139 protein-coding genes, 2 pseudogenes and 1 riboswitch are annotated in these 161,948 nt (G+C 52.5%); of the genes and pseudogenes, 82 read left to right on the top strand and 59 right to left on the bottom strand.

The features are described from left to right. The coding region (locus tag C4S74_RS20925) for an IS3 family transposase (protein ID WP_146065516.1) at positions 1–311 on the top strand (311 nt) is incomplete at its 5' end. Positions 312–368: 57 nt separating this feature from the next. Here the strand turns inward: C4S74_RS20925 and C4S74_RS20920 are convergent. After that, positions 369–2,090, bottom strand: a complete 1,722-nt coding sequence (locus C4S74_RS20920; protein ID WP_103997280.1) for an AraC family transcriptional regulator — start codon at positions 2,088–2,090, stop codon at positions 369–371. Positions 2,091–2,243: 153 nt separating this feature from the next. After that, a complete protein-coding gene (locus tag C4S74_RS20915) occupies positions 2,244–3,242 on the bottom strand; it encodes an ABC transporter substrate-binding protein (RefSeq protein WP_103997279.1) in 999 nt (332 codons plus the stop codon). Between the two features lie 280 nt (positions 3,243–3,522). Here C4S74_RS20915 and C4S74_RS20910 point away from each other — a divergent pair, with 280 nt between their 5' ends. Beyond that, positions 3,523–4,365: an aldo/keto reductase gene (locus C4S74_RS20910; protein WP_103997278.1), complete on the top strand. Its 843-nt coding sequence runs from the start codon at positions 3,523–3,525 to the stop codon at positions 4,363–4,365. A gap of 221 nt (positions 4,366–4,586) precedes the next feature. Beyond that, positions 4,587–6,107: a cell wall metabolism sensor histidine kinase WalK gene (locus C4S74_RS20905; RefSeq protein WP_258042562.1), complete on the top strand. Its 1,521-nt coding sequence runs from the start codon at positions 4,587–4,589 to the stop codon at positions 6,105–6,107. A 137-nt stretch (positions 6,108–6,244) separates the two neighbouring features. Here the strand turns inward: C4S74_RS20905 and C4S74_RS20900 are convergent, their stop codons facing one another. After that, complete coding sequence (locus tag C4S74_RS20900) at positions 6,245–6,688, bottom strand: hypothetical protein (protein ID WP_103997277.1); 444 nt, start codon at positions 6,686–6,688, stop codon at positions 6,245–6,247. A gap of 385 nt (positions 6,689–7,073) precedes the next feature. On the opposite strand from C4S74_RS20900, the gene C4S74_RS20895 reads away from it, so the two are divergent. The 4 genes from C4S74_RS20895 to C4S74_RS20880 all read left to right on the top strand — a co-directional run bounded on the left by C4S74_RS20895 (position 7,074) and on the right by C4S74_RS20880 (position 11,283). Further along, entirely contained in the window at positions 7,074–7,616 is a 543-nt protein-coding gene (locus C4S74_RS20895; RefSeq protein ID WP_103997276.1) for an N-acetyltransferase, read from the top strand. Between the two features lie 228 nt (positions 7,617–7,844). Further along, positions 7,845–9,332 (top strand): NAD(P)/FAD-dependent oxidoreductase, encoded by a 1,488-nt coding sequence (locus C4S74_RS20890; protein WP_103997275.1) that lies wholly within the window; start codon positions 7,845–7,847, stop codon positions 9,330–9,332. 46 nt (positions 9,333–9,378) lie between these two features. Then, the gene (locus C4S74_RS20885; RefSeq protein WP_103997274.1) at positions 9,379–9,975 is read left to right on the top strand and encodes a TetR/AcrR family transcriptional regulator; all 597 of its coding nucleotides are present in this window, start codon (positions 9,379–9,381) and stop codon (positions 9,973–9,975) included. Positions 9,976–10,332: 357 nt separating this feature from the next. Then, positions 10,333–11,283, top strand: a complete 951-nt coding sequence (locus C4S74_RS20880; RefSeq protein ID WP_103997273.1) for a chitosanase — start codon at positions 10,333–10,335, stop codon at positions 11,281–11,283. A 448-nt stretch (positions 11,284–11,731) separates the two neighbouring features. Here C4S74_RS20880 and C4S74_RS20875 read toward each other — a convergent pair whose 3' ends face one another. Beyond that, positions 11,732–12,592, bottom strand: a complete 861-nt coding sequence (locus C4S74_RS20875) for a DMT family transporter (RefSeq protein ID WP_103997272.1) — start codon at positions 12,590–12,592, stop codon at positions 11,732–11,734. Between the two features lie 313 nt (positions 12,593–12,905). Here C4S74_RS20875 and C4S74_RS20870 point away from each other — a divergent pair, with 313 nt between their 5' ends. Next, complete coding sequence (locus C4S74_RS20870) at positions 12,906–13,676, top strand: DeoR/GlpR family DNA-binding transcription regulator (RefSeq protein WP_103997271.1); 771 nt, start codon at positions 12,906–12,908, stop codon at positions 13,674–13,676. Between the two features lie 286 nt (positions 13,677–13,962). Here the strand turns inward: C4S74_RS20870 and C4S74_RS20865 are convergent, their stop codons facing one another. Continuing rightward, positions 13,963–15,237, bottom strand: coding sequence for an MFS transporter (locus C4S74_RS20865; RefSeq protein WP_103997270.1), 1,275 nt, complete (start codon positions 15,235–15,237; stop codon positions 13,963–13,965). Positions 15,238–15,432: 195 nt separating this feature from the next. Here C4S74_RS20865 and C4S74_RS20860 point away from each other — a divergent pair, with 195 nt between their 5' ends. The 4 genes from C4S74_RS20860 to C4S74_RS20845 all read left to right on the top strand — a co-directional run bounded on the left by C4S74_RS20860 (position 15,433) and on the right by C4S74_RS20845 (position 21,912). Further along, positions 15,433–16,332 carry a helix-turn-helix transcriptional regulator gene (locus tag C4S74_RS20860; protein WP_103997269.1) on the top strand — a complete coding sequence of 300 codons (900 nt, stop codon included), beginning with the start codon at positions 15,433–15,435 and terminating at the stop codon, positions 16,330–16,332. Positions 16,333–16,696: 364 nt separating this feature from the next. Continuing rightward, positions 16,697–18,514: an APC family permease gene (locus C4S74_RS20855; protein WP_103997268.1), complete on the top strand. Its 1,818-nt coding sequence runs from the start codon at positions 16,697–16,699 to the stop codon at positions 18,512–18,514. Positions 18,515–18,721: 207 nt separating this feature from the next. Beyond that, positions 18,722–19,333 (top strand): biliverdin-producing heme oxygenase, encoded by a 612-nt coding sequence (locus C4S74_RS20850; protein WP_103997267.1) that lies wholly within the window; start codon positions 18,722–18,724, stop codon positions 19,331–19,333. 23 nt (positions 19,334–19,356) lie between these two features. Then, positions 19,357–21,912, top strand: coding sequence for a diguanylate cyclase domain-containing protein (locus C4S74_RS20845; protein WP_103997266.1), 2,556 nt, complete (start codon positions 19,357–19,359; stop codon positions 21,910–21,912). A gap of 79 nt (positions 21,913–21,991) precedes the next feature. Here C4S74_RS20845 and C4S74_RS20840 read toward each other — a convergent pair whose 3' ends face one another. Further along, positions 21,992–22,906: a hypothetical protein gene (locus tag C4S74_RS20840; RefSeq protein WP_103997265.1), complete on the bottom strand. Its 915-nt coding sequence runs from the start codon at positions 22,904–22,906 to the stop codon at positions 21,992–21,994. A 333-nt stretch (positions 22,907–23,239) separates the two neighbouring features. On the opposite strand from C4S74_RS20840, the gene C4S74_RS20835 reads away from it, so the two are divergent. Continuing rightward, positions 23,240–24,517, top strand: coding sequence for an Nramp family divalent metal transporter (locus C4S74_RS20835; RefSeq protein ID WP_103997264.1), 1,278 nt, complete (start codon positions 23,240–23,242; stop codon positions 24,515–24,517). A gap of 190 nt (positions 24,518–24,707) precedes the next feature. Here C4S74_RS20835 and hflX read toward each other — a convergent pair whose 3' ends face one another. Then, complete coding sequence (gene hflX, locus C4S74_RS20830; RefSeq protein WP_103997263.1) at positions 24,708–26,000, bottom strand: GTPase HflX; 1,293 nt, start codon at positions 25,998–26,000, stop codon at positions 24,708–24,710. Between the two features lie 505 nt (positions 26,001–26,505). Here hflX and C4S74_RS20825 point away from each other — a divergent pair. The 4 genes from C4S74_RS20825 (at position 26,506) to C4S74_RS20810 (ending at position 29,790) form a co-directional block, all read left to right on the top strand. After that, complete coding sequence (locus tag C4S74_RS20825; RefSeq protein WP_103997262.1) at positions 26,506–27,558, top strand: acyl-CoA dehydrogenase; 1,053 nt, start codon at positions 26,506–26,508, stop codon at positions 27,556–27,558. 173 nt (positions 27,559–27,731) lie between these two features. Next, positions 27,732–28,253 (top strand): TetR/AcrR family transcriptional regulator, encoded by a 522-nt coding sequence (locus C4S74_RS20820; protein ID WP_103997261.1) that lies wholly within the window; start codon positions 27,732–27,734, stop codon positions 28,251–28,253. 70 nt (positions 28,254–28,323) lie between these two features. Beyond that, positions 28,324–29,286 carry an SDR family NAD(P)-dependent oxidoreductase gene (locus tag C4S74_RS20815; protein WP_103997260.1) on the top strand — a complete coding sequence of 321 codons (963 nt, stop codon included), beginning with the start codon at positions 28,324–28,326 and terminating at the stop codon, positions 29,284–29,286. A gap of 174 nt (positions 29,287–29,460) precedes the next feature. Beyond that, the gene (locus tag C4S74_RS20810) at positions 29,461–29,790 is read left to right on the top strand and encodes a DUF3892 domain-containing protein (RefSeq protein WP_103997259.1); all 330 of its coding nucleotides are present in this window, start codon (positions 29,461–29,463) and stop codon (positions 29,788–29,790) included. A gap of 55 nt (positions 29,791–29,845) precedes the next feature. On the opposite strand, the gene C4S74_RS20805 is transcribed toward C4S74_RS20810, so the two are convergent. After that, on the bottom strand, positions 29,846–31,210 hold the full coding sequence (locus C4S74_RS20805; RefSeq protein ID WP_103997258.1) for an Ig-like domain-containing protein: 1,365 nt from the start codon (positions 31,208–31,210) through the stop codon (positions 29,846–29,848). Positions 31,211–31,572: 362 nt separating this feature from the next. Here C4S74_RS20805 and C4S74_RS20800 point away from each other — a divergent pair, with 362 nt between their 5' ends. The 3 genes from C4S74_RS20800 to C4S74_RS20790 all read left to right on the top strand — a co-directional run bounded on the left by C4S74_RS20800 (position 31,573) and on the right by C4S74_RS20790 (position 34,627). Then, on the top strand, positions 31,573–33,129 hold the full coding sequence (locus C4S74_RS20800; RefSeq protein WP_103997257.1) for an ABC-F family ATP-binding cassette domain-containing protein: 1,557 nt from the start codon (positions 31,573–31,575) through the stop codon (positions 33,127–33,129). A 170-nt stretch (positions 33,130–33,299) separates the two neighbouring features. Continuing rightward, positions 33,300–34,097, top strand: coding sequence for a helix-turn-helix transcriptional regulator (locus tag C4S74_RS20795; protein WP_103997286.1), 798 nt, complete (start codon positions 33,300–33,302; stop codon positions 34,095–34,097). Between the two features lie 107 nt (positions 34,098–34,204). After that, entirely contained in the window at positions 34,205–34,627 is a 423-nt protein-coding gene (locus C4S74_RS20790; RefSeq protein WP_103997256.1) for a VOC family protein, read from the top strand. A gap of 80 nt (positions 34,628–34,707) precedes the next feature. On the opposite strand, the gene C4S74_RS20785 is transcribed toward C4S74_RS20790, so the two are convergent. Together C4S74_RS20785 and C4S74_RS20780 are read right to left on the bottom strand one after the other, a co-directional pair. Continuing rightward, complete coding sequence (locus tag C4S74_RS20785) at positions 34,708–35,526, bottom strand: radical SAM protein (RefSeq protein ID WP_103997255.1); 819 nt, start codon at positions 35,524–35,526, stop codon at positions 34,708–34,710. Between the two features lie 91 nt (positions 35,527–35,617). Further along, complete coding sequence (locus tag C4S74_RS20780; RefSeq protein ID WP_103997254.1) at positions 35,618–36,196, bottom strand: bifunctional transcriptional activator/DNA repair enzyme AdaA; 579 nt, start codon at positions 36,194–36,196, stop codon at positions 35,618–35,620. A 300-nt stretch (positions 36,197–36,496) separates the two neighbouring features. Between C4S74_RS20780 and C4S74_RS20775 the strand changes: the two genes are divergently transcribed. The 3 genes from C4S74_RS20775 to pdaA all read left to right on the top strand — a co-directional run bounded on the left by C4S74_RS20775 (position 36,497) and on the right by pdaA (position 38,912). After that, positions 36,497–36,913 carry a VOC family protein gene (locus C4S74_RS20775; RefSeq protein ID WP_103997253.1) on the top strand — a complete coding sequence of 139 codons (417 nt, stop codon included), beginning with the start codon at positions 36,497–36,499 and terminating at the stop codon, positions 36,911–36,913. Between the two features lie 210 nt (positions 36,914–37,123). After that, a complete protein-coding gene (locus tag C4S74_RS20770) occupies positions 37,124–37,963 on the top strand; it encodes a neutral zinc metallopeptidase (RefSeq protein WP_103997252.1) in 840 nt (279 codons plus the stop codon). Positions 37,964–38,126: 163 nt separating this feature from the next. After that, the gene (gene pdaA, locus C4S74_RS20765) at positions 38,127–38,912 is read left to right on the top strand and encodes a delta-lactam-biosynthetic de-N-acetylase (RefSeq protein ID WP_103997251.1); all 786 of its coding nucleotides are present in this window, start codon (positions 38,127–38,129) and stop codon (positions 38,910–38,912) included. 112 nt (positions 38,913–39,024) lie between these two features. Here the strand turns inward: pdaA and C4S74_RS20760 are convergent, their stop codons facing one another. Beyond that, positions 39,025–40,107: a copper amine oxidase N-terminal domain-containing protein gene (locus C4S74_RS20760; RefSeq protein ID WP_103997250.1), complete on the bottom strand. Its 1,083-nt coding sequence runs from the start codon at positions 40,105–40,107 to the stop codon at positions 39,025–39,027. 182 nt (positions 40,108–40,289) lie between these two features. Here C4S74_RS20760 and C4S74_RS20755 point away from each other — a divergent pair, with 182 nt between their 5' ends. Then, the gene (locus tag C4S74_RS20755) at positions 40,290–41,030 is read left to right on the top strand and encodes an SDR family NAD(P)-dependent oxidoreductase (protein WP_103997249.1); all 741 of its coding nucleotides are present in this window, start codon (positions 40,290–40,292) and stop codon (positions 41,028–41,030) included. 52 nt (positions 41,031–41,082) lie between these two features. On the opposite strand, the gene C4S74_RS20750 is transcribed toward C4S74_RS20755, so the two are convergent. The 4 genes from C4S74_RS20750 to C4S74_RS20735 all read right to left on the bottom strand — a co-directional run bounded on the left by C4S74_RS20750 (position 41,083) and on the right by C4S74_RS20735 (position 45,670). Further along, positions 41,083–42,678 carry an oleate hydratase gene (locus C4S74_RS20750; protein WP_258042561.1) on the bottom strand — a complete coding sequence of 532 codons (1,596 nt, stop codon included), beginning with the start codon at positions 42,676–42,678 and terminating at the stop codon, positions 41,083–41,085. Between the two features lie 110 nt (positions 42,679–42,788). Next, positions 42,789–44,000: an MFS transporter gene (locus tag C4S74_RS20745; RefSeq protein ID WP_103997247.1), complete on the bottom strand. Its 1,212-nt coding sequence runs from the start codon at positions 43,998–44,000 to the stop codon at positions 42,789–42,791. Then, the gene (locus tag C4S74_RS20740; protein ID WP_103997246.1) at positions 43,993–45,093 is read right to left on the bottom strand and encodes a PLP-dependent cysteine synthase family protein; all 1,101 of its coding nucleotides are present in this window, start codon (positions 45,091–45,093) and stop codon (positions 43,993–43,995) included. The genes C4S74_RS20745 and C4S74_RS20740 overlap by 8 nt, the downstream gene beginning before the upstream one ends. A gap of 28 nt (positions 45,094–45,121) precedes the next feature. Further along, on the bottom strand, positions 45,122–45,670 hold the full coding sequence (locus tag C4S74_RS20735; RefSeq protein WP_103997245.1) for a PepSY-associated TM helix domain-containing protein: 549 nt from the start codon (positions 45,668–45,670) through the stop codon (positions 45,122–45,124). 254 nt (positions 45,671–45,924) lie between these two features. Here C4S74_RS20735 and C4S74_RS20730 point away from each other — a divergent pair, with 254 nt between their 5' ends. Continuing rightward, positions 45,925–46,941, top strand: coding sequence for a peptidyl-prolyl cis-trans isomerase (locus C4S74_RS20730; RefSeq protein ID WP_103997244.1), 1,017 nt, complete (start codon positions 45,925–45,927; stop codon positions 46,939–46,941). Positions 46,942–47,048: 107 nt separating this feature from the next. Continuing rightward, the gene (locus tag C4S74_RS20725; protein ID WP_103997243.1) at positions 47,049–49,208 is read left to right on the top strand and encodes a DNRLRE domain-containing protein; all 2,160 of its coding nucleotides are present in this window, start codon (positions 47,049–47,051) and stop codon (positions 49,206–49,208) included. 139 nt (positions 49,209–49,347) lie between these two features. On the opposite strand, the gene C4S74_RS20720 is transcribed toward C4S74_RS20725, so the two are convergent. Further along, complete coding sequence (locus tag C4S74_RS20720) at positions 49,348–49,884, bottom strand: GNAT family N-acetyltransferase (protein WP_103997242.1); 537 nt, start codon at positions 49,882–49,884, stop codon at positions 49,348–49,350. 189 nt (positions 49,885–50,073) lie between these two features. Then, the gene (locus C4S74_RS20715) at positions 50,074–50,787 is read right to left on the bottom strand and encodes a 2OG-Fe(II) oxygenase (protein WP_103997241.1); all 714 of its coding nucleotides are present in this window, start codon (positions 50,785–50,787) and stop codon (positions 50,074–50,076) included. 505 nt (positions 50,788–51,292) lie between these two features. Between C4S74_RS20715 and C4S74_RS20710 the strand changes: the two genes are divergently transcribed. The 12 genes from C4S74_RS20710 (at position 51,293) to C4S74_RS20655 (ending at position 67,727) form a co-directional block, all read left to right on the top strand. Beyond that, positions 51,293–52,330 (top strand): DMT family transporter, encoded by a 1,038-nt coding sequence (locus C4S74_RS20710; protein WP_103997240.1) that lies wholly within the window; start codon positions 51,293–51,295, stop codon positions 52,328–52,330. Positions 52,331–52,564: 234 nt separating this feature from the next. Next, entirely contained in the window at positions 52,565–53,317 is a 753-nt protein-coding gene (locus C4S74_RS20705) for a class I SAM-dependent methyltransferase (RefSeq protein WP_103997239.1), read from the top strand. 194 nt (positions 53,318–53,511) lie between these two features. Further along, the gene (locus tag C4S74_RS20700) at positions 53,512–55,821 is read left to right on the top strand and encodes a helix-turn-helix domain-containing protein (RefSeq protein WP_258042560.1); all 2,310 of its coding nucleotides are present in this window, start codon (positions 53,512–53,514) and stop codon (positions 55,819–55,821) included. A 204-nt stretch (positions 55,822–56,025) separates the two neighbouring features. Further along, positions 56,026–57,651: an extracellular solute-binding protein gene (locus tag C4S74_RS20695; protein WP_103997237.1), complete on the top strand. Its 1,626-nt coding sequence runs from the start codon at positions 56,026–56,028 to the stop codon at positions 57,649–57,651. Positions 57,652–57,747: 96 nt separating this feature from the next. Next, on the top strand, positions 57,748–58,704 hold the full coding sequence (locus C4S74_RS20690; protein WP_103997236.1) for a sugar ABC transporter permease: 957 nt from the start codon (positions 57,748–57,750) through the stop codon (positions 58,702–58,704). A gap of 18 nt (positions 58,705–58,722) precedes the next feature. After that, positions 58,723–59,598, top strand: a complete 876-nt coding sequence (locus C4S74_RS20685) for a carbohydrate ABC transporter permease (RefSeq protein ID WP_103997235.1) — start codon at positions 58,723–58,725, stop codon at positions 59,596–59,598. A gap of 12 nt (positions 59,599–59,610) precedes the next feature. Then, on the top strand, positions 59,611–61,869 hold the full coding sequence (locus C4S74_RS20680; protein WP_103997234.1) for a glycoside hydrolase family 95-like protein: 2,259 nt from the start codon (positions 59,611–59,613) through the stop codon (positions 61,867–61,869). A 26-nt stretch (positions 61,870–61,895) separates the two neighbouring features. Continuing rightward, a complete protein-coding gene (locus tag C4S74_RS20675) occupies positions 61,896–62,525 on the top strand; it encodes an SGNH/GDSL hydrolase family protein (RefSeq protein ID WP_103997285.1) in 630 nt (209 codons plus the stop codon). A gap of 181 nt (positions 62,526–62,706) precedes the next feature. Further along, entirely contained in the window at positions 62,707–64,584 is a 1,878-nt protein-coding gene (locus C4S74_RS20670) for a chondroitinase-B domain-containing protein (protein WP_103997233.1), read from the top strand. 251 nt (positions 64,585–64,835) lie between these two features. Continuing rightward, positions 64,836–65,435 carry a TetR/AcrR family transcriptional regulator gene (locus tag C4S74_RS20665; RefSeq protein ID WP_103997232.1) on the top strand — a complete coding sequence of 200 codons (600 nt, stop codon included), beginning with the start codon at positions 64,836–64,838 and terminating at the stop codon, positions 65,433–65,435. Positions 65,436–65,607: 172 nt separating this feature from the next. Beyond that, entirely contained in the window at positions 65,608–66,807 is a 1,200-nt protein-coding gene (locus tag C4S74_RS20660) for an MFS transporter (RefSeq protein WP_103997284.1), read from the top strand. Positions 66,808–66,860: 53 nt separating this feature from the next. Next, positions 66,861–67,727 carry a proline iminopeptidase-family hydrolase gene (locus C4S74_RS20655; protein WP_103997231.1) on the top strand — a complete coding sequence of 289 codons (867 nt, stop codon included), beginning with the start codon at positions 66,861–66,863 and terminating at the stop codon, positions 67,725–67,727. A gap of 93 nt (positions 67,728–67,820) precedes the next feature. On the opposite strand, the gene C4S74_RS20650 is transcribed toward C4S74_RS20655, so the two are convergent. Then, entirely contained in the window at positions 67,821–68,585 is a 765-nt protein-coding gene (locus tag C4S74_RS20650; RefSeq protein ID WP_103997230.1) for an SDR family oxidoreductase, read from the bottom strand. A gap of 137 nt (positions 68,586–68,722) precedes the next feature. Here C4S74_RS20650 and C4S74_RS20645 point away from each other — a divergent pair, with 137 nt between their 5' ends. Continuing rightward, positions 68,723–69,163: an Lrp/AsnC family transcriptional regulator gene (locus tag C4S74_RS20645; RefSeq protein ID WP_103997229.1), complete on the top strand. Its 441-nt coding sequence runs from the start codon at positions 68,723–68,725 to the stop codon at positions 69,161–69,163. Positions 69,164–69,314: 151 nt separating this feature from the next. Here the strand turns inward: C4S74_RS20645 and C4S74_RS20640 are convergent, their stop codons facing one another. From C4S74_RS20640 to C4S74_RS20620, 5 genes are all read right to left on the bottom strand, one after another. Then, positions 69,315–70,769, bottom strand: a complete 1,455-nt coding sequence (locus C4S74_RS20640) for an esterase-like activity of phytase family protein (protein WP_103997228.1) — start codon at positions 70,767–70,769, stop codon at positions 69,315–69,317. A gap of 248 nt (positions 70,770–71,017) precedes the next feature. Next, positions 71,018–72,199, bottom strand: a complete 1,182-nt coding sequence (locus C4S74_RS20635; RefSeq protein ID WP_103997227.1) for an MFS transporter — start codon at positions 72,197–72,199, stop codon at positions 71,018–71,020. 165 nt (positions 72,200–72,364) lie between these two features. Beyond that, a complete protein-coding gene (locus C4S74_RS20630) occupies positions 72,365–72,631 on the bottom strand; it encodes a helix-turn-helix transcriptional regulator (protein WP_103997226.1) in 267 nt (88 codons plus the stop codon). A gap of 203 nt (positions 72,632–72,834) precedes the next feature. Beyond that, positions 72,835–74,394 (bottom strand): glycosyl hydrolase family 18 protein, encoded by a 1,560-nt coding sequence (locus C4S74_RS20625; protein WP_103997225.1) that lies wholly within the window; start codon positions 74,392–74,394, stop codon positions 72,835–72,837. A gap of 395 nt (positions 74,395–74,789) precedes the next feature. Beyond that, positions 74,790–75,302 (bottom strand): DUF3231 family protein, encoded by a 513-nt coding sequence (locus tag C4S74_RS20620; RefSeq protein WP_103997224.1) that lies wholly within the window; start codon positions 75,300–75,302, stop codon positions 74,790–74,792. A gap of 336 nt (positions 75,303–75,638) precedes the next feature. Between C4S74_RS20620 and C4S74_RS20615 the strand changes: the two genes are divergently transcribed. Further along, positions 75,639–76,469, top strand: a complete 831-nt coding sequence (locus C4S74_RS20615) for a CPBP family intramembrane glutamic endopeptidase (protein WP_103997223.1) — start codon at positions 75,639–75,641, stop codon at positions 76,467–76,469. A gap of 220 nt (positions 76,470–76,689) precedes the next feature. On the opposite strand, the gene C4S74_RS20610 is transcribed toward C4S74_RS20615, so the two are convergent. Then, positions 76,690–77,265 (bottom strand): NAD(P)H oxidoreductase, encoded by a 576-nt coding sequence (locus C4S74_RS20610; RefSeq protein WP_103997222.1) that lies wholly within the window; start codon positions 77,263–77,265, stop codon positions 76,690–76,692. A 467-nt stretch (positions 77,266–77,732) separates the two neighbouring features. Here C4S74_RS20610 and C4S74_RS20600 point away from each other — a divergent pair, with 467 nt between their 5' ends. Further along, a complete protein-coding gene (locus C4S74_RS20600; protein WP_103997220.1) occupies positions 77,733–78,071 on the top strand; it encodes a helix-turn-helix domain-containing protein in 339 nt (112 codons plus the stop codon). Between the two features lie 105 nt (positions 78,072–78,176). On the opposite strand, the gene C4S74_RS20595 is transcribed toward C4S74_RS20600, so the two are convergent. Continuing rightward, on the bottom strand, positions 78,177–82,556 hold the full coding sequence (locus tag C4S74_RS20595) for a family 10 glycosylhydrolase (protein ID WP_103997219.1): 4,380 nt from the start codon (positions 82,554–82,556) through the stop codon (positions 78,177–78,179). Positions 82,557–82,780: 224 nt separating this feature from the next. Here C4S74_RS20595 and C4S74_RS20590 point away from each other — a divergent pair, with 224 nt between their 5' ends. Further along, positions 82,781–83,194, top strand: a complete 414-nt coding sequence (locus C4S74_RS20590; RefSeq protein ID WP_103997218.1) for a VOC family protein — start codon at positions 82,781–82,783, stop codon at positions 83,192–83,194. Between the two features lie 303 nt (positions 83,195–83,497). Here the strand turns inward: C4S74_RS20590 and C4S74_RS20585 are convergent, their stop codons facing one another. The 5 genes from C4S74_RS20585 to C4S74_RS20565 form a co-directional block, all read right to left on the bottom strand. Further along, entirely contained in the window at positions 83,498–84,031 is a 534-nt protein-coding gene (locus tag C4S74_RS20585) for a GNAT family N-acetyltransferase (RefSeq protein WP_103997217.1), read from the bottom strand. A gap of 230 nt (positions 84,032–84,261) precedes the next feature. Further along, positions 84,262–85,068: a cytochrome c oxidase assembly protein gene (locus C4S74_RS20580; protein ID WP_181024488.1), complete on the bottom strand. Its 807-nt coding sequence runs from the start codon at positions 85,066–85,068 to the stop codon at positions 84,262–84,264. Continuing rightward, positions 85,065–85,568, bottom strand: coding sequence for a DUF2243 domain-containing protein (locus C4S74_RS20575; protein WP_103997216.1), 504 nt, complete (start codon positions 85,566–85,568; stop codon positions 85,065–85,067). The genes C4S74_RS20580 and C4S74_RS20575 overlap by 4 nt, the downstream gene beginning before the upstream one ends. 179 nt (positions 85,569–85,747) lie before the next feature. After that, complete coding sequence (locus C4S74_RS20570; protein WP_258042559.1) at positions 85,748–86,623, bottom strand: S-layer homology domain-containing protein; 876 nt, start codon at positions 86,621–86,623, stop codon at positions 85,748–85,750. An 81-nt stretch (positions 86,624–86,704) separates the two neighbouring features. After that, positions 86,705–87,142, bottom strand: coding sequence for a GreA/GreB family elongation factor (locus tag C4S74_RS20565; protein WP_103997214.1), 438 nt, complete (start codon positions 87,140–87,142; stop codon positions 86,705–86,707). 223 nt (positions 87,143–87,365) lie between these two features. On the opposite strand from C4S74_RS20565, the gene C4S74_RS20560 reads away from it, so the two are divergent. From C4S74_RS20560 to C4S74_RS20530, 7 genes are all read left to right on the top strand, one after another. Next, positions 87,366–88,736, top strand: a complete 1,371-nt coding sequence (locus tag C4S74_RS20560; protein ID WP_103997213.1) for a sensor histidine kinase — start codon at positions 87,366–87,368, stop codon at positions 88,734–88,736. Continuing rightward, positions 88,702–89,340, top strand: a complete 639-nt coding sequence (locus C4S74_RS20555) for a response regulator transcription factor (protein ID WP_103997212.1) — start codon at positions 88,702–88,704, stop codon at positions 89,338–89,340. The genes C4S74_RS20560 and C4S74_RS20555 overlap by 35 nt, the downstream gene beginning before the upstream one ends. 161 nt (positions 89,341–89,501) lie before the next feature. Then, positions 89,502–89,993: a thiol-disulfide oxidoreductase DCC family protein gene (locus C4S74_RS20550; RefSeq protein ID WP_103997211.1), complete on the top strand. Its 492-nt coding sequence runs from the start codon at positions 89,502–89,504 to the stop codon at positions 89,991–89,993. Further along, entirely contained in the window at positions 89,990–90,946 is a 957-nt protein-coding gene (locus C4S74_RS20545) for a DoxX-like family protein (RefSeq protein ID WP_103997210.1), read from the top strand. The genes C4S74_RS20550 and C4S74_RS20545 overlap by 4 nt, the downstream gene beginning before the upstream one ends. Continuing rightward, positions 90,919–91,596 carry a DUF4166 domain-containing protein gene (locus C4S74_RS20540; protein WP_103997208.1) on the top strand — a complete coding sequence of 226 codons (678 nt, stop codon included), beginning with the start codon at positions 90,919–90,921 and terminating at the stop codon, positions 91,594–91,596. The genes C4S74_RS20545 and C4S74_RS20540 overlap by 28 nt, the downstream gene beginning before the upstream one ends. Before the next feature lie 293 nt (positions 91,597–91,889). Continuing rightward, complete coding sequence (locus C4S74_RS20535) at positions 91,890–92,423, top strand: DoxX family membrane protein (RefSeq protein ID WP_103997282.1); 534 nt, start codon at positions 91,890–91,892, stop codon at positions 92,421–92,423. A gap of 391 nt (positions 92,424–92,814) precedes the next feature. After that, a complete protein-coding gene (locus C4S74_RS20530; RefSeq protein WP_103997206.1) occupies positions 92,815–93,666 on the top strand; it encodes a 2-oxo acid dehydrogenase subunit E2 in 852 nt (283 codons plus the stop codon). Positions 93,667–94,029: 363 nt separating this feature from the next. On the opposite strand, the gene C4S74_RS20525 is transcribed toward C4S74_RS20530, so the two are convergent. The 10 genes from C4S74_RS20525 to C4S74_RS20480 form a co-directional block, all read right to left on the bottom strand. Further along, positions 94,030–94,638, bottom strand: coding sequence for a flavin reductase family protein (locus C4S74_RS20525; RefSeq protein WP_103997204.1), 609 nt, complete (start codon positions 94,636–94,638; stop codon positions 94,030–94,032). A 77-nt stretch (positions 94,639–94,715) separates the two neighbouring features. Continuing rightward, entirely contained in the window at positions 94,716–95,408 is a 693-nt protein-coding gene (locus tag C4S74_RS20520) for a helix-turn-helix transcriptional regulator (protein ID WP_103997202.1), read from the bottom strand. Between the two features lie 369 nt (positions 95,409–95,777). Beyond that, complete coding sequence (locus C4S74_RS20515) at positions 95,778–96,557, bottom strand: TrmB family transcriptional regulator (protein ID WP_103997200.1); 780 nt, start codon at positions 96,555–96,557, stop codon at positions 95,778–95,780. Positions 96,558–96,705: 148 nt separating this feature from the next. Beyond that, positions 96,706–97,200, bottom strand: a complete 495-nt coding sequence (locus C4S74_RS20510; protein ID WP_103997198.1) for a GNAT family N-acetyltransferase — start codon at positions 97,198–97,200, stop codon at positions 96,706–96,708. Positions 97,201–97,329: 129 nt separating this feature from the next. Then, positions 97,330–98,433, bottom strand: a complete 1,104-nt coding sequence (locus C4S74_RS20505; RefSeq protein WP_103997196.1) for a GerAB/ArcD/ProY family transporter — start codon at positions 98,431–98,433, stop codon at positions 97,330–97,332. Positions 98,434–98,465: 32 nt separating this feature from the next. Next, on the bottom strand, positions 98,466–98,657 hold the full coding sequence (locus C4S74_RS20500) for a hypothetical protein (RefSeq protein WP_103997194.1): 192 nt from the start codon (positions 98,655–98,657) through the stop codon (positions 98,466–98,468). Between the two features lie 44 nt (positions 98,658–98,701). Beyond that, positions 98,702–99,850, bottom strand: a complete 1,149-nt coding sequence (locus C4S74_RS20495; protein ID WP_103997192.1) for a Ger(x)C family spore germination protein — start codon at positions 99,848–99,850, stop codon at positions 98,702–98,704. A gap of 1 nt (position 99,851) precedes the next feature. Further along, positions 99,852–101,297, bottom strand: a complete 1,446-nt coding sequence (locus C4S74_RS20490; protein WP_103997190.1) for a spore germination protein — start codon at positions 101,295–101,297, stop codon at positions 99,852–99,854. A 221-nt stretch (positions 101,298–101,518) separates the two neighbouring features. Next, entirely contained in the window at positions 101,519–101,962 is a 444-nt protein-coding gene (locus C4S74_RS20485) for a carboxymuconolactone decarboxylase family protein (RefSeq protein WP_103997188.1), read from the bottom strand. Between the two features lie 117 nt (positions 101,963–102,079). After that, positions 102,080–102,940: an RNA polymerase sigma-70 factor gene (locus C4S74_RS20480; RefSeq protein ID WP_103997186.1), complete on the bottom strand. Its 861-nt coding sequence runs from the start codon at positions 102,938–102,940 to the stop codon at positions 102,080–102,082. A 257-nt stretch (positions 102,941–103,197) separates the two neighbouring features. Between C4S74_RS20480 and C4S74_RS20475 the strand changes: the two genes are divergently transcribed. Next, positions 103,198–105,345 (top strand): cation-translocating P-type ATPase, encoded by a 2,148-nt coding sequence (locus C4S74_RS20475; RefSeq protein WP_103997184.1) that lies wholly within the window; start codon positions 103,198–103,200, stop codon positions 105,343–105,345. Positions 105,346–105,478: 133 nt separating this feature from the next. Then, positions 105,479–105,844, top strand: coding sequence for a metalloregulator ArsR/SmtB family transcription factor (locus C4S74_RS20470; RefSeq protein ID WP_103997182.1), 366 nt, complete (start codon positions 105,479–105,481; stop codon positions 105,842–105,844). Positions 105,845–105,856: 12 nt separating this feature from the next. Here C4S74_RS20470 and C4S74_RS20465 read toward each other — a convergent pair whose 3' ends face one another. After that, on the bottom strand, positions 105,857–107,137 hold the full coding sequence (locus tag C4S74_RS20465; protein ID WP_103997180.1) for an ATP-binding protein: 1,281 nt from the start codon (positions 107,135–107,137) through the stop codon (positions 105,857–105,859). Positions 107,138–107,314: 177 nt separating this feature from the next. Between C4S74_RS20465 and C4S74_RS20460 the strand changes: the two genes are divergently transcribed. From C4S74_RS20460 to C4S74_RS20440, 5 genes are all read left to right on the top strand, one after another. Continuing rightward, positions 107,315–107,962: a hypothetical protein gene (locus C4S74_RS20460; RefSeq protein ID WP_103997178.1), complete on the top strand. Its 648-nt coding sequence runs from the start codon at positions 107,315–107,317 to the stop codon at positions 107,960–107,962. Then, a complete protein-coding gene (locus C4S74_RS20455) occupies positions 107,949–108,734 on the top strand; it encodes an arylamine N-acetyltransferase (RefSeq protein ID WP_103997175.1) in 786 nt (261 codons plus the stop codon). Before C4S74_RS20460 ends, C4S74_RS20455 begins: the two co-directional genes overlap by 14 nt. Before the next feature lie 50 nt (positions 108,735–108,784). Further along, positions 108,785–108,979, top strand: a riboswitch (cobalamin riboswitch). Positions 108,980–109,162: 183 nt separating this feature from the next. Then, positions 109,163–111,460, top strand: coding sequence for a 5-methyltetrahydropteroyltriglutamate--homocysteine S-methyltransferase (gene metE / locus C4S74_RS20450; protein WP_103997281.1), 2,298 nt, complete (start codon positions 109,163–109,165; stop codon positions 111,458–111,460). Between the two features lie 225 nt (positions 111,461–111,685). Continuing rightward, entirely contained in the window at positions 111,686–111,928 is a 243-nt protein-coding gene (locus C4S74_RS20445; RefSeq protein WP_103997173.1) for a YolD-like family protein, read from the top strand. Between the two features lie 109 nt (positions 111,929–112,037). Further along, entirely contained in the window at positions 112,038–113,585 is a 1,548-nt protein-coding gene (locus C4S74_RS20440; protein WP_103997172.1) for an FAD-dependent oxidoreductase, read from the top strand. A 91-nt stretch (positions 113,586–113,676) separates the two neighbouring features. Here the strand turns inward: C4S74_RS20440 and eis are convergent, their stop codons facing one another. The 4 genes from eis to C4S74_RS20420 form a co-directional block, all read right to left on the bottom strand. Then, positions 113,677–114,897 (bottom strand): enhanced intracellular survival protein Eis, encoded by a 1,221-nt coding sequence (gene eis, locus C4S74_RS20435; RefSeq protein WP_103997170.1) that lies wholly within the window; start codon positions 114,895–114,897, stop codon positions 113,677–113,679. 135 nt (positions 114,898–115,032) lie between these two features. After that, positions 115,033–115,290 (bottom strand): hypothetical protein, encoded by a 258-nt coding sequence (locus C4S74_RS20430; protein ID WP_103997169.1) that lies wholly within the window; start codon positions 115,288–115,290, stop codon positions 115,033–115,035. A 333-nt stretch (positions 115,291–115,623) separates the two neighbouring features. Next, complete coding sequence (locus C4S74_RS20425; RefSeq protein WP_103997167.1) at positions 115,624–117,198, bottom strand: FAD-dependent oxidoreductase; 1,575 nt, start codon at positions 117,196–117,198, stop codon at positions 115,624–115,626. A 4-nt stretch (positions 117,199–117,202) separates the two neighbouring features. Further along, positions 117,203–118,036, bottom strand: a complete 834-nt coding sequence (locus C4S74_RS20420; RefSeq protein ID WP_103997166.1) for a sugar phosphate isomerase/epimerase — start codon at positions 118,034–118,036, stop codon at positions 117,203–117,205. Positions 118,037–118,282: 246 nt separating this feature from the next. Between C4S74_RS20420 and yjcZ the strand changes: the two genes are divergently transcribed. The 7 genes from yjcZ to ilvD all read left to right on the top strand — a co-directional run bounded on the left by yjcZ (position 118,283) and on the right by ilvD (position 127,825). Continuing rightward, positions 118,283–118,402 (top strand): sporulation protein YjcZ, encoded by a 120-nt coding sequence (gene yjcZ, locus C4S74_RS26855; protein WP_219819069.1) that lies wholly within the window; start codon positions 118,283–118,285, stop codon positions 118,400–118,402. Between the two features lie 194 nt (positions 118,403–118,596). Continuing rightward, the gene (locus C4S74_RS20415; RefSeq protein ID WP_103997164.1) at positions 118,597–120,735 is read left to right on the top strand and encodes a catalase; all 2,139 of its coding nucleotides are present in this window, start codon (positions 118,597–118,599) and stop codon (positions 120,733–120,735) included. Positions 120,736–120,917: 182 nt separating this feature from the next. After that, positions 120,918–121,652, top strand: a complete 735-nt coding sequence (locus C4S74_RS20410) for an MBL fold metallo-hydrolase (protein WP_103997163.1) — start codon at positions 120,918–120,920, stop codon at positions 121,650–121,652. Then, positions 121,653–122,255 (top strand): TetR/AcrR family transcriptional regulator, encoded by a 603-nt coding sequence (locus C4S74_RS20405; RefSeq protein WP_103997161.1) that lies wholly within the window; start codon positions 121,653–121,655, stop codon positions 122,253–122,255. It abuts the gene before it with no gap. Positions 122,256–122,606: 351 nt separating this feature from the next. Further along, positions 122,607–125,039: a glycosyl hydrolase family 18 protein gene (locus tag C4S74_RS20400; protein ID WP_103997160.1), complete on the top strand. Its 2,433-nt coding sequence runs from the start codon at positions 122,607–122,609 to the stop codon at positions 125,037–125,039. A 254-nt stretch (positions 125,040–125,293) separates the two neighbouring features. Continuing rightward, on the top strand, positions 125,294–126,025 hold the full coding sequence (locus C4S74_RS20395; protein WP_103997158.1) for a phosphonate ABC transporter ATP-binding protein: 732 nt from the start codon (positions 125,294–125,296) through the stop codon (positions 126,023–126,025). Positions 126,026–126,139: 114 nt separating this feature from the next. Then, entirely contained in the window at positions 126,140–127,825 is a 1,686-nt protein-coding gene (gene ilvD / locus C4S74_RS20390; RefSeq protein ID WP_103997156.1) for a dihydroxy-acid dehydratase, read from the top strand. Between the two features lie 120 nt (positions 127,826–127,945). Here ilvD and C4S74_RS20385 read toward each other — a convergent pair whose 3' ends face one another. Further along, the gene (locus C4S74_RS20385) at positions 127,946–128,815 is read right to left on the bottom strand and encodes an AraC family transcriptional regulator (RefSeq protein WP_103997155.1); all 870 of its coding nucleotides are present in this window, start codon (positions 128,813–128,815) and stop codon (positions 127,946–127,948) included. Positions 128,816–128,946: 131 nt separating this feature from the next. Then, positions 128,947–129,555, bottom strand: a complete 609-nt coding sequence (locus C4S74_RS20380) for a TetR/AcrR family transcriptional regulator (RefSeq protein ID WP_103997153.1) — start codon at positions 129,553–129,555, stop codon at positions 128,947–128,949. Positions 129,556–129,759: 204 nt separating this feature from the next. Here C4S74_RS20380 and C4S74_RS20375 point away from each other — a divergent pair, with 204 nt between their 5' ends. Further along, on the top strand, positions 129,760–130,974 hold the full coding sequence (locus C4S74_RS20375; RefSeq protein ID WP_103997152.1) for an MFS transporter: 1,215 nt from the start codon (positions 129,760–129,762) through the stop codon (positions 130,972–130,974). Between the two features lie 71 nt (positions 130,975–131,045). On the opposite strand, the gene C4S74_RS20370 is transcribed toward C4S74_RS20375, so the two are convergent. The 4 genes from C4S74_RS20370 to C4S74_RS20355 all read right to left on the bottom strand — a co-directional run bounded on the left by C4S74_RS20370 (position 131,046) and on the right by C4S74_RS20355 (position 135,877). Then, positions 131,046–131,486 carry a hypothetical protein gene (locus C4S74_RS20370; RefSeq protein ID WP_103997151.1) on the bottom strand — a complete coding sequence of 147 codons (441 nt, stop codon included), beginning with the start codon at positions 131,484–131,486 and terminating at the stop codon, positions 131,046–131,048. 19 nt (positions 131,487–131,505) lie between these two features. Then, entirely contained in the window at positions 131,506–133,746 is a 2,241-nt protein-coding gene (locus C4S74_RS20365) for an MMPL family transporter (protein WP_103997149.1), read from the bottom strand. 74 nt (positions 133,747–133,820) lie between these two features. Beyond that, complete coding sequence (locus C4S74_RS20360; RefSeq protein ID WP_103997148.1) at positions 133,821–135,200, bottom strand: cell wall metabolism sensor histidine kinase WalK; 1,380 nt, start codon at positions 135,198–135,200, stop codon at positions 133,821–133,823. Further along, on the bottom strand, positions 135,197–135,877 hold the full coding sequence (locus tag C4S74_RS20355; RefSeq protein WP_103997146.1) for a response regulator transcription factor: 681 nt from the start codon (positions 135,875–135,877) through the stop codon (positions 135,197–135,199). The genes C4S74_RS20360 and C4S74_RS20355 overlap by 4 nt, the downstream gene beginning before the upstream one ends. 283 nt (positions 135,878–136,160) lie before the next feature. On the opposite strand from C4S74_RS20355, the gene C4S74_RS20350 reads away from it, so the two are divergent. Together C4S74_RS20350 and C4S74_RS20345 are read left to right on the top strand one after the other, a co-directional pair. Next, positions 136,161–136,886 carry a YceI family protein gene (locus C4S74_RS20350; RefSeq protein ID WP_103997145.1) on the top strand — a complete coding sequence of 242 codons (726 nt, stop codon included), beginning with the start codon at positions 136,161–136,163 and terminating at the stop codon, positions 136,884–136,886. A gap of 67 nt (positions 136,887–136,953) precedes the next feature. After that, entirely contained in the window at positions 136,954–137,769 is an 816-nt protein-coding gene (locus C4S74_RS20345) for a methyltransferase domain-containing protein (protein WP_103997143.1), read from the top strand. Between the two features lie 122 nt (positions 137,770–137,891). On the opposite strand, the gene C4S74_RS20340 is transcribed toward C4S74_RS20345, so the two are convergent. Both C4S74_RS20340 and xerS read right to left on the bottom strand, forming a co-directional pair. After that, a complete protein-coding gene (locus tag C4S74_RS20340; RefSeq protein WP_103997142.1) occupies positions 137,892–138,446 on the bottom strand; it encodes a GNAT family N-acetyltransferase in 555 nt (184 codons plus the stop codon). 235 nt (positions 138,447–138,681) lie between these two features. Beyond that, positions 138,682–139,764: a tyrosine recombinase XerS gene (gene xerS / locus C4S74_RS20335; RefSeq protein ID WP_103997140.1), complete on the bottom strand. Its 1,083-nt coding sequence runs from the start codon at positions 139,762–139,764 to the stop codon at positions 138,682–138,684. Positions 139,765–140,180: 416 nt separating this feature from the next. On the opposite strand from xerS, the gene C4S74_RS20330 reads away from it, so the two are divergent. After that, a complete protein-coding gene (locus C4S74_RS20330) occupies positions 140,181–140,852 on the top strand; it encodes a DUF421 domain-containing protein (RefSeq protein WP_181024490.1) in 672 nt (223 codons plus the stop codon). 17 nt (positions 140,853–140,869) lie between these two features. Then, positions 140,870–141,382 (top strand): DNA-deoxyinosine glycosylase, encoded by a 513-nt coding sequence (locus C4S74_RS20325; RefSeq protein ID WP_103997138.1) that lies wholly within the window; start codon positions 140,870–140,872, stop codon positions 141,380–141,382. 366 nt (positions 141,383–141,748) lie between these two features. On the opposite strand, the gene C4S74_RS20320 is transcribed toward C4S74_RS20325, so the two are convergent. From C4S74_RS20320 to C4S74_RS20305, 4 genes are all read right to left on the bottom strand, one after another. After that, entirely contained in the window at positions 141,749–142,912 is a 1,164-nt protein-coding gene (locus C4S74_RS20320) for an iron-containing alcohol dehydrogenase (protein WP_103997136.1), read from the bottom strand. A 105-nt stretch (positions 142,913–143,017) separates the two neighbouring features. Continuing rightward, positions 143,018–143,434, bottom strand: coding sequence for an organic hydroperoxide resistance protein (locus C4S74_RS20315; RefSeq protein ID WP_103997135.1), 417 nt, complete (start codon positions 143,432–143,434; stop codon positions 143,018–143,020). Positions 143,435–143,849: 415 nt separating this feature from the next. Further along, positions 143,850–145,376, bottom strand: a complete 1,527-nt coding sequence (locus C4S74_RS20310) for a PH domain-containing protein (RefSeq protein WP_103997133.1) — start codon at positions 145,374–145,376, stop codon at positions 143,850–143,852. Then, positions 145,369–145,848, bottom strand: coding sequence for a PH domain-containing protein (locus C4S74_RS20305; protein WP_103997131.1), 480 nt, complete (start codon positions 145,846–145,848; stop codon positions 145,369–145,371). The genes C4S74_RS20310 and C4S74_RS20305 overlap by 8 nt, the downstream gene beginning before the upstream one ends. Positions 145,849–146,105: 257 nt before the next feature. Between C4S74_RS20305 and C4S74_RS20300 the strand changes: the two genes are divergently transcribed. The 4 genes and pseudogenes from C4S74_RS20300 (at position 146,106) to C4S74_RS20285 (ending at position 149,286) form a co-directional block, all read left to right on the top strand. Further along, on the top strand, positions 146,106–147,437 hold the full coding sequence (locus tag C4S74_RS20300) for a Stk1 family PASTA domain-containing Ser/Thr kinase (RefSeq protein WP_103997129.1): 1,332 nt from the start codon (positions 146,106–146,108) through the stop codon (positions 147,435–147,437). Between the two features lie 189 nt (positions 147,438–147,626). Then, positions 147,627–148,184: a hypothetical protein gene (locus tag C4S74_RS20295; protein ID WP_103997127.1), complete on the top strand. Its 558-nt coding sequence runs from the start codon at positions 147,627–147,629 to the stop codon at positions 148,182–148,184. Positions 148,185–148,291: 107 nt separating this feature from the next. Then, positions 148,292–148,468, top strand: a pseudogene (locus C4S74_RS26680) (hypothetical protein); the annotation flags it as partial. A 185-nt stretch (positions 148,469–148,653) separates the two neighbouring features. Beyond that, positions 148,654–149,286 (top strand): type 1 glutamine amidotransferase family protein, encoded by a 633-nt coding sequence (locus C4S74_RS20285; RefSeq protein WP_103997124.1) that lies wholly within the window; start codon positions 148,654–148,656, stop codon positions 149,284–149,286. A gap of 87 nt (positions 149,287–149,373) precedes the next feature. Here C4S74_RS20285 and C4S74_RS20280 read toward each other — a convergent pair whose 3' ends face one another. Further along, entirely contained in the window at positions 149,374–149,559 is a 186-nt protein-coding gene (locus tag C4S74_RS20280) for a hypothetical protein (protein WP_103997122.1), read from the bottom strand. Positions 149,560–149,773: 214 nt separating this feature from the next. Here C4S74_RS20280 and cls point away from each other — a divergent pair, with 214 nt between their 5' ends. From cls to C4S74_RS20255, 5 genes are all read left to right on the top strand, one after another. Then, on the top strand, positions 149,774–151,219 hold the full coding sequence (gene cls / locus C4S74_RS20275) for a cardiolipin synthase (RefSeq protein WP_103997121.1): 1,446 nt from the start codon (positions 149,774–149,776) through the stop codon (positions 151,217–151,219). Between the two features lie 220 nt (positions 151,220–151,439). Then, positions 151,440–152,156, top strand: coding sequence for a YebC/PmpR family DNA-binding transcriptional regulator (locus C4S74_RS20270; RefSeq protein ID WP_009673580.1), 717 nt, complete (start codon positions 151,440–151,442; stop codon positions 152,154–152,156). A gap of 188 nt (positions 152,157–152,344) precedes the next feature. Further along, on the top strand, positions 152,345–152,734 hold the full coding sequence (locus tag C4S74_RS20265) for a GntR family transcriptional regulator (protein WP_374755409.1): 390 nt from the start codon (positions 152,345–152,347) through the stop codon (positions 152,732–152,734). Continuing rightward, the gene (locus C4S74_RS20260; protein ID WP_103997117.1) at positions 152,731–153,630 is read left to right on the top strand and encodes an ABC transporter ATP-binding protein; all 900 of its coding nucleotides are present in this window, start codon (positions 152,731–152,733) and stop codon (positions 153,628–153,630) included. The genes C4S74_RS20265 and C4S74_RS20260 overlap by 4 nt, the downstream gene beginning before the upstream one ends. Next, positions 153,627–154,316 carry a hypothetical protein gene (locus C4S74_RS20255; RefSeq protein ID WP_103997115.1) on the top strand — a complete coding sequence of 230 codons (690 nt, stop codon included), beginning with the start codon at positions 153,627–153,629 and terminating at the stop codon, positions 154,314–154,316. Before C4S74_RS20260 ends, C4S74_RS20255 begins: the two co-directional genes overlap by 4 nt. Positions 154,317–154,496: 180 nt before the next feature. Here the strand turns inward: C4S74_RS20255 and C4S74_RS20250 are convergent. Then, positions 154,497–155,589: pseudogene (locus tag C4S74_RS20250) on the bottom strand (mandelate racemase/muconate lactonizing enzyme family protein). A 673-nt stretch (positions 155,590–156,262) separates the two neighbouring features. Here C4S74_RS20250 and C4S74_RS20245 point away from each other — a divergent pair. From C4S74_RS20245 to C4S74_RS20225, 5 genes are all read left to right on the top strand, one after another. Then, positions 156,263–157,186, top strand: a complete 924-nt coding sequence (locus tag C4S74_RS20245; RefSeq protein ID WP_103997113.1) for a tyrosine-type recombinase/integrase — start codon at positions 156,263–156,265, stop codon at positions 157,184–157,186. Between the two features lie 265 nt (positions 157,187–157,451). After that, positions 157,452–158,297 (top strand): AraC family transcriptional regulator, encoded by an 846-nt coding sequence (locus C4S74_RS20240; RefSeq protein ID WP_103997112.1) that lies wholly within the window; start codon positions 157,452–157,454, stop codon positions 158,295–158,297. A gap of 70 nt (positions 158,298–158,367) precedes the next feature. Continuing rightward, on the top strand, positions 158,368–159,354 hold the full coding sequence (locus tag C4S74_RS20235; protein ID WP_103997111.1) for an ABC transporter substrate-binding protein: 987 nt from the start codon (positions 158,368–158,370) through the stop codon (positions 159,352–159,354). Positions 159,355–159,509: 155 nt separating this feature from the next. Then, on the top strand, positions 159,510–160,565 hold the full coding sequence (locus C4S74_RS20230; protein WP_103997109.1) for an FAD-binding oxidoreductase: 1,056 nt from the start codon (positions 159,510–159,512) through the stop codon (positions 160,563–160,565). A gap of 112 nt (positions 160,566–160,677) precedes the next feature. Continuing rightward, positions 160,678–161,529, top strand: a complete 852-nt coding sequence (locus C4S74_RS20225) for a hypothetical protein (protein ID WP_103997107.1) — start codon at positions 160,678–160,680, stop codon at positions 161,527–161,529. The last annotated feature ends 419 nt before the right edge of the window (positions 161,530–161,948 follow it).

Here is a 161,948-nt window from a genome sequence, read left to right as displayed (position 1 = left end):
AAGACGTGACCGGATTGATCGTTCACAGCGATCAAGGATTCCAGTACACGTCTCACGCGTATCACGACATGCTGCCAAAGGTTGGCGCCCGAATCAGCATGTCTAGGCGGGGCAATTGTTTAGACAATGCCTCCATGGAGAGCTTCTTCTCGCATCTCAAAACGGAAGGGCTCTATTTGTATAATATCCGAAGTCTTGATGAAGCACAAAAAAGAATTTCGGATTACATCCATTTTTACAACCATCATCGTCCACAGCGAAAGCTAAACAAGCTGACGCCGATGGAGTATCGACGCCAGCTTGCAGCCTAGGCTTTTTTCAATGTCCGTTAAATGGGGGCTTGACCACGCTGCGATCGGCAGGGTTTTTCAGCTTTCATCCGGCTTGCGGCGGTAAGGAGCGCCGCCACGGGCGGGTATGAACTGCGCTTCTTTGCCGAGCAGACGGGGAAGCTCGCCCAGAAATTTCTCCATCGTGATGGCGTCGGCGAAATTCCACTCGTCCGCTTCGACCGCGTACCAGCAGCCGCTGCGGACAGCGGGAAGCTCCGTCCAGAGAGGAGACCGCATGAGCCGGGCGGTGGCCCGGCGGGATTCCGGATCCGACGGGAGCAGCACAAATAGCCGGTCACCGGCATAATTTTTCATGTCTTCCGGCGAAAGTTCGAGATAAGAGAGGTTCTTATCGAGAAGTCCGCGCGTTTTGCCGGCCGGCCGGAAACCGTCCGGATGGAAGAGCATGGAGGAAAGGCCGATCGTGCCCATCACAAAAAAACGGCCCCTGGCAAATGTGAACACGGACGCGGTCTCTTCCGCCCGCAGGCAATTCTGCAGCCGGCTCCACATGGCGGAGGCTTTCTCCTCATAGCGGGCGAGCCAGGTTTCCGCTTCCCGGCGTCTGCCGAGAATTTCCCCCAGCAGCTTCATCCGCTCGCCAATGGGGGCGAAGGAATCGAACGTGAGCGTGGGGGCAATCGCGCGAAGGGTATCGTACTGCGACTCATCTTCGCTTGAGACGATGATGAGATCGGGCTTCAGCGCCTGGGTGAGAGCCGGGTTGATCGGAAATCCCAGGTCTTTGACCGGAGGTTGGAGACGGCCTGCCTGATTAATCCACGGATAGCCTCCGCCTATGGCTTCCACACCCAGGACGGCGAGATCCCCGAACGTTTCCCCGTGATAAATCACCCGGCGGGGGAGCGCGGGAATTTCGACTTCATGACCCGTCCAGTCTTTAAGCCGGGTCCTTTTTTGCAGAGACTGGCTGTATTGTCTCGGAGTGACGCCGGTAAGCTGCCGGAAGCGCCGGTTGAAGTAATATTCATCGGCAAAGCCTACCCGCCGAGCGATTTCCCGCAATGGGTCCCGTGTCGATCGCAGCCATTCCTTGGCTTTCTCGATTCTGAGCTCGTTCAGGAAATCCAGCGGCTTTTTGCCCGTCAGTTCCTGAAAAATCGTGCTGAACTGCCAGTGGGGAACCTGTGCCTGCTCAGCCAGAAACTTTACCGTAATCGGACGTCTGTAGTGCTCCCGGATGTAGCGGATGCTGTTCTCCACCGCATGTGCGCTGCTCGACGGTTCGGGGCTTTTCAAATTGTGCTCCAGCAGAAAACCCATCAGTTCCTGAAACTGCAGCTGCCGGTAAAAATGCTGTAATTCACCGGAGGGCTCGGACTCCGCGAGCAGTTCGGCAAAACGCTCGGCTTTCGCGAAAGGATAGACCGCCCATTCCACACGGCCCCGAATGAGCGGATTCAGGAACAAAGACGAATGTGAGCCGTCGCAAACGACGATTCGGCACGTGATGCGGTAGAACGTCAAGCACCGGTCGCTGTCCGTGCGGAGCCGGTATGAAGTCCCCGGCGGGATCATATAACATTTGTCGGGTGCACAGAAAAAAGTTTCATCTCCCGCTCTCAGCGTACCGGTACCGGCGCTAATGAGCAGAAGCGTATGGAGATCCGGTTTTTCGTCCGCATCGAATTCGGGTACCGAAACGGGGGCATACGTACCGGGTTCGATTTTTTCGGCAGCCTCGAATTGGAACAGCAGCGAACGTAAAGGAAGAGAGCCGGGATCGGAAGAAGGCATAAAATCACATCCTGTTTGATACTGATAATCATTATCAATTAAATACATTGTAACTAAAACAAAGAAGCATTTCAACAGATGTTGAAAGCTTCTTTTAAAATATGCCTCCGAGTATTGCTGCTGAGAAGAACGGTACATGTTAGTGAGATCTGTTTATTTTTTGAGCAGGTTCGGTATTTCGTTCAAAAGCCATTCTCTCGTAGCGGCGTCGCTGCCGGACTTGAGAATATCAAGCGTGTAGACGTTTCCGTTCTTCACGGCCGGAAGATCGAGCCAAATCCGGCTTTTCAGAAGTTCCTCCGTCGACTGCTGCGCTTCCTTGACTACCGGAGTCAGAATAAAGATGCGGTCACCGGCCACTTTGGGGAGAACCTCCGGCGAAATTTGCTTGAAACCGGCCTTTTCGTCCAGCACGGCCCGGATCGGCTGGGTCGGCAGAAATCCGTTCTTGTCGTAGAGAACCTGGGAGAGCCCCGTGCTTGCCATTACGAAGAGACGGTTGCCGGGATAATAGGTAAACACGGAAGCCGTTTCGCCCGGTTTGACTCCCGCGTCATGAAGAGTCTTCCACATCGCTTCCGAACGTGCATCGTAACCGGCCAGCCATTTCTCAGCCTCCGGCTTTTTGCCCAGAAGATCGCCGAGCTGAAGAAGCCGTTCTTTCAGAGGCAGGAACGTATTGAACATGAGCGTTGGAGCGATTTTGCTCAACTGCTCGTATTCTTTCTCGTCGGTACTTCCCGTGAGGATGAGATCAGGCCCCAGCTCCAGCACTTTCTCCAGATTGATGGGGGACCCGATATCCGTAATGTCTTTATGCTTGTCCGCATACACCGTGCCGTGGAGCCAGTTGGTTGCCGTTCCGATGGCCTGTACGCCCAGAGCGTCAAGGTCGCTGAATGTCTCCCCGTAAAAAATGACTTTCTTGGGGGCGGCCGGAATTTCGGCCGTATGCCCCTTGTAATCCGTAACTTTGCGGGGAGTGGAGGCGGATTTATCGGCAGCGGAGGCGGGGGAGCCCGTCGGATTTCCGGTATGTGTGCCTGCGGCATCACCGGATTTCTGTGATCCGGCGCCAGCGCACCCGCTTAATAAGGCGGCGCTTAGCAGGGTAGTGAAGAGCAAAGTTGAAACAGATCGTGCCAATTTCATGAGTCGGTCAGCCTCCATCAGTCTTATGTATCGATAATGATTCTCATTATCGGCTGTTGTTATCATAGCGTAGGCGGCTGCGGCCGGCAATGGACAAATCCACGGCACGGATTTTGATTTTGTACAAAAATTGGGCGAGTCCGGACCCGGGTACTTTCAAGTGCCTAGGGCGCATAGAAGTACCTATCGTACTTTAAAGTGCTTACTTCACGAAAGAGTAAGTAAGCCGCATAATAGGACATGCTACATCTTAGCCTAAACAACAGGAGGTCATCCGGAAATGACTGGAAGTCTGCAAGATACAATCACTCTTCACAACGGAGTTAACATGCCTTGGCTCGGTCTCGGCGTTTTTAAAGTAGAGGAAGGACCCGAATTGGTAGAAGCGGTTAAAACGGCTATCAAAAACGGGTACCGGAGTATCGATACGGCTGCCGTATACGGCAACGAGGAAGGGGTCGGCCAAGGAATCCGGGAGGGCCTTGCCGAAACGGGCCTATCACGCGAAGAAATTTTCGTCACTTCGAAGGTCTGGAATGCGGACCAGGGATATGAGGCTGCCCTAGAGGCATTTGAAGTCAGTCTGCGCAAGCTGGGCCTGGATTACCTGGATTTGTACCTGATCCACTGGCCGGTCCAAGGGAAATACAAAGACACGTGGCGCGCGCTTGAAGCGATCTACGAGTCGGGCAAAGCCCGGTCGATCGGAGTCAGCAACTTCCATGTCCATCATTTGCAGGATCTTCTGCAGGATGCGAAAATCAAACCGATGGTCAACCAGGTTGAATTCCACCCCCGCTTGACCCAGGAAGAGCTGCGCGCTTACTGCCGCGAGCAGGGAATCCAGTTTGAAGCGTGGTCTCCGCTTATGCAGGGCGGGCTGCTGGATAACGAGGTGCTGAAAACGATCGGAGACCGTTACGGCAAGTCCGTCGCGCAAGTTATTCTGAGATGGGATTTGCAGAACGGCGTCGTGACCATTCCGAAATCGACGAAAGAGCACCGCATTATCGAAAACGCAAGCGTGTTCGATTTCGAGCTGACGGCGGACGAAATGAGCCGGATCAGCGCCTTGAACGAAAACAAAAGAGTCGGTCCGGACCCGGACAACTTTGATTTCTAAAGATTGATTTACCTTTGAAAAAAGCGCTCCACTGCCGCCGGCCCGGGCTGAGTCATCCGGGCCGGTGCAGCGGCGCGCCATGATAAGCGTTGTCCTGAAGCCGTCCCCGGACGGCTTTTTTTGCATTTTCTGCTTCGGCCTGCCGGAAGCAATTTTTAGGTTCTATTAAGTTGCTTTTAAGATTCGTAAAGGATAATCAAGGAAAAATCCTGGAGGAAGCTATGTCTATACGCATGCGGCTGACTTTGTTATATTCGGGTATTCTTTCCGCGACACTGCTGCTGTTCGGAATCGTCCTGTACAGCTTTCTGCAAATCTATTTCATGAACGACCTTAAAGATTCGCTCAAAGAGCAGACGGAAGTCCTGCAGGAGAGTGTCACTTATAAGCTCAAAGTGGATCCGCTGGGTTCAAATCTGGACATACAGCTTGACCATGTCGATACCGTCCAGTCGGGCATGTTCCTGCAGCTCGTCAACTTGATCAACGGCGACAAGGCGAGGACGCCTAATTTGGGCCAGGTGGAGCTGCCTTTCTCCAAAGATGCCGCCGGTAAGAAGAAGGAGGGCTACTACATCACGGAAGATGTCCAGCAAACGCCCTTCCTTATCTACAACCAGCCGCTGCTGCTGAACGGGAAGCTCGTGGGCGTGCTGCAGTCCGCTTATAACATCGGCCTGATCGACAAATTTCTGTCTATACTCCGTCTGGTGCTGATACTGCTCTCCCTCGTGGTCGTCTGTACGGCTTCGTTTATGGGGTGGCTTTCTTCCAAGCGGGCGTTAAAGCCTGTATACGCCTTGATTGAAGCGACCCGCCAAATTCAGAAAAGCGACGATCTCGGCAACCGGATCGCCGTTAAACCTACGGGAGACGAGGTGAGCCTGCTGGGCTCGACCATCAACGGCATGCTGGAACGCATTCAGCACATGTACGGGGAACTGGACAAGTCGTATATGACCCAGCGGAGGTTTGTGGCAGACGCTTCTCACGAGCTGAGAACGCCGCTGACGACGATAAGCGGCAATGCGGAATTTTTACAAAAGGCGTGGCAGTCGTTCCGGCAGACACCGGAGCAGAGAATGGACCTGGACCGGCTCGACCTTTCCATTGAAGCTATTCACGATATTGCCGACGAGGCCAGCCGGATGGGCAGGCTCGTCCACAATCTGCTTACCTTGGCGCGTGCCGATTCGGGATTGCATCTGAGAAAAGACAGGCTGAGCATTAGCGCCGTCGTCCAGGATGTTGTCCGCAAATCCCAGGTACTGGCGAAATCCGCCGAGTTTCAAGCCGGGCCTTTGGACGAGGTTCAATCTTTGTTCGTTGTGGGCGACCGTGATTACCTGCAGCAGCTTCTCTTTATTTTTGTGGAAAATGCTTTCAAGTATACGGAAAACGGCATTGTCAGGTTCTACTCAAAGGCCGGGGAAGAATATGTGGAGCTTATCATCGAGGATACGGGTATCGGCATGGATGAGAAAGATATTCCCCATATCTTCGACAGATTTTACCGGGCCGATCCTTCTAGAGGCGAAACGCCGGGTACCGGACTCGGATTATCGATAGCGAAATGGATATTGGAAGAGCATTGCGGTACCGTCGATATTCAAAGCCGCCGGAACGAGGGCACGCGGTTTACGATCCGGCTTCCGGTCGTGCCTGCCGCTTATGAGGAAGCGGAAACGGGATCTTTAGGTACAGGTGTTTCCTCCCAGCCGGATAGGGAACAGGCACTTTAAAGAACCACAGGGAAAAGCCGCTGAATACAGCAGCTTTTGGGGGAAGGGACGGCAAAGATTTTAAGTAATTAACGGCGTTAATTAATATGGTTAATGTCATTAATTAAATCTGACTGTAGTCTGCTCCGGCCGTAGGCTTACATGAAGAGTTTCTTTGCCGGCAGTTCTTCAAGGCGCGGATTGTCCGCTGCCGGTTCGGACGATGCCCACAGCACCCACCAGATTAGAAGGGGCTGGAACAAAAGCCGAAGCCACAGCAGCGAAGGCGGCGTATACGATTGGGACGGCGCGGGAATGTGGTACAGGGCCGCGTAAATATTCGCCGGAAACACCAGCACGAGATAGACGGCGATGATCACTCCGGTCTTCCTGCGCAAGGAAGGCACAAGGAGCAGAACGGCAAGCACAAGCTCCAGGATGCCTGTCGCATAGATTATCGGAACCCGAAGGGGGACGAATTCCGGCAGCATACGGGCAAAGCCTTCGGCCTCTTTAAAATGATAGAAGCAAGCGCCGGCGAAAAAGACGGCGAACAGGAAGATTGCGATTCTTTTCGGCCATGAGGGGCGTGTTCGGTTCATAGCTCACCTTTCCTTGTCTCCCGTGGAGGGTTAACTGCGGTGAGCGTTACTTACCCGCGGCGGACCCGCAGGAATCACTCATACGACTGTTTGCGCGGCCGGTTCGCATTGAGCCGTTCCGGCCCGCGGCGTACCTGATTGTTTTCTCCTGCTGGAACTCTAAATCGGCTATACGCTTCCCGGCTCCATTCCTGCGGTATCGCTATCCGCCGGAATTTTTCCGTTCCTGAAGAACGAAGGGAATACAGAATTCAGCCGCAGGCACGAGCCGTCTCCCTATGTCCTTTTACTCCGCCACGTGCTGTTAGAAATGCCGCCGCCGGTTATGGTACAATCACGTAGCCGGGCGAGACGGCAAAATATACAAGCTGAACAGAGGTGTTCTATGCCGACTATGATACTCCTGAACGAACAAGTTAATTCTGAGATCCGGGCGAATATAGCGGGTATGGAAGAATACCCGGAAATTGAACGCCTGATGGTGGATACCGCAAAATGGCTGCGGAGCAAAGGATCGACCCAGTGGTCCGGACTGCTGTCCGGCAGTGACGATCACGATATGGCCGGCGCTCTGGAACGGGGAGAGGTTGTCGTGTTCAAGGGGACGGAAGGTACGCTCCTGGCCTGTGTAATTCTCCAGCAGGAACCCGCCGAGTGGGACCGCAATCTTTGGCGTCTGGACCCCGGAGAAACCGGGACCGCCGTTTACCTTCACCGTCTGGTCGTTGAACGCGGACAAGCGGGCCGAAGTTTGGGAAGAACGGTGATGGACTGGATCGGACGGGAAATGTCATTTCCGGGGAAAGACCGCATTCGTCTGGATTGCATCGCCGGCAATGAGACTTTGAACGCTTTTTACAAAAACTGCGGCTATACCTATATAGGCGAGTCCGGGGGATTCAGTCTGTACGAATTCATACTGCCTTAGCGCTGAGTATCCTCCGCTCCCGTTCCCGTCCTTGCAAAGGGCGGGATTTTTTTGTGGTATCGCTCTGCTGTTGAAACCTATTGACAAATGGAAAAATCTGTCTTAATCTAATATTGACTGAATTAATCAATCATAAATCAATTATCCAAGTAATAACCGCTTTAGTGGCAGAAAATTTTTTATATGGAAATTGACTGAATAAATCAATCAAAAGAAGGAGCGTATTAGATGAACACACCTGACAACGGTAATCGCGAAAAAAGAAAAGCGCTTGTAATCGGAGGGAGCATAGGCGGATTATTGGCCGCCAGGGTGCTCGCGGATTTTTATGAAGAGGTGCTCGTTATCGACAAAGACGAATTTCCACTGGAGCCCGCCGATCGTTCCGGCACGCCTCACGGTTATCATCCGCATCGTTTTACGCAGCGCGGAAAGACGATTTTCGAGCGTTATTTTCCCGGCTATGAGGAGGATCTGCTTCAGCTGGGCGCGCTTTCTTCTCTGAACAAAACCGTGACGAACACGAACGAGTACGGAACGATCAGCGGGCCCTATCCGCGCAGTGATATCAAGTTCACAAGAGCGCTTCTGGAATGGGTCATCCGGGAACGGGTGAAACGCATCCCGAATGTGTCTTTACTTCCGGGTCATGAGGCCGTTCGGCTTATGAGCACGCCGGACCGGAAGAAAGTGACGGGAGCGGTTGTCCGCGGCAGAAGCAGAAGCGGAGAAGAGAAACCGTATCCGGCGGATCTCGTTATCGATACTGGCGGCAGGCTGTCCGGTCTGACGAAATGGCTGGAATTTATGGGGCTGAAGGTGCCCCCTTCCGATTACCTGAACGTGGACCTCGGATACAGTACCCGCAGGTACAAGGTACCGGCCGGCAAGGAGCATCTCATCCAGGAATGGGATGTGATTAATATCGCCGGGCAGCCGGCTAGAGGTACATTTACGGGCGTGCTGTCTTTTATCGAAAACAACCGGGCGGAAATGCTGTTGTACCGTCCGGGAGGACAATACCCGCCTACGAGAGATGACGAATATGAAAAAGCCGCCGCCGCGCTCCCCGGCTCCGCCCTCGCCGAAATTCTCGGAGAACTGGAGCCGGCCGCTTCTCCGAGAGGATTCCGCGTGCCGCAGCTGTACCGCCGGCATTTCGAGCAGATGACGGATTGGCCCGCGGGCCTGCTTGTTCTCGGCGACGCTTTCTGCATCTACGATCCGATCTTCGGACAAGGGATGACGGTGGCGGCCATCGAAGCGGAGGCTCTGGAAGCCTGTCTGCGGAAGCAGATTCTGGAGCCGGCCCCTTCTCCGGAGTTCGAACGCAGTGTGCTGCGCCGTCTCCAGGACGTTATCGAGCCTGCCTGGTGGTTAAACTGCGCGGCCGATCTCCGCTGGGAGGGCGTCTCGTATTCGGGTGCCGTTCCCCTGATGGGTATCGAATTCGGCCGGAGATATATGAACCTGGTGCTGAAATATGCGACCGGTGAAAAGAATATGAAATTTTTCGGCCTGTACTGGGCCGTCAATACGCTTTCCCTGCCTCCGGATCACCTGTTCCAGCCGGATCTGGTTCGCGAGGTGCTTTCTTCCTCCGGTGAGGGCAGGGCGCTGCTTGACGAGCTTCTTCGAGAAGGGAGCGGCTGCCTGTCCGCGGCTCTTGGGAAGATCGTCCCGGCGTTTTCCGAAACGGCTTACGAAACGGTCTGAAAGGATGATATAATTTGGGCATCAGCACGTGAAGTGGAGGATTACTGTGGCACCATTAAACGACCAGCAGTTGAATCAGATACGGGATGAACGCAGAATACAAATCATGGGGGCCGCCCTCAAGGTTTTTGCGAGAAGGGGAATTATCGGTACGAAAATGAGCATGATCGCCGCGGAGGCGGGAATCAGCCACGGCCTGCTCTATCATTATTTTGCTTCGAAGGAAGAATTGTTTACCACGCTCGTCCAAGGCGCCATGGAAGCTTCACAGGAAGCGATGAAGGAAGTTTGCCGGATTCCGGGTACGCCGCTTGATAAAATCCGCAAATTATCCGAAGAGATGCTCGATAAGAGCGGGGCGCCTTATTTTATGCTCATTCACCAGGCGCGGACCTCGGAGGGAGTGCCGGACAAAGTCAATCAGCTCATGCGGGAATATTCCATGGCAACGTACGTGGAGACGCTGCTGCCGCTGTTCCGTGAAGGACAAGAGCGGGGCGAGCTGGAAGCGGGCGATACGGAGGAAATGATCGCTTCTTATATTTCCGTCTTGTCGGGACTTATGGTAATCTCTGCGGACGGCAGCGGCGATTACCGGATTCCCCGGGTAGATTGTCTGCTCAGGATGATCACGAAAAGGTAGCACAGCAACGCCGGCTGCCGCGCTTCTGCGTATTCATGCAAATGCCTGCAGTTCGCCTCTCCTTGCCGGCCGTCCAGTTACAGCGGAGCGCCTGATTTCATGCCATGCCTCTTAGGGAGACGGCTGCCGAAGGCGCACGTTTTATAAAAAAAAGCCTCTCGTCCGGAAAACCGGCGGGAGCTTTTTTGGTGCAGTTCCTTTTTACGGTGCCGGGGACAGGAATAAATTAACAATATCTTAATACCTGCACAAGAGGTATAGGGCACGAGAGAGCCGAATATGTTGGGAGTAAGGAGGCCTGCCTGCTTCAAAAGTTAAAGCGCTTTAACTTTATTACAATTTTAAGGAGGAATTTGTTTGCAAAAGAACCAACCGGTATCCGTAGGAAAACGGGTGAAATCACGTCTGCTTACCGCACTGAGCCTTACTTTAACGAGCACGATTTTGTTCACGTCCGCTGCTTTTCCCGTAAAAGCTTCCGCTGACGCAAATCAGGCACAGGGTGAAGCCTATGCGGAAGCTGCGGCGAGCTCCCCCGATGACAATTTCTCACCGTCTACTCTGCAGTTTCTGAAATCGAAGACGGGCCTGGACGGCGAACAGTGGGACAACATTATGAAGCTGGTGAACAAAGCCGAACAAGATTCATTGAAATGGACCGGGTACTACGGGTACTGTGAAGACATAGACGATGACCGTGGTTACACGATCGGTATTTTCGGAGCGACGACTGGCGGTACCAACGATACGGGCCCGGACGGACCTGCGCTGTTCAAGGAATATGATGCCGTAAAAGGAGCTTCAAACCCTTCCGTGGAAGGCGGCCTTGCCCGGATCGGAGCCCACGGTTCCATGAAGGGATCGATCCTGAAAATTACCGACAGCGAGAAGGTATTCTGCGGTAAAATCAAAAATCTGCAAAACGATGCGGCATGGAGAGAAGCCATGTGGCACACGTTCTATAACGTGTATATCAAATACAGTGTCGATCAGGCGCGCAAGCGCGGTTTTAATTCGGCCTTGACGATCGGTTCTTTTGTGGACACGGCTTTGAATCAGGGGGCCCAGGGAGATTCGGGAAGTCTGGAAGGCATCCTGGCCAAATCCGGAAACAGCACGAACGAGAAAACGTTTATGACGAATTTCTACGCCAAACGTACGCTGGTGGTGGATACGAACGAATACAACCAGCCTCCCAACGGCAAAAACCGGGTGAAGCAGTGGAGCTCGCTGCTGGGCATGGGAGAAACGGATTTGAAAAATGCGGATGCGGCGGTTAAAAAAGTGACGGGGTGGACGATGGAGTAAATGTAGAGCGAATAACCCGGAAAGCCGGGGATGCAGCGGGGGAAGCGATGCACGGGAACTTGCCGGTGTTCGCAGATCCCTGTCGGCTATGCGGCACTTGTGCAGCAAACGAACGGGCATCAGCCGTACAATCAGGCAACCGGGGCTGTGTATAAAAGCCGGGCCTGGAGATTAGGTTCCATTCGGAACCGGGTCTCCGGGCTTTTTTAATGCGGCTGCGAGCAGATGGCCTCAGTTATGCGGCGCCGCACCGCACGCTGCGCAGCGTGAATGTTCTGTAAGCGCTCGGCATGCGGACATGCAGGGCCGCGGGACCCCGGCATGCTGGGCAGTTACGGGGGCAGTCGAACAGCCGGAGCGCCGGCAGGTTCTCTTTCCGCACCGGGCGAAGCTCCCGGCGCACGGTGTTCGGCGTCACATGACGGTGGTCAACCACCCTCTGTCAGGTTCAGCCGAAAAATCCGATAAGCATGATTCCGGCGGTTATCACCAGGGCGCTTGCGATCCTCAGCGTACCCTGTTTTTCCTTCAGCACGAAAATGCCGAGCAGGGTGGCGAACACGGTTCCGATTTCGCGGACGGGCGACACATGTGCGACCGGCGCATAGGCGAGCGCAAGCAAAAACAGCAAATAGGAGCCGGTATTCAAGATGGCGCCGAGCGCAATTCGTTTCCCGTTGAGCTTCCATTCGGCGGTGAGCTGCCGGGACGCGAGAACCGTCGGAGTTAATCCGGCCGCGAAGCCGAGGCTGGTTACCTCGAGCAGGGTTAGAGCGGATACGTGCTGCAAATTGATTTTGTCCACGAGCACATAGGCAGTCGTACACAAGCCGACGCCCAAGGCCATCAGCACGGGAGCAAGCGAAAATCCTTCTCCGCGTATGGCGGATCGGCGCGTCGGAAGACCGCTCAGCATAACGAAGCCGAGAATCATGCAGAGAAGACCGATCCAGCCGGGACCGGACAGAGATTCCCCCAGAAATACGACGCCGAACGCCGGAATAAGCAGGGTGTTGGTGCCTCTCATGATCGGATACACTTGGGACAAATCCCCCATCTGATAAGTGCGTGACAGGAGAAGTCCGTAGACGGCCTGAAGCCCGGCAGAGGCCAGAAGCAGAAGCCAGGCGCCGGTATCAAGCGATGCGGTCGATATTTCCCGGATGAACGGAGGAAAAAGTGCAACGGCTGCGATCATGGAGATGGACCATAAAAAAACGCTTTTGTTGCGGCTGCTCTTCGCGAACAGACTCCAGACAGAATGAGTGAGGCCGGAAAGCACAACGAGTATAAAAGCAAGCAGTATCATACAATCATCTCCATAGCTGTCATCTGCCCGGAGATTTTGATTTTTAATCACAGAGCCGATGTTGTTTGTTTGATGTATTATGAATATTGATGTGGATTTAAGTGTAATTGTATGCTTGAGTATCGGAGCTGTCAATGTGAAAACAGAATTTTTTATTAAGCCTTCGTTCTTCGATCCTGCTGTGGAGTACAGACTACTCGTGATGAGGGCGGGACGCATCGGAAAGTTGACAGAAGGCATAGCTGCTTTTAAACTGAGGTAAAACAACAACATTCAACATGAATTAGGGAAAAATTGTTACCGGAGGCCGTTTATGTCCTTAACTTATGAAGACAGAAGGAGTACGATTTTAAAACAGCTGGAAATGGAAGGAAAGGTTCAGGTTCATCTGCTTTCCGCCGAATTTAACGTGTCTACGGAAACGGTGCGCAGAGATTTGGATCGCCTGGAAAAAGAAGGCAGGCTGCGCAAAGTATACGGCGGCGCCGTAAAAGTGCGATCCGACCGGATCGAGCCGCCGTTTCTTAAGCGTGCGCAAATGATGCGCGATGAGAAAGCCTCCGTCGGCAAGCTTGCGGCTTCCCTGATCCGGGACGGCGAAACCGTCATACTGGATAACGGAACAACGACGCTCGAAATTTTGCGTCATCTCGGGAATCGCCCCGACGTGACGCTGATTACGCATTCCGTGCCGGTGTTGACGGCCGCGATGGATATGTTTGCGGGCAAAATCATTTTTGCCGGAGGTGAAATCAACCGGCATTATCAGGCTGCGACGGGCGCTTTGACGGATCGGCTGCTTGATCAGTTTAAGGTAAACAAGGCGTTTATCTCGGTTGGAGGGATTTCGCTGGTTGACGGGATAACCGATTATCATTTGGATGAAGCTCTTCTTTCGCAGAAAATTATGCAGCGGGCGGAAGAATCCATTCTCGTTGCCGACCATACAAAATTCGGCGTAACGACATTTGCCCGCGTGGCCAAGCTGGAGGAATTTTCGATGGTGATCACCGATTCGGGCTGCCCGCGGGATTGGATCGACAGTGTCGAGGCGCTCGGCATCGAAATGCGGATAAGTCCATAAGAAGAAGCACGAATACAGGGCGGACGGGGAAACCGTGCCTGCCAAAGACAGGAGCCGATGAGTTCCTGTCTTTTTTGGTCTTCCGGGTCAATTTGCACGGTTATGCCGCAACCCGGTGTGACATAAACGAGCGGACATTTTCCGCGCAATAGGATCAGGCGGGTTTCCGCCCTGTGGGACGCCTCCGCCGTCGTGCGCCGCATTATCCTGGGCTGGAAATATCGGCGGCGCGGAAAAGCAGAGAAGCAGGGCTTCTGTGGACGGGGTAGGCTCGGGAACTAGTCGGTCATACGGCTTGTTCCGCCGCTTGGGCCGCTCTTTTCTTCGCCAGAGGAGGAAGCACGAGCAGGTAAAACAAGCCCAACGCCAGTTCGGCGGCTCCCACGACGTAAAAAATGGACTCGATAGAGAGCTGTGCGGGAAAAGCGTAGGCAATCCATGCCTGCATAGCTGTGAACGTCAGCATCATAATCGGCTGAATGAGCGCCTGGACCCGGCCCATCATGCGGTCTTCGGTCACCTGGGCGAGCCAGCCGAAGAAAGCGACGTTGCAGAGGGGGATGGATAACGCGTACAGCAGATAGAGAGCCATGAACGTGACCGTATCCTCCGCCAGCGCCTGCAGGAAGTGGGTAACGGCGCCCAGGAAGAAGCTGGCGATAATCATGCCGTACAGCGGGATTTTTTTGGCCAGCCGGACGGAAACGATACTGCCGAACAGCATGCCGGCGCCGAGTACGGCAGTCATCCCGATCTGCAGTGATTCGTAAGTATCCGGGGCCAGCTTGTATTTGAGGCTGAACAGGTACATGACGCTGCCGCCTCCGTTTGCCAGTCCGAGAATAAGAATGCCGGCCAGCAGTGATAGCACGATGGAGTGACGCCGGACGTAAAGGAGCCCGCTGGTGAAATCTTCGCCTACCTGTTTGAGTTTAAGCATTCGCAAGGAAGCGGGTCCGTTAGGCTGCCGCGCTTCTTGAGAAATATTGCACCGCACGATAAGCAGAGCCGAGACGGCAAAGCTTGCCGCATCAATCGCGACGGACCCGAGAATGCCGGAGTACCAATAGCTTACGGCCCCCAGACTGGTACCTAGCAAAACGAAGGCACTCATCAGCATCTGGTTCATGCCCATGGCCTCCGGCATTTGCGCGGGTTGAAGCACGCCGCGTACCAACGCCGCATTCGCGGGTTGAAACATTTTGCTGACGGCGCTCCGGATAAACAAGAGGGCGAAAACGAGAGGCATCCAGCCCCACACGATTGCCCCGAGCAGAAGCAGGCTCAGCACGGCGTTGACGGCATCGCAGCTTACCGCGATTTTTTGGCGGTCGAACCGGTCCGCCGCGACGCCGGTCAGGAAGAAGAGGAACAGGGTGGGAAGGGAATACATCATCTCCGTTACCGTCGCATAAACGGGCTGATTGCCGAATTTGTCCAGCATATAGAAAGCGAAGGCCGTGAGCCCGGTAACCGAGCCGATCTGCGACAGAAGCTGTGCCCCGAAAAGATAGGCATAATTGCGGTTTTTGAACAAACCGAGCAGGGTATGCGTTTGCATATGCGGGCTCCTTTTTTTTCCAGAATGAGTGATAGTTATAAAATAGCATATAGTGTTCAATGAAACAAGAACTAAAAATATAAGTCTGCAAAACAAAAACAACTTTATATTCGTTTAATTCCATAACCGTTAGGATAAGTCTGCCGGATATGGTAATCTATTCGTATCGAAGTTCGCGAGAGGGGTTTGAAGAATATGACCTACGAGATCGAAACCGCATTCTCACCGGTTCACGAGTGTCTGCTCAGCTTTCTTTTATATAAAAGAAGGCAGAACATTAAATATTTGTACGTCGGACCTTCCTGGCATCGGCAAGTTCGGGATATTATGGAACCTTCTTATCTCGAAAAGCTGGACGCGCTGGACGATCTTACGTTCGTCGATCTGCTCTCGGTGCTGGTAGATCAGTGCCCGGACGCGGCTTCTATGGATATCTTCCTGGAATGGGTAAGTGCGCTTTCGGCGGGAGAGCTGTACGAGCGGCTCGCATCCTATATGGCGGACGGCAAAAATCCCGTTTGGCTCCATTTGGGGGAACAAAGAGATCTGTTCACGGAGTTGCTCGCTGTCTGGCAGGAGAAGTATATGGCCCGGTGGACGGGCATGGATGCTTTAAGAAAAGGAGCTCGGGAGGTAGAAGAGGAGGTGCGCACAGGCAAAAAAGCGGAGGATATCGTGGAGACTTTCGTGACCGGAATGCGTATCGAACTCACCGCGATCCGTAAAGTTCATCTCATCCCGGCGTATCATTTCCGGCCTCTGAACACGTTTGCCGTCCTTAAAGACAAAATCAATGTTTTGTATCCTCATGATATTGAGAAGCCCGATATCTTTACGGTTTCCGCTGCCGCGAAAGCTTTGTCCGACGAAAAAAGACTGGAGATTTTGAAGCTTTTGTCCGTTGAAAGAAGATCGTTCACAGACATAACGAAAGCGGTCGGCGGGGCAAAAGGGAATGTCCACCACCACCTCATGACCCTCCGCATGGCGGGGCTTGTCAGTGTTCATCTTACCGACGATGCCACTTTCCTGGCCTTACGTCCGGGGTTGTCGGAGAGATTGAAATATCAGCTCGATTCTATTTTGCAAGTTTAAAACGTTAGCCCGCCGTATGACACGTAAACCGGTCAAAAAAGAAGCTTCAGAAGCGGGCGGCCGAAAAAAAGCCCTTTTTTCAAGTCAAAATGACCTGCAATGCGCGATTTTACGCCTATATCTTCCGCCATCGCCGCCTTAAGGTGGCTATACTTAATTTGCTAAGGCCGCAATGGCTGAACAGTTTCATACACTGCGTACCCATACCGCCGGAATGTCTCGTTCCCGCGGTTTTTTGATCCCGAATTTTTTGTTTTTAATTGGATATCCCGGCGTTAAAAATAAAATAATAACCTGAAAAGCGGGACATACGCTGTGAAGCAAAGACGTTCAGGGCAGAAGAAAATGGAGAGGAAGTATCGCCATGGTCGGTAAATTTAAAAGACTGCTAATCGGACGTCCCATGAAAAGCGCGGAGATTGAAGGAGAGAAGCTTAACAAGCTGAAGGCACTTGCCGTCCTGTCTTCCGACGCGCTTTCCTCCGTCGCGTATGGGACAGAGCAAATTCTGATCGTTCTGATGGCCGCGGGCTTTACGGCACTTTGGTATTCGGTTCCCATTTCACTCGGGGTACTCGGTCTGCTGCTTATTCTCATCTTGTCCTACCGGCAGACCATCTTTGCCTATCCTACGGGGGGCGGCGCCTATATCGTCGCGAAAAACAATCTCGGCGTTCATACCGGCCTGCTGGCCGGGGGCTCGCTGCTCGTGGATTACATCCTCACGGTGGCCGTGAGTTCTTCCGCGGGAACCGATGCCATTACGTCGGCGTTTCCGTCCCTGCACGATCACCGGGTGCTGATCGCTCTGACGATGATCCTTTTTCTGACGATCATGAACTTGAGGGGCATCACGGAATCCGCGTCGGTGCTTGCTCTGCCAGTCTATTTATTCGTCATTTCAATCTTTGTGCTGATCGTTTCCGGCGTGGTCAAATACTTCACCGGCGGCGTTCATGCCGCTGTTCCCGAAATGAGTACGACCGTATCGAATATCAGCCTGTTTCTGATCTTGAAAGCCTTCAGTTCGGGCTGTTCGGCGCTGACCGGGGTTGAAGCGGTCTCCAACGCCATCCCGAACTTCAAAAAACCGGCCGAGCGCAACGCGGCGGCGACGCTGGTCATGATGGGCACGATTCTCGGTGCCATGTTCATCGGAATCAGCCTTCTCGCGTACTGGTACGGCATTGCTCCGAGCGAGAAAGAAACCGTCGTCTCGCAAATCGCGAACGCGACCTTCGGACGCGGATTTATCTATTATTTTATTCAGGGCGTTACGGCGCTGATCTTGTTTCTGGCCGCCAATACGGCGTATTCGGCTTTTCCGCTGCTTGCTTTTATGCTGGCTAAGGATAAATTCATGCCCCGGATGTTTATGGTCCGCGGCGACCGTCTCGGGTTTTCGAACGGGATCATCAATCTGGGCGTCTTGTCGGCTCTGCTCGTTATCGTGTTCAACGGCGACACCGAGAACCTGATCCCTCTGTACGCTCTGGGGGTCTTCATCCCCTTCACGCTTTCCCAGCTCGGAATGATGGTCCGCTGGATGAAGCTTAGACCTTCCGGCTGGCTCGGCCGGTTTATCGTCAACACGATCGGCATGCTGACGACATTGACGATTTCCCTGATTTTTGTATTCACGAAGTTCAGCCAGATCTGGATGGTGTTTTTCTTTCTGCCGCTGGTCATCTTTATTTTTATCCAGACCAAACGGCATTACGAAAATACGGCCGATCAGCTCCGCATCGACCTTTCACGCGACAAACCGCTGATCAAAGGCAACACGATTGTCGTCCCGATCGCCGGAATCACTCAAGTCGTGAAGCAATCGCTCGGCTACGCCAAATCCGTTACGGATAACGTGGTGGCCGTCTATGTCGGTTTTAACGATGAAGATATCGAGCGCATGGAGAAGAAGTGGGCGGAATGGGACCCGGGCGTGCGGCTGATCGTACTTCGTTCGAGTTATCGCAGCATTATCCGGCCGCTCCTCAAGTTTGTCGATACGGTGGAGTGGAAAACGGCGGAAACCGACCATATTACCGTGCTGATTCCGCAGTTTATCACGAAACACTGGTGGCAGCACATTCTGCATAACCAGACCAGTCTGCTGCTCAGAGCTTACCTGTTTAACCGCAAAGATGTGGTCATTTCAACGGTTCCTTACCATTTGAACAAGTAAGAAATTGCTCGAAAAATCCGCGGAACGCGCGGATTTTTTTATTTCCAGGGAAAGTATCCGAACATTTCCCGATTTCCCGGCCGGACACGACGGGTATGTGTCGCGCAAGCCGGATACGGGTGATTTCCGTTAGGCGAGGGGACGCCGCGGATGCTTTTATTCCGTGCTTTTGCTATCATTATAAAAAAAGGATAAGGGGAAATCATAATGACAACTACTATCGTCAGCCGCTTAAGGGAAGAAACGGCGTCCTTTCACGACCAGATCGAACAGAACGCGTATGCGAAAGCGATTATGAATAAATCTTTGACGCTCGAAACCTATAAAGCTTATCTGAAGAAGTTTTACGGCTTTATTCTGCCGTCGGAAAAAGCGCTCGGCACGCTTCCGGAATGGGAGGAACGCGGTTTCGATATCGAATCCCGCCGGAAAGCGCCCCTTCTCGAAAGCGACTTGGAGCAGCTTGGCCTGACAAAAGGGCAAATCGAGGACCTGCCGCTGTGCGCCGGCATTCCGGATGTCTCCACTTTACCCCGTGCGCTCGGTTATTTGTACGTACTGGAAGGCTCTACGCTCGGCGGGCAGTTAATTACGAAACAGCTGCGAGCGGTTCTTTCGGTAGATCCCGAAGTGAACGGGCGTTATTTCAGCAGTTATGGAGCGGATGTCCGGACCAAGTGGACCGAATTCCGCGAGTTTCTTTTGGAGAATGTGAAGGAAGAAGAGCAGGAACAGGTTGTGGCCGCCGCCAAGGAAACCTTTATCCTTCTGGATAAATGGCTGAAGGAAGCCCCGGCCGCAAATGAGGCTGTAATTTAAATAAATAAGGGGCGGATGCCTTTATGTCGGATACAAGCAAGCCAAGAGACCCGGAGATTCTGAACCGGACTCTTTTAACGGAAGGGAACTTCACTTCCCCTAATGAAGAGATTGACCTGACGAATTGCGACAAGGAGCCTATTCATATTCCGGGTCTGATTCAGCCGCACGGTGTGCTTCTTGCCGTTACCCATACAACGGAACGGCCGCTGATCGTTCAATGCAGCCGGAATGTCGATCTTTTTCTGGGCCGGACTCCCGAGGAGCTTCTGGGACTCCCCTTGGAAGAAGTGGTCGGCAAACAACAGCTTGACGCTTTGCAGCATGAACTCGGAAACCGGACGTTCGATCCTTCCAAGCTGCATTACATGACGATCTCCATCGAAGTGAGGGGCGAGCCCGTCTCCTTTTACGGGATTATGCACGAAAGCGAAGAATCGCTAATTCTCGAACTTGAACCGGCCGCCGGCCAAGAAGAACCGGCCTTTCAGGACTACGAATGGATTCAGGCTTTCTTCTGTAAAATGAAGCGGGCGGGCAACCGGGTAGAGGCCAGCCAGCTGGCGGCCGAACAGATCAAGGAAATGCTGGGCTACGACCGGGTGATGGTATACGAATTCGACGAGGAATGGAACGGCAAGGTGATCGCCGAGGCGAAAGAGAACGGGCTGGAGCCGTTTCTCGGTCACCATTATCCCGCGTCGGACATCCCTAAGCAGGCCCGCGAGCTGTATTTGCGGAACTGGCTGAGGACGATCGTCGATGTGCATTACAAGCCGGTGGAGATCGTCCCTACGCTTCATCCCGCGACCGGCAGACCGCTTAATTTAAGCTTGTCCGTGCTCCGCAGCGTCTCTCCGCTGCATATCGAATACTTGCAGAACATGGGAGTGGGAGCGACGACAACGATCTCGCTTATTCATGAGAACAAATTGTGGGGGCTGGTTACCTGTCACCACTATTCTCCGAAATATATCACCCATCGGGTCCGTAACTTGTGCAACTTCCTGGGCTTCTTTTTCTCCAGTGAACTGTATCAGAGACAGCAGCTTGACGATTATCAGACGGAGATTGAACTGAAGACGAGGGCTAACCGGATTTCCAATATTTTTATCGGAAATACCAGCGCAAACCGTGTCATGGAGCAGCTTAAACTCGAAGAAAAATCGCTTCTGCAGGTAATGAACGCGTCCGGTGTCGCAGTCAGCTACAAGGACAAGCTGATGGTATTCGGCGCCGCTCCGGAAACAGAGCAGATCCGGGAACTGGCGTTCTGGATGTCCAGACAAGCCGAGGATTACGAGTATCATACGTCCCGGCTCAGCAAGGAACACCCGCCTGCGGCCGCTTACAAAAAGACCGCTTCCGGAGCCCTTTATCTGGCCCTGTCTTCGGACGGCAAAGATTATATCATCTGGTTCCGTCCCGAGGTCGTCCAGATCGTCAACTGGGCGGGCGATCCTGCCAAGGCCGTCTTAAAGGAGAACGACGGCTTCCGTCTGTCTCCGCGTAAATCGTTCGAGAAATGGAGACAGGTTGTAGAGTCGTCCTCTCTGCCGTGGAAAATCCAGGAGCTGAGAGCACTGCCGGATCTGAAATCGATTGTGCTGAAGCAGACGGAGAACCAGATGCGGCAGGCGGAAGAGCAGGCGCAGCAAAATTCCCGGATTCTCAAAGAAAACGAGAAAAGATATTTGCAGCTCATGGAGCTTTCACCCGTTGCTTTCTTCACAATCTCGGACAAGCGGATCGTTTACTGCAACGAACAGGGCGCAGAGCTTTTTGGAGCCTCCGACCCCGAAGAGATGACCGGCAGAGCGGTGGCGGATTTCATTCACCCCGATTTCTTGCCGGTTCTGCAGGGGAAAATGGCGGAGCTGGACGTGTCTGCGATTTCGCTGTTCACGATAAACGGAATCTGCGTGACCGTGCTTGGAGAAGAGCTGCAGCTTGAAATTACGATGGCGAGCGTCATTTACGGCGGCAAGCCTTCCCTGTTCGCCATCGCGCGGCGCAGAGAAGAAGGGGAGAAGGATCAGTTCTCGGAGGTCAGCAGCCAGCTGCAGACGTTTATCAACACGGACTCCCTAACGGAAATGCCCAACCGCCGCTTCTTCGACGACAATCTCCCGAGGGAGTGGGAACGTGCCGCGGCGGCGGGAATGCCCGTTTCGCTCATTCTGATGGACATCGACCACTTCAAAGCCTACAACGCCTTGTACGGCTATCAGGGAGGCGACACCTGCCTTCAGTGGATGTCGGATATCCTTGTCGCGATCGGCAAGCCGAATGAAGCGGTCATCGCCCGTTACAGCGGCGGGACATTCGTCCTCCGGCTGGGGTCCGAACTGGAGAAGGCCGTCGATTTGGCGGAACAGATCCGGCTCGGCGTCCTCTCCATGAAAATCCCGCAGACTCACAGCGACAGCGGTGATTATCTCACCGTAAGTCTGGGCGTGGCGTCGGCTTATCCGGAGCCGGGAAGCAGTCCGGATGATCTCGTCTACGCGGCGGAACATGCGCTGCAGAAGGCGAAAAACGAAGGCAGAAACCGCGTGTCGGTTATCCGGCCGGAGTAAAGTGCGCGATAGAAGACCCTGCAGAGCCTAATATTAGGCTCTGCAGGGTTTTTTGTCTGTGGAGGAAGCGTCAACCGCGTCATTTAAACTTTTTGGTATCCAGGTAATAAAAGTTATACAGCCGGTCCCGGCCGTCGTAGATTTTGGACCCCGATTCGAAGCTGACGTACAGATCGGTTCCGTAGAAGCTGATTCCTTCCGACATCGGAGGCATCGTCAGCTGGCTTATTTTCGCACCGCCCGAGCCGCGCTTGTGAATAAGCAGTTTGCTGTCGTTGTTCCTGCCGCACGACTGGCTGTACATGACCTTGTCCTTCGTCAACGCCATGCCCTGGACACGGTCCGGAGTTTTCCACGTGTAATTGGCTTTTGAAGGAAGATCCTCATTGGCCGGCAAACGGTATCCGTACACCATTCCCTGTGGCCCGGTGGTGGTACAGGTGGCTCCTTTCGTGTAGGTACCGATCCAGAGCACACCTTCCGAGAACGTTGCATACGAAGCCTGATGCGAAAGAGGATATTTTTTCATCACGATCTTGCTGTAATCGGGAAGACCGGTCAGTGAAGTGAGCGGAATACGAAACGCGTTTTTCCCGGAGGTCGCCCACAAATTACGGCCGCTCACCGCTAATCCGCCGACATGCCCCGTATGCTTCTTGCCGCCGCTTTCATATAAATAAAAGGTTTTTAACCGTTTTCCGGTCGTTTTGTCGGTGATCGAAATGCTGCTCGCTTCGGTATCGTTGCCGGAATAATGGGATGCGATGATCCATTTTTTGCTGGTCCACAGGGCGAGTCCTTGAGGGACCCACTTCTTGTCGCTTTTCAGACCGGGGATGACGGGGCCTTCACGTGCCGCGTTGAAAAAGCTCTTGTATCGGGTTTTGTCCGCCGCCGCATAAGCCGGGGCAGGGGACACCGCCGCCAGAGTACCAAGCAGAAGTGTTCCGCCGAGAATAGCGCTGACGGAACTCTTCATCCGTTTTGTTCTCATTGTATCCTCTCCCTTCTCCGTTTATTTACGTTTTCTTCCGGATAATCAAACATAATAACGCCTTAATCATGCTAACTAACGGAAGTTATAAAACCATCTAATGGAAATATTTGCGGATTCCGTTTTTCACTCCAAAGATAAGGTTAAAGACGTTTAGGATATGGCGCCCCGGCGTAATATTTACATACAATAGTTCAGAGAATAGGTGAAAGTCCGTTGGACAGAGAGGTTGACGGTTTACAAGCGGCGAAGAAGGGTCTATAATCGAGTTAATATTTTGCGTGGGAGAAACATTTGTGCACGCAGGTAACTTTTAGGCAAGAGGTGAGGGTTATGGCTGAACAAGACATCACGAAATATAAACGAATACCTCTTACCGCAGAATCCGTTTTGAGCGGGGACGTGAAGGGACTTAAACGATTGCTTCCTTTTCTGGGGCCTGCTTTCATCGCAGCGGTCGCTTACCTGGATCCCGGAAATTTCGCAACCAATATAACGGCAGGTTCGAAGTACGGCTATCTCCTTCTCTGGGTGGTTGCCGTCTCGAATCTGATGGCGGTTCTTATTCAGGCTTTATCGGCAAAACTCGGCATTGCGACGGGGATGAACCTGCCGGAAATCGCACGCGAGCGCTTTCCGAAGCCGGTGTCCATCTTCTTGTGGATTCAAAGCGAGCTGGTCATCATCGCGACGGACCTCGCCGAATTCATAGGCGCCGCCTTGGGCCTGTATCTGCTGTTCGGCATTCCGATGCTGCCGGCCGCGCTGATTACGGCGGTAGGCTCCTTCGCTATTCTTGAGCTGCAGCGGAGGGGATACAGATGGCTGGAGGCCGGAATAGCTGGGATGATCTTGATCGTCGTCTGCTCTTTTACGCTCCAGGTAATTAACGCGCAGCCGGATGCGGGGGCGGTAGCCGTCGGTATTTTCACCCCGAGATTCGAAGGGGTCGACAGCATTTTGCTTGCGGCGGGAATGCTCGGAGCTACGGTCATGCCGCACGCCATCTATTTGCATTCGTCTTTGACTCAGAAACGGATTGTCGGCAAGAACGAGCAGGAGAAGAAACGGATTTTCAAACTTGAATTTGTCGATATCGTTCTGGCGATGGTGATCGCGGGCGCGGTGAATATGGCGATGGTCATTATATCCGCCGCCTTGTTTTTCAAAAACGGGCTCGGTGTGGAAGAGCTTGATGACGCGTTCCACAAGTTTTACGAGCTGGCCGGTCCGGTTTCCGCCGTATCGTTCGGCTTGGCCCTCCTGATTGCGGGTCTTTCCAGCGCATCTGTCGGAACAATGGCCGGGGACGTGGTTATGCAGGGCTTTATTAACAAGCGGATTAATTTATATCTGCGCCGCGCCATTACGACCATTCCGCCATTGGTCATTATCGTGATGGGAATCGATGCGACCAAAGCGCTAATTATGAGCCAGGTTGTGCTGTCGTTCGGCATCGCATTTGCGCTGGTGCCCCTTCTGCTCTTTACTAGCAACCGTTCGATTATGGGCGGCCTCGTCAATCAGCGGTGGACGACGGTGCTGGGCTGGATTATCGCCGCAATCGTTATTTTTCTGAATTTATTTCTGATCGTTACCACATTCATGTAAACGGCATAAAACGGCATAATCGGCTGTGCAAGCCGTAATTATGGAGCCTCTCCGGACCGGGGAGGCTTTTTTCTATGGACGGGAGGGCAAAAAAAAAGATACCCGCCGCTGCCGCGCCGCGCGGACATCAAGGGGTATCTTTTTTTAGTTAACTGATCGGGCGCTTACGGGTACATGAAAAGCAAGTGTTTTAGCTGCCCGGAAAATGAACGCTTTCCGAAAGCGGAATGTAGGAGCCGCGGTAACGTTCCAGCACGGATTCCGGACATTCCAGTGTAAGACGTGTGCCGTCCGCTTCGAAGCTGACAGACCGGACGTTGGCAAACTCATTGAAATAAGCGGTCACGCGGCTCTGGTCGTAAGGGACGAGAACTTCGCACCGGACATCGCGCTCGAAAATACGCTCCCGGATCTCCCGCGTCAGTTCGGAGATTCCGGAACCCAGTTTGGCCGAGAGCACGACTTTGCCGTTATCCGTGGAAGGAAACGGGAGAGAGGCCAAGTCCGCCTTGTTGTAAACGAACACCTTGGGGACATGGTCGGCACCAAGCTCCTTGAGCGTCTCCTCCGTGACCGCGATTTGCCGCTCAACCATCGGACTGGAGCTGTCGACGACGTGCAGCAGCAAATCCGCCTCCGCGACTTCTTCCAGTGTAGAACGGAACGCTTTAACGAGGTGATGGGGAAGCTGGCTGACAAATCCGACCGTATCGGTCAGCAGAAAAGATTTACGGTCATGCAGGGTGATGCTGCGCACCGAAGTCTCCAAAGTCGCGAACAGCCGGTTCTCCGCCATGACTTCCTTGCCCGAACCGGGATTATGGGTCTCCATCATCGCGTTCATCAGGCTGGATTTGCCCGCATTCGTGTAGCCTACGAGACAGACGACGGGCATATCGTTCCTGCGGCGTTTCTTCCGCTGGGTTTGACGATGGCTGACGAGCTGTTCCAGCTCCTTCTGCAGCATGACGATCCGTTCCTCGATTCTGCGGCGGTCCAGCTCCAGCTTCGTTTCCCCGGCACCTCTGTTCTTGAGTCCCGAGCCGCCGCCCTGCCGTCCGAGCGATTCGCGCAAACCGACGAGCCGCGGCAGCATATAGTGAAGCCGGGCCACCTCGACTTGGAGCTGGGCCTCTCTCGTCCGGGCTCTCTCGGCGAAAATCGCGAGAATAAGGGCCGTCCGGTCCATAACGGTCCGGTCCAGGGCCGCTTCCAGATTGCGCAGCTGGGAAGGCGTAAGCTCATCGTTGCAGATGACGACATCGGCCTCCTGAGCATGAATCAGCTCCAGCAGCTCATCGATTTTACCTTTTCCGATATAATGGGAAGGATTGCTGCGGCTCAGCTTCTGGGTCACCCTGCCGGCTTCTTCAATTCCGGCCGCGGCGGCCAGATTTGCAAGCTCCTCCATATAATAGCCGAAATCCGTACGGTTGCCCGGATGAATCCCGATAAGAATCGCTTTTTTTTGTTGTCGTTCCATACAAATCATCCTCTCGATACAAAATAAAAACAGCACCAGAATAGTTTCCGTGCTGAAGATACAAGAGGACCGGGCACAGAAATCGCGCGGATTTCCTGCCTGCGGATATATAGGGTCTATAGATGAACCTCTTCGTTTAACCGTCCGAGGGTTACCTGTATAATGACAGACCTATCCCGTAGTCCTCTGCATGCGACACACAGAGTCTTTGACACCATCCTTAGATGTGCAAAGATCTGACCCGGATAAAATCTACCACACGTAACGCCTCCTCTGTTAAGATACGTTTACTTTAACACAGCCGCTGACGTCTTCCGAGGGACAGTTTCCTTTATAGCCATTCTTTACAAGTCTTTATAAAAGGCGGCTGCCGGCAAATCGTCGTGAACGATAGGTTATCCGTGTTAAAATACATAGAGTCCTACATACACGGGATTTTACCTGCATAGAGCCAGAATCCCCGGAAAGGTCCATTCAAACATAAAAAACAAAGGATGCGGTACTTATGATAGTTACACAAGCGGACGTGCAGCGGATCAGAGAACAATCGCGGCATATGGAGTCGGAGGGAGCTCTGACGGAAGGATTGCTTAACCTGATTTATCAAAAAGGGTGGTTCAAACTGTTCGTTCCCGATGATTTGAACGGGCGGATGACTCCGCTTCCGGACGCTCTCCGGATTTTCCGTGAATGCTCGCGGGCAGACGGAAGCTTCGGCTGGCTGGTGACCATCGGAGCCGGCGGCGGTTTTTTCGCTTCGTTAATGAAGCCGGAAGTCGGAGCGGCTTTGTTTGCCGGTGAAAAGGCCGTCGTTGCGGGCAGCGGAGCGCCAACCGGTACGGCAAAACGGGTAGAGGGCGGCTATCTGGTGAGCGGCCGCTGGAAATACTGCAGCGGTGCCGCGCATGCCACAATGTTCACCGCTAATTGTGCGGTCGAGGAAGCGGAAGGGCACGAGCGGGGAGAGAATGCGGAAATCCGCTCGTTTATTTTCATGCCCGATCAGGTCCGTATTCACCCGGACTGGAATACGTTCGGCCTTAAGGCAACCGGCAGCCACAGCGTTTCCGTTGAGGACCTGTTCGTCCCGGACAAGATGACATTCCTGTTCACGGAAGTCCGCGCATACGAAGACGAGCTTATTTACCGGTACCCGTTTGTCCCGTTTGCCCAGGCTTCGTTTGCCGCGGTCGCCTTAGGCATTGCCGCGCATTTCGCGGAAGAAGCCCACGAATATATCCGCTTGAAGGAGCGGAAGCCGCACGTCCTGAGTAAGCTGGAGGAACAGGAAGCCCTCCTGGGCAGAACAGAGTCCGCTTTCTATTCGGCTGTTACACGCTCATGGGAAGAGCTAGTCCGGCACGGACGAATGTCCGAGTCTGACGAGAAGCAGGTGTCCGAACAATGCCTGAGCACGGTACGCAGCGTGCTGACAGGCACGTTCGAGCTTTTCTCGCTGCTGGGCTTGTCGGCGGCAATGGAGGACAGTCAGGTTAACCGGACGTGGAGAGATCTGCAAACCGTGTGCCAGCACAGCCTGCTTTTGCCGGAAGAATAGGGGGACGGAGCCTGCTTTTCATTCGCTGCTGCCGCTTAAAAGAGTCGGACTGTATGCAGTCTGACTCTTTTTATGAAAAAGTACTTGCAAATCTGGACGGAGTGGCATATGATGGATTTAAATTATTGATTGGCCAATCAATAACTAAAAAAATCAGTAGAAGGAGGAGGCATATGGTTAAAAAAAATACGTCCTCCGCGAGCCGCAGGACCGATATCGTATCCGCGGCCATCGAAGTATTTGCCGAAATCGGCTATTACCGCGCGACTACGGCCCAGGTTGCCGAGCGCGCCGCTATATCCCAGCCGTACGTATACCGCTTTTTCACCAAAGAATCGCTGCTTGTCGAAGCGCTGCAAGTATCGTGGCAGCGGATAGAAACGGCTTTCCGGCAGGTGCTGGAATCGGCTTCTCCCGATACTTTGGAGAGAGGCTTTATAGAAGCGTATGAAGGCATCTTGCTCGCTCACCGGAGTGAAATTCTGCTTCAGATGCAGGCGCAGACGATTCAGGAAGAAGCGGTCCGCAAAGCGATGCAGCAGGGGATGAGCCGCGTTAAACAGCTTGTGCTGAACGCCTTTGAAGAGGCGGGCATGGAAGAGGCGGAGCAACGGACATCGGATTTTCTGGCCAGAGGCATGCTGTGCAATGTATCGATGGCGATCGGGCTGCCGGACTTGATGCTAAAAAAATAAAACAAGCAGAAGAAAATTTTTTTTGAATATTAGTAATTGGTCAATCAATAACAAAAAAGGAGCGATTCTAATGAAAAAAGCAGTTGTATTGGGTGCGACAGGCGGAGTGGGAACGACTCTTACGGAGGAACTGGTCAACAGAGGGATAGAAACGGTCGCTTTCGGGCGGTCCGACGCTAAACTGGAAAAGCTGAAGCAGGAGCTGGGAAATCCCCCGCATCTCAAGCTGGTAAAGGGAGATGCCTTCGAGTCCGCCGACATCATAAATGCTGCGGAAGGCGCCGATGTCCTGTTTCACAGCGCGAACATTCCTTACCACGAAATGGAATCGAGACTTCTGCCGCTCGGCGAAGCCGTTATGAAAGCTGCCGAGCACCTGGCCGTCAAAGTTGTCGTGGTGGACGGAATTTATCCGTACGGCAGGAGAACCGGCGCGGCGAAGGCGGAAGAGGATCATCCCAAACATCCGCATACGCGTAAGGGAAAAGTGAGGCTTGCGTATGAGCAGCTGATTTTCGCCTCGCGGTGGAAAAGAGCGAAACCGCTTATCGTCCGGCTGCCCGATTATTACGGGCCTTCCGCCCAGGCTTCCTATCTTTCCGTCACCATGGAAGCGATAGCCGCCGGGAAGCCGACTGCCTTTATCGGCAATATGACCGTTCCGCGGGAGTATGTATACTTGCCGGACGCCTCCCGAATGATTGTGGAGATTGCCGGACGCGATGGCACCGAGGGTCAGAACTGGCACATTCCGGGACCCGGACTTTTGTCGGGGAAAGAACTCGTGCAGCTCGCACAGCGGGCCAGCGGCAAGCGGAAACCCGTATTCCCGCTCGGACGAATAGGTTTGTCATTGGCGGGGCTTTTTAATCCCGTTATGAAAGAAGTCGTCGAAATGCTCTACTTGACGGAAGAACCGTTCGTGTTAAGCGGCCGCAAGTATGAGAAGGAAATCGGTCCGATCGTTTGGACGCCTCACGATAAAGCTGTTTCCGATACGATTCATGCTCTGATGAAACGAAGCCAAGCGTAACTTTCATCCGAAGGACCGCTTCTATACCAGTTAGAAACAGTAAGCATACTGGGGGATCTTGAGTTAGACTTTTGCTGTTCTCGGAACAGGATGGCATTGGCAGAGCCTCGGCCTAGGTGAGCGTCTTTCATAAAAGTACGCAAAAACAGACATGCTATAACCGAGGTGATTCAGATGAATGAAGGACCGACGAACACAGATTTTGAGGCGATTTACGAGAATTACAAGCAGCAGGGAGAACTCCAGGCCGTTCAGGAGCAGTCGCAAGACGCAGCCACGGACGGTTTGGAATCGATTGTAGCCGTCCGCAAAAACGACGACGGGGATATTATTGCCGTAAAAACGTCTTCCGGACGCGAGCTTGACTACGTTTCCGCACTGAATGAAGCCAAATCGGGCGCTCTGGCACATGTGGATGTGTTTCACCGTTACGGACGCGATATCCTCCGCAGCGAGCCCGATGGAGTAAAGTCGAACAATCTGGATCAGCTGCCTCCTTTCTAGGGGCATGCAGAAGAGCCCGACGAGGTCGGGCTCTTTTTTACGCGAGCCTAAGCAGTTAATGAGGGCTGTAAATGGAATAGCCGAAATGATAGAGCGAATTATCGTTGGCGCTCAGCTGTGTTCCGCCGGAGTATACGAGAAGGGGAATAATATCGTAATAATGGGTGGAGGCGTAGCCGTAGAACACATTTTGCCCGATGGCAGGCTGTATTCCGCTGATCGTTACGCTGACGGTTCCGTTACTGCTTGTCGTACCCGTTCCGCTATAAATTTTGTTGTTAAGTTTGGTTTGTATATAGACGGTAACCGGAGCATTGAAAGCAGGTGCTCCCGAAGCGTCTTTGGCGAGACCGGTCACCGTCAAGTAATTCTGGATTCTCCATTTGTTTCCTTCTCCGTAATTGATCCGCTGCCCGGCGTCGACATTCGGATCCGATTTAATGCTTACGATATCTACCGATGCCGGAGCTTTATACTCGCTGAAAGTAAGTGAATACGGAGCGGAAGCGTTAAACGAATTCAAGGATACTACCCGCAGATAGTAAGTGCCCGGAGAGAGGGAGGCGTCGACATCCTTGTTCTGATCCACTGTACCGACCGAGCCCAGGTTCTGGTTGAAAATTTGCAGCTGATAGGTAGTACCGGGCGCGCTGTTGGCCAGTTTGATATGGAATGATTTTGCGGCGGTTACCGTATATTTGATCCAATCGGCGTCCAGGCTGTTATCGATCGTCCGGCCGCTAACCGCAAATGAATCTGTTTTCAGCTGGGCACGCCAGATATTATCGTCAGGCTCGGCCGTATCATAGGATGCCGATTCTACGACGGTAAAGTAATAAGACGTGTTGGCATCGAATCCCGTGTAGGCCGAAACGGCCAGGAAATAAATGCCCGCAGGCGCTATCCTGCTGATTTGCTCGTTGGATTGGGGACCGTAGGAGGAAGTCTCTTGCTCTACCAGACTGCTCGTCGCAGGGTCATACCGGAACAAGTGAAGATCGTAATCAATGGAAGCGGAAGGAATCGTTTGGAGATAGGCGGTGAGCTTGCCCGGAGCGCTCGTTTGGAAGACGTACCACCGCTGTCCGTCCGCTTCCGCAATTTTGTCCGAATAAACGGCTCCCGTTACGACTTGGGCCGCATTGTTGGGGTTGTTGTTGAGCGCGGCATTCACGTTCACCGTTAACCCTTGACTGCGGGCGTCTTTTTCCAGCGACAGAGGAGCTTCAAGAGGCTTGCTTGAATCCGGCAGTGCATGGCGGCCGGACTTGAATTCGGCAGGGGAGTTTAATTCGCCTCCCTTTACGGCAACCGGCGCTGCTGCAGGGACTGCCGACGCGGACGCTTCGGCTTGTCCGGCTTGCCCGCTCAATAGGGCCGAGCCTGCGAGAGCGAGAGACAACAACCATTTCTTCAACATGTTTCTTCCTCACCTTCTCCATAAAATTACCGCGCAGGCGGTTTATATGTAAGCGCAGAACGCTTCATATCGGAAGACTTTGTCGGTCGTGTGTTCACTGCCGTCCAGCAATAACATCCGGAGAAAGGAAGAAAGAAAATGATAGAATCAAAGGTTATGTCCAACATTTACCAGAATTCTAGCATGTTCGTTTTTGGTATGTCAATAAATTCCATTTCTTATTAGGGCTTTGATTTTCATGACGGCCGGCGATGCGGCAACCTTGAAAGAAAACGGCTTTTTTTCAATCGTGCATTGAGTTGTCCACCCTGTAACGCTTATAATAAAGCAAGTAAAAAGTTTATAAGAAAAGGTGTCTATTCATGAGCATATTAAACGTAGAAAGACTGAGCCACGGGTTCGGAGACCGCGCGATTTTCAACGACGTGTCCTTCCGCCTCCTTAAAGGCGAGCACATCGGATTAATCGGCGCCAACGGAGAAGGTAAGTCTACCTTCATGAACATTATTACAGGCAAGCTCCAGCCGGATGACGGCAAAGTGGAATGGTCGAAACGGATGCGGGTCGGCTATTTGGATCAACACGCGGTACTCAGCAAAGGCATGACTATCCGCGATGTTCTCAAAGGGGCTTTTCAATATCTGTTCGATATGGAACAAGAAATGAACGGCATGTACGAGAAGATGGGCGATGTGACGCCGGAAGAGCTGGAGCAGCTTCTTGAAGACGTCGGCACGATCCAGGATACGCTGACGAATCAGGACTTTTATATGATCGACGCCAAAATCGAGGAGACCGCCCGCGGCCTCGGTCTTACCGATATCGGGCTAGACAAGGACGTCAACGATCTCAGCGGCGGTCAGCGGACCAAGGTGCTGCTGGCGAAGCTGCTGCTGGAGAAGCCGGACATTCTGCTTCTTGACGAGCCGACCAACTATTTGGACGAGCAGCATATCGAATGGCTGAAGCGCTACCTGCAGGAATACGAGAACGCTTTTATTCTTATTTCACACGATATTCCGTTCCTGAACAGCGTCATTAACCTGATTTATCATATGGAAAACCAGGAATTAAACCGGTATGTAGGAGATTATGATCATTTCAAGCAAGTTTACGAGATGAAAAAACAGCAGCTGGAATCGGCTTACAAGCGCCAGCAGCAGGAAATCGCGGACCTGAAAGACTTCGTGGCCCGTAACAAAGCGAGTGTCGCCACCAGGAATATGGCAATGTCCCGTCAGAAGAAACTCGACAAAATGGACGTTATCGAGCTTGCCAAGGAGAAGCCGAAACCGCAGTTTAACTTCAAAGAGGGCCGAACGTCAGGTAAAATGATTTTTGAAACGAAGGACCTAGTCATCGGCTATGAAGAGCCGTTGTCCAGACCGCTCAATCTCCGCATGGAACGCGGGCAGAAAATCGCCCTTGTCGGTGCCAACGGGATCGGTAAGACGACGCTCTTGCGCAGCATTCTTGGCGAGATTCCCGCGTTGTCCGGCTCCGTTCAGCTTGGGGAACACCTCAGTATCGGTTACTTCGAACAGGAAATGAAAGAGGCTAACTACAACACGTGTATCGATGAGATATGGAAAGAGTTCCCTTCCTATACCCAGTTTGAAGTGCGGGCCGCTCTGGCGAAATGCGGATTGACAACCAAGCACATCGAGAGTAAAATCACGGTGCTCAGTGGCGGAGAGAAAGCCAAGGTCCGCCTTTGCAAGCTCATCAACAACGAAACCAACCTGCTTGTTTTCGACGAGCCGACCAACCACTTGGACGTAGATGCGAAGGAAGAATTGGCGCGTGCCCTCAAAGCTTACAAGGGAAGCATCCTGCTGATTTCCCACGAACCCGAATTTTATCGTGAAGTCGTGACGGAGACATGGAACTGCGAATCCTGGACGACGAAAGTGTTTTAACCGGTTCGGTCCGGTGCCAATGTATGCAAAAGTCCTGCCCGCATTTGACGGGCAGGCTTTTTTATACTAAAAAAGGGAACAAACATTCGTTAATTAATGTTTTGTTCGTACCCGGGCGAGGAAGGATGTGGTAAAATGGGTGAGCACAGAATACAAGGATGGTGAAGCGTTTGACTGACCGGTATTCCGAAATCGACGAGGTTATTTTGTATATTCAGAAGAACATTTTCGAGCCTCTCTCGCTTAACCAATTAGCGGCTTACGCGGCTTACAGCCCGTATCACTTCACAAGAATTTTTAAAGAAAAAACCGGACTTACTCCTCAATACTACGTTTCATCGCTTCGTCTTCAGAAAGCCAAAGATCTCCTGCTCCGTACGAATTTGAGCATCCGTGACATCGGTCTTGAAATCGGACAGCAAAGCCTGGGTACTTTCACAACGCGGTTTACCGAGAAAGTCGGAATGACTCCGTCGGAATTCAGGAATTCTACCCTTCTCGCCGACAGCCACTTTCATTCTCTCCGGAAGCTCGATGACTGGTCGATGCCCGAACCCGCCGCACGGCTGCCTTTCGGAACAATCGAAGGGATCGTTCAAGCCGCGATTCCGTTCGAAGGCGTCATTCTGCTCGGCCTGTTCGCCAAACCGATTCCGGAAGGGCTGCCGCTGTACGGCACATTGCTTTCATCGCTGGGAAGCTTCTGCCTTGCTGACGTCAAACCGGGCACTTATTACCTGATGGCGACCTCCGTATCCTGGGGGACGAAGGCGGTTGACTTTCTTTTGCCGGAAGCGACGCTGCGAACCCGTTCAAGGGAACCGATCGTCGTTAAACCGGGCATCCCCGTCCCGCAGCAGCTCGTAACTTTGCACGTTCCGCGCTATGACGATCCGCCGATTCTAATCTCTCTGCCGGTACTCATGAATAACTTTCTGAGGCGGTCAAGTTCCCCAGGCAGCGAGTAACGGGAGAGGTTTCCACGCATGACCGCAATTTATAAGAAATATGAGCTGTTAATCAGTGTTACGATAGTTATAAGAACCACATATACCTTTCGAGAGGATGTTGATGAATGGCTACGCATACGACGTATATTATTTCCGAAGACGCGCGGGCACAAGCTGAATTTTACATAGGGGCGCTGGGAGGAGAGATCACGTCCGTTACGACGTACGGTCAGGTCCCGGGCGCGAGCGAAGAAGAACTGAAAGATAAAGTCATTAACCTGAGCCTGGTTGCGGCCGGCGTTACTTTTCTCATGTCGGATTCGATGTTTGAATCGCTGACACCGGGAAATATGGTAAGTCTCTGTCTTGAATTCGCTACCGAAGAAGAAGCTCACGCGGCTTTTAACAATTTGTCGAAGGGCGGCAGCGTCAAACAGCCTCTGGAGCCGGCTTTCTGGGGCGCCCTGTTCGGACAGCTGGAAGACAAATTCGGCATCTCGTGGATGATTACGTCCGACACATCGGCATGCAGGGAATCTCAGCAGTAGATCCCAATAAAAGCAAAAATCCGCAGAGCTGCGGATTTTTGCCTTCATGATTTGTCTGAACACGGCTGCCGATAGAAAGTCTACGGTTCAAAACCTTCCTGGCTTATAAAGATCCCATTCCCGGGAAACACTTCTTTCAAGCGTTCAACTATAATCCGGTAAGCATGCGGATGATACCACTTTTCCAATCCTAACTCCAAATAGATGTTCTCCATATTCAGACTCCGGGTTCTTCTCCCGCCGCTGCCGTCCCCCATAAAATAATCGTCCACGCAAACCCGGTCGACGACCGATTTTAACAGGTCCGGAAATCGTTCACTGCTTGGCAGGAGAGGAGCAATCGCAGCTTGCGAAGGAACTCCGGCCGCTTTTAACGTTTCAAGAGCTTTCAGCCGCGCCTGTATGGAAGGTGCCCCTGGGGAGAAGCGCTTGCGTATCTCATCCAAGTCGGTTTCTACGGTCATGCTTACACGAACTTTGTCTTTCAATTGAAGAAGCAAATCCAAATCGCGCGTTACTAATGGGCTTCTTGTCTGCACCAGCACAAATTCCGGGGGATCTTCGGTCATCACTTCCAGCAGCGAACGGGTGATTTGTTCTTTGTATTCAACCGGCTGATACGGATCCGTGCTCGAAGACATAAAAATAGTGACGGGACCTTTCGTTTTCGCCCGGCGCAGCTCTTTGCGGAGTAGTTCGGCCGCGTCTTTCTTAATATCCACCCAAGTTCCCCATTCGGCTCCGCGGAAAGTAGAGACAGGCATTTTTCTTACATAACAATATGAACAACCGAATGAACACCCGGTATAAGGATTTAACGAGTGAGTATACCCGGCAAGGAAGCCCGTTCCTTTATTAAGCAGAGTTTTAGGTGTTTTATAACCGTATTCCAGTTTCATAACCTCTCCGTTCCTCAGTTCAGTTTTATAGGGTCTTCATGGACAGCTCGCACCTGTTTCCGCAATGTTATTCAGCCTTCAATCTTATGAGTCAGGATTGAGTCTGCCGGTAGCCTGCGGGCGTATAACCGGTTTTCTTTTTAAAGAGTGTAATAAAATATGAGGTATTCCGGATGCCGACTTTGGAACCGATGTCGGAGACGGATAATGTTGAATTTCCGAGCAGTCTTTTGGCATTTTCAATGCGGATATGCTGAAGATATTCCGACGGAGTCATTCCTTTGACTTTTTTGAACGTACGTTGAAGATGATAAGGGCTGCCGTGGCCAATTTCCGAGAAGCTTCTGAGCGTTAGGGGTTGTTTATAATGGTTATCCGCGTAATGGGCGATTTGTTCGATCCAATCAGCATCGGGCAGCCGGCTGCCGGTCGGTTTACAACGTTTGCAGGGACGAAACCGGGCCTCCAGTGCTTGTTGGGCATTTTGGAAAACGCAGGTGTTTTCCCGTTTGGGTTCTTTGGATTTACAGGATGGCCGGCAAAAAATACCTGTCGTTTTCACTCCGTAAAAGAAGACACCATCGAATGAAGCATCGTTGCTGATGATCGCCTGCCATTTATCGGCTGCGGGACGCTCCAATTTAACCGTTATTTGAAACCGCTTTGACATAGCTGGAAGCACCTCCTCTTATCCCCATTATACCTCTAAAGTGAAACGTATGTACGTATAAAGGAATGAGACAGCAACATATCGCTAAACATTTCACGACATGCATGACCAACTATAGAGGATAACGAATAACAGTGATTATCCAAGAAGAGGATCATTCGTCGGACGGCTATCCGCAGTATATCTTCCGTAACTAAAAGCGCAATTTAAGAGAAATGCCGGCTTGGAACCCATGCTACAATAAAAGCAACCGGAAAGACCTTCCGGAAAATTCAATAGACGATGTGGAGGAATTTCTGCATGGCAGCTAAATCGGACAAAATTTTTGTGAATTTACCGGTTAAAAATTTGGACAAATCGGTTGAATTTTTTACGGCGCTCGGTTATGAATTCAATCCCCAATTTACGGACGAAAATGCAACCTGCATGGTTGTCAGCGATACTATTTATGTGATGCTTTTGGTGGAGAATTTCTTCAAAACATTCACAAACAAGGAAATAGCAGATACGGGAAGAAGTGCGGAAGTTATTGTGGCGTTGTCTGCGGACAGCAAAGAGCAGGTGGAGGAGATTGTAAGCAAGGCACTGGCTGCAGGAGGAAGTCCGATGAACGATAAGGTGGACCATGGCTTTATGTATACATGGAGCTTCCGCGATATCGACGGTCATCATTGGGAGTATATTTATATGGACGAGAGCGCGGCCGCTCAGGGATAAAGCGCCGTGTAATCGGGAAATAATGGAATGAAAGTTTCTGTTGAAAGAGCCGCGGTATGCGCGGTTCTTTTTGTTTTCCTGGAAACGACTGGATAGCAAATCTTGCGGTGTGCTTTCATTAAGTTTCTGACTGTGCAGATCGGGTATATACCTATATAAATCATTCATTCTAACCGGAATTGTTTCTATACAACAGGGGGAGGACAAGCGATGAAGTGGCAGGGAAGAAGAGGAAGTTCGAACGTGGAAGACCGGAGGGGAGTAGGCGGCAAAACGCTCGTCGGTGGAGGTATCGGAGGGATCATTATCGTGCTCCTTATGACCCTGCTTGGAGGAAATCCAGGCGATCTGCTAAGTAATTTGACGGGCACGGACTCCGGATCAAACGCGCCCTACGAAGAAACGCAGCAGGAGAAGGAGCTTTCCCAGTTTGTCTCTGTTGTGCTGGCCGATACGGAAGACGTATGGACCGCCCAGTTTAAGGAGCGGGGTCTGACTTATGAAAAACCGACGCTTGTTCTGTACACGAACCAGGTGCAATCCGCCTGCGGGACGGCCGGATCGTCAACGGGGCCGTTTTATTGTCCGGGCGACCGCAAGCTGTATATAGATCTCAGCTTCTATAACGAGCTTAAGCAGGAATTCAATGCACCCGGAGACTTCGCGATGGCTTACGTCATTGCTCATGAGGTCGGACACCATGTTCAGACACTGCTCGGGACATCCGACAAAATCATGCCGCTGCGTCAAAAGATGAGTGAAGCGGAGTTCAATAAATATCTGGTCCGTTTTGAACTTCAGGCCGATTATTTTGCGGGTGTATGGGCACATCATGCCAAGGGGATGGACGTGCTTGAAGCGGGAGACCTGGAGGAAGCGTTAACGGCGGCCAGCGCGGTCGGAGATGATACGATTCAGAAAAGAGCGCGCGGCTACGTGGTTCCCGAAAGCTTTACGCACGGCACTTCCGAACAACGAAAATTCTGGTTCAGCAAAGGCTATCAATCGGGAAAAATTGAGGATGGAGACACGTTTTCGAGCACAAAATAGGAGACATCGTCCACTTAGAAGAAATATCCGCCATTCCGGCGGGTATTTTTTTATTTGTCATTTGTCAGGTCCCACAAAGTTCCAAAGCATGGAATCGCATGAATCCTTCCGGTAAAAGACATATTACTAAATGAATCAAAGATATGAATAACGGAGGGACATCATGAAGCGGTTTACGATCGTTTTTGCTTTATTCGCCCTTTTCATCACGCTGTTTCCTTTAGATACCTTGGCAGCCGACGGGGGAAATAAGCCTTATCATTTCGGATTCAAGAAGAGTAAGAAAGGGAAGCCGGCTTCCATTAATGAAGAAGGATTCAAGACCATTTTGGAGAAGCATGGAGCCGTTTTTCTGGGAAATTCCGATAAAAAAGAACTTTATCTCACCTTCGATAACGGATATGAGAACGGTTGTACTCCCAAAATCCTGGATGTCTTAAAAGCCAAACAGGTACCCGCGGCGTTTTTCGTAACCGGCCATTTTGTCGAAGATAAACCCGAATTAGTTAAACGGATGACAGCCGAAGGCCACCTTATCGGAAATCATTCCTGGAGTCATCCGGATATGTCCCAAATCCCCGATGAGAAAATAAAAACCGAGCTGGACCGGGTCAAAAATGCCGTAGCTAATCTGACAGGTGTGCAGACGATGGCTTTCATGCGTCCGCCGCGCGGAATTTTCAGCGACCGGGTTTTAGAGGCTAGCAAACAACAGGGATACACCAACGTATTTTGGTCGGTTGCTTATAAAGATTGGGACGTGAAAGATCAGAAGGGCTGGAAATATGCCTACGATAAAGTTATCGCCCAGCTGCATCCGGGGGCTGTCATTCTGCTTCACTCGATTTCAAAGGACAATACGGATGCCTTGGACAAAATTATTGATGAAGCGCACAAGCAGGGATATGAGTTCAAGAGTCTTGAAAAATTAGATAAAAAGACGTATTGAATGATTGAAATAGGAGTCGTCATTCAGACGGCAAAAAACCAGGCAGTGTATCGCTGTCCTGGTTTTTCGTTTCTTGTGCCGGAAGCAGGCCGGCTTGAAGGAGGCAAGTTCCTTACGGGTTCGTAATAATCACCGTTTGGGACGAAGGTTCCCACTTTACATCGGCACCGAGTGCTTCGCTGATGAACCGGACCGGAACCATCGTGTGCTCGTTCACGAGCTGTGCAGGAACTTCTAGTATTTTGCTTTCGCCGTTAACGGCTGCACTTTTACTGCCGATTTTCAAATAGATCGCGGAGCCGCCTTTAACGGCCGTAACGGATTGTTCCTGCTCGTTCCATGTGATGTTTGCGCCAAGCTTTTCGAAAATAGCTCTTAACGGTACCAGCGTATTGCCTTCTACGATTACCGGCGGCTGCTCGAACCGTTGTGTTTGACCGTTGATGGTTACCTGGATCCCTTCCGGCTTTTTAGTTATCGACTTGAAGTCGAATACATCGGGAGTAAGTTCCGGTGACACTTTTATAGCGCTAACGACCGTTTCAAAACCGCTTTCGGAAGGCTTAGCCGCCCGTTCTTTCAACAGCATACCGGTTTCCGTATCATACCATTGTTCTCTGGCCGGCATTACCACAGGCGTCTCTATCTCCTTGCCTGCTTGGTCGGTAAACTTGAGAACCGTTTTCTTGCTTTTACCGGAAAGGTGGTAAGCTTGCCGGCCTAAAATGGTTTCTTCTCCTTGATAAGCGGGATCTTCCGTATCTATCAGGAATGTTTCAAGGCGCATTTTTGAAAGTTTAGAGTAGCTGTTAAATTCCATGCCATTCAGTTTGATCTTGCTTGTTTTGTTTCCTTCGGCCATATAAGAAAGGCCGTCGTCTCCGTTAATGACGATAGTATTCAGCGTTTTCCCGGCCGTGTCATAGCTGACTTCCAGCCTGAACCGGGCATTCGGAGCATCCTCCCACGATTTGTTCCAGACAACGTTACTTTTTCCGTCTTCGAGATTACTGATCTCCTTCCATTCCACGTAAACGAGGCCCGGGGCTTTTCCCCTGATTTCTTTTGCTACTTGTTCCAGCGTTAGCGCGCGGGGTGCGGACTCCTTGGATGCTGCCCCCGCATTAACGGGAAGAGCTGCGGCAAGGATCAACAGACCCAATCCGGCGGAGATCCATTTTCTGTTTTTTAGCATGATAATGTATCATTCCTTTCAATTTTTATCCTCATAGATTTAGTCGAACCGGGGGAGGTTTGGGTTCAAATTTCTTTTCATGCTGAAACACTTCGTTCGGGCGAAGTGTCTTAGTTATGTAGACAGCTTGAGGCTTGAGCTGATATGCGGATACATACGAATGAAAAAGGAGTGAGCGGAAAATGAAAGGGAAAGTTGCCATTGTGACGGGTTCGAGCCGGGGAATCGGTGCCGCAGCGGCTAAGCTGCTGGCCGAACGCGGAGCCAAGGTCATCGTCAATTATGCGAGCAATGCTTCGGCCGCGGAGAACGTCGTTGCTTTCATACGGGAAAACGGGGGAGAAGCCGCGGCTTTGCAGGCGGACGCCCGCAGTGCGGCACAGATGAACGGACTCGTGGCCGAGACGGTATCCCGCTTCGGAACGGTAGACATTCTGGTTCATAACGCCGGCATGAATTTTGTCCAGAAGTCTTTCGAAGATATGTCCTGGGAAGAGTTCATTCAGAAGACGAACGATGAGCTTCAAGCCGCTTTCGTTTCGACTAAAGCCGTACTGCCTTTTATGAAACAAAAAAAGTACGGAAAGCTCGTTTATGTGTCCAGCGGACTCAGCAACCATGCGGCACCGCTGTTCATATCGCACGGCACCTCCAAGGGAGCCTTAAACAGCTTCGTCCGGTATATTGCCGGAGAGTTCGGCGGCGCAGGCATCACCGCGAATATCGTCTCGCCCGGCATGGTGGAAACCGATGCGACGGCGTCGATACCGGAAGCGTTCAAACAGCAGCAAGCGGCACATTTGCCGCTCGGGAGGATCGGCCGGCCGGAGGATGTTGCCCGCGCGATCGCTTTCTACGCAGGGGAAGACAGCTCCTATCTGACGGGCACTTACTTGCCTGTCAGCGGAGGCGGGGAAATGTAGCGGAAATCCCAAAAAGCCCCCGCCGGTTTGGCGGGAGCTTCTCGGAGCAGGGCTATTTGACCATTGTCACCAGCGAATCGAACAGCACCTTGGCATGATGGTTCCCGTGGTACATCCCGGGAATCTTTTTGTCGATGTCAAGCAGCTTATAGACGGCCGTTTGAGCCGTTCGGACGGAATATTCCACCGTGAACACGACATCGTCCGGTATTTCGGTAAATTGCCCGATAAAAGCGAAATTACCGGAGCCGTCCGGTACGACTTGCGGCCGGTCCCCGGCTTCACGGGGCATGAACTGGCTCGTGATGAACGGCATCATGCAGGGAATGCAGATGGAATTTTCCAGCATTTCCGGCAGCTTTTCCGCCAGCTTCAGATGAGACAGCAGTTCCGTTAAAATTTCTTCTCCCGTGCATTCGGACATTTTCTTCGGTACGAAATCACCCGGCTTGTCAGGGAAGAGGCCATAGCCCCAAAATACCTGCACATCTTCCGGCTGATTGCGGAAATGCGGCTGGTGCGCGAGCACGACGGACATCAGCCAGCCGGAATCCTTAAAGGTAACGAGTGCGCCCGTACCCGCTTTGTTGCCGGAGAAGTTTTCCATGAAATCGAAAAACATCGGGTCCTTGCACGTGACCGTAAACGATGCCCACTTGGACTCGGAAATATGATCGTCGAAAGCGGACGGATTGCCTGAGCCCGGAAGCTTTGCGGCAATTTTTTCCCAAAGCCCGAACGAAGGTCCTTTTTCTCCAAGAACAGGTGCGGAGGTCATCGAACCGAGATCGGAGCTTTCCGTCATGGAGCCGTTCGTGAAGAACACGAGATCGTCCGGATTCACCGCAATCGAGCCGGTATTCCCGTCTTTAACGACCTGTATGCGGTGCGCCGTTACCCGGCTTTTTCCCGTGGGATCCGGCTTGAAATCCAGATCGGTTACGCGCGTATTTCTCTCGTAGCGGACGCCTTGGCTTTCCAGCCACTTCTGGATCGGAAGCACGATCGAATCGAATTGATTGTAAGGCGTGCGGGCGACACCGGCCAGAGTATGGATACGGGGAAACTCATGCATAAACCGGATCATATATCTTTTGAACTCCACCAGACTGTGCCAAGGCTGAAAAGCGAACATCGTCGCCCACATAAACCAGAAATTCGTTTCAAAAAATTCGGGCTCGAACCATTCGTTAATTTTTTGCTTGCCGAGACGATCTTCCGGTGTGACAAGCAGCTTGCCGAGATCAAGACGATCTTTATTGGAAAAGAGCATATGCTCCACATCGACGATATTCCGGTCCTTATCCACAAGGCGCGCTTGTGCGTGGGTCGGATATTTTTCCGTAAAGGCGTAAATGTCGTCTTTGACGGTTTTGCCGGGCGAGTCGATCGAAGGAATGGAATCCAGAAGCTCCCACGTACATTCGTAGGTCGGCTCGTTCAGCATCCGGCCTCCCCGGATTACATACCCTTGCTCCGCATTCCCGCTTCCGTCCAGAGAACCGCCGTTTACCGGGCGGTCTTCCAGGATATGAATCCGTTCGCCTGCCCAGCCGCCGTCCCGGATCAGGAAGACGGCTCCCGCCAAGGAAGCGATGCCACCTCCTATGAAATAAGCATGGTTGTTTGTCTCTTTATGCGTATTCATTCTCATCAGCTCCTCTCCCTAATTACTTGGACACGGGGCAGAGAGGAATAAACTAGACAATACAAGGGATTTGTCGTACAAACTTAGCCGAAGCCGGATAACAGCAGCATCTACAAACCTGCCGCCGTCGTCTTCTTTCCCTGTTCCTTTCGCCGCACGCGAAAGCCTAAGCCCGCCAAACCGGCTAGAAAACAAAGCGCGCCCCCCGTAATAAACATGACCGGAAACGAGAAGGAATAAGCGACAGGCCCCATGGCTAGAGCGCCCAGCGAAAATCCGAGATCGGCGGCGCCTATGAATAGACCGATCAACAGTCCGCGCGCAAAATGCGGCACGGAGAAGGACACGTAGGTCAGCAGCGACGGGTACAGCAGGGCGAACGCAATGCCGTTAAAGACGGCGGCGGCCGACAGCGCGGCGGGTGACAGGCTGGTTCCCAGAATCAGCGAGCCCAGACAGGCTAACGCGAGAGCGGGGAACAGAATCCTCCCGGGAAAGCTGCCGTCGGAAGGAATATACTTCCGGCCCGCGAACCGGGTCAAGACCAGCACGAGCGTCTGGATAAGAAAATAAAGCTCCGCGAATTTCAAACCTTGTTTCTCCAGATACAAGGGAAGAAAGGTGAAAATGGCTCCGTTGGCGACGGAGGCAAGCAGCATAACGGCGGAGGAGAGGAGCAGGGCCCGGCTTTTCCACACGCCTTTCCGGGCAAGCGGGCTTGCTGCCGGCTCATCCTCGGCTTCTGCCGCCGGAACAGCGGATTCCGGCTTCATTTGCCTGGAAAGCGAAAGCCCGAACAGGAAAATTCCCGCACTCATCATAAACAGCGAACCGAAAATCCAAGTCATCGGCAGCCAGTCTTTCAGAAGCAGGGCGATGGTCGGTCCGAAGGTGGAAGGAATCATGGTCGCCAGGGAATAAAGGGACAAGCCCTGCGCTCTCATTTTCTCGGAAAGCAGGTCCATCGTAATGATCTCCATGGCCGTGGAGAAAAAAGCGGCTACTATGCCTTGAACGGCACGGACCAGACCGAACAGCCACAAATTCGGAATGAAATAGCCCGCCAGTGAAACGGTGAACAGAAGCAGGGCGAGCACAAATATTTTCCGGGTTCCATATCTGTCGATAACGCTTCCGGCCAGAGGTCTGCAGATCATGGAAGCGAACATCGTCGTGCCCATAATCAGACCGATTTCCATTTCACCGGCACCCGCGGTGATGGCATAAAAGGGAAGAATCATCAACACCATGTAGACAATGCAGTAAAAGAGAATCGTAACCGCATATACTTGCAGAGCCCTGAAAGAATACGGGTTATCCATGCCGGAACAGCTCCCTTGAAATCAAGCGGCTGGGGGAATCCAGCTGTTCGGCCAGCTCGGGTTTGTAGTTGGCCGTTTCGGGAGGGTTTCTGCTGTAGGGCGGCAGCTGGCGGACACGGACTTTCATTTCCTGCAGGCCGATATCCGTTAAAATCCCGCGTTCTTGCAGCCAGTCGTCATTATAGATAGTCGGCAGGTAGCGTTCTCCGTTGTCGGAGGCAACGCACACGATCCTTTTGCCGCTGCCCATGAGCTGCGCCAGCTTCCAGGCCGCGACCATCCCGGCCCCTGTCGAGCCGCCGCCCAAAATGCCTTCGTGCTTGGCAAGCATCCGGCACATGAGGAACGCATCCTCATCGGGAACTTTGTAAACTTCGTCGATGCGACGCAAATCGTCCACATTGGTCGGCGTCCAGCTAAGTCCCATGCCCGGCAGCAGATAGGCGTGAGCTTTGCCGCCGAATATGGTCGAACCGACCGCATCGACCGCTATCACTTTCACATGCGGGGCGTATTCCTTGATGTAGCGCGAGAGGCCTCCGATCTGGCCGCCTGTGCTGACGGTGACGATAACGGCATCGATCCGGTGGCCGCTTTGCTCCATCAGCTCCTTCGCCGTCTGAACATAATGGGCTTCCCCGTTCCAAGGATTAAAGCACTGATCCGGACGGAACGAGCCGGGAATTTCACGGTGCAGCTTGTTGGCCAGCGCGATCCGGGTCTTGTGGTAAGATCCGCTGTCATCCTGTTCGGTGACCACGATCACTTCCGCACCGTAAGCTTTCATCATGGCCAGATTGACGGGAGTCGTTTTCGGGTCCACCAGCACGATGACGCGGTATCCTTTGGCCGCGCCGATCATGGCCAGCGAGATGCCGAAATTACCCGAAGACGATTCGATGAGTGTGCCGCCGGGTTTGAGCCAGCCCCTTCTTTCCGCTTCCTCGATAATGTAAAGCGCGGGACGGTCCTTAATGCTGCCGCCGGGATTGGTCCGCTCCATTTTCAAATAAATTTCCGAATCCGCCGACTCCACCAGCCGGTTTAACCGTATGAGAGGGGAGTTGCCGATCGTATCGAGAATCGTGGACATTATCCGTACCTCCTCTATAAGTTCAGATCTAGCCGGCGGCCTCCGCCTTCTTGCGCTTATTTTTACGTATCGACCCCGCTTTCAGAACACGGATGGAAAGAATGATGCCGGTGGCGGTAAGAAACATGATGGCAATGGCGGCAATATCGACGAACCAGGTAATGTCTTTGCCGTACAGCTCACCGAAATGAAGATCACGGACAAAATTGTTGACAGCGTTTACTTCTTTGCGGATCACGTTCCCGTACAGATCGATCACGTACAGGGTCTGATCGTCGTCCCGCAGGCGGACTTTGTAATCCCCCGCTTGACCGTGATGGCCGTCTCCCAGCGTATGATTCATGACAAGTCTAGCCTCCGAAAGATCGAAAGCGCCGGATTGGCTCGCTTTCAAAACGGCTTCCGCCACATTCAAAGTTTGCTGGTCGGAGCTTGCGGCTGGAGCTTCGTACGTCTGAACCTGCTTGTTGAAACCCATGGAGCTTGTGTGCACCAGAAGCATGCCTGTCAGCGCTTCCACAAAAATAAAAATCGAAGCGATTAAACCCACCCACAAATGATATTTTCGTGTTTTCATGAACGTTTTTTTTCCTCCTCTTGTGTAGTTCCGGAATTCCGTAAACCAATTATATCCATGAATGTGAAAAATAACATGACTCAACCGGGCTATAGAGAGAAGTTATTTTGCCGGATTATGGGAATCCATGGGGGAAAAAGTCAAAATCGTTCACATTTTCGCTTCAAAAAGTCAACGGAGTTCCTGGCAGACCGGCACGGCCTTTTTTAAGATAGGGAAAAGGAAGGCTGAATCTTTGGAAGGAGGGAGTCATGATGAGTAATAAAAGAAAGCCCGTACAGAAACCGCGCGGGAAGAAAAACCGGGTTGCCCGGATTATCATCGTGTCGGCTTTCGTTTTGGCGGCTGGTGCCGCGGCGGCGGGATTTGCCCACTATAATTCCTCATCGGCGGAGCCGTATGCCGTCGTCGCTTCTATCGGAAATGAGCCTGTCCAATACGGCGAGTTTGCCCTGATCCGCGACATGCTGAGAAGTACGGTTAAACCGGAAGAACTGGACGCGAAGACGCTTGAGCGGGTGAAGGAGCTTAAAACCGAGCAGCTTTGGGCAAGGGAAAAAGGAGTGGGCTCCGGCGGTCTCGGCTTCGGCGACTTCGAGAAGCGCTGGGAGCAGGAGAACGCCAGGCGCAAAGCCGCATCCGGCCGCGGCGAACCGGTCTACGGCCCGCTCGCTTACGATCCGGCCGGGTTCTACCGGTACGAGCAGTCGAATTTGCAGCTTCGGCTGAAAGAGGCGCTGGCCGGACAAGATTTTGCCGCCGGTGACGCCGAGCTGCGGGCCGCGTATGAACGCATGAAGGACGAGCGGTTCATGCGTCCGTCCAAAATCCGCCTGGAGCTTTTATCGGCGGAGAACAGCGAAAAGGGTGCCGCGAAGCTGAACGAAGCGGCGGCCCGACTGAAGGCGGGAGAAGCTTTCGAAAGCCTGGCGGGGCATGCTGACAGCGGTCTTGAGGCGGAAGTGCGGTGGTTCGAACCGGAACAGCGCAAAGCGGACGCGGAGAAGTATCCGGCGCTGCTTCAAGCGGCGGAGGGGCTGCAAACGGGCGGGCTGAGCGGAGTGATCGGGGAGTCCGACCGGTTGTATGTCATCCGCTGCGCGGAACGGGGAAAGGCGGAATACGAGCCTTTCGAAGACGTGAAAGAGCGCGTACGCATTCTTTTTACGGAAGAAAGATATGCCGTTGAACTGGCCTCGCGTATATCCGGGACCGAAATAATCGTCACAAAGCAGCTCTCACAGGAAGGGAAGACACGCGCCATAAAGTAAAAAGGCTGCACAGGAAAGTCAAAATCGTGCCTATTGGGGGGAGAGGAATTTTTTGTAAAGTGAAGAGGCGAAGCTATCGCTTATTACGAAAAAGGAGGCAAGTCATCGTGCAGAAAATTTCCAGCAGGATCAGTGCCTGGACGGCAGCCGTTTTATTTTTATCGCTTTTTGTAAACGCTTTCTATGGAGTGAAGCCGGCTCATGCGGCCGGAACGGCTTACTACGTGGATTCGGCGGCCGGCAACGATGCCAACAACGGCACCTCCCAGGCGCAGGCCTGGAAGACGTTAGCCAAGGTGAACGCAACGACGTTTCAGCCGGGAGATCAGATTTTGTTCAAATCCGGCGGAATCTGGAACGGCCAGCTTTGGCCCAAAGGTTCGGGTGCGAACGGTAGCCCGATCGTGATCGACAAATACGGAAGCGGAAGCAAGCCGGTTATAAACGGCGGCGGCAGCAGCTTTAATCAGACCGTTTACAACAGTACGAAAACGTACAACACCGGAACGGTATTTTTGCGCAATCAGGAGTACTGGGAAATCAACAACCTGGAAGTCACGAACGATGACAATTTTTCCGTGGAAAACAACGACTCCGCCGCCTTCCGGGCAGGAATTTTCGTTGTCATCGACGCGAACGAAAGCGACCGGGTTTACAATCACATTTATATCAGGGGCAATGACGTTCACGATGTGGACGGCAGCAATAACGCGGGACCGAAGGAAAACGGCGGCATTATTACGGTTATTCAAGGCACCGCGTCGACCTCTACCCGCACGTATGCCAGATTCAACGATGTCCGCATCGAAAACAATACCATCCGCAAAGTGGACCGCGTCGGAATCCGGGCTGCGGCCCACAGCAACTATGTGAACGACGACAGCTTCAGTACGACGAGCACACGCACGTACGGCAACTGGAATACGAACGTCTATATCGGCCATAACAATCTGGAAGATGTCGGCGGAGACAGCATCATTCTGCGGGACACGGACGGGGCTCTCGTTGAATATAACGTGGCAAACCGTTTCGGTACGCGTGTCGCCTCCACCAATGCGATTGCAGCCATCTGGCTGGCCGTCGCCAAAAACACCGTCCTGCAGTATAACGAAGCGTTCGGCGGACCGGCGTCCAATCAGGACGGCTGCGCGTGGGACTTCGATTTGTACCTGGAAAATACGACCTACCAGTACAATTACAGCCACGATAATCCGATGGGACATGTGCTGATGATGGGAACGAACAAGAACGATGTGATGCGCTATCATATCAGCCAGAACGAAGGCAACATTATCCGTCATTTTAATGCGAACGAGGCGACTCCGGCTTCGATCTACAACAATGTCTTTTACTACAACGGAGCCGCGCACAAGGTAATCGGCGGCAACGATGCCACGAAAACCGGCTACCAGTTTATGAACAATATTTTCTACAATACGAATCCGTCCGTAGCGACCAATTGGGGAACATCGGCCAACTGGGGCCAGACCTCTTTCAGCAACAATATTTTCTATGAAGCCAGCGGAACCCATTCGGCAAATGAACCTTCCGATCCCGGCAAACGGACGGCCGATCCGGCGTTTGTAAATCCCGGAGGCGCAGGCACCGGTCTGTCCACGGCGGCGGCCTACCGCCTGAAGGCCGGTTCCCCGGCGCTGAACGCCGGCAAGCTTATCGCCGACAACGGCGGCAAAGATTATTTCGGCGGAGCCGTTTCCGCAACGGCCGTGCCGAATATCGGCGCATACAACGGCGCCGGCGTTACGGTAACGCCTCCGGCAGGGGTTAAAGCGCCGACAGCCGACGCCTACGTGCTTGACGGTTCGGGCGCCGGGACCAATTACGGTACAGCCCCGACGCTGTACGTCAAAGACGGCACGGCCGCAGGCTACACCCGGAAAGCTTACCTCAAATTCGACGTCAGCGGTGTGTCTGCCGTGAATTCCGCGAAGCTCCGCCTGTTCGGCGGCAACACGCAGGACGGTTCGAACGTCCAGGTCAAGGTGTCGGGAGCGGCCGCCGACGGCTGGACGGAGACGGGGCTTACCTGGAACAACGCGCCGGCCGCCACCACAGGTGCTTTGTCCACCATTCAGGTAGGAAGCAACTTGACGTACTATGAGCTGGACGTCACGTCTTTCGTCAAGGACCAGCTCTCGGACGGCATCGTCACGCTGATAGTGGAAGGCGTGTCCGACCAGGACCGTACGATCCAGTTTAACAGCCGGGAAAATCCGGCTAACAAGCCCGAACTTGTCGTGAACTAGCCGTGAGCCGGCTCAGGCAAATCGTACCGATGCTATAGTAGACTGTCGGTTGGCTCCAAGATACGCGAGCAAGACGAAGCGCCAAAAGGCTGCCGCAAATGTGCGGCAGCCTTTGCTGCGTTGCCGGAGCGGCTGCGAGTCAGTCTTCCCGGCTTCTCGTATACAGATTTAAAAGCGGTGCAGAAGGGCCGGAATCGGCGCCTTCTTCGCACCTGAGCGTGCCGGCGAAAGTAAAACGCAATTTCCTTAAAACTTTGATGGAATTGACGTTTTCGGGCTCGACTTTAGCATCGATCCGGCTCATTCCGAGTTCATCGAACGCATAAGCAAGCATGCATCCGATCGCCTCGGGTGCATACTGTTTTCCCCAGAAAGCAGGGTCCAGATCGTAGCCGATTTCCGCTCTCCGTTGTCCGTAATCGAGTTCGTTGAACCCGCAGGAACCTATAATCGTACCCGATTTCCGGTCGATGATCGCATAGCGGACCGCCTTGTTTTCCCGGGCCAATCCGTTCAGAAAATCAATCATATCCGCTGCCTGTTTAATTTCCGTGAACGGATCGATATTCATAAATTTCGTTACATCGGGAGAAGACCAGATCTCGAACAGTCGGGGAGCATCCGCTTCCGTTATAGTCCGCAGCAGGAGTCTTTCCGATTTCAGCTTGTCTTTCATCAATAGCTTTACCTCCATTTTTTTATCTTCGGCGGGTTAAAGTATTGATATCTGCGCATCGTTCAGTCCTTCCTCTATGTAGATTTATCCAGTATAACTCAAAAGGGCGCTTTCCGCATGAGTTGAACTTATAGTCTCCAGTGCCTCTGAGCTCCCCAACTCCAGAATTCCTGACATGAGCAGCGGCAGTTACTTGGCATCGTGAAAAACAAGTCCCAGACTGTAGCGCGTGCCCGTCGTTACGGTGCTTACGCCATGCCGGAGCGTAGTCTTGTAGTACCCGCGGGAACCGGACACAGGACGATGGGTGGTGGGGAAAATCAACCCTTCGCCGCGTTCGAGCGTAAGGACATGCCCTCTGCTTTGGGCGCGGGGCCGCTGTTCCACCAGCAGAAATTCTCCGCCCGTGTAGTCCTCTTCTTTCTGATTCAAGGCAAAAACGATCTGAAAGGGAAAAAATACGCTTCCGTATACATCCTGATGCAGGCAGTTATAGCCTCCCGCTTCATACTTCAGTATGAGCGGGGTAGGGCGTGTCTGCTCCTCCCGGCGGCATTGTTCCAAAAAACCGGATAACGAACCGGGATAAACAGCTTCTTTGTTCAGCAGCCTCAGCCAGGAGTTGGCCGTATCCGCAAGCGCAGGATAAAATCCTTCGCGCAGCTCTTGAATGACGTCCGGAAGGGGAGCCCGGTAATATTTGTATTCGCCCAGTCCGAAACGGTAACGCGCCATATGAATCGTGCTGCGGTAAAGCGGCTCTTCTCCGTAACCGCCGATAAGCTCTTCGCACTGCGAGGAATCGAGCATAGGAGGGAGCTTCGCATATCCGTGCTCGTCTAAAGACTGGCGGATGAAGCCCCAATCCAGCCCGGCGATACGCTCCGCTATATTATCGGGCATGACGAGCTCCCTCCTCCGGCGCATAAGCCGGTCCTCACATTGCTTAAAAATATGGAGTGTGTGACAGAGCTTGTACGGTCCGGTTCCGGCGATGCCGGGAGAAGTTGACCTATTGCCCCGGCCTGCGAAAAGGTCCGGTACAGGGCAAAATCAGCGGAATGATTTTTCATGGCAGAACGGTCCTTTCTTTCGGTTAATAACGGTAACAGCGCTTAGACTGTCCGCTTAGGCTGTCTGAAAACAGTATACCTCCGGCAGAACATTTGCGTACCGGTTCGGGAATGAAACCGCAAGATAACGAAATACTGGCCCGTTTAATGAAACTTTTGCACAAAAAGACCGGCCGCTAATCTGTGAAAATCAAGCTCCGGCGAGACCTGAGAACCTCGGTTAGCAAAGCAAATCGGGGACCGGGTATACAACGGGCGCTGCGAAAGGCTATTATGTCTATAAAGATGATAGACATTACACCTTGGTGGATTGTACAGAGCGGAGGAAAATTACGATGTGGTTTATGTATGCTTCACTTGCCGCGGTCTCTTTCGGGCTGCGCGGAATTTTGTACCAATGGACTTCCCAGCGCCGCACCGACCGGAACGTGCTGCTTTTCGGCGTTTATTTGTCCGGGGCGCTGATCTCGTTTGTCGTTAACCTGTTTGTTAACCAGACATGGAGTCAAGGCGTGTGGTTCGGAGTCCCTATGGGACTGTTTTCCTTTATTGCGAACGCGTCTATGTATAAAGGCTATTCGGTCGGACGAGCTTCCTTGATCGCGCTGTTTACGGGTCTGCCCCCGGTGGTCGTGGTGACTCTCGCTTATTTTATGTGGGGGGAGGCGCTCGGCCTCGTGCAGATGGCCGGCTTCTGCATTGTCATTCTCGGCCTGCTCGTCATCCGGTATTCGCATGATCTGAAGCTCGGTCAGCTGCAAGGCATCCAGTGGGGCCTGCTTACGATGCTGTTTTTCGGCTTTACGGATTTATCGTCCAAGCAGGCGACCTTGTCGGCAGCGAACACCCTGCCCGTATTAACGGTCATGTACGGCACGGGCACTATCCTGTTCGCATGCATGTACCTGCTGTCCCGGCTGAAGACTCCGGCGGAGAAGGGGCTGAAAATCACGGCCGCCGGGACGGCGCACGAAACCCCGCGCGAACGGGAGACCGGGGAAGGCCCCTATGGGCAGCAAGCCCGGATTTCCCGGCACTCCGGCGAATCGGGAAGTTCCCCCAACAGCGGAGAAAGCCGCCAGCCGCTGCAAAACTCGGGCGGCCCGGTCAGAGCGGCATCTCCGGTCTGGTCGATGAAACGGACCGTGCTCTGGGGAATGACTGTAGGCATTACGAACCTGGCCGGTATGCTGTTCATCATCCCCGCATTCCGGGGAGGAGTGACGGGGATCGTATCCGCCATATCCGCGATGAACGTCGTGCTGGTTCTGCTGTACGCGCAGTTCTATCTCAAAGAGAACATTTCCCGTAGGGAAGCTTGCGGCATGCTTCTGGCTTTGGCCGGAATTCTGGTCGTCAGACTGGCGTCATGAAGTCGAGCTGCGCCAATTCAGGTTGATTTCGGCAGGGCGTCTTTTTATATCGTTTTGACTTTTGAAATGAGGTGAACGGGTTGACATTCCGTATTGTTCGAAGTATCTGTGTTTCGGGCCGGGTAAAACGCGTACCGGCTGCCAAGGGGGAAGTCTGCCCTTTGGGATACCAACACGGTTAACTGGAACGGAAAATCGTATACCGACAACTCATTTAAAAAGGCGGAGAAGAAGATGAACCGTATGGAAGACAAACAATTTTACGAAAAAGCCGGTGCTATCAACGGCTGGGACTTTAGCCATATCCAAGTTACGGTAGAGGGAAAAAGATGGGATTTTTTCGAAGAGGTGGCACGCAGCTGCCGGAAATCAGACCTTCTTCTCGATATCGGTACGGGAGGCGGGGAGCGGCTGCTGACCATGACAGATTCCGCGCTGCTCTTAGTGGGGATCGATCATTCGCCGGCCATGATCCGCACTGCTGACACGAATCGGCAAAAAGCGGCGAAGTCAAATGTGCGCTTTCTGCACATGGAAGCGGAGGCAATTGCTTTCCCCGCCGGATTTTTTAACCTCGTTTCCTGCCGCCAATCCTTTTATTCGGCACAAGAAACCGCACGCGTCCTGGTGCAGGGCGGCTTATTTCTGACGCAGCAGGTGAGTCCGCACGACAAGCTGAACCTGAAGCAGGCTTTTGGCAGAGGCCAGGGCCTGGAGACGGACGCAGCGGATTTGCGGGAACGTGTACTTTCCGAGCTTGAAGAGGCCGGTTTCGGCGATCTCCGCTACAACGAATATGATGCGGCTGAATACTATGCCTCGTATGAGGATCTGGACTATTTGCTGCAAATGACGCCCATTATTCCAGGCTTCGGCGAGCAGGAAAACGACCGCGCCATTCTGCGCAAGTTTTGCGAAAAGAACCGTACGGCCAAAGGAATCCGAACGAACTCGAAGCGGTTTATGATTGCTGCCGCCAAAAAATAATACGACCGCATCGCAGGAATGTGATTGCTGTCATGAAGCCAGCTTGTTCCGCTGAGAACACTGGCTTTTTTTACGCACCTTTACAAAAAAATCTTAAAAGAAGCACGGGTTTCACTCCTCTTACCGGCCGGGCTTTTCGGTATAATAGAGCAAATAAAGCGTTTACATGACGAGGTGGTGGAGAAGTGTACAGCATGAAGAAAATTCGTTTTAACCGGCGCAGCGTTATCGTAACCTGGCTCATTTCTTACCTGACCGTGCTGCTTGTTCCCGTTCTGATCAACGGCATTATTTATATGGTGACGTGGAATGTGGTCGAGACGGAAGTAAACCGGTCCAACGAGGCCGTAATCCGCCAAATGGAGCAGGCGATCGACAATCATTTGAAGGGCATCGAAAGGCTCAGCGTCGAAATGGCGCTCAACAAGCGGCTTGCGGGTTTTATTCATGCGGGCAGCCCTCTGACGGACAACGATCACTACGAACTGATCGGTATTGCTGGCGATCTCGGCGTATACAAGGTGGCCAACGATTTTATCGATCAGATTTATGTTTATTACAAAAACAGCGATACGGTCATCTCCTCCCGCGAACGGACGGACAGTCGTGCTCTGTACGAGATTTTACGGGAAAACGAAAGTACGGGCTACGGCGAATGGAAATCTTTTTTCGATAAAAGATTTATCCAGGAGTACGCGCCTGTGACGCTTATGGAAAACGGCGGCACTGCCAGCGCAGTCCTCTACGCGAAGTCGATTATTCTGGACAACCCGGATCTACCGGGCGGAGTCATTCTTTTTGTGATTAAAGATTCCAAGCTTCTGGCGAATCTCTCGTCCGTCAATCACGCTTCCGTCGCCGTGCTGGATCAGAAGAACCGTCTGCTGGCCTCCTCCGGTCCCGGATCAAAAACCGAATTTCCGGCTTACGGGGAGCTTTCGGGCAAAAGCGGGCTGATCTATAAAGAATCGTCCGGCGGGAAAATGGCCGTGTCTTATACGACCTCCGGGCAAACCGGCTGGAAGTACGTGTCGATGATGCCGGCGGACATTTATAACGAGAAAATGAAGCATATGTCGATTCTTATCTTTGTGAATTTGTTTTTGAGCCTCCTGGTTGGGGGGATTTTGACGTTCCTGTTTCTGAAAAAGAACTACAGCCCCATTCACGTTCTGATCCGCAATCTATCTGTGCAGTCCGGCGTGGCGTTCGATGAAGGCTCCAATGAATACGGCTTTGTCCAAAACGCGCTGAACAACGCTTTCGCCGAAAAGGAGATTGTCAGCAGGAGGCTGATGCAGCATCGCGATGCGATCCGGTCCCATTTTCTGCAAGGCCTGCTCAAAGGCAGGCTCGATCCCAACGTCCCGGTTCACGAATCGCTGGCGGCTCACGATATCGGATTCCAGTACGAGAACTATGCCGTCCTGCTTTTCCGGATCGATCAATTCGGGAAATGGGACGAGTCCGGCGGGAACGACGCCAAGAAGATCCGGCAGATTCATTTTCTCCTGATGAATGTGGCGGAAGAAGCGGCGGCGGCCGGAAACTGTCGCGCGGTCACGACCGGCATAGACGATGTGCAGGCCTGCATTCTGAATATCGGACCGGAGGCCGGCACAGAAGAAATCCGGCGGCTTGCCGGACAGGTGAGAACGTTTCTGGAGGACCATTTTCAGGTCCGGCTAACGATCGCGATCAGCGGCGTCCATCCCGGGCTTGCAGGCATTCCGCTCGCTTATCAGGAAGCGCTGGGGGCCATGGAGTACCGGATTGTCATGGGAAGCGGAGAAATGATCGCGTACGGTGATCTGCCCGGCGGAGACGAGTCGGGCGAGGCGGCTTTCTACTCGTATCCGATGCATGTGGAGCAGCAGCTGATCAACTTCGTGAAAGCGGGGGACTTCGTCCAGGCGAACGCTCTCGTGGAGGGGGTTATCGAGCTGAATGTGGTCCGGAAGACACTGTCCGTGCCGCTAAGCCGCTGTCTTCTGTTCGATCTGGTCGGTACTCTGCTCAAAGCGCTCGATGAAATCGGACTGCCCGGCAAACGGGAGCTGATCCGTGAACTGAATCCGGCCGAACGGCTGGCAGGTTCGGAGACGCTCAAGGAAATGACCGCCGGCATGCGGGAGGTGCTCGAGCGCGTATGCGGATTTATCCAGGAAAGCCGTAAACCGGAGCACGATCAGCTCAGCCGGCAGGTAATGGAATATGTACGGCACAATTACAGCTCGGAAAATCTGAACATCACGATGATCGGAGAAGCGTTCGGTCTTACGCCTTCTTATTTATCCAAACAGTTTAAAGCGCAGACGGGCGAAGCGCTGCTGGACGTGATCCAGAAGATCCGTCTCGCGGAAGCCAAGAAATTGCTGTCGCAGTCAAGCGATCCGATCATCGAAATCGCCCGGAAAGTCGGCTATTCCGATATCAATACCTTCAACCGGATTTTCAAAAAATTCGAAGGCGTCACACCGGGCAAGTACAAAGAGATTTTGTAGGCTTCACCGGAGCCGTTTCCGGTTATTTATATGTTTTTTGCAGACGGACTGCGGTTTTTGCAGCCCGCCGTGCAGGACGTTTTTCAGCAAATTGATGAAGCATTCCGGCTTTTGAAGATATCTTTTAGAGATAACGGCAGGTCATACTGACACTGAGATGTGCGACGCAGCCGTGCATCCGTGATTTTGTAGAGGAGGGTTTACATGGTCAGACATTCGGGGATCAGAAATACCCGCTCGGGCGTCATCGTCGTTCTTGCGGCGTCGGTTATGCTGGCGGCTTGTTCGGCCGGTGGAAGAGGAGGAAAGGAAGGCAAGGAGCCCGGAATGGACTCGGAACCCGGCAAATATCCGATTCGTGCGGAAGAAACGCTAACCTCGTGGGAGCCCATGGACACGAACCTTTCCGCGTTCGTATCCAATCTGGCGGACTCACCGTTCGGCAAACAGCTTGAGAAAGAAACGGGCATCAAGGTCAAGTACACACATCCGGCCGACGGACAGTCCAAAGATCAGTTCAATCTTCTGATCGCATCCAACAATTTGCCCGATGTGATCGAGTACAACTGGAGCGGCGGAAGCGGATCTTACCCGGGCGGACCGGAGAAAGCTATCGCCGATAAGGTGATTGTTCCGCTCAATTCGTACATCGACAAGTATGCCCCGAATTTGAAAAAGCTGCTGGAACAAGACAAAGAGCTGGACAAAATGATCAAAACGGACAGCGGGAATTATTACGTGTTTCCGATGATCCGTCCGGAGAACGGTCTTGTATTCCGGGGACCCATGATCCGCAAGGACTGGCTGGACGAATTGAAATTGGACGTTCCGGCCACGATTGATGAGTGGTACACCGTTTTGAAAGCGTTTAAAGAGCGCAAAGGGGCCGCTTCGCCGTTTTCCGCCTTGTATCAGAACGAGTTTAACATCCAGGACGCTTTCATCGGCGCTTATAAAACGGCAAACCGCTATTATATCGACGACCAGGGGAAGGTCAGATACGGGCCGGTCGATCCCCAGTTTAAAGACGCGCTGACTCTTCTGCGCAAGTGGTATGCGGAGGGGCTGATCGATAAAGATTTCGCCCTCAATACGGATTCCAAATCCCTGGACACGAAAATGCTGAACGACAGCACCGGGGCGACGGTTCACCTCCTCAGCGGAGGAATGGGAAGATGGATGGAAACGGGGAAGAAGAAAAACCCGAATTTCCAGCTCGTCGCCGCTCCGTATCCGACACTGACCAAAGGAGAGCGGCCGTTCATCGGCCAGCGGGATTTCAAGTATAACCCGGCGGCCAGCAAAGCGGTTACGGACGCCGCCGCTAATCCGGAGCTGGCCGTGAGGTGGCTGGATTACGCTTACGGCGAGAAAGGCAGCCTGCTTTTCAACTTTGGTACCGAAGGGGAGAGCTACAGCGTAGAGAACGGAACTCCTAAGTTCACCGATAAAATAGCGAAGGACGGGAAATATACCCTCCAGCAGATGATTTCCCAGTACACGAAACCGAACGGGCCCTATCTCGGAGACAGCCGGAAAAACTTCAATACGTTCAAGCAGCAGGACGAGGCCCTGAAAATATGGTCGGAAACCGATGCAGCGAAGCATGTTATGCCGCAGTTTCTTACGCCTACCGTAGAGGAAAGCAAAGAGATCGCCAAGCTGAACACGGCCATCACCAGCTACAAGGAAGAAATGTTTATCAAGTTCGTGATGGGCAAAGAACCTCTCGACAAATACGACGAATACGTAAAGCGGATCAAGGAGATGGGAGTCGATAAAGTGACGAAGATTTACCAGGATGCCTTCGATCGCTACAACAAGCGCTAATCTCATATGCTTTGCGGCAGCTTCCGGTCACATCTAGCGCGTGCTTTGCTGCATGTGTCTGGACGGAGCTGCCGATACGAACGGAGGGATTGTATCATGGCTGCCATAAATCAGGAGGTTTTAACGTACACGGCCGCTCGGAAAAAAGCCCGGCCCGGCCTCCTGCTCGATATCCGCAGAAATAAGCTTCTGTATGTAATGCTGCTGCCCGTTCTGCTGTACTACGTGGTCTTCCATTATGCTCCCATGTACGGCGCCATTATCGCATTTAAGGATTTTTCGCCGAGGCTGGGCATATGGGGAAGCGAATGGGTCGGATTTGCCCATTTCGAGAACTTTTTCACCGGAGCCTATTTTTGGAGAACGATCAAAAACACGGTTCTGATCAGCTTGAACGAACTTGTTTTCGGTTTTCCGGCGCCGATCATTCTGGCTCTGCTGCTGAACGAGGTGCGGAACTCGATCTTTAAGCGGACGGTTCAGACCGTCACTTATATGCCGTACTTTATTTCCCTTGTCGTTATCTGCGGCATTATCAAAGATTTCACGGCCAGCAGCGGAGTGATTAACGATATCATCGCTTTCTTCGGCGGCGAACGGCTGACGCTCCTGCTGGAACCGGAATGGTTCCGAACCATTTATGTGTCCTCGGGCATCTGGCAGCATATCGGCTGGGGAACGATCATCTATCTGGCCGCATTGACCGGCATAGACCAGGAACAATACGAGGCGGCCAAAATGGACGGGGCCGGGCGCTGGAAGCAGATGCTGAACGTGACGCTGCCCGGACTGATGCCGACTATCATCATTCTGCTGATTCTGGAACTGGGCCGTATGATGAACGTCGGTTTTGAAAAAATTATTCTCCTCTACAATCCGAGCACGTTCGATACCGCGGACGTCGTGTCTTCTTACGTGTATCGCGTCGGCCTGCAGGAGTTTAATTACAGCTTCAGCTCCGCGGTCGGTCTATTCAATTCCGCGGTGAACTTCACGCTGCTTCTCGGTTCCAACTGGATCAGCCGGAAGCTGAACAGCACGAGTCTCTGGTAGGAAAGGAAGGAATGCCTTGTGAACAGACGGACTTTCTCCGAACGGGCGTTTGACGGCTTCAATATGCTTTTTCTGACACTGCTGATGATCGTAACGATCTATCCGCTCGTGTATGTCGTATTCGCCTCGCTCAGCGATGCGGGAAGTCTTCTCGCGCACAAAGGGTTTCTGTGGAAACCGGTCGGCTTTTCGCTGGACGCCTACGCCAATGTTTTCCGAAATCCCATGATTTTGAAAGGGTACGGCAACACGTTTTTCGTGGTCATCGCGGGTCTTGCGATCAATATTTTACTGACCTCGCTCGGCGCTTACGCACTGTCCCGCAAAAGTCTCGCTTACCGTAAAAGGATCATGCTGTTTATCGTGTTCACGATGTTTTTCAGCGGCGGTCTTATCCCGTTTTATTTGACGGTCAAAGGGGTGGGGCTTGCCAATACGTTGTGGGCGCTCATTATCCCGACGGCGGTCAACACGTTTAACCTGATTCTGATGAAAACGGCTTTCGAGGGCATCCCGGATGCGCTGGAGGAATCGGCCAAAATCGACGGGGCGAACGATTTCGTCATTCTTTTCCGGATCGTCCTGCCGCTATCGCTTCCGGTTCTTGCCGTTATGCTGCTCTATTACGGTGTCGGTCACTGGAATGCGTGGTTTAACGCCCTTATCTTTCTGCAGGAAAGATCCATGTTTCCTCTGCAGCTCATTTTGCGCGAAATTCTTCTGCAAGGAGAAGCGAATTCCAATCTGGGCGCATCGGAAGGCGATGTGGCTATGCTTACCGTCACGCTGAAGTACGCGACCATTATCGTCGCAACGGTGCCTATTCTGCTCGTTTATCCGTTTTTACAGAAATATTTCGTAAAAGGAGCTCTGATCGGAGCGATAAAAGGATAGGAGTGACGCTTCATGAAGCAATCCGTAACGTACCGTCCGCTTTTGGATCTCGATTGGCGGGCTTTTATGGCAGAGCACGATATGGAATGGGTAGTAAAACCGACGAGCTGGGATGAAGGCGCTTTCATCGGCAACGGAACGATCGGAGCGATGGTCTACGGGGCGGAAAATGTAAAAAAGCGGCGGACGCTCCGGTTTGTGATGGGCCGGACCGATGTCACGGCGACCCGCACGGACCGCGAAGATTTTAAACCCCGTGTGCCGATAGGCGAAATGAATCTGGAGCTGACGGGCCTGATCTATAATCCAACGCGGATGCGGCTGGATTTGTGGAACGCCGAGCTTCGGGGCCTGCTGACTACGACATGCGGCGAAGTGCGCTTCCGGGCGCTTGTGCATGCCGAAGAAGCGGTTATGGCGATTGAATTGGAAACATCGGAGGAAGAAAAGGAGGCGCGCCTAGTATGGGTGCCTCACTCCGCAGTGGACGAAGTGCTCAAGTTTGCCGACGGGATCAACGTGAATCAGTACATTCCGGATACCGGACACGAGACGTTCCGGGAGGACGGAATTACCTGCACGGTCCAGCGCTTCGCGGAAGGAAAAAATGGCGGCGAAGGATGCGTCACCGCCTGGACCGTAACGGAACTTCCGGAAGGACGGAGAATCGCCTTCGTCTCTGTCCAGAACGGCTGCTCCGGGCAGGCGGAAAAAGCTGCGGCGCAAGCCGTCCGGAAAGCGGCGTCCGCCGATTTCGGCGAATGGGTGGCCGCCCACCGGAAATGGTGGCACGGCTATTACCGCCAAAGCTTTGTCTCCATCCCCGATCGGCGTCTGGAAAGCTTTTACTGGATTCAGATGTATAAGCTGGCTTCGGCAGCCAGGGGAGACAGTGCCCTGCTGGACAATCAGGGTCCGTGGCTCGCACCGACTCCCTGGGCCGGGAACTGGTTCAACATGAACGTACAGATGAGTTATTCCCCGGTGTACGCGTCCAACCGCCTCGCGATTGGAGAGTCGATGGTCAAAGCGGTAGCGGATAACAGAGAGAACCTGAGAGACAATGTTCCTCAGCCGTACCGTCACGACTCAGCCGGGCTGGGAAGAAGCGGCAGCTTTGACCTGCGCAGTGAAGTGGGCGAGGAGACCGGAAATTTGGCCTGGCTCTGCCACTGTCTCTGGCGGCAGTACCGCTATTCGATGGACGACCGGATGCTAGAGGACATCCTGTATCCCGTGCTGCGGGGAAGCGTCAATTACTACCTGCACCTGCTGGAGACGGGGGAAGACGGGAAGCTGCACCTGCCTCCGACGATCTCGCCGGAGTATGGCTCGTTCAAACGGCTGGCCGTCAGCGACTGCCATTACGACCTGGCTCTGCTCCACTGGGGGTGCGAGACGCTGCTTGCCATAAGCGCAAGGCTCGGAAGCGGCGATCCCCTGGCCGGCAGATGGCGCGAAGTGCTGGACAACCTGACGCCGCTGCCGGTGGACGAAAGCGGCTATATGGTCGGCCGCGGAGTCCCCCTTGCCTTCGGGCACAGGCACTTCAGCCACCTGCTGGCGGTTTTTCCGCTGCACCTGGCCAGCCCGGACCGGGAAGAAGAACGGGAGCTTATCGACCGTTCCCTCCGGCACTGGCTGGACAGCGAAGGCGACCTGCGCGGCTTCAGCTTTACCGGGGCGGCTTCGATCGCCGCCACGCTCGGCTGGGGGGACACGGCCCTGCGCCTGCTGCATACCCTTCTCGGCAACATCAAGCCGAATACGATGTACAAAGAAGCCGGGCCTGTCATCGAAACGCCCCTGGCTGGGGCCGAATCGCTGCACGATATGCTGCTGCAGAGCTGGGGCGGCACGATCCGGATCTTCCCCGCGATTCCGGAAGAGTGGAAGGAGGCCGCCTTCCACGACCTGCGCGCCGAAGGCGCCTTCCTCGTCAGCGCCGTCCGCCGCGGAGGTGCCACGGCTTTCGTACGGGTCAAGAGCCTGGCGGGAGAACCGTGCGAAATCCGGACGGGCTGGACCGGTACGGTGCACTGGCGGCTGGCCGGAGAGAATACGCGCCATACCGTGGAGCTGGCGGACAGCCGGGAATCGCTTGTGCTTCCGCTGAAACGGGGGGATGAAGCGATTTTGTATCCGGCCGGCGAGGAACCCCGGCTGAAGATCAGATCCGTGGAGGGCAAGACCGGGCCTGTCCGGTATTTCGGGGGCTCCAAGCCATGGCGCCTGCACGGATTTCCGTTCCGAAGCCTGCTGGAGGAGTAGAGAGTGTGAAGGAGCTGACAGAGATAATGATCGGACGTGGAGAACTTCTGCTTTTTCAAGGAGACAGCATTACGGATACCGGCCGAAACCGGGAAAATTATTCGGATCTGGGCAAAGGCTACGTCGGGATGATAGCGGGCCTGTACGGCGCCGCTTATCCCGAAAAACAGGCTGCTTTTCTTAACAGGGGTATCAGCGGAAACCGCGTGAAAGATTTGCAGAACCGCTGGCAGCAGGACTGCATCGATTTGAAGCCGGATTGGGTCACGATTTATATCGGGATCAACGATTGCTGGAGAAGATATGACCGCAATGACCCCACATCACCGGAGACGTTTGCCGCGGGATACCGCCAGCTCCTGACGCGAACGAAGGAAGAAACGGGAGCCCGGATCGTGATGATGGAGCCGTTTGTCCTGCCCGTGCCGGAAGACCGCAAGGCTTGGCGGGAAGATCTCGATCCGAAGATCGGGGCCGTACGGGAGCTGGCCCGTGAATTCGGCGCCCGGCTTGTTCCGCTCGACGGCTTGTTCGCCCGCGCTTCCGCGGAAGCTCCCGCCGCCTATTGGGCTCCGGATGGGGTACACCCCTCGGCTGCAGGCCACGGCCTGATCGCCAGGGCCTGGCTGGAAACGATGAAGGTGAGGCTTTTTTAAAGAATAGAGCCGTTTATTCCGGATTTTGAGGAGCTTTTCCGGGATTTAAAGATGGCTTTGGCGGGATATTTGCGGTATACCGGAAGTAGAGTGCGCACTCTGCAATCTGTTTACCGGAAGGAGAAAGAAACCGAGAGTCAAGCCATGCGCCGAAAATACGTTCAAAAAAGGATGTGTTGTGATGAACGCAAGTAAACGTACTTTTTCGCTCGTTCTGAGTCTTTGTCTGCTTCTCATGCTGGTTCCCGCTCAAGGTTATGCGGCGGACTCCAAGTTTACGATCTCCGCTTCATCCGTAACGGCAAGCAACGATGACGGCAACAAGCCGGGCAATACGGTGGACGGAAACCTGGGGACCCGCTGGTCTTCGAACGGCGACGGCCAGTGGATCTTATTCGATCTCGGTTCGCTCCGTAAAGTCTCCTATATCAAGATCGCTTTTCTGAGCGGCGACACGCGGACATCCACTTTCGATATCCAGACTTCGGCGGACAACGTCACGTTCACGAATGCAAAGACAAATGTGACGAGCAGCCTGAACACGCAGCTTCAGACTTTTGATTTTACCGATGTGTCTTCGGCGCGGTATGTAAGAATCGTCGGACACGGCAATTCCGCGAATCTGTGGAACAGCTACACGGAGGTCGAAATTTACGGAGAAAACGCCGGCCAAGGAGGAATTCCCGTATCGACTTCGGCAGAACTGGCGGCGGCTCTGAAAAACGCAAGCGCGGGGCAGACGATCGTGCTGGCGGACGGGAGCTATACGGTCAGCGGCAGCAATACGTCGATTCTGATCGAAAACAAAAACGGCACGGAAGCTAACCCCATTACGATCAAGTCCGCAAACCGGGGAAAAGCCGTTATTACGGGTTCCGCTACGTTCGAAGTCAAGAATTCGTCGTACGTCACGATTGAAGGCTTGAAATTTACGAATTCGGCAGACAAGGGCGTCCTGCTGAACGGGTCCCATCATATCCGGCTGACGCGCAACACGTTTGCCTTGCCTGCACGGGGCAAAGACACTATCTGGCTTCAGGTCAGCGGTACGAACAGCCATCATAACCAGATCGACCGCAACGATTTCGGCAACAAAACAGACACCAATCCTCTGATTGCTTATGAAGGTGACGGACAGGGGAACATTTCCCAGCATGATGTAATCGAATACAATTATTTTCACGATGTAGGTCCATGGGTCGACAACGGCAAAGAAACGATCCGGCTGGGCTTATCCAAAATCTCGCTTTCCGACGGGTTTAACAAAATCCAGTATAATTTGTTTGAAAATACGGACGGGGAACCGGAAATCGTTTCCGTGAAAAGCAGCAACAATACCGTTCGCTATAATACGTTTAAAACGTCCAAGGGCGGACTTACTTCGAGACACGGACACAGCAACAGTTTTTACGGCAACTTCTTTCTCGGCGACGGGGTAGAAACGAAGCAGGCAGGCATCCGTTTTTACGGGAACGATCATAAGATCTACAACAATTATATGGAAAATCTGACGGAAAGCGCGATCATTCTGGACAATGGAAACTACGACGGGGGAACGGGCGGTTATCCTTCGAATCCGAGCGAAGACGATCTGAAGGCACAGTGGAGAATTTACCGGGCCCAGGTTGTGAACAACACGATCGTGAACAGCACGACCGGTATCGTAGTCGGCTCGGGCAAAGCTTTCACCCCGGTAGACAGCCGGGTAGCCAACAATATCGTGAAAAACAGCTCCGGTATCCTTTATAACGAGGCTGCTGCGACGAATACGGTATTCGAAGGCAACATCGGCTACGGAGGGACGGTTACGAATAACAACAGAACGTCCGCCGAGATCTGGAACAAGAATCCGCTGCTGACGGCTGTGCAGGGGCTGCAGAAATTATCGGCTTCCAGCCCGGCGATCAATTATGCCAAAGGGTCTTATTCTTTTGTCCAGGAGGACATGGACGGGGAAATCCGCTCGGTGAACGACGCCGGGGCCGATGAGCGTTCGAGCGCGACAAGCTTCACGAATCATCCTTTGACCCCGGCGGAAGTGGGCCCGGATGCTCCCTGACTCTGATTTTTAGAAGGTAAAAGAAAACGCCGCCGTCCGCAGACTGGTGTGCTAGATAGGGAATAAAACTGGAGCCGGCACGGTTTGTGCCGGTTTATTTCTTTGGAAGGAACCGGCAGTGAGGAAAAAAATTTGCCTAAACCGGCCGATTTTGATAAGATACAGAACGAACGTTCAGTATTATTTTTTTCGTGAAAAGACCGGCAGTACGGCTGCCGTTAAACCATCCACGAAGGAGTGAAGCGGTGCGGATGAATAAAAAGCAGCTGCAAAGCGAACAGACAAAAAAACGGGTTGCGGAGGCCGCCAGGACTTTGTTCGTCCAGAAGGGTTACAAAGCCACTTCTATCGAAGATATCGTGGAGGCCACCGGGAGCAGCAAAGGGAACATTTATTATCATTTCAAAAGTAAAGAAGGCTTGTTTCTTTATTTGATCGACGAGTGGGAGCGCGAATGGGAAGAAAAATGGCGGGAAAAAGAACCGCTTTACAAAACGACGACCGAGAAGCTGCTGGGAATGGCGGAGCAGATGGTCCTCGAAGATCTGAATCATCCTCTGACCAAAGCGGCCGATGAGTTTTTCAATAACGAAGAGAAAACGAACGATGTGGAAGAACGGATCGCCGAGCTTGTGAACGGGCATCTAAAGTTCAATCAGACCTTGATACAGCAGGGTATGGACAATGGCGAATTCAGCAGTGCCGATGTGAAGCCGCTTGCCCTGATTCTGGAGAGTCTGATTATGGGTCTGAGCCAGATGTCGCGGAAATCGACTACGAAGGAAGCATTGGAGCTGTACCGGCTCGCTTTCGGCGTCTTCCTGCACGGAATCGCCAAACCAGGCCGATAAAAGGCATGGCCGCTTATCGCTGACTGCTGACCGCTGAGGAATCTTGCGGCTGAGCCTGTTGACGTCTTCTGTCACGACCCAATACAGAACGAACGTTCAGTATACGAATGGCGCATGAAGCGATCCCGGATAGATAATTATACAGATAAAACTCGTGGAGGAGGGGATGGAAGTGGATTTGCTGCTAAGAAACAGAGGGGCCGTACTGCTTCTCATGCTTAATATTTTTCTCGTATTTACCGGTATCGGACTCGTTATACCGATTATGCCGACTTATATGGATGAACTTCATTTAAACGGAAGCATTATGGGCTTTCTCGTTGCCGCGTTTTCGCTGACCCAGCTCATATTCTCGCCGCAGGCAGGTAGGCTTTCCGATTCGCTGGGCCGGAAGAAAATGATCGTGGCCGGCATGGTCATCTTCACCGTGTCCGAGCTGCTCTTCGGCGTAGTGAGCTCGCCCGTCCTGCTTTTCGCTTCCAGAATGCTCGGAGGGATAGGCGCGGCGCTTATTATGCCTTCGATTATGGCTTACATAGCGGACGTCACTACTACCGCGGAACGGGCCAAAGGCATGGGATTTATCAACGCCGCGATCACGACGGGCTTCATCATCGGTCCGGGCATCGGCGGCTTTATCGCGGAATTCGGCATCCGCGCGCCTTTCTACGCCGCTGCGGCCGTCGGCGCCGTCGCCGCGGTTGTCACACTGTTTATTCTGCCTGAATCGAAACCTGTGGAGCCTTCCGTCAAAGCTGAAGCGGTTTCCGTGAAGAAGCAGAGCTTTATGGCTCAGATGATGAGTTCTTTCAAGGAACCGTATTTTATCAGCCTTGTGATCGTATTCGTGATGTCTTTCGGACTGGCGAATTACGAGACGGTTTTCGGACTTTTCGTGGATCATAAATTCGGATTTACACCGAAGGATATCGCTTTTATCATTACGTTCGGCTCTATCTCGGGGGCAGTGGTGCAGGTCACGATATTCGGCTGGATTCTTAATCGTTTCGGAGAAAGAACCGTCATTTCGGTCTGCCTGGCCATGGCCGGCCTGTTCGTTTTGCTGACTTTATTCGTTCATCAATATTGGATGATTGTCGTCGTGACGTTTATCGTATTTTTGTCGATCGATATTTTGCGTCCGGCGATCGGTACTCAGATGTCCAAAATGGCAAACGAGCATCAAGGCTATGTGGCGGGACTAAACTCTGCGTATACGAGTCTCGGGAATATCACGGGCCCGATTGTGGCCGGAGTTCTTTTCGACCGGAATTTGAATTATCCGTACGTTTCGGCTGCACTTATCCTGTTCCTATGCTTTGCTCTGTCCTTGCGGGCGGGAAGAAGAGGCGAGGTATCCGGCATTTCATAAAGGTGCGGAAAGCTTTATAATGGAAGGACGATAGGAAGCGGGAGGCATGGGGGATGCGGCAAAAGGAAGGCTATATCGAAGTACCCGGGGGCAAAGTGTGGTACTGCTCGCTGGGAGAAGGAGGCGGAACGCCTCTGCTTGTGCTTCACGGCGGGCCAGGCAATACGCACGATCCGCTAAAAGCGGCGCTGCACGTGCTGGCGGCCGAGCGGCCGGTTATTTTCTACGATCAGCTCGGAGGGGGCAACTCGGACAGGCCGGAAGATCCCTCTTTGTGGCGGACGGAAAGGTTCATGGATGAACTGGTTTGTGTCAGAGAGGCACTCGGGCTGGACGAGGTTCATCTGCTCGGGCATTCCTGGGGCACAATGCTTGCGGCTTCTTACTTGATCGAGCGCAAGCCCGCCGGAGTGCGCAGCGTCATTTTCTCCAGTCCCTGCCTGAGCGCGGCGCGCTGGAAAGAAGATGCGGACCGCTTTCTGGCTCAATTGCCGGAGGAGGTTCAGGCGGTTATCGCGCGCAGCGAGGAGCAGGGCACAACCGATTCGGACGACTACCGGGAAGCGATGGATGAATACTACCGGCGCCACGTATGCCGCATAGATCCGAAGCCGGCGGTCATGCTGGAAAGCCGGAAAAAGGCCAATAAGGACATTTACATGTCCATGTGGGGACCTTCCGAATTTTGTCCGACCGGCAGTCTGAAAACCTACGACGTTACACCGCGGCTTCATGAGATTAACGTGTGGTCGCTGTTCCTGTGCGGCCGGTATGACGAAGCGGCGCCGGAGTCTACGTTTTATTATCATTCGTTGGTTCCGCATTCGGATTTTCATGTGCTGGAGAACAGCTCTCATGTGGGGTACATGGAAGAACCGGATGAATATATCCGGATCGTCCGCGGCTTTCTAACTTCATAAGCGGAATGAAAAAAGACAGACTTTCTTTTAGAAGAGAGTCTGTCTTTTTAGTTGGCAAAACGGGTGTCCGAGCTGCAGCCGCTGCTCCGGTATTTAGAGACGGGCGCCGCCGGATACGTCGAGAATCTGGGCGGTGACCCACCGGCTGTCCTCCGACGCCAGAAAGGACGCCGCATCCGCGATATCTCCGACTTGTCCGAGTCGGCCGAAAGCGGACATGCCTGCCGCATACTCCCGGACCGCCGGATCGCTCAGAATGTCCGCGTTAATATCGGTTTCCGTGTAGCCGGGGAGGATCGTGTTCACGGTAATGCCTCTTTCGCCCAACTGTTTCGCCAGCGGCAGCGTCATCGTATTCAAGGCGCCTTTCGTCAACCCATAGGCAATGGAAGCGGGGAACGCGATGCGTGTTTCCACAGAGGAAATATTCACGATGCGTCCTCCGCTGCGCAGCCGGGGCAGCGCTTTTTGAATAATAAAAAACGGGGCTTTGATATTGACGGCGATCAGCTCGTCAAACTCTTCTTCGGTCGTCGTTTCGATCGAACCTTGTGTGCCGATTCCGGCATTGTTGACGAGAATATCGAGGGAACTGCTTCCCGTATGTTTGACGGAGAGGGTGTCCAATTGCTCAAACAGCTGTTCCACGCCCTGCATGGAGCCCAGATCAGCCCGCACGCTGCAAGCTCTCCCTCCGGATTCCATGATTTCGGCAACAGTCTGCTCCGCCGCCTCCTTGTCCCGGACGTAATGAACGGCTACCCAAGCTCCGTCACGGGCCAATCTCTTGGCGATTGCCTTTCCGATTCCGCGACTCGCTCCGGTGACGAGCGCCGTTTTGTCGTGCAAATCATGCATGCGTATCATCCTTTCCGATTCTATAGGTTTAATTATATGGAAATTCGGAAGAGGAAACAGGTATAATCAAAGGGATTCGAGCCGAAATACTTTCCGTTTTATAAGTAAAATCGTCAAAAAGCTTTAGGAGGATTATAATGCGAGAGACGGCTAAGCCCGACGATACCGACCGTAAAATCATGAACTTGCTGCATACAAACGCGCGCATACCGGTTGCCGAAATCGGCCGCATCATTTCCATGACCCAGCCGGCAGTGAGAGAGCGCATCCAAAAGCTCGAAGAGCAGGGGATTATTACCGCCTATAAAGCGAAGTTCGATCCCGGTAAATTAGACCGGGGCATTCAAGCTTTTATGTTGTTTAAAACCGTTAAATGCCGGGAGTTTGTAAGTTATTGCGAATCTTCCCCGGAGGTGGCCGAGCTGTACCGGATTAGCGGAGAGTTCAATTATATGCTAAAAACGAGAAGCGAATCGATGGAATCGCTTGCCGCGTTCCAGGACGCGATGATGAGTTTCGGAGTATCCAATACGCTGATGATCATGCATGTTCATGAAGAGGATAAAAGTCCGTTTTGACCGGTGGTAATTTATGAAAAGCAAAACGGCAGAACAGCGGCCAAGACCGTTTCGCATTTTAATATAGAAAATTTTCCGAGTACCCGAGCCGTGTCCAAAAAAATAAAACCCGGCGGACCGAGGTCCTAACCGGGTTAGCTATTTTACGCGTTTACTTGATGGAGTAAGGGAGCTTGAATGTCCAGAGCTCGGTGCCGTTTTCCGGGGAGCTGCTGTCGACGCCGAAGTCGTTGTCGTTGACGATAACAAGCGTATTGCCGTTTACGAGAGAAACGCCTTCCACTTTCTCGTACGGATATTTGAAAGCGACCAGATCGAGCAATGTTCTTTTGGAAGGAGGAAGGATGCCCTGAGCTTTCAGCTCGGCCGGTGTCATTTGCTCCAGTGTTTTACCTGCCGTTTTGGTGTCGTCGTATTTGCCGAGAATGTTGGTTGCATTGGTCAGATCGATGGAATAAACGCGTTTGAGCTGCGCTTTGTCTCCCGCATTTTTGTCGCGCTCGTCGATAAGCAGCGTATTTTCGTCCACCACCACGAGGTCCGAAATGACGATGTCGGCCTGCTTCAATCCTTTGAAGCCTTTGGCGTCTTCCGCAAGGTAAGCGAATTCGGCTACCGGCTCCAGCGTTTCCAGATTAAACTTGACGATACGCAGCTGACGGGAATTGTCGGATTCCTTATTCGGGCTGCGCAGCGGGCTCTGCATCGCCATAAACATATAGCGACCGTCCGGTGTGATGCCTACGGCTTCGGCGCCGCGGTTTTGGCGGAGCTTGTTGTAAACGGCCGGCAGCGTTTCACGGGCAGGCACCAGAGGCGTGGATACTTGAGCGGACCAGCCTTTAGGCACGATGCGTTCGATCAGGGTGCCGTCGCGTTTTACATGCGCGAGGGAGGGACCGTATTCGTCCGATATCCAGAACGTGTCGTCTTTAGGGTTGTAGGCCAGGCCCTCTACGTCAAGGCCGTACGGATCGTATGCGAGTTCTTTCTCGGCTTTGGCGTCGAAAGGCACTTCGTCCCGTCCTTTGATGTTCGGCAGACCGCTGACGTTAGCTTTTCCGGTTGCCGGATTGATTCCGTTCAACTTAAGAGGGAATTGGTCGAGAATGTTGATTTGACCGTCTTTTATTTCGATTTTGTAAATGGTCGGCGTGTAATCAACGAGCGGGAACGTACGGACGGTCGTTCCTTTCACATCGACTTCTCCGTTCGGGCCGCGGTCCGCCGTTGTGTAGAAAACGTTGTCCGGATCGCCCGGAATGTGGGTCAGCGAGGAGCCGATGCCCATTTTGACGCCTTTGGCCAGATCGGGGGCATTCAATTTGTATTTGCCTGTCAGTGCAGGCTTGTCCGTCAGAGAAACACGGCTGCGGAACTCGTCCCAGTCGACGTATTTGCCGGTCGCTTCACTGAGGGCGCGGAAAGGCAGATACAGACTGCCGTCAATGTTCACGGCCGGAACAGACGGAGCAACGGCTTCCCCGTTGTTGGTGTAGGTGACCGAATCCGCCGTAGAACCTTTCAGATCCGCGGCAAAAGCGGACCCCGTTCCGGATACGAGCGTGAGTACTGCCGATGCGGCGATAAGCCAATTCTTTTTCATTGTTGCAGCTCCCCTTCTAAGTCGGATAGTATGTATGAACTACTAAACCTGACTATAGCAGGGCTTTGTTAACGTTAAGTAAGTGTATGATGGAGAATTTGTAAAGGAACGGCGGATGAGCTTTCTTACCGGCTGCTATTCTTTAGCTGAACAGGGAGCTGGACTCAGCAAGGCAGCACCGTGCAAGAACGAGTCGTTCGTAAAAAAGCTGCCTCCGCCGGGATAACTTGGCGCCTGCATTCAGACAGTCAGGCGTGCTGCATGTTCTCTGATTTGCGTTTTTGCGCATTCGAAAGCTTGAAAGAGACGAGATTGATGAGAATTGCGGCAGCGACTCCGGCAGCTCCGATCCATGTAACGGCGTTCAATGAGACGCTTCCGACAATAATACCCCCGATCCCGGCACCGGCCGCCATGGAAAGCTGCATCACGGAATTGTTCAGACTGAGCATAATTCCGGATGATTCGGGTGCCATTGTGACGAGATTATACTGCTGGGTCGGGCCGGAAGACCAGGCTGCGAACGACCACAAAATCAGCAAGGCGAATACGACGACAGGGGAGTGGGCGGCCAGCGTCAGCAAAACCAGCGTGATGACGTGCAGAGTCATGCCGGACATGAGCGTGCGGAACACCCCCCATTTGTCGGCGCTGTAGCCGCCGATCTTGGAACCGACGAGGCTGGCGATGCCGAATGCAAGCAGTGCGGCGCTCAGCATCTTCTCATTCATTCCGGTAATCGTCAGCAGATACGGGGAAATGTAAGTGTAAGCGATGGAATATCCTCCGAGCCAAAAGAAAGTTACCGACAGAGCCAGGAGTATCCGCGGCTGTTTGAGCAAATTCAGCTGTTCGCGAAGAGGAACGGGTGCGTCTCCTTCCGTTTTCGGGATGGTGACGGACAGAATGAACATCGCCAGCAGTCCGAGCGCGCCGATCCCGGCGAAAACCGTTTTCCAGTCATAAGCCGCCGCAACCAGCCTTCCGAGCGGAACACCCACGATGAGAGAAGCGGTAAAGCCCATAATGACGGTCGCTATCGCGCTTGCCTGTTTACCGGAGGGGGCGATTTTGGCGGCTAAGGTCAAGGCGGTCACGACGACTACACCCGCACCGAGCGCCATCAGAACGCGGGCTCCTACAAAAGCGGCAAAGCCCGGCAGTATATAGGCGAGCACGTTCGCGACGACAAAAAGCCCCAGGGAGAAGATCAGTAATTTGCGCCGTTCCCAGCGGGCCGTCAAAGCGATTAGCAGGGGAGTCCCGAGCCCGTAAACGAGCGAAAAGACGGTAATCAGCTGACCGGCCGCAACCAGGGAGATGTCGAGGCTGGCGGCGATTTTATCCAGAATTCCGGCAATGATGTATTCGGACGTTCCCACCAGAAAGCTGATCAGAGCAAGCATATAAATTTTCCACGGTTTAAACATGTGTCATCCTCATTTCTTGTAATATTATATTTCTAAAAATATAGAAATAGAAAATAGATAGATATAAAAATCAGGGGTGATCAAGCTGTTAAGGCACGTAAGTCTTTCATTTAAAAAGCCTTTATTTAGATGTTTCTAGTTATATCGAAATATTGAACAAAAAAACTACTCGGCCAAATAAGGCGCATATTTTTTGACCGTATCTTCATTCAGACTGTAGTAAATGTAGGTTCCTTTTTTCTGGGAATGAAGCAGTCCGCAGTCCGCCAATTGTTTTAAATGATGGGACAAGGTGGAAAGAGCGATCGATTCCAAGCGGATCTCGAGCTCCGCTGGACAAAGGTTGCTTTCCTTGGACAGAATTTGAACGATTTTATAGCGCGTATGCTCACCCAGCGCCCTATGTACTTTAACGGCTTGATTCGTTTCCATGCTAGCTGCACCCTTTTTTCATCCGGCCTGATATGCTGCCTGCTGATTTTCTTATTTCTACTATTTTCGAAATAACTATACCATGTCTCCGCTCAAAAGTAAACGGCTGATTCAGGCAGAAGTAACTAAACCTCCAAAATAAAAACTGCCCCGGTCCAAGGAGGACAACGGGACAGCTTTTTCGTTCCGAACGGAACCAACGTTTATTTCAGAGCGGTATAGATGGCATCCAAAAGCTCTCCGCCCAGGTTTTGACCATACTCCCAGAACATGATGCCGCCCAGGTTGTTGCTTTTGAGATAGTTGACTTTATGAGTCAGAGATTCCGCATCGTCGTAGCTCAGCATGCTGCTGCCGTTAGTGAGGTATGGAGCTTTGGCAACATCGTCCCATTGGCGGGTCCAGCCGTTTTTGTTGATGTAGCTGGCTTTGAGCTCGTCATACGTGTAATCGCCGGCACCGTGGGAATAGAAGGCTCCGCCGATTACGATTTTCTCGGACGGAACGCCGCGTCCTTTATAAAGCTTCACGGCATTATCCACACTGTAGCTAGAATTGAGAGAAGACGTGTACAGGTTCGTGTGGTGCGTGTTGGCACCTACCTGCATGTCATAGGTCATGATGTTAATGAAGTTGAAGTAAGGGTGTACGCTGCCCAGGTCGATTCCTTGTACGCCGTACTCGGAAGCGCCCATAGCCGCAGTGATTTCATACTTTTTGGAGCCTGTCCGGCCGTCGGCCGCGCTTCCGGCATCGAGAACTTCACGAAGCTTTTTCAGGAAAAGAGTATAGTTTTGTTTATCCGCCGCTGTCGGATACTCCCAGTCCAGATCGATTCCGTCGAGCTTGTTGGCACGGATATACTGCAGGGCGCTGTTAGCGAAAGCGGTACGGTTCGCATCGTTGGAAGCCGCGCTTACAAAACCGTCGGAACGGCCCCATCCGCCTACTGAAATCAGAACTTTCAGGTTCGGATTTTTCTGTTTCAGCGTGACCAGTTGGGCGATTTGCGAAGTATCTCCGCCGCTGACGCCGTTATTGGCGACATCCGCGAACGCATAGAAGATGTGCGTCAATTTGTTGGCGGGAACCGTGCTCACGGCCGGGAAATGCCAGGAAGCAACGTAGGCGCCGTTGATTTTAGTAAGAGGTGTCGTACCTCCGCCGTCCGTGGATGTAGTCACCGCGAGAACATTGCTGGCTGCCGACAAGTTGCCTGCCGCATCCTTCGCTTTAACGCTGAAAGAGTAAGCGGTGTTGGCTGTCAGGCCGGTTACCGTAGCGGTTGTACCGGTTACCGATGCTGCCAGTGCGGAACCGTTGTATACGTTGTAGCCGGTTACGCCGACATTATCCGTGGAAGCATTCCACGAAAGCGTAACGCTTGTGGATGTTTTGGCGGTCGAAGTCAGGCTTGCAGGAGCCGTCGGAGCCGTTGTATCCGCCGGGCCGCCACCGCCTGTGCAGTCGCTGACGTATTTCCAGCTTCCCCACGTGTTCGTCTGGGAAGGCGTTTCACCCTGCGTCCACCATTTCGCTTCGAATACTTTACCGTTATAAGAAACTTTTTGTCCACCCGTGTAGACTTTAGCCGATTCCCAGGCCGCTTCCGTACAAGCGGCAGCCGCAACACTTGAAGCTGCGGAAGCCTGCTGCGTACTCAAACCGAGGAAAGGCAGCAGAGATACAAGCAGGGATAAGATGAGAAGAACGCGTAACACGATCTGCTTGGGAGATTGAGAGCGGATAGATTGCCAATTCATTACTTAATGCCTCCTTATAATAGAAAGATGTGATACCGCTTACATGAAAGTTTTTCGCTGCTCCACCTCATTTCGTAATGACTTCCGTACGATCGGCCATTCAAAAGACTAGCCTGATCACAGAAAACCGCAAGTAAGGAACGGTACCTTCGTCAGGCGGCAGCGGAAGTCATTTATTGTTGTAAAACGTGCTGCTGCAAGTCTGTGAATCTGCTTGCTCTCCTATTATCGTTTAAACTTTTTACCAGAAAAAGGGGGATTTTTTTATTATCAGGGAGAAATTTTCTCTTTTTTGACATTTTTCATCCTGAAGGGGAAGAAGAGTCGAAGAATAAAATAGTTGGGAGAAATAAAAAAATCCTGCCGGGAGGCAGGATACACTGACATAGACAGGCTTATTCGGTTTCAGGACGTTTCAGCTGCAGCGGGGGAGGGACGAGCCAGCCCTTTTCCTTGTTGAGCTCCAAAATACGGGTGCCCAGGGCGGCCTTGGTCAGATGATATTTGGCGAACAATGCGCCGATATCTTCCCGAATAGCCTGACCCATAGCCTGGCTGCAGGCAACCAGGCCGATCGCCGTATCCGCAGCCAGCTTCGCGGCAATTTCCGGATCCGAGAAACGGGCACCTGGCGGGATATCTTCCAGTTTAACGGAGGGCCGTTCCGGCAGCACGGGAGCCGTAGGGATACCGTTATCGGTTAGCAATGTGTCACACTCTTTGATTTCAAGCTTTGCCTGATCGATAAGATCGTCCAGTATTTTTTTGAGGTCCTTATCGCCGGCATGATTCAAATACGCCTGGTAGCAGGAGACGGAGCCTTTAGCTGCCATGGAAAACTGCCACACGCTGTTAATTTCTCCGAAGTGCATCGGTTCATCTTTCGGATTGCCGCTTAAAATACCCACACGTTTCGCTCCCTTATTTCGCCTATTTTTTCTGATCTAATATGCCCGTTTACGGCGGGATTATGTAAGGTATGGTTTAGCCGGGGAAAAGCTAAGCCCATTCAGGGCCCCAAGAATCGGGGAACATCCGGCCATTTTTGCGAAAATATCCGATAAATGGGCGCTTTCCAAGCACATAATTCTTTTCAACCTACTATATATACAAGGTGTCGATAGAAAAGGTAGAGAGACGCCCAGGAGTTTAAGAGAGGAGAATGTGTTATTAACCCTTCAGTTGATACGGAGCGAAGCCATGCGTCCACGCGTTTTATCCGGGATAGCGAAGGAAGGATTCACTTGGGTTGGCGTATCCTGCTCGGCTGGCTGTCGTTCGTTGCCGCATTGGGACTGGCTGTCATCGTTACTCTGGCCGCACAAAGGTACGGTTTTCCCGTCCTTGCCCAGCAGATTATTCTCGCGGTCGTGACGTCGAGTGTCGCCGTGCCGCTAATTTATTTGCTGAGACGGTATGCCGACAACAGGCCATGGAGCGGTTTGGGGCTGAGTCCTTTGCCGTCGGGACTTCCGTACCTGCTGCTTGGAGCGGGCTTTTTAAGTGCCATGATGGGCGTTGCTTTGCTCGCGGGAACGCTGGCAGGCTGGATCCGCGTGGTGGATGTACATTTGCCTGTCGAGACTCTGCTTGTCATTCTGATTAACATTCCGATCGCTTTTTTTTACGAGGCGTTTCCGGAGGAAGTGACGTTTCGGGGCTATCTGTACACCAACCTGCGCACACGATTCGGCAGTTGGCTGGCTCTGCTTTTGCAGGTCGTTCTTTTTGTGTCAGCCCCTGTCGCTTTAACTGCCGCTATGGTTGCCGCCGGAGTGGGGACATGGGATCTGATCACCTTCGACTATATCGTGAATCTGATTGCCTTCGGTACCGCGCTTCAATTGTGCCGGATTTTCTCCGGAAATTTGTGGATGTGTATCGGATTTCATCTGGCTTGGCTGGAAATAGTCCGTTTTGTGATAGTTCCTTCCGATTTCGCCCTTATTGAAGTGGAATATTTGTCGCCTTACGGAAGTTATCTGGTATCGCTCGGTTCCGTAATCGTCGGCATAGCTGTCCTTCTCGGCTGGACGTACCGGAACAGAAACAGGCAAAAGGAGCTTCGCGATTAGGCACGCCTCCTTCGGCATAAATAGTACGTAACCTGTGCCGCAAGGGAGGATTTACATGGACGCCCATGGAATCAATCCGAAAGCACCCGCCGTTCAAAACGTGGTCGATCAGTCTTGTTATGTCAAGGCTGTGCAGACTGCAAATAAATGATTATAGGAAAAAGGCACCTATCCCCATGGGGTTATGTGCCTTTTTTTGCAGGGCAAAGAGAGGCGTCTGCTACTCGCGGCTGTAGTGCAGCCCGTGCTTGTAGGCCTGCTCAAGCAAATCTTGAATATGACCGGGATCGGCGTTCAACGTATCATACAAGAATTCAGTTTTGGAAGTTGAAATACCGGCATATTCCGCCAAGCCGACATTGAGCTGATGGTGTACCATCTCGTCGTACTTTCTTTTGGCCAACTGCTCCGAAGTAGCTGCGGCCAGGCTGAGCCACAATACTTTCCGGTGATGCAGCTTGCGGGGACCATAGGCGAAACCGTGGTTCCACACGCGATCGATATATCCTTTCAGCATAGCCGGCATCCCGTACCACCAAAGCGGGAAAATGTAAGCCAACCCTTCGTGGCGGTTCATGCGCTCCATTTCGGTATGCACTTCAGCGGAATATTGCTTGCCGCTGTCCGTCCAGTCGGGTTCATCCGGTTCATTCAGGACGGGGTCAAACCCGCTGCGGTAAAGATCCAGCACTTCCGTTTCGTGTCCTGCCTCCTTCAAGCCTTGAACGAAGCGGTCGGCAACCGCCATGGTCAGGGAATCGGTTCTCGGGTGGGTAACAACCGTCAGCACTTTCATTTTTTAACCTCCTTGATAATAAAAATACGCATGCCGAATCTCTTCGAACGATCCCGGACATGCTCTTCATTTAGAAATAACACCGCTAAGAAGCCTTTCTTGCGTCTCATGAATGCTTCGTGAAAAAGGCGGCCCTCCGGACGTTGTTCCGATAGATTTGTCCATCGCACTTTAAGAATCTTCATAGGCACCGGAGTTCCCTCTTTTTACCGGGTACAAGGGTATTATGCCTCCCGAAACCGGGGATGGGAAGTACGCACTTTTTTGTTCTATTGCTACCAAATAGTGTTATAGGCACCAATCGGTGCCTTGAAAATTCCTTTTGCGGCATACTTTTCACGGGCCATTTTACACTTGAATGCAGGCTCGCATTTTAGACAAATACTGGTTAATGACAGCGGTGTAGGTTAAAATGGGCGTAGGAAGCGTACGAAAGACATTCGGACGATAAGGATGTGCAGCAGCTCATGACCGTAAAGCCAAAAAATAAACGCAGATATAATATTCCGGTAGAAGCGACTCTCGATGTTATCGGGGGTAAGTGGAAAACCGTTATTTTGTGCTACCTGACCGAAGGCCCCAAAAGAACGAGCGAGCTGAAAAAAGATATACCGGCCATCACCCAGAAAATGTTGACGCAGCAGCTTAAAGAGCTTGTGGAAGACGAAATTATTACCAGAACCGTTTATAATCAGGTGCCTCCTAAAGTGGTCTATGAGCTGAGTCCCCTGGGCTGGTCGTTAAAATCGATTCTGGATCAAATGTGCGATTGGGGAGACCGGTACATCAAAGATTACATCAAGTAAAGCAAACCGAAATCTATGCAATTATCCCGTTTCATAAAACAAGCTGGCCCGGAATTTTCCGGTGCCAGCTTGTGTTTTTTTGCGGGAGGGCGGGCGAGCTGCCCGTTATTTCAAAAGATTGTAAACCGCCTGTGCGCTTTCCGCACGGTTAAGGATAGCTTGAGGCGCGAATAAGTTGCCTTCGCGCCCGTTCAGGAGCCCGGAGGCGACTGCTTTCGCGACGTCGCCCTTAGCCCATTCGCGGATGCTTTCGGCATCCGTGAAGGATAGGGGAGGCGCCGCGGCCGTCAGCTTTCCGTGTTCCATCTCGTAGGCACGGACCAGCATTGCCGCCATTTGCTCGCGGGTGACCGTTCCGCCGGGCTCAAATTGCGAATCCGTCATACCGGTCACGATTCCCGCATGAAATGCCGCTGCGACTTCTCCGGCGAACCAGTCTCCGGCTTTTACGTCCGTGAAGGGAGTTCCCGATTTTTGGGGAAGCCCCAGAGCGCGTACGAGCAGGGCGGCGAACTCGGCCCGGGTCACTTGGCGCTGGGGACTGAAAAGGTTCTCGGTAACACCGTTTATGATCAGCTTACGGCTCAGTTCGCTGATTGCCGGATACGCCCAATGGCCGGCGTCTACATCCAGGAATGATTTGGTTACTTCCAACAAGCCGTAAGTGCTGAAATGGCTGATGTTCGCCACAATCGTTCCGCTGCCTGATAATTTCTGTTCGGCGACATATTGAAGCGTTCCGTCTTCGACCAGGTGATAAAGCGACGTACGGTTCAAGTCGCTTCCTCCCGCCCCATGAAACGCGATTTCAAGCGGAGCAGAGAAGCGGTCCAACACGGCTTTGGATTCGCCTCCGGATTGGACTTCCATCCGGAAGTCGTACATTCCCCGGCTTCGGACCTCAACGCCCATTTTGTGCTTGGCCGTTTGCAGCAGAGCTTGCAGCCGGCTTCCATCGACAGGCTCGGCTTTGAAAACCAGCTTCGCGCCGGTATCGGCCGTCAGCGCCTGCCACTGTTGTATGACCGGGTTCGGGACCGACACACTTACATCGGCAAACTGAAGAATAAGCGGGCGGCTGCCGCCGATAATCGTACCCGTTTTGGCCGGCAGATGTATCTCGCGGATGCCCGCCGGGACGGAAACGGTTACTTTACCGTCTGTTTCCTTAAGCTCGGACGGGTCTATGATTTGAATCCCGCCCGGCGGTGAAGGCGTAGGAACCGTCGGACTCGTTGGTCCCGTACCGCCTCCCGAGCCAGAGCCTCCCGAACCCGAGCCGTCTGAGCCCGAAGAAGACTGCGCGGTTGCCGTAACGGTGGTTCCTTGGCTTTCCAAGCTGCTTCCGCGTTCGAGAGCCGTCACGACGTACGTGTAGGTCTTGCCCGCTTGCACGGTGGTGTCCGGCACGGTTTGGAGTCCCGCAGGTCCTGCTTTTACCTGCTTCCAGATGTGAGCGGGATTCGAAATGTCTGCTGCCCCGGTGCCCTCAGATCTGTAAATCACATAGGTGCCGGCCGTGCCGCCCGCCTCGTTTCGGATACTCAGCTTGATTCCACTGCTTTCAGCTGCTGCCGTTACGGCCGGGGCGGCCGGGATCGACTTGGAAAGCCAGCTCATTTCCGGCATAAGGGCCGGATAGAGATACAAGTCGGTTTTTAAGCGGTCTTGAAAACCAAGTTTGTTTTCCAGAACCTGCGCGGCGGAGAAGAACATACTTCCTTTAACGTCGGTGAAATTCCGATTGAACAAAATTTGGTTAGGCAGCTGGTCCGGATCCAGCCAGTTCGGGTCGTCTGCTCCGATCTTATGAACGCCGTGACCCGCGTAGAGCAGAACGTGTTTGCCCTCTACCTGCCGCTTCCACCAGTCGATAAGCTTATCGTAGGCAGCTGGACTGTAATTGATGTTCCAGTACAGCTGAGGCGTAATGTAGTCGATCCATTGTTCGTCCACCCATTTTTTGCTGTCGGCATAGATCGCCGAGTAGCTTTCCAGTCCGTTCGTTTCGGAACCTCCCGGATCGTTCGCTTTATTTTTCCAGATGCCGAATGGACTAATGCCGAACTGCACGTAAGATTTGGATTTTTTAATTTCGCCCGAGAGCTGCCGGATCAGCGAGTCTACATTGCTGCGGCGCCAATCCGCTATGTTCATACCCGATCCGTAGGCCGCATATTCCGCAGCGTCGGGGTAATCCACGCCGGTTACGGGATAAGGATAGAAATAATCGTCAAAATGTACCGCGTCGATATCATAGTTGTTTACCACTTCCATGATGCTGTCGATGATATACCGTTTCACTTCCGGTTTGCCGGGATTGTAGCCGAGCTTGCCTCCGTAAGAGACGACCCAATCGGGATGCAGAACCGCGGGATTATTATCCGCCAGCTTGCTTTTATCCGTATCGTTGCTGATGCGGTATGGGTTGAACCAGGCGTGAAGCTCCATATTCCGTTTATGGGCTTCCTGGATGGCGAAGGCAAGCGGATCATAACCCGGATCCTTGCCCTGCGTCCCCGTCAGCCAGGCGGACCATGGATTCAAGGCGGAACGGTAGAGAGCGTCCGATGTCGGACGGACCTGATAAATCACGGTATTGATTCCCGTGGCTTGAAGTTCGTCAAGCAAACGGATCAGCTGTTGTTTCTGCTGCCCCGCATCGTATGTTCCTTTTGCGGGCCAATCGATATTTTCGACGGTCGCGATCCAGGCGGCTCTCATTTCGCGTTTCGGATCGCCGGTTTCTTTGTTAACGACGAGCGAATACGTGTCGGTTTTGCCGTTTAACGAGGCGCTTATCGTCGTCACACCGATGCTCTTGGCCGTAATTGCTCCTGTGGCGTCGATCTCGGCTGCTGCGGGATTACTGCTCGTAAAGACCACGCCGCTTGTCGCTGCCGCCGGCGGCTGAGGTACGTCGAGCAGCGTGTAAGTGGCAAGCACTTTGGCCTGCCGCACGGCTCCGATTTTCATCGACTTGACGTCGGTTAGCTGAATCTTGGTAAGAACCGGAACGGGTTCGATAACCGTAACGGGAACAGTCGTCTGCCGGCCCGCGAAACTAACCGTAATCGAAGCGGTACCTGGCGATTTTGCTATGATTTTTCCGTCCGCCGTTACTTCGGCTGCGGAAGGGTTGGAGCTTACGAACCGGGCTTCTTTCGTGACTTCGAGCGGATCTGCCAGATTGGCGTAAGCTGCGAAAACTTTGGAAGCACCCGTTCGGCCTGCTTCAAGCCGTTCCGGCGCAAAGGCCTGAATGCCCAGCACCTGGGGTTCGTCAGAGGTGACGTCCACTTCAAACGCGGCGGGCTGACTGTCGGAGTAAATAGCGACAATTACCGTTTTTCCGGCATTCAAAGCACTTACCCGGCCGCCGGCGTCTACGGTGGCTACATCGGGATTACTGCTATAAAAACTGACTCCGTTATCCACTTGTTGAGGCGAGGTGCTGTTGGCTTTGGTCACATAAACCTCCGCGTTCTTGCTCTGACCGGTTTTCATCGGAGTCAATCCGGTCAGGTCCAGCCCTGTAATTTCGGTGTTTGAGTAGATTGCGCTCAACCTGTCGTAATAAAGGATCCCGGCATTTTTATTCGTATCCTTCGTTTCAACCAGATAAAGATCCATAAACTTGAAGGGACCTGGCTGTGAAGAAGGAATGTCTGCCGTTACGTAGCGCCATCCTTTCCAGTTGAAGCCGGTGCTGCTCGTAAAATCGACCGTAAAAGAAACACCTGCCTGATTTCTGAGCCTTGCGCGCAGCCAATGACTGCTCTCGTCTCCGTAAACCCAGACGCCGATCTTCTTCGGCGTGCCCTCGATCGGTCTGTCGAGAGCTCCCGTGTCGGGATTCCGGAGACTGACGAATGCGGCCGACGTACCGGCGGTTCCTCTCATGTCGTAAGCAAATTTAAGAGAGCGGCTTCCGTAAAGCACCGGCTCCGGTCTTTCCGCCAGCCCGATGGAGCTTTTCGTACCCGCCGCTCCCGCGGTTCCAGCGCTTAACAGTGCTTTGCCGTTGTTAATGGTCTCAAAATCTTCAAGCAAGGCTGTCGCTTTGTTTCCGACCATTACGAGCGCTTGGGTTTTTAACCCTCCGTAAGAAGCGGTAACATAACCGGCTTTGAAGCCGCTGCCGACCGGCGCAGCCGTCAGCAAGCCATTCGTATCCACAGTGCCGATCGTGCTGTCGGCAGACCAAGTGACATCGCCCGCCTGAAGTGGAGACGCGTTCCCGTTGGCATCGTAAGCGGATACGGCAAACTGCTGCAGGGAAGAGGGAGCAACTGTCACCGGATTAGGCGTCAAGGAGATGGAACTGTAAGAGCCGTATGTGATGCCGGTTACTGAGCTGGAGGCGAGGGAAGAAGCCGAGGCGGAGTAAGCGCTTGCAGAAATTGAAGGGAATAAGCCGATCAAGAGCGTGATGACCGTAAAAAATGACAGAGCGGGACGGGTGCGCCTATATGTGCGATCCAATCAAGTATCACTCCTTATCTGTTTTTAAAAGGGCCGGCTTTGGGAAATGCTCCATGTATAGGGGCATTATTTAATTATAATGGGACCTCCTTTCTGTTTTTGGCAATCAGCTCTATTATAGAAAAACACATTTGGAGAATCAATCCATTTTATTTTTTGCTTTCCATAAATTCAATGCGTTGTTCTTAACTTTTGCAAGATAACTACGTAAAGGAGCGGTTCGAATGAGTAAGGGTGAGATGTCACCGGTAACACCTTTTCTGACCTTTGCAGGGCAGGCGGAGGAAGCTATGAATCTGTATACGTCGGTGTTCGAAAACTCGGAAATCATCCGGATAACGCGATACGGTCCGAACGAACCCGGCGAGGAAGGAAGCGTTATGCACGCGTCGTTTTCTTTAAACGGACAAGTCTTTATGTGCATCGACAGCAATATAAAACACGATTGGACGTTTACCCCCGCTATTTCGCTGTATACGGCTTTTGAGAACGAGGAAGAAATTCAGCGTGTTTACGAAGAATTGTCCCGGGGAGGGCAGATTTTGATGCCACTGGGATCTTATCCGTTCAGTAAAATGTTCGGCTGGATTAGCGATCGTTACGGAGTCACCTGGCAGCTGCAGTTGAATGAGAGTTAAGTAAAGAAGGGAAGCGGCGCTGCCGTTCATTCATAGCGGCGCCGAATATGTAAAATAGTGGGGTCTCAACCCGATAACAATCGAAGAAATGCAGGAACGCTTGAGAAATGGGGTACGGTACGGAGAAAAGCAGGGAGTATTAGGCTCCAAAAGGTGCGGGAAACACACAGTTTGGCGGAGGACCAGGCAGACTCAAAACCTCGCAAAGCCAGGCAATCTGAGAACTTAGGCAAAACTGAGAAAACCAGCGCGGGCATGAATTGCGGCCGATGTAACTCAAAAAGAAGAAAACGAAACTGTCAGCTACTCTGTTTGTCCGGAAAGTTGAAGTCTCCATTCATTCGACTTCATCCAGGAACCTGCTGGAAACTCGATTTCCGTTTCTCCCGCGAGCGAGAAGCCGAGCTTCCTGCAAATGGCGTTCGAAGCGGAATTGGACACGTCGGGAAACGCATAAACGACTGCACCGGGCACATCGTTTCGGAGAATGGCGAGCATGGCCGAAGTTGCGGTGAAAGCGATGCCGCGCCCTTGATATTCGGGCAGTACGCCCCAGCCCACCTCATAAACGTTCTGATCTTTCCAGCTTTGCATCCAGTAGCCTACGTTGCCCACAGTGTCTTCATCTGAAAAAATGGTAAACATGCGGACCTTGCCCGGTACGGGTTTCAAATACCTCTGGTGTCTGGAAGCTACCGCAGCTTCCGTTTCTGGTCCTCCGAGATGGGCCCACATTTCGTCGGTATTCATCCGCTGAAGCAGGGGGAAATCGGTATCTGACCAAGGACGGATTGAAGTTTTAAAGTTATCCTTCTTGCCGGAATGAAGTGTGCCCATCGCTGTAAATCCCTCCATTAATTACCTAATATTCTTATATTAGAACAAACGTTCCTGTTTATCAAGCTTTTTTTGTTATAAAAATCTTCCTTCCTTTACGGTGAACTGCCGCAGCACAGTAATCCGCTTTCCGTAAAATCCGGCAGCAGAAATTGTTAAGAATCGACCATGTACCAGTAGTTGTCGGTGATCAGCACCTTGTCCGGAACGACAAAAAAGCCCGAACTGTTTTAAGAGTTCCGGCTCTTCTGAGGCAGGCCGGCGATGGCGGCGCTGCGGGGGCGGGCCGCTTTGTACCACTGCAGGAAAAATAACGTAATGAGCACAATATCTACGGCATCGCCGCCGTAATACATGATCAGCGATCCGGTTTCCGCTTGCTCCGGTGCAACACCTTCCGGGGGGTGGGCGTATAAATATTTCGCCAAAATTCCGTGTGCGGCCAGAGCAAGGACAAGCACGACGGCCCGGTATACGAAACTTTTGCGGTGCGGCGCCGGGTCCACGGAAATAAGAGAAGCCGTAAATAAGTAGCCCGCCAGGAAAACATGGGCATGAATGAGCACGTGCAATAAGAAGCTGTGATGCATCCGGGAATATAACGGCGTCAAGTAAAGAACATACAGTCCTCCGATGTTGAGAAAAGAAGCGGTGAGCGGGTCGCTCAGCAGGCCGAATACCCGGTGCCTCATTACAACGGCAACACGCCGCGATGCCTGGACGGGCATTGATCGCAAGAGCAGCGTGACCGGTGCCGCGAGTGCAAGCAAGAGCGGAGCAAGCATTCCGAGCAGCAGGTGCCCGGTCATATGCGCGGCAAAATCCGTGCGCGCATTGTCGGAAAGGGGACCCGCAAGAGCGGCGGCGACACTCGTAATACCGAGAAACGCATACAAATATCTGCGGAGCGGCCATGCTTTGTAGCTCCGGCCGCTTTTAAGCGCGCCATAAACGTAAAGCAGAAGTATAAGCAGGAAGGGCACAAAAGAAAGCCAGCCCGGCCATGCTGCGCTGTCGTGATGCACATGACCGCTCACCGTGCACCGCTTCCTTCCGCCGCTTCCACTTCTCTGCGGGCACGGACTGCAAGCAAGCTTCCGGCGACGATCATGACAACGGCCAGCAGGTTCCAGATGATATCGTACACCGCTACATCGTCTACATAGCGGATCTGATGAAGACGCATAAGTTTATGCTGGATCGTTCCGTCATAAAGTTGAAAAATACCGCTGCCGAGAAGCGAGCCGCCGAGCCACCGTTTTTTTATCCAGACGTTCCGTCTGCGGAGGTCGGCAAACATAAACAGGGCGCCGATCGTCGCAAACCAGCTGAACGCGTGAAACAGACCGTCGGAGATCAGTCCGATGTCCGAGGTGGACTTGTCATAGAAATGGTGCCAGTGAAGAAGCTGATGAAAAACCGTCTCATCGATAAAAGCAACCATTCCGACTCCGAAAAGAAATCCGGATCCTAAATTGCGTCCGAGGTAGGCGATACGCCCTTCGGAGCTTTTTCCGGTTATGTGTCGTGCAGCCATTGGGGATACCTCCAAAGCGAGATAGACGCTAAGCTTTCCTTCCATTTTTACCCCAATAAAACTGTTTTAATCAGAAGGCATTCGTCTTCGGTTCGGGAGGAAAGTGCTTATGCGGCGGCCGGCGACAATTCGCGGATAAAAAAGCGCCGCTTCCTCTAAACGGAAGCGGCGCTTGTCAATCAGTCGGCCTGGATATCGACTTTATATTTGTTTGAAAGATAGGTTTCGGCTTTCGATGACCAGATGACTTGAGGATACATTTTACCCGGTTCGGGAGAAGTCAGCTTGTAATGGACTTTCGCGTGCCCGTTGTCGTTCATCTCGATTTTCGTAATCGACAGACCGTATCCGGGACTCGGCTGTTCCTTGCGGGTAAGTACGATTTTGTTGATGTCCTCGTTTACCTTTTCGACCGTAAAGCTTACTTCCTTATTCTCTTGCTCGTCCGTCCGTTCCTTGTAGCGGTCGGTAAATTCAATCGCCTTGGCGATCATACCGGCCGCTTCCATCCGGGTAATAGGATTCTGCGGATGGAACTCGTTTTTGCCGTCGAGGAAGGCTACCTTCATAAGCAGCAGATTCTGTATGCTGCCTTGGTACGACGGGGTCATCTCGTCTTCGTCCGCGACTTGAATATACATCTTGATCAGCGGGTAGTCGCCGGTCGCGCGGATTCCTTTAAACAAAAGATGCGCAAACTGTTCCCGGGTCAGCTCGGCAGACGAATCTGCCGCCAGTTCGACGGGCAGACCGTTTTTTGCGGCGATTTCAAGCGATTCGGCGTACCAGGGCGCATCCGGACCAGGTATAGCTCCGCCGGCCGCCTTCAACTGCAGAGCCTTGACGATCAGATGTACGCCCTGCACGGACGTCAGCTTGCCCTGAGGCGCAAATTTGTCCTCCGACACGCCCTGGATCACTCCCTTGCTCTGTAAAGACTCGATAACGGCTGCATCCGAGCCTTGAACGTCGGAAAACGCCGAAGCGGAAGAAGCTGCCAGTAGAGAGCATCCCAGAGTCAGTGCTGCAATCATGTTCTTTTTATTTTTCATCATGTAGTTCACCTCAACCTTACTAACGGAAAAAATTTCTAGAAGGTTGCTTGTTCATCGGCCTGTGATACAAATCGTATACCGTTAAACGTCACCGGCGTTCATGAACCGGATATCTTCGATTTTCACGCAGCATTCGCCCGAAGGAGTTTCGATCGTAAACGTCTGTTCCCGCGATCCCAGCAGAAGATGGCTTCCGATAGGAGATAAGAATGAAATCCGGTTGCTGGCCGGGTCCGTTTTGGACGGAAAAACGATCGAGTACGTATCGGACTCGTTATCATCCAGGTACCGGATCTGCACTTTACTGCCGATCAGCACTTTGGAATGCAGAAGCTCTTCGCTGAATTCACTAATCAGATTCGTGAGCGCTTCGGAATATTCGTGAAGGCGCTCCTCCGTGTAAATTCGCGATTTCGTCGGGGAGGGAAAATAAAGCTCCAGGAACTGATGCAGTTCCTCGTCGAAATAGACGAGCTGATTAATGAGCTGGTGCCGGGAACCCGTCAGACTAAGGTTCATAGTAGATTCCTCCTTCCATCCCCAAATCCGCGCCGGCAATGCCGGTAAGCCTTTTTTTCCAGTTGGTCGTCATAGGGGTGTGCCTCCTTATGTAAAAATAAGACTCCCGGTAGGAGCCCTTCCTTCTATACTATCAGAATTTTCCGTAAAAGCTATCCGTGACCGGATTTCCTTGGAGGAATATGGTAGGATAAAACTTAACTGCTTATCTAAAGGTGATACGATGATTTTTTATTTTCTGGCCCTCTCGACGGCATCGCTGCTTGTTCTGATTCCGCACCTTCATAAAGAGACAAACCGGTGGGCGGCGTTTTTTCTTTTCAGCGCTTCCATAGGCGGCTTAACCGGCTTGCTCCGGCAGAAAGGCTTTACGGAACTCGCTCACGCATCGGAATTTATTAACCATACGCTGACGCCTTACGGGGTCCTCGTTTTCAGTCTGGTCTATGCGGGCGTTTTGGAGAACAAACCGGGGGCCCGGCGGCTTGCCAAAGGATTGCTGCTGCTGCCCGTTCCGGCCATGCTGGCGTACACGGCTTCGAAGGATGCGTTTGCGATCCATTACGGTCCTCTGCTTTTGTGGACGGCTCCTTATTATTTGAGCGCCTGCTGGCTGCTTGTTCGTTCTCTACGAAAAGAAGAAAATCCCCTTCACAGAAGAAACCGGCTCATCACGACGCTGATCATCGTTCCCACGCTGCTTGGCGTACTGCTGTTTATTAACGTGGCGCGCGTATTTTCTCCTGCATTCGATTTCTTCCGGTATGTTTCCGTCTTTATTTTATATTCGTTTGCGGTGGCGCTGCTTTGCGTTTTTGTTTACGGTGTACTGGGCATCCGGCTCCGTTTTGAAAGAGATTCGCTTGACACGACCATGCAGGCGGTCACATCGGGAACGGCACTGCTCAATCATTCGATCAAAAACGAGCTCGGCAAAATTTCGCTCAGCACGGTAAATCTGCAGGGAAGTCTGGGCGAAAAGGACGCGGAAGCGAAGGAGCATCTGCGGATTATCGCAGCCGCTTCAGACCATATGCTCGATATGGTAGGCCGTATTCATAACCGGACGAAGGAGATCGTACTTAAAGAACGGCCGGTGCCTTTCGATAAGCTGGCTATGGACGCTGTCCGTCTGCACGAACGGTTATTGGCACGGCAGGAGATAACAATCAAGACTATTTTCGAATGCCGTCCGTCGGTCCGGCTCGATCCCGTTCACCTGACGGAGGTAATCGGCAATTTGCTCGGCAATGCGGCCGAAGCTATGCCCGGCGGGGGAACGCTTACCGTGACGCTGGCGCCGGTCCGGCAGGGCGCTGTGCTGAGCGTCTCCGACACGGGCTGCGGGATTCCTCCGGGCGCGCTCTCGCGCGTGTTTGAGCCGTTTTATACGACGAAGAAAAAAGCGGACAATTACGGACTCGGCTTGTCTTACGTGTACAATGTGATGCAGAAATCCGGAGGCTCGGTGGAAATCTCAAGCAAACCGGGTGCCGGGACGAGCGTGCGTCTTTATTTTCCGCGCAACAAAATTCTTCAATTAAACGGAGAGAATTCAGATGGAACTTATCAAAATACTGCTCGTGGAAGATGATCCGGATTGGATCAAAGCGATGACTTCCTATTTAAATAAGGAAGACGATCTTCTGGTCGTCGGCGCGGCCGTTCATCCCGACGAGGCCGTCAATATGGCGGCGAAGCTTGATTTCGATGTGGTGCTGATGGATATTCAGCTGACCGACCGCGGACTTGACGGCATCTATACCGCCGTGGAAATGCTGGAACTGCGTCCGGTCAAGATCATCATGCTGACTTCGATGTCCGACGAGCATGTCATGACGGAAGCTTTTACCGCGGGAGCCGTCAATTATATTGAAAAGACGAGATTCCGCGAAGTTCCCCAAGCCGTTCGCAGTGCCTATCGCCATCCTGCAGCCATGGATGCTTTACTGAAAGAATTTTCCCGGCTCAAAAGGGAAGAACAGCTGAAAGAGCTGACGGCAGCCGAACGGGAGGTCTTCGAATTGATCGAGGAGGGCTATACGCAGTCCCAAATCGAGAAAAAACTTGTGAAGGCGGAAAGCACCCTGAAAAACCAGGTAAATAAGATGCTTAAAAAGCTGGGCGTCAAAAGCAGTAAAGAAGCGGTCGAAAAAGTGCGGAGGCGGGGCATTTCGCGGGATAAACAAGCGGAATGACCCCCTGTTCCGGCGGTATGAACGACAGGAGGTTCTACGATTCGTAGAACCTCTTTTTGCCGCGTCCTAAATAAGTTAGAACTGAGCAAAAGCACCGTTGTGCCCTATACTGGCGTTAAGACAGCGGAGACAGGAGAGAAATGCCGTGAGGGGCGGGAGCAATGGGGAGACAAAAAAAGGCGTCTGGGAACGATTCCGTCATTCTCTTGATCGACGGATCCTGCAGCTTGTGTCACGGAATCAGCCGGTTTGTGATCCGCCGGGACCGCTTGTGCCGTTTTGCGTTTGCCGCTATCCGGTCGGAGGCAGGCAGACGCCTCTTACAAGAGCAAAGGCTGGCGGCGGGGGACCCGGACACGTTCGTACTGATCCGGAACGGCCGGGCGTATACGAAATCCGCGGCGGCTCTGCGCGTTTTCCGCTACATGCCGGGTATGTGGCCGGTACTGGGTGTTTTCGCCGTCGTGCCCGTTTCTATAAGAGACAGAGTATACGACTGGATTGCCCGGAGACGGCACCTCTGGTTCGGACGGAGGCCGGACTGCCTTCTCCCTGACTCTGACATAGGGAAGAGATTTATGGAGCAAGGGTTCGAGACCGATGGCATGGATAGCGGAAGACCGCCGGGACACGGAAAGGAGAGAGACGAATGAAAGCAAGACCGATCTATGTGGAGCTCGACATTCAGACGGACATGGAGGCGCTTTGGAAAGCGACGCAGACTCCGAGACTGCATCAGCAGTGGGATCTGCGCTTTACGGAAATTACCTATCTGCCCCGAAGCGGGGAAAGAGAACCTCAGCGGTTTCATTACCGGACGAGAATCGGTTTCGGAATGGACATCGCGGGAACGGGCGAGACGAAAGCCAAAGTGAACCTGCTGACCGGGGAGCGCATTTCGAGCCTCAAGTTCGGTTCCGCACAGCGGATCTCGCTGATCCGCAGCGGAAGCGGGTATTGGAAATATACGCCCAAGGGCGGCGGAGTAACGTTCGCGACCTCCTACACGTACGAGACGCGCTTCGGAGCGGCGGGGCGCTGGTTCGACAGGATCTTGTTCCGTCCGCTATTCGGCTATGCGACGGCTTGGAGTTTTGACATGCTCCGGATCTGGCTGGAAAAAGGAATCCCGCCTTCGGTCAGCATCCAGCGCGCTCTTATGCACTATTTTAGTGCGGGGCTCCTCGCGCTGCTGTGGCTGTACCAGGGGCTGGTGCCGAAGCTGCTCTTCCCGGAGGGAGGCGAGCTGGCCGTGCTGCAGGCGGCCGGATGGTTCCCCGGCGGCGAGAGGTTTGTGCTCGCCCTGCTTGGAGCGGGCGAGATCGGCCTTGGCCTGCTGGCTGCCGCGGTTCACAGGCAGGGCGGCATTTACCTTGCGCAGGCGGCTCTGCTGATCGCGCTGCCCGCGGCCGCACTCGCCCGGAGTCCCGAGCTGCTGCAGGCGCCGTTTAATCCGCTGACTCTCAGCGGAGCGATGGCGGGCCTGTGCCTGCTTGCATTCTGGTCCAGGCGGGATTTGCCGCAAGCCGGGCGATGCTTGCGCAAGCCGCGCAGCAACGGGAAGGAGGGGGCGCCGCGATGGCATCCATATACGAGCGGGCGCTAGGAGAAGACATCGCCAGGCTGCATCCCCGCATCCGGGAGCGGTTCGGGTTCGGCAGCGGAGACGGCGTCGCTTCCGTCGGCGAAGGGGTGATGCACCGCGTCTGGACCAGCAAGTGGACGGCTCTTCCGCTGCTGATCGGCACCTCGCGGCACATCATGTTTCCGGAGAGCGGTACGGAAATTCCGTTCACGATCGAAAATTTCGCTTACCGGGACAGCTACGGCCGGGAAACGGTAACGTGGATCCGGAAGTTCGCATTCGGCTCCAGAGTGCGGCATTTCGATGCCACGATGATTTACAGCAGCCGGCGCGGGCGTATCGTCGATTATCTCGGAAACAAGCAGCATCTTGCCGTAGATCTTGATCTTGCGCCAACACCCGGTGGTGGAATCCGCATCCGGTCCGGGAATCAGCGGTTTTATGAAGGGTCTCTCCAGTTTCCTTTCCCCGCCGCAATAACCGGTATCGCCGATGTTTGCGAATGGTACGATGACCGCGAGGACGCGTATAAAATTACCGTCAACGTGAGAAATCCAGTGCTCGGCCCGGTATTCGGCTATGAGGGCACCTTCCGTGCGCAGCTTGTCCCGTGCGGAACGGCCGACATTCCGGATCGCGTAAAACCGCTGCGGGAAGAGCTCCGGGAATGAGGACAGATTCATTAAATTTTGTCCCCGGTAATACGGGGCTTTTTTTTGTTTCACCTTGAATTGGCGCCATTTGCGCTTCACATTCGATGTGAGAGTGAGAAAAGTCCATTAATTAATGGCAAAAAACAAATTGATAGCGTTTTAAAAATCAAGTACAATTAAGGCGACATTTACCATTACATGGAAAGGAGGGTATCTATATCCAGTATTGGATTAATTGGAAGGAGATTTTCACCAAAACACAGCTCTGACATGCTGATGCGGAGCCATACCAAAAGGAGATGATCGGAATGATGAATTGGTTAAGAACGAATGTTTACGCTTCGGGTTTACTGCTTTTGCTTCGTCTTTATGTGGGCTGGAAATGGGCAAGCGCCGGATGGGGCAAGATTACGGGAGGTTTTGACGCAACCGGTTTCATGAAGGGGGCTATCGCCAAGCCGGTGACGGATAAGGCGACTAACGCACTCGTTTATCCGACGTACCATGCTTTTCTGGAAAATGTGGCCCTGCCGGGTGTCAAAGCGTTTAACTTACTGGTTCCGTGGGGAGAGCTTCTGGTCGGACTCGGTTTGATTCTCGGGGGATTGACGGCTGTAGCGGCCTCATTCGGTTTGTTGATGAACTTCATGTACATGTTTGCGGGAACGGTGAGCACGAATCCGTGGATGATCCTGCTCGGATTTTTCGTGGCGGCCGCAGGAGCGAACGCCGGTAGATTCGGACTTGATTATTACCTGCTTCCGTATTTAGCTTCTAAGGCGGGCCGGAAAAGAAAAGCGGTCGGTTTCGACAAGGACAACAAACCTGCTTTTGAACACGGATGAAGATTTGCGGATTTGCAATGGTTTACAAACGAGTCTATTAGCCTTGCCATGCGGCAGGGCTTTTTTTTCTTTTTTAAAAATCAGTCAGCCCACCTTAGAAAGTACTGCCTGAAACAAGAATAGGACTTATTTAATACTTATTCCTATATTGTATCATATATTCTCCGAATTTCCAGTTGCATCCAATTGAATCGTTAGCCAGCTAGATGATTTCTTTCAAAGAGCGAGATTTGACGAGTTTGTCAGAAGTAATGAACGGTTTTTCGAGGCTTGCAATTCAATTGACAGCTTGTAAACATGTGCGGTAAAATTCTGAACAACCAAAGGGATTTATATACAAAAATGTAAGATTACCAATGAATTTCGTAAAAGAAAGGCGGCTGGCCCGGTTATGAGTTGGGAAAAGGAGCGGGAGCATATGGAGCATGGCCTGATAAATCAAACGGAAACGAGCGAAAAGCCTGTTCACGCAAGAAGTGCCGGCATCCCTCGGCCGGACAATCCTTCTGTCCCGTTTGGTCAAACGGATGCGGAGACAGTCGGCGAGGCGGAAGAAATTATTACAGTGACGCCTGTTCGTCGTACGATAGCCATGCGCACCCTGCAGAGCGTCCGCGAGATTCCCCACGCCTTAACGTCGATTGAAACGGACGTAACGGATCTGGTGAAGCTGCGGACGTTGCTTAAAGATGATTTTATGCGCCGGGAAGGCGTTAATTTGACCTATCTGGCTTTTTTTATCCAAGCGGTCGTTTCGGCCATTAAGGATTATCCGCTCATGAACTCGGTGTGGGCCGTGGACAAAATGATCAGGAAGCGCAATGTCCACATTTCCCTGCTCATAGGAACGGAGGATTCGGTTCTTGCTCCCGTTATCAAATATGCCGACCAGAAAAGCGTAGCGGGGATCGCCCTCGAAATCGCAGCCCTGACACAAAAAGCCCGGACGGGCCGCCTCACACTGGACGACATGCAGGACGGAACGTTCACGATCAACAATACGGGGGCTTTCGGTTCCATCCTTTCCTCCCCGACAATCCATTACCCCCAGGCCGCTATTTTGACGATCGAATCGATTGTCAAAAGACCCCGGGTCGTCGACGACATGATTGCCGTCCGTTCCATGGCGAATCTCTGCCTCTCCAGTGACAATAGGATTCTCGAAGGCAGGGTGACCGGCCAATTCCTGCACAGAGTCAAGCAAAATCTGGAGGCGTTCCTCCCGGATACGCAAATCTATTAAATGTCGGGCTTGCAATCCCAAGCAGTACGGAAACGATACAATGGCAGGAGGTTCGCACTCCTTCGTCCTATGAGGCAGGCTTCGCTTATTTTAACGGGGAAAAAGCGGTTAGGGTTCCTGTCCCGAAGGGAGGAACCGCCTTTGTGATCTATCGCGGAGCATAAAAAAGACGGATACGGGGTCCGTTTTACTGATGTGCAGAAGGCCCCCTGAGATCCGCGCAGCCTGACAAAATCCGTATCCGCGCACCGGTATCCGGCATATACACCCTTGTTGCTGCAGACGATCAGGCATATATGCGGAAGGAACGTTCGGGGTGGAATGGATGCTAGAGTAGGGCATGCCCAGCAATGCGCATGCCGATCAGGTTTCGGACCTGAACGATTTGCCTTTCTCCGCATCCAAGCCGAAGTAATGACGGAAGCTGTAAATAAGCGGATTCCAGGCGGCGGGATTCACATAGCGTTCTCCCAGTACGATCCGCTCTTCGGCGTGAACGGCCCGGGACTCCGTCTCCACGATGCAGAATCCATCGCTCGGATGTAGGGCCGCAAGAGCGGCCTCGATTTGGAGCGGGCATTCCCGGATTCTCAGGGGCTTTACGTGTTCGGACGGAACCGAAGTAAAGCCGGCAGCCGTAAATTTATCTTTTTCGTACCGGTATAACTCGCGTTTAGTTTCCGGAACGGGAGATTTACCGGTCAGGGACGCCAGCTTCTCGACCTGTTCCCACAGCGAGCTGTCCGGAAGATTGATTACGCATTCGCCCGTACGCGACAAGTTTTCCAGCCCTTTTCCGCCGTTTCCGATGCCCAGTATAATCCGGCTGCCGAGCGCCCAAGCGGACGACAGGGGAGAGATATTCGTACTTCCGTCCTCGTTAAGAGTGGTGAGCAGAACGACGGGCGTGCCGAAATAAAGAATCGAAGGCCGGATTGTCCGGAATGTTTCCTGTGCTTCTTGTTTGATCATCACTATCACCTCGCAAGAAGTATACACGCCAGATTGTTCGGCCTCCGTCGAATCATCGATGCAAACTCAGCGCGATATCAGCGCAGGCTCAGGTTCACCCCTAAGTGCCTCAGTCCGTCACGCCCGGATTCCGTGATCCGGACGGCCCGCCCGCCGGGAATACGCTCGATCCATTCCCGTCGGAACAGCTGCTCCGTCAAGGCGGCGCCAAGGCTGCCGGCGATGTGATACCTGCGTTCACTCCAGTCCAGGCAGCACTTGGCGAAATGTCTGCGGCTTCTGCGGAGCTCCGCGCAGTCTATGCCGAAGGCACGGAGAAAGATTTCGCCTTTCTCCGTCACCGTGAAATCACGGCCGGACTGGCCGATGATGCCTGACTCAAGCAGGCGGTCCGCCAGTGCCACTCCCGCTTCCCCCGCAAGGTGGTCATAGCAGGTGCGGGCGAAGCGCAGATGATTAAGCCGGTCGTGCTCCCGCAGCGACTTGACCGGCTTAGGCAGCGCCAGCGCGTTCAGCGCTTCAAGCGCTTCGGCCACCTCGGGGCCCGCAAGCTTGTAGTACCGGTGCCGTCCCGAGAGCTCGACCGTGAGCAGACCGCCTTCCACCAGCTTGGCCAGGTGAGAGCTGGCCGTTTGGGGAGTAATGCGGGCGGCTCCGGCCAGCTCGCTTGCCGGCATGCATTTGCCGCTAAGAAGCTCGAGCAGCATCCGCATCCTTGACGGTTCTCCGATTAAACCTGCCAGGGTAATCGTATCGGGTGAAGCATTCATGTTCGCATCCCTCCAAAGCGGTTGAATTTCCATACTTCCACAATAGCACAACCACTATTCGACGGGGGCCGAATTTTAACATGCTGCGCAAGCGAGCAGACAGATTAGTGGTTAAGGATGACCGGAGAAACGGTAAAAAAAGAGCCCAAAGCAGGCTCTTTAAATAATTAATCTCATTAAGTAACCACAATAGTTAATGAGATTAATTAAATATTTAATTAATGTCATAAAATAAATGGATCAGGTTCTCAATATTTTTTCACTGCATCTTGGTGGAGATAAGCGCCGCCGTCGACCGGGTCCAGAATCCAGAAGCTTTTATCCGCAGGCAAAGTTTTGACGCCGTTGAAAAAGGTGGGGGAGTTCCCCCTATAAAATTTCCCGGTAAGGCTCAAGTATCTTTTTGTAATCCTCCCCGTAGGCGGAACGCAGCTCCCCGTCGAAGTCCTGCTCGATCGTTTCCAGCACCACATCGTGATAAAGGGAGGTGACCAGCAGCTCCGTAACCGAAGGATGATCCGTTTCCAGCGCAGACAGTTTGAGGCCGGACGTGAAGCTGCCGATAATGGCAGCGGTGGAATCGCTTAGGATCGAAAACTTCCGGCTGGCCGTATTGTTCCATTCCTCGCTTCGTTGATGAACGAGTACGTGCCGCAGGGGGCTGTGCGTTTCGCCGATTGTAATGACCGTAACGGAAATGCCTCGCCGCTCCGCATCGAGCAGGCTTTCTTCGACCCACTGGATATCCTCCGCCCATATATCGACCACAAGGGTTTTACGGGCATTCGCTATGATCCGGCGAATCGCCTTTTTAAGCGGCTCTTCACCGTACCAGGAATAGAAAGAAGATGTCTTCCGGGGCGGCGGCTTAAGCTCCTGAAGAAGCTTGGCGGAAGTTTTCTCGAAATCGGATTGAAGGGTGCGGATGAGCTCCTCAATCGGAACGGCGTCATAAAGCGCCGGATCTCCTTCGATGACCCGGCATATGCCTTGTTCCGTCAAAGCGCGGAGCACAGCATATACATTGGTCCGGGAAACGGACACCCGCTTGGCGACTTCATAGCCGGACAAGTGCGGTTCCTCATGCAAAGCGAGGTAACACCTGGCTTCAAGATCCGACAGCCCGATTTTGCGCAGCTCTTCGATCATAGGGAGCCTCCTCTCTTATATTATATAGTGTTATTTCATGATACTACTATGATGAGGGTAAAACGTCAAGCCGAACCGCCGGCAGCAGTAAAATGAGTCTTCCTTGCTGGGAAAACAGATGCAGCCGCCCGGCCGCATCTGCCTCTGCTTACAACGGCAGGGTAAGAATATGCTGAGGACCCAGCGGACCGATCTTCGTTTTCCCGTGATCCTCGAACCCGCATTTCAAATACAAATCGCGTGCCGGAATATTCTTCTTATTCACCCCGAGTCCAATGATACGCGCCAGAGGAAATTCCTTACGGACGAAATCGGGGAGCAGGAGCAGTCCCTGCTTGGCGTAACCTTTTCCCTGTTCCGAGTGATTGACCGAGAATGCCCTTAAGGCAATCGTCTGCGGATCGTCCGAATACAGGGCGGTCTCTTCGCCGTCATATAACACAAAAAAACCGACAGGTCCGGTGTCGGCCATAATGACGACCGGATAGCGGTGAGGGTCCCCTGCGGCAGACGTAAGCACTTCCCGGGGCAAAGCGCTGAACTGCAGCTGCTCGTCCGGCAAATAGTAAGAACGGAGTCCTTCGTCATACTCGGTTTTGTAAAATTCCAAACGAACGGTTGGGCTTACGGCAGATGCTGACATGATATCTCTCCAGTTTTCAGTGTAAATGAGCGCCTGAAGCTGCTTCGAGGACGGCTCTTCTTACACAATAGCACAGCCCAAAACGGATTTGTACGGAGAACTTTATTACAAACGGAGTTAGGCTGCTCTTTATTCGCCGGCCTGGACGTATTTTTTTCCGAGCTTGCTTCTTGCAAAAGCGATAATCGCATAGTAAACGGGCAGTGCGTCTACCAGCACCCAAAAGCCGACGATGGCCATGGAGTTAGTATCGGATAGAAAACGGGTCGTATCGCGGGAATATTGGAGTGACGCTACTACAGCGGTTCCGCCCAGGAGAGGAAGGATCGCTTTTCTCGATTGAAATTTAAACAGCTGCGCCGCGCATTTGGTTCCTATATACAGGAGAAACGCATCATGAATGAACATGGATGTCGTCCACAAGCCGATCAGCAGGGGATCCGCATTGCCGAGAAATCCACTTAACGTTGAACTTCGGATCAATTCGAGCAGGGGATACTGGATACGGCTCCCGTAATACGCGCCGAAATTAAACAAAGTCAGCATCCACTGCAAGGAGACGGCAACCGTCACTAGCAGACAGGCCAAGAGCAGGTTGCGAAGCGTTTTGGGGCCGAACTTCAGATGGGGCACCATAAACAAAAAAACGAACCATTCGCCAAACCAGGAAACGGCGGTAAAGGTATCCCGAAACGCCAAGCCCATTTTGTGATGGGTCCATAAGGCGGGGAACATTTGAAAATTGGCGTTCGCCGTGAACAAGCCCAAAATGGTAACGATCCCGATTATCGTAATGAGGAAAAGTCCGTCCGCCATATAGACAATCGAGACAAATCCCCAGCGCGCCGTAATCACGATAACCAGCCCGATCATAAGCTGCAGGAACCATTGAGGCGTTTCTCTCATATAAATCGATCCGTAGAACAGCGTAAAGCTCTCGAGATCAATAGAAACGTAATAAACGCACCAGTACAGAACAACGAACAAAAAGAAGCGGTGCGGCCATTTTCCGATAATTTGTTCGCCGGACTGAACCCAAGGCACGCCAGGGCTTAAACGACCGATATAGACCGTGCAGCAGAGGAATAAAGCGCTGATGAGTCCTCCCAGAAGCAGGGAGATCCAGCCCTGATAGCCGGAGGTTGAAATCAGAGGGGTAATTAGAAAAGCGATCGGCTGAGAAATCATGTAAATCGTTGCAAACCGGAATGTCTGCCAAGACGTCGAGCGCAAACGATCACCTCCTTCAATCGGAAATAAGAACTTTATTCCAGCCAACCAAGCAGCAGATGCGCGAGCTGATTGGGCTGGGGCCACCATGTAAAGACGGAGGCCAGAACGTTCCAGCAACCCAGAACTGAGAAAAGAACCCAGAATTTGGCGGTGTCGCCGGGAGGTTTGGGATTGGTTCTAAACCATTCGAGCAAGCCGATAGCGAAAAAAGCCAGAGCGATCATAGCGGATTTTCCTTCCCGTAGAATGACGGACCCGATTGGGAACGTTAAGATTGAATTCCGACCTGTTTCACATTAATCTCGCATTTAAATTCGATAACGAGGTCGTTCTTATAGTAATCGGTCCAGTTTTCCCGCTTCTTCTCCCAAAATTCCGGATATTTCCATTCAAGCAGCATGCCTAGCTGCAGCACATCCGACCTTGCTTGCTGTGTTTTGCTGAATGCGTTTTTTAACTGTTTTAGGATTTTCTCCCGCAGCTTCTGTTCAAGGATAGTGTTTATTTCGTTATCGTCGCGGTTCATGGGATCCCTTTTCTGGATCAGATCTCCGTCGCCTTTAAGGGTCAGCGTGAACCGGGGACCGTCCGGTCCCATCCGGACCGATTTTTTGCTCGTCAAATGATTAAAGAGGATGTCCGCCTTACTTTGACCGTCGTCCCAGGATAGGGTGTATACTTGCCTGCCCAACCCGCCCAAGGCCCAGGCTATGGCCCTGCCTTCCGCGCTCGGAAGTACTCCCGTTAGCTTGTCGTTGTTATATAAGGCTAGTCCTTGAATGCCCGCCCATTTCTCGGCTTGTTCGTTCTCGCTAGCCATTTTCATCATGCCCACCGACAAGTAATTGGTTGCGACCCCCTGACCGGAAGCTTCTGCTATCAAGCACTGCTTGGCGCTCGTATCCAACATCGCTTTTTGCAGGGACATTTTGAGCATCACTTCCGCCGGCATCTGTTCGTAAACGGGCGCAAGTTCCGCTATCTCTCTTGCCCTGCCCGGGGCCGTATTCACAATAGCGCTGATATGAAAAGTAGGTTCTCTTTGCATCCAGCTCAGCATATCTTTGATCCCCTTCTCCGCATATTGTCTACCTACAGTGACGACCCGGGTGTGCCCGAAGTTAATCTTCCTGGTCAGATCTCGTTGAATAAGCATAAGAGCCTGAGGAATGGAGGTGCCTTGTTTGCTGATCATGGCGTAAGGTTTACCGTTGGCGGCGCCGCTTCCGGCCTGTTGACCTGACATAAGGCGGTTCGGCAGCGGGCTGCTGATTGTAACTTCTACCTTATCCGGAGTATCCCCCTGATCGATGTATAAGGCGAAAATAAACGTCTGTTCGTCGATTTCGACCTTCGACCAGCAGCCTGTCATCAGCAGCAGCGGAAGCAGAGCCAGGAGAAGTCTGATCCTCCGCATGTTATTTCTGCCTCCTGAAATTCCGGTCGGTGAACGCTTTGGAACGCTTGGTCATAGAAGGCGAAGGCACACGCATAAAGATATCCTTCCAGTCCCGGAGAACCAGGGGCGCCAGCGGGCTTAGGTAAGGGGCGCCGAACGATCTCAGGCTGGTGAGATGCCCGTATACGATGAACGTGGCGGTAAAAACGCCGATGAGCCCCGTCGTGCCCCCCAGGAGCAGGAGAGGGAAGCGCAGCAGACGAAAGGCCAGACCCAGCTCGAAATGGGGGATGATATAAGAGGCGATCCCCGTGATGGAGACGACAATGACCATGGGAGCCGACACGATCCCGGCTTGTACGGCCGCCTGTCCGATAACGATGGCGCCGATAATCGAGATCGTCTGGCCGACGGGCTTCGGAATGCGCGTTCCCGCCTCGCGCAGCCCTTCAAAGGTCAGCTCCATAATAAGAGCCTCCGTCAGTGCGGAGAACGGGATATTTTCGCGGGCCGCAGAGATCGTAAGCAACAGATCGGAAGGGATAATTTCGGGCTGGAAAGTAGTGATTGCCACGTACAACGAAGGCAGAAGCATCGAAATCAAGGCAAAAAAAATCCGCACCAGCCGAATCCAGCTTGCCGACAAATAGCTCTGATAGTAGTCCTCGGAAGACTGGAGCAAAGACAAGAGGGTGACGGGAACGAGAAGCGCGGACGGTGTCCCGTCCTGCATAAGGGCAACCCGGCCTTCCAGCAGGGAAGCGGCGACGGAGTCCGGCCGTTCCGTATATTGGAATTGGGGAAAAGGTGTCTTGTTCCCTTTCTTCATCTGCTCCGACAAGTAGCTGATTCCGAGCACGCCGTCAATGGAAATTTCATTGATTCCTTTATCCAGATCTTTTAAAATTTCGGGTTTGCACAGTCCCTCGATATAAATCATGTACACAGTCGTCTGCGTATAGGTGCCTACGGTATATTTGACGGTTTTCAAATCAGGATGCTTGATTTTATGCCGGAGCAGGGACAAGTTGCTGACGATATCTTCGATAAACGCTTCTTGAGGACCGATAACGACGAGCTCGTTCTGGGATTCGGAAACGGCTCTTTTCTGATATTTAACGACATCAAATATATAGGCGCAGCCAAGTCCTTCGATGCAGAGCGCCGCTTTGCCGTGCACAAGTTCCCGGACCGCATCCTGCGACGCGAAAACAGGCTTTGCGGGAAGCGGAAACAGCGTCCCTTCGTCCAAAAGCTGAAGAAACTCTTCGTATTCATGGTCTCCCTGGGCTTCGGCGACGAGGACGGAAGCGACCTTCTCCTGGAGCGTCTTCACATCGACAATCGACTGAATATAGATCAGGACGCAGGAGCGTTCGTACAGAAGAAAAGGCTGATAAACGGTATCCTCGCTTCCGGCAAGAAGCTTTTGTATATTTTCGTACATCAGTCCCTTCGTTTCCATGGAATTTCCTCCTTGTTAGCATCCGGTTTTCTTTTTCTTTAGAATGCGGAAATTTCTGCAAGTTATGCAGGAAAGTCGGACAAGCTTAAAGGGGAGGACGTATAAAAGCGGGGACGATTGCCGCCGGGGAGACTGCTGCCACGGCAAAAAACTCCCCTGCCGATTATGACAAGAGAGTCTGTTTGCTTGCAGCCTTCCAACGAAGGCAGTATACGGAGAAATCAGTCGGCGGCCAGCATTTTCCTGGCCGTTACGGCAAGCCGGTTCCAGGCGTTTATGACGACGATGGCCATAATAATCTCGGCGGTCTGTACCTCATCGAAATAGAGGCGCACTTCGTCGTACACGTCGTCCGGGACATGGGTTTCGGCGACGAGTGTAACGGCTTCCGTCAAAGCGAGCACCGCACGTTCTTCCGGCGTAAAAAACGGCGTTTCACGCCAGGCGTTCAGGGCGTAGATGCGCTGCTCGGTTTCCCCGTGTTTGCGCGCGTCTTTCGTGTGCATGTCGATGCAGAAGGCACAGCCGTTGAGCTGGGATGCACGTATTTTGATCAGCTCTTTCAGCGATTTGTTCAGGCTGGCGGATCCCAGGTACTGTTCCAGCCCTAACATGGCGGTATATCCTTTCGGAATCAGCTGGTCCATTTGAAGACGTGTTTTCATAGTATCTTCCTCCTCTTATTTACAGTTCAGTCATAGAACAGATTAGGAAGCTTTTTTGTGACAGAAAAAAAGAAAGAAGCGGAAAAAAGTTTTCCGCTTCCTTGCTTGGGGTTAACTCTATAGACGGATTCCGTGCAGCTTCTCGGGATTGCCGACTATATACAGCCGGTCTACACGGTCTTGTTCCCAGTCCCATCGAATGCTGACCGCAAGGACCGGAAGCTCGCCGCGGAGAAGAACGATGCCCGGCTCTCCGTTGATCCGGGCGGGAATGAGGGAGCCGCTGAAATAACCGCGCGGCCAGATGCCTTCGAACAGCGCCCGGATTCGCTGCGGGCCGTAAATGGGACGCAGCGCACAGCGTACTTTGCCGCCGCCGTCCGTAACGAGCACGGCTTCCGTAGTCATCTGCGCGATAAAAGCCGCAAAATCGCCCGTTTTGGCCGCCTCAATAAACAATTTCACGAATTGTTCCTCCCGTTTGCTTGACTGCGCGGGGGCGGCCTCCTTCCGGACAAGCTTCGTTTTGACGCGGCTGTAAATTTTGCGGCAGTTCTCCTCGGACTTCTGGAGAGCGTCTCCGATCTCCTTGTAGCTGTACTGGAGCGCTTCACGCAGGATAAATACCGCCCGCTCGACCGGGTTCAGCATCTCCATCATAACAAGCAGCGCATAGGAGACGGTTTCTTCCTGCACCACCTGCTCGGCAAGGTCCGGAAGGACGGCCGACGGCTCCGGCAGCCATTCGCCCGTATAAACTTCCCTTCGGCTGCGTGCGGATTGAAGAAAATTAATGCACCGGTTGGTAACCGCCTTGCATAAGTAAGCTTTGATATTCCCGATGCGGCTAAGATCCTGCTGCTGGATCTCCAGATAAACATCCTGAATGATATCTTCGGCATCGCTCAAAGTGCCGAGCATCCGGTAAGCGATGGAATAAAGAAGAGGGTGGTACTGTTTGTACAACGTTTCCGTCATGGAATCCGAACCTCCCGATTTCCTTTGGTGCCTGTTCTTTTTATCATAGCATCCTTTCGGATTTCAGTCTCTAATCGGTCTTGTCGGCCGGAGAAAGGGAAGCGGAAAGGAAGGGCGGAATGGAGGGAGCCGGATATTTTTGCGCTCCATGAACTTCCAGCATCTTGACTTTGCGTTTCCAGAAATTTATTATATGAACATATACTCATATTTTGCATACCTTATAAAAAACGTTTGTTTGGAAAGAAGGAATGGAGATGGAGGAGCACCGCATAAAAGGTCTTACCTGCGCCAACTGTACACGCGAGCTGGAAGAACAGATTCAGAAGCTGGAACACGGGGCGGAAGCCAGACTCAGCTATAACAGCGGCAAGCTGACCGTGGACAGCCGTATATCCATGCCTGCGGTCGAGAAGATTTTGAGCAGCGACGGGGCTTATTTCGTCAAACCCCAGCCTGCGGGCGGGCATTCGCACGAGGGGCACGGTCACAGCCATAACGGCCACTCGCATGGTCACGACCACGGCCACGACCATGATCACGGAGGACAATCCAACCGGGCGATCACCCGTAATCTTGTCATTTCCGCTGTGCTTTTCGCTATCGCGTTTTTCACGGACGGACGGGTGCCCGCTTATGTATCCATTCCGCTGTATCTGATCATCATGGCGCTGAGCGGTTACATGACGTTTGTTAAAGGCGCCAAAAACCTGTTCCGCCTGAAATTCAACATCGATACGCTGATGACTATCGCGCTTGTTGGAGCTATCGTGATCGGGGAGTGGAAGGAAGCGACGCTTGTCGCCATCCTGTTCGGTCTGAACGAGCTGCTCGAAGGAATGGGAATGGAAAAAGCCCGCCGTTCCATGGAAACGCTGCTCCAGGTAGCTCCGAAAGAAGCGGTGCTCTTGACGGACGGCCAAGAAACGGTCGTCCCGATCGCGTCGCTTAAGATCGGAGATCTCGTTCAGGTCCGCTCCGGACAGAAAATTCCTTCCGACGGCATCGTGGAAGAAGGCAGAAGCTCGGTCAACGAAGCCGCGATAACCGGTGAATCTCTGCCGGTGGAGAAAGCGCCCGGCGAGAAGGTGTTCGGAGGCAGCATCAACAACGAAGGGCTGCTTAAAATCCGCATCGAGAAGGCGTATCAGGATTCGTCCCTGGCGAAAATCCTTCATCTCGTCGAAGAAGCGCAAGAGACGAAAACGCCGACGGAGCTGTTTATCAACCGCTTCGCCAAGTATTACACGCCGCTTATTATGATCATCTCGCTGCTCGTCATCGTCATTCCGCCGCTGTTCCTTGGCGGCAGCTGGTCGACGTGGCTGTATCAGGGGCTGGCCGTTCTGATCGTCGGCTGCCCGTGCGCCCTGATTTTGTCCTCGCCGATCGCCATCGTATCGGGCATTACCCGCAACGCCCGCCACGGTATTCTGATCAAGGGCGGCGTATTCCTGGAGCAGCTGGGCAAAATCGATACGCTCGCGTTCGATAAAACCGGCACGCTGACTAAAGGGGAGCCGCATGTGGAGAAAACTGTCGTGCTGGATGAGCAGAGGTTTTATCCGGTCGCCGGTGCTATCGAGAAGTCTTCTTCCCATCCGCTGGCCAAAGCGATCATGAAGGAAATCGAAGCGAAGGGCATACGGGCCGAAGAGGCCGACTCTATCGAAACGGTATCCGGCAGGGGAGTCGTGGCGAGCTTCCAAGGTGAGCGCTACTGGCTCGGCAACGAGAAAAGCATCGAGCACCTGCGGATTCCGGCGGATATTCAGCAGCAAATCGACTCTCTGAAAGAAGAAGGACTTACTTTAGTTATAGTCGCCGATCAGGAAAAAGTGCTTGGCATGTTCGGAATCTCCGACGAGATCCGGGAAGAAAGCCGCGAAGTGATCGCCGCCCTGCACAAAGCGGGCATTCATAAAACGGTCATGCTGACCGGAGATCACCGGAAGACTGCGGAGAAAGTCGCCAAAGCCGTCGGTGTAAGCGAGTATTACGGCAATCTGCTTCCCGAACAGAAGGTCGACAAGATCAAGGAGTTTGCCGCGCAGGGAACGGTTGCCATGATCGGGGACGGCATCAACGACGCCCCGGCTCTCGCTTCCGCGCAGCTCGGTATCGCCATGGGTAAAGGTACGGACAGCGCGGTGGAAACCGCCGACATCGTGCTGATGCAGGATCACCTCGGCAAGCTGCCCGAAGCCATCTCGGTGGCGCGGCAGGTGAACCGGGTGATCAAGATGAACATCAGCCTGGCACTCGGTTTGAAAGCCATCGCCCTGCTGCTGACGATCCCCGGACTGCTGACCTTGTGGATCGCTATATTGTCGGACATGGGAGCCACCATTTTCGTCACGCTGATCAGCTTGACGGTTCTTATCGAGAAGAAGCCCTCTTCATGATCTTAAAACAATAAAAAAAGTGCTCCGCACCGGGTGCGGGGCACTTTCTTATTGCGCGGCGGAGAAGGGACTCCCTTAACCGTAATGTTTTTGATATAATAAGCCGTATGGAAACGAAGGCGGTGAATGGATCATGCAAAAACCAATCGAAGACCTCTGTGACGAATCCTGCGCGGGGACGGAACCGGACGGGACCGCTCTGGAGCATGCGAAAATGAACGAATCCATGGCCGTTAACATGGCCGAAATGTTCAAGGCACTCGGAGATCCCACGCGCGTCAAAATTATCTATGCGTTATCCCAGCAGGAATTGTGTGTCCACGATCTGAGCGTCGTGCTGGAAATGGGGCAGTCGGCCGTTTCCCATCAGCTCCGGTATTTACGGAATGTCCGGATTGTCAAGCGGCGCAAAAGCGGCAAAACCGTTTTTTACTCCCTCGACGACGATCATGTGAAAGAAATTTTCCGCCAAACCCTGCAGCATCTCGTGCACGTATAAGAAACAGAGTATCTATTCTCCGGAAATAGATACTCTTTTTTTTGCAGACAAAGGGAAGATGATCATAACCTCGGACCCTTTGCCGACTTCGCTGGCAAACCGCATTTTTCCGCGCATGGCATCAATCAGGCGGGTAGTGACCATGAGGCCGAGCCCGGTCCCCCTGCTTTTCGTCGTATAGAAGGGAGCTCCCAGCCGCTGGATTTCTTCCTTGGTCATGCCGCTCCCGTTGTCGGTGATGGTAATAACGGCTTTTTGCTTGCGGATATGACCGTGAATCCGGATAAGACCGTCCGTCTGGGTCGACTCGATTCCGTTTTTGATCAGATTGACGAACGCCTGCTTCAGTTTGGAAGGATCTCCTTCGATAAAAATATCGTCCTCGCAGGAAAGCCGGATGACGGCTCCCGACATGCTGGCGTAAGGTTCGAGCATCGTCACAGCCTGGTGAAGCGAATCGCCGATATTGATGATGCCCGTTTCGGTCAATTCGGGTTTAGCGAACAGCAGAAATTCAGAGATAATTTTCTCGGCCTGATCGAGTTCACCGATGGCGATGTTTAAATAGCGGCCAAGCTTCTCGTCGGCTTCCTTCTGTGAAATCTGGATATAACCGCGCGTCACTTGAAGCGGATTGCGGATCTCGTGAGCGACGCTCGCGGCCAGATCGCTTAGATGCTGGAGCTTCTCGGCTTTCTGGATTTCGATACTCATCTGGTCATGCCGGAGCATATGCTGAAACCACAGGATGAGCAGAACCGGCAGCAGAAGCTGTACGACTGTAAGAAGACTTACTTGCGGCAGCAGGTCCTTCCAGACAAAACCGTGATGCGAAACGATGTAAGACAGCCAGAGGAGCAGAGCGGCGGTGCCGATGCCCGCGTACAAGAGCGACAGGGCGATTTTTTTCCGCGAAGGATATTGGTAGAAGACCCGTGCTCTCAGCAGGACGGGAACAAATCCGGCCGCATAAAGGATAGCGTCCGAAACACCGAAAGACGGGAACATCATACCATGAAAAATCAGCATCATCCCGAGCGCCGTAAACCCGCCGTAATACCCTCCGTACATAAATGCGAGCAGAAGAGGAACGCCTCTTAAATCCCAATAAAAATCGGGAACGAGATACATGACCGGATAGCTTATACTGAAAATCCCGGAAAATCCCATCAGGATTCCCATCAGAAACCGGTTCCGGATTTTTTCTCTTTTGTAATATCGGGTTAGCATAAAAATCTGGTAGATATGGGGCGGAAATGTCATGATGAATAAATGGACTAGGATATCTTTCACGGGCCGCACTCTCTTTCTGAAAGAAAAAAGAACTCAGATTCCTATTATGGAGTTCTCTGGCAGATAATGCAATAAATAATGATGTCGTTCGGGCGGAAAATCATCAAATACTGGTGAACATGGAGGATTATTTCACCAAGTTGTTGAATCTTTCAGAACAAGCCGGAGGTGTTGTGAATGAAAATACTCGTCAGCCAGCCTAAGCTGGAGCGGAATCTGGAACAACTGCAAGCGGAACTGAAGAGATATCCCGACGTGACAGCGGTTGTTTTCCCCGAAGGATATTTGCATTCGAATTTGCCACAGGCATGTGAGCTAGCAGCCCATACACGTACGTGTCTGATAAGCGGATCTAAAAATCCGAAAGATCGTGCCGTGATCATTAACCGGGAGGGTGAAGTGGTGATGGACCGGGCGAAATATAGCGGTTATATATCCACGCTGGTAGAAGGGCTGGTTATCACTCCGATTTTGTGTGACGAACTGATTCTCCATGAGGTGGGGGAAGCGAACGGTCCCCAGACCGATTTGTTTGTTCAGCCGATCGGCGTCGGCATGTTTAGTGATGAACAGTTCGAAGAATGGGTTGCAAAAGCGAAAGAAATCGCCTCCCGGCATCAGGCCATGGTTATCGGGACGAGTCATGCGGACGGGTCCTTTCGGGGCAGTGAAGTTTCGCTGCCTATCTCGTATTGGATGGACCGGGACGGCAATCCGCTGTTTATTTCCAAATGCGATGTGCGCAGCCGTATCGTGGATCTGCGCACCAAAGAAATCACGATCTGCAAGGATGACGTAAAGGAGGATTCTTGTGAGAACAGATAGAGAAGCTTTAAAACCCGAAGTGCAGGCGTACCTTAACCGGATCGGTTACGAAGGGCCGCTGGATGGCAGTCTGGAAGCGCTTGCCGGGCTGCAGGAGCAGCATCTGCATACCGTTCCGTATGAAAATCTGGATATTCTGAACGGTGTTCCGCTGTCTCTGGACATAAAACGCCTGCACCACAAAATCGTCGAGCGGCGGCGGGGCGGCTACTGCTTCGAGCTGAACGCCCTGTTCGGCTGGCTGCTGCGTCAGCTCGGTTACCCCGTGACCGATTATGTCGCCCGGTTCTGGAGAGACGAGACGCAGCTGCCGCCAAAGCGCCGGCATCACGTGCTAAAAGTGGAAGCGGAAGGAGTCAGCTACTTATGCGACGCAGGTGTCGGGGGCATTGTGCCGAGAAGGCCCGTCCGTCTCGCCGAGAAGCTGGAGCAGCGGCAGGGCGAAGAGCTGTACGTCATGGAGCGGGACCCCGTATTCGGCTGGGTGCTCTGCGAGAAGCATCACGGCAGCTGGAGGCGTATTTACTCGTTCACCGAGGAGCCCCAGCTGCCCAAAGATTTTGTCATGGCCAGCTTCTGGTGCGAGCACAGCCCGGACTCCATTTTTACAAAAAATGCGATGGCTGCCATCCGGACGCGGGAAGGACGAAATTCTTTGTCCGGCAAGGAGTTCAAGCTTTTCACGCCCGAAGGCGTACATACGTTCATTCCTGAAAACGATGCCGCCTACAAGGAAGCTCTGCTTACCTATTTCGGCATTCCGTCAGAATAAAGCTTGCATAAATATGCCGCGTTGTGTATAGTCAATTCTAAGTTAACCAATTGAATATGTTGGGAATAGGTGCCCAGCCCCTCGGGGGAACTGGAGCTTAAAAGGGAAGTCCGGTGAAAAACCGGCGCGGTCCCGCCACTGTAACAGAGGAGTCAAGGCGAACATGCCACTGGTTTTAGACCGGGAAGGCAGCCGAAGATGATGATTCTGGAGCCAGGAGACCTGCCTGTTCTGACAGCACTGCTTTACCTACGGGAGATAGGGAGGTGTTAAAGTACGGGCCGCTGTATATACAAACAGAGGGCGTCTTTATCCTTGTCTGCTTCGGGGATAATGACGTCCTTTTTTTATTTTATCAGGAAAAAAAGCAACGAAGCAGAGAACTCATGCAAACATCCAATTCAAGCGACTATCAGGAGGTCAAGATCATGAACGCATTGACAAGCAGCAGTTTGGGATACCCGAGGATCGGAGCGGGACGTGAATGGAAGAAGGCGCTGGAGTCTTACTGGGCCGGTAAAATCGGCGAAGAAGAGCTGACGGGCAAGCTGGCGGAAATCCGTTTGGGAAATTTGCGCAAGCAGCGGGAGAAGGGCATTGAGCTTATCGCGGTCAACGATTTTACGGGATACGACCATGTGCTGGATACGGCCGTCATGTTCGGCATTGTGCCCGACCGGTTCACTTACGAGAGCGGTGAAGTGCCTTTGCGCACCTACTACGCGATGGCGAGAGGCGAAGAGGGAGCGGCCGCGTGCGAAATGACGAAGTGGTTTAACACCAACTACCATTATATCGTGCCGGAACTTCAAGGGGCCGAGCCGGAGCTGGTCGAGAACAAGCCTCTTAAAGCTTATCGCGAAGCGAAGGAAAAGCTCGGAATCCAGGGAAAGCCCGTGCTGCTCGGACTGTTTACGTTTCTGAAATTGTCCAAAGGCTATGCGGATACGGAAACCGATGCCTGGATCGACCGGCTGCTTCCGCTGTACGGCCAAGTGCTGGGAGAGCTGGAGCGCGAAGGCGCCGAATGGGTGCAGATCGACGAACCGGTGCTGTCGACTAACATAAGCGCCGGTGATATGGAACGAATCGAACGGATCTACAAAGCTTCGGCCGAGGCGGCTCCGGGACTGAACATTATGCTCCAGACCTATTTCGAAACCGTCGAACATTACGGCAGGGCCGTACGGCTTCCCGTAAGCGGGATCGGGCTTGATTTCGTGCACGGAGGTGAAAAGACGCTGAAGCTTCTGAAGAGCGAAGGATTTCCCGACGGCAAAATTTTGGGAGCGGGTATCGTGGACGGCCGGAATATTTGGCGCTCCGATTTGAAGGAGAAGCTGGATACGCTTCAAGATATTTTGGCCGTCGTCCCCCGGGAGCAGGTGATTGTCCAGACGTCGTGCAGCCTTCTGCATGTGCCGGTGTCCACCGTCCTCGAAGATAAGCTGGAACCGGCGCTGAGAGACGCTCTTGCCTTCGCCGACGAGAAGCTGGAGGAGATCGTCCTGCTGGCGAAAGCGGCGGTGTCCCAAACGGCGGAAACCACGGAAGCGCTCCGGCGGAATGAACAAGCGCTTGCCGCCCTGCGGTCTTCCGAAGCCCGCGGCAACAAAGCCGTACAGGCGGCCGCTCTGCAGCTTCAGAAAGTACCGGCGGCACGAAGTGTGGGCTTCGGCGAGCGCCGGGCTTTGCAGCGTGAGAAGTGGAAGCTGCCTTTTCTTCCGACGACAACAATCGGAAGCTTCCCGCAGACAGCGGAAGTAAGACAGGCGCGGTCCAAATGGAGAAAAGCGGAATGGACGGACGAGCAGTACAAAGCGTTTATCCGGAGCGAGATCGGGAAATGGATGAAGCTGCAGGAGGAGCTGGACCTGGACGTCCTCGTGCACGGGGAATTCGAACGGACGGACATGGTGGAATTTTTCGGCGAAAAGCTGGACGGCTTCGCCTTCACTCGCAGCGGCTGGGTGCAGTCCTACGGATCGCGCTGCGTAAAACCGCCGGTCATATACGGCGATGTGGCCTTTACCCGGCCGATGACCGTCGAAGAAACGGTCTATGCCCAGTCGCTCACGACGCGTCCCGTGAAAGGGATGCTGACCGGACCGGTCACGATTCTCAACTGGTCGTTCGTCCGGGACGACCTGTCCAGAGAAATCGTCGCCTATCAGATTGCCCTCGCTCTGGAGAAGGAAGTGAAAGCTCTCGAAGATGCGGGAATCGAAATGATTCAAATCGACGAACCCGCTGTCCGCGAAGGCCTGCCTCTCAAGAAAGAGAAGCACGAGGCTTATCTCGACTGGGCGGTCAACGCCTTCCGCAGCACGACCGCGAACGTCCTGGCCACGACGCAAATTCATACGCATATGTGCTATTGCGAATTCCACGACATGATCGGATCTATCCGCGATATGGATGCCGATGTCATCTCTATCGAAACTTCCCGCAGCCACGGGGAACTGATTCAGAGCTTCGAGCAGAACACGTACGAGAAAGGAATCGGTCTGGGTGTCTATGACATTCACAGTCCCAGAGTTCCTTCCGTCGAAGAAATGACGAGCATGATCGAGCGGGCGCTGCGCGTACTCGACCCGCAGCTGTTCTGGATCAATCCCGACTGCGGACTCAAAACGAGAGGCGCCGAGGAAACCGTGGCCGCCTTGCGCAACATGGTGGCGGCCGCCAAACAGAGCCGGGAAACGATGGCGGTTTCTCAAGGCTGACCGGTCTAAACCAAGGTTCGGCTGTCCCAGGTCCGACCATCGTAACCCCCAAAGCCATTCCGAAATTCGAGCCTCTGTCCGGCAATATACTGGGCAGAGGTTTTTTTCAAGCGGGAAGAGAAGAAATGCAAGAAAGTGAGTTTCCAAACCGTTGGAAGAAACCCGTAAACATGGTAAGATAGGAGGATAAACGGCAAAAGGTAAGACCGTCATTCAGGAGGTATCATGGCTAAGGCAAAAGTAAAACGTCCGACCCGGGATGAGTTTGAGCTGGAAGAACTGGGAAACCGTCTGGTGGAAGCCAAGAACGAGGATTCCTTGATTCTTCTTACGGTATGGGGCTGGGAAGAGCAGGTCTACGGCAGAATTACGGTCATGGATCCACGGACAAGACTCGTACACGTTCAGGACGGCGAACAGCTGACGAAAGTTCCTTTTATGGACATTATGCAGGTGGATAACGCCTGATTTACGCTTAAAAGCACCCTTCCGGGTGCTTTTTTACTTGGTACGGAACGAATAGAATGAGGCCGCTCTGGAGAAGTTAGGAGAATAATGGTAAAAGGAGCTAATCCACGTGAACGAAACCAACTCAAGATCATCCGCCGCTTTCCCCCAGTTTCCGGAATCGTACTGGCTGGCTTCCGCGAAGATTCCCTCTTATTCCAGGCTGAACGAAAATATCCGGGTGGACGCCGCTATTGTCGGCGCAGGGATAACGGGCCTGACGACGGCCTACCTGCTGGCCATGAAAGGCTTGAAGGTCGCGGTTCTGAACGCGGGCCGCATTTTACACGGGACGACCGGATATACGACCGCCAAGATTACGGCCCAGCACGATTTGATCTACGATCAGTATATGACCGATTTCGGCGAAGAAAACGCACGATTGTATTATGAGGCGAACCGGGACGCTCTGCAGTTCGTCCGTCATCTCGTCAAGGCGGAGAACATCCAGTGTCAGTTTGAAGAACAGGACGCCATCGTGTACACGGAGAACGAATCCTCTCTGCACAAAGTGTTCAAGGAATACGAGGCATACGAGAAACTGGGAATCCCGGGAGCTTATGCGGAAAAAACAGCCCTGCCTTTCGAGACGAAAGGCGCGGTCGTGATGAAAGATCAGGCCCAGTATAATCCCGTCCCTTTTTTGACGCACCTGGCGGAACAAATCGTACGGAAAGGGGGACGGATTTACGAGGATACGACCGTAACCGGCTACGAGCCGGGAAGTCCGTCCGTTCTCCAAACAAGCGGAGGGTTTACCGTCAGCAGCACGCATGTCGTGGCCGCTTCCCATTTTCCTTTTAACAACCTGCATGGGCTGTATTTTGCGCGTCTACATGCGGAGCGTTCTTACGTACTCGCCGTCAAAACGGACAAGCGCTATCCCGGCGGCATGTACCTGAGTGCCGACAAGCCTAAGCGTTCCCTGAGATCCGTGCTGATTAACGGAGAGCCGATGGTGATCGTGGGCGGAGAGGGCCACAAGACGGGACAAGGCATCTGCACGTTCCAATATTATGAGGCGCTTGAGAAATTCGCCAGGGAAACCTTCGGGGTAAAAGAAATCGCGTACCGCTGGTCGGCTCAGGACCTGTACACGCTCGACACGATCCCCTATATCGGCCAGGAGCTGGATGACGTTCCGAATCTGTACGTCGCCACGGGCTACAAGAAGTGGGGGATGAGCACGGGCATTGCCGCCGCCCAGTTGAACGCGAAGCTCATTCTCGGGGAAGAGAGTCCCTATAAGGACTTGTTCTCGCCCTCCCGGTTTCATGCAAAACCGTCGGTTAAAACCTTTATCGCGCAAAACGCGAACGTCGCCAAAGAACTCATTACCGGCAAGCTGGAATTCCCTTCGAAAGAACCCGGCGAGCTCGGGGAGGATGAAGGGGCCGTGGTGCGGGTCCGGGGAAAAAGAGCGGGCGCTTACCGCGACCGCGAAGGCAGCCTGCACGTGGTCGACACGACCTGTACGCATATGGGCTGCGAGGTCGACTGGAACGAATCCGAACGGACATGGGATTGTCCCTGCCACGGCTCCCGCTTCGCGTATACCGGCGAAGTGATCGAGGGTCCGGCTTTGAAGCCGCTGTCTAAAGTAGAGCTCGACGATTAGACCTCGGAATACACAAAAACCGCTCCGGTAAGGAGCGGCTTTTTTTGCGTGTTTTTTTAAAGAGGCGTGAAGCGGTCTTCTGGCTAATGACTTAGAAGTAATCCGAGAAATACGGCTGGTCATTCGTAATCAGCTTCTCCAGCAGTTGAACCGATTCTTTATCCGCATGAAACCGGCGTATCCGCTGCAGGTAAGAAGGCCGCTTGTAGCTCATCAGCATCGTGGTCAGAGTCTGGATATCGAAGGATGCGGAAGGTGCTCCGCCCCCGTCGGCCAGCCGGCCTTGTCCTTCTTTGTCCACGGTCAAAGTGAACGTTCCCTGATTCCATTCCAGCATCGGATCATGCAGATTGAAGGTCAGTTTGCATTCTTCGCCCTGTGCCTGGAACGGATACTGTTCGATAAACTGGCTTACATCCACGATCCGGGCCATGAAATAAGGCGCGATCGTTTCCTTGATATCCCCGTCCTCCAGAAGGAACGACATCGGCTCGTCCTTATAGGTGTGGCCTTTTACATAGGTGACCATAGAGAAATGCGCGCTTATAAAATTCCACAGGCCCGTCCGGGCTTCTTCGTCAAGAAAAACCATTTCCTTCATATGAAAAATTTCACCCGCAATCCAGTACAGCAAAAATCCGGACGGCTCGTGATCGGCATCGTAATAAATGGCCACGGTCATGTCATCGAGATCCCAGCGTAAATATTCTTCCCAGGCCAAATTGTTGCGCAGCATGGCGGCGTGATTTTGCAGGGCGAAGCGCTGGTAGACGCTTTTGATATCAGGGTGTTCAATCGTTACCCGTTCCACGTTGCCAGGGACCGTTTTCAGCTTCGGCAGCTGCGTGTCTTTGACCTCAAACGAAATTTTATCGGAAATAATTTCCCAGCCCTTGCGCCGGTAATAAGGAATGGAATACGGATACAAATAGGAGATGGACTGCCTGCGTCCGCGCATGTTAGTGAGAGCCTGCCGCATCAGCTGGTTCATCAGCCCCATATTGGCATATTCGGGATAAGTGCCGACGCCGGTCAAGCCGCCCATATCGTACAGCCGGCCAAAAATATTGACTTGAAACGGATACACGGCAAGCTGGGAAATCAGTTTGTCTTCGTCAAACCAGCCCAAAACATCGGCCTGCTTCAGCACCGGCAGTTTCGCCTGGGCGATTTCCCGGTCTTCCCAGCCGAACGTTTGCAAATCATGGTTTGTAACCTGGAACACATAACGGAGCAGCTGGTTGAACTGTTCTCCGTGCTGAGGCTCCACGCTTTTCATTTTGAGTCTTTCCTGCAGTTTCCGGCGGCTCATCGTCGCACCTCCGTATCGGGCGTTCATTATATAGGATCCCATCGGATGGACTCCCAATTTCCAGCTTACCCTTTTCGACCGGGGTGTAATCAGCGTTCAAAGAGAGCTATGAGGGAACAAACAGGCTGCTAACGATTAAAGTTGGAAATAAGAAACGAGAACGGAAGCGGCAAAACCGAGCACGGCGCAAATAAAAAAGACAGAACGGAAAGCGTGAAAAAAAGGCTTTTTGTCGCGTTTTGGAGCGAAATACTCCTCGGCGTCCGGAGGCTGTATGTGTCCGTCTTGCGTGCCAGTCAGATTAAACCTCGTAAAAATACCGCTGGTGCATCCCCAAACCAACAGGGAAATCATCGAGCCGATGAACAAATCATCCGAAAGAGAGCCGGTCATTCGTTAACCTCCTGAATTAAAACGTATTTCCTGATTATAACAAAAACTTAGCGGGCTCAGGGGCTTTTTTTCTCTTAAGAAAAAGCCTCCAGAAAGAACTGGAGGCTTTGGTCCGGCCTTAGGACTGGCCGGTTTAATTATCGTTGAAATCAATTGAATAAAAGCGGTATTGGCGAACTGACAAATATCCGAGGATAAGCATGGATAAGTAATCGCGCAAAACGATGCATGCCCGCCTGGCTCACGTGACAGTGGTCACCACCTGGCACCAGCCGCCGGAAGCCTCACGCAGCGCAGAAGGCTGCGAACCGGAGGGGCCGCCTCCGGCTCTGCCTAGACCGGCCTGAGGGCAGGCCATTCCAGCTCGATGCCGGCTTTGACCAGATGCGCCTGGAATTTGGCCAGTTCGGCCGGATCGGCGCGCAGTTCGCTTGGCGTCATGCCGTTGTCGATGCAGTAAGCGGCGCAATGGCCGGCCGCTTCGCCGATATTCCACTCGACGGGATGAAGCCGGTAGCAGCCGTTCGTGATATGCGTGACCCCGATGTTCTTGGCGGCGGCCAGAAGGTTGCGCACGCGTACCGGGATGAGGCTGCCGAGCGGAATTTGAAACGGCAGGGAGGAGACGTCGATATACGGACGGTTCTCCGTGCTCGGATGAAGATCGATGCGGTAGCAGCCGATTCCTACGCTGTCGGGGAACGCTTCGGCACGGCCGTCGGGTCTGCTGGCCGTGGCGACGTGCTGCTCCAGTACGGTAAACTGTGCCTTGATCCGCCGGGATTCGCGGATGTATGGATACATCGCCAGGCCGTCCTCCGTGCCGACGACATCTTTGCGCAGACGCAGGCCGGGGTAGCCTGTGCCGCCGTCCGGGCGGGGCGCTTCCGTCTGCAGCCAGTACAGGAGAGAGAGCGACAATTGCTTGGCCTCGTACAGGTGCTTCTGCTTCTCTTCCTCGGAGACGTCGATGATGGAACCGAGCCAGTAATCGTTTTGCGGCCAGTTGACGAGCGATATGCTGCTGCGGTAGGTTCCTTCGCGGAAATGCTCCTTGTCCGCGATCTGCCGGTACCGGAACAGGGAGAAATGCTCCGTCCCCGGAAAGATCTCATACCGGACCGGCTCGTTCGTGGCCGGTTTCACACCCGTCAGGCTGAGCAGACGGTCCGGCCAGAAATCGGCTTTATACGCTTTCCAGAATTCGTACATGTCGGGTTTCTCTATGACGTGATGCTCCCCTTCCAGATAATCCACCGCGAAGCAGTACGTAAAGCCCTGCATATCTCCGGGAAGCGGATCTCCGGCCGGCGCGTTCGGCTCTCCGGTTTCCGCGTAAGATTCCGCGCCGGTCACATACTCGGCGTCCGCAAGGGGCAGCAGATCACCGCATTCCGTTGCGTCCAGGAAGTAGGGAGCCTTGAGGACGGTCAGCATACCGCTGTCCAGGCTCTTCACCTCCACGGATGCGATTGCGTCTCCATACGTTTCCGCGCGGACAGGAATATGTCGGAGCAGGATCGTCACTTGTCCGCTGTGAACGTAAGGAGCGAGCATCTGCTGGAGAACGGCCAGCGCCGTTCTGGGCTCATGGCATAACCGGCTGACGGAGCCGCTGCCCGGGTTAAGCTCCGTAATCGCTTTGGATTCGGGTGTCATCGGGAAATTATCCCGGTAATAGCTGCGGACGCCATCACGGAATTTGCGGTAGGTACGGGTGCAGCCGAATTTTTCGATCCACGGGTGTTCGTCGGGCGGTACCGCCTGACTGGTGAGCTGCCCGCCGATCCATACGGTTTCTTCCGTCAGGATGACGCTTTTGCCCGACTCGGCCGCTGCGAGCGCTGCGGCGAACCCGCCCGTTCCTCCTCCGATAATGACGACATCTGCCTGCTGTATGGGGGTCATGGGATTATTCTCCTTTGGTCTGGACAAGTTGGTTGAAATTTTCATAGCTTTTACGGATTCCTTCGGCTTCGTCTCCGGTTCCTTCGTATTCAAGGACACAGGCACCGCTATATCCCGCTTCCTTCAGCCTCGTGACGATCGAGTCCAGCCGGACGTCTCCTTCTCCGGCGAAGACGCCTTCATACGTTTTGCCGCTGAGCGCTTTATATCGTCCTTCCGGCGTCTCGGCAAAATCTTTAATATGCACATGCCCGATGTAAGGAAGCAGAACATCCAGCGCATGGAGGGGCTGCTCGTCCACGAGCAGGAAGTTTCCCGTATCGAAGGTCGATTTCAGGGCCGGTGAATCGACGCGTTTTAAAATCTCCAGCACCTGATCGCCTTTACCGGCCAGCTTGCCGTGATTTTCCAGGCATAGGGTGATGCCGGCTTTTTCGGCCGAAGCGGCCGCTTCCCGGAGACCGGATACAATCCAGTCGAGAGCGGAATCGAACGTAAAAGCGTCCGACAAATTCCCCGAGAAAACGCGGACAACCGGCGCGCCGAGCATTCCAGCCGTTTCGATCCCGTCCGTCACCACCCGGAGAGCTTCGGCTCTTTCGCCGGGAGTCCCTTTTACGAAATCGTTGCCGACGGCATAGCTGGACAAGGTGATTCCGTTTTCTTTCATAAAGCTAAGCACTGCCGGAAGTTCGGCTTCTTTATCTTTCCAGAAAACATCGAGAAGTTCCACCTGCCGGATGCCTTCCCTCCGACAAAAAGCGAGAAAATCCAGGACGTTCCCCTGATTCTCGCGGGTCGTGCGATGCATGCTCCACATGCTTAAAGACAGCTTCATCAAGTTGGTTCCTCCAGGTTGACAGGCCCGCTGCGGGGCGAATTTATTTCATTGTAAAAGGAGAGCCTCCCTCTTAGTAGGTCAATGTCATGACCATTTCTGGTAGTTTGATGCCGACCTTGAAGAGAGGCTTCCCGTTTGACGCCGATTCCGCAAAAATTTTCCGGGAGCGGGAGAGGAGTCCAATAACGATAAACGCACGGCGCATACGATGTATTATCCCAACTAAAGAAAGGGTGTTAACGCATGGGTTATGTCGGAGGAGCAGGCGTTGGAGCGGGCTACGGAATCAAATACACCAGCACGGCTGTAATTTTGGTTCTCTTCATTCTGCTGGTTATCGTTTCCCGCACGTTCTTGTACTAGACGTCACTCGGCAATCGGAATCCCTGCCCCAGAGGCGGGGATTTTTGTGTCGGTCGGATGGCAGCCGGCTGTTGAAAATTGTCGCATGGCAAAAAATGTAACGATCTTCATTTTTTCATATCCGTTTGGCTTTACCCCAAACAGGTTACTAAGTAGAAGAGTTCATTTCCTAAACGATCAAAGGAGGTTGTCCGATGAAAAAAGACGATCAGCGCGAACCTGTAAACGAACAAAGCAAGGATAACCAGCTTGAACAGTACCGGGTGGACGATTCCGGGCAGAAGTTGACGACCAATCAAGGCCTTCGGGTCAGTGAAGATGAGCACTCCTTGAAAGCAGGGGTACGCGGTCCGACTTTGATGGAAGATTTTCATTTCCGGGAAAAAATGACTCATTTCGACCACGAGCGTATTCCGGAGCGTATCGTACACGCAAGAGGATTTGGAGCGCACGGCTATTTTCAGGTATACGAACCTATGACGGAATATACAAAAGCGAAATTCCTTCAGGATCCTTCCGTGAAAACGCCGGTTTTTGTTCGTTTCTCGACCGTTGCCGGGTCGCGCGGCTCTGCCGATACCGTCCGTGACGTCCGCGGCTTCGCTACGAAGTTTTATACGGAGGAAGGCAATTACGATCTCGTCGGCAACAACATGCCCGTCTTCTTTATCCAGGACGCGATGAAATTTCCGGACTTTGTCCATGCGGTCAAACCGGAGCCTCATAATGAAATCCCGCAGGCCCAGTCCGCGCACGATACGTTCTGGGACTTCGTGACTTCCAATACCGAGACGGCTCATATGGTAATGTGGGCGATGTCGGACCGTTCGCTTCCGCGCAGTTTCCGGATGATGGAAGGTTTCGGTGTACATACGTTCCGATTCGTAAACGAACAGGGCAAAGGCCACTTCGTCAAATTCCACTGGAAGCCTCTATTGGGCGTACATTCCCTTGTGTGGGACGAAGTGCAGAAGCTGGCGGGCAAAGATCCGGACTTCAACCGCAGGGATTTGTGGAATGCCATCGAGACGGGCAATTACCCGGAATTCGAGTTCGGCGTTCAGATCATTAAAGAAGAAGACGAATTTATGTTCGACTTCGATATTCTCGACCCGACCAAGATCTGGCCGGAAGAGCAGGTTCCGGTGAAAATTATCGGTAAAATGACGCTCAACCGCAATACCGACAATTTCTTCGCCGAAACCGAGCAAATCGCTTTCCATCCGGGACATGTCGTTCCGGGGATTGATTTTACGAACGATCCTCTGCTTCAAGGCAGACTGTTTTCTTATACGGACACTCAGCTTTCCCGCCTGGGAGGGCCGAACTTCCACGAAATCCCGATCAACCGTCCGGTCGCTCCCGTGCACAACAACCAGCGCGACGGCATGCACCGGATGACGATCAACCGCGGTCCGGTCAGCTATCACAAAAATTCTCTGGCCAGCAACTCTCCGGAGCCCGCGTCCGAAAAAGAGGGCGGCTATGCCCACTATGCGGAGAAGGTGGAAGGCCGCAAAATTCAGGCGCGAAGCGACAGCTTCAAGGATCATTTCAGCCAGGCGACCTTGTTCTGGAACAGCATGTCTGACGTGGAAAAACAGCATATCGTGAACGCTTTCCGCTTCGAGCTCGGCAAAGTGAAAACGAAAGAAATCCGCCAGCGGGCCGTCGATATGTTCAGTCAGGTAAGTGTGGATCTGGCGACACGGATCGCGGCGGGAATCGGCGCCAAAGCGCCGGAAGGCGCGGCCGATAACGGCGTGGCGCTGTCATCGCCGGCACTCAGCCAGATGAACACGGTGAAAACACCGCTGACCCGCAAGGTGGCCGTGCTGGCCGGCAACGGCTTCCGCGGCAAAGAAGTGAGCGGCATGCTCCAAGCGCTGAAAGCGGCTGGTCTCGTACCGGAGGTGGTCAGCGTGCAATTGGGCACGATCGTGTGCGACGGCGGAAATCCGCTGGAAGTGGATCATTCCCTGCTCACGGCCGATTCCGTCCTGTTTGACGCCGTTTATATCGCAGGAGGGCGTCAAAGCGCCGACGAGCTTCTGGCGGATTCCAAATCTGCGGACTTCGTTAAAGAAGCCTTCCAGCACTATAAGACCATCGGTGCTGTCGGTGAAGGCGCGGAGCTTCTCGCCGCAGCGGGAATTGCCGGTTCTTCGGAAGCAGGAAACGCCCAGGCTGCGGCTCCGGCTGCGCCGGAAATTCAGCCGGGTGTTCTGACGGCGGAGTGTGCGGACGAAGCTGCCGGCTTCAGCCGTGATTTCGCGGCGGCCGTCGCCCAGCACCGCCACTGGAACCGCAGTCTGCATTCGCAGGCCAAGTAAGAAGGCGGAGGAACCTGTGCTTCTATCGGCAGGCTTGAATGCAAGACCCCTGACCATTCAGGGGTCTTTTTGCTTTTTTTCCGGTGGGCAGAGGAGGAGGTGGAAATTAAGGGTTGTCAAAACTAATCGCATTAGTTATTATAAAACTAACGATATTAGTTTTGAAAACGGAGGAATAATCGATGAAAATTACGCAAGCAGGAAACCTGTATCAATTAGCTTTTTTACCCCGGCTTTTCCCGGTAAACTGTTATCTGGTGGAAGAAAAGGACGGACTGACGCTCGTAGACGCGGCGATGCCTTTTAGTGCCAAAGGCATTATGAAAGCCGCCGGGGAGATCGGCAAGCCGATCAAGCGGATCGTCCTGACGCATGCCCATGACGATCATGTCGGCGCTCTCGACGAGCTTAAGAAGACCCTGCCACATGCGGAGGTATTTATCTCCGCTCGTGACGCGCGGCTGCTCAAGGGAGACGTTACTCTTGATGCGGATGAGCCTCAACTGCCCGTGCGCGGGGCCGTTCCGAAGAAGGTGACAACAGTCCCCGACGTGCTTTTAAAGGAAGGTGACCGGATCGGCTCCCTGCTTGCCTTATCGACACCGGGACATACGCCGGGCTCGATGAGCTTTCTCGATGTGCGGAGCAATGCCGTCATTGCGGGTGACGCTCTTCAGCTCAGAGCGGGGATAGCGGTTTCCGGTCAAGTTAAGCTGCTGTTCCCGTTTCCGGCCTTGGCTACCTGGAACAAATACGAAGCGCTGGAAAGCGTCAAGAAGCTCCGGCATTATACCCCGTCTCTGCTTGCGGTCGGCCATGGAACGATGCTGCAAGACCCTGCCGTCAAGCTGGATCTGGCCATTTCCGCCGCCGAACGTAATCTCGCAACCGCGTTGAACGGAAGGAGTTCCCTGTAAATGTCACCCAGAATCGGTCTCGATGAACAAACGCTTCTCAGAGCGGCTGCCGAGCTGGCCGACGAACACGGCTTTGAGGCCGTGACCCTGGCCTTGCTCGCAAAAAAGCTCAACGTGCGCTCTCCGTCTCTGTACAATCATATCGAAGGACTGGGTGCTCTGAGGGCCAAACTTGCTCTCTACAGCCTGACGATTCTTCACGGCGATTTGGCCGCTGCCGTCGAAGGATCGGAAGGGGATGAGGCTGTTTTTGCATTCGGGGCGGCTTACGCGGCCTATGCACGCCAACATCCCGGTCTTTACGAAGCGACTCTCCGCGCACCCGGCCGGCAGGAGATGGAGCTGGAGCGCATTTCGGCGGAAATAGTCAGCCTTATCGTCGGAGTGCTCGGCTATTACGGGCTGGAAGGAGATGCGGCCATCCACGCGACAAGAGGACTCCGCAGCATTTTGCACGGCTTCTCGTCCATCGAGCGTTCCGGAGGCTTCGGGATGGCGCTTTCGGTGGAGGAGAGCCAGAAGCTGCTTATCTCGGCTTTTCTGGCGGGTATTCATGTGATGAAACAAGGGGAAACCGGGCCGTTAGATTCTGCTTCGGAATAGAAGGCTCTTCCAGCCGCAACGGATTTCGATCCGTATTTCTCACCGCGCGAAGCTCCCGGAGCTCGTTGCTCGGCGTCACGCATAGTTCATGTACAAAAAGAAGCCTTTAGGGCTTCTTTTTATTTTCCAGTAAAATGGATATAATTCTCCCTCCATCATGCGAATGTCCCCCTTGTGGAAAACGCTTCCATATTTAAAAATAAGAGCATGGCTTCAGCGCCGACACCGGTATAAGCTCCTTTCATTTCGGGAGATTTTATACAATTTACAAGGAAGGAGACGATAGAATCTTTACGCCTGCCAGGGAAGGCAAGGACCGCACAAAATCCAAATAGTGAAAGGAGTTATTTTATGCACGCAACGCAAGCGTACGGTAAGAAATTACTCCCATTGCTGCTGCTGGTCACCTTATTGCTCAGTTTACTTCCCATCTATCCCTCGACATCATCGGGAGCGGCCGCCCAATGGGCGCCGAACACGGCTTACAAAGCGAAAGATCTTGTTTCCTACAACGGTGTGACGTATGAATGCCTGCAGCCCCATACTTCCTTGAACGGTTGGGAACCCCCGAACGTAGCTTCACTGTGGAAAAAATCGTCGGACCCTACACCGAGCCCAAGTCCGAGTCCAAGCCCAAGCCCGAGTCCAAGCCCAAGCCCGAGTCCCGGACCGAGTACAAGTCCAAGCCCGACTCCAAGTACGAGCCCAACTCCAAGTCCTAGCCCGGGTACCGGTGCACCCTCCTGGCAGGCCGGCACCGCCTACAAAGTAGGCGATCTTGTGACTTATAACGGCAAAACGTATAAAGCTCTCGCCGCGCACACCGCGCTCGTTGGCTGGGAGCCTGCAACGACGCCGACGCTCTGGAAGCTGGATTCTTCGGATCCGACCAAGCCGGAGCCGACGACGCCTTTCTGCGCCCCGGACTGGAGCGCTTCGAAAATTTACGCCAAAGGCAAAATTGTCGGCTATAAAGGCAAAGCTTACAGAGCCCTTAACGATGTTCATGGCATCGCGCCTGACGACACGACCTATAACATGTGGGAGGTAGCCGGCAAGATCAGCAACGATCTTTGTCCGGTATCCATCCCGAACAACATAGATTACGGCACGGCTAATCCGGGAACCGGCAACACGAACGCCGGTAAACTTAACCCGACGGGAGCCGTCAGCGCGGGCCACCCCGTATCCGGTACGGGAACGGGCGGCACCAAGGGCGGCATCGATCCCGCCACGGACCCCGGCGGCAACCATCCCGGCTTTGACGCCGACAACGGCGGCCGGGTCGCCAAGCTTCCTTCCGGCACACTGCCGACGCAGCACAACACGTATGAAATGAGCGCCGGGCAGGAAGTGGTCGAGTACCTCGGCGACTGGGCCATCTACGGCCGCCGTTTCGATTTCACCAAGCTTCCGGTGAAGAACGTGAACCGTCTCGTCTACGGCTTCGCGGGCATCTGCTTCCCGGCTGCCCAGAACACGCAGGACCCCGGCTTCCCGACAACTGCGCCGGCTTCGGTCAACCGGACGTGCAAGCAGAGCAGCCTGCCTGACGGAGCGATGGCCATCGCGGATTTTGAAGCCGCTTTCCTGCGTACGCTTCCGGGTCAGACGGGAGGCAAAATCACGGGAACCGAGAGCATGTACGATCTCGATCCGAACGATGTCGCAGGCGTTTTCGGCGCGCTTTATCAGCTCCGCAAAGCGAACCCGCACCTGAAGCTGGATCTTTCCGTAGGCGGCTGGACGCTGAGCGAAGGCTTCCCGTGGATGGCTTCCGACACGACGCGCCGTAAGGCGTTCGTCGATTCCGTCGTCCGCTTCCTGGAACAGTTCGGCTTTGACGGCGTCGACATCGACTGGGAATATCCCGCTTCCGACGGTGCCGTCATAGGGATGGCACGCAAAGACGATCCCGAGAACTATATCAAACTTCTGAAAGAACTGCGGGCCGGCCTTGACTGGCTCACCAAGAAAACCGGCAAGGAATACCGCCTGTCGAGCGCGATTCCGGCCACGGAAGACAAACTGGCCAAGATCGACTGGGCCGAAGCGAGCAAATATCTTAACCGTCTCTACGCCATGACCTATGACCTGAGCGGAGCCTGGGAGCGGGAGCTCGGCCATCACACGCCGCTTTATCCGAACCCGAACACCAAGGACCCGGCCACAGGCAAGCACGTCGATCTGTCCCTGGATACGACTGTCAAGCTGCTTAAAGGATACGGCGTTCCGGCCAACAAAATCATGATCGGCATCGCCAACTACCATCGTGCCAAGGCAATGAAAAACGGAGACATTACGGAATACACGAACGGTTTAATCGGTAAATCGACTTTCGGCGACCTCGCCTGGAAAGGCAAAAACCTGATCCTCGGCATAGCCGGCGTTGGCTCATGGGAAGCCGGAGTCGTCGAAGGTTACGATCTCTATCAGAATTACCTGGATAAAGATCTGAAGCCTAAGAACGGTTATAAGCTTTACACCGACAAAGCGGCCAATGCCGATTATCTCGTAAATCCGATCGGCTCGTTTATCACCGTCGAAACGCCGCGCACCGTCGCGCTCAAAACGCAGTATGCCAAGGACAACGGGCTTGCCGGTATTTTCGGCTGGCAGATCGAGCAGGACAACGGCTACAACTTGAACGCGCTGAACCATATTCTCGGCAATAAGCTTGTCAGCGATGTCGCGGACGGCAAGCCGAAGGATCAGATTGCGGTTTGCGGTCAGAACGTGACCGCCGCCGAGTGCGATCAGCTTAACGCAAGCCTGAAGAAATAAAAGACGAAGCGTCGACATCCGTGTCATTCCGGCGATCGGGCCGGTTAACCCTTAAAGCCACAAGGTCATAAACGGTTTCTGCGGACCCTTCCGCGGTTGTCTTCTTTCGGACACCGCCGGGAGGGTTTCGTGCGTTCTCCTGACCAACGATTTCTCATCGACCGTGTTTTTGCTATAATAGATGAAACTAGCAAAGGCTGACGCACGCAGTTGTAAGCGTGTGCACCTAACGGAGACGAGGGAGCATACGGCTGATGTTGACGATACGCAATTTGACCAAGAAGCTGACCACGGGTCAGGAGATCCTTTCCAAAATATCGCTGCAAATCGACGAAGGCGAGCTGATCGGGCTCGTCGGCGCAAGCGGGAGCGGAAAAACGACGCTCCTGAAGTGCATCGCGTTGAAAGAAAAATGGGATGACGGCCAGTTCATCTATAACGACCGGGACGTCACCTCGCTCGGGATCACCGAGAAGTTCAAGCTGAAGCGGGACTGGGCGTTTATTGAAGAGAGCCCGGCACTGGACCGGAAGCAGACGGCGGTCAAGAACGTGCTGAAAGGACGTTTTTACGAGAAATCCGTCATGCGCGTGTTGACCGGCACGAATGCCCGGGACGAGCATGTGCTTGCCATGGACTATCTGGAGAAAGTCGGTCTGCTTGACAAAGCCGAGAAAAAGGTCGAGGATTTGAGCGGGGGAGAGCGTCAGAGAGTCTCGATCGCGCGGGCGCTCGTGCAGGGCGCAAAAATTGTCATTGCGGACGAGCCTGTATCCGGTCTCGATCCCGAAGCCGCTAACAGCGTGCTGAAAGATTTGCGCGAGCTTTGCAAAAAGGAAAAGGTGACGGTCGTCTGCTCCCTGCACAATGTGGAGTTCGCCGAACGGTATGCCAGCCGCATTTGGGGCCTTGCCGGAGGGAAGATCGTCCTGGACATTGCTGGCCGCAAGCTCACTTCCCTAGAACGTGCGAAAATTTTCGATTGATATTTTTCGACATTCCTTTGCAAAAAAGATAGGCAAAAAAGGATTATCCGTGATACAATTCCTTTTAATGCAGTAAAACGGCAACGCACTTGATAGAAGCGGGAGGAATCATAGATGGCTAAACAAGGCATGAGAAGCGATATGATCAAGAAGGGGTTCGACCGGGCACCGCACCGCAGCTTGCTGCGCGCAGCCGGAGTCAAAGAAGAGGATTTCGGCAAACCGTTTATCGCGGTATGCAACTCTTACATCGATATCGTACCTGGACACGTTCACCTGCAAGAATTCGGTAAAATCGTTAAGGAAGCGATCCGCGAAGCGGGCGGCGTTCCGTTTGAATTCAACACGATCGGCGTGGATGACGGCATCGCCATGGGCCACATCGGCATGCGTTATTCCCTTCCGAGCCGCGAGATTATCGCCGATTCCCTGGAGACGGTCGTTTCCGCGCACTGGTTCGACGGCATGGTTTGTATCCCGAACTGCGACAAAATCACTCCGGGCATGATGATGGGCGCCCTGCGCGTCAACATTCCGACCGTATTCGTAAGCGGCGGCCCGATGAAAGCGGGTAAGGACAGCAACGGCCGTTCGATTTCCCTGACTTCCGTATTCGAAGGCGTAGGCGCCTACCAGGTCGGCAAGATCGACGATAAAGCACTTCTTGAGCTTGAGCAATACGGCTGTCCGACTTGCGGTTCCTGTTCCGGCATGTTCACGGCTAACTCCATGAACTGCCTGTGTGAAGCGCTGGGACTGGCTATGCCGGGCAACGGCACCATCCTCGCCGTATCTCCGGAGCGCAGAGAGTTCGTAAGACAGTCCGCGACGCAGCTTATGGAGCTGATCAAGCTCGATCTGAAGCCGCGCGACATCGTTACGATCGATGCCATCGACAACGCGTTCGCTTTGGATATGGCTATGGGCGGATCGACGAATACCGTTCTTCATACGCTGGCTCTCGCTCATGAAGCGGGATTCGAATATCCGATCGAGCGCATCAACGAAGTGGCGAACCGCGTGCCGCATTTGTCCAAAGTCGCTCCCGCATCGGACTGGCATATCGAAGATATCCACGAAGCCGGCGGCGTGAGCGCGGTTATCAACGAGCTTCTCAAAAAGCCGGGCGCCATTAAAGGCGACTGTATGACCGTTACCGGCAAGACGCTGGCCGAGAACGTGGCGGGCGCGGAAATTTTGAACACCGATGTTATCCACAAGCTGGATAACCCGCATTCCGAGCGCGGCGGCCTTGCGGTCCTGTTCGGCAACCTGGCGCCGAACGGCAGCATCATCAAGGTCGGCGCGGTAGATCCTTCCGTAGGCGGACGCCATGTCGGCCCGGCCATCTGCTTTGACTCCCAGGACGATGCGCTTTACGGCATCGCCAACGGCAAAGTCAAAGAAGGCCACGTGGTGGTCATCCGCTACGAAGGTCCTAAAGGCGGCCCCGGCATGCCGGAAATGCTCGCTCCAACTTCGCAAATCGTCGGCATGGGACTCGGCGCCAAAGTCGGGCTGATCACGGACGGCCGTTTCTCCGGCGCCTCCCGCGGAATCAGCATCGGCCACATTTCGCCGGAAGCGGCGGAAGGCGGACCGATCGCCTTCGTTCAGGACGGGGACATTATCGAACTGGATCTGATCGAGCGTAAAATCGAGCTGAAAATCAGCGACGAAGAAATGGAAGAGCGCCGCAAAGGCTGGAAAGAGTTCGAGCCGAAAGTGAAAACCGGCTACCTGGCCCGCTACTCCAAGCTTGTAACGAGCGCCAGCACCGGCGGCGTGATGAAGATCTAATCCGCACTTCTCTGATTCATACGTTATATTCCAGAACCGGACATGAAAGAGCCCCGTTGATTAACGGGGCTCTTTTTTAATTGAGCTATCACTTTGCTAACTCGGTAAAGTTATGGAAACTTACTTCTTCACAACCGGAATCCAAATTTCGCTTCTATAAGTCGGGGAACTGGTATCTTTGCTTTCGTTCCATAAAATTTCCGGGCCTTGGGTCGACTCATAGGATGAAGACGGAAACCACTCGGAATAAATTCGCCCCCATACATTTTGCAGGGCATCCGGGAAGGGGCCGACCGCTTCGAATACCGCCCAAGTGGAAGCTTTAACTTCCAGCTGAGCCAGGTGATCCGGGCAGTCCTTCGTTGTTGCGGCGCCGATATAATGATCGAGCTCCCCGTGTTCGAGACGCCCTTCGGAGAAGTTTACGGACGCGCTGATGATGCCGGACGGTTCTACGTCGGACAACGACTTCAGCAGTGTGATCGTCTCGGGGGTCAGACTCTGCCACATCGAATCCATGGCGGGATTCACTCCCCGGTAGATGAGAGGGACTCTCTTATAGAGGCCGACGATCCGGAAGGCTTCTTTTTCTACAATGCGATAGTTCATTTCATTTCCTCCTTGTGTCGTTAATTGAAAAAACATGCGCGGGTAAGCTTTTAAAGATTGGCCACGGGTCCGCGCTTCGGATGGAGCCACCCCGTGGAGACTGAGGAATGCCCTTGCGAAAGAATCGGCGGAGCTGTAGCCGTATTTCACGGCGACATCCAGCAGCCTAAGGTCCGTGTGGGCCAGCTCAAAGGCTGACAGCGTAAGACGTCTGCGGCGGATATACTCCGAGAGGGTAACTCCGGCCAGGGAAGAAAACATCCTTTTGAAGTGATATTCCGAGCAAACGGCAAGCCGGGCAACTTCTTTGAAATCAATATCCCCCGTCAGATTTTGTTCGATATAAGCGAGGGCGTCATTCATTTTCTCCAGCCCGTTCATGGGGGTAACCTCCTTTCAGCTTTACGATAGCAGAAACGAAAATTCGGGATCCGACATTTCGTGCCCCGTTTTGCAGGGTACGCAAAAGCCGGCCGACCTGGATAGGTGCGACCGGCTGCAAATGCTGGCGACTATAAAGCTTTCGGCAAAAACAGCCGGAGCAAATTCCGGTGCAGGGGAGTGCCCGTGAAATAGATTCCTCTCGTTTCGGCAAGAAGGACGGCCTGAATCATATTCATGAAATAAAAGGCCAGCTCACGCGGATCGCCTTGAATGAATTCGCCTTTCTCCTGGCCTTCCCGGAAAATGAGGATGAGCAGCTTCAGATTATCGCGAATGCTCGTGCGGACGGACATTTTCAGCTCATCGGACACGGAGTCGGAAGTGAGAATCTGATCGGCGACGACCTGATAGAATACGGCGTCATCCCATCTTTCGCTGTGTACCTGATCCAGCAGCCAGGTCAGCTTTTCGTAGGAATCGGCATCCGGCAGCTTGTGCGCCTGTTCGAAAAGGGCTGTCAGGATACACAGGTTTTTCTCCACGATTGAAATGTAAATTTCTTCTTTGGATCGGAAATAGTTATAAATTAGGCCGTGGCTCATCTTGGCTTTATGGGCGATATCCGAAATCTTCGTGGAACTGAGCCCGTTTTTGGCAAAGAGCTCGACAGCCGCGGATAAGATCTGGTCACATCGTTCTTTACGGATTTCCTGGTCTCTCTCTGGATTTCTCGGCAATCTTTTCACCTCGGTTAAGCATTCGATACCCACCTTATCATAGGAATGAGAACTGTTCAAAGTCAAGTCCGTCCGGGAAAGATAAACTTATAAAAAAACTTTACAACTTTACAAATTGACTAAAAGTTAATCTGTGCGCTATACTTCTGTAATACAAAAAGAAGCAGTTACCCTTATATAAGGATAGCTGAAGGGAGAATCCAAATGAGCACAATGAAAAACCGCCGCTCGCCGTTGGTCATCTTGATGATCAATATGTTTATCGCGATGCTCGGTATCGGACTTATTATTCCGGTCCTGCCTGAATTTTTGAAAGAGTTTGGTCTGGGAGGCAAGACGGCGGGCTATCTCGTCGCGGCTTTCGGCCTCACTCAGTTTATTTTCTCTCCGATCGGTGGGGAGTGGTCGGACAAATACGGCCGCAAAAAAATGATCGTGTCCGGTCTGGCGCTGTTCACGATCTCCAATCTGCTGTTCGCCATGGCTTCCGAAGTCTGGATGCTGTACGCTTCCCGTCTGATCGGCGGTATCGGCGCGGCCGCTATGATCCCATCCATGATGGCTTACATTGCGGACATTACGACTGACGATAAACGCGGAAAAGGAATGGGCATGCTCGGTGCGGCCATGTCGCTCGGTTTCGTTATCGGACCCGGCATCGGCGGGTTTCTGGCGGAACTCGGTTTGCGCGCTCCGTTCTACGTGTCATCCGCAGTCGGTGCTCTGGCCATGATCGGTTCCCTGCTTATTTTGCCGGAATCGCTCAGCAAAGAAGAGCTGGCTTCGAACCGTTCGTCTCAGGTTAAGAAGGAAAGTATTTTTATCCAGCTTGGACAGTCGTTTAAAGCCCCTTATTTTATCCTTCTGCTCCTGGTGTTTGCCCTGACTTTCGGACTGGCGAACTTCGAAGCGGTATTCCCGCTGTTCGTGGATAATAAATACGGATATACAGCGAAAGATATTTCGGTTCTGATTACCGTCGGAGCACTGATCGGCGCTGTCATTCAGGCGATGCTGATCGACAAGCTTATCCGCCGTTTCGGGGAGAAGAAGCTTATTAATCTGACCTTTATCCTGTCCGCGCTGTGTCTGATTCTGATGCTTCTGTCGGGCAACTTCTGGTACATTCTGCTGGTTACGATGCTGTTCTTCACCCTGACTTCCATCATGCGTCCCGCAATCAACACACTCTTGTCCAAAATGGCGGGAGACGAGCAGGGCTTCGTCGCGGGAATGAACAATGCATACATGAGTCTCGGCAATATTTTCGGTCCTGCCATTGCGGGCATTCTGTTCGACGTACAAATTAACCTTCCGTATATGTTCGGTGCGGTTATCCTCGTCATTTCGTTCATCATTTCGACTTCTTGGAGCGGCAAAAATAAACGCAAGCTGGTTCCGGCCGGCGGCTCCAATTAAAAGGTAAACAAAAAAACGCCGTAAAGGCGTTTTTTTTGTTTTTATAACCAGTTTGTGGTGAAGCAGAGGGTTTACAGCTTCAAGCTGACGACCAGAACGACCGAAACAATCAGAACCATGAAGACGCTCACTGTGCCGAGGTAGCCGGTTAACTTGACGGTACTCCCGCCGGCAGAGCTTAGCCGTTTGTTCATTTTTCTCCCGAGCACCGCCGTAAAGATGACTCCAAGGAGAATGATCGTACCTCCGCCTTTTTCCATCACTTGAAGCCAGAGAGGCTTGCCGGGGCCAAGGCCCATTTGGAGAATGAGATAAACACCACTGAGAAGAACGAGAATTGAACTCGGATGAGCGATTCGTCCGAATATCGTGATGGTTTTACCGGCCAGGGCGTTCGCGTCAGCAGAACCGAGCTGCTTTTTCAGCAAAAGCATAGTGACCAGAATGCCGAGCAGGGCTCCCAGCCATCCGAATAAACCCGTTAAATGAAGAAATACCATGAATCCGAACATCGTACAACTCCTCCTCAGATTAGTTTTGCCGGCGGGGCGAAACGAGATCCGCCCCGGCTTGCCGGTCTATACGGCTTTTCTTGCGGTCCCCGACGAAGATCAGCAGGGCGGGGAGCAGCATGCCGCGCACCAGGAACGTATCGAGGAGAATTCCGAGCGACATCGTCAAGCCGAACAGGAAGAGCTCCTGCAGCGGCTGGGTGATGAGCACCGTGAATGTGGCGGCGAGAATGAGTCCGGCCGACGAGATTACCCCTCCCGTTAAAGCGACCCCGCGGCTTACGGCTTCTTTCCACGTATGGCTCAGCGCTTCTTCTTTAATGCGCGATACGAGCATAATGTTGTAATCGACGCCAAGCGCGATCAGGAAAACGAAGGTGTACACCGGCAGTCGGTAGCTGATGGAGTCGTAACCGAGCATGAAATGAAAGATCATCCAGCCGAGGCCCAGTGTAGCGGTATAAGACAGCAGCATCGTTGCGATCATAGTGAGCGCATGCTTGAACGACTTGGTCTGGATGAGCAGCATAACGGTAATAAACAGCGTAATGAGAGTAAACAGCAGGATCGTATCCCGCTTGTTCATGTTTCTCACGTCAAGCTGCTCCGCTGTTTGTCCCGCGTAATGCAGAGTGAACTCGGACGGGTTCAGTCCGCTCTGCTCCAGAAGCGCCGGACTCTTGTCGCGAAGCCGGCCGATCAGATCGAGCGAGACGGGCTCGTACGGATTGCTGTCCGGCGTCAGCTGCAGCTTCACGGCGGTTCCATCCGCCGATATTGTGTTTTTCGGCAGCTGTGTGCCGCTTTCCGTCGCGGCGGGCTTAATCTCCGGAGATACGGCGTTCACACCGGGTTCATTTTTTAAGCGGCCGGCGAGGGCGCCGATTTTGTCGTAAAAAGTGGCGTCCAGCGTCAGCTTTTTCTCCGAGGTAAGGAGAATCGTCACCGGAGCGAGCTGTCCCGGCGGGAATTTACTTTCAAGAATCTCGAAACCTTGGCGGGATGAAGTATTGTCCGGAAAAGATTTCAAGAGATTGAACGAGTATTTCATTGAAGTGACGCTAAGCGAAGACGCGAGCAGGGCGAGGAGCAGGATGCCTGCGGTTAAACCGGGCCTGCCCGTAACGAATCCGCCCATGGAAGCCCAGAAGCCCTTCGCTTTTCCGGCGGACGATTCCAAAGGCTTCGGAACGAAAGGCCAGAACGCTTTTCGGCCCAGCAGGGCGAAGACGGCGGGAATCAGGGTAAGTCCGCCGAGCAGAATAACGGCCATAGCTGTCGAAAATACGGGCGCGAAGTGGTGGTACGGCTTGAAAGCGGCCGTAAACAACGTGAGCATGGCAACAAGCACCGTACCGCCGCTAAAGAGGATCGGTTCGGCAACCCGGCTTAAGGCTTGCTGCATGGCTTCGTATTTTCCCGCAGCCGTTTTGAGTTCCTCCCTGTAACGGGCCAGTACGAATAAGCAGTAGTCGGTCAGTACGGCGAAAAGCAGGATCATCATGATGGAGAGCGCCTGCTTGTCGACGAGGAACCAGCCGTATTTCCCCGCAAGGCCGAGTATCCGGTCCACGACCATGTAGACCATCCCGGAAATGACGAGAGGAATGACGGCTAGAAGCGGTGACCGGTAAATGATCATCAGGATCACCAGAATCAGGCCGACGGTAGCGAACATGAGGACAAAGTCGGCGTTCTTGAAGAGGGAAGTGGTATCCGCCGCTATGCCGGCCGGACCCGTGATTTTGAAATCCAGGGAACCGATTCCCGTCTGCTCGACATGCGAGCGAATCTGCTGCAATCCTTCATAGAGCTGTCCGGATTCCAGGTTTTTATGGAAAGCCGCGTTGAGCAGGACGGTCGAGCCGTCATCGGAGAACATTTTGTCCTGGACAGCTTTGGGCAGTGTGTGAAAAGGAAGTGCTCCGGCAAGCTGCTGCGGCTTTCCGGCGGAAGCCAGCCATTCGCTGATTTCCGCGATCTTCGACCGTTCCTCGGCTGTAATGGCGTTTTTGCCGTGAAAAACGAGAAGGGCCGTCAAACCGTCCTCGGACGGAAACCGCTCATCCATTATTTTCTGAGCCGCTTCCGAAGGCGTCTCGCCGAGAGCGCTGCCTTCTCCGCTGCTTACGGCAGCTTGTTTCGCCCCGGGAGCGATCAGGCTGAGTATCACGATTGCGATTATCCACACGGCGACGACGATTTTAGCCCCTTTGGGGGAACTCACGGCGCGCGCGAGTTTGTTCCACGGGTTGTTCATGATGTTCATAACCTCCTGTCCTTATTCTCACATGAATTGTAGGACAGGATTATGAACGGACGATGAACGGAAGGTTACAGCCGCGGAAGCCGGATAAGGAACAACGTTCCTTCGCCCGGATGGCTAAGTACTTCGATGCTGCCCCGGTGCAGGGACACGATTTTGTGGGCGATGGAGAGTCCGAGGCCGCTGCCGGAGCGGGAGCGGTTGCGTGATTTGTCGCCTTTGTAGAAACGGTCAAAAATATGGGGGAGGTCTCCGGAAGGAATACCCGGTCCGGTATCGCCGATGGATACGAGGATATCGTGTTCTTCCTGCCGGATTTGGACGGAAATCGCATCTCCCGGATGGGTGAATTTGATGCTGTTGGCAATCAGGTTGAACCAAACCTGGTACAAGAGCTGCGCGTCCGCGCAAATGACCAGCTCGGGGAGATCCAATTGGAGCCGGAGTTCTTTTTCCGTCCACTGCCATTCCGTTGTAATAAAAATGTGCCGGATCTGTTCGTCCAGCCGGAAGGAAGCGGGTTTAAGGACACTGGTCTCTTTGTCCAGGGCGGCGAGCGTCAGAAGCTCTTTGCTGAGAGCCGAAAGTCTGCGGCTTTCTTCTTCTATAATGCGGAGGTATCTTCGTTCTTCCTCGGGTGAAGCGCCATTATCCAGCATGCTCTGGGCAAAGCCTTGAATCGTCGTAAGAGGAGACTGTATTTCATGCGAGACATTGGCGACGAATTCCTGCCGCATCTGATCGAGTTTCTCGAGCGACTTCGCCATCAGCGTAAAATGCCGGGCCAGGTTGCCGATTTCGTCCCTCCGCGTAACGTCCATTTGGATGTTATAATCTCCGCCAACGATCTTGTTCGTCGCTTCCGTCAATTTCTGCACGGGCTTGACGATAAAACGGGTGGAAATAATAATCAGCACCAGACTGAGCAGGAACGTAAAGCCGAGCAGGAGCGCCATCAGAATCCGGACTTCCCCGATCTGTTGCTCCATGTCGGGACGGATGAACAAAGCCATCGTTTTGCCGCCGCTTCGTACGGGAAGGCCGATGCTGTTGCGGATGCTGTTCTCGAAAAAGCCGGTAACGAGGAGCAGATGGCGCTCTTCCATCACGCCGTGATACGTGTCGCCGCTTAGCACGCGGACAATCGTGTCCCGCTCGATCTCCTTATGTTTAAAAGGCGACCCGTAGAAAGTACCCTGCAGTTCATCGTCAACGGCATAAACTTGAAAGCCCATATTGGCGATGCGCGTCAAATATTCGTGAAGCTGGAGTCCGGGAGTCTCTTCGTACAAACCCCGGATTTCCTGAGAGATTTTTAAAATCTTCTGTTCGTTATAGTCCCGGAGCTTGGCGGAATAGTAACCGTTGGAAAGGAGAAGGGCGGCCGCGCTGCTGATCATCGCAATGAGCAGGAAGGTGACGACGATACGTACGTATAAGGTTTTCATGGAGAGCAGACCTCTAGTTTGTAGCCGAGACCGCGTACCGTGGTCAGTATGAAATCGCACGATTTTTCATTAAAACGTTCCCGCAGCCGCTTAATATGCACATCAATTGTCCGGCTGCCACCTTCGTATCCGGCTCCCCAGACCAGTTCCAGGAGCTGTTCTCTCGTAAAAATACGTCCCGGATGACTGGCCAATTGGGCCAGCAGTTCAAATTCTTTCAGCGGGATGACGAACGTCTCTCCGTCTATGTGGATTTCATAGCTTTTGCGGTCGATAACGGTGCGGTTCAGCGTAATAACGTCCGAGGACACGAACTGGTACCGCCGCAGCAAAGCTTTTACCCGGAAAAGTAGTTCTTTAGGCTCGAACGGTTTCACAAGATAATCATCGGTACCCGACAGATAGCCTTTTTCCTTGTCTTCCAGTTCACCTTTGGCGGTGAGCAGAATAACCGGGATGTCGTAATAGCTGCGGATTTCCTCGCAAAGCTCAAGACCGTTTTTGCCCGGCATCATAACGTCGACCACCGCGAGATGAATTTGTTCGCGTTCCATCAAGGCAGCGGCTTCTTCGCCGTCGGCGGCCTCGGAGACGAGGTAATTTTCCTTTTTGAAAATAAATTGCAGAAGTTCGCGGATGTGCGCGTCGTCATCGGCAATCAAGAGATGAGTCTTCAAGCTGACACCTTCTTCAAGGGGAGTATTGGTTCCATTATTGTACTCGATTCCTGGCGAATGTAAAAATTGTCTTAAAATTTGAATAATTCCGTATACCCAGAAAAATTGGGAAAGGAATATGAATATTTATGACGAATTAATTATCTAGGACAAATTTCCTATAACGGTGGCTTTTAGGAAGTGAACTGAAAGCGCTTATAAAAAGCAGTCTATTGTTTACATAATAAATATTATGTAGCCATAAAGTCATCCGGTTAATCCAAAAAGGGGGCATTGCTTACGAATGAATCGGAGTCGCTATTGGTGGTTCGGTACGCTTGGGGCTGTTCTGATTTTGGGGAGTTTGACGGGATACATCGCAATAGCCAGGGAACCGTTATGGACTCAAGAGAAAGAAATACAAAAAGGAGACAAGCTGGGCCCGCTCCAACTCGGCAAAACATGGAAAGTAACTGCGGGGTCTTCGGCGAGCGTAACGGTCCTCTCTCCGCACGAATCACTGGATATCACGTTTCCGAAGCTTTCGGGACTGTTAAAAATCACCCGGGAAGATAGGGAACACATAACGGGCACGGTTGCGGCGGACATGACATCGCTTTATTCGGAAGATCCCGCGTGGAACGCGAAGCTGCGGGACTGGTACTTCTTTAACGTAAAGGCGTACCCGGAAGCCTCGTTTAGGATCATGAAAGTGGGCGGTTTTGAAAATCCGTTTCTCGAGGGAATCCCTCATCCGCTCACGATCGAAGGCGAATTGACCGTACGGAATATGACCCAGCCGGTCCAGTTTAAAGGGAATATCGAGCATAACGGCAGCTTGATGGAACTGAAAGTCAGGTGCACCGGCCTAGAAACCAAAAACTTCGGGATTCCCGAGCTTCTCGAACCGATTTATACGGGGAAAAATATGGCGACGCTTGAAGTGACGCTTATTCTGGAACCTGAGGATACGGATACCTACAAACACCGGCAAGCCGATTCGCACAATTTCCGGGAGATTGGCGCTTGACCCACGCCAAACATCCTCTTAATCCATACGGTAATAGTATCTGGTAAAGGGATAGGGAGCGATGGGTATGAAAATCGATTTGGGATGCGGCCTGCGCAAACATCCCGGCTATATCGGCATCGACAAAGAGCCGCTCCCCGGTGTTGATCTCCAGTGCGATTTGAATGAAGGTATCCCGCTTGGTAGCGATACGGTTGATTTCGTCATGGCCAGCCGCTCGCTGGAATATGTGCCTGATCTGATGAACGTAATGAAAGAGATTTACCGGGTTTGCCGGCACAAAGCGGTCGTCTGTCTGCTTGCTCCATATGCCCATACGTCTTACCATGCGGTAAACCCCAATTTCCGTTCCTGGTTCGACGAGCAGCTTCCCCGTTTTTTTACGAACGAATTGTATGTCTACGATCCTTTGCGAGAAAACACCTATATGACGGACGTGCCCGCCGGATGGGATAAAGCCTCCAGGGCTGAAATCGACTTAAGACTTCTGCGCTGCGAGTTTTTTTACCTGCCGCAGTATTTGTCTCCCATCTATGATGATGAAGACCGGCGCATGCTGCGTCAATCCACGCTCAATGTGGTAGACGAAATCTTGTATTATTTCGTGGCCGTTAAGGAGCCGATTTCCGAGCGGGAGCTGGAAGAACTGGCGCAGGGTACTTACGAAGAGCCGCTTCTCCTGACGGAGCGGAGAAGGGAAGAGGCCGCCAGAGCGGAAAGCCGGCAGCCGCTTGAAAGCACGTTCCGGCATGAGCCAGGCTCTGTTCTTCCCCAGCGGGATCCGCTTCCGGTTCCCCGCAAGCGGAGGAAAGAGACCAAGAAGCCGCTAAAAAAGAAAACGGCTTCCCTCAAACCGGCGAAAACCCTTCGTAAAAAGAAATAGCCGGCCATAGCGGACCCTGTATACCGGTAGAGCCGCAGGCATTTAAAAAGACAGTTCGGGAGAGCTTACGCAAGCTCCGTATGAACTGTCTTTTGTCAGGCTGGGGTCATTTTTACCGGAAGTTAAGGCCGCGGCCGCTCGTCTTCTTCGAGGATGGCGAACATGATATGGTCCTGCCAGACTCCGTTGATTTTCACGTTTTTGCGCGCGAGGCCTTCACGCTGAAAACCCGCCTTTTCCAGCACCCGGATGGAGCCGATGTTGTGCGGCATAACGCCCGCCTCCACGCGGTGAAACCCGGCTTCGGCAAAAGCGAATTCCAAGGCAAGGCAAGCCGCATGGGACATAATTCCTTTGCCCTGGTAGGCGTGGTCCAGACAATATCCCATCATGCATTTGTGCGCCGGTTCGCGAGCGGCATGGAACAAGGACATTTCGCCGATGAGCACATCGTTTTCTTTAAAAAATATTCCGAAATTGTAGCTTTTGTCCGCTGCCCGGTCCTCGGTCCACATCCCTATGCGTGCGGTCTGTTCTTCAAGCGTGTAGAACGACTCGGGTCGTGTAATCGTAAAGGGCTCGAAATAGGCCCGGTTCCTCTGCATAAGATCGAGGAGAGCGGGGGCATCTTCAGGAGTCAAATAGCGAAAATAAATACGGTCGGTAGTCATAGTCATGGTAGTCACGGCATCCTTTACGGCAAAGTTAAGTGAAATAAAGTTAGATCTAACTAAAAAAGCATTTATTTATGACGTTAAATGATTGTAGTTAATGACCTTAAATACACGGCTTATCGGGAACATATCCTTCCGGCAACAAACCAATAACCACGGTTGGCGGGAAGCGGGAAAGGAATTAAGAAAAGAACGAATGTAGTTAATGCCATTAAACATTAATGACGTTAAACGCATTCTAACCTTCTTTTCGCTTGTCGATCGCTTCTTCCATCGTTTTATCGGTCAGATGCGCATAAATCTGCGTTGTATCGGACGACGCGTGTCCAAGCTGTTCCTGCGTTTTGTATAAATCGTTTTGCAGATAATAGTCGGTTGCGAACGAATGCCTCAGCTTATGTACACTGAGAAACGGCTTGCCGAAGCGCTTCGCGTATTTGATCACCATCTCCTGAATGGCCCGCTTGGACATCAGCTGCCCTTCCTTTTTGCCGTTCGGTATCGTCAGAAAAAGCGCCTTTTCCTTCTTGGGGGGATGGTAGCGCGTTTCTCTGAGCTGCAGATAGCAGGTTAAATCGTCCACAGCCTCCTGCCGGAAAAATACCCGTGTTTTGAAAGAACCGTCGTTGTTACCTTTGCGGTACACGTACACGGTTCTTTTTTTCATATCAAGATCGTCCAGCGTTAAATTGACGACTTCCGAGACACGCAGGCCCGAATGAAGAATAAGACTTACGATACAAGCATCCCGGATCTTGTTCAGCTCGTACGCATATAAAGCCTGCTTATTGGTCGCAATGTCCTGTTCGTATCCGCTGCGGATATAGTCGATAAATTCGAAAATCTCATCTTCCTGAAGGAGCTTTCCTTCCAATTTTCCCGCCAAATCTTTGGCCTTGTTCGTCCGCTTGATTTCAATCTTGGCCATAACATTCCGTTTAAGCAGCGGATAATAATTTTCATCCTCGGCGATCTGGCTTAAATAGTGAAACAAAGAACGCAGAGACGAAATTTTGCGGTTGATCGTAATCTTCGTATTGGCTTGATCTTTCTTCGTCGCCAGGTAGGCCCGGTAATGATCGACGCTTTCCATATGCAGCTTTTCCAGGTCCTCCAGGGGGATATCCGCAAGCCTTTCGGCACTGCTCAGCCCCTCGGCCAGAAGCCAGGAGAAAAACGTTTCGTAATCCCGTACATATTCAAGCAGGGTGGAAGGGGAGAGGTCCGGAAGTTTATGATGGATAAACTTATCTACATACCAGGGCATAGAAGGAATTCTTTTATCGAGTTCTTCACGATCTTTTTGCTTTTGAATATTCATCGGGTGCACCTCAATACGTTTCTTAATCGAGCGAGCCGGGAAAACCGGACTTGAGCAGCTATGCTGAATAGGAACAAAATATACATTGCATGCGGAAAACGGGAACCAAATAGAAGCCGGAAGTGCAGCAAAAACGAAGACTCTCCTAAACCGGTTGGTATACGATACAGATTCGTTCCGAAGATAGAAGGAAATTTGTTTACATAATATTTGTTATGTAACTTATCGCTTCATCCTGTTCAATTCTTAATTCCCTGTTTGTCCTTCTACTATTATAAACTATGCACGGCTGGCGCGGAAATCCTGTTTGCGAAGTGTCTTTTCCGGTTATTGAGTACTAACTGAACGGCATGACAGCTGTTGTCAGGTTACCGCCATTACCTTGACCAGAAAGCGGGTGTTCCAGCGTGGATTATATGTATATCGGAATTAAACTGATAACCGGATTCATCGGCCTATGGGGAATGACCCGGCTGCTCGGCAAGAAGGAGATTTCCCAGCTCACCCCGTTTGATTTCGTGTCGGCTCTTATGCTGAGTGAACTTGTGGGAAACACCGTGTATGATAAAGAGGTTAAATATCTTGAGCTTTTGTTCGCGCTTGCCTTCTGGACCGTGCTTTCTCTGACGTTCGAAAAAATTACGCAAAAGTATAAAAAACTGCGCCGCGCGTTCGAAGGCAGTCCGGCTGTCGTGATTGATAAAGGGAAGCTGAACGTAAAGGCGATGAGATCGAACAGCCTCGATCTGGAGCAGCTTCTTATGCTGCTGAGGGAACAGGGGATTTTTTCCCTTCATGAAGTCGCCTACGGCATTTTTGAAAACAACGGTTCGCTCAGCGTGTTGAAAAAATCACCTTACGACACGGTTGTCCGCGGAGACTTGAACCTGCCGGAAGAGCCCGTGGAGCTTCCGGTTCCTTTGATCGAAGAAGGAGAAATCAAGCTTGAAGAGCTGAAGCGTATCGGCCGCGATGAAGAATGGCTGAAGAAGCAGATCGAGGATTCGGGTTTTAAGCAGATGAAAGAAATTTTCTATGCGGAATGGCATCGCGAACACGGCTTTTACGCAACGGGATGGGGAAAATAAGAACAGGAGAGGGACTTATGTTATGTAAAGGATTCGCGCCCGTCATCGCTCCGGACAGCGTCGTGCTGATCTTGGGCTCCATGCCGGGAGAGCTTTCGCTGGAGAGACAGGAATATTATGGAAATCCGCGCAACGATTTCTGGAGGCTGCTCGCTTCGCTGCATGGTGAAGACGGGGTGCCGAATACATATGAAGAACGGCTGAAGTTCGCAATCGACCGCAAAATCGCTTTATGGGATGTGCTGTCCTCCTGTGAACGAGAAGGGAGTCTGGATGCGAACATCCGGGAGCCGGACGTAAACGATTTTGACGCGCTCTTCGCGGAGTATCCTAGCCTGAGTACCGTCATGTTTAACGGCGCGGCTTCGGAGAAATTGTTCCGCAAGCATGCCGCTCACTTGACCGATCATAGCCGGCTGCGTTTTATCCGGCTGCCGTCATCGAGTCCGGCCAACGCGATGGGCTGGGAGCGCAAGCTCGCCGCCTGGCGCGAAGCCTGGCGGGAGGTGCCCGGCCGCGGAGACGCCTAAACACGGCGCTGCGCTGCGGCCCGCCGGGCTCGAAGGCGGCTGACCTGGCTTGCTGCCGGCGATGATCGCCGCATGCAGGCGCTGCTCCGGCTTCGGCACGCCCTCGCCTGCCGCGGCACTGCCAGCACGCCGTACGGCTGCCAGCTTGCAGCGCCAAAAATCAGGCGGCGCCGCAGGCAGGGAAAGCGGCTTCGCGCCGGGAACACCCGCAGGGCAGGCCAAGCCCGGCATCGCAAAGAAGCCCCGCTTCACTGACAACTGTCAATGAAGCGGGGCTTCTTCTATGCGGGCAGGGGCTTGACCCTGCGTGCGGCCAGCCGCTTGGCGAACGGCCCCGTCGGGATGGTCCCTACCGCTTGCCGGCGGTTACAGCGACGCCCGGTAAATGGCCGTCACGTCTTCTCGGTCCAGGCGCTTGAAGTAGCCGAACGGGCCGTAGACCATCGCGCGGTCGACCATGACGTCCAGCTTGCTGTCGTCGATGTCGTAATCCGCCAGACGGTTTGGCGCGCCGATGGAATTCCAGAAGCGGCGCAGCGCTTCAATGCCTTCGAGCGCCACATCGCGGTCGGATTTGCCGTCTGCCGAAATGCCGAATACACGGACCGCGAACTGCTTGAACCGTCCGACATTCTCGTCCAGAACGTGAGTCATCCAGTTCGGGAACAGAATGGCAAGACCGCCGCCGTGAGGGATATCGTAGACGGCTGAAACCGCATGCTCGATGTTATGGGTCGCCCAGTCGCCCTGTACTCCCATAGCGAGCAGGCCGTTCAAAGCCATTGTGCCGCTATAGAGAATGGTTTCCCGGTATTCGTAATTCTCAAGATCGTCAACAAGCTTTGGAGCCGTTTCGATCACGGACTTCAAAATGGTTTCGCAAAAACCGTCCTGGACCGGCGTGTTTGGCGTATGATGGAAATACTGCTCGAATACGTGCGACATAATGTCCACCATACCGTACACCGTCTGATCCTTCGGTACGGTTGTCGTGAAGACCGGATCGAGAATAGAAAATTTCGGGAAAACGAGCGGGGACCCCCAGCCGTATTTCTCCTGGGTTTCCCAATTGGTGATAACGGAACCCGAGTTCATTTCCGAGCCGGTCGCCGCAAGCGTGAGGACGGTTCCGAACGGCAGGGCATCCGCAGGGGAAGCTTTGCGCGTCATGAAATCCCATACGTCTCCGTCGTATTTGGCGCCTGCCGCGATCGCTTTCGTGCAGTCGATGACGCTGCCGCCGCCTACGGCGAGGATCACGTCGATGTTTTCCTGCTTACACAGATCCGCGCCGCGTTTTACCGTGCTTACGCGCGGGTTCGGCTCTACGCCGGCCAGTTCGAAAATTTCGGCGCCGGCACCCTTAAGCAGGGAAACGACCTGATCGTATAGCCCGCTGCGCTTGATGCTGCCGCCGCCGTATACGAGGAGTACTCTTTTGCCGTATGCGGTAAGCTCCTTAGGCAGCTGTTCCAGCTGTCCTTTACCGAAAATGAGCTTGGTCGGATTATGGAAAGTAAAGTTTTTCATAGTGGGATCTCCTTCTACCGGGAAGATGGACGGATATGCCGTCTTTTCTATTGTAGCCTATGAGCAGAGCCGCAATCCACTTTATCCAGGTAGGGATTGGAAGATTTAAACCGCTTGGAGCTCTACTTCTATATTACTGCGTGTCGCACGGGAATACGGGCAAACCTGGTGCGCTTCTTCAAGCAGCTCTTCCACTTGGGACTTATCCGCTCCGGGTACGGAAAGCTGGAGTTTAGCCGCCAATTGCAGGCTTCCATCCTCGTTTTTACCGATCGAAACATCTGCCGTCAGCTTCGCGTTTTCCGTGGAGATGCCTTTTTTCTTGGCGACCAGCTCAACCGCGCTCAAAAAACAAGCCGCATAACCGGAAGCGAACAATTGTTCGGGGTTCGTTCCTTCGCCACCGTCGCCGCCCATTTCCTTAGGCATGCTGAGCTGTAATTCGAGTTTGCCGTCCGGGGTAGCCACCCGTCCTTTGCGTCCACCTTGAGCCGTTGCGGAAGTCGTATACATGGTTTTCATGATCGTTAATCTCCTTTCGAATATGAGGAATGTCAGCCAAATCAAGGATTTGTCCGCTCCTTCTCCTTAAAGCAACTGAAGCGGGATGAAACGAAAAGAGGCGAAAGGGAAATGCTGGATAACGGAAAAAACCTTCTAAAAATGAAAAAGAGGAACGTCGGGATTACGAAATGCGATTTTTACGAGGGAAGAACACATGTTCCATTTTGGTTAAACACGGGTGAAAAAATGCGGGGCAATGCGAATCATGAAAGCCGGCAGCAGCGGTTTTGGAACTGATAACGAAAAAAGGGATTTACTCTTTTAGAGTAAACCCCTTGAGACCTCTTCATCCGTTTGATGTTCCTGCGAATGTAATCGGCGCTTGCCATTTCAATTTTACCGGGCTGTCCGGCTCCGGCATCAAAGCTGAGCCTCAGTCCTTGACATGCGCATGATCCGTGCTTCTGCTGAACCAGGACCATACCCGCTGCGCATCCCGTTCTTCGATGAAGGAGACTTCGCAGGCGGCAGCGGCCGTGTCTCCCATAACCGATACGGACAGGCTGAGAAGATGCTTGCGGCGCTGAGAGGAGGTGCCTTTCAGGCGCAGGCTCAAAATTTGAGGCCGCCGCACGAGCCAGGTTGACCTCGCGACCATCCGGCTGCGGACGGTAAGCTGATTTTCGTGGAGAGTCATCCCCGAGCTTCGGAAGCGGGAATAGGACCAGACGAAATCGAGCAGAAGCAGCAGCAGTCCCCAGAGGGCGGCCGTCCCCCAGACATAGACGGCCGCCGCCGCAAGTACAGCCACTATGACACCGTCGGTGCGGCTGTAATACAGCAGCGCTCTTGCCGGAGGCCGGCTCTCGATTTCCGGCAGGCTGAAACGAGGGAGCAGAATCGGCAGCAGCTCCGGAATCCGCTTGGCGGACATCAGCGGCATAAGCATGATTTTTTCTTCTTTGGAAGAAGAGACGACCCGCAGCTCGATTTGTGCCCGCCCGAGAAGCTGGCGCACCAGCCCTTCTTTAATCAGCACCGCCTGCACGCGCGCCTCCTGGAAGGTGTGTTTCTTTTTTTCCAGCAGCCCGTAAGAAACGGTGAGTGTCCCGGCATGTGCCCGGACGCTGAATCCCGCATATTTGAGCAGATACAAGAGTCCGGCCAGCAGCCATGCCGCCGCCAGACCTCCCAGGCCCAGCAGGACGTAGACCAGCCAGCCGCCGTTCAGTTCATTGCGGGCGTTCCATAACCGCTCGTATACATTGCCGGGGAGCAAGTCGTCGGCAAGAGACATGACACCGGCCACGAAGGCCGCGATTAGCCCGATGTTCAGCGTGGAGAAAGCGGCTAGTATCAACGTGCCGGCCGATGCCCGGTAAGCATACACGCCCTCTGCCTCCGCCGATGCGGGGAGCGGCTGCGTGTTTTCTTTGCCGGCAGATCCCGCAGATGGTGCGGCTGCTTTCTCCGTGCCTCCGGTTCCTTCCCCGTTTTCTGCGGCAAGGGGGGCATAACCGGAGGAGGAGAGGAAAGCGTTAATCTCCCCGATAATCGCTGCCGCTTCTTGGGCCGATACGGCCGGCAGCACGCCGTCGGACTCGCCTTTACCGCCCGGCATTTCGAGTTTGAGCTGCACAACGCCGAGCAGGCGCTGGACTAAAGGCTGCTCCGTGTTCATGGAATGAATTTTAGGATAATACAACATTTTTTCCTCGCGAAAAATAAGGCCTTTCTGAATAACGAGACGGTCTTTCTCCAGCCGGTAGCTAAATGTGCTCCAGCCGACCGCACCAAACCCGGCAAACATTGCGCAGACGCCGAGCAGGATCAGAAAAGGAATCCATCTCCATTCTCCTTCCCGTGCGGATATCAGCACCAACACCGGAATCAGGGTTTGAAGCCCCTTTAAGACGGGGAAAAGAATATATGACTTATGTAATTTGCGCGGCTCATTCATCTGCGTCCACCGCCCTTGCGAGCACGCCTAGCCGATGTTTTAACGCTTCCGCATCGTCTTCGCTGAGGCCCCTGATCCGGTGGGTCGTTGCGGCTGTCACGATTTTCAGTTCGGCGATCCCGTATTGCCTCTGAAGCGGTCCACGCTCAAGCTCGACATGCTGGACACGTACCATCGGCACCAGAACATTCGTAATCCAGATCCAACCGCTGCGGATTTCCAGTTCTTCTTCGGTTACTTCGAACGCATAGAGCCGGTATCTCGCCTGCGGAATTACGAAAGTGAACAATACAAGCGATACGGCGAAAGCGGCTGCCGCAATCCAGCCGGGCAGCATGGACCAGTCACGGCTCTGCGCTGCCGCCAGATAAGCTAGCGAAGCCAGCAGCAAAATGCCGTTAGTCAGCAGCGCCGTGATTTGAGATACGGTCACATATCGCCGGTCCAGACGGCGGGTCAGCGGTCTGTTCATTTCTCATCACCCTTTCCTTTACGATTCTCTCTGTCTAGTTTCCAGCCTTTTCCGGAAAGGCCTTTCCCCATTATAAAACATTTTTTCAAAACTGGAAGAAGCGGGAAGGATTTTTGCTATTTTCTCCGTTTTCCTTCATAATGACACGAGAGACGCTTGTTTTCGCGCACAAAACATGAATAAGCTCCGAATGGTATACTATAGAAAGAGAACGATTGGATATCGTAGAGGATCGCACGGACGGGAGGACTGTTAAAATGGAACAGCGCATTGGAGAGCGGTACGTATTGACCGAACCGATTCATCCTTTGGCGGATGGCGTCATGTATGCAGGGAAAGACCTGTCTTTGCACCGGGATGTATTTCTGCTCATGGTAGAAAAATCAGGGGACGCTTCATCATCCGATTACTTGCGTGTGCTCGGTCAGGCCGCACAGTTTTCGGACGAACGTTTTTTTCATATTTTAAATGCGGGACTTGCCGAAAATCACGTATACACGGTATTGACCGCACAGAAAGGAACACCGCTTCCCGCACAGCTGGGACGCCACCGCATGCGGGGCACAGAAATTGTCTCCGCTGTTTTCGATTTGGGCAAAGGCATGCAGGAAGCGATGGAAGAGGGAATCTCCGGCTTCTCGGTTACGGCCGAGAATATGTGGCTGACGGAGGATAACCGCCTGAAGGTGATGAATTACTGGTCTCCCGGCAAACTGGTTTCGCGCGGCTCGCTCGGTTTGTGTACGCTGCTCTATCAGATCAGCACACACTCGAAACAAGGTCCGGCGACGTTCGACCAGTACCAGGAGAATGTAGTGCCGAACTTGACCGGCCTGACGAACGGACAGAAAGAAGCGCTGCTTGCTTTGTCGCGGCGTGTTTTCCGTGAAGAAGTTTCGCTGTCTTCTTTTATATTCAGCCTGCGGGAAATCATCGCCCTGGAGAAACCGGCGGAGGCCCCGCCCAAAGCGTTCATACCGCCGGCCCCTCCGGTTGAGCCGGTTCGGGAACCTGTGCGAGAGCCTGTACGGGAGTCCGCTCCGCCGCGCATCCAGTACCAGCAGGAGGAAGAGCCTGCGCCGGAACGGGTGCGGCGCACGGAGAAGCCTCCAAGGGCAAAGGAGCCGGAAGCGGAAGAAGCCGATACCCGGGAGAAGATGCCGCTCAGACGGACCATCTGGACCTTGGGGACCGCGGCCGTAGTCCTGCTCGGCATCGCCGTGTTCATGTATATGCTGCTGCCGGGAGGACCCAGCAAAGGTCCCGGCAGCGGCAGCGGCGGCACGGCAGGCAATACGGCGACTGCCACGCCGGCGCCTACGCCTACGCCGGCGGTTAACACGGCGACTCCGGAGCCTACACCGACGCCCACGCCGCCAACGGATGCGGTGCCGGGCCAGATTCCGAACCTGATCGGAATGACCCAGGAGGCCGCGGAGCAGGCGGTGAAAGCGGCCGGAATGCGGTATTCGTTCTTCATCGAACCGAATCCTGCCGAAAGTGGCACCGTATTCCGGCAGGATCCCCCGCCTAATCAGCCGGCCAATAAAGGCGACCGCGTTACGTTCTATATCAGCAAAGGACAATAACCGGCCGCCGCTAGCCTTGAATCAGCCAAAGAGCCTACACCTTCGGGTGAACGGCTCTTTTTTTACGGATATCGCGGATTCTCTGCAAATTTATCCCTCCACAAGACATTTGATAACCTAGCTGAAAGACTGGAAATCGTTTACCATAATTCAGGGAGACCGAATTGTTAAAAAGGAGGACGGGGGCGAGTGGAGAAAGAGTGGTCGATATGGGGCAACGAGCGTTATTTGTTTGATCTGCTTATGCATTCGGAAGGCTCATCCATTAAGATGCTGGAAATCATCCTCCAGGAAGAGCTGAGAGAGGAAGTCGTCGAACAGGTACTAATCCCGGCTAAAAGCTTACATAAAAGACCTCGCGCCGTCTTCGGACAGACAAGCCCGCTGCTGCGCAGAGTCAGTTCATATCGATACAGGGAAGAGACCATTGTTCACAAGGCGATTTACGCTCATCTTGAAGGGCTGCCGGAAGGCACGCTTGACGGGATGAATCATGAGGAGCTTCATTTGGAGAAGCTGATCGACAGTCTGGAAGCGAAGCGGGAAATTTTGTACGCAGGCTACGAGAACGACCGGAGCGCCGAGATTTATTTCCACCCGGTTAAGCTCAAAGCGGATCTTTTTCCCGTAAAAGAGTATCAGCTTACGTGCAGCGGCTCCGTTTGTTTTCTGGTTCACGAGCTGTTTGATGCGGAGCTGATTTTGCGGCATTCGCGCAGGAAATTAAGAAAAGAGATTTTTATGTGACACCTTCAAGAATACACCTTGCTCTTCGCATGTCCATCATAAATTACAGACGGCAACAAAGCATTGAAGGATTAGCGGCTTCCGGGATATTCCGGGAGCTTTTTTTTGTGAAGGTTGTACTCGGAGCGGGGCACAGCATTTCGTCCAATATTCCGCAGGCTGCGAAATATGTGAAGGATATCGATATCGATCTGCTGATCGATGCAATCGAGAATGAGCTCGACGGGCAAATCGTTGACGTCCGTTCCGGTGAGAAGGATACCATCACCGTAGTGATTGAGTAACAGGTCATGATGATTGTACCTGATCAATAGCCGCGCTTGCTGCGGCTTTTTCTTATGGAATAAAGTTGTTGTCAAAGTTAAAAAAAGATCCGTTCTTGGGGAAAAAGAGATTGCTTCACTGACCTTATCTGTCAGGGAAGTGATTTTATAATAGGCTATATCAATTGTGATTGGAGTGTTGACGGATGCAAACCCGAAATGTTTATCTTTATGTGTTTGATACAATGTCAGACTGGGAATACGGATATTTGATTGCCGAACTAAACACGGGAAGATATTTCAAAAAAGATGTAGCGCCTCTAAACGTAGTTACGGTAGGTGTCACCAAAGAAAGGAAGACTACGATGGGAGGACTGAGCATAGTACCGGATCTTTCTATTGATGAGTGTGCGGTTCAGGCTAAAGATGTTTTAGTTCTGCCTGGAGGGAACACTTGGGGAGAAGGTATTCATCAACCTATCTTGAAAAAAACCGGCGAAGCTTTAAAGCTTGGCACGACTGTCGCAGCAATTTGCGGCGCAACCGAGGGGTTGGCAAACGCCGGTTATCTGGATTCCAGAACGCATACAAGCAATGATTTGGACTATCTTAAAATGGTTTGTCCTCATTACAAAGGAGAAAAATTTTATGAGACGGGACCTGTAGCATCGGATGAGAATCTGGTTACCGCATCAGGAGTAGCTCCTCTGGAATTTACGATGGAAGTACTGAAAAAGTTAGACGTATTTGCACCGGATACCCTGCATTCCTGGTATAACTTAAACAAGACCCACAAACCTGAATACTTCTTCCAATTGATGAATTCAGTAAACAGGTAAGCCAAAAGAGAATCTGGCGCATTCATGGGGCGCGGCAGCAAAAAGAACAGGCGTAACATGCGCCCGTTCTTTTTTTAGTTAATGAGATTAACTATGGTAGCTGCCTGAAGGCGCATTGAGCACCCATTCCAGCATAAGCGTCGTATCTTCGAGTTTTTCCAGCTGCGCTTTCAGGAAATCGTTGTCCGGATCGCTGTTCAGGCGCTCCTGCACCGATTGCTTCTGTTTATTTAATTCCGTTAACTTTCTTTGGACTTGATCTTCTGTTCGCATGACGGATCGCACCTTTCCTTAAAAATTGTGCCTTTCGACATGTTATTTTAGCATGTTTGCAGGTGCGAACGTCAAGAATTCCCCGTATACGACAATTTATTCGAAAAGAAACCGGGATAAACTTTTCGATTTCATCCAAAATGATGTATGATCATGAAAGGGACCGGCAACCAAACTATTTCCGGATCCCTTAGTTAAATGGAGGTACGCATCTTTGGACATCCTGATGAAGCTTTATTCTTTTGTTCCTCTATTGAACTTTCTGTTTGCTCTGGCTGTCGTGTTTATGGAGAAGAGGAACGCCAGCGTTACATGGGCCTGGGTAATGGTTCTGATATTTTTGCCGGGGATAGGATTCATTCTTTACTTGATCTTCGGACAGAACATGAGCCGGCGCAAAATTTACAAGCTGAAGGAGTTTAATCAGAAAGATATCGACAATCTGATCGAATCCCAGCGCAGAGGTTTCCGTGAAAGCCAGGTGAGATACAAGGATCCGGTCATGGCCGATTATCAGGATCTCATTTATATGAACTTGACCAGCAGCTCCGCGGTTTATACCCAGGACAACGAGGTCGAGATTTTTACGGACGGCAATGACAAATTCGCCTCTCTGCTGGCATCGATTAAAGACGCGCAGAGCCACGTTCACCTGATGTATTACATCGTCAAAGACGACCGGCTCGGGCGCAGAATAATCGAGGCGCTTGCGGAGAAAGCGAAGGAAGGCGTCGAGGTCCGCTTTCTTTTCGACGATATCGGCAGCTCGTGGCTTCCCCGTCAGTTTTACAAGCCGCTGCTGGATGCGGGCGGAGAAGTGGCGATTTTCTTTCCGTCCCGTATTCCGTACCTGAATTTCCGTGTCAATTACCGGAATCACCGGAAGCTTGCGATCATAGACGGCCAGACCGGATATATCGGAGGATTTAATATCGGCGACGAATATCTCGGCATCAACAAGCGGTTCGGCGATTGGCGCGATACCCATCTGAAGGTCACGGGCAGCGCCGTTCTGCAAATGCAGGCTCAGTTCTTTATGGACTGGAATCTGGCGTCCTCTCACTATCTGAAGGCGATATCGCGCTACTATCCTTTGATCAAGCATCAGGGATCGGTCGGCATCCAGATCGTGTCAAGCGGCCCCGATAATGAGCTGGAACAAATCCGCAACGGGTATCTCAAAATGATTTATGCGGCCAAAGAGAGCATTTTTATCCAAACCCCGTATTTCGTGCCGGACGAGAGCCTTTTGACCGCTTTGAAAATGGCCGCGCTGTCGGGCGTGGATATCCGGATCATGATCCCGTCGATTCCCGATCACAAAATGGTTTACTGGGCCACCAAATCGTACCTGGGAGAACTGCTTGAGCTGGGCGTGAAAGGGTACCTGTATGAGAAAGGTTTTCTCCATGCGAAAACGATCGTTATCGACGGCAAAGTCGCTTCGGTCGGGACGGCCAATCTCGATATGCGCAGCTTTAAGCTGAATTTTGAAGTGAATGCTTTTCTGTTTGATACCCGGACGGCTACGCGGCAGCGGCTTATTTTCGAAGAGGACATGCTATACTGCTCGCAGTTTGCGCCCGATATGTACAAAGCCCGGTCTCTCCTGGACCGTATGAAGGAGTCGGTAGCCCGTCTGGTTTCTCCGATTCTATAGGATAAGCGACAAAACCCGCGATTACGGCGGGTTTTTTTGTTGTGGAGGGGAGGAGAAGCGGGCGGCAGGCGATTCTGCACGTATTCGAACTTGTTCAAGAGGTCACATTAGATATATAATATACACGTTATAATAGAGGCAGCACTTACTAGGGCAGAAGACGAGCTTCTACCGCTGCCATCCTCGGTAAATACCTTTCTGAAAGTGAGTGGGATCATTAATGGGCCGTAAATGGAACAATATAAAAGAGAAAAAGGCTTCAAAAGACGCAAGCACAAGCCGGATTTACGCGAAATTCGGCCGTGAGATTTACGTGGCGGCCAAGCAGGGCGAGCCTGATCCGGAATCCAACCGTGCTCTGAAAGTCGTTCTGGAGCGGGCAAAAACATACATGGTGCCGAAAGCGATTATCGACCGTGCGATCGAGAAGGCGAAAGGCGGAGGAGAAGAAAGCTACGACACCCTTCGTTACGAAGGTTTCGGGCCTAACGGCTCCATGGTCATTGTCGATGCGCTGACTAACAACGTGAACCGGACAGCGTCGGAAGTACGCTCCGCTTTCAACAAAAACGGAGGCAGCATGGGCGTCAGCGGCTCGGTTACTTACATGTTCGATCCGACGGCTGTGTTCGGCGTGCAGGGCAAGTCTTCCGAAGAAGTGCTGGAGCTTCTGATGGAAGCGGACCTGGATGTCCGCGACATCATCGAGGAGGAAGATACGGTCATCGTCTATGCCGAATCCGATCAGTTCCATGCGGTGCAAGAGGCTTTCAAGAACGCGGGAATCACCGAGTTTACCGTAGCGGAATTAACGATGCTCGCGCAAAACGACCTGGAGCTGCCGGAAGACGCACAGGCCCAATTCGAAAAATTGATCGATGTTCTGGAAGATTTGGAAGATGTACAGCAGGTCTACCATAACGTAGACCTTGGCTAATATACTTTATAGGCCGCCTTCGGGCGGCTTTTTTGCATCCCGGTAAAAGATTAAGAAAATCATATTTCGTTATAGTTTACATAATAATTATTATGTCTATATCGTGAAAAAGAAAAGGCGCCTATTGACGAGACGCCTTTTCTCTTGTATGGTTAATTACATGAGTAACTAACCAGTTAAGTTTGAACATGAGAGTGGTGATAAAAGTGTCGTTCAGAATTGATGACAGCCGTCCTATATTTATGCAAATCGCGGAAAAAATCGAAGATGACATCATTGAGCAGCGGTTGCCAGAGGAAACCCAGGTTCCTTCGACTAATCAATTCGCATCGTTCTATCAGATTAATCCGGCAACGGCGGCCAAAGGCGTCAACTTGCTGGTGGACCAAGGCATTTTATACAAGAAGCGGGGGATCGGGATGTTTGTTGCGGCAGGAGCACGACAAGGACTGATGGAGAAGCGGAAAACTCAATTTTACGAGCAATTCGTCGTCTCGATGGTCCAGGAAGCGGAGAAACTCGGCATCACAACCGAGCAGCTCGTTGAAATGATCCGGAAAGGGGACAGAAGCGAATGAAAGAAGCTGTTGTGCAGGTCAACCGGCTTACGAAAACGTTCCAGGAGGTTACGGCGGTCGACGGGATCAGTTTTTCTCTGGAGCCGGATAAAATTTACGGTCTGCTCGGCCGAAACGGAGCGGGCAAAACGACGGTGATGCAAATGGTTACCGCACAAATGTTTCCCACGAGCGGGGAAGTGCGGGTTTTTGGGGAGCACCCGTATGAAAATTACGAAGTGATGAAACGGATCTGCTTTATTAAAGAAAGCCAGAAATATCCCGATAACTTCCGGGTAGCGGATGTGCTGAAAGTAGCGGCAGCCGTGTTTCCGAATTGGGACGGAGATTTCGCGGAATCGCTGATCCGGGACTTCAGACTGCCGCTGAAGCGGAATATCAGAAAGCTTTCCAGAGGCATGCTTTCCTCGGTCGGGGTCGTTGTCGGCCTTGCCAGCCGTTCGCCGCTCACTATTTTCGATGAGCCCTATTTGGGGTTGGATGCCGTGGCACGGAGCCTATTCTACGACCGGTTGATCGAAGATTATACGCGGTATCCGCGCACGATTGTTTTATCCACCCATCTGATCGACGAAGTAAGCCGGCTGCTGGAGCATGTGCTTGTTATCGACAGCGGCAAACTGATCCTGGATGCGGAAACGGAAGAACTGCGCGGAATGGCTTATACCGTGGTCGGTCCGGCTGCGAGCGTGGAATCTTTCGTAAAAGGAAAAGAAGTGATTCACCGGGAACCGTTCGCGTCAATGCTCTCCGTCACGGTTACGGGAGATTCGGAATCACGGGCTAAGCTGCTGGCCAAAGATATGGGGCTTGAAATCGCTCCCGTATCCCTGCAGCAGCTCATCATCTACCTGACGAAAACCAATCTCGAAGAGAAAGCGGTGAACGGGTTATGAATTTGCAGCGGTTGTCCGGAATCATGAGTATTCATTACCGGAATAAAGTGCTATGGCTCTACGTTCCCGGCGGGGTTCTATTGGGGAATTTTATCGTTAATTATGTGGTGAGCAGGCTGACGGGAAGTGTGGAGATTTATACCGGCGGGTTGGCTTCCGTCTTTGTCTGCCTGTTTATCGGGGGGATTCTCACGGCCGCTCAGACATTTCCATTCGCTCTCGGCTTCAGTGTACGGCGTACCGATTATTACAAAGGGACACTGCTTATGTTTGCAGGGGTATCCGTGCTGACCGCTCTGCTGATTTTGCTGTTCTCCCTGCTGGAAGTATGGACTGGTGATTGGGGAAGCAGCCTGCATTTCTTCCACTTGCCTTATTTGAGCGACGGATCGGTTTTTGAGCAGTTCGTTATTTTCTTAAGCCTGCTTCTTTATAACCTGTCGGCCGGTTTTGGGATCGGAAGCTTCCAACGCAGATTCGGGGGGAAGGGGACATTCATCCTGATGGCGGCTCTTTTCCTGATGATCACTGTAACGGCTTTCCTTTGTACCGCCAACGGCTGGTGGAGTGCCATTTTTGCATGGATAGCGGGGCATACGGCAGTACAATTAGCCCTTTGGCTGTTTCCGTTCACGCTTATATTTGCCGCTGCTTCGTATTTTCTGCTTAGAAGAGCGAGTACGTAATCCAAGATGGTTTGCAGGACGTCCGTTATCGGGCGTCTTTTTTGTTTGGCGGGCATGGAAGGGCGCATTTTATTTACATAATATATATTATATTATGTTATGTTATGTTTGAGGGTTGTGGTGACATATGAAAAAGGCAACATCTTAAAACAGCACAAGCTATTCTACGTTTGTCTTGGACTAGCCGTAACTGCTTCCGTCCCATTGATAAAATGCAAGCATGTCCAGGTCTATTTCAATTCCGATTCCGACGCCGTATGGAATGGCTATTTCACCGTTTGAAGGTTGAACCGAAATCAAACGGTTAAACGGGTTCGATCATGTCCGTTTCCATTTTGCTCCATGGCTCCAAACAGGCTTGAGCGAATAAAGCGTATAAGCGTGTTAATGCGCCGTCATAAGCATGAGGTGTTGCACGAATGCCAAAATTTCTGGCGAGGCTTAATGTTTCCCTGAACTCGTCAATCCCTGTAATATGCAAGGGATCGGGAGTGATAAAATCCATAGCATGCCGGGAAAGCAGGGGAATAAAATCCGATGCCATTTTGATGTTTTCGCCTCCGGCCAAGGGAACAAAGAGCCGGTTTCTTAATGCTGTATATTCGGCTATGTATTTAATTTGGAGCGGTTCTTCCATCCACATGAGATTGGGCCATTTTTCGAGCAAAGTCTTCCACTGAAGAGCTGCCGCCACATCATAACTTTGATTGGCGTCCAAAGCCAAACCGATCTTTTCTTGCAGCAAGTTTTGTACGGACAAGACATGGCTTTGATCCTCAGTAATTGATTTACCGCCTATTTTTATCTTGATGCTGTTAAATCCGGCGGTAACCGCTCTCTGGATCGCTTCAAGTGAACGTTTTTGCCAATCGTGTCCGGCTGAATAGGATTGAAACGAGGCATAGACGGGTACTTTGTCCCGATATTTTCCGCCCCACAGGTCGCATACGGAAAGCCCGCCCGATTTCGCCAAAATTTCGGTTAAAGCCATACTGACAGCCGTGGCTGTACGCGAATGCCACTTTTTTAAAGTCGAGACCAGTTTGCTTCTTTCTACGACCGGTTTGCCTGTCAAATAAGGAATGATGCGTTCCTGAAAACCTTTATGCAAGGTGGGCAGCCAATCCACACACTCGCCCCAGCCCTCGATGCCGGTATCTGTAGTAATCCGGAACAAATAAGTGGTTCGGTAAGATTTGACGCCGTTGGCATCTCCATATGCCGTGGGAAGACGATAGAAGAGCGGGAAGGTTTCGATTGTATGAATGAGCAAGCAAACTATCCTCCTGAACTTGTTGTACCGTTAGTGTGTCATGTATTCACCGATTTATGCCGGAAACTGGAATAAAAGCGTCAATTATTTAATGAAGGTTAATCAAATAACTGGAGTGAGTACGAGCGCGTAATGGAACAATGAAGATACCCTTTTCCCGGTTATATTTTCTGCGGCTGTATATGGGATGGGAGGTTAGATTAAGGTGGTATAAGGAAACCGATCTTATTGTTTACATAATAAATATTATGGTATAAATATTGTGGATCTATGAACACGGGGAGAAACGCTGCAGGGATGAAGGCGCATAATTGCGGCAGGATGGGGCTGGCAGCATTCGCAGCTATGCGTATATTAGTTAAGCCGGTGACGGCATGTATCCCGCTTTAATAAGGTAATCTTGCATGATAATAACGGATATTTATGTGGACCCAACTAAGGAAAAAATGTGTTATAATAAGTGCGCCAAATACATATTTGGCGCACTTTCCTTTTAAATCGATTTTTATTTTCATTTACGGCCAAGAGCAGGAGTGTTTTTGTCATCAAAAGTGGTATACGGATCGTTTTTTCTGTTAGGATACGGCGAAAAATCGATTTGCGATTATCGATCTAACATTTATAAATAACCCGGGTGTCCCGGTGAGTACTTGCTGATGGAGGGAAACGCGCCTTGAAGTATAGCGATGAAATTAAAGAGAGATATGCGGAGCAGATCCGTGCATGTTCATTATGGATGAAACATTCGGGATATACCGAAGCAACGCAAAAAGAATATATCAGGGAAGTACTGAGCTTTCTCCAATCTTTAGAAGGGAGTCCAATTGAAGAAGCCGGCAAAATAGACGTTATCAACTTTCTTGTTTCCAAGCAGCAAACGGCCGGTGAGTCCACAAGAAACCGGTCGCTTTCAGCAATAAGATCCTTTTACAGCGCTTTAATCGACTTTGAGCTGGCAGCGAAGAATCCGGCCTTGGAAGTAAAAAAATCCAAAACCGAAAAAAACAAGAAACCCGTATATCTTGAAGAAGATGAGCTGGTTCAAAGCCTGGAGTATATTAACGGAAGGTATCGGAATCGGAATATCGCCATATTCCTGCTAATGGGTTATTGCGGGTTACGAGTAGGTGAAGTGCACCGATTGAACCTCTTAAACTTCAAAAAGGCAAAAGGAACGATCGAAGTGTTCGGTAAGGGGAGAAAGTGGAATGAAATCCCGCTTCCCGATATGCTTAAGGACTATTTAAGCAAAGTCTTGGAAGAGAGGCTTACTCCTTACAGCAAAAAAGAAGACGCCTTCTTCGTATCACAAAAGGGAAGACGGCTCTCCATCAGGCAGATTCAGAAGATTGCCGGCCAAACTTTCTCAGCTTTTAAGGAGAAAAATCCGAAAGTAACGGACATGAATTTATCCTGCCACAAGCTGCGGCATTCTTTTGCAACCATGATGCTCAAAAAAGGGCATGATATTCGAATCGTGAAGGAGCTTATGGGGCATTCATCCATTGAAACCACTGCGCTCTATACGCATGTAAATGATGAGCAAAAGAAAAATGCGATGGCTTCCGTTAACATACCGATGGAGGCGATTGGATAGTACAAGAGCAGCAATATTAACATAGGACGCTTAGAAGCCGCTTAATTGCGGCTTTTTTTGTTTTGCTTCCGCAAGAATCGAAAGAAGGAATAGGATCGATCATAGCTTCACTTGGGTATATGAAAATGCTATTATAGTAATAATGATTCTCATTCTCAATATAAAAGACGAAATATGCCCGTCGGGGATGTATAAGTGTCATTTGGTCGCAGCAGTGGGTGCAGCCACATGTAGGCAGGGCTTTGATTGCAGGAGGCTAAAGAATATGGACATTAACAAGCTTGCAGAACATTTTGCGCGCACCTCGTTTCGGGTGGAGCAAGTCTGCCGTTACGTGCGGGATTCAGGGAAGAGCTGCGATGATTATACGGAGCCTTTCCCAGGATTTGTTTTCCCCTTAAGGGGCAAGGCCGTTTTTGATTTCAGCGGCAAAGTGTATACGCTGACTCCGGGTAACGTGGTTCACGGCGGGGCTCGAATGCCATTGAACCGAAGGGCTGTTGGCTGTACGAAGTGGGAGTATCTGCTTGTTATATATCAAATCTGCGCACCGGAGCCGTCTGGTTTTTGCTTGTCCAAAACGCATTTTCAGCTGAACACGGGACAGAGTCCCCGTCTCTTGGAATTGTTGGAGCTCTTGTGGCGTTCATCGAGAGAACCCGGCGGAATTTCGACCTTTCAGACAGAAACGCTCTTTCGTTGTGTTCTGGAAGAACTGTTTGTTTGTGCCCGCAATCAAAACAGCGATGGAGAACAAGCGCTATTTGAGCAAGTATCGAAATACATACATGAGCACTATATGGATGGACTCAGCGTCCGTGCTTTGGCCGAACAAAATGACATCAATGAAAACCGTTTGTTCTATGTCTTTAAAAAGCATACGGGAATGGGACCGGGCAAGTATTTGATGGCCTACCGTCTGAACCGGGCTAAGGAGAGCTTGCTTGCGAATGACGCGCCGATCGGCGAGATCGCGAAAAGTCTAGGCTATGAGGATGCGCTGTACTTCAGCCGTATTTTTAAAAAGCAGGTAGGTCTCTCTCCGGGCGAATTTCGCGGGAAGTTCAGGAATAATCCATATGAATTTCAGGATGGTCCCATTCCTATCTAATATGCGTTTTGCTACACTGACCATAGTTTGATCAGTCAAGCGAAACTTACGTTTTATAGGAGGAGACAGAATGAAAGCAGTCATACGATTATTCTTATCGTTCGCGCTTGCGGCAGGTATTTTAGCGGGATGCGCTGGAACGCCGGAGCCTGGCAATAATCAAGCGGGGGCAGGAGCACCTGAAAAAGCTGAAGAAGCCAAGAAAGAAGAGGGCCAATGGCCGAGAACGTATGTAGATGCGCTTGGTCGTGAAATCGTGCTTGAAAAAAAACCGGAGAAAGTAGCGCTCTTGTTCTTCCGCAACTTCGAGCATATGTTTTTGCTGGATGAAGCTCCTGCGGCAGCGACAGATTTGAATGTTTTGGACGAATGGGAGTCATTGGCGCCCTACAAATCGAGCGCAATAACGGATATCGGTTCGATGACGAACCCCAATATGGAGAAACTGCTGGAAGTCGGACCTGACCTGATTATTATGGTTTCTGCACGGTACGGCAGCTATGGAGATCAGCTGGAGAAAATCGCCCCCGTCATCACGGTGGATAGCAATGAGAACAACTGGCAGGGAGCCCTCCAGGAATATGGTAAAATTTTCGGCAAAGAGAAAAAAGCTGAGACCGAAATTAAACGGATTGAAGCATTGATCACGGATTCAAAAGAGCAATTGAACAAATTCAGTGACAAGACCTTTGGCGTCATTATGCTGGGAGACAAGCTGTTTTGGGGCTTTACAACACAATTCGTTTTCAATAAGGAAAGCGGTCTTGCTTTACAGCCGCCAAGCCGATATGTCGATATGTCAACCAAAGGGGAACAGATCTCCCTGGAAGGGCTGGCCGCAATGAATCCCGATTACATGTTTGTAGCTGACATTGGCGGATCTTCGAAAAAGCTGCAAGGCTATCTGAAAGATTTGGAAAGCAATTCCGCCTGGAAATCGTTGAACGCAGTCAAAAACGGGCGAATGTATCAGTTAGACAGCTCAATCGCAGCCGGCGGACCGTTGGGAATCGAATTAGGGGTCAAAACGATTATGAAAAACATGCTGGCACGATGAAAATGATAGTGCCAACCACGAGAAAGGCTTCCGACACAATCGGCAGCTTTTTTCGCTTACTGGAGGAAAATAAGATTATAACGATACATTCCGAAGAAATAATTAGATTTCTATTGTAAGGTTGAGATAACTTATCAGTGATAGGAGGAGACGCCATGACCAGTAAACAAAAAATTGTTGTGATCGGCGCAGGGATTGTTGGGGCGTCCATGACATACAACTTGGCAAAGCGGAATCAGGATGTCACTTTAATCGAGTGCAATCCAACGGCTGGGTGTGAAGTAACCGAAAAATCCTTCGCTTGGATTCATTCCTCGAGCCGGGTTTTGCAAAAATATCGGCATTTATATGATGCCGCACTAACCGAATATCATGAGTTAGAAAAAGAAATGACGGAGCTGAAGATAAACTGGCACGGAGCGCTGTCATGGGGTGTCTCTGCAAGCATGGAAGAGTCTCATATACAAAAATTAAATCGTCAGCAGATTATTGAGCTGGAGCCTAACTTGAGGGAATATCCCGAAGAGGCTGTTTATGCGCGCGAAGAAGGCGCTGTTGATCCTATTTGGACAACAAAACTTTTGGTGGATAAGGCTGAAGAAAATGGAGCGAAAATACTTTTTGGTACGAAAGTGATGAAAATCAGGATAGAGAATGGCAAGGTTGTTGGCGTTCACACATCAAACGGTTTTATCGAATCGGATGTTATCGTGGTAGCAGCCGGTGCAGCCGTACCAGAACTCTGTAAGCCGTTAGGCCTGGATGTTCCAGTCGCTCCTTCGCCTTCTATTATTGTTCGCATGAAATCGAACGAAAAGTTAATCCATACTTTAATCTCGAATTCACAATTTGAAGCAAGACAACTAACCGACGATACGCTAATAGCGGCCGAAGATTATAGGGAGGAGACTGGAGAAAATGGGCCGGAGGCAATTGGAAAACGAACGTTTGAAATCCTTCGTCATGGCTTAAAAGGCGGAGAAAATTTGGAGCTGGAAAGTATCAAAGTAGGAATGAGACCTATGCCTGCGGACGGATACCCTATAGTTGGCTTTATTGATCAGCTAAAGGGGCTATATCTAACTGTTATGCATTCAGCCATTACGTTGGCTCCAGTTATTAGTCACTTGGCTGCAAGCGAAATAATAGACGACGTACGGATCGAAGAATTAGAAAGCTGCCGATTATCCAGATTTAGGCGTCCGTTGTGATAAAGCGTATAAAAGAGATAGAGGCGCTGGATGATGGGCACTGATTCCAGAGTTTTTTTATGTGATACATATAGAAAAGGTGGAATTTGGAAGTTGGGAACGGAGGGAAAGCTTGCTTAAGTGGGATAGCGATGTATGGGGAAAGCTGAGAGGACCGTACAGTTCTGCAGAAAACGTATCTGTGTTATTGCAGCAGCTTATGCGGCAATATAGTCAGGAAATTTTTGATGAAATCTTTCAAGAGTACTTGTACCATCAAAATACGATTTATACGGTTACCTATGCAGCGATGCCGTTTTTGGCACAAATAGCATGTTCTACATCCGATGCTGAAGTGCGCAAAGAGCTGTTTATAAATTGCGGTATAATCGAGGCTAGCCGACGTGAAGGACACGGACACGAAGAGGAGTCATTTCCAGAATCTTGGGGCGAACTGGCTGAAGATGTAGGCAGCTCTGTCTGTACTGAATTGTATCGTGAGTATTTAGAGGCCATAGGTAAACTCAAGGCGCTTACAGAGGAAGTATTCACCTATACAGCCCGTCATTCCATCGATGAGACGGAGAAACGTTATATTCTTATTGCGGATGCCGCTTATCGAGGTTCGTATATGCTTGCCGATATGTTGATGACTTTTATTAACGGTGATGAGTATGTGGCCGTGTGTCCGACTTGCGAAAATGATATATTCATCTGGCCGTATGAAGATAATTCTGTAGAAAACGAAATACTTCTAGCCTATGAACAAGATCCCGTCTTTCAAATTGATCAGGAATCCCATGTGATCGTCCCGGTCACGTCATTTGCAGATGAAGAAATACGAACATTAGCGGAGCGGGCGGAAGCGATCGGGGAGCAAACATTGGTTAGGCATCTGTATTATTTAGCGGGGGAAACATTATGTCCATCCTGCAGAGAGAAAATTTCCGTATGGCCGTCTTTACTTAGCACATTTTCAAGGTAAAACACAAGTTAAGGAGCCGGCGAAAAAATGAAAAAATGTTACAGAATCACTGGTAGCTGAGATTATTCGAAATTATTCGAAATCGTCCAGCATATAACGCCAATCAGTTTTGGAGATGTTGTTTTCTTACGGTAACGACAATATGACGAACGAAACGATTACCTTTTTATGAAATGATCAGGCGCAGAAGTCAGAAGTAGTCAGTTAAGTATAAGATAGATACGTGTTCTCAATTTTCATACATACTACTTCATAAAATCCGTATTTTGTACATATGTCTTACAGTCGCGTTTTCAATGCTTATATATTGTCATCCGACACAAACCTCAGGTTTTTTTCCTTCAAATGATTGATGTACCTTCTATATGTTCTTGTCCTAAATCCCAATACGGCAAACGATATAAGTTCTTGTCACTGAC

It is taken from the genome of Paenibacillus sp. UNC499MF (genome assembly GCF_900107975.1).
Lineage (GTDB): Bacteria > Bacillota > Bacilli > Paenibacillales > NBRC-103111 > Paenibacillus_F.
The sequence above is the reverse complement of the archived record's forward strand: the minus strand, read 5'-3'. Positions and strand labels throughout refer to the sequence as shown.

Bases quoted from the DNA above. Each gene is read 5' to 3' on its own strand.
- C4S74_RS20920 (WP_103997280.1), bottom strand. From the start codon at position 2,090: ATGCCTTCTTCCGATCCCGGCTCTCTTCCTTTACGTTCGCTGCTGTTC.
- C4S74_RS20915 (WP_103997279.1), bottom strand. From the start codon at position 3,242: ATGAAATTGGCACGATCTGTTTCAACTTTGCTCTTCACTACCCTGCTA.
- C4S74_RS20910 (WP_103997278.1), top strand. From the start codon at position 3,523: ATGACTGGAAGTCTGCAAGATACAATCACTCTTCACAACGGAGTTAAC.
- C4S74_RS20905 (WP_258042562.1), top strand. From the start codon at position 4,587: ATGTCTATACGCATGCGGCTGACTTTGTTATATTCGGGTATTCTTTCC.
- C4S74_RS20900 (WP_103997277.1), bottom strand. From the start codon at position 6,688: ATGAACCGAACACGCCCCTCATGGCCGAAAAGAATCGCAATCTTCCTG.
- C4S74_RS20895 (WP_103997276.1), top strand. From the start codon at position 7,074: ATGCCGACTATGATACTCCTGAACGAACAAGTTAATTCTGAGATCCGG.
- C4S74_RS20890 (WP_103997275.1), top strand. From the start codon at position 7,845: ATGAACACACCTGACAACGGTAATCGCGAAAAAAGAAAAGCGCTTGTA.
- C4S74_RS20875 (WP_103997272.1), bottom strand. From the start codon at position 12,592: ATGATACTGCTTGCTTTTATACTCGTTGTGCTTTCCGGCCTCACTCAT.
- C4S74_RS20870 (WP_103997271.1), top strand. From the start codon at position 12,906: ATGTCCTTAACTTATGAAGACAGAAGGAGTACGATTTTAAAACAGCTG.
- C4S74_RS20865 (WP_103997270.1), bottom strand. From the start codon at position 15,237: ATGCAAACGCATACCCTGCTCGGTTTGTTCAAAAACCGCAATTATGCC.
- C4S74_RS20860 (WP_103997269.1), top strand. From the start codon at position 15,433: ATGACCTACGAGATCGAAACCGCATTCTCACCGGTTCACGAGTGTCTG.
- C4S74_RS20855 (WP_103997268.1), top strand. From the start codon at position 16,697: ATGGTCGGTAAATTTAAAAGACTGCTAATCGGACGTCCCATGAAAAGC.
- C4S74_RS20850 (WP_103997267.1), top strand. From the start codon at position 18,722: ATGACAACTACTATCGTCAGCCGCTTAAGGGAAGAAACGGCGTCCTTT.
- C4S74_RS20845 (WP_103997266.1), top strand. From the start codon at position 19,357: ATGTCGGATACAAGCAAGCCAAGAGACCCGGAGATTCTGAACCGGACT.
- C4S74_RS20840 (WP_103997265.1), bottom strand. From the start codon at position 22,906: ATGAGAACAAAACGGATGAAGAGTTCCGTCAGCGCTATTCTCGGCGGA.
- C4S74_RS20835 (WP_103997264.1), top strand. From the start codon at position 23,240: ATGGCTGAACAAGACATCACGAAATATAAACGAATACCTCTTACCGCA.
- hflX (WP_103997263.1), bottom strand. From the start codon at position 26,000: ATGGAACGACAACAAAAAAAAGCGATTCTTATCGGGATTCATCCGGGC.
- C4S74_RS20825 (WP_103997262.1), top strand. From the start codon at position 26,506: ATGATAGTTACACAAGCGGACGTGCAGCGGATCAGAGAACAATCGCGG.
- C4S74_RS20820 (WP_103997261.1), top strand. From the start codon at position 27,732: ATGGTTAAAAAAAATACGTCCTCCGCGAGCCGCAGGACCGATATCGTA.
- C4S74_RS20815 (WP_103997260.1), top strand. From the start codon at position 28,324: ATGAAAAAAGCAGTTGTATTGGGTGCGACAGGCGGAGTGGGAACGACT.
- C4S74_RS20810 (WP_103997259.1), top strand. From the start codon at position 29,461: ATGAATGAAGGACCGACGAACACAGATTTTGAGGCGATTTACGAGAAT.
- C4S74_RS20805 (WP_103997258.1), bottom strand. From the start codon at position 31,210: ATGTTGAAGAAATGGTTGTTGTCTCTCGCTCTCGCAGGCTCGGCCCTA.
- C4S74_RS20800 (WP_103997257.1), top strand. From the start codon at position 31,573: ATGAGCATATTAAACGTAGAAAGACTGAGCCACGGGTTCGGAGACCGC.
- C4S74_RS20790 (WP_103997256.1), top strand. From the start codon at position 34,205: ATGGCTACGCATACGACGTATATTATTTCCGAAGACGCGCGGGCACAA.
- C4S74_RS20785 (WP_103997255.1), bottom strand. From the start codon at position 35,526: ATGAAACTGGAATACGGTTATAAAACACCTAAAACTCTGCTTAATAAA.
- C4S74_RS20780 (WP_103997254.1), bottom strand. From the start codon at position 36,196: ATGTCAAAGCGGTTTCAAATAACGGTTAAATTGGAGCGTCCCGCAGCC.
- C4S74_RS20775 (WP_103997253.1), top strand. From the start codon at position 36,497: ATGGCAGCTAAATCGGACAAAATTTTTGTGAATTTACCGGTTAAAAAT.
- C4S74_RS20770 (WP_103997252.1), top strand. From the start codon at position 37,124: ATGAAGTGGCAGGGAAGAAGAGGAAGTTCGAACGTGGAAGACCGGAGG.
- pdaA (WP_103997251.1), top strand. From the start codon at position 38,127: ATGAAGCGGTTTACGATCGTTTTTGCTTTATTCGCCCTTTTCATCACG.
- C4S74_RS20760 (WP_103997250.1), bottom strand. From the start codon at position 40,107: ATGCTAAAAAACAGAAAATGGATCTCCGCCGGATTGGGTCTGTTGATC.
- C4S74_RS20755 (WP_103997249.1), top strand. From the start codon at position 40,290: ATGAAAGGGAAAGTTGCCATTGTGACGGGTTCGAGCCGGGGAATCGGT.
- C4S74_RS20750 (WP_258042561.1), bottom strand. From the start codon at position 42,678: ATGAATACGCATAAAGAGACAAACAACCATGCTTATTTCATAGGAGGT.
- C4S74_RS20745 (WP_103997247.1), bottom strand. From the start codon at position 44,000: ATGGATAACCCGTATTCTTTCAGGGCTCTGCAAGTATATGCGGTTACG.
- C4S74_RS20740 (WP_103997246.1), bottom strand. From the start codon at position 45,093: ATGTCCACGATTCTCGATACGATCGGCAACTCCCCTCTCATACGGTTA.
- C4S74_RS20735 (WP_103997245.1), bottom strand. From the start codon at position 45,670: ATGAAAACACGAAAATATCATTTGTGGGTGGGTTTAATCGCTTCGATT.
- C4S74_RS20730 (WP_103997244.1), top strand. From the start codon at position 45,925: ATGAGTAATAAAAGAAAGCCCGTACAGAAACCGCGCGGGAAGAAAAAC.
- C4S74_RS20720 (WP_103997242.1), bottom strand. From the start codon at position 49,884: ATGAAAGACAAGCTGAAATCGGAAAGACTCCTGCTGCGGACTATAACG.
- C4S74_RS20715 (WP_103997241.1), bottom strand. From the start codon at position 50,787: ATGCCCGATAATATAGCGGAGCGTATCGCCGGGCTGGATTGGGGCTTC.
- C4S74_RS20710 (WP_103997240.1), top strand. From the start codon at position 51,293: ATGTGGTTTATGTATGCTTCACTTGCCGCGGTCTCTTTCGGGCTGCGC.
- C4S74_RS20705 (WP_103997239.1), top strand. From the start codon at position 52,565: ATGAACCGTATGGAAGACAAACAATTTTACGAAAAAGCCGGTGCTATC.
- C4S74_RS20700 (WP_258042560.1), top strand. From the start codon at position 53,512: ATGAAGAAAATTCGTTTTAACCGGCGCAGCGTTATCGTAACCTGGCTC.
- C4S74_RS20695 (WP_103997237.1), top strand. From the start codon at position 56,026: ATGGTCAGACATTCGGGGATCAGAAATACCCGCTCGGGCGTCATCGTC.
- C4S74_RS20690 (WP_103997236.1), top strand. From the start codon at position 57,748: ATGGCTGCCATAAATCAGGAGGTTTTAACGTACACGGCCGCTCGGAAA.
- C4S74_RS20680 (WP_103997234.1), top strand. From the start codon at position 59,611: ATGAAGCAATCCGTAACGTACCGTCCGCTTTTGGATCTCGATTGGCGG.
- C4S74_RS20675 (WP_103997285.1), top strand. From the start codon at position 61,896: ATGATCGGACGTGGAGAACTTCTGCTTTTTCAAGGAGACAGCATTACG.
- C4S74_RS20670 (WP_103997233.1), top strand. From the start codon at position 62,707: ATGAACGCAAGTAAACGTACTTTTTCGCTCGTTCTGAGTCTTTGTCTG.
- C4S74_RS20665 (WP_103997232.1), top strand. From the start codon at position 64,836: ATGAATAAAAAGCAGCTGCAAAGCGAACAGACAAAAAAACGGGTTGCG.
- C4S74_RS20655 (WP_103997231.1), top strand. From the start codon at position 66,861: ATGCGGCAAAAGGAAGGCTATATCGAAGTACCCGGGGGCAAAGTGTGG.
- C4S74_RS20650 (WP_103997230.1), bottom strand. From the start codon at position 68,585: ATGCATGATTTGCACGACAAAACGGCGCTCGTCACCGGAGCGAGTCGC.
- C4S74_RS20645 (WP_103997229.1), top strand. From the start codon at position 68,723: ATGCGAGAGACGGCTAAGCCCGACGATACCGACCGTAAAATCATGAAC.
- C4S74_RS20640 (WP_103997228.1), bottom strand. From the start codon at position 70,769: ATGAAAAAGAATTGGCTTATCGCCGCATCGGCAGTACTCACGCTCGTA.
- C4S74_RS20635 (WP_103997227.1), bottom strand. From the start codon at position 72,199: ATGTTTAAACCGTGGAAAATTTATATGCTTGCTCTGATCAGCTTTCTG.
- C4S74_RS20630 (WP_103997226.1), bottom strand. From the start codon at position 72,631: ATGGAAACGAATCAAGCCGTTAAAGTACATAGGGCGCTGGGTGAGCAT.
- C4S74_RS20625 (WP_103997225.1), bottom strand. From the start codon at position 74,394: ATGAATTGGCAATCTATCCGCTCTCAATCTCCCAAGCAGATCGTGTTA.
- C4S74_RS20610 (WP_103997222.1), bottom strand. From the start codon at position 77,265: ATGAAAGTGCTGACGGTTGTTACCCACCCGAGAACCGATTCCCTGACC.
- C4S74_RS20600 (WP_103997220.1), top strand. From the start codon at position 77,733: ATGACCGTAAAGCCAAAAAATAAACGCAGATATAATATTCCGGTAGAA.
- C4S74_RS20590 (WP_103997218.1), top strand. From the start codon at position 82,781: ATGAGTAAGGGTGAGATGTCACCGGTAACACCTTTTCTGACCTTTGCA.
- C4S74_RS20585 (WP_103997217.1), bottom strand. From the start codon at position 84,031: ATGGGCACACTTCATTCCGGCAAGAAGGATAACTTTAAAACTTCAATC.
- C4S74_RS20575 (WP_103997216.1), bottom strand. From the start codon at position 85,568: ATGGCTGCACGACACATAACCGGAAAAAGCTCCGAAGGGCGTATCGCC.
- C4S74_RS20570 (WP_258042559.1), bottom strand. From the start codon at position 86,623: ATGATGAAAAATAAAAAGAACATGATTGCAGCACTGACTCTGGGATGC.
- C4S74_RS20565 (WP_103997214.1), bottom strand. From the start codon at position 87,142: ATGAACCTTAGTCTGACGGGTTCCCGGCACCAGCTCATTAATCAGCTC.
- C4S74_RS20560 (WP_103997213.1), top strand. From the start codon at position 87,366: ATGATTTTTTATTTTCTGGCCCTCTCGACGGCATCGCTGCTTGTTCTG.
- C4S74_RS20555 (WP_103997212.1), top strand. From the start codon at position 88,702: ATGGAACTTATCAAAATACTGCTCGTGGAAGATGATCCGGATTGGATC.
- C4S74_RS20550 (WP_103997211.1), top strand. From the start codon at position 89,502: ATGGGGAGACAAAAAAAGGCGTCTGGGAACGATTCCGTCATTCTCTTG.
- C4S74_RS20545 (WP_103997210.1), top strand. From the start codon at position 89,990: ATGAAAGCAAGACCGATCTATGTGGAGCTCGACATTCAGACGGACATG.
- C4S74_RS20540 (WP_103997208.1), top strand. From the start codon at position 90,919: ATGGCATCCATATACGAGCGGGCGCTAGGAGAAGACATCGCCAGGCTG.
- C4S74_RS20535 (WP_103997282.1), top strand. From the start codon at position 91,890: ATGAATTGGTTAAGAACGAATGTTTACGCTTCGGGTTTACTGCTTTTG.
- C4S74_RS20530 (WP_103997206.1), top strand. From the start codon at position 92,815: ATGAGTTGGGAAAAGGAGCGGGAGCATATGGAGCATGGCCTGATAAAT.
- C4S74_RS20525 (WP_103997204.1), bottom strand. From the start codon at position 94,638: ATGATCAAACAAGAAGCACAGGAAACATTCCGGACAATCCGGCCTTCG.
- C4S74_RS20520 (WP_103997202.1), bottom strand. From the start codon at position 95,408: ATGAATGCTTCACCCGATACGATTACCCTGGCAGGTTTAATCGGAGAA.
- C4S74_RS20515 (WP_103997200.1), bottom strand. From the start codon at position 96,557: ATGATCGAAGAGCTGCGCAAAATCGGGCTGTCGGATCTTGAAGCCAGG.
- C4S74_RS20510 (WP_103997198.1), bottom strand. From the start codon at position 97,200: ATGTCAGCATCTGCCGTAAGCCCAACCGTTCGTTTGGAATTTTACAAA.
- C4S74_RS20500 (WP_103997194.1), bottom strand. From the start codon at position 98,657: ATGATCGCTCTGGCTTTTTTCGCTATCGGCTTGCTCGAATGGTTTAGA.
- C4S74_RS20495 (WP_103997192.1), bottom strand. From the start codon at position 99,850: ATGCGGAGGATCAGACTTCTCCTGGCTCTGCTTCCGCTGCTGCTGATG.
- C4S74_RS20490 (WP_103997190.1), bottom strand. From the start codon at position 101,297: ATGGAAACGAAGGGACTGATGTACGAAAATATACAAAAGCTTCTTGCC.
- C4S74_RS20485 (WP_103997188.1), bottom strand. From the start codon at position 101,962: ATGAAAACACGTCTTCAAATGGACCAGCTGATTCCGAAAGGATATACC.
- C4S74_RS20480 (WP_103997186.1), bottom strand. From the start codon at position 102,940: ATGACGGAAACGTTGTACAAACAGTACCACCCTCTTCTTTATTCCATC.
- C4S74_RS20475 (WP_103997184.1), top strand. From the start codon at position 103,198: ATGGAGGAGCACCGCATAAAAGGTCTTACCTGCGCCAACTGTACACGC.
- C4S74_RS20470 (WP_103997182.1), top strand. From the start codon at position 105,479: ATGCAAAAACCAATCGAAGACCTCTGTGACGAATCCTGCGCGGGGACG.
- C4S74_RS20460 (WP_103997178.1), top strand. From the start codon at position 107,315: ATGAAAATACTCGTCAGCCAGCCTAAGCTGGAGCGGAATCTGGAACAA.
- metE (WP_103997281.1), top strand. From the start codon at position 109,163: ATGAACGCATTGACAAGCAGCAGTTTGGGATACCCGAGGATCGGAGCG.
- C4S74_RS20445 (WP_103997173.1), top strand. From the start codon at position 111,686: ATGGCTAAGGCAAAAGTAAAACGTCCGACCCGGGATGAGTTTGAGCTG.
- eis (WP_103997170.1), bottom strand. From the start codon at position 114,897: ATGAGCCGCCGGAAACTGCAGGAAAGACTCAAAATGAAAAGCGTGGAG.
- C4S74_RS20430 (WP_103997169.1), bottom strand. From the start codon at position 115,290: ATGACCGGCTCTCTTTCGGATGATTTGTTCATCGGCTCGATGATTTCC.
- C4S74_RS20425 (WP_103997167.1), bottom strand. From the start codon at position 117,198: ATGACCCCCATACAGCAGGCAGATGTCGTCATTATCGGAGGAGGAACG.
- C4S74_RS20420 (WP_103997166.1), bottom strand. From the start codon at position 118,036: ATGAAGCTGTCTTTAAGCATGTGGAGCATGCATCGCACGACCCGCGAG.
- yjcZ (WP_219819069.1), top strand. From the start codon at position 118,283: ATGGGTTATGTCGGAGGAGCAGGCGTTGGAGCGGGCTACGGAATCAAA.
- C4S74_RS20415 (WP_103997164.1), top strand. From the start codon at position 118,597: ATGAAAAAAGACGATCAGCGCGAACCTGTAAACGAACAAAGCAAGGAT.
- C4S74_RS20410 (WP_103997163.1), top strand. From the start codon at position 120,918: ATGAAAATTACGCAAGCAGGAAACCTGTATCAATTAGCTTTTTTACCC.
- C4S74_RS20405 (WP_103997161.1), top strand. From the start codon at position 121,653: ATGTCACCCAGAATCGGTCTCGATGAACAAACGCTTCTCAGAGCGGCT.
- C4S74_RS20400 (WP_103997160.1), top strand. From the start codon at position 122,607: ATGCACGCAACGCAAGCGTACGGTAAGAAATTACTCCCATTGCTGCTG.
- C4S74_RS20395 (WP_103997158.1), top strand. From the start codon at position 125,294: ATGTTGACGATACGCAATTTGACCAAGAAGCTGACCACGGGTCAGGAG.
- ilvD (WP_103997156.1), top strand. From the start codon at position 126,140: ATGGCTAAACAAGGCATGAGAAGCGATATGATCAAGAAGGGGTTCGAC.
- C4S74_RS20385 (WP_103997155.1), bottom strand. From the start codon at position 128,815: ATGAACGGGCTGGAGAAAATGAATGACGCCCTCGCTTATATCGAACAA.
- C4S74_RS20375 (WP_103997152.1), top strand. From the start codon at position 129,760: ATGAGCACAATGAAAAACCGCCGCTCGCCGTTGGTCATCTTGATGATC.
- C4S74_RS20370 (WP_103997151.1), bottom strand. From the start codon at position 131,486: ATGTTCGGATTCATGGTATTTCTTCATTTAACGGGTTTATTCGGATGG.
- C4S74_RS20365 (WP_103997149.1), bottom strand. From the start codon at position 133,746: ATGAACAACCCGTGGAACAAACTCGCGCGCGCCGTGAGTTCCCCCAAA.
- C4S74_RS20360 (WP_103997148.1), bottom strand. From the start codon at position 135,200: ATGAAAACCTTATACGTACGTATCGTCGTCACCTTCCTGCTCATTGCG.
- C4S74_RS20350 (WP_103997145.1), top strand. From the start codon at position 136,161: ATGAATCGGAGTCGCTATTGGTGGTTCGGTACGCTTGGGGCTGTTCTG.
- C4S74_RS20345 (WP_103997143.1), top strand. From the start codon at position 136,954: ATGAAAATCGATTTGGGATGCGGCCTGCGCAAACATCCCGGCTATATC.
- C4S74_RS20340 (WP_103997142.1), bottom strand. From the start codon at position 138,446: ATGACTATGACTACCGACCGTATTTATTTTCGCTATTTGACTCCTGAA.
- xerS (WP_103997140.1), bottom strand. From the start codon at position 139,764: ATGAATATTCAAAAGCAAAAAGATCGTGAAGAACTCGATAAAAGAATT.
- C4S74_RS20330 (WP_181024490.1), top strand. From the start codon at position 140,181: ATGTATATCGGAATTAAACTGATAACCGGATTCATCGGCCTATGGGGA.
- C4S74_RS20325 (WP_103997138.1), top strand. From the start codon at position 140,870: ATGTTATGTAAAGGATTCGCGCCCGTCATCGCTCCGGACAGCGTCGTG.
- C4S74_RS20320 (WP_103997136.1), bottom strand. From the start codon at position 142,912: ATGAAAAACTTTACTTTCCATAATCCGACCAAGCTCATTTTCGGTAAA.
- C4S74_RS20315 (WP_103997135.1), bottom strand. From the start codon at position 143,434: ATGAAAACCATGTATACGACTTCCGCAACGGCTCAAGGTGGACGCAAA.
- C4S74_RS20310 (WP_103997133.1), bottom strand. From the start codon at position 145,376: ATGAATGAGCCGCGCAAATTACATAAGTCATATATTCTTTTCCCCGTC.
- C4S74_RS20305 (WP_103997131.1), bottom strand. From the start codon at position 145,848: ATGAACAGACCGCTGACCCGCCGTCTGGACCGGCGATATGTGACCGTA.
- C4S74_RS20300 (WP_103997129.1), top strand. From the start codon at position 146,106: ATGGAACAGCGCATTGGAGAGCGGTACGTATTGACCGAACCGATTCAT.
- C4S74_RS20285 (WP_103997124.1), top strand. From the start codon at position 148,654: ATGCAAACCCGAAATGTTTATCTTTATGTGTTTGATACAATGTCAGAC.
- C4S74_RS20280 (WP_103997122.1), bottom strand. From the start codon at position 149,559: ATGCGAACAGAAGATCAAGTCCAAAGAAAGTTAACGGAATTAAATAAA.
- C4S74_RS20270 (WP_009673580.1), top strand. From the start codon at position 151,440: ATGGGCCGTAAATGGAACAATATAAAAGAGAAAAAGGCTTCAAAAGAC.
- C4S74_RS20265 (WP_374755409.1), top strand. From the start codon at position 152,345: ATGAGAGTGGTGATAAAAGTGTCGTTCAGAATTGATGACAGCCGTCCT.
- C4S74_RS20260 (WP_103997117.1), top strand. From the start codon at position 152,731: ATGAAAGAAGCTGTTGTGCAGGTCAACCGGCTTACGAAAACGTTCCAG.
- C4S74_RS20255 (WP_103997115.1), top strand. From the start codon at position 153,627: ATGAATTTGCAGCGGTTGTCCGGAATCATGAGTATTCATTACCGGAAT.
- C4S74_RS20240 (WP_103997112.1), top strand. From the start codon at position 157,452: ATGGACATTAACAAGCTTGCAGAACATTTTGCGCGCACCTCGTTTCGG.
- C4S74_RS20235 (WP_103997111.1), top strand. From the start codon at position 158,368: ATGAAAGCAGTCATACGATTATTCTTATCGTTCGCGCTTGCGGCAGGT.
- C4S74_RS20230 (WP_103997109.1), top strand. From the start codon at position 159,510: ATGACCAGTAAACAAAAAATTGTTGTGATCGGCGCAGGGATTGTTGGG.